The following is a 207012-nucleotide window of genomic DNA, read 5'->3' as shown; positions in this document are numbered from 1 at the left end:
GGGGCGTCGGCCGCCATGCGCGGTAGCGGGGGCGGGCACGGCGGACGGCGTGGGGGGCTGGGCGTCCGGACCGGTCACCAACCGTGGGTTCGGGGCCCGCTGCCGTCGCCTGCCCGGGCTACGGGATCTGCGCGGCCCGCGCCTCGCGGCGGTTGCCGCGGAAGTTGTTCACCCGGCGGGCCGTGGCGAACAGGGGGATCACCGCGCCGGTGACCAGCTGGAGCGCGCAGCCCGTCTGGAGGAGGAGCTGGCCGCTGGGGGCGCCGAAGGCCCAGGCGGAGAGCAGGCCCATCGACAGGACGATCCAGGCGAGCATCGCCACCGCGAGGCGGCCCCGCGGCTTGGGGTACTCGACCCGGCTCACCATCAGCCAGGCGGTGCCGATGATCGCCAGCAGGGTGGCGACGAACGGCAGCTCCAGCAGCACGATCGCGACCACCGTCAGCGCGCCGAAGGGGCTCGGCATCCCCTGGAACATGCCGTTCGTCGGGGTCACACAGGAGAACCTCGCCAGGCGCAGTACGACGGCAAGGAGCACGACGATCGCGCCCACCGCCGCCACCCGCTGGTGGGCGTCGTCCGCGACCATGCCGTAGACCAGGACGAAGTACGCCGGGGCCAGGCCGAAGCTGATCAGGTCGGAGAGGTTGTCCAGCTCCGCGCCCATGGGGGAGGAGCGGAGCTTGCGCGCCACCAGGCCGTCGAACAGGTCGAAGACCGCGGCGCAGAGCATGAGGATGACCGCGGTGGCCGCGCTGTGGCGGGCCATGCCGGTCTCCTGGCTGCCGGTGAGGTGCGGGATCAGGATGCCGGTGGTGGTGAAGTACACCGCCATGAAGCCGCAGGTCGCGTTGCCCAGGGTGAGGGTGTCCGCTATCGAGAGGCGCAGAGAGAGGGGCATCTCCTCCTCTTCGTCCTCGGCGACCTCCGGCACCCAGCCCGTTCGCGTCTCCGGGTCAGTCACGGTCAATGCGAGTCACCCCAGCCACCGTCTTCTGACCGACCTCGACCGCGACGTCCACGCCCTCCGGGAGGTAGAGGTCGACACGGGAGCCGAAGCGGATCAGGCCGATCCGGTCACCCTGCTCGACCTTGGTGCCCTCGGGGAGGTAGGGGACGATACGGCGGGCCACCGCGCCGGCGATCTGGATCATCTCGATGTCACCGAGTTCGGTGTCGAAGTGCCAGACGACGCGCTCGTTGTTCTCGCTCTCCTTGTTGAACGCGGGAACGAATCCGCCCGGGACGTGCTCCACGGACGTCACCGTGCCGGACAGCGGGGCACGGTTGACGTGCACGTTGAGCGGGCTCATGAAGATCGCGACGCGCGTGCGGCCGTCCTTCCACGGCATGATGCTCTGCACCACGCCGTCGGCGGGCGAGATGACCCTGCCCTGGGCGATCTCGCGCTCGGGGTCGCGGAAGAACCACAGCATCCCCGCCGCGAGCGCGGTGGCGGGGACGGCGACGGCCTTGGCGGCACCGGAGCGGCGCGCACGGGCCAGGCTGAGGGCTGCGGTGGCAACGGTCGGCAGGAGCCACGGCGATGCTCCGCGCGCGAGGCGTACGCCGGCCAGGCTGTCGCGAGGTGCAGAGGTTTGGCTGTGGGGCATGGATGACCTTCGTAGCGGATTACGCCGCGCTTCTGACGGGGGACGGCGGCTTTCCGGCGATCGTAGCGGCTAAGCGCCACAACTGGGTAAGTCCGGAAGCCGAGTCGACGGGTGGGGGGCGCCTACGGGGTGTGATCTTCTTCTCGGAGATAACACCCCGTTTCCGGACATTCAGCCCTGGAATCGATACTCTTCGAGCAGTCGGCGCCCAATGATCATTTTCTGGATCTCGGCGGTACCCTCACCGATCAGCAGCATCGGGGCCTCCCGGTAGAGGCGCTCGATCTCGTACTCCTTGGAGAAGCCGTAGCCGCCGTGGATCCGGAAGGCGTCTTCGACGACCTCCTTGCAGTACTCGGAGGCGAGGTACTTCGCCATCCCCGCTTCGAGGTCGTTTCGCTGCCCGGAGTCCTTTTTGCGTGCCGCGTTCACCATCATCGCATGGGCGGCCTCGACCTTGGTGGCCATCTCCGCCAGCTTGAACTGGATCGCCTGGTGCTGGGCGATCGGCTTGCCGAAAGTGTGTCGCTGCTGGGCGTACTGGACACCCAGTTCGAAGGCACGCTGGGCGACGCCGCAGCCACGCGCCGCCACGTTCACGCGGCCCACCTCGACGCCGTCCATCATTTGGTAAAAACCTCGGCCGGTGGTGCCGCCGAGCACCCGGTCGGCGGGAATCCGCAGGCCATCCATGATGAGTTCGGTGGTGTCCACCCCCTTGTACCCCATCTTGTCGATCTTGCCCGGGATGGTGAGGCCGGGGCGGACCTCGCCGAAGCCGGGCTCCTTCTCCACCAGGAAGGTGGTCATCGACTTGTGGGGGGCGGTGCCCTCGGGGTGTCCTTCGTCACTTCTGACCAGGACGGCCACCAGCGACGACGTACCGCCGTTCGTCAGCCACATCTTCTGCCCGTTCAGGACGTACTCGTCGCCCTCCCGGACCGCCTTGGAGGTGATCGCCGACACGTCGGAGCCGAGGCCCGGCTCCGACATGGAGAACGCGCCGCGGATGTCGCCCGCGGCCATCCGGGGCAGGAAGTGGTCCTTCTGCTCCTGGGTGCCGTGCTGCTTGAGCATGTACGCCACGATGAAGTGGGTGTTGATGATGCCGGAGACGGACATCCAGCCCCGGGCGATCTCCTCCACGCACAGCGCGTACGTCAGCAGCGACTCGCCCAGGCCGCCGTACTCCTCCGGGATCATCAGGCCGAACAGGCCCAACTCCCTCAGGCCGTCGACGATCGCCTGCGGGTACTCGTCACGGTGCTCCAGCTCGGTGGCGACCGGGATGATCTCCTTGTCCACGAAGTCGCGGACGGTGGAGAGGATCTCCTGCTGGACGTCGGTCAGACCGGCGGTCTGGGCGAGGCGGGCCATCTCTACTTCCCCTGTTCCTTCAGCTCGGAATCGGAGGTGTCGCCCCGAGGGGGCGTCGGTTGCGGGTGGTGGGGGGAGACGGGCGGGCGGCCCGGCTGCTCGCCGCCGCGCGCCTTGATGTACGTCTCGGTCGGCACCATCACCTTGCGGCGGAAGACGCAGACCAGGGTGCCGTCCTGCTTGTACCCCTTGGTCTCCACGTGCACGATGCCGCGGTCGTCCTTCGACTTCGACGGCCACTTGTCGAGCACGGTCGTCTCGCCGTAGACCGTGTCGCCGTGGAAGGTCGGCGCCACGTGCCTCAGCGACTCGATCTCCAGGTTGGCGATCGCCTTCCCGGAGACGTCCGGGACGGACATGCCGAGGAGGAGCGAGTAGACGTAGTTGCCGACGACGACGTTCCTGCCGAAGTCCGTCGTGTGCTCGGCGTAGTTCGCGTCCATGTGGAGCGGGTGGTGGTTCATGGTGAGGAGGCAGAAGAGGTGGTCGTCGTACTCGGTGACCGTCTTCCCGGGCCAGTGCTTGTAGACCGCCCCGACCTCGAACTCCTCGTAGGTGCGCCCGAACTGCATGGCCTCACGCCTCCGGAATCTCGAACGTGCTGGTGCGCCGCATCCCGGCGGCCCGCCCCTTGCCCGCGATGACCAGCGCCATCTTGCGGCTGGCCTCGTCGATCATCTCGTCGCCGAGCATCGCGGAGCCCTTCCTGCCGCCCGCCTCGGACGTGTAGTAGTCGTACGCGTCCAGGATCAGCTCGGCGTGGTCGTAGTCCTCCTGGGACGGCGAGAAGATCTCGTTGGACGCCTCGACCTGGCCCGGGTGCAGCACCCACTTGCCGTCGAAGCCGAGCGCGGCGGCACGCTGGGCGACCTCACGGTAGCCGTCGACGTTGCGGATCTGGAGGTAGGGCCCGTCGATCGCCTGGAGGTTGTTGGCGCGGGCGGCCATGAGGATCTTCATCAGGATGTAGTGGTAGGCGTCCGCCGGGTAGCCGGGCGGCTGCTCGCCCACGACCAGCGACTTCATGTTGATCGACGCCATGAAGTCGGCCGGGCCGAAGATGATCGTCTCGACGCGCGGGGACGCCTGCGCGATCTCGTTGACGTTGTTCAGGCCCTGCGCGTTCTCGATCTGCGCCTCGATGCCGATCCGGCCGACCTCGAAGCCCATCGTCTTCTCGATCTGGGTGAGGAGCAGGTCGAGGGCGACGATCTGCCGGGCGTCCTGGACCTTCGGCAGCATGATGCAGTCCAGGTTCGGGCCCGCGCCCTCGACCACGGTCACGACGTCGCGGTACGTCCACTCGGTCGTCCAGTCGTTGACGCGCACGACGCGGGTCTTGCCCGTCCAGTCGCCCTCGTTGAGGAACTTGACGATGGTGTGCCGGGCCTCCGGCTTCGCCAGCGGCGCGCACGCGTCCTCCAGGTCGAGGAAGACCTGGTCGGCGGCCAGGCCCTGGGCCTTCTCCAGGAAGCGCGGGTTCGAGCCCGGTACCGCCAGACAGGAACGCCGGGGGCGAAGGCGGTTGACCGTGGTCATGCGGGGACCTCCAGGGGGTCGAGCTTGTTGGCTGTGCGGATCTCGTCGACGATGCGGCCGATGATGCCGGTGATGTCGAAGTCCTTCGGGGTGAAGACCGCGGCCACCCCGGCGGCCCGGAGCTGCTCGGCGTCACCGTTCGGGATGATGCCACCGGCGATCACCGGGATGTCTGTGGCACCGGCCACACGCAGCCGTTCGAGTACGTCCGGCACCAGCTGGGCGTGCGAACCGGACAGGATCGACAGGCCGACCGCGTGCACGTCCTCGGCGAGGGCGGCGTCGACGATCTGCTCCGGGGTGAGCCGGATGCCCTGGTAGACCACCTCGAAGCCCGCGTCACGCGCGCGTACGGCGATCTGCTCGGCGCCGTTGGAGTGCCCGTCGAGGCCGGGCTTGCCGACCAGGAACCGGAGCTTGCCGACGCCGAGGTCCTTCGCCGTCAGCTCCACCTTGCGGCGGACGAGAGCCAGTCCCGTGCCCTCCTCGGCGGTCACCGCGACCGGCGCGGAGGAGACGCCGGTGGGGGCCCGGAACTCGCCGAACACCTCGCGCAGGGCGCCCGCCCACTCGCCGGTCGTGACGCCCGCGCGGGCGCACTCCAGGGTGGCCTCCATGAGGTTGTCGGTGCCCTTGGCGGCCTCCTTCAGCCGCTCCAGCGCCTTGCACGGGCGGGGATGGTTGAAGGGCGGCTGGTAGCGGGTGTCCCGCCAGTGCTGGAGGGCGGCGACCACGCGGGCCTCCACCGCCGGGTCGACCGTCTGGATCGCGGTGTCCAGGTCGGCCGTGAGCGGGTTCGGCTCGGTCGTCTCGAAGACGTTGACGCCGACGATCTTCTCCCGCCCGGACTCGATCCGGGCCCGGCGCTCCGCGTGCGAGGAGACCAGCCGCGACTTCAGGTAGCCGGACTCGACGGCCGCCATGGCGCCGCCCATCTCCTGGATGCGCTCGATCTCGGCGGACGCCTCCGCGACCAGCTCGTCCACCTTCGCCTCGACCACCTTCGAGCCCTCGAAGATGTCGTCGTACTCCAGCAGGTCGCTCTCGTGCGCCAGCACCTGCTGGATGCGCAGGCTCCACTGCTGGTCCCAGGGCCTCGGCAGGCCGAGCGCCTCGTTCCAGGCGGGGAGCTGCACGGCACGCGCGCGTGCGTCCTTCGACAGCGTCACCGCCAGCATCTCCAGCACGATCCGCTGGACGTTGTTCTCCGGCTGCGCCTCGGTCAGCCCGAGGGAGTTGACCTGGACGCCGTAGCGGAAGCGGCGGTGCTTGGGGTTCTCGATGCCGTACCGCTCGTGCGTGACGCGGTCCCAGATGCGGCCGAAGGCGCGCATCTTGCACATCTCCTCGATGAACCGGACGCCCGCGTTCACGAAGAAGGAGATCCGGCCCACCACGTCGCCCATGCGCTCCTGCGGCACCTGCCCGGAGTCGCGTACGGCGTCCAGGACCGCGATCGCCGTGGACATCGCGTACGCGATCTCCTGGACCGGCGTCGCGCCCGCCTCCTGGAGGTGGTAGCTGCAGATGTTGATCGGGTTCCACCTGGGCAGGTGCGAGACCGTGTACGCGATCATGTCGGTCGTCAGGCGGAGGGAGGGCCCCGGGGGGAAGACGTGCGTGCCCCGGGACAGGTACTCCTTGACGATGTCGTTCTGGGTGGTGCCCTGGAGCCGGGTGACGTCCGCGCCCTGCTCCTCCGCGACGACCTGGTAGAGCGCCAGCAGCCACATGGCGGTGGCGTTGATGGTCATCGAGGTGTTCATCTGCTCCAGGGGGATGTCCTGGAAGAGACGGCGCATGTCGCCGAGGTGCGCGATCGGCACCCCGACCCGGCCCACCTCGCCGCGGGCGAGGACGTGGTCGGAGTCGTAGCCGGTCTGGGTCGGCAGGTCGAAGGCGACCGACAGGCCCGTCTGGCCCTTGGCGAGGTTGCGCCGGTACAGCTCGTTGGACGCCTCGGCGGTGGAGTGGCCCGCGTAGGTCCGCATCAGCCACGGGCGGTCCCTTTCCTTCTGCGCCCGCGGCTGAGGGCGCTCTGTGCCCGTGTCGACGTTCCTCGGCCCGCGGTCGCCTCGCTCCCTTGTCTTCGTCTCCTTCGACACGGGCGCGCCCTCAGCCGCAGGCACGGTCTGACGCTCTGTCATCTACCGGCCCTCAGATGTTCCGGAAGCGGTTGATGGCGTCCAGGTGCTGGCCGCGCATCTCCGGGTCGCGCACGCCGAGGCCCTCCTCGGGCGCGAGGCAGAGCACGCCGACCTTGCCCTGGTGGGCGTTGCGGTGCACGTCGTGCGCGGCCTGGCCGGTCTCCTCCAGGGCGTAGACCTTGGAGAGCGTCGGGTGGATCTTACCCTTGGCGATCAGCCGGTTGGCCTCCCACGCCTCGCGGTAGTTGGCGAAGTGGGAGCCGATGATCCGCTTCAGTGACATCCACAGGTAGCGGTTGTCGTACTCGTGCATGTAGCCCGAGGTGGAGGCGCAGGTGGTGATGGTGCCGCCCTTGCGGGTGACGAAGACGGACGCGCCGAAGGTCTCGCGGCCGGGGTGCTCGAAGACGATGTCGATGTCCTCGCCGCCGGTGAGTTCGCGGATGCGCTTGCCGAAGCGCTTCCACTCCCTGGGGTCCTGGGTCTGCTCGTCCTTCCAGAACCGGTAACCCTCGGCGTTGCGGTCGATGATCGACTCGGCGCCCATGGACCGGCAGATCTCCGCCTTCTGCGGCGAGGAGACGACGCAGATCGGGTGGGCGCCGCCCGCGAGCGCGAACTGGGTGGCGTACGAGCCGAGGCCGCCGCTCGCGCCCCAGATCAGGACGTTGTCGCCCTGCTTCATCGCCGCTCCGTTGCGGGAGACGAGCTGCCGGTAGGCGGTGGAGTTGACCAGGCCGGGGGCGGCGGCCTCCTCCCAGGAGAGGTGGCCGGGCTTCGGCATCAGCTGGTTGGACTTGACCAGCGCGATCTCGGCGAGGCCGCCGAAGTTGGTCTCGAAGCCCCAGATGCGCTGCTCGGGGTCGAGCATGGTGTCGTTGTGGCCGTCGGAGGACTCCAGCTCGACGGAGAGGCAGTGCGCGACCACCTCGTCACCGGGCCGCCAGGCGTTCACGCCGGGGCCGGTGCGCAGCACGACGCCCGCGAGGTCGGAGCCGATGATGTGGTACGGCAGGTCGTGGCGCTTGGCGAGGTCGTTGGTGCGTCCGTAGCGCTCCAGGAACCCGAACGTGGACAGCGGCTCGAAGATCGAGGTCCACACCGAGTTGTAGTTGACCGAGGAGGCCATGACGGCCACCAGGGCCTCACCGGGGCCCAGTTCGGGCAGCGGCACCTCGTCCAGGTGCAGCGACTTGCGGGGGTCCTTGTCACGGGTTTCGAGGCCCGCGAACATCTCCGTCTCGTCCTTGTGCACGGTGATCGCGCGGTACGACTCGGGGAGCGTCAGGTTGGCGAAGTCGGCCGGGGTGGAGTCGGGCGACTGGATCGCGGCCAGGATGTCCTTCACGGTCACGGTGTTGCCTCCGGCGATGAGCGCCCTGAGGGAGGGGCGCTGAGGGTTACGTCGGTGCTGCTGAGGGTTTTTCGAACGGTGCCGTCGGTTCGGCGGGTGGTGCTGTTCGGCAGCGCTTGGTGGCGCGCGGGAGGGTGCCTGTGACGCAGGCGTCCGGGGCGCGGTGGTGGCCCGCGGGGACAGCCCGGACACCTTCAACGTATGGCACACCGTGTCACCTGGCAAGGCACTGAGTGCCAGAAATTGCTCTCAGATGAAATCTTTACGCATCAGATGAGCGATGATCGATCGAATCGGGGTGGAGGACCGGTGGAAAACGGCTCGGGAGACACCAAAACGGCCACCCCGAGGGGTGGCCGTCATCACAGGGGAGGGCAGGCGCTCAGCGGGACTTCAGCGCCTCCTCGATGGTCCGCATGACCTCGTCCAGCGGGGCGTCGGTACGGGCCACCGTGACCAGCACCTCACCGTGCGCGGAGACCCCCGCCGGGGGCACGGTGGACCGGGGCGCCGTGGAGCGGCCGACGCCGATGCCCGCGCCGAAGGTCTTGCGGACGATCGCGAAGGCGTGGTCGAGCTGCGCCTCCACGTCGCCCTGGCCGTCCGCCCGCAGCCAGCGCCGCAGCACGTGGTTGTGGGCGGTGACCACGGCGGACGCGGCGACCTCGGCGAGCAGCGGGTCGTCGTTGGCGGCGTCGTGGTGCGCGTGCTCGTCGAAGTGGCCGAGCAGGTAGCGGGTGAAGAGCCGTTCGTAGCGGGCCACCGAGGCGATCTCCGCCTCGCGCAGGGTGGGCACCTCGCGCGTGAGCTTGTAGCGGGCGACCGAGATCTCCGGCCGGGCCGCGTACATCCGCATGACCTCCTTGATGCCACGGCACACCGTGTCGAGCGGGTGCTCGTGCGCGGGCGCCGCGTTCAGCACCGCCTCCGCCCGGACCAGGGTGTCGTCGTGGTCGGGGAAGATCGCCTCCTCCTTGGAGCGGAAGTGGCGGAAGAAGGTGCGGCGGGCCACCCCGGCCTGGGCGGCGATCTCGTCGACGGTGGTCGCCTCGTACCCCTTGGTCGCGAACAGCTCCATGGCCGCCGCCGCCAGCTCCCGGCGCATTTTCAGCCGCTGGGCGGCGGCACGGCTGCCCGCGGCGGTCTCCGGAGCGTCGGACGTGGCGGAGGTACGGGTGGACTTGGCGGGCTGGGACATGACCCGAACGTACTGCATGTCCGCGGCCTGGTGCGCAGGTCCGGGCTTTCCCCCGCCCTCCGCGGGCGGGGGAGCGCCGGGTGCGGCGGGGGTGGGGCGGCTGCCCGGATCGAGCAGTCCGCCCCACTCCGCGCCCGCGCGGAACCAGTCGCCGGGCCGGTCACCGCCGGGCATATTCGCGGAAGCCGCGGCCCGTCTTGCGGCCGAGGCAGCCCGCGGCCACCAGATGCTCCAGGAGCGGCGCCGGGGCCAGGCCCGGGTCGCGGAACTCGCGGTGCAGCACCTTCTCGATGGCCAGCGAGACATCGAGCCCGACGACGTCCAGCAGCTCGAAGGGGCCCATCGGGTAGCCGCCGCCCAGCTTCATCGCGGCGTCGATGTCGTCGAGGGAGGCGTAGTGGTCCTGCACCATCTTGATCGCGTTGTTGAGGTACGGGAACAGCAGGGCGTTCACGATGAACCCGGCCCGGTCGCCGCAGTCCACGGCGTGCTTGCGGATCCGGCCGCACACCTCGCGGACGGTGGCGTGCACGTCGTCGCCGGTCAGCACCGTCCGCACCACCTCGACCAGCTTCATCGCCGGGGCCGGGTTGAAGAAGTGCATCCCGATCACGTCCTGCGGGCGCGAGGTGGCGCGGGCACAGGCGATCACCGGCAGCGAGGAGGTGGTGGTCGCCAGCACCGCGCCCGGCTTGCACACCTTGTCCAGGGCCGCGAACAGCTGCCGCTTGACGTCCAGGTCCTCGGCGACCGCCTCCACGGCCAGGTCGACGTCGGCGAAGGCGTCGTAGGAGCCCGCCGGGGTGATCCGCTCCAGGGTCTGGACGGCCGACTCCGCCGTCATCCGGCCCTTGTCGACCGAGCGGGACAGCGACTTGCCGATCCTGGCCTTCGCCGCCTGCGCCTTCTCCTCGCTGCGGGCGGCGAGGACGACGTCGTACCCGGCCTTGGCGAAGACCTCAGCGATGCCCGACGCCATGGTCCCGGAACCGGCGACGCCCACCGAGCGGACCGGGCGGCCCGGGGTGAGGGTGCCGCCCTCCAGCGGCGTCAGCGCGTCCCGCACCACCGTCGCGCTGCCGGGGGCCTCGTAGGTGTAGAAGCCGCGGCCCGCCTTACGTCCCGTCAGTCCGGCCTCGCTGAGCTGCTTCAGGATCGGCGCGGGGGCGTGCAGCCGGTCCTGGGACTCGGCGTACATGGCGTCCAGGACCGTGCGCGCGGTGTCGACGCCGATGAGGTCGAGCAGGGCGAGGGGGCCCATCGGCAGCCCGCAGCCCAGCCGCATCGCGGCGTCGATGTCCTCGCGGGTGGCGTAGTTGGCCTCGTACATCGCGGCGGCCTGGTTGAGGTAGCCGAACAGCAGCCCGTCGGCGACGAACCCGGGCCGGTCGCCGACCGCCACCGGCTCCTTGCCGAGCTGCACCGCGAGATCCGTGACGGCGGTGACGGCCTGCGGCGCGGTCAGCACCGAGGAGACCACCTCGACCAGCCTCATCGCCGGGGCCGGGTTGAAGAAGTGCAGCCCGAGCACCCGCTCGGGACGCGCCGAGTCGGCCGCGAGCCGGGTCACGGACAGCGCGTTGGTGCCGGTCGCCAGGACGGTGTCCGGCCGGACGATCCCGTCCAGCTCGCGGAAGATCTGCTGCTTGACCTCGTACGACTCCGGCGCCACCTCGATCACCAGGTCCGCGTCGGCCGCGGCGGTCAGCTCGGTGGCGGTGTGGAAGCGGGCGAGGACCTCGGCCCGCTCCGGCTCCGTCAGCCGGCCGCGGGCCACCGCGCGGGCGGTGGAGGACTCCAGGGCGGCGACGCACGCCGCGGTCTGGGCCTCGCTGATGTCGATGCCGACGACGTCGCGGCCCGCCTTGGCGAGCACCTCGGCGATGCCGGTGCCCATGGTGCCGAGACCGACCACGGCGATCTTCTGCAGGGGGGAGAGCGGGGACTGCGCGGGGGACAGGGGAGAGGCCATCGCGGGCTCCAGGAATGAGGGTGACGACTGGGAGCGCCCCGGCGCGCCACGAGGGCGTGCCGGGTGCGTGGAAGTGCTGCTGCGTGGTGCGGGTGTGGCCGGGCTGCGATGCGCACACGCCCGGGGGTGCCGCCGCCCGCCGCGGACGCGCACACGCCCGGCGAACGGTGGTGGCCGACCGGCCCTGTCCCGGGGCCTGGTCGTACTGCGGTACACGGGGTACCGAACCGACTGCGCTCACGGCGGCTGCGTCACCAGGCCGCCCTGAGGGTCCGCGAGCGGGTAACTCGCTCGTCTGAGCTTAACCGGCGAGTAACGAGCGCGCCAGCCCTTTGTCTCGGTGATGTGGATCCCGGGCGCCGAGATCGTTTGTACCCTCGGCGTCATGGACGAAGAGTTGCGATCGCTCACGGAGCGCTTACGGCGGGAGAGCGGCGACCCCCCGGAGTTCGGCGCGCTGGCGGCCACCGAGGACCGCGACCGGCTCGCGCACGTGCTCACCGCCCCCGGTCAGCCGCTGTGGGCCAGGGAACTGGCCGCGTTCCGCCTCGGCCTCGCGGGCGACCGGCGGGCCTTCGAGTCCCTCGTGCTCCTCCTCAACCACCGCGACCCGCAGCGCTGCGCCTCCGCCGCGTACGCCCTCGCCCGCCTCGGCGACCCGCGCACCGCCCGCGCGGCGGCGGCCCTCGCCACCAACGAACTGCGCGTCGCCTACGCCCTGCACCCCGTGCGGCTGCTGACCGCCCTGCGCGCCCCCGAGTCGGTGCCCGCCCTGATCAGCACCCTGACCCGGCGGCTGCGCCCGCACGACCCCTACCGCCGCGTCGGCCTCGCCTGCGTCGAGGGCCTCGGCGCGCTGGGCGACCCCCGCGCCCGCCCCGTCCTGGAGGCGGCCCTCGCCCACCCGGCCTTCGCGGAGGCGGCGGTACGGGCGCTGGCACGGTTGCCCCACAGGGGCCGCTGAGCGGTCGGACGACACCCCCGCCCCGCTCAGGCGCATCGCCCTGTGAGGCGAGCGTCCCGCCTGCCCCGGCGCCTGGCACGCCCTCTGACCGCACCGGGCCCTGGCCCACGTACATCCGGTACGTGGGCCGGGGCCCGGCACGCCGAGAGCGCGCACCTGACGCCGCTGAGCAGCCCCTCGGGCGACGACGGGACTGATCAGGCACGCCCCTGGCCGCGGAAGCCGAGCAGGGCGTGCAGGGCCGCGCCCCGGGACGCCGCGCGCCCGCCGTCAACCAGCGGCTTCGGGTCGGGCAGCGGCGCGCACGCGGCGTCCGGCTCGTTGCGGACGCCCGGACCGCTGGCGGCGGCGGGCACCGTGCCGCGCGTCAGATACGCCGTCAGATGGCCGTCCAGGCAGCCGTTCCCGCTGAGCGTGACGCCGTGGTTGCCGCCGCCGTCCTCGACCACCAGGGCCGAGCCGTGCAGCATCCGGCGCATCCGCACGGCACCCTCGTACGGGGTGGCCGCGTCGCCCGTCGCCTGGAACAGCAGCACCGGCGGCAGGTGCGCGTTGGAGACGTCCACCGGGTGCAGCGGCCGGGTCGGCCAGAACGCGCACGGCGCGTTGTACCAGGCGTTGTTCCAGGTCATGAACGGCGCCTTCTCATGCGCCGCCCCGTTGTCCGAGCGCCACCGGTGCCAGTCGCGCGGCCAGCGGGCGTCCCGGCACTCCACGGCGGTGTAGACGCTGTAGTTGTTGTCCCCGGCCGCGTCCACCGCGCCGAACTCCTCGTACGCCGCCACGAGCGGACCGGCGTCCCCGTCGTTGGCGTAGGCCGCGAACGCCTCGGCCAGGTAGGGCCAGTAGCCGTTGTAGTAGCCGCCCGGCAGGAAGGTGTCCTCCAACTCGGCGGCGCCCACCTTCCGCCCCGCCGGGCGCTTCTCCAGGGCCGCGCGCAGGGCGTACCACCGGCGCTCCACCGCCGCCGGGTCGGTGCCCAGGCCGTAGACCGCGTCGTGCCGGGCGACCCAGGCCAGGAACGCCCGGTGGCGGTCGTCGAAGGCGTGGTCCTGGGCGAGGTTGGCGTCGTACCAGACGTCCGTCGGGTCGACCACGGAGTCCAGCACCATGCGCCGCACCCGGTCGGGGAAGAGCCGGGCGTAGACCGCGCCCAGGTAGGTGCCGTACGAGTAGCCGAAGTAGTTCAGCCGCCCGGCGCCCAGCGCCCGCCGGATCAGGTCGAGGTCCCGCGCGGCGCTGACCGTGTCGATGTACGGCAGCACGCGCGCGTACTTCCTGCCGCAGGCCTCGGCGAACGCGCGGGCGCGCGCGAGGCCCGCCCGCTCCACCTCCGGCGAGTCCGGCACGGAGGCGTGCCGCACCGGGGCGAAGTGGCCGGGGCGGCAGTCCAGCGCGGGCCTGCTGGCGCCCACCCCGCGCGGGTCGAAGCCGATGACGTCGTACCGCGCGGCGACCTCCTTGGGCAGCGCGGCGGCGACATGCCCGGCGAGCGTCCGCCCGCTGCCGCCGGGGCCGCCCGGGTTGACCAGCAGCGGCCCCTCGGAGACGCGGGCGGTGTGCGGGACGCGGGACAGCGCGAGGGTGATCTGCCGCCCGCGCGGCTCCGCGTGGTCCAGCGGCACCTTCAGCGAGGCGCACTGGAGGGCCGGGTAGCGGGCGGTGCCGCACGCCTTCCAGGTGAGGCCCGCGGCGGTGCTCGCCCCGGCGGGCGCGGGTACGGCGGCGCAGGTGCCCGCCACCAGCAGGGCGGCGGCGCCGCACAGCAGGGCTGCGCGCTTTCCCATCGGGTCCTCCCCGGGACGGAGGGGCTGGGGACCGCGCGGATCACGGTCCTTGCCGGATCGTCCCGGGAGGGGGGAGGGGAGGAACGCGGGGCGGTCCGAGGTGACCCGATCGGGCCGCCGGATGCGCTCGAATGCCCCGTCAGAGCAGCGAGAGCTGCACGGGTCCGGTCACCCCGGCCGGGGGCTCCGGTTCCGGTACCCGCCGGGGCATGGCCGCCGGGGACGGCCCGATGCCGTACTCGCGGGCCAGGTCGTGCACCTGACGGGTGATCCGCCGCTGGTACCACTTCGGGGCGTACGCGCCGTCCGCGTACAGCCGCTCGTACCGGCCCACCAGGTGGGGGTGGTGCCGACCCAGCCAGGCCGTGAACCACTCCCGGGCGCCCGGGCGCAGGTGCAGCACCAGCGGCGTGACGGAGGTCGCCCCGCTGGCCGCGATCGCCCGCACGGTGGCCCGCAGCCGGTCCGGGTGGTCGCTCAGGAACGGGATCACCGGCGCCATCAGCACCCCGCAGCCGATGCCGCGCTCACCGAGGGCGCGTACGACGTCGAGCCGCCGCTCGGGGGAGGGCGTGCCCGGCTCCACGGTCCGCCACAGCCCCGGGTCGGTGAAGCCGACCGAGACGGAGATGCCGACGTCGGTCACCTCCGCCGCCTCGGCCAGCAGGTCGAGGTCGCGCAGGATCAGGGTGCCCTTGGTGAGGATGGAGAACGGGTTGGCGTGGTCGCGCAGGGCGCCGATGATGCCCGGCATCAGCCGGTAGCGGCCCTCCGCGCGCTGGTAGCAGTCGACGTTGGTGCCCATCGCCACGTGCTCGCCCCGCCAGCGCCGTGAGCCCAGCTGGCGGCGGAGCAGCTCCGGCGCGTTCACCTTGACCACGATCTGCGAGTCGAAGCCGAGCCCGGTGTCCAGGTCGAGATAGCTGTGCGTCTTCCTCGCGAAGCAGTAGACGCACGCGTGCGTGCAGCCCCGGTAGGGGTTGACCGTCCATTCGAACGGCATCCGGGAGGCGCCCGGCACCCGGTTGAGGATGGAGCGGGCCCGGATCTCGTGGAAGGTGACGCCCGCGAACTCCGGCGTGTCGAACGTGCGTGTATGCACCGCGTCGGCGCCGAACAGCGCGGCGTCGGGCGCCCGGCCGTGTTCGGCGGGCGCCGCCGGCTCCCCGGTCCCGCCGGATCCCGTCGTGAGGTTCTCCCAGCGCATGACCCCTCCTCGGTAGCACTGGGCACAGAATAGAACATCTGTTCCCATGATCGTGTTCGGTCACTTCCGAAGCCCCGATTTGGCGGCCGGGGACCGGGGTGGTTGGCTTGCCCCGACCTTGAGAACTCAAGCCCTGGAGGAAGTCGATGGCGCAGGTCGAGGCCAGCACGGAGCGGGTCGTCGCGGCGGACCCGGAGACGGTGTTCGACACCCTCGCCGACTACAGTGGCACCCGAGCCAAGCTGCTGCCCGAACAGTTCAGCGAGTACGAGGTGCGCGAGGGCGGCGACGGCGAGGGCACCCTGGTCCACTGGAAGCTCCAGGCCACCAGCAAGCGGGTCCGGGACTGCCTGCTGGAGGTCACCGAGCCGTCCGACGGCGACCTCGTCGAGAAGGACCGCAACTCCTCCATGGTCACCACCTGGCGGGTCACCCCCGCCGGGGAGGGCAGGTCCCGCGTGGTGGTCACCAGCACCTGGCAGGGCGCCACCGGCATCGGCGGCTTCTTCGAGCGGACCTTCGCGCCCAAGGGGCTCGCCCGGATCTACGACGCGATCCTCGCCAGGCTGGCCACCGAGGTCGAGAAGTAGACAAAGGGCGGCCCCGGCGCCGCCGTTGAGGGCTCACCGGTTCGAGTGGATCTCCGCGGGGACCGGGCCGCCGCCGTAACTCGCCGCGCCTGCGCGCAGTTTCCGCTTCCGCGGGCACCGTGCGGCAGGCGCGACGAGGGGAGCGGTACGTGGGCGGGACGACTCTGGTACAGGACGAACCGGTCGCGGCACCCCCGCCGCCGCCCGTCCCGGAGACCGCCACGGCCGCCGGGCTCAGCCCCCGCCGGGTACGGCTGGTCTTCCTCGCGCTGATGATGGCGCTGCTGCTCGCCGCCCTGGAGCAGATGATCGTCGCCACCGCGCTGCCGCGGATCGTCGGCGAACTCCACGGCCTGGAGAAGATGTCCTGGGCGATCACCGCCTACCTCCTCACCGCCACCGTCGGACTGCCGGTCTACGGCAAGCTCGGCGACCTCCTCGGCCGCAAGGGTGTCTTCCAGTTCGCGATCGTCGTCTTCGTCGTCGGCTCCGCGCTCGCCGGGCGTGCCCAGACCATGGACCAGCTCATCGCCTACCGGGCCGTCCAGGGCGTCGGCGCGGGTGGCCTCATGACCGGTGTCCAGGCGATCATCGCGGACATCGTGCCGCCCCGGCGGCGCGGCCGGTACCTCGGCCTGATCGGCGCCGCCTTCGGGCTCGCCTCCGTCGCCGGACCCCTGCTCGGCGGCTACTTCACCGACCACCTGTCCTGGCGCTGGTGCTTCTACGTCAACGTGCCCTTCGGGCTGGCCACCATGGCCGTCGTCGCCGTCGTGCTGAAACTCCCCAAACCGGCCAGGAGGGCCCGCCTCGACGTCCTCGGCGCGCTGCTGCTCACCGCCGCGTCCACCTGCCTGGTGCTGCTCACCAGCTGGGGCGGCACCGAACACGCCTGGGACTCCCGCCTCATCCTCGGCCTCGCCGCCGGGGCCGTCGCCGCCACCCTGCTCTTCCTGCTCGCCGAGCACCGCGCCGCCGAACCCCTCATCCCGCTGCGGCTGTTCCGGGACTCCGTCTTCAACGTCACCGGCCTGGTCGGCCTCGTCGTCGGCGTCGCCCTGTTCGGCGCCGCCAGCTACCTGCCGACCTTCCTCCAGATGGTCGACGGCGCCTCCGCCACCGAGTCCGGGCTGCTGATGCTGCCGATGATGGCCGGGATCGTCGGCGCGTCCGTGGTCTGCGGACAGCTCGTCAGCCGCACCGGCCGCTACAAGGCGTACCCCGTCCTCGGCTGCGCCCTGTGCGTGGCCGGGATGTGGCTGCTGTCCCGGCTGGAGGCCGACACCCCGCGGCCGCACTACAGCGTCTGGATGGCCGTCCTCGGCGCCGGGATCGGCATGGTGATGCCGGTCCTCATCCTCGCCGTGCAGAACAGCGTCCGCCCCGCCGACCTGGGCACCGCCACCAGCGCCAACAACTACTTCCGGCAGATCGGCGGCAGCGTCGGCGCCGCCGTCTTCGGCACCCTCTTCGCCGACCGGCTCACCGACGCCCTCGCCGACGAACTCCCCCCGCGCGCGGGCGCCGGGCTGCCCGCGGCCGATTCCCTGACCCCGCGGCTGGTGCACGCCCTGCCGCCCGACCTCCGCGACAGCTACATCCGGGCCTACGCCGACGCCATGCCGAGGATCTTCCTCTACCTCGTGCCGGTGCTCGTCCTCGGTCTGCTCATCGCCTTCTTCCTCAAGGAGAGACCACTGGTGTCCCACAACGCCCCCACCACCGACCCGGACACCGCCCGGCTGAACGCCGTGCCGCCGCCCCCGCCGGTGCCGCAGGCCCGCACCCCGTACGGCGCCGGGATCGCCGTCTGCGGCACGGTGCAGCACCCCGACGGCACCGTCGTGCCGCGTGCCGCGCTCACCCTGATCGACGTCGCCGGGCAGCAGGTCGGGCGCGGCGCGAGCGGCGACGACGGGCGGTACGCGCTGGCCACGCCCGGGGCGGGAGCGTACGTGCTGATCGCGGCGGCGGGCGGCCACCAGCCGCAGGCGGTCTCCGTGACCGTCGGCGAGCGGCCCGTCGAACTCGACGTCGTCCTCGGCGGCGCCGGACGGCTCGCCGGGAGCGTCCTCACCGCCGACGGCACCCCCGTGCGGGACGCCACCGTCACCCTCACCAACGTGCACGGCGAGGTCGTCGCCACCACCCGCAGCGGGCGCGAGGGCGGCTACGTCATGACCGAACTCGTCGCCGGCGAGTACACCCTCGCCGCCAGCGCGCCCGCCTTCCGCCCCGCCGCCCTCCCGGTCAGCGTGCAGGCCGCCCGGGAGACCCGGCAGGACGTCGAACTCGCGGGCGGCGCCGTGCTGCGCGGCACGGTCCGGGCCGGGGGCGGACGGCCCGTGGAGGACGCGCGCGTGACCCTCCTCGACGCGGCGGGCAACGTCGTCGACACCCTCACCACCCCGGCGGACGGCACCTTCCGCTTCGTCGACCTGTCGTCCGGCGAGTACACCGTCATCGCCGCCGGGTACCCGCCCGTCGCCACCGTCCTCCAGGTCGCGGGCGGCGGACGCACCGAACGGGACCTCCAACTCGGGCACGAGGACTGACGCCCCCACCGGCGCGGTCAATTCGCCCGTTGCCGCACATCGGGCGCGGCCACCGCCGTACCGTGGGGGCCGGGGGACAGATCTTGCTCAGCCATGGGGGAGGAGGGCCTGGACCATGGACCGTGGCACCGACGACCGGGCGGCGCCCGACGGCCACCCGGGGCCGGGGAGCGCCGTCGCCGGACGCGTCCCGCTCGCCGTGGTCGTCGTCGACCGCGAGGGCCTCGTCTCCCACTGGAGCGCCGGGGCCCGGCGGCTGTTCGGCACCTCCAAGGAGGCGGCGCTCGGCCGCCCCGCGGTCGACCTGCTGCCCGTCTCCGGCGCGCTGCCGGAGGACGGCGACCCCTCGTCGTACGGCGTGGACGACGGGCTCGGGCCCGACCTCGACGTCTCCCTCGGCGGTCAGCTGTCCTACCCGGCCGCGGGCTGCGCGCGGCTCAACGTGCCCGGGAGCGACCGGATCGACGTGCTGTGGTGGGCCTACCCGCTGGTCGGCCCCGGCCCGGAACGGCTGCTCGTGCTCGCCGCCGAGGCCGCCCCGCTCCGACTCCGCGACCCCGACGAGGCGCTGGACGCCACGGACGCCGTCGTCGAGCGGATCGTGCCCGCCTTCGCGCTGCACACCGACTTCCCCGGCGCCGAGCGCCTCGCGCGCGGGCTGCCCGAGATCCTGCCCAGCATGGGCGTCGGGGAGAGCGCCCGGATCGTCGCACAGGTCCTGGAACTGGGCTACCCCGTCCTGGAGTTCAGCCAGAACGACCGGGTGCCCGTCACCCCCGACTGGGGCGTGCCCCGCCGCGCCGAGCGCCGGGCGCGCCGGGAGCGGCTCGCGCGGGCGGTCGCGGCGGGCCAGCCCGTGCCGACGGACCTGCGCGAGGACGCCGACGACAGCGAGGACCTGGAGTACGCGGCCGTCCGCGAGCGCCTGGAGTTCCTCAACGAGGTCAGCGGCCGGATCGGCACCTCACTCGACCTCGCGGCGACCATCGTCGAGGTCAGCAAGGCCGTCGTCCCGCGGTTCACCGACGTCGCGGGCACCTATCTGCGCGAACAGGTCGTCGCCGGGGAGGGGTTCCCGGACGGCGTCCCGGACACCACCACCCTCTGGCACCGGGTCGCCCTGGAGCACACCGACGAACCCGGCCGCTGGGACGACGTCGTGCCGGTCGGCGAGGCCATGCCGTTCCCGGCGCACACCCCGTTCTTCCAGTGCATGACCACCGGGGAGCCGGTGCTGGTGCCGCGGATCAGCGAGGAGACGGGGCACGCCATCGCCGCGCAGTTCGAGAAGCGCGACATCCGGCCGCTGATCACCGGGCGTTCCATGCTGGTCGTGCCGCTGAAGGCGCGCAACGTCGTCCTGGGCTTCATGATCCTGCTGCGCCACCCCGAGCGGCCCGAGTTCAACGACATGGACCGGGTCACCGGCGCCGAACTGGCCGCCCGCGCGGGCCTCGTCCTCGACAACGCGCGCATGTACACCTACCAGGAGTCCGTCGCGGAGACGCTCCAGGACAGCATGTTGCCGCACATCCCGGCGCGGATGGCGGGCTGCGACATCGCCACCCGCTACCTGCCCGGCACGCTCCTCGGCCGGGTCGGCGGCGACTGGTTCGACTCGGTGAAGCTGCCCGGCGCCCGCACCGCGTTCGTCGTCGGCGACGTCATGGGCCACGGCCTGAACTCGGCGGCGATGATGGGGCAGTTGCGCACCGCCGTGCAGACCATGGCCGCCCTCGACCTGCCGCCCGCGCGACTCCTGCGCAACCTCGACGACCTCGCCCAGCGGCTCGGCGAGAACTACCTCGCGACCTGCCTGTACGCCGTCTACGACCCCGTCGCGGGCGAACTGAGCCTCGCCAACGCCGGGCACATCCCGCCGGTGCTGGTGCGCGCCGAGGACGGCCGCAGCGAGCTGCTCGACCTGCCCACGGGCGCCCCGATCGGCATCGGCGGCGTGCCGTTCGAGGCGGTACGCGTGCCCGTGCGGCCCGGCGACCGGCTGGTGATGTGCACGGACGGACTGGTCGAGGTGCGCGGCGAGGACATCGGCGTCGGCCTCGCCACCCTGTGCGAGTCGGCGGCGCACCCGGCCGCGTCCATGGACGACGCCTGCGACACCATCATCCGCGCCCTCAATCCGCGCGGTGGCCGCAAGGACGACGTGGCCCTGCTGATGGCCCGGCTCAGCGGCATCGAGCCGGACGACGTCGCGGAGTGGCGGCTGCCGCTCGACCCCGCCGAGGTGGGCCGGGCGCGGGCCGCGGTCCGTGAGCAGCTCCACGACTGGGGCCTGGCGAAGGCGGCGTACACCGCCGAACTGCTGGTCAGCGAACTCGTCACCAACGCCGTACGGCACTCCCGCCACCGCCCGGTCGGGCTGCGCCTGGTGCGCGGCGACACCCTGCTGTGCGAGGTGGACGACGACGACCACGAACTGCCCACCCTGCTCAGCGCCTCCGGCGGCGACGAGACCGGACGCGGGCTGCGCGTGGTCAGCACGCTGGCCCGCGAGTGGGGCGCCACCCGGACCGGCGCCGGCAAGACGGTGTGGTGCGAACTCACCCTGCCCCGCCGCTGAAGCCCAGGGCCGGAGGGGGCGCACAGAGGGGCGCGGGGGAGCGGACGGGGCGTGCGGGATTCGCGCCGTGTTCTTGTGGCGGTGCCCCGCGCGCGGTAGACCGTACTGGCCCGTCTGTCGGAGCGGGTCGCCGTCGCACCCTGGGGAGTTGGGCATGAGCGTGACGAGTCGGTACCGGGACGCCTGGGAGGGCTTCTGGCAGGAGGCGTCGGACGAGCCGGGGGCGGTGTTCTGGGACGCGGAGCCCGCGCTGACCGCGGGACGGCACCTGGCGCTGTTCGAGCCGCACCTCGTGGAGCCCACGCTGCCGCTGCTCGACCTCGGCTGCGGCAACGGCACCCAGACCCGGTTCCTCGCCGACCGCTTCCCCCATGTGATCGGCCTCGACCTGTCCGCCGCGGCCCTGGACCACGCCCGCCGCGCCGACCCGGCCGGACAGGCCACCTACCGGGTACTGGACGCCGCCGAGAAGGGCGAGGCGCAGACCCTGCACGCGGAGCTGGGCGACGCCAACGTGTACGTGCGGGGCGTGCTGCACCAGTGCGAGCCCCACGACCGGCAGCCGCTGGCCGACAGCATCGCCACGCTCGCCGGGGAGCGCGGCCGGGTCTTCCTCGTCGAGCCCTCGCAGGCCGCCGGGGCCGTGCTGCGCGGTCTCGCGCAGGGCCCCGCCGGTCCGCCCGCGAAACTCGCCCCCGTCCTGCGGCACGGCATCGCGCCCGGCGCGGTCGACGACGCCGCCGTGCCCGACTTCCTGCGCGCGGCCGGACTCACCGTCCTCGCCGGCGGCGAACTCCCGCTGGTCACCACGGAGTACACCGAGGGCGGCATCCGGATAGAGCTGCCGTCGTCCTGGCTGGTGGCAGGGCGCCAGGCGTGACCCGAGGGGCCCGAGCGGCGGCGGGCCCGGGGGCCGGGGCGCCGGGCGCGGGGAACGGCCGTCCCGCGTCCTGGCCCGTTCCGGCCGCGACGCGTAACGTTTCGCTGCATGAAGATCCTGATCAGCGCCGACATGGAGGGCGCCACGGGGGTGACCTGGCCCGCCGACGTGCTGCCGGGCACCCCGCAGTGGGAACGCTGCCGTTCCATGTTCACCTCGGACGTCAACGCCGCCGCCCTCGGCTTCCTCGACGGGGGCGCCGACGACGTGCTCGTCAACGAGGCCCACTGGACGATGCGCAACCTGCTCCTGGAGGAACTGGACGAACGGGTGCAGATGCTCACCGGGCGGCACAAGTCGCTGTCCATGGTGGAGGGCGTGCAGCACGGCGACGTCGACGCCATCGCGTTCGTCGGCTACCACGCGGGCGCCGGGGAGGAGGGCGTCCTCGCGCACACCTACCTCGCCAACTCCATCACCGGGGTGTGGCTGAACGACGTGCGCGCCAGCGAGGGCCTGCTCAACGCGCACGTGGTCGCCGAGTACGGGGTGCCGGTGGTGCTGGTCACCGGGGACGACGTGGCCTGCGAGGACGCCCTCGGCTACGCCCCCGAGGCGCTGAAGGTCGCCGTCAAGGACCATGTCTCCCGGTACGCCGCCGTGTGCCGGACGCCCGCCCGCACCGCCGCCGACATCCGGGCCGCGGCCAAGGAGGCGGTGGGCCTGGCGGGGCGGCGGGAACCGGTCGCCGGTGGACCGTATACAGTCGCCGTCGAGTTCGACGCCGAGCATCTCGCCATGGCGGCGACCGTCGTACCGGGAGTGGAGCGGATCGGGGAGCGGAAGGTGGCCTACACCAGCGGGACCATGTTCGAGGGGATCCGCACCTTCAAGGCCGTCACCACCGTCGTCTCGGCCGCCGTGGAGGAGCAGTATGGCTGACCAGCGGGCCCTGGACGAGGTCGTGACCTTCACGTCCGACCTGATCCGCATCGACACCACCAACCGGGGCGGCGGTGACTGCCGGGAGCGGCCGGCCGCCGAGTACGCCGCCGAGCGGCTCGCGGGCGCCGGGCTCGAACCGGTGCTGCTCGAGCGCACCGAGGGCCGCACCAACGTCGTCGCCCGGATCGCGGGCACCGACCCGTCCGCGGACGCGCTGCTGGTCCACGGCCACCTGGACGTCGTACCGGCCGAGGCCGCCGACTGGAGCGTGCACCCGTTCTCCGGCGAGGTCCGCGACGGTGTCGTGTGGGGCCGGGGCGCCGTCGACATGAAGAACATGGACGCGATGATCCTGGCCGTGGTGCGGGACTGGGCCCGCCAGGGCGTCCGCCCCCGCCGGGACGTCGTGGTCGCCTTCACCGCCGACGAGGAGGCCAGCGCCGAGGACGGCTCCGGGTTCCTCGCCGACCAGCACGCCGACCTGTTCGAGGGCTGCACCGAGGGCATCAGCGAGTCCGGCGCGTTCACCTTCCACGACGGCTCAGGCCGGGAGATCTACCCGATCGCCGCCGGGGAGCGCGGCACCGCCTGGCTGAAGCTCACCGCGCGCGGACGCGCCGGACACGGCTCCAAGGTCAACCGGGAGAACGCGGTGACCCGGCTGTCCGCCGCGATCGCCCGCATCGGCGACCACGAGTGGCCGCTGCGGCTCACCCCGACCGTGCGCGCCGCGCTCACCGAACTCGCCGCCGTCTACGGCATCGAGACCGACCTCAGCGACGTGGACGCCCTGCTGGAGAAGCTGGGCCCGGCCGCCAAGCTGGTCGAGGCGACCGTCCGCAACAGCGCCAACCCGACCATGCTGGACGCCGGTTACAAGGTCAACGTCATCCCGGGCCAGGCCGTCGCCCACGTCGACGGGCGCTATCTGCCGGGCGGCGAGGAGGAGTTCCGTACCACCCTCGACCAGCTCACCGGCCCCGACGTCGACTGGGAGTTCGCCCACCACGAGGTCGCCCTCCAGGCGCCGGTGGACTCGCCCACGTTCGCCGGGCTGCGCGCCGCCGTCCAGGAGTTCGCGCCGGAGGGCCACGTGGTGCCGTACTGCATGTCGGGCGGCACCGACGCCAAGCAGTTCTCGCGGCTCGGCATCACCGGCTACGGCTTCGCGCCGCTGAAGCTGCCCGAGGGCTTCGACTACCAGGCGCTCTTCCACGGGGTCGACGAGCGGGTGCCCGTCGAGGCGCTGCACTTCGGTGTCCGCGTCCTCGACCGCTTTCTGCGGACGGCCTGAGCGGGGCCGGAGAGGGATGGAAAAGGTGCAGACCCTGCCATACGGTTCATGGCCCTCGCCGATCGGCGCGGCCACGGCCGCCGCGCACGACGGGCACCCCGAGTTCGTCGGCTTCGTCGGCGACGAGGTCTGGTGGACCGCGCCACGCCCCACCGAGGGCGGCCGACGCACCCTGGTGCGACGCCACGGCGACGGCACGGAGGAGTCCGTGCTGCCCGCCCCGTGGAACGTCCGCAGCCGGGTCATCGAGTACGGCGGCCAGCCCTGGGCCGGAGCCGCCGTCGACGGTGCGCCCTTGGTGGTGTTCGTCCACTTCGGCGACCAGCGGCTGTACCGGTACCGGCCGGGCGCCGAACCGGTGCCGCTGACGCCGCTGTCGCCGGTCGGCGGCGGGCTGCGCTGGGCGGACCCGGTGCTGCGCGTCGAGCGCGGCGAGGTGTGGTGCGTCCTGGAGGAGTTCACCGGCGACGGCCCCACCGACGTACGGCGCGTGCTGGCCGCCGTACCGCTGGACGGGTCGGCCGCGCGGGACCGGGACGCGGTGCGCGAGCTGACCGCCGCCCGGCAGCGGTTCGTCACCGGGCCCCGGCTCTCCCCGGACGGACGGCGCGCCGCCTGGCTGGCCTGGGACCATCCGCGGATGCCCTGGGACGGCACCGAGCTGCTGGTCGCCGACGTCGACGCTGACGGAACGTTTCACGAGCCGCGTACCGTCGCGGGCGGGCCCGAGGAGTCCATCGCGCAGGCCGACTGGTCGGCGGACGGCGGGCTGCTGTACGCCAGCGACCGCGGCGGCTGGTGGAACCTGTACCGCGACGGCACCCCGCTGTGCCCGCGTGAGGAGGAGTTCGGCGGCCCGCTGTGGAAGATCGGGCAGCGCTGGTTCGCCCCCCTGGCCAGCGGCACCGTCGCCGTCGTGCACGGCCGCGGCGCCACCGCCCTCGGCATACTCGACCCCGAGACCGGCGAGGTCGTCGACGCCGCCGGACCCTGGACCGAGTTCTCCGCCACCCTCGCCGTGCACGGCGAACGCGTCGTCGCCGTCGGCGCCAGCCCGCGCAGCGCCTGGGAGGTCGTCGAACTCGACACCCGCACCGGCCACGCCCGCGTCGTCGGCGCCCCGCACGACGACGCCGTGGACCCCGCCTACTACCCCGAGCCGCAGATCCGCACCTTCACCGGACCCGACGGCCGCGACATCCACGCCCACATCTACCCGCCGCACAACCCCGGCTGCGTGGCGCCCGGACCCGAACTCCCGCCGTACGTCGTCTGGGCGCACGGCGGCCCCACCGGGCGCTCCCCGCTCGTCCTCGACCTGGAGATCGCCTACTTCACCTCGCGCGGCATCGGCGTCGCCGAGGTCAACTACGGCGGCTCCACCGGGTACGGGCGCGCGTACCGCGACCGGCTGCGCGAGCAGTGGGGCGTCGTCGACGTCGAGGACTGCGCGGCCGTCGCCCTCGCCCTCGCCGACGAGGGCACCGCCGACCGCGACCGCCTCGCCATCCGCGGCGGCAGCGCGGGCGGCTGGACCTCCGCCGCCTCCCTCACCGGCACCGACGTCTACGCCTGCGGCACGATCATCTACCCCATCCTCGACCTCACCGGCTGGGCGACGGGGGAGACCCACGACTTCGAGTCGCAGTACCTCGAAAGCCTCGTCGGACCGCTCGCCGAGGTGCCCGGCCGGTACGCCGAGCGCTCGCCCACCGAGCGCGCCGAACACCTCACCGTGCCGTTCCTGCTCCTCCAGGGCCTGGACGACCCGATCTGCCCGCCCGCCCAGTGCGAACGCTTCCTCGCCCGCATCGAGGGCAGCCGGGTGCCGCACGCCTACATCGCCTTCGAGGGCGAGGGCCACGGCTTCCGGCGCGCCGAGACCATGGTGCGCGCACTGGAGGCCGAACTCTCCCTGTACGCCCAGGTGTTCGGGCTCGACCCGGCGGGCGTCCCGACGCTGGAGCTGACCAAGTGACCCAGGTCGGAGAGCTGGACCGGCCCGCCCGGCTGGCGCCCGGCGCCCGCGTCGCCGTCGTCGCGCCCAGCGGGCCGGTCCCCGAGGAGCGGTTGCAGGCCGGGCTCGACGTGCTGCGCGGCTGGGACCTCGACCCGGTCGTCGCCCCGCACGTCCTCGACCGGCACGGCACCTTCGACTACCTGGCGGGCGCGGACGCCGACCGCGCCGCCGACCTGCAGAACGCCTGGTGCGACCCGTCCGTGGCCGCCGTGCTCTGCGCCCGCGGCGGCTACGGCGTCCAGCGCATGGTCGACCTGCTCGACTGGGAGGCGATGCGCGCCGCCGGGCCCAAGGTGTTCGTCGGCTACAGCGACATCACCGCGCTGCACGAGGCGTTCGCCACCCGGCTCGGCCTGGTCACCCTGCACGGCCCGATGACCGCGGCCGTCGACTTCCTGAAGAACGCCCGCGCCCAGGACCACCTGCGGGCCACCCTGTTCGCCCCGGAGACCGCGCGCACCGTCGCCTCCGCCGGACGCGCCCTCGTCCCCGGCCGGGCCCGCGGCGTCCTCCTCGGCGGCTGCCTCAGCCTGCTCGCCGCCGACCTCGGCACTCCGCACGCCCGGCCCTCCGCCCGCGGCGGGCTGCTCTGCCTGGAGGACGTGGGCGAGGAGACGTACCGGCTCGACCGCTACCTCACCCAGCTGCTGCGCTCCGGCTGGCTGGACGGCGTACGCGGGGTGCTGCTCGGCTCCTGGGCGGAGTGCGACCCCTACGACGAGGTACGGGCGCTGCTCGCCGACCGGCTCGGCGGGCTCGGCGTGCCCGTGGTGGAGGAGTTCGGGTTCGGGCACTGCGAGGGCGCGCTCACCGTGCCCTTCGGGGTGGCCGCCGAGCTGGACGCGGACCGGGCCACCCTGACCCTGGACGAACCGGCGCTGCGGTAGACGTCACCCGTGGGGCAGCGTTCGCCGCGCGGACGGCCGGTGCGGGGCGCACGCTGGAGCCATGAGCCGGAAGCAGACCGCCCCGGGCGACACCGGCGGTGAGCGGGCCGGTGGTCAGAGCCGTGCGATGACCACCGGCCAGATCGCCGTCCTGGTGCTCGCCCTCCTCGCCCTGGTGTTCGTCTTCGAGAACACCCAGACCACCGAGATCCGCCTGCTGGTGCCGGTGGTGTCCATGCCGCTGTGGGCGGCGCTGCTCGCCATGTGGCTCGTAGGGGCCCTGTGCGGGGCGTACTTCGTCAGGCGGCGCCGGGAACGCGCGAGGCCGTAGGGTGGCGGGGTGCCGCAGCCCGTCTCCCGTCATCTGGCCGAGGGCCCCCGCGTGGGCGTCCGGCACTTCGCCCGCGCCGACGCCGCCGAGTTCGTCGCGCGGGCCCGCGCGAGCCGTGAACTGCACCGGCCCTGGCTCTTCCCGCCGCAGACCGAGCGGGAGTACGCCGGGTACGCGGGGCGGCTCATCGACGACCCCGCCAGGGCCGGGTTCCTGGTCTGCGACCTCGGCGACGGCGGCATCGCCGGGTTCGTCAACATCAACAACATCGTCGGCGGGGCCTTCCAGTGCGGTGCCCTCGGGTACGGGGCGTTCGCGCACGCCGCCGGGCGGGGGCTGATGCGCGAAGGGCTCGGGCTGGTGGTGCGGCACGCGTTCGGGGCGATGGGGCTGCACCGGCTGGAGATCAACGTGCAGCCCGGCAACGCCGCCTCCATCGCCCTGGCCCGCGCCTGCGGCTTCCGCCTGGAGGGCTACTCGCCGGACCTGCTCTTCATCGACGGGGCCTGGCGGGACCACGAACGCTGGGCGTTGACCGTGGAGATGGTCAAGCCGGAGAGCTGACGCCAAGGCGTTACGCTGCGTCGACCGAGGGTACCCGGGCGCCATGAAGCGCCTCGATCATCTGGAACACCTGGACAAGCACCTCGTCGACGAACTGGCGCAGGTGACACGCGAGACGGTCCGGGACGAACTGCACCGCCAGGCGCGCCGGCAGCGGCGCAGGGCCGCGCTGTACGCCGCCTCCGGTGCCGTCGCCCTGTACGCGGGCGCGGCCCTGGCGCTGACCGTGGGCCTCGCCCTCGCCGCCGGACTGCCCGACTGGGCGGCGGCCCTGATCACCGCGGTGCTCCTCGCCGCGATCGCCTACCTGCTGCGCGGGGCCGCCAGCCCCACCCGGCACTCCGGGCCGGAGACGCCCACCGGGGAGGACCGCGTCCACGGCTCCACCCCGCCCGCCGGTACGCCCGGCGGCCTGGGCGGCGGCGTGCCCTACCCGCCGATGCCGCCGACGGCACCCGCGGCGCCCGGCGAGCCCCGGGCCGGGGGGACCGACCCGGAGGGCCCGCACCACCGGGCCTGACCGCTCCCGCGGTCATCCCGGGAGCTGCGGCAGCACCTTCGTGCGGTAGAAGTCGAAGAAGCCGCGCTGGTCGGGCCCGATCTGGTTGACGTACACCCGGTCGAAACCGGCGTCGGCGAAGGCGCTGAGCGCGCCGACGTGCTCGTCCACGTCGTCCCCGCAGACCCGGCCCTCGCGCACCATCTCCTCGGTGACGAGGGACTCGACCTGCTCGAAGTGGCGCGGCGTGGGCAGCACCTGCCCCATCTCGCCGGGGAGCAGCTCGCTGGCCCACAGCCGCCGCACGGTCCGCACCGCCTCGTCGCGGTCGGTGCCGTAGCAGACCTTCGTACCGCCGCTCACCAGCTTGGTGCCCCCGCCGCCCTTGCGGAACTGCTCCACCATCGGCTCATCCGGCATCATCGTGAGGTAGCCGTCGCCGACCCGCGCCGCGAGCGCCGTCGCCTTCGGGCCGAACCCGGAGACGTCGACGGGGACGGGCTCGTCGGGGACCGTGTAGAGGCGGGCGTTCTCCACCGTGTAGTGGGTGCCGCGGTGGCTGACCTCCTCGCCGGTGAACAGCTTCCGCATCACCGCGATGGCCTCCTCCAGCATCTCCATGCGGATGTGCGCGGGCGGCCACGGGTCCCCGAGGACGTGCTCGTTCAGTGCCTCGCCGGTGCCCACCCCCAGCCGGAACCGGCCGCCCGTCATCACCGCGCAGGTCGCGGCGGCCTGCGCCACCACCGCCGGGTGGGTGCGTACCGTCGGGCAGGTCACCGCCGTCTCGATCGGCAGCGACACCGCCTCGGAGAGCGCGCCGATCACCGACCACACGAACGGGCTCTGGCCCTGGGCGTCGTTCCACGGGTGGTAGTGGTCGGAGATCCACAGGGCCTGGAAACCGGCCTGCTCGGCCATCCGGGCCTGCTCGACCAGGTCGGCGGGGCCGTGTTCCTCACAGGACAGGAAGTAGCCGTACTCGGGCATGGGGGGCACCTCCGCGGGGGGCGGGACAGATCGCGGCCCCGAGTTACCCGGCTGCCGGTGCGGAAACCCCGGGCACGTTTGGCCGCCCTGGCCAGGGGGACGCGGAAAGCTCGGACGAGACGCCACCGCCGGAGGAACCGTGAGTCGACCCCGCATCGTGATCGTCGGAGCCGGCTTCGCCGGGTACCGCACGGCCCGTGAGCTGTCGCGGATGGCCCGGGGCAAGGCCGAGATCACCCTGCTCAACCCCACCGACTACTTCCTGTACCTGCCCCTGCTGCCCCAGGTGGCCGCCGGGATCCTGGAGCCACGCCGGGTCACCGTGTCCCTGTCCGGCACCCTGCCCCGGGTGCGCCTGGTGCTCGGCGAGGCCGACGCCCTCGACCTGGACGCGCGCACCGTGCGCTACACCGGCCCCGAGGGCGACACCGGGACCCTGGAATACGACCGTCTGGTGCTCGCCGCGGGCAGCGTCAACAAACTGCTGCCGATCCCCGGCGTCGCCGAGCACGCGCACGGCTTCCGCGGCCTGCCCGAGGCCCTCTACCTCCGGGACCACGTCACCCGGCAGGTGGAGCTGGCCGCCGCGGCCGACGACCCCGAGAGCTGCTCGGCGCGCTGCACCTTCGTCGTCGTCGGCGCCGGGTACACCGGCACGGAGGTCGCCGCGCACGGCCAGCTGTTCACCGACGCGCAGGTCCGCAAGCACCCCCTGCGGGAGGGGATGCGGCCCCGCTGGATCCTGTTGGACATCGCCGAGCGCGTGATGCCCGAGATGGACGAACGGCTCTCCCGCACCGCCGACCGGGTGCTGCGCGAGCGAGGTGTCGACGTCCGGATGGGCACCTCCGTGAAGGAGGCCACGCCCACCGGGGTGCTGCTCAGCGACGGTGAGTTCGTCGACACCCACACGCTGGTGTGGTGCGTGGGCGTCCGGCCCGACCCGCTCGCGGAGTCGCTGGGGCTGCCGATGGAACGCGGACGGCTGCTCGTCGACCCCTACCTCCAGGTGCCCGGACGGCCCGAGGTGTTCGCCTGCGGTGACGCCGCCGCCGTGCCCGACCTGGAGAACCCCGGCCAGTTCACGCCGATGACCGCCCAGCACGCCTGGCGGCACGGCAAGACGTGCGCGCACAACGTCGCCGCGTCGCTGGGCGTGGGGGAGCGGAGGCCGTACCGCCACGGCGACCTCGGGTTCGTGGTCGACCTCGGCGGGACCAAGGCCGCCGCCAACCCCTTCGGGGTGCCGCTGTCCGGGCCGCTCGCCGGTGCCGTGACCCGTGGCTACCACCTCGCCGCGATGCCCGGCAACCGCGTCCGGGTCGCCGCCGACTGGCTGCTGGACGCCGTACTGCCGCGGCAGGCCGTGCAGTTGGGCCTCGTACGGTCCTGGTCCGTCCCGCTGGACACGGCGTCACCGGAACTGGTGCGGATGCCGGACGCCGACGGCGACGGCGGCAAGGAGGGCGGGAGGAACCAGCCTTCGGAGCCCGCGAGGAACCAGCCGGGCGGTGAGCCGGCGAGGAACCAGCCGGGCGGTGAGCCGGCGAGGAACCAGCCGGGCGGTGAGCCGGCGAGGAACCAGCCGGGCGGTGAGCCGGCCAAGAACCAGCCGGGCGGTGAGCCCGCGAAGAACCAGCCGGGCGGTGAACCGGCCAAGAACCAGCCCGGCGGCGAGCCCGCGAAGAACCAACCCGGCGGCGAACCGGCGCACCCCGCCCCCGGCCCCGTCAAGCGCACCGACCCCGACATGAAGCCCGACCACCCCACGGAGGGAGAGGCATGAACAGCGGTGAACTCGTCGACCTCGGTCAGCAGTTGCGCGTGGACAGCGTCCGGGCGGCAGCCGCCGCGGGCTCCGGACACCCCACGTCCTCGATGTCGGCGGCGGACCTGATGGCCGTCCTGCTGGCGAACCACCTGCACTACGACTTCGAACGCCCCGCCCACCCCTGCAACGACCGCCTCATCCTCTCCAAGGGCCACGCCTCCCCCCTGCTGTACGCCGCCTACAAGGCCGCCGGCGCCATCGACGACGAGGAACTGCTCACCTTCCGCGAGCTGGGCAGCAGGCTGGAGGGGCACCCCACGCCGCGGCGGCTGCCGTGGGTGGAGACCGCCACCGGCTCCCTCGGGCAGGGTCTGCCCGTCGGCGTCGGCGTCGCCCTCGCGGGCAAACGGCTGGACCGCGCCGGTGACTACCGGGTGTGGGTGCTGTGCGGCGACAGCGAACTCGCCGAGGGCTCCGTGTGGGAGGCCGCCGAGCACGCCGCGTACGAGCACCTCGACAACCTCACCGCGGTCGTCGACGTCAACCGGCTCGGCCAGCGCGGCCCCACCCGGCACGGCCACGACCTCGACGCCTACGCCCGCCGCTTCCAGGCGTTCGGCTGGCACACCGTCGAGGTCGACGGCCACGACGTCGACGCCGTCGACCGCGCCTACGGCGAGGCCCTGTCCACCAGGGGCCAGCCCACCGCGATCCTCGCCCGCACCCTCAAGGGCAGGGGCGTCGCGGCCGTCGAGGACCGCGAGGGCCTGCACGGCAAGCCGCTGCCGGACGCCGACGAGGCCGTCGCCGAACTCGGCGGCCCCCGGGACCTCCGCGTCGAGGTCCACGAACCGCCCGCCACCCGGATGCTGCACGCCGTGCGCACCGGACCCGTCGAGCTGCCCCGCTGGGACCTGGGCGAGGAGGTCGCCACCCGCGACGCCTACGGCAAGGCGCTCGCCGCCCTCGGCGGCGGACGCGGCGACGTCGTCGCCCTCGACGGCGAGGTCAGCGACTCCACCCGGGCCGAGTTCTTCGCCAAGGAACACCCCGAGCGGTTCTTCGAGTGCTACATCGCCGAGCAGCAGCTCGTCGCGGCGGCGGTGGGCCTGGCGGCGCGCGGCTGGGTGCCGTACGCGTCGTCGTTCGCGGCGTTCCTCACCCGCGCCCACGACTTCGTGCGGATGGCCGCCGTCAGCGGTGCCGGGATCAACGTCGTCGGCTCGCACGCGGGCGTGGCCATCGGGCAGGACGGGCCCTCTCAGATGGGCCTGGAGGACCTGGCGATGTTCCGGGCCGTGCACGGCTCGACCGTGCTCTACCCGTGCGACGCCAACCAGACCGCGCACCTGGTCGGGGCCATGGCGGGTCTGGACGGCGTCCGCTACCTGCGCACCTCGCGCGGCAAGAGCGCCGTGATCTACCCGCCCGGCGAGGAGTTCCCCGTCGGCGGCAGCAAGGTGCTGCGCTCCTCCGCCGACGACCGGCTCACCCTCGTCGCCGCGGGCGTGACCGTGCCCGAGGCGCTCGCCGCCGCCGACGCCCTCGACGAGCGCGGCATCCAGGTGCGCGTCATCGACCTGTACTCCGTCAAGCCCGTCGACCGGGCCACCCTGCGCCAGGCCGCCGAGGACACCGGCTGCCTGCTCACCGTCGAGGACCACCACGAGGAGGGCGGCCTCGGCGACGCCGTCCTCGACGCCTTCGTCGACGGGCGCCCCGTGCCCCGCCTGGCGCGCCTCGCCGTCCGGACGATGCCGGGCTCGGCCAGCCCCGCCGAACAGCTGCGCGCGGCGGGCATCGACGCGGAGTCGATCGCCGCGTCCGTGGAACTCCTCGTGGAGCAGGCGGTCGTACGATGAGCCGCGGCGCCGTGCGGACGGTACGGGCCGGTCCCGGCTGCCGAAGGGAGGCGGTGACCGATGAGCAAGACGCCCCCGGGAGCGGACGCGCTCACCGGAGTGGCCCGCAGCGAGGCCGCCGACCGGCTGAAGGCGGAGGCGCAGGAGTACCTCGCCGCCCAGGCCCAGCGCGTGCTGGTCGGGCTCGGCCGCAAGCTCGGCGAGACCACCGTCCGGCTGAACGACATCGCCGAGGGCAAGAGCCCCGGCTTCGCCCAGCTCGCCCTCGACGGCGGCCGCAAGCTCGCCGAGGGCAAGGGCCCGCTGCGCAGCGCGCTGGAGGTCGGCACATCGAGCTGCTCACCATCAAGCTCCGGCTCATCGTGGCCTCGGTGGACAAAGCCAAGGAGATGGGCATCGACTGGTGGGAGGACGACCCGGCGCTGTCCACCCGGGCCCGCCGCGACGAGCTGTCCCGGGAGAACGCCGAGCTGCGGGCCCGGCTGGCGCAGCTGGAGCCCGGCCGGGTCCGGGAGGAGGAGGCGTCGTGACCGGACTGCGGTACGTGTACGCCGTCTGCCGCCCCTTCGGCACCCCGCTCCAGGCCCAGCTCGCGGGCGTGGCCGGGGACCCGCCCCGGCTGATGCCGCACCGGGGCCTGGTCGCCGTGGTCAGCCATGTGCCGGAGGCCGACTTCGCGGAGGAGCCGCTGCGGTCGCACCTGGAGGACCTGGACTGGCTCACCGGGGTGGCGCGGGCCCACCAGGGCGTGATCGACGCCCTCACCACCGTGACCACCCCGCTGCCGCTGCGGCTCGCCACCGTCTTCCGGGACGACAGCGGCGTACGCACGATGATCGAGGCGCGCGAGGCCGACTTCCGGCAGACGCTGGACCGGCTGGAGGGGCGGGTCGAGTGGGGGGTGAAGGTCTACCTCCCGGCCGAGGCGGAGGCGCCGTCCGCCCCGGAGCCCCGCCGGGCGCCCCCGGCCGCGTCCGGCCGTGACTACCTGCGCCAGCGCAGCAGGCAGGCCCGGACCCGCGAGGACTCCTGGCAGCGGGCCGAGGCCTTCGCGACGCGGCTGCACCGCACCCTCGCCGCGCACGCCGAGGACACCCGGCTGCACGCGCCGCAGAGCCCGGCGCTGTCCGGCGCGTCCGGACGGAACGTGCTCAACGCCGCCTATCTGGTGCCGCGCGCCGATTCCGAGGAGTTCGTGGAAATCGTGGACCGCACGAAGGACGAGACGGAGAACGGCGCCTCCGGAATCCGGGTGGAACTCACCGGACCGTGGGCGGCCTACTCCTTCGTGGAAGTCCCCGGGGAATTCGGGGAGGGCCGGACGTGACCGTCGTGGAGCGCCGGGAGATCGCCCTCGTCGACCTGCTGGACCGGCTGCTGGCCGGGGGTGTTGTCATCACCGGCGACGTCACCCTGCGGATCGCGGACGTCGACCTCGTCCGGATCGATCTGAACGCCCTGATCAGCTCGGTGAACGCCCGCGTTCCCGCGCCCTGGGAGGAGAGCGCATGACCTGGAGGGAGAGCGCATGACCGCCCGCCGAGGCCGTCTCGACCTGGAGCCGGACACTGTCGAACGCGACCTGGTGAAACTGGTCCTCACGGTGGTGGAACTGCTCCGCCAGCTCATGGAGCGGCAGGCGCTGCGCCGTTTCGACGAGGGGGACCTCAGCGAGGAGCAGGAGGAGCGGATCGGGCTCACCCTGATGTGCTGCTGGACGACCGGATGACGGAGCTGCGGGAGCGGTACGGACTGCGGCCCGAGGACCTGAACCTGGACCTCGGGCCGCTCGGACCTCTGCTGCCCCGGGACTGAGGGTCAGCCCCTCGGTCCCGGGGGTCGTTCACCACCTGTACCAGCGGCTACGGCCTCCCGCCGCGCTGGTGCCCCGGAAGAGGAATCCCAGCAGCCATACGACGAGTACCGCCAGCGCTATCCACCAGAGCGCCTTCAACGCGAATCCGGCGCCGAACAGAATGAGCGCCAGGAGCAGCACGATCAGGATGGGTACCATGTTCTGTCAACCTCCTGTCGTACGGGTTTCCTGAATTTCGCTTCTCAGGCTTGTTTTCTGCACAGGATCTCCCCGTGCAGGACACTGAACCAGCCGTCCTCCCGCTCGCCCCACTCCCGCCACGCCCGGGACACCGCGCGCAGTTCCCCTTCGGTCGCGTGGCCGCCGCCGGTGGCCCGGTCGGCGTAGGCCGAGGCCAGGGTGCGGTCCGCCCACAGGTCGCTCCACCAGGCGCGTTCGTCGGGGGTGGCGAAGGTCCAGGTGGCGGAGGTGGCGGTGACGTCGGCGGCGTCGAAGCCCGCCCGCAGCGCCCAGGACCGCAGCCGTCGCCCGGCGTCCGGCTCGCCGCCGTTGGCCCGGGACACCCGCTCGTACAGGTCCAGCCAGCCGTCCAGGCCCGGTGCGGCGGGGTACCAGGTCATCGCCGCGTAGTCGGCGTCCCGGACGGCGACGAACCCGCCGGGCCGGGTGACCCGCCGCATCTCGCTCAGCGCGCGTACCGGGTCGCCGACGTGTTGGAGCACCTGGTGGGCGTGGACCACGCAGAAGGTGTCGTCGGGGTAGTCCAGCGCGTGCACGTCGGCGACCGCGAAGTCCACGTTGGCCAGGCCGCGTTCGGCGGCGGTGGCGCGGGCCCGCTCCAGGACGCCCGGCGCGTGGTCCACGGCGGTGACGTGGCCGTCGTGGACCAGCTCCGCCAGGTCGGCGGTGATCGTGCCGGGCCCGCAGCCGATGTCCAGGACCTTCATGTGGGGCTTCAGCGAAGGGAGCAGGTAGGCCGCGGAGTTGGCTGCCGTCCGCCAGGTGTGCGAACGCAGGACGGACTCGTGGTGCCCGTGCGTGTAGACGGCGGTCTCACGGGTTTCCGGCATGGCTGTGCCCTTCGCGAGGTGATCGGAACCAGGTACGGACACCGTACGCCCGCCGACCGAATGATGAGACCCCTGGTTTCGCCATGTGGACTGACGGTACATCAGTTGTCGCCGGGCAGGGGGCGGTACACCGTCAGCGCCTCCGGCAGCTTCTCCAGCACCACCTCGCCCGCCACCTCGGTGACCTCGCCGTCGTGGGCGAGCGGTGTGCCCGGCGGCACGTCGGCCAGCCGCAGCCGGGGCACCTGGACGGCGGCGGGGGCGGGATGGGGGTCCCTCCCGCTCGGGCGGAGTCGGGAGTGGGGGAGGCTGAGGGGTCCGGCGAGGGCGGCGGCGAGCAGGCGCAGCGCGGGGCGACGGCCGCCGTGCACCACCCGCACGTCCAGTTGCCCGTCCGCCAGGTCCAGGCGGCGGCCGGGGACCAGGCCCATCCGGTGGTAGGTGCCGTTGCCCGCGAACAGCAGCCACAGCGGCCGGGCGCCACCGTCGAGCCGCACCTCCAGCGGATGCCGGTCGGCGCGCAGCACCCGCAGTGCCGCGAGCACCCCGGCGGGCCAGGTGCCGATCCGCCCCGCGAAGCGGTCCCGCTCCCTGACCAGTTCCGGGTAGACGCCGAGGCTGCACGTGTTCAGGAACACCCCGTGCTGGTCGCCGCAGCCGAACCGGCCCACGTCGACCCGGACCGCCTCGCCGCGCCGCACCGCCCGGCTGAACGCGCCCGCGTCCTCCACGCCCAGGTCCTGCGCGAAGTGGTTGAGGGTGCCGCCCGGCAGCACGGCCAGCGGCAGGGAGTGCCGCAGCGCGGTCCCGGCCGCCGCGTTCACCGTGCCGTCGCCGCCGCACACCCCGAGCACCCGGGCGCGGGCAGCCGCCTTCTCCAACTCGGCGGCCACGTCCCGCGGATCGCACTCCACGACCTCGGCGGCGGGCAGCACGGCCCGCAGTGCCCGCACCCGGTCCGCGGTGCCCGCCGCGGTGTTCGCCACCACGACCAGCCCCGCCCCGTCGGGCAGCGCCGGGACCTCGGCGCGGGGCCGGGCGGGCGGCACCCGCTGGGTCCGGGTCGGCGCCATCCCCCGTACGGCGAAGGCGGCGCCGACCCCGAACGCGGCGCCCGCCAGGACGTCGCTGGGGAAGTGCGCCCCGGTGTAGATCCGTGACATCGCCACCGAGAACGCCACCGGCGCCACCGCCGCGCCCCACGCCGGGGACTCCATGGTCACGCCCGCCGCGAACGCCGCCGCGGAGGCGGAGTGGCCGGAGGGGAAGGATGTCGTGATCGGCTGCCGCTTCAGGTGCCGTACCGCCGGGACCGGGTCGAGGGCCGGGCGGGGGCGGCGCACCGAGCGTTTGCCGAGGGTGTTGATGGTGGCCGAGGCCAGCGCGAGGGAGGCCAGCCCGCGGGCGGCGGCCCTCCGGCCGCGCGGGGTGCGGCTCGCGGCCATCGCGGCGGCCGTCGCGAACCACAGCACCCCGTGGTTGGCGCTGTGGCTCAGCCGCGGCAGCACCCGCTGCGCGTACGGCCAGTGCCGGGCCGCGGCGAACTCGAACAGTCGGCTGTCCAGGCCCAGCAGTCGCGCCCGCGCGGAGTGCCGGCCGGGCTGGGGAACGGTGAGGTCGACATCGGGACTCATACGGGTGCGGGTACCCGCTGGCCACCGGATGTCGCGCGCCGTACCGACGGAGGGTCAGGCCTCCCGCGTGGCGTCGATCTCGGCGACGAGGGCCTCGACGCGGGCCCTGATCTCGTCGCGGATGGGGCGGACGGCGTCGACGCCCTTGCCGGCGGGGTCTTCCAGGGCCCAGTCGAGGTACTTCCTGCCGGGGAAGACGGGACAGGCGTCGCCGCAGCCCATGGTGATGACGTAGTCGGACGCCTGGACGGCCTCGGTGGTGAGGACCTTCGGCCGGGCGGTGGAGATGTCGACGCCGGCCTCGGCCATCGCCTCGACGGCCGAGGGGTTGACCTGGTCGCCGGGGAGGGAACCGGCGGAGCGTACCTCGACGCGGTCGCCCGCGAGGTGCTGGAGGAATCCCGCGGCCATCTGCGAGCGGCCGGCGTTGTGGACACAGACGAACAGCACGGAGGCGAGCGGAGCGGAGGACATGCGTTCTTCCTTCACGAGGTCACGAGGTCACGAGGTCACGAGGTGCGGGCCGGGGGAGCGCCCCCGGCGGGCCACAGGTCAGCCCTGGCTGGTATCAGCGCCGGATGATGTGACAGTATCAGCCCATGATGACGTCAGTCGACGCTGACCTGATCCGGGTGCTGGCCGACCCGCTCAGGTTCCGGATCGTGACCCTGCTCGCCCGCGAGACGCTGTGCACCACCCACCTGGTGGAGGAGACCGGCGCCCGGCAGACCAACCTCTCCAACCACCTGAGAGTGCTGCGCGAGGCCGGTGTCGTCGACACCGAGCCGTGCGGGCGCTTCACCTACTACCGGCTCCGCCCCGACGTCATCGCCCAGCTCGCCGGGCACTTCGCCGACCTGGCCGAACAGGCCCGTACCGCCGCAGAGAACAAGAGGGCCTGCCCGTGACCCGCGCCAAAGCGCCCGCGACGACCCCGGAAGCGTCCGTCGTCGCCCGGCTCTCCACCCTGGACCGCTACCTCGCCGTGTGGATCCTCATCGCCATGGCCGTCGGCCTCGGTCTCGGCCGGGCGGTCCCCGGACTGAACGACGCGCTGGCGAAGGTGGAGGTCGGCGGGATCTCCCTGCCGATCGCGCTCGGCCTGCTGGTCATGATGTACCCGGTCCTGGCCAAGGTCCGCTACGACAGGCTGGACGCCGTCACCGGCGACCGCAGGCTGATGGTCTCCTCGCTGGTCATCAACTGGGTGGTGGGACCCGCGGTGATGTTCGCGCTGGCGTGGACCTTCCTGCCTGACCTGCCCGAGTACCGCACCGGCCTGATCATCGTCGGTCTGGCCCGCTGTATCGCCATGGTCATCATCTGGAACGACCTCGCCTGCGGCGACCGGGAGGCCGCCGCCGTCCTCGTCGCCCTGAACTCCGTCTTCCAGGTCCTGGCGTTCGGCCTGCTCGGCTGGTTCTACCTCGACCTGCTGCCCGGCTGGCTGGGCCTGGGCGACGGCGAGCGCCTCGACATCTCCATGGGCAGGATCGCCCTGAACGTGGTCGTCTTCCTCGGCGTCCCGCTGCTGGCCGGGTTCCTCACCCGCCGCGTCGGCGAGCGGAGGCTGGGCCGCGCCGACTACGAGACGAGGTTCCTGCCGCGGATCGGCCCGTGGGCGCTGTACGGGCTGCTGTTCACCATCGTGATCCTCTTCGCCCTCCAGGGGAAGACGATCACCTCGCAGCCGCTGGACGTCGCCCGGATCGCGCTGCCGCTGCTGGCGTACTTCGCGGTCATGTTCTTCGGCACGTTCCTGCTCGGCAAGGGCCTGGGGCTCCCGTACGACCGCACCGCGACGCTCGCCTTCACGGCGGCGGGCAACAACTTCGAGCTGGCCATCGCCGTCGCCATCGCCACCTTCGGGGTCACCTCCGGCCAGGCGCTGTCCGGCGTCGTCGGCCCGCTCATCGAGGTGCCGGTGCTGATCGGCCTGGTCTACGTCGCGCTCGCCTGGCGCCGGAGGTTCACGACCGACGCGGGGGTGACGGCCCCCTGAGCGGCTCCGGGTGTCAGGCCGCGGTGGGCGGGGCCAGCAGCTTGCCCATCGCGGCCAGCACGGACGGCTCGACCCGGTAGTAGACCCAGGTGCCGCGCCGCTCGGAGGTGAGCAGGCCCGCCTCCCTGAGCTTCTTCAGGTGGTGGGAGACGGTGGGCTGGGAGACGCCGACGTCGGAGATGTCGCAGACGCACGCCTCGCCGCCCTCGTGCGAGGCCACGGCGGAGAACAGCCGCAGCCGGACCGGATCACCGAGCGCCTTGAACATCCGCGCCGCCGTCTCGGCCTCGTCGGCGGTCATCGGACGCTCGGTCAGCGGCGGGCAGCACGGGGCCGCACCCTGGCCGTCGGCTTCGAGCAGTGGGAGCGTCTTCGTGTTCGACATGCGTCTATGTTGACACACGTCTAACCAGCGCGGGGTGGACCCGCCCACGACTTCGATAGATGTCTATGTTGACGACTGTCGATACAGGTGCCATGCTGGGCCGCGCAAGACATCGACAGACGTCGAAACACGAACTAGGAGTCGTCGTGACGCTGCCCGTCGTCGTGATCGGAGCCGGACCCGTCGGTCTGGCCGCCGCCGCCCACCTGATCGACCGGGGCATCGAGCCCCTGGTCCTGGAAGCCGGGCAGACGGCCGGTGCCGCGGTGCGCGCGTGGTCGCACGTGCGGCTGTTCTCCACCTGGGACGAGGTCGTCGACCCGGCCGCCGAGAAGCTCCTGGCCCCCACCGGCTGGACCCGGCCCGACCCGGCCACCTACCCCTCCGGCGGCGACTGGGCCGCGTCCTACCTGCGGCCGCTGGCCGACGTCCTCGGCGACCGCGTCCGCCTCGGCGCCACCGTCACGGGCGTCTCGCGCACCGGACGGGACCGCATCGTGGACGCCGACCGCGAGCGGCAGCCGTTCGTCGTGCACGTCGCCCACGCCGACGGCCGGGAGGAGCGCCTCCTCGCCCGCGCCGTCATCGACGCCTCCGGCACCTGGGCCACCCCGTCCCCGGCCGGCGGCAGCGGGCTCCCCGCCCTCGGCGAGAAGGCCGCCGCGGACCGGATCAGCTACCGCCTCCCCGACCTCGGGGACCCGGCGGTGCGCGCCCGGTACGCGGGCAGGCGGACCGCCGTCATCGGCTCCGGCGCCTCCGCCTTCACCGCCCTCGCCTCCCTCGCGGACCTCGCCACGTCCGACGACGGCGCGGGAACGAAGGGCGTGTGGATCCTACGCCGGGGCATCTCCGGCTCGACCTTCGGCGGCGGCGAGGCCGACCAGCTCCCCGCCCGCGGCGCCCTGGGCCTGGCGGCGAAGGCCGCCGTCGACCAGGGCCACGCGGACGCGGTCACCGGCTTCCGCACCGAGGCCGTCGAACGCGACGGCGACGGCCGCCTGGTCCTGGTCGGCGAGGACGGGCGCCGCCTCGACGCGGTCGACGAGGTCATCGTGCTGACCGGCTTCCGCCCCGACCTGTCCTTCCTGGACGAACTGCGCCTGGGCCTCGACGAGCGCCTCCAGGCACCCGTCGAGCTGGCACCGCTCATCGACCCCAACCAGCACTCCTGCGGCACCGTCTACCCGCACGGCCACCGCGAACTGTCCCACCCCGAACAGGGCGTGTACCTGGTCGGCATGAAGTCCTACGGCCGCGCGCCGACGTTCCTCGCGATGACCGGCTACGAGCAGGTCCGCTCCGTCGCCGCGGCCATCGCCGGGGACCTGGAGTCCGCCGACCGCGTGGAACTGACCCTGCCCGAGACCGGGGTCTGCGGGGGCGCGGGCCTCTTCGACACCCCCGACGCCCAGCAGGCCGACGGCGGCGGCTGCTGCGCGCCCGTGCCCGAGCTCGTCCAGCTCGGCGCACCCGCCGCGGCCGGCACGGCCGCCGAGCAGGCGCCGGCGGGCGGCTGCTGCGGCTCGTGACCGGCCTGGCCGGAGGGGCCCCGCGTCACCGCCAGCGCAGCAGGGCGCCGAGGCCGCCCGTGGGGACCTCCGCGTCGTGCGCCGAACGCGACGGGGCCAGCGACAGGGCCGGGGCGCCCGTCGTTACCGCCGAGCGGATCAGGGCGTCGTCCGCGCGGGCCGACCAGGAGTCCTGCTCGCCGAGCACCTTCAGCTCGGTGCGGCGCGTCGCCAGCTGGTCGGGGTCCTCGCCGATCCACACCTCGCGGTGCGTGTCGGGGCCCTCCGGCACCACCAGCAACTCGTCCAGCCGGTGCTCGCGCGCCGCCTCCACCAGCGCGGGCACGCCCTCCACCGCCGCCGGCCGCCCCTCGGCGTCCGGGGCGCGGGCGGCGAGGAACCGCTCGACCTCCGCCTCGGCCTGCCGCCGTACGTGTCCGGCGCGGATCTCCTCCACCTCGGCGTCCAGCAGCCGGCTGCCGGGCCCGCGCTCCGCCTCCACGGCCCGGTCGTGCAGCCGCCGCGGCAGCCGCTCGCGCACCGAACGCCGCTCGCGCTCGTCCCCGACCAGGACCAGCAGGTCGGCCCGGGTCTCCTCCTGGCAGACCGCGAGCGAGTCCGCGATCTCGGCCGCGTTGTGCTCCCAGGTGTTCTCCACCCGCAGCTGGAAGTGGCGCTCCGACCAGTCGACGGTGCTGGTCCGGTGCACCGGCCACTGCCGCCCGGCGACCGTGCCCGCGTCCTCCCTGGCCAGCGCGGAGCGCAGCTCGAAGTCGGCGCCCTTGCGGTCGATGTACGCCACCACGCACACCGGGTCCTCACCGGCCAGGTCGAGCAGCGGCGCGACCCGTGGCAGCGGCGCCCAGACGGCCCAGTCGCGCTGCGGCGGACGGGCGAGCGACGGATCGAGGACGACTTCCCCCGCGCGGGCGAACAGGGCCCGCCCGTGCGGTTCGGGGGAGTGCCGCAACTCCTCGGCGGCGTCCCGCACGGCCCGGCAGGTCGCCGCGTCGGCGCCCTGGTCCGCGAGGTCCTGAGCCATGGCCTCGGCCGTCACGTGCCGCTCGTGCGGGGTGTCCTCCGTATGCCGGGAGGTGTTCAGGTACACGGAGGCCCAGGGGCCGGAATGTTCGTAGAGTGGATGCAGGAACGCGAGATCCATGGCTCCCTCCCGGATGCCGCTCGGGGGTAGTGCGTCCCGGGCGGGTACCCGAACGGCATGAACGAACACGACGAGCGGGGCACCACCATGACCGGAGTCGACCCGGGCCAGTTGGACGACCAGCAGCTGATGCAGGAGCTGGAGAGCATCCACCGCACGCGCCACGACACCCTCCTGTACGGCTCGAACGACGCGCTGCGCGCCCACAACGAACGCATGGCACAACTGGAGGGCGAGTACCTGCGCCGCAACCCGACCCGCTTCGTGGCGGCGGGCCGCACCCGCGAGGGCGCCCGCGAGCGCGACGCGATGTGACCCGGACGTCGAGTTCCCCACGCCCTCGGGGGCGCGGGGAACCGTGGACGGCGGCTCAGGGATGCACCCCCGCACCGCGGGTGGCCCCTCAGGCAGCCGCCTTCCTCAGGCAGCCTCCTTCGCGAACACGTCGAGGAACGTCTCGCAGAACGCCTTCAGGTCGTCCGGCTTACGGCTCGTGACCAGCTGGTTGGGCCCGTTGCCGCACACCCTCACCTGCTCGTCGACCCAGGTGGCGCCCGCGTTGCGCAGATCGGTCCGCAGGCTCGGCCAGGACGTCAGCGTGCGGTCGCGGACGACGTCCGCCTCGATCAGCGTCCAGGGGGCGTGGCAGATCGCCGCCACCGGACGGCCCCGGGTGAAGAAGTCCCGTACGAAGGACACGGCCCCCTCGTCCAGCCGCAGGAAGTCCGGGTTGGCCACGCCGCCCGGCAGTACCAGGGCGCCGAAGGAGTCCGCGGAGACGTCGCCCACCACCTCGTCGACGGGGAACGTGTCCGCCTTGTCGAGGTGGTCGAACGCCTGGACCTCACCGGACTTCGTCGACACCAGCACCGGTTCGTGGCCCGCGTCGGAGGCCGCCTTCCAGGGTTCGGTCAGTTCGACCTGTTCCACGCCCTCGGGCGCGGTGAGAAACGCGATACGCACGGTGGTTCACCGTCCTTTGCTGTGGGGGTCGGTCAGCGTGGGGGAAACGGTCAGCGAAGCGGGTGCGGACCGGGCTCGTCCGGCGCGGCCCGGCTGATGTCGGCCAGCACGCTCTCCGGGTCCTGCGCCTCCGCGAGGTCGCCGAGGCTCACCATGCCCACGGGCAGGCCGTCCTCCACGACCGGCAGCCGCCGTACGGCCTTCTCGCGCATCAGCGCCACCGCCGTCGACACCGGGTCCTCGGGCGCGACCCGGTAGGGGTCCGGCGTGCACACCGAGCCGACGCTCACCGTCAGCGGATCGGCGCCCTCCGCGACCGCCCGCACCGTGATGTCACGGTCGGTGAGCATCCCGACGACGTCCTGGCCGTCGGCGACCACCACGTCCCCGATGTCCTGCGCGCGCATCAGCTGCGCCGCCTCCACCAGCGAGGCATCCGGGCGTACCGCGACCACGCCCGGCGTCATCACCTCGCGCACGTAGTCCGCCGTCACCGCGGCTCCTCCCGGGGGTTGTGCGGCGACCGCTCCGGACCCGTCAGGGCCTCGGCCAGCTCCTGCACGTTGCCGTAGCGGGCCTTGCGCGGCAGCCGCTCCAGCGGCTCGATCAGGGCGTCCGGGGCGTGGCCGCGGCGCAGGACGCCCATCAGCTCGACCGGGCCCGCCGGGAACGAGGTCCGGCCCAGGACCCGGGCCAGCTCCAGCCGGGTCTCCTCCATGGAACCCATCGACGGACCGCCCGCGAGCCGCGGGTCGTCGTCGGCGACGGGCTCCGGGTCGTGCCACTCCTCCGTGCGGGTGGGGTGCCCCGACCTGAGCAGACCCTGGAGTTCGTGCTTCATCTCGTCGTCCCGGTGGACGCTCAGCCGGTCACTGCCTCGCTGCATGTCTCCTCCATACCTTCGGGAGTGCGCACCGCGTACCCGTCGACGGGAGGCCGACACGGCCTGTTCCGCAAGGTTTGTCCGGTCACCGCCAGGAGACCCGGTCGGCGCCCCCCACACGGCCATCCGGGGAGGACGACACCATGGCGGCACTCGCCGTGCTCATCCCGCTCCTGCTGCTCGGCGTCGTGCTGGCGCTGGGCCGCTACGAGGAGCTGTTGCTGCCGGGCCGGGAGGCGGCGGCGGAGGAACGGAACGCCCTGAGGGCGCCTACGGTTCCTCCCGCCCCTTCTCCCGGCCCGGCAGGAACTCCTGCATCTTCGCCTTGAGGCCCTGCCTGACCACCGGGCCACGGTCCGCGTCGCCCTTCAGGACCGACGCGGCCGTGGCCTCCATCTGCTCCCAGGTCGCGTGCGGCGGCACCGGCGGCACGGCGGGGTCGGTGAGGAACTCGACCGTGTTTGCCCGGCACGGGCACGGGCAGGCGCCCCACAGTGCTTCGGACAGCAGGCACGTCCGTGGGAGCGGCTCGCCGCGGCCCCACGCGCGGCCCGGTCCGGACCGTGCGCGGGCGTCCGTGGTGACCGTCCCCCTTCCGAGCACGGTCCGAGGGAGCTGCACGCCCCATGCCCAGCACAGCGAACCCGCGCAAGAACCGGAACCATCCGCACGACGACGCCCCCGACACCGCGGAGTCCTTCCGCCGCCTCGCCGCCCTGCCCCCCGGCCCCGAACGCGACGCCCTGCGCGAGCGGATCGTCGAGGCCTGGCTGCCCATGGCCGAGCGCATCGCCGGACGGTTCCGCAGCCGCGGCGAGTCCCACGAGGACCTCCGCCAGGTCGCCGCCCTCGGCCTGGTCAAGGCCGTCGACCGCTACGACCCCGGGCTCGGCAACGCCTTCGAGAGCTACGCGGTGCCCACCGTCACCGGTGAGATCAAGCGGCACTTCCGCGACCACATGTGGACCCTGCACGTGCCCCGCCGGGTCCAGGAACTGCGCAACCGGGTGCGGGCCGCCTCCCACGAACTCGCCCAGACCGCCTCCGGGCAGCGGCCCAGCGTCGCCGACCTCGCCGCGCACGCCGACCTCAGCGAGGACGACGCGCGGACCGGCCTGGAGGCGCTGGAGAGCTTCAGCGCGCTGTCGCTGGACGCGGAACTGCCGGGCAGCGACGACGGGTACTCGCTGAACGAGGCCCTCGGCTCGCCCGACCCCGCGCTGGACACGGTGGTCGACCGCGAGGCGGTCCGGGGGCGGCTGGCGGCGCTGCCGGAGCGGGAGCGGGCGATCCTGTACATGCGGTTCTTCGGGGACATGACGCAGACCCGGATCGCGGAGCGGCTGGGGATCTCGCAGATGCACGTGTCGCGGCTGATCAGCCGGTGCTGCGACCGGGTGCGGGAGGAGGTCCTTCGCGAGGTCGCGTAGGGGTGGTCGCTCCTCCGTCGCCGGGTGCGGGTTCGTCGTGGCCGGTCGCGCGGTTCTCCGCGCCCCCGGAGGTCGGCCCTCACTCCGTTGGCTGTCCAGTGACTGCCGACCCGGCCGGGGCGGGTTGTGATGGCTCTGTCATCGCGCACCGCTCGAAGGAGCCCCACCCATGCGCCCAACCGCTCGTGTCCTGTCCGTCGTCGCCCTCGCCGGCACGGCGCTGACCTGTGCCATACCCGTCGTGTCCGCCGAGCCGACCGCGGAGGTGAGTCCCGCGGTGGTCCGGCCGGGCGGGACCGTCACCGTGTCGGTGTCCTGCGACCCGATCGGCGGTCCGGCACCCGCGACCATCGACGCCACCTCGCAGGCGTTCGAGGCGGGCACCGTGAAGCTGGAGCAGATCCCCACCACCCTCGACACCCGGACCGGACCCGCCTACGAGGGCACCGCGAAGATCGCCCCCGCCGCGAACTTCGAGGGCGGCCCGGACGCCGGGGAGGCCGACGACACGTGGAGCGTCGACGGGACCTGCCCGGCACCGCCCGGCGGGCAGGGCAAGCAGTGGAGCACGACCTTCACGGTCACCCACACGGGCGGCGGCGGCACCCACCACCCGACCCACCCCCCGACGCACCACCCGACCCACCAGCCCACGCACGCCCCGACGGGTCCCCAGCACGGCGTGCACGCCGGTGAGGGCGGCACGTTCACGGACTCGGCGACCGCCCTGGTCACCGGTGGTCTGCTGGTCGCGGGCGCGCTCGGCGCCGCGGTCTACCGGGCGCGGCGCAAGGACCCGACCACGGGCGCCTGACGGACGCCTGACGGAGGGCTGTCGTGGGTACTCACAGCGCGAGAGCACGTTCCGCCTCCCGCGGCCCAGGGGCCCCACGGAGGCCGGTGGCGCTCGGGTGACAGACCACGGCGAGTGCGGAGGTGCCCATGCGGACGGAACCGGAAGGCCACGGCCCCGTCCGCTACGGCCCACCGCCGCCCGGCGACGGACTGCCCGTACTGCCCGACCTCGCCGCCGCCGTCGCCGGAGCCGCCCACCGCTCCGCCAGCGAGCCGACCGGCGGCGGGCCCGCCCTGCTGGAAGCGGCCTGCGGCTACTGGGAACGCCGCGGACTGCCCACCGCCCCCGCCACCGCGGTCGCCGGACCCGGCGCCCCGTCCCTGCTGCTGGCGCTGACCGCCGCGCTCGGCGGCGACGTCCTGGTGCCGCGCCCCTGCGCCGCCTGGTGGGCGCCGTACGCGAGGCTGCTGGGCAGACCCGTCTTCCACGTGCCGACCCCCGCCGACTGCGGCGGCGTCCCCGACCCGTACGCCCTGCTGGAGACCGTGCGGCGGGTGCGCGCCGAGGGCGGCGACCCCCGGCTGCTGGTGCTCTCCGTCGCCGACGACCCCACCGGCACCGTCGCCCCGCCCGAACTGCTGCACGAGACCGTCGAGGCCGCCACCGGCGCCGGACTGCACCTGGTCAGCGACGAGACCTGGCGGGACACCCCGCACGACCCGCACGGCACGGTGCTGCTCAGCCCCGCCGAGATGCGCCCCGACCAGGTCACCGTCGTCACCGACCTCGCCGGCGCGCTGCTGCCGCCCGGCTGGCCCGCCGCCGTCGCCCGCTTCCCCGCCGGAGCCACCGGGGACGGCCTCCACGCGCGCGTACTCGACGTCCTCACCGCGCTGGACGCCCGCGTGGCCGCGCCGGTCGCCGCCGCCGCCGTCCTCGCCCTGTCCGAACCGCCGCAGGTCACCGGCCGGGTCAGCGCCGCCGCGGCGCTCCACGCGCGCGTGGCCGCCGCCGCGCACCGGACCGTCGTCGCCGCGGGCGCCCTCGCCCTGCCCCCGCAGGCGGGCCGCCACCTGTACGTCGACCTCGGCCCGCTGCGCCCGGCGCTCGCCGCGCACGGCGTGGGCGACGCCCAGGAACTGGAGGACTTCCTCACCGCCCGGCTCGCCATGCCCGCCCCCGGCGGCCACCGCTTCGGCGACGACCTCCCCGCCCTGCGCGTACGGCTCTCCACCAGCCCGCTGCTGGGCGCCACCGACACCGAGCGCGCCGAGTCCCTCGGCTCACCCGAGCCCCTGGAAACCCCCCAGGCGCAACGCGCGTTGACCCACGTGAAGGCGGTCTTCGACGACCTCAGCGACGACGCTCAGCGACGGGAGTCTCCTCGATGACGCAGCAGTCCGAGTCGGCCAGCACCACGAGTACCCAGGAAGCCGACGACCCGGCGCCGTCCCTCCCGGCGCCCGCCGCGGCCCCCGCCCCGCCGCTCGCCGAACCCCGCCCGCTGGGCGAGCACCGGGTCTGGCCGCGCACCTTCCACGACCGGCTGACCGCTCCGCTGCCCGGCCTGAGGGCGTTCGCCCGGTTCGCCCGCGAGGGCGCCGTCCGACCCGGCCCCGAGGGCCTCGCCGACATCCCCCGACTGCCCTTCGCGCCCGCCCCGCTGCCCCGCGTGGACGCGCGCACCGTCGCCGTCACCTGGGCCGGGCACGCCAGTTGGGTGCTGAGCGTCGGCGGGCTCACCGTCCTCACCGACCCCGTCTGGTCCCGGCGCATCCTCGGCACTCCCGCCCGGATCACCCCCGTCGGCGTCCCCTGGGAGCGGCTGCCGCGCGTCGACGCGGTCGTCATCAGCCACAACCACTACGACCACCTCGACGCCCCCACCCTGCGCCGCCTCCCGCGCGACACCCCCGTCCTCGTCCCCGCCGGGCTCGGCGCCTGGTTCCGGCGCCGCCGCTTCACCCACGTCACCGAACTCGACTGGTGGGAGGGGGCGGTGCTGCGGGGCGTCCGCTTCGACTTCGTGCCCGCCCACCACTGGTCCAAGCGCACCCTCACCGACACCTGCCGCAGCCTGTGGGGCGGCTGGGTCCTCACCGACCCCGACGGCCAGCGCGTCTACTTCGCGGGCGACACCGGCTACGGCCACTGGTTCACCCGCATCGGCCAGCGTTACCCCGGCATCGACCTCGCCCTGCTCCCCATCGGCGCCTACGACCCCCGCTGGTGGCTCAGCGACGTCCACTGCGCCCCCGAGGAGGCCGTACGGGCCACCCTCGACCTGGGCGCCCGCCGGATGGCGCCCATGCACTGGGCCACCTTCGTCCTGTCGGCGGAGCCGGTCCTGGAGCCGCTGGTGCGGGTGCGGAAGGCGTGGGAGGAGGCGGGTCTGGACCGGGCGGCCCTCTGGGACCTCCCCGTCGGGGGTTCACGCGTGCTGACCGGAACCGCGCGACCGGCCCCCGCCCCACCGTGGACGGCGGTCAACGAGTGACGGCCCCCCGCAGCCGCCGCCACGCCCCCGGCGCCACGCTGATCAGCACCGTCAGCGCGACCGCCGCCACGACGCCCTCCCACGGCTCCGGGAACAACGACCCGCCCAGGATCCCGATCAGCTGATACGTCACCGCCCACGCCAGGCACGCCGGGAAGTTCCCCCGCACGAACCGCCGCACCGGCCACCGGGCCAGCAGGCACGCCAGCATCACCGGGATCCGTCCGGCGGGCACCAGCCGCGACAGCACCAGCACCGCCACCCCGTGCTCCGCGAGCTTGCCCTGCGCCTGCCGCAGCCGGTCCTCGGGTGCCCGCGAGCGGATCGCCTCCAGCCACCGCGACCCGTTCTTCGACCCCATGCCGCGCCGCCCCAGCCAGTACAGCGTGACGTCCCCGAGGAACGCGGCCAGCGACGCCGTGGCGAAGACCAGCACCAGCGAGGCGGGGGCCGTGCGGTGGAAGGCGACCACCGCCGCCGAACTGACCAGCGCCCCCGTCGGCACCACCGGCACCAGCGCGCCGATCAGCACCAGCAGGAACAGCGACGGATACCCGATCACCTGCGCGGAGTCCGGCGTCGTCGTCGCCGGGGCCACGGCGAGCCAGCTCACCGGGAGACCTCCAGCCGGAGCCTCTCGCCGTGGCCGAGCCGGTGCACGCTCACGCCCGGCGCCCGCTCGGCCGCCAGCCGCGCGAACTCGTCGCCCGGCGCGTGGAACTCGTGCGGGCGTATCGCGTCCATCCCGATCGGCCAGTACGTGCCGTAGTGCACCGGCACCGCGGCCCGCGGCGCCAGCCGGGCCAGCGCCTCGGCCGCCCGCCCCGGGTCCAGGTGCCCGTCGCCGAGGTACGGTCCCCAGCCGCCCACCGGCAGCAGCGCCACGTCGACCCGGCCGACCTCCTCGGCCATCGAGTCGTACAGCCCGGTGTCCCCGGCGAAGTAGGTGCGCGCCTCGCCCTGCACGACGAAGCCCAGCGCGGGGGCGCGGTGCGGTCCGACCGGCAGCCGCCGACCGTCGTGCAGCGCGGGCACCGCCCGTATCGTCAGCGCCCCGACCTCGGTCTCGTCGCCCGGCGCCATCTCGGTGAGGCGCAGATGGCCCAGCCGGCGCAGTCCCGGTACCGCCCGGGGCGCGCCCCGGGGCACGAGCAGCCGGGTGCCCGGCGCGAGCCGGGCCAGGGACGGCACGTGCAGGTGGTCGGCGTGCAGGTGGGAGACGAGCGCGACGTCCGCCAGGCGGGCGGTGGGCGGCGGCAGCACCCCGCGACGGCGGCGCAGATGGGCCAGCCGCCGGGCGAACAGGGGGTCGGTCAGCAGGCGCACGTCCGAATCGCGCAGCGCGCAGGTGGCGTGCCCCCACCAGGTGATCTCCACCGGCACCTCTTTGCCTCCTTCGCGCGACTCCCCGAAGCCTACGGGCAGGAGTAGGGTCGGCGGCGAAACCCGGAGGTGAGGGGGACGCCATGGGACATGCTGCCGGTCGGGTCCGGGTCACGGCCATCGCCAGCCTGACCCCGCTCCAGGAACTGGACGCCGATCCCTTCCTGGTGGACTCCCGCAGCCAGCACGCGATGTGCGCCCGCTGGGCCGACGAGCACGGCTACACCGTCGTCCGCGAGCTGCTGGTGCGCGGCCTGCGGCCCGACCACGGCGTCCTGTGGGACGGGGTGCGCCCCGGCACGGACGTCTTCGTGGCCCCCAGCCACCGGGTCCTGGAGAGCGCCCTGTCGGACGTGGCGGCGTTCACCGCCGAATGCGCCCGCCGCGGCGTCCGCGTCGAGACCGTGGGCTCCGCCGAACCCTCCTACGACGCCCAGATGAAGGCGTGCGTCCACCGCCGCCTGTCCATGCCGACGGCCGGGTACGACGGCCGCTGAGCCCTGGCCGGGGGCGGGGCGCGGGGCGTCGCGTGGCCGCCGGGCCGCGACGGCCCGTGGCACGCACAGGGCGTCGGCTTCCGCCGCGACGGGCGGTGTACGTCGGTCAGCCGCGCGGGACGGCCATCGTGCCCGGCGTGACGGGCCGGTGGGGCTTCGGCCGCCCGGCCGCGACCGGCGGCTGTACGCCGACCAGCCGCCCGGGGGCGCCCACCAGCACCCCGTACCGCCGTACGGCCGGTCTCGGCCAGGTGTGTGACAGGCTGGGGGAGGGCCCGCGTCGAGGTCGGGCCGGGACGTGAGGTGTGCGGGGCGTGCTGGGCGGGCGTTGGCGGCGGGTGGCCAGTCAGGTCGGGCGGAGCGTCACGGTGTGGGCCGTCTCCACCGCCACCATGCTCGTCCTCGCCGGGATCCTGCCCGACTTCCGGCTGCGCTCCGCCGACGGCGACAGCGCCACCGACATCGCCGTGACCGCCGCGTTCGGCGCCGGTGCCTTCGGTCTGCTGTCGGCGCTGGTGTGGCCGCTGCTGGTGCGGCTGCTGCTCCTCGTCCCCGCCTTCGTGCTCGGCCTGCTGGTCTTCTTCCTCAACGGGGCGCTGCTGCTGCTCGCCCTGCGTCTCAACCCCAACCCCGGCGAGCGCGGCGCCGCCGCCCCCGAGACCGCCGTGGTCGTCGCCGCGGTGATGTCCGCCGTCGCCTCCGCCACCGGCGCCGCCCTCGCCGTCCGCGACGACGACGCCTACCGGCGCCGCCTGTACCGCCTCGCCGACCGCCGCCGCCGCGCCCTGCCCCCCGGACCCGCCACCCCCGGCACCGTCTTCCTCCAGTTCGACGGCGTCGGCCACGACGTCCTGCTGGCCGCGGTCCGCAAGGGCCTGATGCCGACCACCGCCCGCTGGCTCGGCAGACCCGGGGGGCCGGAGACCCCCGCCTCGCACCGGCTCACCCGCTGGCGCACCGACTGGTCCAGCCAGACCGGCGCCAGCCAGCTCGGCATCCTGCACGGCAGCACCTTCGACGTGCCCGCGTTCCGCTGGTACGAGAAGGAGACCCGCGAGGTGATGGTCTGCAACCGGCCCACCAGCGCCGCCGAACTCCAGCGCCGCGCCGTACGCCGCACCGGTGACGGCGGACTGCTCAGCGCCGACGGCGCCTCCCGCGGCAACCTCTTCAGCGGCGGCGCCGACGAACAGGCCCTGGTGCTGTCCATCGCCACCCGCCGCCGCAGCCGCGCCAACCGCTCCCGCGCGGGCTACTTCGCCTACTTCTCCGACCCCGCCAACGCGGTCCGCACCGCCCTGTCCTTCGTCGCCGAGGTCGCCCGCGAGATCGTCCAGTCCACCCGGGCCCGGCTGCGCGGGCAGCGCCCCCGCGTCTCCCGCGGCGGCCTCTACCCGTTCGTACGGGCCTTCGCCACCGTCGTCGAGCGGGACGTCGTCGTCGCCGCGGTGATGGGCGACATGCTCGCCGGACGTACCTCCGTCTACGCCGACCTGGTCGCCTACGACGAGGTCGCGCACCACTCCGGACCGATGAGCCGGGACACCGAGAAGGTCCTCCAACGCCTGGACCGGGCGCTCGCGCTGATCGAGAAGGTCGCCGAACACGCCCCCCGCCCGTACCGGATCGTCGTCCTGTCCGACCACGGCCAGAGCCCCGGCGAGACCTTCCGCGCCTGCTACGGACTCACCCTCGGCGACCTGGTGCGCGCCGGGTGCGGGCTGCCCGTGCCGCGCCGGGCCCGGCGCACCCACAGCGGCGCCGAGGCGCGCGCCGCCGTCCGGGCCGCGCTGCGCATCCCGGTGGAGGAGGGCGAGGAGCGGTACCGGCCCGACCGCCGCTCCGAGCCGATCGTGCTCGCCTCCGGCAACCTCGGCCTGGTCTCCTTCCCGGACGTGCCGCACCGGATGACCAAGGAGGAGATCGACGCCCGCCACCCGGCGCTGCTGACCACTCTCGCCAACCACCCTGGCATCGGCTTCCTGCTGGTGCGCAGCGCGGCCCACGGCGGGGTCGTCCTGGGCGCGTACGGCGCCGAGATCCCGCTGGCCGACCTCGACGACCACCCCGGGCCGCTCACGCCGTTCGGGCCCGGCGCCGCCGACGCCGTACGGCGCACCCACTCCTTCCCGCACACCGCCGACATCATGGTGAACTCCTTCCTCGACCCGGCCGACGGCGAGGTCCTCGCCTTCGAGGAGCAGATCGGCTCGCACGGCGGCCTCGGCGGTGCCCAGGGCGCCCCGTTCCTGCTCTCCCCGCTGGCCCTCTCCTCCCCCGTCGCGGACGGCGCCGAGCTGACCGGTGCCGAGCAGGTGCACGATGTGCTGCGCCGCTGGCTGGCGGAGGCGTGCGGCCCCGAGGTGCCCGTCGGGGAGGCCGGGCCGGACCGGCGCGCCGCCTGAGGAACACCGCCCCGGACGGCGGGACATGCCGGAGCCGGGGCCGCTCCGCCGGTGTGGTGCGTGGGACGCGCCGTAATGTGATCGGATGGTCCCCGAGCCCCGGGACCGGGGCCGCCCCACGTCGCCTCACCGACACGCGAAAGGACCAACCGTGGCCACCACGCGCTCCGCACACACCGTCTGGGAAGGCAACCTCCTCGAGGGCAACGGAGTCGTCACCTTCGACTCCTCCGGCGCCATCGACGCGCAGCCCGTCACCTGGGCGTCGCGCGCCCAGGACGCCAACGGCAAGACCAGCCCCGAGGAGCTGATCGCCGCCGCCCACTCCAGCTGCTTCTCCATGGCGTTCTCCAACATCCTCGCCAAGGGCGGCACCCCGCCCACCAAGCTGGTCACCTCCGCCGACGTCACCTTCCAGCCGGGCGAGGGCATCACCGGCGTCCACCTCACCGTGGAGGGCACGGTGCCGGGCATGGAGAGCGAGGCGTTCCTCGCCGCCGCCGAGGACGCCAAGGTCAACTGCCCGGTCAGCCAGGCCCTGAAGGCCGTACCGATCACGCTGTCCGCCAAGCTGGTCTGAGCCCCGCGCCCCCGCCCGGACCGTGCCGGGCGGGGCCCGGCCGCGCCCGAACCGCCCGCCACCCCCGGGAGGTGACCCGTGACCCCGTCCCGCCCCGCCGTCTCCGCGCACCGCGGCGGCTGCGAACACCATCCCGCCGCCACCTGGCAGGCCTACGAGGACGCGGTCGCCTCCGGCGCCGAGTACGTCGAGTTCGACGTCCGGCGCACCGGCGACGGCGTCCTCGTCGTCCACCACGAACCCCGGGTACGGCACACCGGGCCGCGGTTGTCCGAGATCAGCCACGCCGAGCTGAACGCGCGCGCCGGATACCCCGTCCCCGTCGTCGACGACGTCATGTCCCTGATCGCGGGCAAACTGGTCGGCCACCTGGACCTGAAGGAGACCGGCTACGAGCACGCGGTGGTCGACCGGGCGGTGGCCCTGCTCGGCGCCGACGGCTTCGTCGCCACCACCCTGGAGGACCGTTCCGTCGCCGCGATCACCCGGGCCTTCCCCGGCGTGCGCACCGCCCTGTCGCTGGGCCGGGACCGCAGGGACATCGCCCCCTCCCGGCTGACCGCGACCCGGCTGAGCGAGCTGTTCCCGCTGCGCCGGGTGCGCGCCTGCGGCGCCCACGGGGTCGCCGTACACCAGCGCCTGGCCCGCGCCAACGTGCTGCGCGAGGCCGCCCGGCACCACCTGTTCACCCTGGTGTGGACCGTCAACGACGACACCGCCCTGCGCGCCTTCCTCGCCGACCCCCGCGTGGACGTCCTGGTCACCGACCGCCCCCGGCGCGCCGTCGCCCTGCGGGGAACGCGCCCCCGGCGGGGTACTCCGCTGTAGGGCGGTGGCCCACGGGTAGCCCGTACGCCCCATTGACAAGAGGCCACTCAAGTTTTGTGCTGGAGGGAGTGGCGGACACTCCCTGACGCGGAAGGGGACTGCGATGGGACGCGCGGTCGGTATCGATCTGGGGACCACCAACTCGGTGGTCGCCGTCCTGGAGGGCGGCGAGCCCACGGTCGTCGCCAACGCGGAGGGCGCGAGGACCACACCCTCGGTGGTGGCCTTCGCCAAGAGCGGCGAGGTGCTGGTCGGTGAGGTCGCCAAGCGGCAGGCGGTGACCAACGTCGAGCGCACCGCGCGCTCCGTGAAACGGCACATGGGCGACGCCCACTGGCGCTTCCCGGACCAGGGCTCCGTGGACGGCACCCGCTTCCGGGCGCAGGAGCTGTCGGCGCGGGTGCTCCAGAAGCTCAAGCGGGACGCCGAGTCCTACCTCGGCGAGGACGTCACCGACGCGGTGATCACCGTCCCCGCCTACTTCGACGACACCCAGCGGCAGGCCACCAAGGAGGCCGGGGAGATCGCGGGCCTGAAGGTGCTGCGGATCATCAACGAGCCGACCGCCGCCGCCCTCGCCTACGGCCTGGACCGCGGCGAGGAGCAGACCGTCCTCGTCTTCGACCTCGGCGGCGGCACCTTCGACGTCTCCCTGCTGGAGATCGGTGACGGCGTCATCGAGGTCAAGGCCACCAACGGCGACACCCACCTCGGCGGCGACGACTGGGACATGCGGATCGTCGAGTACCTGGTCAAGAAGTTCAAGGGGCAGTACGGCGTCGACCTCGGCAACGACAAGATGGCCGTGCAGCGGCTGCGGGAGGGCGCCGAGAAGGCCAAGATCGAGCTGTCCTCCTCCTCCGAGACGTCGGTCAACCTGCCCTACATCACCGCCTCCGCCGAAGGCCCCCTCCACCTGGAGGAGAAGCTCACCCGCGCCCAGTTCCAGGAACTCACCGCCGACCTCCTCGACCGCTGCAAGAACCCCTTCCACCAGGCCGTCAAGGACGCCGGGATCAAGCTCGCCGCGATCGACCACGTCATCCTCGTCGGCGGCTCCACCCGGATGCCCGCGGTCACCGAACTCGTCCGCGAGCTGACCGGCAAGGACCCGCACAAGGGCGTCAACCCCGACGAGGTCGTGGCCGTGGGCGCGGCCCTGCAGGCCGGTGTCATCCGCGGCGACGTGAAGGACGTCCTCCTCCTCGACGTCACCCCGCTCTCCCTCGGCATCGAGACCAAGGGCGGCATCATGACCAAGCTGATCGAGCGCAACACCACGATCCCGACCCGGCGTTCGGAGATCTTCACCACCGCCGCCGACAACCAGCCCTCCGTCGGCATCCAGGTCTACCAGGGTGAACGCGAGATCGCCGCGTACAACAAGAAGCTCGGCACCTTCGACCTCACCGGGCTGCCGCCCGCGCCGCGCGGCATCCCGCAGGTCGAGGTCGCCTTCGACATCGACGCCAACGGGATCATGCACGTCTCCGCGAAGGACCTCGCCACCGGCCGCGAGCAGAAGATGACCGTCACCGGCGGCTCCGCCCTGCCCAAGGACGACATCGACCGGATGATGCGGGAGGCCGAGCAGTACGCCGACGAGGACCGCAGGCGCCGGGAGGCCGCCGAGACCCGCAACCAGGCCGAGCAACTCGTCTACCAGACGGAGCGGTTCATCGCCGACAACGGCGACCGGATCCCCGCGGACACCCGCACCGAGGTGGAGTCCGCCGTCACCGACCTCAAGACCCTGCTGGAACGCCCCGCCGGGGAGACGGACACGGCCGCGCTGCGTGCGGGCGTGGAGAAACTCGCCACCGTCAGCCAGAAGATGGGACAGGCGATGTACGCCCAGTCGGAGCAGCCGGGCTCCGCCCAGGAGCAGGGGGCCCCGCAGGACGAGGAGGGCGTGGTGGACGCGGAGATCGTCGACGAGGAGAAGGACCAGAAGGGCGGTGCGGCCTGAGACACGGGCGGGGCAGCCGGCCTGGGGACGCGGGACTGCATCGCTATGGGGCTCCGCCGCATGGGCGCGACCAGCCACGACGCACCCGCGGTCGGGAACTCACCGGGGCTGCGGCACCGGGTCCGTCAGGTCCCCCGGATGCGCCGGAGGCAACGTCGCGCACACCGCGTCCAGCACGCACGCGTACGGCGTCCCGAGCCCGGTGAGACGCGCCCGGAGTTCCTCCAGCGCGTCCCGGTGCCCGGTCAGGGGATCGGTGTTGCCGGTGCGGGCCGCGAACTCCAGTACCGCGGGCAGGAAGTCGGGCCGTTCGTCGCCGGTGAACTCCAGACCGTGCGCGCGGTACAGGTCGCCCAGCCGCGCCGGAGCGGCTCCGCCCCGCCCCCGCCCGAGGTACAGGCCCTCCGCGCCGAACACGCGCGCGTAGTCCTCCGCCAGCTCACCCGGCGGGGTGACGGCGGCGTGGTCGGCGAACTCCCGCAACTGCGGCGCGGCCTCCCGCAGCAGCGGCAGCCGGGTCAGCACGTCGTCGTCCGGATAGGTCAGACAGAGCGCCGCCGCCTGGTACAGCACCTCGAATCCCGGCATCAGGCTCGCCTCCCGCACGCTCGGCCGCCCCGTCCCTCAAGAACCTAGGTGCCGTCCGGCGCGGCCACCCCCCGACCGCGCCCGTACGGGTCAACCAGCCACCGGAACCGCCCGGGCTAGCAGGCCGACCGGTACGTCCGCAGGATCTCCTTGGTGCGGGCCGCCGACGCCGCGTGCGCCGACATGTGGTCCAGGACCTCCAGGTGTCCGGAGACCTCGGCGCGCGAGTCGAGGTACAGGGCGCCGGTCAGGTACTCGGTGAAGACCATGTCGGGCAGCTCCGGCTCGGCGAACCGGAACAGCGAGAAGGGCGCGTACGTGCCCGGGTGCGGGCCGTGGTCGAACTCGGCTACCTGGAGCGTCACCAGATCGCTCTCGGTGGCCTCAAGCAGCCGGTCCAGCTGGTCGCGCATCACCTCGGGCTTGGTGCTCACCGGCCGCCGCAGCACCGTCTCGTCCATGACGACCCACAGGTGCGGCGGGTTCGGCCGCTTCCACAGCTCCTGCCGGGTCAGCCGCAGCCGCACGTGCCGCTCGATGGTCTCCGGACCGGACTGCCCGACCGTGCCCGCCTCCAGCACGGCACGCGCGTACCCCTCCGTCTGGAGCAGCCCCGGCACGAAGTGCGGCTCGTAGCTGCGGATGATCCGCGCCGCGCCCTCCAGGCTCACGTACACGCTGAACCACTCCGGCAGCACGTCGTGGAACCGCTGCCACCAGCCCGGCTGGTTCGCCTCCTCCGCCAGCGTGATGAACGTGGCCACCTCCTCCGCGGACACCCCGTAGGTCGTCAGCAGCACCTGTACGTAGGGGATCTTCAGCGCGACCTCGGCCGTCTCCATGCGCCGCACGGTCGCCGGGGCCACCCGGAGCACCTTCGCGGCCTCCTCGCGGCTCAGCCGGGCCGTCTCCCGCAGCTCCTGGAGCCGCTTGCCGAGCACCACCTGACCGACTGTGGGCGCGGGTCGTCGTTCACTCACGCCACGCCTCCCCTACGCGCCGAAAGCATGACGCCAGTGTGTCATGTTCCCGCGGCGGACTCACGTGGCGGGAGGTGAGGCAATCACCACGGCCGGTGAGCGGAACAGCGCAATCCAGGAGTCGCTGACCGCGCGTCACCCATTACCTGACAGGTAATGGACCCCGGCCGCGGGCCGCGGGATCGTGAGATCACCGGGTTCCGGGCTGGCGCACTCCAGCCCGGGAGCCGGACCCCCGCGCACCACTACGACCCCGACGGAGGGTGATCCGCCATGTCCGCAACCCACCTCGCCGCTCTTGCCCGCACCCCCGAGCCGCAGCTGATGCTGCGCCGCTTCCTCACGCTGGACGCCGTGGTGACCGGGACGAACGGCGTCGCCTACCTCGTCGCCTCCGGCCCCCTCGGCCGTCTCTTCGACGTCAGCTCGGGCCTGCTGCTCGTCCTCGGCGTCTTCCTCGTCCTGTACGCCGCGGCCGTCGGCCTGCTCGCCGGGCGCCCCAGCCCGGCCGCCCTCGGCGTGCGGGCGGTCGTCGAGGCCAACCTGGCCTGGGCGGCGGTCAGTTTCGTCGCCCTCGGGCTGTGGCTGTCGCCGAGCACCGCGGGCGCCGTGTGGGTGGTCCTCCAGGCGCTCACCGTGGCCGGGTTCGCCGTCCTCCAGTGGGGCGCCCTCCGGGCCCGTCAGGGCAGCAGCGCCTGAAGGTACCGGGCTGTCGCCGGGTCGGCCGGGAGCAGTGTCTCGATGGCCAGCTCGGCGACGGTCACGTCCATCGGCGTGTTGAACGTGGAGATCGACGACACGAACGACAGCGTCCGGCCGCCGTGCTCGATCAGCAGCGGCAGCGCGACGTACGACACCGCCTCGGCCGTCTCCGACGTCGGCACCGGCTCCTCGCGTACCGGGTACGCCGCGACCTCGTCGTACAGCGCCCGCAGCGCCGCCGACCGGCGCAGCGCGATCTGCCGCTCCATCTGCGCCAGCAGGTGCCCGCGCCACTGCCGCAGGTTGCGGATGCGCGGCGCGAGGCCCTCCGGGTGCAGGGTGAGCCGCATCGCGTTCAGCGGCGGCCCGAGCAGCGCCTGCGGCACCTCGCCGAGGAGCGCCGTGATGCCCCGGTTGGCGGCCAGCACGTCGTACGTCGCGTCGACCACCAGCGCCGGGTACGGCTCGTAGCCCTGTATCAACCGCTCCACCCCGGCCCGCACCGCGGCCAGCGCCGGGTCGTCCAGCGGGGTCTCCGGGAACCGGGGGGCGTAACCGGCGGCGAGCAGCAGGGCGTTGCGCTCGCGGACCGGTACGTCGAGGTGCTCGGCGAGCCTGAGCACCATCTCCTCGCTCGGCCGGGAACGGCCCGTCTCGATGAAGCTGATGTGCCGGGCGGAGGAGTCGGCGCGCAGTGCCAGCTCCAGCTGGCTGATCCGCCGCTGCTCCCGCCAGGCCCGCAGCAGCGTGCCGACGCCCTGGTCGGCGGGGGCTGCGGCGGGGGCGGAGCGCGCGGGTGTCGCAGTGGTCATGCTGTCGACGGTAGCCGTAACCGGGCACCCGGAACGAGCCACCCGGACGGCCCGGTTCACCCGCTCCCCGCTGTGGCACGCTGAACAGGTACCCGTGCCCGCACCGCAGAGGGAGCCCCCATGCCCGTCGAACCGCTGTCGCCCGAGGAGATCGACGCCCGTCTCGCGGAGCTGCCCGGCTGGTCCCTCGAAGGGGACCGGCTCACCCGCGTCTACCGGCTCGGCTCGCACATGGCGGCGGCGGCCATGGCCGTGCACGTCGCCCAGGTCCAGGACGAACTGGACCACCACTCCGACCTCACCCTCGGCTACCACAGCGTCGCCCTGTCGGTGAACACGCACAGCGTGGGCGGCGCCGTGACCGGCCTGGACGTCGAACTCGCCCGCCGGGTGACCGCGCTGGCCCCCGCGCACGGCGCGAGCTGAGCGGAATCCACCGCGGGGACGTAGGAGAGGTCGGAAGGGGGGCAGCGATGCTCGACTACGACAAGGAAGCCGAGGGCTACGACGCCTGGCGCGGCGGTGAGCCCAGGGCGGCGGCCGCCGCCGACGCCGTACTGAGCCTGGTGCCGCGGCACACCCGCGACCTGCTCGACCTCGCCTGCGGCACCGGCATCGTCACCCGGCGGCTGGCAGCCGCCCGCCCGGACCTGCGGGTGACCGGAGTGGACCGGTCGGTGCAGATGGCCCGGCAGGCGCAGGCGCGGCTGCCGGGCACCGTCGTCCTCGCCGACGCCCGCCGACTGCCGTTCCGGGACGGCGAGTTCGACGCCGTCACCAGCGTCTGGCTGCTGCACCTCGCGCCGACCGACGACGACGCGCGGGCCGTCGTCGCCGAGTGCGCGCGGGTGCTGCGGCCCGGCGGCGTGTACGTCACCACCGTCGACAAGGCCGCCTCGCACAACGTGGGCAGCGACATCGACGCCGTGATGGCCGCCCGGCCCCGCCGCCCCGCCACGGACGCCCCGCGCCTGGTGGAGTCGTACGCCGCCGCCTGCGGGATGCGGGACGCCGGGCAGGCCCGGTTCCAGGGGCGCGGACAGGGGCGCAGCCCCCGCCGTACCATCGCCGACCTGCGGCGCGGCTGGTTCGGCACCGTGCCGCCGGGCACCGCGATCGCCGAGGAGTTCACCGCCCGGCTGGCCGCCCTGCCCGACCAGGACCGCGACCGCCCGGACCCGGTGTTCACGCTGCGCGCCTTCCGCAAGGGCTGAGACCACGCCAGCTCCGGGGGGCAACCTCCGCCCGCCCGGCGGCGACTGGAAGGCGGAACCCATCCGCCCACCCGGGAGGTACGTCCCCGTGCAGCACCCGCACAGGCACCGCAGACGCCGCGCCCCCCTCCTCGCGGCGGCCCTCGCCGCGACCGCCCTGACCGGCGCCGGACTGACCGCGCTCGGCACCAGCCCCGCCGAGGCGGCCACCGCCCGCCAGGTCGAGAAGCTCGACCGGGGCGTGGTCAGCGTCCACACCGGCTCCGGCAACCTGGTCAGCTGGCGCTGGCTGGCCACCGACCCGGACGACGTGTCCTTCAACGTCTACCGCGCCGGTACGAAGGTCAACTCCGCGCCGATCACCGGCTCCACCAACTACGTCCACTCCGGCGCCCCGGCGCACGCCGACTACACCGTCCGCGCCGTGGTCAACGGCGTCGAGCAGGGCGACTCGGTGCACGCGGTGCAGTTCCGCGCCGGGTACAAGGACGTCCCGATCACCCCACCGGCCGGGGGCACGACCCCGGACGGCGTCGCCTACACCTACGAGGCCAACGACGCCTCCGTGGCCGACCTCGACGGCGACGGCGCCCTCGACTTCGTGCTGAAGTGGCAGCCCACCAACGCCAAGGACAACTCCCAGTCCGGCTACACCGGCAACACCGTCGTCGACGGCGTCAGGCTCGACGGCACCCGGCTGTGGCGCGTCGACCTGGGCCGCAACATCCGCTCCGGCGCGCACTACACCCAGTTCCAGGCGTACGACTACGACGGCGACGGCAGGGCCGAGGTCGCCATGAAGACCGCGGACGGCACGGTCGACGGCACGGGCGCGGTGATCGGCAGTCCCTCCGCCGACCACCGCAACTCCAGCGGCTACGTCCTGTCCGGCCCCGAGTACCTGACCATGTTCGACGGCCGGACCGGCCGGGCGATGGGGACGGTGGACTACGTCCCGGCGCGCGGCTCGGTCTCGTCGTGGGGCGACTCCTACGGCAACCGCGTCGACCGCTTCCTCGCGGGCACCGCCTACCTGGACGGCGCCCGGCCCTCCCTGATCATGGCACGCGGCTACTACACCCGGACGGTCATCGCCGCCTGGGACTGGCGGGGCGGGAGCTTCACCCGCCGCTGGACCTTCGACACCAACTCCTCCACCAACAGCGGCAGGGGCTACGACGGCCAGGGCTCGCACAGCCTGTCCGTCGGCGACGTCGACAACGACGGCCGCGACGAGATCGTCTACGGCGCGATGGCCGTCGACGACAACGGCCACGGCCTGTGGACCGTGCGGACCGGGCACGGCGACGCCCAGCACCTGGGCGACCTCGACCCGTCGACGCCGGGCCTGGAGTACTTCAAGGTCTCCGAGTCCTCCTCCCAGCCCGCCGAGCTGTACCTCGACCCGACCAACGGCGCCGTCCGCTGGAAGCTGGGCGCCTGCTGCGACAACGGCCGCGGCGTCGCCGGGGACGTCTACGCGGGCAACGACGGCGCCGAGGTGTGGTCGGCCTCCGACACCTCCATCCGCGACGAGGCCGGTGCCACCAAGGGCCGTGAGCCGTCCTCGGTGAACTTCCTGTCCTGGTGGGACGGCGACACCGTCCGCGAACTCCTCGACGGCACGAGGATCGACAAGTACGGCACCTCCGGCGAGACCCGGCTGCTGACCGGCTCCGGCGTCTCCTCCAACAACGGCACCAAGGCCACCCCCGCGCTCTCCGGTGACATCATCGGCGACTGGCGCGAGGAGGTCGTCTGGCGCACCAGCGACAACCGCAACCTGCGCGTCTACTCCACCCCGTACGAGACGAACACGCGGATCACCACCCTGCTCCACGACACCATGTACCGCACGGGCCTGGCCTGGCAGAACACCGCCTACAACCAGCCCCCGCACCCCGGCTTCTTCATCGGCCACAAGATGCCGACGGCACCGCGTCCGACGGTCTACACGCCGTAGTCCGTACGGTGCGCGAGGGGGGCGCGTGCCAGGCACGCGCCCCCCTCTTCATCTCGCGCTCACGCCGGTCAGCCGACGGAGCAGCTCTGGTCGCCCAGCTTGAACGCCGCCGGTTGCGGGTTCGACTGGTCCCAGTCGCCCGTGAAGCCGAAGCTCACCGAGGAGCCCGCCGCCACGTTGGCGTTCCAGGCGACGTTCCTCGCCGTCACCGCCGCACCCGACTGGGTGTGCTCGGCGTTCCACATCTGCGTCACCGTCTGGCCCTGCGGGAACGTCCAGGTCAGCGACCAGCCGGACCAGGGCGCCGTCCCGGTGTTGGTCAGTCTCACGTCCGCCTGGAAGCCGCCCGACCACTGGTTGGTGACCTGGTACGTCACCGCGCAGGCGCCGGTGGGCTCCGGGTCCGGGTCGGGATCCGGGTCCGTGCCGCCGGTGTCGGAGCTGTCGCCGTAGATGATGCCGCGCCCGTTCGTGGACACGTACACCCGCCCGTAGACGCGCGGGTCACCGGTGATGGCCGCGCCGGTCCAGCCCCACTGGTGGGCGTCGTCGTTGATGCGGGTCCAGCTGGCGCCCTGGTCGGTGGAGCGGAAGATGCCGCGGACGCCGCCGATCTCGGCGCTGGTGTAGAGCGTCTGGTACGAGGCGCCCGGGGCCGCCTTGCCGAAGCCGATGGTGTCGGCCTCGGCGACGTTCGACAGCTGGGTGAAGCTGGCGCCGCCGTTGGTGGAGTGCCACAGTCCGTAGGTGCCGCCCTCCTCGCCGCCCGCCAGCCAGACGTCGCCCTTGGCGCCGGGCAGCGCCTTGAAGCGGACGCTGTCCCCGCCGGGCAGGCCGGTCGCGGCGGAGGCGGTGAAGGTCGCGCCGCCGTCCGTGGAGACGTAGAACGTCCCGGACTTGAAGCCGTAGAAGGTGCGCGGGTCGACCCGGTCGGACTCGACGACCGCGCCCGCCGGGATGCCGCTGGACGCCGACCACGAGGTGCCGAAGCCGGTGGTGTGGTGGACGCCCGCGCCCTCCGGGCTCCACACGAACCGGCTCCCGTCAGCCGCCGCCGCGACCGTGCCGCCGCCGCTGACGCCGGAGGGGTCGGTGCCCGCGAACCAGTTGGCACCGTTGTCGGTGGAGAAGGCGACGTGCGGGCCGGAGTCGAGGTTGCCGGTCCGGACCACCGTGTCCGGGTGGGACTCGGCGAAGTCCAGGCTGGTGGTGGAGGTGAAGTTGGGCTGGGTGTACATCATCGGCGGGACCTCGGTGAGGTCCGTGTGCCGGAAGCCGCCGACGTCCCCGAGGGCGCTGAGCAGCGGGGCGCCGGACGGGGGAGAGGCCAGGTCGAGCACGGCCGTCTCCTCCAGCCCGCGCACCATCGGCCTGATGGTGAACTGGCTGCCGTCGTCCCAGTTGGTGAGGTTCTCGGTGCCGTAGATCGTGGCGCCGGTGCCGTACATCATGCGGTCGGAGTCGAACGGGTCGATCTCCATCGCCTCGGTCATCCAGCCCAGTTTCGGGGTCTCCTCGGGCGGCGCGGGGTTGGCGCCCCAGGTCAGCCAGGGGGAGGACGAGACGTCCATGGTGTAGCGGTTGGACCGGTTGGGGTACGACGTGTAGTCCCACGCCTTGGACCACGTCGCGCCGCTGTCGGTGGAGCGGAAGATCTGGGTGTCCGGCCACCAGGAGCTGTAGGCCGTCGCCATCAGGGTGCCGGGGTGTTGCCGGTCGACGGTCAGCCCGCTGAAGCCGTAGTAGGTGTCGGCCTCCGCGACCGGGCTGATGTCGGTCCAGGCGCCGGTGGCGGTGGTGTACCGCCACAGCTGGCCCTTGCCGCCGTCGTAGGGGCCGCCCTTGTCGCTGTACGCGAGGTACAGGTGGCCGTCGTCGGCGTCCAGGACGCCCTTGTGCGGGAGGTAGCCGGTCGGCTGGCCCGCGACCCGCGACCAGGTCGCGCCCGCGTCCGTCGAGCGGTACACCGCGTTGTCCTTGTCGGCCACGCCGACGTAGATCGTCCGGGTGGCGTTCCCGGCGGTGCCCGTCGACTCGTCGAAGGTCACCCAGACGACGCCCTGGTTGTCGGAGGCGTAGCCGCTGGTGTCGCCGGGGTCCTGGGCGTAGTTGCCGGGGTTCGGGAAGCTGGTGACCTGCGACCAGGTCGCGCCCGAGTCCGTGGACCGCCACAGGCCCTTGCCGCTGGGCGCGCCGAGGTACAGCACGCTGTTGCGGTTCGGGTCGATCGCGAGCCGTTCGCCCATGCCCCGGCCGGGCATGTTGCCGCCCAGCTTGAACGGCAGCGCGGCCTTCTGCCAGCTCGCGCCCCGGTCCGCGGAGCGCAGCACCGCCCCGTTCCCGGGGTCCCAGTCGTTGGTGTACGTGCCGACGGCCGCGTAGACCCGGTCCGGGTCGACGGAGTCGGTGGCGATGCTGGCCACGCCGGTGTGGCCCCAGTCGTCCCAGCCGACCGAGTCGAGCAGCGGCGTCCAGCTCTTCGTCGACTGCTGCCAGCGGTAGGCGCCGCCGATGTCGGTCCGGGCGTAGGCGAGGTTCCGTTCCTCGCGGTTGAAGACGATGCCGGGGACGAAGCCGCCCCCGTCGACGCGGGCGTTGTGCCAGGTGTAGGTGTCGGCGGCGAGCCGCGCCGTCGGCTGCGGCGCCTCCGCCGCCAGGACGGGCGGGGTGCCCGCGAGCAGACCGGCGGCGAGCGCCAGTACGGCCGTGAGGATGCGGGTTCTTCGCACGGTGGGGAGTTCCTTCCTGTCCGGTCGTTCCGTTGCGGTCGTTCCGTCAGGGAGCGCGCGAGGGCCGGACGGTCCCCAGTGCGGGAGGGGACCGCCCGGCCTTTGGAGGGTCCCGCCGTCAGGTGGCGGGACCTTGGCCCTGTCGTCGAACTCCCGCCCGCCCGGCGGGCGGACGACGTGAGTGCGACGACGGGACCTGGTACGCGGAGCCTTCAGCGGGGACTATTCGAGCAGCTCCGCGTACGAGCCCATGGCCAGGGCGATGTCCGCCTGGGCCCAGAACCGGTGGTACGTGAAGGTGGGCGCGGCACCGCCCGCCAGGTAGCTCTCGATCTTCGACCAGGACGGGTCGTCCTCGTAGAAGGTGCGGATCGACGCGAACGTCGACGAGGAGTTGATCGCGTCGCCGTTCGGCATGGTGCCGGTCCAGCCGCTCGGCACGTACACCGCGTCGTCGAAGCGGTTGTAGTCGGTGCGGGTCTCCGGGACGGCGATGCCGAGCGCGTCCTGGTTGTGCTCCCACATGCCGTCCAGCAGCGCCTTCGCCACCCGGGCCGCCTCGGTGTCACCGGAGCGGTCCGCGTAGTACGTCAGGGTCTTGGCGTACGCGGCGGCCACACCGACGTCGTTGGTGTAGTCGGCGACGGTGACGTGGAGGCTGTTGTTGGCGCCGGGGCTGGAGGCGTTCCAGGTGTCGGGCGCGCCCGACCACTGGAGCGTCGACGGGATGAGGAAGGTGCCGTCCGGGTTGACGGTGGTCTCCGACAGCGCCCAGTCGACCCACTTGTCCAGGACCGTCTTGGCCATGGCGTTGCCGGTCTGCTGGTACAGCTCCGCGACCCGCTCCATGGACCAGGCCTGGAAGCCGAACCACTGGTTGGACGGCGGGTCGTGGTACACCGGCTTCTCGTCGTAGTACATGCCGTAGAAGGTCGGCGTACCGGACGGGGGAGTGGCGTACCGGCCCGCCCAGCTGTTGGTCGCGCCGCCCGCGATGGCGCCCTCCGCCGACTGGAGCCAGCGGTAGAACTCCACCTGGCGGGTGGTGGACTTGGCCCAGTCCGCCTGACCGGTCGCCGACTTCGGCTTCAGGTCCGGGTAGTTGGCGAGCGCGTAGGCGGCCATGGGGTTCTGGTAGCCGCCGTGCGCGTGGCTGGAGCCGATCCGCCAGGCCCAGCCCGCCGAGGAGTCGGTCGCGCCGCCCCAGGCGTAGTACCAGGACAGCAGGTAGTGCGAGGAGTCCTTGCCGGTGCCCGCCGGGCAGCTGGGACTCGTGCAGTTGCCGATCTTCTTGAAGTACTTGTCGTACATGGCGTAGCGCAGGTAGTCGCCCATCTTGGCGGCCTTGGCGACGGTACCGGCCACCGCGCTGCCGTTGCCCTGCTCCTCGGCCCAGAGGTCCGCCCAGTACGCGGCCTGCACGGCGCGCGCGTCGGCGTCCGGGGCGTTGGTGAACTTCCACTGCTTGGCGTAGGACGCGTCCTTGGTGAACAGGTCCAGGTAGCCGTTGGTGCCGCCGTACTTGAAGGCGTCACAGGTGGGCTGCGGCACCGTCTCCCACACCGACTCCTGCGGACCGCGCTGGAAGGTGTTGATGTACGACGGTCCGGTGTCCGACGGCCCCGCCTCGCACTTGCCGGGCGAGTTGCCGTAGCCGTAGACGTTGTCGACGTCCTGGAGCCAGTGCATCCCGTAGACGTCGTCCGTGCCGTACGCCGACTTCAGCTCACTGGCGATCGGGTCCGGTCCCACCGAGACACCGGTGTCCAGCTGCGACGGGTACTGGCTGGGCAGGTCCCACTCCGGCGCGTAGGTCGCGGGCTTCGAGGCGTTGTAGAAGGAGTTCGTCGCCTGGTCCGCGTGCGTCGGGATCATGTACTTCTCCATGGTTTCCCAGGCGCCGTTGAACTTGGTCCAGTCGCCGGTCACCTTGCCGTACATGGCCTGGAGCCAGATCAGATAGCTGTACGCCTCCGACGTGGTCTCGTGGCCGTGGTCCGGCGCCTCGACGATCAGCGTCTCCACCGAGTGGTACGGGATGCCCTCCGGGGAGAAGTAGCCGTTCGCCGGGTCGGTGATCTTCCCGTACAGCTCCAGGAACCGGGCGTCGTACTCCTTCGCCCCGGCGATCTGGGTCACCGTCACCGTCGCCTTGGAGTGACCGGCCGCCGTCGACTCGAAGGTCGCCGCGCCGGTGCCGGAGGAGTCCGCGGTGATGGTCACCTCCTGCGCGGTACTCCAGTTGGACGGGGTGAACGTGAGCGTGGCGCCCCCGGTCACGGACAGACCGGTGTTGCCGTCGGTGCGCGCCGTCGTCACCGTCACGTTGGCGGACGGCTGCGTCGACAGCTTCACCTCGTACGTGCCCGACTCGCCCTGCCGCACCGGCAGCTGGGAGGGGCTGGCCACCACGGCCGGTCCGGAGGCGACGGTGACGCCGACCGGGGTCGACTCGCCGGTCGCGCCCAGGCTGTCGTACGCCTTCGCCAGCAGCGAGTGGCTGCCCACGGCCAGGTTCGAGGCCGAGAGCGAGTACGGCGCGCTGGTGTCGGTGCCGAGCAGCGTGGTGTCGTCGTAGAACTCGACCTTGGAGATGGTCGCGCCGTCGGCCGCCGCGGCGGTGGCCGCCAGCGGGACGGCGTCGCCCTGCGAGTAGACCGCGCCCGGCGCCGGGCTGGTCAGCACCGTGATCGGCGGCTGGTGCGCGCCGACGCAGTTGACGCCGTTGACCGCGAACGCGGTCGGGGCGGCGTTGCTGCCGCTGTAGGTGAACTGGCCGCCGGTCGACACCGCCGCCCCGGCCGCGATCCGGCCGTTGTACGAGGCGTTGCGGACGGTGATCGTCTGGCCGGACTGGGACCAGGTCCCGTTCCAGCCGTTGGTCAGCCGCTGGTTGCCGGAGTAGGCGTACGTCAGGGTCCAGCCGTCGATGGCGTCGGAACCCCGGTTGGTGATCGTCAGGTCCGCGGTGAAACCGGAACCCCAGTCGTTGGTCTTGTAGTCGACACTGCACTGGACCGCCGCCGCCTGAGCGGGTGTCGGGTTGGCGGCCAGCAGCGACAACGGCACCGCGAAGGCGGCGACGAGGGCCGTCCATAGCCGCCGTGTGGCGCGGCGTCTGCTTCTGGGGAGCATGGTGCTGGTTCCTCCTTGCGGCTCGACGAAGTCAAGGCTTGAACCAGTGGGAGCGCTCCCATAGTGGAGATGGGTGCCTGACGGGTCAAGATGTTTGAAGAGTCGAAAAACTTCGACGAGATTCGACTCCAAAAAGTCAAGCAACCCCCCTGTTCTTTACCGTGACTTGGCGCTACCTTCGCCGTCACCAGTGGGAGCGGTTCCACACGTCGACACGTCCGTCAGGCCGTGCCCGTAGTGCCAGGAGTCGTTCCATGCGACACCCCCCGCGTTCAGGTCTTTTACTCGCGCGACGGCACCGGGCCGCACGCTTCGGCGTGCCCTCGACGGATCACCCCCACGAGAGGAAACCCGCACCGATGAGCCGTACCACCAGCACCAGAACAGCGCTGCTCGCGGCGCTGGCCCTGGTCGCCGGGAGCACGGGAACCGCCCTCGCGGCCGTTCCCGGCGACCTCGGCGCCGCCGCCGTCCCCTGCACCGTCGACTACCAGGTGCAGAACGACTGGGGCAGCGGCTTCACCGCCTCCGTCACCGTCACCAACAACGGCGCCGCCAAGAACAACTGGTCCGTGAAGTGGTCGTACGCGGGCAACCAGCGCGTCACCAACGCCTGGAACGCCCGCGTCACCCAGAGCGGCGCCGACGTCACCGCGGCCAACGAGTCCTACAACGGCACGCTGTCCACGGGTGGTTCGGCCACCTTCGGCTTCCAGGGCACCTACAGCGGCAGCAACGCGGTCCCGGCCACGTTCACGCTGGACGGCGTCACCTGCAACGTCGACGACGGCGACGGCGGTGGCGGCGACCCGGACCCGGACCCGGGCGGCGGCACCGGTGACCGGGTCGACAACCCGTACGACGGCGCCCAGGTGTACGTGAACCCCGAGTGGTCCGCGAACGCCGCCGCCGAACCGGGCGGCAGCCGGGTCGCCAACCAGCCGACCGGCGTGTGGCTGGACCGCATCGCCGCCATCGAAGGCGTCAACGGCGGCATGGGGCTGCGGGACCACCTCGACGAGGCGCTGGTCCAGAAGGGCTCCGGCGAACTCGTCATCCAGCTGGTCATCTACAACCTGCCCGGCCGGGACTGCTCCGCCCTCGCCTCCAACGGCGAGCTCGGCCCGACCGAGATCGACCGGTACAAGACCGAGTACATCGACCCGATCGCCGCGATCCTCGCCGACCCGAAGTACGCGGACCTCCGGATCGTCACCACGGTCGAGATCGACTCCCTGCCCAACCTCGTCACCAACACCGGCAGCCGTGAGACGGCCACCCCCGAGTGCGACGTGATGAAGGCCAACGGCAACTACGTCAAGGGGGTCGGCTACGCCCTCAACAAGCTCGCCGACGCGGGCAACGTCTACAACTACGTCGACGCCGGGCACCACGGCTGGATCGGCTGGGACGACAACTTCGCCCCGTCCGCGCAGCTGTTCAAGGAGGCCGCGACCGCCGAGGGCGCGACCGTCGACGACGTGCACGGCTTCATCACCAACACGGCCAACTACAGCGCCCTGAAGGAGGAGAACTTCACCATCGACTCCACGGTGAACGGCACCTCCGTCCGCCAGTCGAGCTGGGTGGACTGGAACCGCTACGTGGACGAGCAGTCCTTCGCCCAGGGCTTCCGCAACCAGCTGGTCTCGGTCGGCTTCAACAGCGACATCGGGATGCTGATCGACACCTCCCGCAACGGCTGGGGCGGCAGCGCCCGGCCCGCCGGCCCGGGGGCCACGACCAGCGTGGACACCTACGTCGACGGTGGCCGCTACGACCGCCGGATCCACATCGGCAACTGGTGCAACCAGGCCGGAGCGGGCCTGGGCGAACGCCCGCAGGCCAGCCCCGCGGCCGGGATCGACGCCTACGTCTGGATGAAGCCGCCGGGTGAGTCCGACGGTTCCAGCGAGGCGATCCCGAACGACGAGGGCAAGGGCTTCGACCAGATGTGCGACCCGACGTTCACCGGCACGCCGCGCAACGGCCACAACCTGACCGGCGCCCTGCCCGACGCGCCGATCTCCGGGAAGTGGTTCTCCGCCCAGTTCCAGCAGCTGATGCAGAACGCGTACCCGCCGCTGTCGTAATGCGGTGACGGTGCAGGTCCGCCGGTCCGGGTCCCGTCGCGCCCGGTCCGGCGGACCATCCCGTCGTTTGCCGACCCGGCAACACGACTTGCCTCCCCGCGGTGCGTCGGAGCACGCTGACGGCATCCGCAGGAGAGGCTGGCACCCATGGCGCACGATCACGATCACGGCGACGACAGGCACGGGCACGGGCATTCCCACGACCACGGCGACCTGGACTGGGCCGCGCTGGCCCCGCACCTGGAAGCCGAGGCCGAGCTGTACACACCGCTGTACGAGCGGGCGCTGGCCTGGCTCGGCAAGAAGCAGACCGAGCCGGGTCTGGTCGTCGACGCGGGCAGCGGACCCGGGGTGATCTCGGCCCTGCTCGCCGAGGCGTTCCCCGGCGCCCGGGTCGTCGCGGTCGACGCCGCCCAGCCGCTCCTTGAGCGTGCCCTGGACCGGGCGGAGAAGCGGGGGGTGGCCGACCGGTTCAGCGTGCTCGCCGGTGAACTGCCCGGCGTCCTCGACGACCTGGAGTACCCGGCCGACCTGATCTGGGCCAGCAACAGCCTGCACCACCTCGGCGACCAGCGTGCCGGGCTCACCGCCCTCGCCGCGCGGCTCGCGCCCGGCGGCACGCTGGCGGTGCTGGAGGGCGGTCTGCCGGTGCGGTTCCTGCCGCGTGACACCGGCATCGGGCGCCCCGGCTTCCAGGACCGCCTTGACGTGGCGCGGGCGGACTGGTTCGCCGAGATGCGCGCCGCCCTGCCCGGCGCCGTGGACGTGCCCGAGGACTGGCCCGACCTGCTGGCCGCGGCCGGTCTGCGGCCCACCGGCACCCGCAGCTTCCTGCTCGACGTCCCGCCCCCGGCCACCGACCGGGCCCGCGCCTGCCTGGTCAGCACCCTCACCCGGGTCCGCGAGGCGTGCGCCGACCGGCTCGACGCCACCGACACCGCCACCCTCGACCGGCTCCTCGACCCCGACGACCGGGCGAGCCTGCACCACCGCCGGGACGTCTTCTTCCTGACCGCCCGCACGGTCCACACGGCGACCCGCATCGACGCCCCGCCGCGGTAGGCCCTTGACCTGGAGAGCGCTCCACGTGGTGGACGCCAGGGGTTCGTCACCACCAAGGGGGCGACATGACCGGCTCTCCGGTGGCACTCCTGGGCGATGCGGCAGCCCGCGGGCGTCGACGTCGACACCGTCGTCGTACGGCCGGTCGGACAGGCCAACTGACGCGTGCGCCCCGTGGACCGGAGCGGTCCCGGGGCGCACGAGGGCGTCGGAGGTCAGCCGAAGGTGGCCGGGTCCGGGCCGATGCGGCGGTCCTCGTTGAGGGCGCTGATCGCGGCCAGGTCCTCGTCGTCCAGGCTGAAGTCGAAGACGTCGATGTTCTCCTTGATCCGCGACGGCGTCACCGACTTCGGGATGACCACGGTGCCCAGCTGGATGTGCCAGCGCAGCACGATCTGGGCCGGGGTCCGGCCGTGCTTGCGCGCGATGGCGACGATCGCCGGGACCTCCAGGAGGCCCTTGCCCTGGCCGAGCGGCGACCACGCCTCCGTGGCGATGCCCTGCTCCGCGTGGTACTCCCGGGAGGCGTGCTGCTGGAGGTGCGGGTGCAGCTCGATCTGGTTGACCGCCGGGATGACCGAGGTCTCCTCGATCAGCCGCTTCAGGTGCTCGGGGAGGAAGTTGGAGACGCCGATGGCCCGGATCAGGCCGTCGGCGTGCAGCTTCTCGAACGCCTTGTAGGTGTCGACGTAGGTGCCCTGGGACGGCATGGGCCAGTGGATCAGGTACAGGTCCAGGTACTCCAGGCCCAGCTTGCGCAGCGAGGTGTCGAAGGCGCGCAGCGTGGCGTCGTACCCGTGGTCGGTGTTCCAGAGCTTGGTGGTGACGAACAGTTCCTCGCGCGGGATGCCGGATGCCGCGAGGGCCTTGCCGGTGCCCTCCTCGTTGCCGTAGGCCGCCGCCGTGTCGATGCTGCGGTACCCGGCCGCCAGCGCCGTGCCCACCGCCTGCTCCGCGTCGGTGTCCGGCACCTGCCAGACGCCGTAGCCCAGCTGGGGCATCTCGACGCCGTTGTTGAGGATGATCGGGGGGACCTTGCTGCTCACGAGCTCGTGATCCTTACGGTTGTCGTCAGGTGGTACGCACATCGTCAACGATCACGGGCGCGACCGCATTCCTGACGGCGGGATTCAGCCCCGGTAGAGCGCCTCCACCACGTCCGCGTACGCGTTCTCGATCGCCTTGCGCTTCAGCTTCAGGGACGGGGTGAGCAGGCCGTGCTCCTCGGTGAAGGGCTGGGCGATGATGCGGAAGGTGCGGATCTGCTCCGCCTGGGAGACCAGGGTGTTGGCGGCGACCACCGCGCGCCGCACCTCCGTCTGCAGATCCGCGTCGCGCGCCAGTTCGAGGTCGGGCAGCCGGGGCTTGGCGCGCATCTGGAGCCAGTGCTCGACGGCCTCGTAGTCGAGGGTGACCAGGGCGGCGACGTACGGCCGGTCGTTGCCGACCAGGACGCACTGGTTGACCAGCGGGTGGTCCCGTACCCGCTCCTCCAGCGGACCGGGGGAGACGCTCTTGCCGCCGGAGGTCACCAGGATCTCCTTCTTGCGGCCGGTGATGGTGAGGTAGCCGTCGTCGTCGAGGAAGCCCAGGTCACCGGTGGCCAGCCAGCCCTCGTGCAGGGAGGCGTCGGTGGCCTTGGGGTTGTTGAGGTAGCCCTGGAAGACGTGGGGGCCGCGCAGCCAGATCTCGTTGTCGTCGGCGATGTGCACGCTCGCGCCGGGGATCGGCTGTCCGACGGTGCCGTAGCGGGTGCGGTCGGGCGGGTTGGCGGTGGCGGCGGCCGTGGACTCGGTCAGGCCGTAGCCCTCGTAGACCTGCACGCCCGCGCCCGCGAAGAACAGGCCGAGCCGCCGGTCCATGGCGGAGCCGCCCGACATCGCGTTGCGGATCCGGCCGCCCATCGCGGCGCGCACCTTGGCGTAGACGACCTTGTCGAAGAACTGGTGCTGGAGCCGCAGTGCCGCCGACGGCCCGGGCCCGGTGCCCCAGGCCCGCTCCTCCACGGCCTCCGCGTACCGCACCGCGACGTCGACGGCCTTCTCGAAGGCCCCCGAGCGGCCCTCCTTCTCCGCCTTGCGGCGGGCCGCGGCGAAGACCTTCTCGAAGATGTACGGCACCGCCAGGATGAACGTCGGCCGGAACGCGGCCAGGTCGGGCAGCAGCGCGGCGGCGTTGAGCTGCGGCTGGTGGCCGAAGCGGACCCGGCCGCGGATCGCCGCCACCTCCACCATCCGGCCGAAGACGTGGGCGAGCGGCAGGAAGAGCAGGGTGGCCGCCTCGTCGCCCCGGCGGGAGTGGAACACCGGCTCCCAGCGTTCGATGACGGTGTCCGCCTCCCACATGAAGTTGCCGTGCGAGAGGACACAGCCCTTGGGGCGGCCGGTGGTGCCCGAGGTGTAGATGACGGTGGCGACGGAGTCGGGGGTGACCGCCCTGCGGTGCCGGTGCACCACCTCGTCGTCCAGGTGGGCGCCCGCGTCGTACAGCTCGCGCACCGCGCCCGAGTCGAGCTGCCACAGCTCGCGCAGCGCGGGCAGCCGGTCGATGACGGTGGCGATGGTCATCGCGTGGTCCTCGTGCTCCACCACGGCCGCCGTGACCTCGGCGTCGTACAGCGTCCAGAAGCACTGTTCCGCCGAGGACGTCGGGTACACCGGCACCACCTGGGCGCCGATCGCCCACAGCGCGAAGTCGAACAGCGTCCACTCGTAGCGGGTGCGGGACATGATCGCGACCCGGTCGCCGAACCGTACGCCCCGCGCGAGCAGTCCCTTGGCCAGCGCGAGCACCTCGTCGCGGAACTCGGCGGAGGTGACGTCCCGCCACCGACCGGTCTCGTCCTTGCGGCCGAGCGCGACGGCGTGCGGGTCGGTGTGGGCGTGCTCGAAGACGACATCGGCCAGACCGCCCACCGGTGGCGGCAGCTCCACCGGAGGATTGGTGAACTCGCGCAAACCCGTACCGCCCCTTGCGACGCCGTGCTCAGTGCGCTGCAAGTTACCCCAGTAGTGACTGCGGAGTAAGTTCCCGCCGCGTAATCTGCACGGAATCTGTACGACCATGCCCACGCCGCGTAAGACGTGGTCAGGGCCGGTGCAGCCGGTCGCCCGCGGCCAGGACCGCCGTGGACAGGGCGTCGGCCGCGCCCGCCGTGCCGGGGTCGGTGGGGCGGCGCCGACCGGACACCAGGACGAAGTCGACCTGGCCGAGTTCGGGCAGCCCGAAGCGGTCCGGGACGCGGACCAGGCCCGGCGGGATGAACCCGCGCGAGTGGGCCATCACGCCGAGGCCGGCGCGGGCGGCGGCGACCAGGCCGTTCAGGCTGCCGCTGGTGCAGGCGATCCGCCAGGGGCGCCCCTGCCGCTGGAGGGCGTCCAGGGCGAGCGCGCGGGTGATGCCGGGTGGCGGGTAGACGATCAGCGGCACCGGGCGGTCGGCGTCCAGGCGGAGGCGTTCCGCGCCGATCCACACCAGTCGGTCGTGCCAGACCAGCTCACCGCGCGGGTCCTGGGGCCGCCGCTTGGCCAGCACCAGGTCGAGCTTCCCGGCCGCGAGCATCTCGTGCAGGGTGCCGGACAGCTCGACCGTCAGCTCCAGGTCGACCTCGGGGTGGGCGTGCCGGAAGCCCTCCAGGATCTCCGGCAGCCGGGTGAGCACGAAGTCCTCCGAGGCACCGAAGCGCAGTCTGCCGCGCAGCCGGGTGCCGGTGAAGAACGCCGTCGCCTGCTCGTGCGCCGCCAGGATCCGGCGCGCGAAGCCCAGCATGGCCTCGCCGTCCTCGGTCAGCCGCACCGAGTGGGTGTCCCGGCTGAACAGCGGCCGCCCCGTGGCGTCCTCCAGACGGCGTACGTGCTGGCTGACCGTGGACTGGCGCAGGCCGAGGCGCCGGGCGGCCTGGGTGAAGCTCAGCGTCTGCGCCACCGCGAGGAAGGTGCGCAGCTGGGAGGGGTCGTACACCCCGTCACGCTATCGCGGAACGTGATGACAGTCAGAGTGGTATGCCGGATTCCCGATCAGTGGGCGGAAGGGCAAGATGGGGCGGGGACGCCTTCCGTCCGTACGTCCGAGTCCCGTGGAGCACCGTGAAGCGCCCGCGCTGGCCGGCCTGGATGCCGGTCGACCCCTACATCCTGCTGCTGCTCGGGACGGTGGGCCTCGCGGCACTGCTGCCCGCCCGCGGCACGGGCGCCGAGGTGGCGTCCGGGGCGTCCACGGCGGCGATCGCCGTGCTGTTCTTCCTCTACGGCATCCGGCTGTCCACCCGGGAGGCGCTGGACGGGCTGAAGCACTGGCGGCTCCACGTCACCGTGCTGGCCTGCACCTTCGTCATCTTCCCGGTGCTGGGCCTGGCCGCCCGCGGACTGGTGCCGGTGCTGCTGACCGAGCCGCTCTACAGGGGCCTGCTCTTCCTGACCCTGGTGCCGTCCACCATCCAGTCGTCGATCGCCTTCACCTCCATCGCGCGCGGCAACGTGCCCGCGGCGATCTGCGCGGGCTCCTTCTCCTCGTTGGCCGGGATCGTCCTCACCCCGCTGCTCGCGGCCTCGCTGCTGGGCAGCGCGGCGGGCGGGTTCGCCGCCGACTCGGTGCTCCAGATCGTGCTCCAGCTGCTGGTGCCGTTCGTCGCCGGACAGCTCTCGCGCCGCTGGCTCGGCGCCTTCGTCACCCGGCACAGGAAGGTCCTCGGGCTGGTCGACCGCGGCTCCATCCTGCTGGTCGTCTACACCGCGTTCAGCGAGGGCGTGGTGCAGGGCGTCTGGCACCAGGTGAGCCCCGCCCAACTGGCCGGGCTGCTGGTCGCGGAGGCGGTGCTGCTGGCCGTGATGCTGGCCCTGACCTGGTACGGCGCCAAGGCGCTGCGGTTCGGGCGCGAGGACCGGATCGCCATCCAGTTCGCCGGGTCGAAGAAGTCCCTGGCCGCCGGGCTGCCCATGGCGACCGTCCTGTTCGGGGCGCAGGCATCGCTCGCCGTACTGCCGCTGATGCTCTTCCACCAGATGCAGCTGATGGTCTGCGCGGTGATCGCCAAGCGCCGCTCCCGCGACCCGGTCGAGGACGGGGTCAGCGCGCCGGTGCCAACCGCGGCGTCAGGGACCGAGGCCGGTACGGGGACGCGTCGGCGGTGACGTCCGCCGGGGCGCCGACGGTGCGCGGCGCGTGGACGTCGTAGCCGAGTCCCGTCGAGCCGGGGGAGCGCGGTGCGACGCGGGCGGCGACGGTCCGGGGTCCGCAGCCGCCGCCGTCGGGTCGTCGTCCGGTGCCGTCGCCGTCCTCCGGTGCCGCCGTGAGCGGCGCGGCGCCGAGAGCCGGGGTCAGCAGCGGGCCGACCCCGGCTCCCGTCCGCTGTCGTGCTCCCGCGTCGCCGGGCACGCTCCGGGACGTCAGCCGGTGCTGGCCACCTGGTCCATGGGCAGCCACGCCAGCGAGCCGAAGACCGGGAAGCCGCCCGAGCCGCGCAGGGTGCCGATCTCGCCGTCACTCAGCGCCCGGTTCCACACCCGCACCTCGTCGATCGCGCCGGTGAAGAAGGCCCGGCCGTCCATCCGCTGCCCGATGTGCACCCCGAACGGCGAGTTGCGGCTGACCGAGCCGGACACGTCCTCGGTGCTGACCGCCTCGCCGTCCAGGAACAGCGTCAGCCGCCCGCCGCCGCGGCGCAGCGCCACGTGGTGCCACGCGCCGTCGTTGTGCGCGGTGTCGGTGCTGACGTACGCCGTGCGCACGGTCCGTGCGCCCTCCCGGGTGGTGATCAGGCCGCGCACCACGTCGTTCGCGGGCTCGCCGCGCAGCCACACCTGCGGCTGGGTGAGGCCGATGCCGCCCATCCACAGCAGCGGCTGCTCCCCGCTCCGCGCGGTGTAGCGGAACCACAGGGAGGCGGTGAAGTCGCTGGTGCCGAGCGCGAGTTCGGAGCGGTAGGCGAGGCGTACGGCGTCGTCGGCACCGTCGAAGGCGAGCGCGTCGCCCACCACGCCCCCGGTCGTCGCGGGGCTGCCGAGCACGGTGGCCCGGGGGGCGAGCGGGCCGTGGTCGGCGGTGGTGGCCCGCGGGCCGCCCGGCGGTGTGAGCTGGTCCTCGGCGACCCGGACGAAGCGGATCTCGTCGCGGGCGTCGACCGCGCCGCCCTCGTACATCAGGCCCACGGTGTCGGCGTCGACGTCCACCAGGTCGGAGTAGCCCGCCCAGTCCCGGGCGACGACCGTGCCCCGGTCCGCGCTGTCCCAGGTGCGCCCGCCGTCGTGGGAGGAGCGCAGCATCATCGTCCGGCGGCGGTCCGGGTCGCCGGGGGCCGACAGCAGGACCCGGTCGTCCAGGCTGAGCAGGGCGCCCTGCACCTCCGGCGTGTAGAGGTCGGGCAGTCCCGTGAAGGGGGTGCTGAAGCTCTCGCCGCCGTCCCGGCTGAGGGTCTGGGAGCGGTGGCCGAGGTCGGTGCCCTCCTCGTCGCGGCTGCTGACCAGGAGCGTGCCGTCGGGCAGCTCGGCCGGGGTGACCTCGGAGGGCTTCTGCCGGAAGGTGCCGTCGGCGGCGACCGGGTAGGAGTCGGTGGCGCCGATCCGCCAGTGCTCGCCGCCGTCGTCGCTGATCACCAGCGCCGCGTGGTTGGTGGTGACGCGGCCGCCGCTGAACGTCTCGGCGTTGACGCCGAGCACCAGACGGCCCGCGTGCGCGCCCCGGGTGAGCTGGACGCCGTGCACGGGGCCGGTGGCGAACCACGAGTTCCAGTGCGCGGGCAGCAGCTCGGCGCTCAGGTCGCGCGGCTTGGACCAGGTGCGGCCGTCGTCGTCGCTGTACTGGAGCCAGGGCGCCCGGTCGCAGGGGATGGCGCAGTGCGCGCTGTCCGCGCGGCCGGTGTTGTAGGTCTGGGCGAGCAGGATCCGGCCGGTCTCGCGGTCCACGACCGGCGCCGGGTTGCCGTGGGTGTCGCCGTTGCCGTCGTTGATGACCTGCATCGGGCCCCAGGTGCGCCCGCCGTCGGTGGAGCGCTTGAGGACGATGTCGATGTCGGTCGCGTCGCCGCAGTTGAGGACCCGCCCCTCGGCGAAGGCCAGCAGGGTGTCGTCGTTGGTGCGCACGATCGCGGGGATCCGGAAACAGGCGTAGCCGCCGGGGTCGCGGTCGGCGCGGAAGAGGACCTGGTGGTCGAAGGGCGCCGCCTGGGCGCCGGTCGGCCGGGCCTCGGCGGTGCCCGGCAGGAGGCCCGCGGCGGCGGTGACGACGGCCGCGGTGAGAGTGGCTCGCAGACGGGTGTGACGGCTAGACGGCCGGTGTGACCTGCCCTTCAGGGCTGGGCGACGCATCGACCGCACCTCCAGGGGTTCGTTGGGGATCCCAACGATTAGCAGGTAATCGTAGGGAAGTCCAACGAATCTCGGCCTAGAGTGTTGCCATGTCAGAAGCCCTGTCAGAAGGCCCGCCGCCCGCGATACGGGCGCTGCCCAGCTGGCTGCTCTCCCGGGCCGCCGCCCGGGGCCGCACCCTGATGGCCGACGCGCTGGCCGCCGAGGGGCTGAGGGTCTGGCACCACGTGGTGCTGCTCGCCGTGCGCGATCTCGCCCCCGTCGCCCAGGCCGACCTCGGCCGCCGGGTCCGCCTCGACGCCAAGGACCTCGTCGGCGTCCTGGACGACCTGCAGTCCGCGGGCCTCGTCGTCCGCGCCCCGGACCCCCGCGACCGGCGCAAGAACGCCGTCACCCTCACCGCGGAGGGCGCCCGGCTGCTGGTCCGCTGCGAGCGCGCCGCGGGGGAGGCGAACGACGCGCTGCTCGGCCCGCTGACGGCGGCCGAGCGGGAACGGTTCACCGGGATGCTGGCCCGGATCGCGGACGCGTCCTAGCAGCAGCTCGCGGACGGGGACGCGCTCGCGGGCCCGGGAGCGTGCGCACGGGTGCGCGGCGTCCGCGGGGCCACGGGTGCCCGGCGTCCGCGGGGCCACGAGCAGGGTGAACGCGGGTCCGGGAGCGCGCGGGGGTGTGAGACCGGGTCCGGAAGTGCCCGTCCCCCGGGCCCGGGCCGGGGGACGGGACCCCTGTGGCGCAGGGGCGCCCCCCGCCGGTCGGGGTCCCGCGGCCGTGCCGCGGGGAACCGTCAGCCCTGGGTGGCCGCGGCCCGCAGGGCGAGCCGGGCCTCACCCGCGTACACGTTCATGGAGCTGCCCCGCAGGAACCCCACCAGGGTCAGCCCGGTCTCCGCCGCCAGGTCCACCGCCAGCGACGACGGCGCCGACACCGCCGCCAGCACCGGGATCCCGGCCATCACCGCCTTCTGCGCCAGCTCGAACGAGGCCCGCCCCGACACCAGCAGCACCGTCCGGGACAGCGGCAGCCGCCCGTCCTGCAGGGCCCGCCCCACCAGCTTGTCGACGGCGTTGTGCCGCCCCACGTCCTCGCGTACGTCGACCAGCTCGCCGTCCTCGGTGAACAGCGCCGCCGCGTGCAGCCCCCCGGTGCGGTCGAAGACGCGCTGGGCGGCGCGCAGCCGGTCGGGGAGGCTGGCGAGCAGCTCGGGTGCGAGCCGCACCGGGGGAGTGTCGTCGATGGGCCAGCGCGCGGTCGTGCGCACCGCGTCCAGGCTGGCCTTGCCGCACAGCCCGCACGACGACGTCGTGTAGACGTTCCGCTCCAGGGTCAGGTCGGGGATCTCGACGCCGGGCGCGGTCGTCACGTCCACCACGTTGTACGTGTTCGAACCGTCGGCCGTCGCCCCCGCGCAGTACACGATGTTCCGCAGGTCGGAGGCGTACGCCAGCACGCCCTCGCTGACCAGGAACCCGGCCGCGAGCGCGAAGTCGTCGCCCGGGGTGCGCATGGTGATCGCGAGGGGTCTGCCGTTCAGCCGGATCTCCAGGGGCTCCTCGGCGACGAGGGTGTCCGGGCGGGTGGAGACCGCGCCGTCCCGGATCCGGATCACCTTGCGTCGTTCCGTGACTCGTCCCATGTCCCCATCAGCCCCATTAGTCCCGTCGGTCCCGGTTCTGCACGTGCTGGTAGCCGAAGCGTCCCTTGACGCAGAGGTTGCCATGGGTCACCGGGTTGTCGTGCGGCGAGGTGACCTTGACGATCTCGTTCTCCTGGACGCGCGGGGTCAGGTCAGGATGCACCCCACCCCGCGGTAGGCGCACACCGTGGTCGTCTCCGTCTGCTTCGACTCGTCCCACGTACCCGCCGCCCGCAGGTCGAACTCCGCCTCGAACGACAGCGCCCCCGTCGGTGAGCCGGGTGCGGTCCCTGGGCTGCCGTTTCCCCGCACGGGGCTCCTCCCACGGGGCCCCGGACGACGGTCGATCGCGCGTGCGAGCCGGCAGCCGCCTCAGCAGATACGCGGCAGCAGCTCGCCGAGTGGCATGTCCACCACGCGTCGGGCGCCCACCAGCGTGCGCAGGGTCACCCGGCCCTCCGGGCCGCCGGACGCCACCTCGCCGATCCGGACCGCTTCCGCGCCCTCGGGGAGCCTCCGCAGCGCGGCCAGGGCGGAGTCCGCCGCGGACGGGGCGACGAACGCCACCATGCAGCCCTCGTTGGCGACGACGAGCGGGTCGAGGCCGAGCAGGTCGCAGGCCGAGCGGACCGCGTCCGGCACGGGCACGGCGTCCTCGTCGACCTCGACCGCGACGCCGGAGTCCCGGGCGATCTCGTTGAGCGCGGCGGCGAGTCCGCCCCGGGTCGGGTCGCGCAGCGTGTGCACCCGCTCCCCGAACGGTGCGAGCGCGGCCACCAGCCGGTGCAGGGGGCGGCTGTCCGAGGCGATGTCGCTCTCGAAGCCCAGGCCCTCCCGCGTCGACAGCACCGTGGTGCCGTGCAGCCCCACCGGACCCGACAGCAGCACCGCGTCGCCGGGCCGGGCCAGCGCCGCCGACGGCCGCAGACCCGGGTGCCGTTGCCCGACACCGGTGGTGTTGACGAAGACCCGGTCCACCGCGCCCCGCCCCACCACCTTGGTGTCCCCGGTCACCACCGGCACCCCCGCCGCCCGCGCCGCCGCCCCCAGCGACCTCACCACCCGGCGCAGTTCGGGCAGTGGCAGCCCCTCCTCCACGATCAGCGCCACCGACAGGGCGACCGGCCGGGCCCCGCGCATGGCGACGTCGTTGACCGTGCCGTGCACCGCGAGGCTGCCGATGTCGCCGCCGGGGAAGAACAGCGGGCTGACCACGAAGCTGTCCGTGCTGACCACCAGGTCCGGATGGCCGGGCAGCAGCGCGGCGTCCTCCAGCGGCCCGCCCTGCCCGTCCAGCGCGGGCAGCACCAGGCTCTCCAGCAGCTCCGCGGTCAGCCGTCCCCCGGCCCCGTGGCCGAGCAGGACGACGTCGTCCTCGTGGTGCGGGGTCGGGCAGACGGCGGTCATGGCGACGGCACCTCCCTCTGGCGTCCGGCCGCGTGGAAGGCGGCGCAGGTGCCCTCGGCCGACACCATCGGCGCGCCGAGGGGATGGCGGGGCGTGCACCGGGTGCCGTACGCCGGGCAGTCCGTGGGCAACGTGGCGCCGGTGAGCACGGCCCCGGCGACGCACTCCGGGTCCTCCGCCGGGTGCAGGCCGTCCACGGCGAAGCGCCGGGCGGCGTCGAAGCGGTCGTAGGGCGGGCGCAGTTCGAGCCCGCTGCCGGGCAGCTCGCCCAGTCCGCGCCAGGCCCGGTCGGTGACGCGGAAGACGGTGGCGACGGCGTCGCGCGCCGCGGTGTTCCCGGACCGCCGTACGGCCCGTACGTACTGGTTCTCCACCGCGCAGCGGCCCGACTCCAGCTGCCGGACGGCCATCAGGATGCCCTCCAGCAGGTCCAGCGGCTCGAACCCGGTGACCACGATCGGCACCCGGTAGCGGGCGGCGATCGGCTCGTACTCCCGCCAGCCCATCACCGCGCACACGTGCCCCGCCGCGAGGAACGCCTGCACCTCGCAGTCGGGGTCGTCGAGCAGTGCCGTCATCGCGGGCGGCACCAGCACATGGCTGACCAGCAGCGAGAAGTTGGCGAGCCCCAGGCGGGCGGCGTGCAGCACCGCCATGGCGTTGGCGGGCGCGGTGGTCTCGAAGCCGACGGCCAGGAACACCACCTCGCGGTCCGGGCGGGCGGCGGCCAGCCGGACGGCGTCCATCGGCGTGTAGACCACTCGCACGTCGGCGCCGCGCGCCCGCAGCGACAGCAGGTCGGTCCCGGTGCCCGGCACCCGCAGCATGTCGCCGAAGCTGGTGAGGACCACCCCGGGCCGCGCCGCGATGGCCATCGCCCGGTCCAGGGTCTCCAGCGGGGTCACGCACACCGGGCAGCCGGGGCCGTGGATCATCCGCATCCCGGCGGGCAGCAGTTCGTCGATGCCCTGCCGGACCAGGGTGTGGGTCTGGCCGCCGCACACCTCCATGATCCGCCACGGCCGCGTCGCGGTACCGCGCAGCTCGTCCAGCAGCCGCCGGGCGACGGCCGGGTCACGGTACTCGTCGAGGTACTTCACCCCGCCTCATCCTCCCGTCTCCCCGTGGACGACGGTCAGGTCCAGGAAGTGGGTGGCGCAGGAGATGCACGGATCGTGGTTGCGCACCGCCCGCTCACACAGCCGCGCCAGCTCCGCGTCGCCCACCCCGCCCCGCGCGACGGCCGCCCCGGCGACCCGCACCAGGTCGTCCTCGATGGCGCCCTGGTTCTGCGCGGTCGGCGGCACGATCCGGGCGTCCGTGACGGTGCCGTCGCCGTCCAGCCGGTAGCGGTGGTAGAGCACACCGCGTGGCGCCTCCGTCGCCCCGTGCCCGGTCCCGGCGACCGGCGGCACGTCGACGCAGGGGCGGGCGGGCGGCTCGTACCCGGCGATCAGGCGCAGCGCCTCGTCCACCGCGTACACCACCTCCACGGCCCGCACCAGGACCGACCGGTACGGGTTGCGGCACACCACGCCCCGCCGCGGGTCCCCGAGCCCGGCCGCGCCGGCCGCCTGGAGGGCGGTGGCCGACAGCGACGGCCCGCTGACCGCGTACCGGGCGAGCGGCCCGGTGAGGTGGCGGCGCCCGTCGAGCCGCGAGTGCAGCGCGGTGGAGCGCGGCACCTGCTCCTCGCGGACGTGGTCCAGGAACGCGGAGAGCGGGAAGTCGGCCCGCGCCCCGTCCGCGCGCAGCACCGTCGGCGTGCCCCGCTCCACGGCGTACGTGCCCGGCGCGGCCAGCGCCAGGAAGTCGGCGTCGGCCTCCGCGTCGGGGAAGTCGAAGCCCGCCACCCAGCGCACGGTGTCCCAGGCGTCGTCGGCGGCCCGGCGCAGCCGCTCCGCCAGCGGACGCAGCTCGGCCCGGGTCGGCGCCCGGTGGAAGCCCCCCACCCGCACGTTGACGGGGTGGATGGCACGGCCGCCGAGCAGCTCCATGAGCGCGTTGCCCGCCTGCTTCAGCCGCAGCCCCCGCTCCACGGCGGCCCGCTCGGTGCGGGCCAGCTCGACCGCGCTGTCACAGCCGAGGAAGTCCGGGGCGTGCAGCAGATGGATGTGCAGGGCGTGGCTCTCGATCCACTCGCCGCAGTACAGCAGCCGCCGCAGCTCCCGCACCGGCCGCTCGACGGTCACCCCGCAGGCGTCCTCGATCGCCTGGCAGGCGCTCATCTGGTACGCCACCGGGCAGATCCCGCAGACCCGGGCGGTGATGTCGGGCGGCTCGGTGTGCGCCCGGCCGCGCAGGAACGCCTCGAAGAACCGGGGCGGTTCGTAGATGCTCAGCGACGCCTCCTCGACGAGGCCGTCCGCCACCCGCAGCACGAGGGTGCCCTCACCCTCCACGCGGGCCAGCGACCCGACGCGCAGCACCCGGGAGCCTCGGTGGGTCATGTCCGTGCCTCCTCCCCCTCGCCGGCGGACTCCCCCCGGGGGAGCCGGTCGAACGCGGTGGCGTTGAAGGTGCGCAGCAGCCGCCCGACCTCGCGGTCCCCGAGGCCGTCGCGGCGCAGCAGCGGCAGCAGCGCGGGCAGGTTCGCGGACCCCGACGGGCCGAAGCAGCCGTAGCAGCCGCGGCCGTACGCCGGGCAGATCGCCCCGCACCCGGCGTGCGTCACCGGGCCCAGGCAGGGCTCGCCCCGGGCGACGGTGACGCAGACGACGCCGCGCCGCTTGCAGGCGAAGCACACGCTGTGGTCGGGCACGTCCGGCTTGCGCCCGGCCAGGAACGCGGTGACGACCTCCAGCAGCTGGCCGCGGTCGACGGGGCAGCCGCGCAGCTCGAAGTCCACGTCGACATGGGCCGAGACGGGGGTCGACTCGGCGAGGGTGTCGAGGTAGTCGGGCCGCGCGTACACGGCGCGCGCGAACTCCGCCACGTCGGCGAAGTTCCGCAGCGCCTGGATGCCGCCGGCGGTCGCGCAGGCGCCGATCGTCACCAGCACCCGGCACTGCGCGCGGATCTCCCGGACCCGCTCGGCGTCCGCCGCGGTGGTGACGGAGCCCTCCACCAGGCCGAGGTCGTACGGGCCGGGCTCCACCGCGCTGGACGCCTCCAGGAAGTGCGCGATCCGTACCCGGCCCGCGAGGGCGAGCAGCTCGTCCTCGCAGTCCAGCAGGGTGAGCTGGCAGCCGTCGCAGGACGCCAGCTTGAACACGGCGAGAGTGGGGACGGACACGGTCGCGCACCTCCTTCAGCGGCGGCGGATCACAGCTCCCGTACGGACAACAGGTCCTCGGCCCGGTCCCAGCCGATCACCGGACCCTCCTGGCACAGCAGCACACCGCCCAGCTGGCAGTGGCCGCAGTGCCCCGTGGCGCAGCGCATGTTCCGTTCCAGCGAAACCCGGATCCGGTCGGCGGGCATCCCCAGACCGCACAGCGCCCGCGCCGTCACCCGGATCATCACCTCGGGACCGCACACGTACGCCGTGGTGTTCCCGGGCGTGAACCGGGCCTCGCCGAGCAGTTCGGTGACGACCCCGACGCGGGCGGGCCAGCCGGGGGAGGGGCGGTCCACGGTGACCGCGCAGCGCAGCGGGCTCCGCGCGGCCGTCCAGCCCCGCAGCTGACGGGCGTACGGCAGGTCGTGGGCGGTGCGGGCGCCGACGAGCAGGTTCAGCCGCCCGAAGTCCCGGGGCGTGGCGAGGGCGGCGGTCAGCAGGGGGCGCAGCGGCGCGAGCCCGATGCCGCCCGCCACGACCAGGACGTCCTGGCCACGGGCCCGGCGCAGGTCCCAGCCGGTGCCGAAGGGACCGCGCAGCCCGATCAGGTCACCGGGCCGCACCCCGCACAGCGCCGCCGACACCGCGCCGACCAGGCGGACCGTGTACGTCAGCTCGCTGCGGTCGATCCGGGACACCGACACCGGGATCTCGCCCACCCCGAAGGCGTACACCATCGCGAACTGCCCCGGCGCGAACGGCGCCAGCACCGCCGCGCCCGCCGGGACCAGCGTGACGCTGACCGTGTCGGACGTCTCCCGCCGTACCGCGGTCACCCGGTAGGGCAGCGGGGCGGCGGTCATGCCCGGCCCCGGGTGCCGTGCGGGGCGTACAGGTCGAGCAGCCGGAGCCGGGCGGCGTGCAGCCGGTCGGTGACCACCCGGCCGACCCAGGTCGCGACCGCGCGGCCGAACTCCGGGTCCCGCGCGCACATGGCCCGTACCGTCTCCGCGTCGAACTCCCAGGCCCGCACCGGGCTCTGCGCCTCCGCGCCCAGCTGCCACCAGTACGGCGGGAAGTGCCAGGACCAGCCCACGAGCTCCCCGTGGCCCAGCGACTCGATGACGACCGGACGGCGGCCCGGCACCGACAGGTCGAGGTCCACGGTGCCGGTGCGGACGATCCAGAACCGGTCGGCGCGCTGTCCCTCCTCGAACAGCCGGGCGCCCGACTCGAAGGAGACCTCGCGGGCGGTCTCCGTCAGCCGGGCGCGATGCTCGGCGGGCAGGGCGGCGGCGAGGGTGGTGGCGGTCATCGTGGCGACTCCTCAAGGGTCTCGGGCCGGGACCGGGCGGTGCGCTCCTCGCACAGCGCCGCGGCCTCCTCGGTGAGGTCGATGCCGACCGGGCACCAGGCGACGCAGCGCCCGCAGCCCACACAGCCGGAGCTGCCGAACTGCTCGTACCAGGTGGCGAGCTTGTGGGTGAGCCACTGCCGGTAGCGGCTGCGGCCCGAGGACCGCACGGGGCCGCCGTGCAGTCGGCTGAAGTCGAGGTCGAAGCAGGAGTCCCAGCGCTGCCACCGCTCGGCGTGCGCCCCGGTGAGGTCGGTGACCTCCTCGGTGGTGACGCAGAAGCAGGTCGGGCAGACCATGGTGCAGTTCCCGCAGGTCAGACAGCGGGCGGCGACGTCGTCCCAGCGGTCGGCTGTCAGGCTGTCGCCGAGCAGCGCGCGCAGGTCCACCGGCGGCATGGCGCGGCCCATCCGCTCCCGGGCGGCGGCCACGGCGCCCCGGGCGGCGGCGCGCGTGTCCTCGTCGGCCTCCCGGTGCGGGACGTCGGCGAGGACGGCCTCCCCGGCGTCGCTGCCGACGCGGACGAGGAAGCGGTGGCCCGCCGCGTCGACCAGTTCGGTCAGCGCGAGGTCGAAGCCCTCGTCGGCGCCGGGACCGCCGCCCATGGAGACGCAGAAGCAGGTCGCGCCGGGCTCCGTGCACTCGGCGGCCACCAGGAAGGCGCCGGTGCGCCGGGCCGCGTAGCCGCGGTCCTCGTAGCGGCCCCCGGCCAGCACCCGGTCCTGGACCGCGATCGCCCGCAGGTCACAGGGGCGTACGCCCAGGAAGGCGTACGACGGCCGCGCCGGTGTCTCCTCGGTGAACGTCAGCTCCCCGTCCGCCGCGCGGTCGGCGCTCCACAGCTTCTCCCGCTCGGGGTGCAGGAACGACTTCCACGACTGCGGTCCTGTGGTGTGCGCGAAGACCGCGCCGTCCGCCCGCGGCACCAGCCGGTAGCGGCCCGCCTCGACCTCGGTGCCCCAGCCGAACGGCAGCTCGTCCGCCGAGGTGATCTCCGCGAGGACGACGGCGGCGTCCCGCACGGTCGGTCCGACGACCGTGTGTCCCCGCGCGCGCAGCACCCGGACCAGGGCGTCGAGTCCGGCCCGGTCCAGTACGGCGGCGGTGCGGCGGTCTGACATCGGACTCCCCCTCCGTGCGGGTGCCGTGTGAGTGCCGTGCGGATGTCATGGAACTGCTCCTACCAGCGTCGGCCCGGACACCGCCCGCGGACCACGGGCCGCAGGGCCCCGAAGCCGGGTCGTTCGGCCCTGCCGGGGGAGGGGCTCCCGTACGCGCCGGGAGGGCGCGGGCACGGGGCGACGGGAAGGACTCACCCGCTTCTCGCGGATCCGAATTGCGCGGTGCGCGGCCGGGGGATGACCGCTTCTCCGCGTCTGTGCCGGGTCCTTCCCGTCACTTCAAGTACATCGCGCCCGCCCCCGCGCCAACAGGGCCGATCGGCCCCATCCGGGCCCCTGGCCCCGTCAGCCCCCGTCGCCGCCCCGGCGGGGCAGCGGCTCGCCCAGCTCGCCGGTGACCGCGTCCGCCATGGCCCGCAGCACCTCCAGGGTGCGCTCCGCCTCGGCCTCGTCGACCCGCGCGATGGCGAACCCGACGTGGACGACGACGTACGCCCCCACCCCCGCCTCCGGGGTGTAGGCGAGGCACACCTCGCGGCGCACCCCGCCGAAGTCGACCGTTCCCGTGCGCAGGCCCGCGTCCTCGCGGACGTCGACGATCCGGCCGGGGATGCCCAGGCACATCGCGCTCACCTCTCTCCCGCCAGCACGGCGGCGGCGACCGCCGTCTGTCCGTAGCTGATCCCGCCGTCGTTGACCGGCACCGCCCGGCCGGTGAGCACCCGGGTCCCCCGCGCCCGCAGCAGCCCGGTCACCTCGGCGAGCAGCCGCGGGTTCTGGAAGCAGCCGCCGCCCAGGCACACCGTCGGCGGGGCGCCCTCCGCCACCGCCCGCCCGACCAGCGCCGCGGTGACCTCGGCGACGGCGGTGTGGAAGGCGGCGGCCAGCCGGGGCACCGGCACCCCCGCGGCGACCCCTTCGAGCAGCGCGGTGAGCGTCGGGCCCGGGTCGTACACCCACAGCCCGTCCGCCCGCGCCAGCCGCCACGGCAGCGCGCCCGGCCGCAGCCGGCCCGCCGCGCTCTCCAGGGCGACGGCCGCCTGACCCTCGTACGACACCGTGTCGCCGAGGCCGAGCAGGCTCGCCGCCGCGTCGAACAGCCGTCCCGCGCTGGACGCGTGCGGGCAGTTGACGCCGCGCTCCACCATGGCCCGGACGAAAGCGGCCTCCCGGGCGTCGAGCCGGTCCGTGAACCGCCGCACCAGGGCGGGATCCGGCCGGGGGCCGCCCAGCGGCTCCAGGCCGTGCAGGTAGCCGAGCGCCATCCGCGACGGATGCCGGACCGCGGCCTCCCCGCCGGGCAGCGGCGCCCGCGCGAAGCGGCCCACCCTGCGGTACCCCGCCAGGTCGGCGACGAGCACCTCGCCGCCCCACAGCGTGCCGTCGTCGCCGTACCCCAGACCGTCGTAGGCGACGCCGACGAACGGCCCGGTCACGGCGTGCTCGGCGGCGACGGCGGCCACGTGCGCGTGGTGGTGCTGGACGGCGATCCGCCGCTCGAAACGCCGCTGCCCGCCCGCCCACCGGGTGGACAGGTAGCCGGGGTGCCGGTCGTGCGCGACGACGCGCGGGGCGACGCCGGTGAGCCGGGTCAGCTCCGCGTACGAGGTGGTGAAGGCGTCGTACGTCGCCGTGTCCGCGAGGTCCCCGGTGTGCGGGCCCAGGTGCGCCCGGCCCGCCTCGGCCAGCGTGAACGTGTGCTTGAGCTGGGCACCGGCGCCCACCACCGGGACGGGCGCGGCGACCGGCAGCGCCAGCGGCGCCGGGGCGTACCCGCGCGCCCGCCGCAGCGTGCGTGCCGTGCCGTGGGAGACCTGGACGACCGAGTCGTCGTAGCGGGCCCGGATGGGCCGGTCATGGGTCAGGAAGCCGTCCGCGACCGCGCCGAGCGAACGGCGGGCGGCGTCGTCGTCGGTGGCGATGGGCTCGTCGGCGAGGTTGCCGCTGGTGACGACGAGCGGCCGGGCCAGCGCGCGCAGCAGCAGGTGGTGCAGCCCCGTCGTGGGCAGGAACAGGCCCACCCGCCCGGTGCCGGGGTGCACCTCGGGCGCGAGCCGCCCGCCCCGGTGCTGGGCGGGGAGCAGCAGCACCGGCCGCTGCGGCGAGCCGAGCACGTCCTCCTCGGTACGGCCGGTGCGCGCCAGCCGCCGGACGGCGGCCAGGTCGGCCACCATCACGGCGAACGGCTTGGCGGGCCTGCGCTTGCGCCGCCTCAGCCGCGCGACCGCCCCGGCGTCGGTGGCGTCGCAGACCAGCTGGTAGCCGCCGAGCCCCTTCACCGCCACGATGCCGCCGTCCCGGACCGCCCGCACCGCCGCCTGGAGCGCGTCCTCGCCGGTCAGGTCCGCCCAGGCGAGCCGGGGGCCGCAGACCGGGCAGGCGAGGGGCTCGGCGTGGAAGCGCCGGTCGGCCGGGTCGGCGTACTCGGCCGCGCAGTCCGGGCAGAGCGGGAAGCGGCGCATCGTGGTGCGCTCCCGGTCGTACGGCAGGTCCTCGATGACGGTGGCGCGCGGGCCGCAGTCGGTGCAGTTGACGAACGGGTAGCGGTACCGCCGGTCGTCCGGGTCGAACAGCTCCGCCAGGCACGCGTCGCAGACCGCCGCGTCCGGGGGGATCTCACGGGGCGCGGCGGACGGGTCGGCCTGGCTGGCCACGACGGTGAACCCGGCGCGGTCGGGCGCACCGGGCGCGTCGGTCACGTCGATCCGGCGCACGGCGGCCAGCGGCGGCGGCCGGTCCCGGAGCCGCGCGACCAGCTCGCGCAGGGCGTCCGGGCGGCCGGAGACGGTCAGCTCGACGTGGCCGTCCACGTTGCACACCCAGCCGTCCAGGCCCAGCGCGGTGGCCGTGCGGTGCACGTAGGGCCGGAAGCCGACGCCCTGGACCCGCCCGAAGACCTCGATGTGCTGGGTGCGGCGGCGCTCACCCGCGGCCATGGCCCGCCTCCCGCCCGTCCGGCACCTCCCGGCGCACGTCCTCCTCGACCGCGTCCGCCAGCGCGTCCACCCGGGCGGCGACGGCGGCGGACAGGCCCCTGCCCAGCGACCGGTCGGCGCCCTCGACGGCGTACACGACCAGGCGGCGCGGCAGCCGGCCGAGGACCCGGGACAGCTCCACGGCGTCCCCGAGGCCCAGCCCGTGGGAGCTGGTGGTCGTGGTGCGGGCCGCGCCGGTGCCGTCCAGAGTGAGCCGGTGGACCCGGCCGGGGTACGGCGGCGCGGCGTGCGCGGCGTCGACCACGACCGCGAGGGCGGCGCCCTCCCACAGGGCCAGCAGCCTCGCCGGGTCGCCGTCGCAGTCCTCGACGACGGTGCCGGGCGGCAGCGGCCGGTCGGCGGCGCGCTCGGCCAGCCGGGCCGTCACGGCCCAGCCCACACCGTCGTCGTGGCGGAACTCGTTCCCGACCCCGATGACGACGATCCGGCCGACGGACATGTCCCGCTCCTCACTCCGGGCCCCACGGCCAGTGTGCGGCGACCGCGCCCGACCCGACAGGGGCCGAACGGACCCCGCCGGAGCCCGGACAGCCCCTGCCGCCCGGCCCCCGCCGCTGCCAGCGTGGGCATCGACCGGTACGGCACCCCGCACCTGCCCGAGGACGAGGCGGTGGGAACGATGACGACGACGGAACGGCCCCTGGTCGTGGGCGTGGACGGATCGGAGGGCTCGCTGGCGGCGGTGGACTGGGCCGTCGACGAGGCCGCCCGGCACGGCGTGCCCCTGCGCCTGGCGTACGCCTCCCTCTGGGAGCGCTACGAGAGCCTCACCCTGCTGGGCGGTGGTCCGCAGCGCCCCGCCGAGCGACTGGTGTCCGAGCACGTCGTCGCCGCCGCGGCCGAACGCGCCCGGCGCCGCGACTCCGGCGTGAAGCTCTCCACGGTCGTCCACGCCCAGGACCCGGCGGAGGCGCTGCTGCGGGCCGCCGACGACGCCTTCGCCCTGGTCACCGGGCACCGGGGGCGCGGTGAGCTGAAGGGGCTGCTGCTCGGCTCGGTGAGCCTGGCCGTCGCCGCCCGCGCGCACTGCCCGGTGATCGTCGTACGCGGCGACCGGGCCGCGCTGACCGGCGGCCACGGACGCGTGCTCCTCGGCGCCGGGGAACCGGGCACCGGGGACGCCGCCGCGCGGTTCGCCGTCCGCGAGGCCGAGGTCCGCGGCGACACCCTCGACGCGGTCCGCGCCTGGCGCTGCCCCGCCCACGAGAGCGCCGACGTCGCCGTCCTCGCCGAGGAACCCGCCCGCTACCACGAGGACCGCGCCATCACCCAGCTGGAGGAACTCCTCCGCGCCCCGCTCGCCGACCACCCCGCCGTCACCGTGCGCCGTACGACGGTGGAGGGGCAGGCGCGCCGGGTCCTGGTGCGGCACTCGGCCGCCGCCGACCTGGTGGTCGTCGGCGCCCGCCGCCGCCAGGGGCACTTCGGGCTCCAGCTCGGCCGGGTGGCCCACACGCTGCTGCACCACGCGATGTGCCCGGTCGCGGTGGTACCGCAGGAGGACTGAACGGTTCCCCGGACCCCTGGGGCACACCGGGCCGGGCCGGACGGCCCTTGCCCCTGGGACGCGCGTTGCGCACGCTGGTGGTCGGAGGCCCCTCGCGTCTCCGGCAGCGCGCGGCCCCACCGGCCGCCCCGCTCACCCACGGCATGACCTGGGAGGTGACGGTCATGATCAGGCCAGTTGTGGCCGGTGTGGACGGTTCCAGCGAAGGCTTCGCCGCCGCCGACTGGGCGGCGCGGGAGGCGCTGCGCCGCGGACTGCCCCTCCGGCTCGTGCACGCCTGGGAGGCGGGCCTCCCGGAGGGCGCCCCCGCGTCGGTCCTGCCCGAACTGCGGGCACCGCAGCAGCACGCCCGGCACGTCCTGCGCACCGCCCTCGACCGGCTGGGGGAGCGGTACCCGCAGCTGGCCATCACCGCCGAGCAGGTCGACAGGCTGCCCGTGCCCGCCCTGCTCGCCGAGTCCGAGCGGGGCGAACTCCTGGCCATCGGCAGCCAGGGACCCACCGGGCTCGGCGGTTTCGTCTCCGGGTCGGTCGCCCTGGCCACGGTCGCGCGCAGTGAGCGCCCGATCGTCCTGGTCCGGGGCGGCACGGCGGCCGAGGACGAGCACCTGCCGGACGCCGACGGCGCCCCGTCGGTGCGCACTCCCTGCCGGGAGGTCGCGGTCGCCGTCGACGTCGACGAGCCCAGCGACGACGTCCTCGCCTTCGCCTTCCGCGCCGCCGACCTGCGCCGGGCGCCGCTGCGGGCCGTGCACGCCTGGCACCTGCCGTTCGCCCACGGCTTCCCGGACGCCGCCGCACGCCAGGCCCGGCTCCGTGACTCCGCGGCCCGCGAACTGGCGGAACTCCTGCTGCCCTGGCGGGAGAAGTTCCCGACCGTGCCCGTCCTGGAGGTCTGCCACGAGGGCCGCCCGGCCCACGTCCTCGTCCCCGCCGCGGCCGACGCCTCCCTCCTGGTCGTCGGCCTCCGCCGCCGCCACGCCCCACCCACCCCGCGGACCGGCCCGGTCGCGCACGCCCTGATCCACCAGGTGGGGGGACCGGTGGCCCTGGTACCGCACGACTGAGGGCGCCCGGCCCGGTGTGCGGGGTCGCGCCGGGCGACGGGGTTCCACGAGCAGGTCCGCAAGGCCACGCGGCCGTGCACGGGGTGGGTGTTCGACAGGTGTTCGGGCGTCCGACGGCCTGAGGGAAGCCGACAACGCAGGCGCCGGAATCCTGTCGCCTTGCCTGCCGCCGTACCCGTGAGTCACTGATCAGACTGGGGCATCCCGCTACCCAAGGCAACGAGGGGGATCCACCCAATGACCGGCTCACGCATCGCCTCACTCGGCCACTACCAGCCCGCCAAGGTGCTCACCAACGAGGACCTGGCGGGCCTGGTCGACACCAGTGACGAGTGGATCACCAGCCGGGTGGGCATCCGCACACGCCACATCGCCGGGCCCGACGAGCCCGTGGACGAACTCGCCGCGCACGCCGCCGCCAAGGCGCTGGCCGCGGCGGGGCTCACCCCCGGCGACATCGACCTGGTCCTGGTCGCCACCTCCACCGCCGTCGACCGCTCCCCGAACACGGCCGCCCGCGTCGCCGCCCGGCTCGGCGTGCCCTCGCCCGCCGCGATGGACGTCAACGTCGTCTGCGCCGGGTTCACCCACGCCCTGGCCACCGCCGACCACACCGTGCGGGCGGGCGCCGCGACCCGGGCGCTGGTGATCGGCGCCGACAAGATGTCCGAGGTCACCGACTGGACGGACCGTACGACGTGTGTGCTCGTCGGCGACGGCGCGGGCGCCGCCGTCGTCGAGGCGTCGCCCGGCACCGGGGAGCCCGGCGTCGGGCCGGTGCTGTGGGGCTCGGTGCCGGAGATGGGGCACGCGGTGCGCATCGAGGGTGTCCCGGCACGGTTCGCGCAGGAGGGGCAGAGCGTCTACCGCTGGGCCACCACCCAGCTGCCGCCGATCGCCCGGCGGGCCTGCGAGCGCGCCGGACTGGCGCCCGCCGACCTCGCCGCGGTCGTCCTGCACCAGGCCAACCTGCGCATCATCGAACCGCTCGCCGAGAAGATCGGCGCCGTCAACGCCGTGGTCGCCCGTGATGTCACCGCGTCGGGCAACACCTCGGCGGCCAGCATCCCGCTCGCCTTCTCCAAGCTGGTCGAGCAGGGCGCGGTCACCAGCGGCGACCCGGTGCTGCTGTTCGGCTTCGGCGGCAACCTGTCGTACGCCGGACAGGTCGTACGGTGCCCGTGAGGCCGGGGCGGCGCCCGCTCCGGTCGGCGGTGTGACGCGGTCAACTCCGCGCCTCAGAACCGGTCGGCGTGCGCTCGGGCCCACTCCTCGAAGGTGCGCGGCGCCCGGCCGGTGACCTCCTCGACGGTCGGCAGCACCTCCGACTCGTCCAGCGTCCCGTCCACGAAGAAGCTGAAGAAGGCGTCCACGTACGGCACCGGCATCCGCGCCTCCAGCTCGGCGCGCGCCTCCGCGTCGGTGAGCCCCACGGCGCGCAGCTCCCGGCCCAGTACCTTGCCGAGGATCCGCACCCGGTCGGCGGGCAGCAGCGCCTCGGGGCCGGACACGTCGAGGACCCGGCCCTCGAACTCCGCCGAGCGCAGCGCGGCCATGACGGTCCGCGCGATGTCGTACGGGTCGATGTCGGCCGTCGCCACGTCCGGGAACGGCGCCCGCACGGTGTCGCCCGCGCGGAGCTGGTCCGCCAGTTGCAGCGCGTTGGACATGAAGCTGGTCGGCCGTACGCAGGTCCACGCCAGCCCGGACTCCCGCACCGCCTCCTCCGCGTCGATCATGTACGCGGCGACCGCGTTGCCGGTGTCGCCGGTCCCCGCCGACCGGCCGGACAGCAGCACGACCCGCCGTACGCCCGCCGCCCGCGCGTCCGCCAGGATCTGCCGCTGACCGGCGTACCCGGGCATCAGGAACATTCCCGTCACGCCGTCCAGCGCGTCCCGCACCGTCCCGGGCTCGTTGAGGTCGCCCGCCGCGGCCTCCGCCCCCGGCGGCAGCCCGTCCGGCCGCCCGGCGCGGCTCAGCGCGCGCACCGGCTCACCGGCCCCGGCGAGGGCCCGTACCAGCTCGCCGCCGACGTTCCCGGTCGCACCCGTCACTAAGAACATGCGGTCGTCACCGTCCTCTCCCGTCGCCCGGACCGTGTTCGGCCCGGCGTCGACGCCTATCCTCGGCGCCCGGACCGGGCGACACCAGCGCGCCACGCGACCCGGCCGATTGCCGGATTCATCGCGGTGTGCGGTGGTGTGCTCCCCCTCTTTGTCCTGCGAGTGGAAAAAGTCGTCGGTAATTCGCGCACGACTTCTTCCCAGTCGTGGCAGCCGCTGCTACGTTCCGTACCGAAGCAAGCCACACAGGTGGCCGGAAACCGGCGCGCACTGGCCGACAGAGGCGGGGAGGGGTTCGTGAGACGCATGACGGCACGACCCGCCAACTCCCACCAGGCCAGGCTGCTGAAGCTGCTGCGCGACGGCGGTCCCAACTCCCGGGCCCAGCTGGGCGACCAGGTCGACCTGTCCCGGTCCAAGCTGGCGGTGGAGGTGGACCGGCTGCTGGAGACCGGTCTCGTGGTCGCCGACGGGCTCGCCGCCTCGCGCGGTGGCCGCCGGTCCCACAACATCCGGCTCGCCCCGAACCTCCGGTTCCTCGGCGTCGACATCGGCGCGACCTCCATCGACGTCGCGGTCACCAACGCCGAGCTGGAGATCCTGGGGCACATCACCCAGCCCATGGAGGTGCGCGAGGGCCCGGTCGCGGTCTTCGAGCAGGTCCTCGCCATGGCGGCCAAGCTGCGGGCCTCCGGGCTCGCGGAGGGCTTCGACGGCGCCGGGATCGGCGTCCCGGGCCCGGTGCGCTTCCCCGAGGGCGTCCCCGTGGCGCCGCCGATCATGCCGGGCTGGGACGGCTTCCCCGTGCGGGAGGCGCTCAGCCAGGAACTCGGCTGCCCGGTCATGGTCGACAACGACGTGAACCTCATGGCGATGGGGGAGCAGCACGCCGGGGTCGCCCGGACCGTGGGTGACTTCCTCTGCGTCAAGATCGGCACCGGTATCGGCTGCGGCATCGTCGTCGGCGGAGAGGTCTACCGCGGTACGACGGGCAGCGCGGGCGACATCGGACACATCCAGGCCGTACCCGACGGGCGTCCCTGCGCCTGTGGCAACCGGGGCTGCCTGGAAGCCCACTTCAGCGGCGCCGCGCTCGCCCGCGACGCCCTGGAGGCGGCCCAGCAGGGCCACTCGGCCGAACTCGCCGCACGGCTGGAGACCGGCGGCGGCCTCAGCGCCGCCGACGTCGCCGCCGCCGCTGCCGCGGGCGACGCCACCGCCCTGGACCTGATCCGCGAGGGCGGCAACCACACCGGCAAGGTCATCGCCGGTCTGGTCAGCTTCTTCAACCCCGGCCTGGTGGTGATCGGCGGCGGGGTGACCGGCCTCGGCCACAACCTGCTCGCCGCGATCCGCACCCAGGTCTACCGCCAGTCGCTGCCCCTGGCGACCGGCAACCTCCCCATCGTCCTAGGCGAGTTGGGGCCCACCGCCGGAGTCATCGGCGCGGCCCGGCTCATCAGCGACCACCTGTTCTCACCGGCGTAAACCCGTAGTCCAGTCCAGCGCACAGCACCGCACCGCACCACCCCGCCCCGTTTCGCGCTGCCCTGCTCCACCCTGTTCCGCCGCCCGGCCCCGCCCCGCCTCGCTCCACCCCGCCCCGCCTTGCTCCGCCCTGCCCTGAACCGGCCCGCACGCCCGCCCGCCAAGGGGAACCCACATGGCACCAGAACCACCCCTCCTCAGCATGTCCGGCATCACCAAGTCGTTCCCCGGAGTCCGCGCCCTGGACGGAGTCGACCTCGACGTCCAGGCCGGTGAGGTGCACTGCCTGCTCGGCCAGAACGGCGCCGGGAAGTCCACTCTGATCAAGGTCCTCGCGGGCGCCCACCAGCCCGACGGCGGCACCATCCGCTGGCGCGGCGAGGCCGTCACCCTGCGCTCCCCGATCGCCGCCATGCGCCTCGGCATCGCCACCATCTACCAGGAACTCGACCTGGTGGAACACCTGTCCGTCGCCGAGAACGTCCACCTCGGCCACGAACCCACCGCCGCCGGCTTCGTCGTGCGGCGCGGCACCGCCCGCGCGTCCACGGCCGAGCTGCTGAAGCGGCTCGGCCACCCGGAGATCGACCCGGCGCGCCTGGTGGGGGAGTTGTCGGCGGCGCAGCAGCAGATCGTGTCGATGGCGCGGGCGCTCTCCCACCACGTACGGCTGATCGTGATGGACGAGCCGTCCGCGGCGCTCGACCCGGACGAGGTCGACAACCTCTTCCGCATCGTCGGCGACCTCACCGCCGAGGGCGTCGCCGTCGTCTACATCTCGCACCGCCTGGAGGAGATCCGGCGGATCGGGGACCGGGTCACCGTGCTCAAGGACGGCCGGGCGGTGGCGGGCGGACTGCCCGCCAAGTCCACCCCGACCCGCGAGGTCGTCGCGATGATGACCGGCCGCAACGTCGAGTACGTCTTCCCGGACCGGCCCGTCGCCCCGGCCACCGCCGCGCCCCTGCTCCAGGTGCGCGGACTGGCCCGGGAGGGCGAGTTCGAGCCGCTGGACCTGGAGGTGCGCCCGGGGGAGATCGTCGGGCTGGCCGGGCTGGTCGGCTCGGGGCGGTCGGAGATCCTGGAGACCGTGTACGGCGCCCGCAAGCCGACCGCCGGTCAGGTGCTGGTCGACGGCCGGCAACTGCGGCCCGGCAGCGTCCGCGCAGCCGTCCGCGCCGGACTCGGGCTCGCCCCCGAGGAACGCAAGGCGCAGGCCCTGCTCATGCTGGAGTCGGTCACCCGGAACGTCTCCGTCTCCTCCATGTCCCGCTTCTCCCGCGGCGGCTGGATCGACCGCGGCGCCGAACTGGGCGCCGCGCGGGCCGCCACCCGCCAGCTGTCGCTGCGGCCCGACAACCCGTCCGTGCCGGTGCGCACCCTGTCCGGCGGCAACCAGCAGAAGGCGGTCCTCGCGCGCTGGCTGCTGCGCGGCTGCCGGGTGCTGCTGCTCGACGAACCCACCCGCGGCGTCGACGTGGGCGCCCGCGCCGAACTGTACGCGGTCGTCCGCCGACTGGCCGACGACGGCCTCGGGGTGCTGCTCGTGTCCAGCGAGGTGCCCGAGGTGCTCGGCCTCGCCGACCGCGTCCTGGTGCTCCGTGAGGGCCGCGTCGTACACAGCGCGCCCGCCCGTGAACTCGACGAACACCGCGTACTCGACCTCGTGATGGAAGGAAGCCCGGCGTCATGACGCAGCACGTCTCCCCGCCGCGGGACAGCGCCGACAAGGTGCCGTCGGCGCCCCGGACCCCCGACTGGCGCGGCATCCTGTTCCGCGCCGACGTCCGCACCCTGAGCCTGCTGGGTGTCCTCGCCGTCCTCGTCGTCATCGGCGGCGTCACCAAGCCCGACGAGTTCCTCGACACCCGCAACCTCCAACTCGTCCTCACCCAGGCGTCCGTCATCGGTGTCGTCACCGTCGGCATGACCTTCGTCATCACCTCCGGCGGCATCGACCTCTCGGTGGGCGCGATCGTCGCCCTCGCCTCGGTGTGGGCGACCACCGTCGCCACCCAGGAGTACGGCTTCGGCGGCATCCTCTTCACCGCCGTACTCGTCGGCGTCGGCTGCGGCCTGGTCAACGGACTGCTCATCGCCTACGGCGGGATGGTCCCGTTCATCGCCACCCTCGCCATGCTCGCCTCCGCCCGCGGCCTCGCCCTCCAGATCACCGACGGCCGCACCCAGATCGTCACCGTCGACAGCGTCCTCGACCTCGGCGAACGCGACGCGTACGTGCTCGGCATCCCGCCACTGGTCCTCGTCTTCGCGTTCGTGACCATCGTGGGCTGGCTGGTGCTCAACCGCACCACCTTCGGCCGCCGCACCGTCGCCGTCGGCGGCAACCCGGAGGCCGCCCGCCTCGCCGGGATCGACGTCCGCCGCCAGCGCCTCTACCTCTACCTGCTGTCCGGACTGTGCTGCGGCATCGCCGCCTTCCTGCTGATCATCCTGTCCGGCTCCGGCCAGAACACCAACGGAAACCTCTACGAACTCGACGCCATCGCCGCCGCGATCATCGGCGGCACCCTGCTCAGCGGTGGCCGGGGCACCATCACCGGCTCCGTGCTCGGCGTCCTGATCTTCACCACCATCACCAACATCTTCGCCCTGAACAACCTGCAGAGCGACGTCCAGCAGATCGCCAAGGGCGCGATCATCGTCGCCGCCGTGCTGGTCCAACGCCGTACCGCGAGCACGACATGAGGAAAGGGTTCACCGCCATGACACAGCTCCCCACACGCAGAGGCATGCTCTTCGGGACCGCCGCCGTCTCGGCCGGTGCCCTCCTCGCCGGTTGCACGAGCAACGAGTCCAGCGACAAGGACAGCGACAAGGCCGACAACAACCAGCCCGCCGCCGACGACAAGCCCGGCAAGCAGGTCACCATCGGCTTCGCCGGACCCCAGGCCGACCACGGCTGGCTCAACGCCATCAACGACAACGCCAAGAGCCGCGCCGGGAAGTACTCCGACGTCACATTGGAGATCACCGAGGGCTCCAACGACACCGCCCAGCAGATCGGCCAGATCGAGACCCTCATCAACAAGAAGGTCGACGTCCTGGTGATCCTGCCCGCCGACGGCAAGGCACTCACCCAGGTCGGCCTGAAGGCGATGCGCGCGGGCATCCCCGTGATCAACCTCGACCGCATCTTCAACAGCCCGCAGGCCTACCGCTGCTGGATCGGCGGCGACAACTACGGCATGGGCCTCAACGCCGGGCACTACATCGGCGAGCAGCTCAAGGACAAGCCGGACGCCCGCGTCATCGAACTCGCCGGGCTCGACAACCTGGAACTGACCCAGCAGCGCACCCAGGGCTTCGACGACGCCCTGAAGAACTACCCCAACATCAAGAAGGTCGCCCGGCAGGCCGCCGAGTTCACCGTGGAGTCCGGGCAGGCCAAGATGGCCCAGCTGCTCCAGGCCCAGTCCGACTTCGACGCCCTGTGGAACCACGACGACGACCAGGGCGTGGGCGCCCTGCGCGCCATCGAACAGGCCGGACGCGACGACTTCCTGATGGTCGGCGGCGCGGGCGCGCTCTCCGCCTTCCAGGCCATCGAGGCGGACGACAGCGTCCTGAAGGCCACCGTCCTCTACCCGCCCACCATGGCCGCCTCCGCGATCGACCTCGCCCGCGCCCTCGGCCAGGGCAAGGGCGTCGGCGGCATGGCCGAGTACGAGATCCCCGCCTCGATCACGCTCTACTCGGCCGTCGTGGACAAGGAGAACGTCGGACAGTACATGTCCACCGGCTTCGAGTGAGGCGTCCCGCACCACGGGCCCGGCCCGCCGCAGACGACGGGCCGGGCGCCACCCCCCACCGCGCCACGACGACCAGGAGGAGTCATCCAATGGGACAGCCGCAGCAGCCCGAAGGGCCCGACGACGAGGGCGCGGCCCCGGCGCCGCCCCTGCGCATCGGCATGGTGGGCTACGCCTTCATGGGCGCCGCCCACTCCCAGGGCTGGCGCACCGTGGGCCACGTCTTCGACCTGCCCCGGCGGCCCGTCATGACCGCGATCTGCGGACGCGACGCCGCCGCGGTGCGCGCCGCGGCCGACCGGCACGGCTGGGCGACGGCGGAGACCGACTGGCGCGCCCTGGTCGCCCGCGACGACATCGACCTCGTCGACATCTGCACCCCCGGCGACAGCCACGCCGAGATCGCGCTCGCCGCGCTCGCCGCGGGCAAGCACGTGCTGTGCGAGAAGCCCCTCGCCAACACCGTCGAGGAGGCCGAGGCCATGTCCGCGGCGGCCGACGCGGCCTACGAACGCGGCCAGCTCGCCATGGTCGGCTTCAACTACCGCCGGGTGCCGGCCACCGCCCTGGCCCGCCGGATGATCGCCGAGGGCCGCCTCGGCACGCTGCGGCACGTCCGGGTGACGTACCTCCAGGACTGGCTGACCGACCCGGAGTTCCCGCTCACCTGGCGGTTGCGCAAGGAACACGCGGGCTCCGGCGCGCTGGGCGACCTGGGCGCGCACATCGTCGACCTCGCGCAGTACCTCGTCGGCGAGCCGCTGGCCGGGGTCTCCGCGCTGACCGAGACGTTCGTACGGCACCGGCCGCTGCCCGGCGGACCCAGCAGCGGGCTGACGGCCGTCTCCGCCGACGGCACCGGGGAGGTCACCGTCGACGACGCCGCCGTGTTCACCGGCCGGTTCGCCTCCGGCGCCCTCGCCTCCTTCGAGGCCACCCGCTACGCCACCGGCCGCAAGAACGCGCTGCGCCTGGAACTCAACGGCGAGCGCGGCTCCCTCGCCTTCGACCTGGAGCGCCTGAACGAACTCTGGTTCCACGACGCCACCGAGCCGGACACCCACTCCGGCTTCCGCCGCATCCTCGTCACCGAACCCGACCACCCCTACCTCCACGCCTGGTGGCCGCCGGGTCACGGCCTCGGCTACGAGCACACCTTCGCCCACCAGGCCCGCGACCTGGTGCACGCCGTCGCCGAGGGCCGCCGCCCCGAGCCGTCCTTCGCGGACGGGCTCCAGGTGCAGCGGGTGCTGGCGGCGGTGGAGGAGAGCGCGGAGAAGAACAGCGTGTACACGCCGGTCGCGGCGTGAGGGCCGGCAGCGCGGACGTCCGTCGCCGTCTGACCGCCGCCCGCCGGTTCCCGCCGCCTGTGACCGGTCGCCGTCTGCCCGCTGTCCGTCCGTTGTCCGCCGCCCGTGACCGCCTGTGACCGCCCGCCGCCTGACCGCCGCCTGACCGCTGTCTGATCGTCGTCTGAGGAGGACCGCCCGGATGCCCCGCGACTTCACGCTCTTCACCGGCCAGTGGGCCGATCTGCCGCTGGAAGAGGTCTGCCGCCTCGCCCGCGACTTCGGCTACGACGGCCTCGAACTCGCCTGCTGGGGCGACCACTTCGAGGTCGACAAGGCCCTCACCGACCCCGCGTACCTGGACTCCCGGCGCGCCCTGCTCGACAAGTACGGCCTGAAGTGCTGGGCCATCTCCAACCACCTCGTCGGCCAGGCCGTCTGTGACGCCATCATCGACGAACGCCACCAGGCCATCCTGCCCGCCCGGATCTGGGGCGACGGCGAGGCGGAGGGGGTGCGGCGGCGGGCCGCCACCGAGATCGCGGACACCGCCCGCGCCGCCGCCGCGTTCGGCGTGGACACCGTCATCGGGTTCACCGGCTCCGCCATCTGGCACCTGGTCGCGATGTTCCCGCCCGCCCCGGAGTCGATGATCGAGCGCGGGTACGAGGACTTCGCCGCACGCTGGAACCCGATCCTGGACGTCTTCGACGCCGAGGGCGTGCGGTTCGCGCACGAGGTCCACCCGAGCGAGATCGCCTACGACTACTGGACGACCGTACGCGCCCTCGACGCGGTCGACCGCCGACCGGCGTTCGGCCTCAACTTCGACCCCTCGCACTTCGTGTGGCAGGACCTCGACCCGGTCGGCTTCCTGTGGGACTTCCGGGACCGGATCTACCACGTGGACTGCAAGGAGGCCCGCAAGCGCCTCGACGGCCGCAACGGCCGCCTCGGCTCCCACCTGCCCTGGGGCGACCCGCGCCGCGGCTGGGACTTCGTCTCCGCCGGACACGGGGACGTCCCCTGGGAGGACGTCTTCCGGATGCTGCGCTCCATCGACTACCAGGGACCCGTCTCCGTGGAGTGGGAGGACGCGGGCATGGACCGCCTGCAAGGCGCGCCGGAGGCGCTGAAACGACTCAAGGCGTACGACTTCGAACCGCCGACGGCGTCGTTCGACGCGGCGTTCGGCAACTGACCCCCCGCGACTCCCGCTTCCGGGGTGACGGCGCACCCCGGCGCACGTACTGGCCCGCACCACCCGCACCCGCCCGTACAACCGGCCCCTTCCTGGAGGCATCCGTGCACGGGAACGACCGCACCACCCGTCCCTCCCGCCCCACACCACACCCCCTCCTGCGCAGAGCCGTCGCCCTGCTCAGCGGTGCCCTGCTGGCCGGCGCGTCCCTGACGCTCGCCGCGCCGCAGGCCACCGCCGCCGACCCCACGGACGTGTCCGCCGACGTCTTGGCCGCCGCGGAGGACTTCCAGCAGGTCACCCTCGCCAAGGGCGAGGCGGAGGTCGGGGAGCCCATGTCGCTCGCCGTCCTCCCGGACCGCTCGGTCCTGCACACCTCCCGCGACGGCGAACTCCGCCTCACCGACGCCGCGGGCAACACCAAGCTCGCCGGGAGACTCGACGTCTACTCCCATGACGAGGAGGGCCTCCAGGGCATCGGCGTCGACCCGAACTTCTCAGAGAACCGATTCATCTACCTCTACTACGCGCCCCCGCTGAACACCCCCGCGGGCGACGCCCCCGAGACCGGCACCGCCGCCGACTTCGCGCCCTTCGACGGCGTCAACCGCCTCTCCCGCTTCGTCCTCGACGAGGACGGCACCCTGGACAACGCCAGCGAGACGAAGATCCTCGGCGTCCCGGCGTCCCGCGGCATCTGCTGCCACGTCGGCGGCGACATCGACTTCGACGCGGCGGGCAACCTGTACCTGTCGACCGGCGACGACTCCAACCCGTTCCAGTCGGACGGCTTCACGCCCATCGACGAGCGCGCCGACCGCAACCCGGCCTTCGACGCACAGCGGTCCTCCGGCAACACCAACGACCTGCGCGGCAAGATCCTGCGCATCAAGGTCAACGCCGACGGCTCGTACGCCATCCCCGGGGGCAACCTCTTCGCCCCCGGCACCGACAAGACGCGGCCCGAGATCTACGCCATGGGCTTCCGCAACCCGTTCCGCTTCAGCGTCGACAAGGCCACCGGCATCCTCTACGTCGGCGACTACGGCCCCGACGCGGGCTCGGCCGACCCCGACCGCGGCCCGGCCGGGCAGGTCGAGTTCGCCCGCGTCACCGGCCCCGGCAACTTCGGCTGGCCGTACTGCACCGGCGACAACGACGCCTACGTCGACTACGACTTCGCCACCGGCACCTCCGGCGCGCCCTTCGACTGCGCCGCCCCGGTGAACGACTCCCCGCACAACACCGGCCTGACCGAGCTGCCCCCGGCGCAGGCCGCCTGGATCCCGTACGACGGCGCGTCGGTCCCCGAGTTCGGCAGCGGCTCCGAGTCCCCGATGGGCGGCCCGGTCTACCACTACGACGCCGCGCTCGACTCCCCGGTCAAGTTCCCCGAGGCATACGACGGCGACTTCTTCGCCGGTGAGTTCGGCCGCCGCTGGATCAAGCGGATCTCCAGCGACGCCGACGGCACCGTGCGGTCCATCAACGACGTGCCCTGGACCGGCACCCAGGTGATGGACATGGCCTTCGGCCCGGACGGCGCCCTGTACGTCCTCGACTACGGCCTCGCATGGTTCGGCGGCGACGAGAACTCCGCCCTGTACCGCATCGAGAACGCCACCGACGGCCACTCCCCGGTCGCGCGGGCCACCGCCAACCGCACTTCCGGGCAGGCCCCGCTGCGGGTGCGCTTCTCCTCCGCGGGCACCAGCGACCAGGACGGCGACGCCCTCACCTACCACTGGGACTTCGGTGACGGCGCCACCTCCACCGCCGCCAACCCCACCCACCGCTACCGCGCCAACGGCACCTACACCGCCACCGTGACCGCCGAGGACCCCTCCGGCCGCACCGGCAGCGCCAGCGTCCAGATCGTCGTCGGCAACACCGCGCCCACCGTGGTCCTGGAGAGGCCGAAGGACGGGCAGCTGTTCAGCTTCGGTGACGCCATCCCGTTCCGGGTGAAGGTCACCGACCCCGAGGACGGCAAGACCGTCGACTGCTCCAAGGTCACCGTCAACTTCATCCTCGGCCACGACACCCACGGCCACCCGCTGACCTCCGCCAAGGGCTGCTCCGGCACCCTGCAGACCAGCGCCGACGGCGGCCATGACGAGGACGCCAACATCTTCGGCGTCGTCGACGCCGAGTACACCGACAACGGAGGCGGCGGCCAGGCCCCGCTGACCAGCCACGACCAGCACGTCACCCAGCCGAAGCACCGCCAGGCCGAGCACTTCGGCGACAGCTCCGGCGTCAGCGTGATCAGCAAGGAGACCGCGCACGGCGGCCGGACGGTCGGTGACATCAACGACGGCGACTGGATCTCCTTCACGCCGTACGCCCTCGCCAACGCCGAGAGCGTCACCGCGCGGATCTCCTCCGGCGGCGCGGGCGGCACCCTGGAGATCCGGGCGGGCTCCGCCACCGGCACCCTCCTCGGCACGGCCACGGTGCCCGTGACCGGCGGCTGGGACACCTTCCAGGACGTCAGCGCCGACCTGTCCCGCGCGCCGCGCTCCACCACCACGCTGTACCTGGTGTTCAAGGGCAGCGGCACCGGAGCCCTGTTCGACGTGGACGACTTCACCTTCACCACCGGCTGAGGGAGGCAGCGATGACCCGTCCCACCGCACGACCCGTCACCGCCGTCGTCGGCTCCGCGCTGCTCCTCGGCTGCGTGGCCGCCACCCCGGCCGTGTCCCAGTCGGCGCCGGTCACCGACGCGTCGCGGATCCTGGTCTTCTCCAAGACGGCCGGTTTCCGGCACGACTCCATCCCCGAAGGGGTGAACGCCCTGCGGGAACTCGGCGCCGACGGCGGCTTCACCGTCGACGCCACCGAGGACGCGGGCGCGTTCACCGCCCGCAACCTGCGGAAGTACGACGCCGTCGTCTTCCTCTCGACGACGGGCGACGTCCTCGGCCCCGCCCAGCAGCGCGCCTTCGAGGGCTACATCCGCAAGGGCGGCGGCTACGTCGGCATCCACGCCGCCGCCGACACCGAGTACGACTGGGCCTTCTACGGCGGCCTCGCGGGCGCCTACTTCCAGTCGCACCCGGCGATCCAGCCCGCCACGGTCGACGTCGAGGACCGGGCCCACCCCGCCACGGCGGGCCTGGAGAAGGCGTGGAACCGCACCGACGAGTGGTACAACTACCGCTCCAACCCGCGCGAACACGCCCATGTCCTCGCCTCCCTCGACGAGTCCTCCTACACCGGCGGCACCATGCGGGGCGACCACCCGATCGCCTGGTGCCAGAACTACCAGGGCGGCCGGGCCTTCTACACCGGCGGCGGCCACACCAAGGAGTCCTACGCCGAACCCGCCTTCCGGCAGCACCTGCTGGGCGGCATCCGCTGGGCCACCGGCGCCGCCCAGGCCGACTGCCGCCCCGAGACCGGCTACCGTCCGCTCTTCGACGGCACCGCCGCCTCGCTGGACGGCTGGCGGCAGGCGGGCCCCGGCTCCTTCGAGCTGGGCGCCGACGGCACGCTCACCACGTCGGGCGGCATGGGGATGCTCTGGTACGCCGCCTCCCGCTTCGGGGCCTACTCCCTGAAGCTCGACTGGCGGATGGCCAGCGACTCCGGCGACGACAACTCCGGCGTCTTCGTCGGCTTCCCGCCCTCCGACGACCCGTGGTCGGCGGTCGACAACGGCTACGAGATCCAGATCGACGCCACCGACGCCCCGGAGAAGACCACCGGCGCCGTGTACGACTTCCAGTCCGCCGACGTCGCCCTGCGCGACCGCGCGCTGAACCCGCCGGGGGAGTGGAACACGTACGAGATCAGGGTGGAGGGCGAACGGCTGCGCGTCTGGCTCAACGGCGTGCTCATCAACGACTTCACCAACACCGACCCGGCCCGCAGCCTCACGGACGGACACATCGGCATCCAGAACCACGGAGCCGCCGACCAGGTGTCCTTCCGCGACGTGCGGATCAGGGAACTGCCCGCGGGCGCCACCACGGCCGCGCCGGGCGACTGAGCGGCGGCGGGCGGGAGACGCCGGACTCCCGCCCGCCGTCATCCACCGCACCCCGTCCCCGTCGTTTCTCCCCTCCCGGCCCCCGGCTTCCCGGCTCCCCCGGCTTCCCGGTCCCCCCGGCCTTGTGGCGGGGGCACCCGGCCGCCGCCGGAGCCGGGTCCGGTGGGCCACCAGGGTTCGCGCACGACAAGGAGGCTGCCCATGTCCGCGTCCCTTCCCCGTCCCCGCGTCGGCGTCTGGCTGATCGGCGCACGCGGTTCCGTCGCCACCACCGTGGTCGCGGGCTGCGCCGCCATGACGGCCGGCCTGCACCCGCCCACGGGCATGGTCACCGAGACCCCGCCCTTCGCGGGCACCGGCCTGCCACCCCTCGCCGCCCTCGTCTTCGGCGGCCACGACACCATCGACTGCCCCCTCCCCAAACGCGCCGAAGCACTCGCCGCGGGCGGCGTGCTCCCCGCCGGGCTGCCCGCCGCCGTCGCCGCCGAACTCGCCGCCGCCGACGCCGAGATCCGCCCCGGCGGCCCCGCCCCCGGCGACACCCGCACCCCCGACGGCCTGGTCACCGCCTTCGCCGCCGACATCGAGGACTTCGTACGGCGCCACGAGCTGACCCGGGCCGTGGTGGTGAACGTCGCCTCCACCGAGCCCGCGCCCACCGACGGCACCCTGCCGCCCAGCTCCCTCTACGCGGCGGCGGCCCTCCGCGCGGGCTGCCCGTACGTCAACTTCACCCCCTCCACCGGACTCCACCACCCCGCCCTCGCCGACGAGGCCGCCGCCAGCGGACTGCCGTACGCGGGCCGGGACGGCAAGACCGGCCAGACCCTGCTGCGCGCCGCCCTCGGCCCGATGTTCGCCCAGCGGGCGCTCGACGTGCGGGCCTGGTCCGGCACCAACCTGCTCGGCGGCGGCGACGGCGCCGCGCTGGCCGACCCGGCCGCCGCGGCGGCGAAGAACGCGGGCAAGGAACGCGTCCTCGCCGACACCCTCGGCACCACACCCGAGGGCGAGGTCCACATCGACGACGTGCCCGCCCTCGGCGACTGGAAGACCGCCTGGGACCACATCGCCTTCGACGGCTTCCTCGGCTCCCGCATGATCCTCCAGACCATCTGGCAGGGCTGCGACTCCGCCCTCGCCGCACCGCTCGTCCTCGACCTGGCCCGCCTCACCCTGCGCGCCCACGAGGCGGGCATGACCGGCCCGCTCAGTGAACTCGGCTTCTACTTCAAGGACCCGGTGGGGGACGGGCCGTCCGCCCTGGCCGACCAGTACGCGGCCCTGACCGCGCTCGCCGCCCGGCTGCGCGCCGCCGAACCCGCCGCCCACCGGAACGCCCCGCGGCCGGGGGAGGCACGGTGAGGGCGGCGCTCGTGCCGAAGGCCGTGACGGCGGCGGTGACCGTGGTGGGGACGGCGGCGGTGGCCACCGCGGTGACGACGGTGATGACCAGGGAGGTGAACAAGAGGACGACCAGGCAGCTGAACAAGGGGACGACCAGGGAGGTGACCACGAGGGTGGCCAGGGAGGCGACCATGAGGATGGCCAAGGGGGTGACCACGAGGGTGACCAGGGGGGTGACCACGAGGGTGGGCCGCCCGCCCTCCGGTCGGGCCGGCAGCCCGGAGCAGACCGGCAGCCCCGACCGCACGGCACACCACCGGAGCGTCGGCAGGCGCCGCGCCCGCCGTGCCTGGGCCGAACTCCTGCGCCTCCCGGCCCTGTTCACCGTCCCCGGCGACGCGCTCGCCGGGGCCGCCGCCACCGCCGGGCGTCCCACCTCCCGTACCTTCCTCGCCATCGGCTCCTCCCTCTGCCTGTACTCCGCCGGCATGGTCCTCAACGACTGGGCGGACCGCGCCGAGGACGCCGCCGAACGCCCGCACCGCCCCCTGCCGTCCGGCAGGGTCCGCCCCGCCGCCGCCCTCACCGCGGCGTGCGCCCTCACCGGCGCCGGACTCGCCCTCGCGGCCCGCGCCGGACGCCCCGCCCTCACCGTCGCCGCCCCGTTGGCGGCCACGGTCTGGGCCTACGACCTGAAGCTGAAACACACCCCCGCGGGACCCGCGGCCATGGCCGCCGCCCGCGCCGCCGACCTGCTGCTCGGCGCGGCGACCACCGCCGGCCGCACCCGTGACGCCCTCCCTTCCGCCGCCCTCCTCGGCACCCACACCCTCGCCGTCACCACCGTCTCCCGCCACGAGACCCAGGGCGGTTCCCCCCTGGCTCCCTTGGCGGCCCTCGCCGCGACGACCGCCCTCACCGGGCTGCTGACCCGCGGCTCACCCAGACCCCCGGCAGACCGGAGGAACGCAGCCACCTCCGGTCTGCCGGGCAGCACGGCCCACCGGGCCGGGAGTCCCAGCGGTACCGCCAGCCCCAGCGGTGCCGCCCGTTCCGGTGCCGCGCGCCTCAGCGGTGCCGCCGGTCCCGGTGCCGCGCGCCCCAGCGGCGCCCCGGGACGCGGCGCCTGGCGGACCGGCGGTGCCGCCGGTCCCGACACCCTGCGCACCGGCCTCGGTCTGCTCTACGCGGCCACCGCCGCCCGCCCTTACGCCCACGCCCTCCTCAACCCCTCACCCCCGCTCACCCAACGCGCCGTCAGCGGCGGCATCCGCGCCACCATCCCCCTCCAGGCCGCCCTGTCCGCCCGCTCCGGAGCCACGGTCACCGCCCTGTGCGTCGCCGCGCTCGCCCCGCTCGGCCGCAGGTACGCCAGGAAGGTGAGCGTCACATGAGCCCCAGCCCCACCCCCGCCGCCGTACCCGGCCCGTTCCGCTTCGGCTACGGCACCAACGGCCTCGCCGACCTCCGTCTCGACGACGCCCTGGCCCTGCTCGCGGACCTCGGCTACGACGGCGTCGGGCTCACCCTCGACCACATGCACCTGGACCCGCTGGCCCCCGACCTCGCCGCCCGCACCCACCGGGTCGCCCAGCGGCTGGCGGCCCTCGGACTCGGCGTCACCGTGGAGACCGGCGCCCGCTATGTGCTCGACCCACGCCGCAAACACGGCCCCTCCCTCCTCGACCCGGACCCCGACGACCGCGCCCGCCGCGTCGACCTGCTGCTGCGGGCCGTCCGGACCGCCGCCGACCTCGGCGCCCACGCGGTGCACTGCTTCAGCGGCACCACCCCGCCCGGCACGGACGAGGACACGGCGTGGAAACGCCTGGCCGACGCCCTCACCCCGGTCCTGGACGCCGCCACCACCGCGGGCATCCCCCTCGCCGTCGAACCCGAGCCCGGTCACCTCCTCGCCACCCTCGCCGACTTCCACCGGCTGCGCGGCGCCCTCGGCGACCCGTCCCACCTCGGTCTCACCCTCGACATCGGCCACTGCCAGTGCCTCGAACCCCTGCCTCCCGCCGACTGTGTGCGGGCCGCCGGGCCCTGGCTGCGGCACGTCCAGATCGAGGACATGCGCCGCGGTGTCCATGAACACCTCCCCTTCGGCGACGGCGAGATCGACTTCCCGCCCGTCCTGGCGGCCCTCGCGGCCACCGGCTACCGGGGCCTGACCGTCGTGGAACTGCCCCGCCACTCCCACGCGGGCCCCCACCAGGCCGAACTCTCCCTCCCCTTCCTGCACCGCGCGGCAGCCTCCGCCACCGCGGACACGCCGCCCGTCGCACCACCTCCCGGCGCGCCCTCCGCCACCCCAGAAGGGAGCCCCACATGACCCACCGGCACGCCACCCCGGCCACCCCGGAGGCAGGCACCCAGGCCACCGACACCAGCGGCGCGGCCACCGACAGCCCCACCGACAGCACCACCCACAGCCCCCCCGACTCCGGCCCCACGACCCCGCCCCCGCTCGCTCTCACCCCACCCCACGACCTCCGCGCCCACCTCGACCGCCGCCTCGGCGGAGCCGCCCGTGCCTGGCTCGACCAGGCCCTGGAAGAGGCCGCCACCCACCCCGGGGGTCACGGGCCGATCTCCGTGTGGGAGCTGCGCCTCGCCGAGGCCGGACGCCGCTGCGGGGCCGAGCACGCCGACGCCGTACGCGTGCTGATCCTGCACGCGGCGCACGCCGACACCGCCGCGCTCAGCCGGGTCTACCAGCAGGGCACCGCCGCCGAACGCCGCGCGGTCCTGCACGCCCTGCCGCACCTCGTCACCGGCCCCGACGCCCTCCCGTTGGTCGAGGACGCCCTGCGCACCAACGACACCCGGCTGGTCGCCGCCGCCGTCGGCCCCTACGCCGCCCGGCACCTCGACGCCCACAACTGGCGGCACGCCGTCCTGAAGTGCCTCTTCACCGGCGTGCCCGTGGACGAGGTGACCGACCTGGAGCGCCGCGCCCGCGCGGACACCGAACTCGCCCGCATGGTGGGCGACTACGCCGCCGAACGCACCGCCGCGGGCCGCCCCGTCCCCGACGATCTCCACCGCGTCCTGGCCCTGACCGAGTCCGCGCCCGCACCGCGCGGAACGGACACCCCCCACGGCAAGGAGTCCTGATGCGCATCTTCGACCCGCACATCCACATGACGTCCAGGACCACCGACGACTACGAGGCCATGTACGCCGCGGGCGTCCGCGCCGTCGTCGAACCGTCCTTCTGGCTCGGCCAGCCCCGCACCTCCCCGGCCACCTTCCTCGACTACTTCGACTCCCTCCTCGGCTGGGAACCCTTCCGCGCCGCCCAGTACGGCATCGCCCACCACTGCACCCTCGCCCTCAACCCCAAGGAGGCCAACGACCCGCGCTGCGCCCCCGTCCTCGACGAACTGCCCCGCTACCTCGTCAAGGACCAGGTCGTCGCCGTCGGCGAGATCGGCTACGACTCCATGACGCCCGCCGAGGACACCGCCCTCGCCGCCCAGCTCCAGCTCGCCGCCGACCACGAACTGCCCGCCCTGGTGCACACCCCGCACCGCGACAAGCTCGCCGGTCTGCGCCGCACCCTCGACGTCGTCCGGGAGTCCGCCCTGCCCCTGGACCGCGTCCTGGTCGACCATCTCAACGAGACCACGGTCAAGGAGGCCAAGGACAGCGGCTGCTGGCTCGGCTTCTCCGTCTATCCGGACACCAAGATGGACGAGGAGCGGATGGTCGCCATCCTGCGCGCCTACGGACCTGACCAGGTCCTGGTGAACTCCGCCGCGGACTGGGGCCGCAGCGACCCCCTCAAGACCCGCAAGGTCGCCGACCTGATGCTCGCCGAGGGCTTCACCGAGGACGACGTCGACCGGGTGCTGTGGCGCAACCCCGTCGCGTTCTACGGGCTCAGCGGACGCCTCGACCTCGACGTCGCCAGCACCACCCCCACCCACGAGGGCAACTCCATCCTGCGCGGCGGGGAGTGAGCGATGCGCTTCCGCCACCCCGACGGCTCCACCGTCCACCTCGCCTACTGCACCAACGTGCACCCCGCGGAGACCCTCGACGGTGTGCTCGCCCAGCTCCGCGACCACTGCGAGCCGGTGCGCCGCAGACTCGGCCGGGACCGGCTCGGCATCGGCCTGTGGCTGGCCAGGGACGCCGCCCACGCCCTGGTCACCGACCCGTCGGCACTGCGCGGGCTGCGCTGCGAACTCGACCGGCGCGGCCTTGAGGTCGTCACCCTCAACGGCTTCCCCTACCAGGGCTTCGGCGCCGAAGAGGTCAAGTACCGCGTCTACAAACCGGACTGGACCGACCCCGAGCGCCTCGAACACACCACCGCCCTGGCACGGGTCCTCGCGGCGCTCCTGCCCGACGACGTCACCGACGGCAGCATCTCCACCCTGCCCCTCGCCTGGCGCACCGCGCTCCCGTCCCGCACCGGGGCCGGGCTCAGCGAGGAGAGCCTCCGCACCGCCCGCGCGGCCCTGCTCGCCCTCGCCCAGCGCCTCGACGCGCTCCGGGACCTGACCGGCCGCTCCATCCGCGTCGGCCTGGAACCGGAACCCGGCTGCGTCATCGAGACCACCGGCGACGCCGTCGCCCCGCTCACCGCGATCGCCCACGACCGCATCGGCATCTGTGTCGACACCTGCCACCTCGCCACCTCCTTCGAAGACCCGGACACCGCCCTGGACACCCTCACCCGCGCCGGTGTCCCCATCGTCAAGTCACAGCTCTCGGCCGCCCTGCACGCCGAACAGCCGCACCTTCCCGAGGTCCGCGCCGCCCTGGCCGCCTTCGACGAACCCCGCTTCCTGCACCAGACCCGCACCTCCCCCACTCTCAACTCCGTTCGAGCGGGCGGCACCGACGACCTCGGCGAGGCGCTGAAGGGCGACACCCTGCCCGACACCGCGCCCTGGCGCGCCCACTTCCACGTCCCGCTGCACGCGGCCCCCGCCGCGCCCCTCACCTCCACCCTCCCCGTCCTCAGCACCGCCCTGACCCGCATGGTCGGCGGCCCACACCCGCTCACCCACCACCTGGAGGTCGAGACCTACACCTGGCAGGCCCTCCCGCCCGAACTGCGGCCCCGGGGCCGCGCCCAGCTCGCCGACGGCATCGCCGCCGAACTCACCCTCGCCCGCGACCTGCTGACCGACCTCGGCCTGAAGGAGCTGCCATGACCACCCCCACCCCGCTCCTCGTCCTCGACGTCGTCGGTCTCACCCCGCGTCTCCTCGACCACATGCCCCACCTCAAGTCCCTCGCCCAGTCCGGCTCCCAGGCGACCCTGGGCACCGTCCTGCCCGCGGTGACCTGCGCCGCCCAGTCCACCTTCCTCACCGGCGCCCTCCCCTCCGAACACGGCATCGTCGGCAACGGCTGGTACTTCCGCGAGCTGGGCGACGTACTGCTGTGGCGCCAGCACAACGGACTCGTCGCGGGGGACAAGCTCTGGGACGCCGCCCGACGCGCCCACCCCGGCTACACCGTCGCCAACATCTGCTGGTGGTACGCCATGGGCGCCGACACCGACATCACCGTCACCCCCCGTCCCGTCTACTACGCCGACGGCCGCAAGGAACCCGACTGCTACACCCGGCCCCCCGCCCTGCACGACGAACTCACCGAGGAACTCGGCACCTTCCCCCTCTTCCACTTCTGGGGGCCCGGCGCGGACCTCGTCTCCAGCCAGTGGATCATCGACGCCACCCGCCACATCCTGCGCACCCGCCACCCCGACCTGGCGCTCTGCTACCTCCCTCACCTCGACTACGACCTCCAGCGCTTCGGCCCCGACGACCCGCGCTCCCTCCAGGCCGCCGCCGACCTCGACACGGCCATGGCACCCCTGCTGGACGACGCCCGCGCCGAGGGCCGCACCGTCGTCGCGCTCTCCGAGTACGGCATCACCCGGGTGAGCCGCACCGTCGACGTCAACCGCGCCCTGCGCCGGGCCGGACTGCTGGAGGTGCACACCCAGGACGGCATGGAGTACCTCGACCCGATGGCATCGCGGGCCTTCGCCGTCGCCGACCACCAGATAGCCCATGTCTACGTCCGCAAGCCCGAGGACCTCGACGCCGCCCGCGCCGCACTCGACGGACTGCCCGGCATCGAGCGACTCCTGGACGACGAGGGCAAGAAGGCCCACCACCTCGACCACCCGCGCTCCGGCGAGCTCGTCGCCGTGGCGGAACCAGACGCCTGGTTCACGTACTACTACTGGCTCGACGACTCCCGCGCGCCCGACTTCGCGCAGCTCGTCGAGATCCACCGCAAACCCGGATACGACCCGGTCGAACTCTTCATGGACCCCCTCGACCCCTACGTCAAGGTCAAGGCGGCGACCGCGCTGGCCCGCAAGAAGCTGGGGATGCGCTACCGCATGGCGGTCGTGCCCCTCGACCCCTCACCTATTCGAGGCAGCCACGGCCGCCTCCCCGTGAGCGACGACGAAGGTCCGCTCCTCATCTGCTCCACCCCCCGCTCGGTCGGTGACCGCGTCGCGGCCACCGACGTGAAAGCACTACTGCTCCACCTCGCCGGTCTCGGCACCTGACCGGCTCTGTTCCGACTGGCTGTGTTCTGACTGGTCACCAGTGAAGCACTCACCACTGACAACGCAGTCCCACCTGGAGGAGTTCCCCATGAGCCGCACCCCTCGCCCCAGCCGCTGGAGCAAGGCCGAGGACCCCGAACTGTCCCACCGCCTCAGCCGACGAGGAATGCTCGGCGTGGCCGCCGGTGCCACCGCCGCCGCCCTGCTCGGCGCCGCCGCCCCCGCCCAGGCCGCCACCCCCGAGGCCGCGGGCCGTGGCCGTCCCGTCCTGCCGCCCGGCCGCCTCGGCATCCAGCTGTACAGCCTGCGCGACAAGGTCTCCACGCTCGGCTTCGCGCCCGTCTTCGCCGAACTGGAGAAGTACGGCTACGACGAGGTCGAGTTCGCCGGGTACACCCAGGGCTCGGCGGGTCCCATCACCCTCGCCCAGCTCAAGCGGCTGGCGCGGAACCACGGCCTCAACCCCATCGGCAGCCACGTCGGCTACTACTCCGACGACCCGAACGCCTACACCTTCGCCCAGAACCTCGAGAAGGTCCTCGACGACGCCCAGGCCCTCGGCCTGAAGCACATAGGCACCGCCTCGGGACCGTTCCGCTACGGCTCCACCGTCGACGCCTGGAAGCGCGCCGCCGAGGAGTTCAACACCTACGGCGCCGCGGCCAGGGCGCGCGGCATGAAGTTCTACCAGCACAACCACTCCGAGGAGTTCTCCTTCGCCACCGACCGGCCGGACGTCCGCCTCTACGACGTCCTGCTCGCCGAGACCGACCCCGACCTCGTCTACCTGGAGATGGACATCTACTGGGCGTACGTCGGCCAGTTCCGCTTCTCCCAGCGGCCGGACGGCACGGCCGCGCCCTTCGAGCCCCTCGACTACGTCCTCGACCAGCCCGACCGCTACCCGCTCTTCCACGTCAAGGACGGCGAGCGCGACCCGTCCGTCCCGCACGGCTACCGCATGGTCGACGTCGGTGACGGCGACATCGACTACCAGCGCTTCCTCTCCGGCGTGACCAGGCTGCGCGGCCACCGCCTGGCCCACCACTGGCAGGCCGAGCACGACAACCCGGCCGAGTCCTTCACCTTCGCCCGCAAGTCCAGCGCCCACCTGCACTCCCTGCGCGAGAAGTGCTGACGTATCCCTCGCCCACACGCCAGGTGGCCCGCCCCGTACACCACGCTCCCGCGGTGGCCGCGGCGATCTCTTCGGCGGCTCCGGTGCCTCCTGGCGCGGCGCGTTCGTCGGCGGTGACCTCCTGGTGCGCGCGGTGGCCCGGGGCCCGGTGGGGGAGCGGCTGCCGGGGGACTTCCCCGGAGTACCGCCTGATGCCGTGAGGCGCCACGGGCCGGGCGGCGGCCGGTGCCCTCACCCACCGTGAGGGCATCGCGGCACCCCGTCCACGCCGCCCGGCCCACCCTGCCGAGGAGCAAGGAAACGCAGGTGAAGGGCGCTGCGAACTCTTGGTATGGTTGTCCATGTCGCCACGGGGAACACCCCCGCTCCAGCGGCAGACACCTGGTCCGGGTGGCGGAATGGCAGACGCGCTAGCTTGAGGTGCTAGTGCCCTTTATCGGGCGTGGGGGTTCAAGTCCCCCCTCGGACACTTCACTTCTCCCTTCTCAGGGCGATACAGAATCGAGAGCCTCGACCTGACGGTCGGGCTCTCGTTTTTTCGCGTGTGTCACGGGTGAGCCGGAGCATCCGGGATGCGTTTGGGCCGGTGGCTGGCGAGGACCCGGGCGGACGGCCGTGGCGCTCAGTGTCGACGTGGTCGCTCTTTGCCACATGTGGGAAGCTTCCCCACCCCTGGGGACCGCTAAGAGGACTGAGTCTCGGCGTGCTGGGCCCCGGCGTGTCGACGACGGGGACGAGGACCGCGTCACGCCCTGGCGTGGACGCCTCCGCGGCGGTGCCGGACGATGTCAGCGCGCCGACTCGATCCGGTCTGAGTACGTATACTCAGGCCGGATCGAGTCGGTGCTCCAGCGCGGAAACCCAGGGCTTCGGGCCTGGCCACGAAGAGGTAACGGCGGGCAACCGTTGGGTGAACGGAGAGGTCTAGCCCGCCATGAAGATCTCTTTCCTCCTCCACAACGCCTATGGGATCGGAGGCACGATCACCACCACGTTCAACCTGGCACAAGCCCTGGCCGGACGGCACGAGGTGGAGATCGTCTCCGTACTGCGCCACCGGGAACGCCCCAACTTCGCCCTGGACCCCCGGGTGTCGCTGCGGCCCCTGGTCGACCTGCGGCACGAGAAGGAAGACCCACGGCACCTGAGACCGGCGCGGGTCTTCCCCCGCGCCGAGTACCGCTACCAGCAGTACAGCGAACTGACGGACCAGCGGATCGGCGAGTGCCTGGCGGAGATCGACGCCGACGTGGTCATCGGCACCCGCCCCGGACTCAACGTGCACCTCGCGCGCCAGGCCCCGGCGCACGTCGCCCGCGTCGGGCAGGAGCACCTCACCCTCGACAACCACCCGCCCGCGCTGCGCACCACCCTCCGGCGCGCCTACCGCGGACTCGACGTGCTCACCACCGTCACCGAGGCCGACGCCGCCGCCTACCGGCGCAAGATGCGACTGCCGGGCGTGCTGGTGGAGGCCCTCCCCAACAGCGTGCCCGATCCGGTGCTGCCCCCCTCGGACAGCACCGCCAAGATCGTCGTCGCGGCCGGTCGGCTCGTCCCCGTGAAGCGCTACGACCTGCTCATCGAGGCCTTCGCCCTGGTCGCCGCCGAGCGCCCGGACTGGCACCTGCGCATCTACGGCAAGGGCGAGGAACACGACCGGCTGAGAAGGCTGATCGAGCGGCTCGGGCTGTCCGACAACGTTTTTCTGATGGGGCCCGCGGCCCCCATGGAGGCCGAGTGGGTCAAGGGCTCCATCGGCGCCGCCGCCTCCAACTTCGAACCGTTCGGCATGACCATCGTCGAGGCGATGCGCTGCGGACTGCCCGTGGTGAGCACCGACTGCCCCCACGGACCCGGCGAGATCATCGCCGACGGCGCCGACGGCCGACTGGTACCGGTCGGGGACGCCCACGCCCTGGGCACCGCGCTGCTCGACCTCGTCCGCGACGACGAACGGCGCCGCACCATGGGCGCCACCGCCATCCGCAACGCCTCCCGACGCTTCGCCCCCGGCCCCGTCCTGGAGCAGGCCGAACGCCTTCTCGGCGCGGCGACGGCGGCGAGAAGCAGCGGGACGCGGCCCGCCGCCCCGGCTCGCGGCCTGCAACGTGCCCTGATCAGCCAGACCTTCGCGGCCCGCGACGTCGCCCGCACCATGGCCAGCAGCGCCCTGCGCACCGTACGGAAGGGCCAGCGATGAGCCAGACCGCCAACGCCGCGGACACCACCGGCATCACCCACCCCCGCACCCACTGCGCCGTCGACCCGGACGGCCGGATCACCTTCGTCCTGCCGCCCGGCACGGCCGCCGACGTCCCCGCCCCCCAGCTGCTGCTCCGGCTGCGTCCCAAGAAGGGCCAGCCGGAGAACACCCTCCGCGTGCTCGACCTGCGGCCCGGCGACGACGGCCGTCTGAACGGCGTACTGGAAGCGGAGCCCGCGCTCGCCGAAGGGCGCTGGGACCTCTACCTGCTGACCGACGGGGCCGGACCGGGAGCCCCGCGCCACCGGCTCCGCCCCGGGCTGCGCGATCTGCGCGCGCTGGTCGACGGGCACACCCGGGAGCGGCCGTCGCCGGTCGCCGTCCGCGTGCCCTACGCCACCAAGGACGGGTTCCTCGCGCTGCGGACCTGGCTGCGCACCGCCCACGCGGAGATCACCCGGATGACGGCGACGGACCGGTCCCTGACCGTCCACGTCTGGCTGCACGGCGCCCCGCTCACCGAGTCGGCCACCGTGCGGCTGCGCCCGCGCGGCGGCGCCGGTGCCGCGCGCGTCCTGCCCGCGCGTCCCGACGGCGACGGCGACGGTGGCGGGCAGGGGTTCTCCTTCACCGTGGACTACGCGGAGCTGGTCACCGACGGCGGCGGCGCACCCCGCGTCTGGGACGCCTTCGTCAAGGCCGAGAGCGCGGGAGCGCCCGTGCGGATCAGCCGTCTGCTCGACGACGTGGCGGACCGCAAGGGGATCTTCGTCTATCCGACGGCCACGGTCGGCGGCGCCACCGTCCGTCCCTACTACACGGTCGACAACGACCTCGCCGTCCAGGTGACCCCCACGGCGGTCTGACACGACGACGGACACGCCTGCGTGTGCCGTCGCGATCTCCGCGGCAGCCTGTCGGATCCTTGGCCGTGCCCCCGCGAACGCGCGGGGGCACGGCCAGCACGCGAGTGCGCGGGGTCCGGCAGGTGGAGGACCGAGGCGTGACCGGACGCGTGACCGCGCCGCCGACGAGGGCGGCGGTGGCGCAGCGGATGAGCGACGTCCTCACCCACACCGCCGTCGCCGACTGCGCCGGGTCCGCACCCGGTACGGCGTCACCGTCGTCGGGATCAAACGGCCCGGTGACGGCTTCACCCATGCCACGACCGAGACCGTCATCGCCCGGCGGGACGTCCTGATCGTCACCGGCAAGATCCGGGCGGTGGAGTCCTTCGCGGAGATCGGCTGAGGGCCGGTGCCCTGTGGCACCGGCCCTCTCACTCACGCGGTCCTCAGACGGCGCGGACGCGCGCCGCCTGCGGGCCCTTGGGGCCCTGGACGACGTCGAACTCGACGTGCTGGTTCTCCTCCAGGCTACGGAAGCCGTTGCCCTCGATCTCGGAGTAGTGCACGAACACGTCCGGTCCGTCGGCCTGGGCGATGAAGCCGAAGCCCTTCTCGGCGTTGAACCACTTGACGGTTCCCTGAGTCATTTCTCGCTCCTCGCAGGGGCTGGGATACGGGACCCGCACCGTGCGGTGTCCCGGGCCGGCCTGGACGCGACTTCTCCAGTTCCCTGAAGGAAGGCGGCGCCCGCGACATCGTTCTTCGCGAGCGTGCGGTGAAACACAGACACAAAAACTACGACCGCCGTGTTCAACGACCCGCCCGCCGGATCCATTCCCAGGGGCTCACGGAAGGGTCCATTTCTGGTTGGGGCCGGTGTGGCAGGTCCACAGGTGGACGACGGTGCCGTCGTTCCAGGTGCCACCGGACGCGTCGAGGCACTTCGCGGACTGCGGGTTGCGGACGGTGCCGTCGGCTTGCGGAACCCATTGCTGGGCGCCGGTCCCGTTGCAGGTCCACAGCTGGATCTTGGTGCCGTCGGCGGTGCCGCCCCCGTTCACGTCCAGGCACTTGCCGAGGGCACGGAGGGTGTTGTCGCCGGGCAGGGTCCAGGTCTGGGCGGCGGTGTTGTTGCAGGTCCAGATCTGGATCTGGGTGCCGTCGGCGGTGTTGCCGCCGGAGACGTCCAGGCACTTGCCGTTGACGCCCTTCACCGGACCCGTGCGCGGACCGGACGGGGTGCCCGACTCCTTGATCCGGACGTTGCGGAAGGACACCTCGTCGCCGTCGCCGTGGTTCTGGAGGCCGAGGTGGCCCTGGGCGAGACTGCGTGCGGGATCCGTGTTGGTGAAGTCGTTGATCTTGCGGCCGTTGAGGAAGATCTCCAGCCGCTCACCCGTGACCCGGATCTCGTACGTGTTCCACTCGCCCGGCGGGTTGAGCGCCGCGTCCCGGGCGGCCAGGTCGGCGGACTGGAAGCCGTAGACCGAGCCGGTGGTGCGGTCGGGCGTGTCGGTGGCGTCGATCTGGATCTCGTAGCCGTTGTCCACCGCCGACCAGGGGTCGCTGGAGGCCGGGAACCCGACGAAGACCCCGGAGTTGTCGTCCCCGGCCGCCTTCCAGTCGAGCTTGAGGGAGTAGTCGCCGGTGAACTCCTCGGCGGAGTACCACAGCAGCCCCAGTCCCCCCTGCGAGGTGAGCGTGCCGTCGGCCAGGGTGAAGCCGCCGGGGCCCGCCTGGCTCCAGCCGCTCGTGCCGGAGCCGTCGAACAGCGGACGGTACCCGGTCTCCGGTCGGCAGTCGGCCTCGGTCATGCCCGCCGCCCAGCGGATGCCGCCCAGCAGATGGCGGCGGAAGGCGGGCTCGCTGTAGGACTCGTCGGTGTGGCCGCCGCCGGTGTAGAAGGCGCGGCCGCCCTGGTAGTCCTTGCACCAGCTGATCGGGTGGTCGCCCGACATGCTGCCGCCGCTGTAGCTGGACTCGTCGAGCGAGGCCAGGACGTGGGCGGTGGTACGGGGGTTGGTGCGGTAGTTGTACCACTCGTCGGTGCGCTGCCAGGTGCCGCCCAGGTGCGCGGTGGCGTCGTGGGCGCGGTCCTCGACCTTGACGGTCGCGGGCTGGATCGCCGGGTGGGACTGGAACAGGGCCCCGGCGAGACCCCCGTAGAAGGGCCAGTCGTACTCGGTGTCGGCCGCCGCGTGCACGCCGACGTAGCCCCCGCCGCCCTGGATGTACTGCTCGAAGGCCGTCTGCTGGGTGCCGTTCAGGACGTCACCGGTGGTGGAGAGGAAGACGACGGCCCGGTACTGGGCCAGGTTGCCGCCGGTGAAGGCGGTCGCGTCCTCGGTGGCGTCGACGGTGAAGTTGTTGGCGGTGCCGAGTTCGCGGAGCGCGGCGATGCCGTTGCCGATGGAGGAGTGGCGGAACCCCGCCGTCTTGGAGAAGACGAGGATCTTGTACGCGGGGTCCGCGGCGCTCACGGCCGCCGTGCCGGGCGCGGGCTCCGCCGACGCGGAGACGCTGGGTGTGGCGGCCAGCAGGGCCCCGGCGAACAAGGCCACTACCGTTCGCAGTTGCTTGCGCATGGGTGACTCACCTCCTTGAGGTCACGCGGGGATGGTTACGGCAGGGTCCACTTCTGGTTGGCGCCGGTGTGGCAGGTCCACAGGTGGACGACGGTGCCGTCGTCCCAGGTGCCGCCGGACGCGTCGAGGCACTTGGCGGACTGCGGGTTGCGCAGCGTGCCGTCCGCCTGTGCGGTCCACTGCTGGGCACCGGTGCCGTTGCAGGTCCACAGTTGGATCTTGGTGCCGTCGGCGCTGCCGCCCCCGTTCACGTCCAGGCACTTGCCGAGGGCGCGCAGGGTGTTGTCGCCGGGCAGGGTCCAGGTCTGGGCGGCGGTGCCGTTGCAGGTCCAGATCTGGATCTGGGTGCCGTCGGCCGTGGCGCCGCCGTTCACGTCCAGGCACTTGCCGTTGACGCCCTTCACCGGACCCGTGCGCGGGCCGGGGTTGGAACCCGAGGTGGTGAAGGAGAACTCGTCGACGTCGAACAGGGCACCCGCGCCGCCCTTGAACACCAGGTACAGCGTGGTCGTGCTGCTCGGCTGGTTGCTCAGGGTGGCGTTGACGTCCACGAACGTCTCCCAGCCGCCGGTCACCGGCACCGTGGCCGTACCGAGCAGCGTGCCCGTCGCCGAACCCGCGCGCACCTCGATCGTGCCGCCCGCGCCCGCCGAGGAGACCCGCGCGGAGAACCGGGTCGCGTTGTCCAGCGCGTACGGCTCGAACGAGATCCAGTCGCCGTTCTCGATGTTGCCCACGGTCCGGCCGCCGTGCGCCGGGGCGTGGTTGATCACCGAGACGCCGGAACCGGCACCGTAGTGCTCGGCCTGCCGGTGGGACGGCTGGGTGATGTGCTGGTCGTGGGAGGTGAGGGCGGGCTGGCCGTTCGCGCCCTTGTCGGTGTACTCGGCGTCGAGCACGCCGAAGATGTTGGCGTTGGGGTCGTGCTCGCCGTCCGCGAGGGTCTGGAGGGTGCCCGTGCAGCCGGTGGCCGAGGTCTGCGGGTGGCCGTGGCTGTCATGGCCGACGATGAAGCTGACCTTGACCTTGGAGCAGTCGATCGTGCCGTCCTCGGGGTCGGTGACGGTGACCTTGAACGGGATCGCCGCGCCGAAGTCGTAGACCCGGCCGTCCAGCGGGGTGTCCAGGGTGACCTTCGGCGCCGTGTTGCCGACCGTGATCTGCACGGACGCCGTCGCCGACCTGCCGGTGGAGTCGGTCACCGTCAGGGTCGCCGTGTACTGGCCGTTGGTGGTGTACGTGTGGGACGGGTTCGCGGCCGTCGACGAGGAGCCGTCGCCGAACGTCCAGCGGTAGCCGATGCTGTCGCCGTCCGGGTCGGAGCTGCCCGCCGAGGAGAACGCCACGGCCAGCGGCGCCTTGCCCGACGTCACGTCGGCCGCGGCCTGCGCGAGCGGTGCCCGGCCGCCGGTGACGTGCTCGATGCGGTACAGCGCGGAGTTCTCGTCGCCGTTGAAGTAGCCGGTGCCGTAGTCGAGGACGTACAGCGCGCCGTCCGGACCGAAGGCCATGTCCATCACCTGGGTACCGGACCACGGGAAGGCGTTGATGGACTGGACCGTGCCGTCGCCGCCGCTCTCGATGCGCTTGATCCAGCGGCGCCCGAACTCCCCGGCGAAGAAGTCGCCGTCGTACTCCTGCGGGAACTTCACCGCCGACGTGGAGGAGGCGTCGTAGCGGTAGACCGGGCCGCCCATCGGCGACTCGGAGCCGCCACCGAACTCGGGGACCGATCCGCCGTTGTACGGGATCCAGGCGGGCTGCGCCGGGGGCAGCGTGGTGAGGCCGGTGTTGTGCGGTGAGGTGTTGCGCGGGGCCGCGCAGTCGAAGGCGGAGCCGGAGGTGCCGGTGGCGAAGTCGTAGTCCACGTAGGCGTCGTTGTCCCCGGTGCAGTACGGCCAGCCGAAGTTCCCCGCCTTGGTGATCCGGTTGAACTCGACCTGACCCTCAGGGCCGCGGGACGGGCTGGAGGTGCCCGAGTCGGGGCCGTAGTCGCCGAGATAGACGATGCCGGTGGCCTTGTCGACGCTCATCCGGAACGGGTTGCGGAAGCCCATCGCGTAGATCTCCGGGCGGGTCCCGGCCGTGCCCGGCGCGAACAGGTTGCCGGACGGGATGGAGTACGAGCCGTTCGCGTTGACCTTGATCCGCAGCACCTTGCCGCGCAGGTCGTTGGTGTTGCCCGCGGAGCGCTGGGCGTCGTAGGCCGGGTTGCGGTTGGACCGCTCGTCGATGGGCGTGAACCCGTCCGAGGCGAACGGGTTGGAGTCGTCGCCGGTCGACAGGTACAGGTTGCCCGCCGCGTCGAAGTCGATGTCGCCGCCGACGTGGCAGCAGATGCCGCGGGACGCCGGGACGTCGAGGATCTTCGTCTCGGAGGCGAGGTCCAGGGTGCCGTCCGTCCTCAGCACGAAGCGGGAGAGGCGGTTGACGCCGTCGAAGGGCGCGAAGTCCGACGCCGAGCCGGTGCCGGGGGCGTCACCGGCCGGGGTGCTCAGCGTGGGGGCGTAGTACAGGTACACGAACCGGTTGCTGGTGAACGCCGGGTCGGCGGCCACGCCCTGGAGGCCCTCCTCGTCGTGGTTGTAGACGTTGAGCTTCCCGGCCACCTTGGTGGTGCCCGCCGCGTCGGTCAGGCGCAGCGTGCCGTCGCGCGAGGTGTGCAGCACCGAACGGTCGGGCAGCACGGTGAGCGTCATCGGCTCGCCCGTCTCCGCCACCCCCTTGGCCAGCGTGACCTGCTGGAACACCGGGTCGGCGGCGGCCACCGCGGGTTCGGGGGCCGCGGATGCCACATCCGTGGCGGGCAGTACGAGACCGACGGCGCACGCCACCGTCGGTACCAGCAGTCGCAGCAGTCTGCGTCTGAACGGTCTCTTGCGCACAGGTGTCTCCCAGTGGTGGGGGTGGGGGCAGTCCGGGACCGGTCCGCCGGGGGGAGTACAGGCGCGCGCCGTCGCGCCGTGGAACGCCGGGCATGAGGTCATGACCCGCTTGTGTCAGGGAAGTTAGCGGCGTTCGTTCGGAGACGTAACCCCTTTCGCTCAAGATCTCGTGGCTTTTTCCCTCACGCGGACAAAGTGAGAGCGGAGGGCTCGGGAAAATGCCGTGCCGCCGTGCTGCCCGGTTGCCTACACTCGCCACACCATCGCGCGCCGCCCACCGCCGGGCGGCGCGGCGTCGTGACGAGTCGAGGGGAGCCGGGCCGTGCGTGACCACGCCGTCGCCGTCGTTCCCCGCTCCCGCTACGAGGTGATCCTCGTGTCCTCGTCCGCCCGGTGCCCGCTGCGCGCCCGGCACCGGACCCCCGAGGCGCACGTCTGAACCCCCGTACGACGCCCGTGTGCTGACGGGCCGTCGGTCGGTCTCTCGGGCCCGGGAATCGCGCTGCCCTGTCAGGGAACCACCGAAAGGCCACGGGCCATGCGCGCCACGACCACCACCACCCGCTCCCTCGCCGCCGTCCGCAACCTCGGCGTCCTCGCGCACGTCGACGCCGGGAAGACCACCGTCACCGAGCGGATCCTGTACGCGACCGGCAGCACGCACAAGCGCGGCGAGGTCCACGACGGCACCACCGTCACCGACTTCGACCCGCAGGAACGCGACCGCGGCATCACCATCCACGCCGCGGCCGTCAGCTGCGCCTGGCGGGAGCACCGGATCAACCTGATCGACACCCCGGGCCACGTCGACTTCGCCGACGAGGTGGAACGCTCGCTGCGGGTGCTGGACGGGGCGGTCGCGGTGTTCGACGCCGTCGCCGGGGTCGAGCCGCAGAGCGAGGCCGGGTGGCGGCGGGCCGACCGGCACGGCGTGCCCAGGATCGCCTTCGTCAACAAGCTGGACCGCGCGGGCGCCGACCTGGACACCGCCGTGGCGTCCCTGCGCGACCGGCTGCACCCCGCCCCGCTCGTCGTCCAGTTGCCGATCGGCGCGGAGGGCGCCTTCACCGGCGTGGTGGACCTGGTGCGGATGCGGGCACTGGTCTGGGCGGACGGCACCCCGACGGCCGTCGAGGGCCCGGTCCCGCCCGGTCTGGTGGCGGAGGCGCTGCGGCGGCGCCGGCTGCTGGAGGAGGCCGTCGCCGAACTGCACCCGGGGGCGCTGGAGGAGTTCTGTGCCACCGGGGCGCTGGCCTCCCGCACCCTGGCCGGGGCGCTGCGGGACCTCACCCACAGCGGTGACGGTGTCGTCGTGCTGTGCGGCTCGGCCTACCGCGACCGCGGTGTCGAGCCGCTGCTGGACGCGGTCGTGGACTACCTGCCGTCGCCGCTGGACGTGCCCGCCGTACGCGGGACGCACGACGGCGTCGAGCAGCGGCGGCCCGCCGACCCGGCGGCGCCGCTCGCGGCCCTGGCGTTCAAGGTGCACGCCACGCCCACCGGGCGGCTGACGTTCCTGCGGGTGTACTCGGGAACCCTCGGGAAGGGGGACGCGGTGTGGGAGCCGGGCGCGGGTCGCACCGAGCGGATCGGACGCGTCCTGCGCGTCCAGGCCGACCGGCACACGCAGGTCGACCGGGCCGTCGCCGGGGACATCGTCGCCGTCGTCGGGCTGAAGTCGGCCCGCGCCGGGTCGACGCTGTGCGCGCCGGGCGCGCCGCTCGTCCTGGAACCCCCGGGCGCGGCCGAACCGGTCGTCTCCGTCGCGGTCGAGGCCCGCACCTCCACCGGCACCGAACGGCTGGCCGCGGCCCTGGCCCGGCTGACCGAGGAGGACCCGTCGCTGGTCGCGCGGACCGACCCGGAGACCGGGCAGACGGTGCTGTCCGGCATGGGCGAACTCCACCTGGAGGTCGCGGTGGAGAAGCTCCGCCGTGACCACGGCCTGGAGGCCAACGTCGGGCGGCCCCGGGTGGCGTACCGGGAGACGGTGGTGCGCGGGGTGTCCGGGCTGGTCTTCCGGCACGTCAAACAGGACGGCGGGGCCGGGCAGTTCGCGCACGTGGTGCTCGACGTGGCGCCGCTGGACGACGGGGCCACCGGGTTCGCGTTCCGGTCGGCGGTCGTCGGCGGGCGGGTGCCGCAGGAGTACGTCCGGGCGGTCGAGGCCGGGTGCCGGGACGCGCTCGCCGACGGGCCGCTCGGCGGCCACCCGGTGACCGGGCTGCGCGTCACGCTGACCGACGGGGCGACGCATGTGAGGGACTCCTCCGAGATGGCCTTCCGCACCGCAGGGCGGCTGGCGCTGCGCGCCGCGCTGCGGGAGTGCGCGTTGGCGGTCCTGGAACCGGTCGCCGAGGTCACCGTCACCGTGCCCGAGGACGCGGTGGGCGCGGTGCTCGGTGATCTGGCGGCCCGGCGGGGCCGGGTGACGGGGTCCACCACCCGGCCGGGCACCGCCGTGGTGACCGCCACCGTGCCGCTGGCCGAACTGTTCGGCTACGCGACGCGGTTGCGCGGCCGGACGCGGGGCCGGGGGACGTTCACCGCGCGTCCGACGGGATACGCGCCGGCGCCCGCCGGGACCCGGTGAGGTGAGACGGGGTGTGGTCGACCCACACCCCGTCTCGCGGGGCCTACGGGTACGCCACCACGGTCGACGGCACCGTGGACGTCCCCGCGGTCGGCGCCCCGTCACCGTTGATGACGTGCGCGTACTGTCCGTTGCCGCCGAGCGACACCACCAGCAGGTCGTGGAACCGCACCCCCGGCGTCACCGGCGCCGCGAACCCGTGCTCCTGCACGATCGTCGGGTCGACGTTGTAGTAGCAGTAGCTGCCGAGCCCCCACCCCTCGTGCGTGGTGACCCGGTCGCCGACGCGGTAGGCCGCGTACCCGCGCAGCGGACCGTTCTGGATGGCGGCCTGGCTCGGGGCGTCGTACGCCTTCTCGTTCTGGAAGAAGACCGTGCGCCCGCGCTGCCCGAACCACTGGACGTCGTACTTGTTGAAGTGCTCCACGAACAGCCCGGTGGCGAGGACGTCGTCGCCGTTGACGACGAGGCCGTAGTCGGCGCGGTTGGTCTCCCAGCCGACGCCGTCGCCGTGGTCGGCGCGCCAGATCCAGGTGTGGTCGATGATGGTGTGGCGGCTGTTGACGACGAGGCTGGTGGTGGCCTTGCCGGGTCCGGCGCCGCCGATGCGGAGGAACACGTCCTGGATGGTGGTCGGGTTGGCGGAGTGGTCGCGCTTGGCGCCGCGCGGCCCGACCTCCACCAGCGTCGCGGAGTTGACCGGCCCGGCGTCGACGAGGAACCCGGCCAGCCGTACGCCGTCGACGTCCGCGACGGTCAGGGCGGTGACGCCGTTGTCGGGGACGAGGGTGGCGTAGCCGAGGCCCAGGACGACGGTGTTGGGCCGGGTGACCCGTACCGGCTGGTCGAGGTGGTAGACGCCCGGTGTGAGCAGCAGGTGCAGGCCCTGGTCGAGGGCCTGGTTGAGGGTGGCGGCGGAGACGCCGGGCCGGGCCACGTAGAACCTCCGCAGCGGCAGGGAGGTGCCGCGCGGGGTGCCGTTGCCCCAGGTGACGCCGCGGGCGTTGGTCCGCTTCTCGGGCAGGAAGACGCGGTAGTCGTTCCCGCTCAGGTACAGGAAGGGCTTCTCGCGGGAGACGGGGGTGGTGTCGAGCGTGGTGTACGGCGGGTTGGGGAAGCTCGTCGCGGGGGCGCCCTCGACGCCGGAGAACACCATGTTCCACACGGCGTTGATCCAGCCGCCGACGGAGCTGTCCCGGGTGTACCACTGCTGCTGGGAGTACGGGCCGACCTGCCCGTCTATCCGGCTGTCGGCGATGTAGCCGCCGCTGGCCCAGCCGTACCCGTCGGGTGCGAGGTTCAGATCACCGCGGACGTGCATCCGGCGGAACGGCGCCGCCTGCGCGACGGCCCACCGGTTGGTGCCGTTGACCGGCACGAGGGCGAGGTTCTCCGCCGAGCGCCAGAAGTTCTGCGTGGCGTTGCCACCGAACCAGCCCGCGTCGACGGTCACGTCCCCGTTGATGGTGGTGTCGTCGGGGGAGAGGCCGAGCCCGGCGATCGAGGTGTAGAAGCCGAGCTGGGCGTTGAGGCCGTGGTAGGTGCCGGGCTTGAACAGCAGTGCCCAGCGGCCGGTGCCGAACTGGGCCGACTCCTGCTGCCGGAAGACCTCGTCGAGGCGGGCCTGGATGTCCGGCGTGGACGGGTCGAAGACCAGTACGTGGGGGCCGAGGTCACCGCCCCCGGGCAGGGCGCGGGGGCGCTTGCGGGAGGCGGACCGCGGGGTGGGTTCGGCGGCGGTCGCGGGCGCGGCGGTGGCCAGTCCGGCGAGGACGGGCGCGGCGGCAGCGGCGGCACCGAGGACGGCCCGCCGCCGGACGGCGGACGTCTGGGCAGGGGGGTGCGGTGGGGGCAGTGGGGGCATGGCGCGGCTCTTTCTTGGTTCATGAAGTGAACGACGGGGAGGACGAAGAGCGCTCTCTCGCCGGGGAATGCTTCAGGTGTCCAACGCAGGCGTCAAGCCCCGCGGCAGAGTTCGGCAAATGGCGTCCAACCCCTTGACGCGTCCACCGCCGAGGGATTAACTCACGTCCTAAATTAAGCCATGAGGGGAAACCAGGAACCATGCGCAGAGTCCGAGCCGCGGCCGTAGGCGCCGTCACCCTGTCTCTCGCCCTCGCCGCCACGGCCTGCGGAGGCGGTTCGTCGACGGGCGGCGGGTCCAACGACTCGCCGAAGACGCTCACCTACTGGGCGTCGAACCAGGGCGCCAGCATCGAGATCGACAAGAAGGTCCTCCAGCCGGAACTCGACAAGTTCGAGAAGGAGACCGGCATCAAGGTGAAGCTGGAGGTCGTTCCCTGGTCCGACCTGCTGAACCGGATCCTGACCGCCACCACCTCCGGCCAGGGCCCGGACGTGCTGAACATCGGCAACACCTGGTCGGCGTCCCTCCAGGCGACCGGAGCGCTGCTGCCCTGGGACGAGGAGAAGTTCGCGGCCATCGGCGGCCGGGACCGCTTCGTCGACTCCGCCCTCGGCTCCACCGGCGCCGAGGGCCAGGACCCGGCGGCGGTGCCGCTGTACTCGATGGCGTACGCCCTCTACTACAACAAGCAGATCTTCGACGACGCCGGTATCCCCGCACCCCCCGCCACCTGGGACGAACTCGTCGCCGACGGCAAGAAGATCAAGGCCGCGGGCAAGCAGGTGCTCGGCGCGGAGGGCGCCAACCCGTCGGAGAACATCCACCACGTCTACGTCTTCGCCAAGCAGCACGGCGCCGACTTCTTCACCGCCGACGGCAAGGCCGACTTCACCTCGGACAACACCGTCGCCGCGGTCAAGCAGTACGTCGACCTGATGGCGAAGGACAAGGCCATCCCGCCGGGCAACGCCGAGTACGCGCAGAACCAGTCCGTCAGCGACTTCGCCAAGGGCAACACCGCGATGCTGCTGTGGCAGTCCGCCTCCGCCAACCTGACGTCCCAGGGCATGAGCGAGGACGACTACGGCGTCGCCCCGGTCCCCGTCCAGTCCGGCACCCCGGGCACCGGGGAGCAGGTCAACTCCATGGTCGCGGGCATCAACATGGCCGTCTTCAAGAACACCGACAACCTCGACGGCGCGACCAAGTTCGTCAAGTTCATGACCAGCGACGAGGAGCAGAGGCTCCTCAACAAGGCGTACAGCTCCATACCCCCGGTCAAGGCCGCCCAGGAGGACGCCGCGTTCAACACCCCGGCCAACGCGGTCCTCAAGCAGACGCTGGCCACCAGCGCCGTAGCCCTGCCGCAGGTCGCGGACGAGTCGCAGTTCGAGACGACGGTCGGTACGGCGGTCAAGGAACTGTTCGCCGACGCCGCCGCCGGACGGCCCGTCACCACCGCATCGGTGAGGGCGGCGCTGGAGAAGGCCCAGCAGCAGATGCCCAAGCAGTGACACCGATGGCGACCACTGTCCCGGTGAAGACCGACGCCACCGACGGCGACGGGACCGGCGGCGGGAAGCCCCCCGGTGCGGCGCGTACCCCGCGCCGCGCCGGGCGCCTGCGCCGCGTCTCCCTGCCGTACCTGCTCCTGCTCCCCGCCCTGCTCCTCGAACTCCTCGTCCACCTGGTGCCGATGGTCACCGGCGTGGTGATGAGCTTCAAGGAACTCACGCAGTTCTACATCCGCGACTGGGGCACCGCGCCCTGGTCCGGCCTCGACAACTACGACCTGGCGGTGGACTTCAACGCGCCCGTGGGCGAGGCCCTGCTCCGCTCCTTCGTCACCACCTGCCTCTTCACGGTCCTCTCGGTCGGCCTGTGCTGGGCGGTCGGCACGGCGGCGGCCATCTGTATGCAGGACACCTTCCGGGGCCGTGGCATCCTCCGCGCGCTGTTCCTGGTGCCGTACGCGTTGCCCGTCTACGCGGCCGTCATCACCTGGGTGTTCATGTTCCAGCACGACAACGGCCTGGTGAACCACGTCCTGCACGACCAGCTCGGCGTCACCGACAAGCCGTCCTTCTGGCTCATCGGCGACAACAGCTTCTACGCCCTGCTCACGGTGTCGGTGTGGAAGGGCTGGCCGTTCGCCTTCCTGATCGTGATGGCCGGACTCCAGAACATCCCCAGGGAGCTGTACGAGGCGGCGGCCCTGGACGGCGCGGGGATCTGGCAGCAGATCCGCCGCATCACGCTGCCGTCCCTGCGCCCCGTCAACCAGGTCCTGGTCCTCGTCCTCTTCCTGTGGACGTTCAACGACTTCAACACGCCGTACGTGATGTTCGGCCGGGCCGCCCCCGAGGCCGCCGACCTGATCTCCGTCCACATCTACCAGGCGTCCTTCGTGAGCTGGAACTTCGGAACGGGCTCGGCGATGTCCGTCCTCCTCCTGCTCTTCCTGCTCGTGGTGACGGGCGTGTACCTGACGCTGACCTCCCGCGGAAGGAAGACGGCCGATGTCTAGCGGCAGCTCCCCCCTGGCCCCGCCCCGCTCCTTCCTCTGGACCCGGCGGATCTTCCTCACCCTGCTCACCGGCTTCGTCCTGCTGCCGGTGTACGTCATGATCTCCAGCTCCCTGAAGCCGCTGGCCGACGTCACGGGCGAGTTCCGCTGGCTGCCGACCGAGCTGACGATCCGCCCGTACATCGACATCTGGTCGACGGTCCCGCTGGCGCGGTACTTCGTGAACTCCCTGATCGTGGCGGTGTCGGCGACGGTCTGCTCGGTGGTGATCGCGGTCTTCTCGGCCTACGCCGTCAGCCGCTACCGCTTCCGCGGCAAGCGCCTCTTCACGGTGACCGTCCTGTCCACCCAGATGTTCCCGGGCATCCTCTTCCTCCTCCCGCTCTTCCTCCTCTACGTCAACATCGGCAACGCCACGGGAATCGCCCTGTTCGGCTCCCGGGGCGGCCTGATCCTCACGTATCTGACCTTCTCCCTCCCCTTCTCCATCTGGATGCTGATCGGGTACTTCGAGTCGGTCCCGCGCGACCTGGACGAGGCGGCGATGGTGGACGGCTGCGGCCCGCTCGGCGCCCTCTTCCGCGTGGTCGTCCCGGCGGCGGTCCCCGGGATCGTCGCGGTGGCGGTCTACGCCTTCATGACGGCGTGGGGCGAGGTGCTGTTCGCCTCCGTCATGACCAACGAGACCACCCGCACCCTCGCGGTCGGACTCCAGGGCTACTCCACCCTCAACGACGTGTACTGGAACCAGATCATGGCGGCCTCCCTGGTCGTCAGCCTCCCGGTCGTCGCGGGCTTCCTCCTCCTCCAGCGCTACCTGGTGGCGGGCCTCACGGCCGGAGCCGTCAAGTGACCCGGCGCCCGCCTGTTCCGCACCTGTTCTGAAAGGACCTTCGTGACCATCGACCTCGCCGCACTCCCGCACGACTTCCTGTGGGGCACGGCCACATCGGCGTACCAGATCGAGGGAGCCGTGGCGGAGGACGGCCGGGCGCCGTCGATCTGGGACACCTTCGCGCACACCCCCGGCAAGATCGCGGGCGACGACCACGGTGACACCGCCTGCGACCACTACCACCGCTGGCGCGAGGACATCGCCCTGATGCGCCAGCTCGGCACCAACGCCTACCGCCTCTCGATCGCCTGGCCCCGGGTCATCCCGGGCGGCGACGGCCAGCTCAACGCCAAGGGCCTCGCCTTCTACGACGCCCTGATCGACGGCCTGCTGGAAGCGGGCGTCACCCCGTCCGTCACCCTCTACCACTGGGACCTGCCGCAGGCCCTCCAGGACCGCGGCGGCTGGCCGGAACGCGCGACGGCGGAGCACTTCGCGGCCTACGCGGAGGTGGTCGCGACCCGCCTGGGCGACCGGGTAACCCACTGGACCACCCTGAACGAACCCCTCTGCTCCGCCTGGATCGGCCACCTGGAGGGCAAGATGGCCCCCGGCTGGACCGACCTCACGGCCGCCGTCCGCGCCTCCTACCACCTCCTCCTCGGCCACGGCCTCGCCACCCAGGCGATCCGCGCGGCGGTCCCGCACGCCGAGGTCGGCATCGTCAACAACCTCTCCACCGTCCACCCCGCCACCGACACCCCCGAGGACCGGGCCGCCGCCCGCCGCATGGACGGCCACACCAACCGCTGGTGGCTGGACCCGGTCCACGGCCGCGGCTTCCCGACGGACATGCGGGAGGTGTACGGCGTGGACCTTCCGGAGCGGGAAGGCGACCTGTCGCTGATCGCGGCCCCCCTGGACTGGCTGGGCCTGAACTACTACTTCCCCCAGACGGTGACCGCCGACCCCGACGGCCCCGCACCCCACGTCCGCCAGGTCCACCGCCCCGGCGTCCCGCGCACCGGCATGGACTGGGAGGTCGACGCCGGCGGCATCGAGACCCTCCTCCTCCACCTCACCCACGAGTACGGCGCCCGCAAGCTGTACGTCACGGAGAACGGCTCCTCCTACCCGGACGTCGTCCGCCCCGACGGCACGGTCGACGACCCGGAACGCCAGGAGTACCTGCGGGCCCACCTCGCGGCCTGCGCCGCAGCGTCCCGCAAGGGCGCCCCGCTGGCCGGGTACTTCGCCTGGTCCCTCCTCGACAACTTCGAGTGGGCGTACGGCTACGACAAGCGCTTCGGCCTGGTCCACGTGGACTACCGCACCCAGGTCCGGACGATCAAGGGCAGCGGTCGCTACTACGCGGACGTGATCCGGGAGCACGGAGGGCTGGCGCGACGGGCGGCGTGAGGCGCAGTTCGGCCCATACGGTCTTGCCGTGCGCGGCCGGGCAAGGGGCGACGCCCCAGCCGTCCGCGAGGGCGGCGACGAGGCGCAGGCCGCGGCCGGACTCGGATGCCGTGTCCTGAGTGGGGGGAGGGGACGGCAGCCCCCTCTCCGGGCGGGCGTCGGTCACCTCGATGCGGAACGTGTCCTCGGCCAGGGTGAGTCGGACGTGGAAGTCCTGGCCGGGGACGTGCCCGTGGCGGACCGCGTTGGCGCTCAGTTCGGCCGCGATGAGGGTGACCGTCTCGTTGACCGGGGTCGGGTAGGGGTGGCCCCAGTCGTTCACACGGTGCGAGACGAGCCGACGGGCGAGGCGGGCGCCGCGCGGCGTCGAGGTGAAGCACATGGCGAACTCGCGCACGGGGGCGCGGTGGTGCTGTGGCACATGTCCGTTCGGGGGAGTTGCTGACTTCATGCGGTCAACAGTCGCGCACTCTGCGTAGCGTTGGACAGGAGCAACGGGATGACGGGTGCGGGCTGTACCCGTCAGCGGTGCGCTTGTACGCGGCGCGGGGCGTGACCGGTTCCCGGCGCCGCGCGTTGGGTCAGGTTCGGGTGGCTGTGGTGGTCGTGCGGAGGGAGTCGCGGCGTGAGTGACGAGGATCAGCGTCCGGAGTACGAGTTCGGTGCGGGGATGCTGTCCGTTTTCGGACAGCAGTTGAAGCTGTGCCGGGAGCGGGCGGGCCTGGACCGCGCGACGTTCGGTTCGCTGACCGGGTACTCGGCCTCGACGATCGCCTCGTTCGAGCAGGGCAGACGCATTCCACCGCCGAAGTTCATCGACCGCGCGGACGAGGTGCTCGACGCGGGCGGCGTCCTGAGCGCGGGCAAGGAGGAGGTGGCTCGGGCCCAGTACCCGGCGTTCTTCCGGGACGCGGCACGGCTGGAGTCCGAGGCGGTCGAACTCCACGTGTACGCCAACCAGGCGGTGCCGGGGCTTTTGCAAACGGAGGAGTACGCGCGGGCCGTCTTCATGATGATGCGGCCACCTATGAGCGATGAGCTGATCGAGCAGCGGGTGCTCGCGCGCCTGGCCAGGCAGGAGGTCTTGGCCAGCCGCGACGCGCCGCTCGCCAGCTTCGTCATCGACGAGGCCGTGCTGAGGCGTCCGATCGGAGGGCGCGGAGTCCTGCGCGGCCAGCTTGAGCACATCCTCCTGACGGGGACGCGACGGAACATCGAAATCCAGGTGATGCCGCTCGACCGTGAGGAGAACGCCGGTATGGCTGGCCCCTTCACCTTGATCGAAACGAGGGAAGGGCGCAGGATCGCGTACGTCGAGGTGCAGAACGTGAGCCGCCTGCACACGGAGCGCGAACGGGTCCGTGCACTGGAGGTCAAGTACGGGATCATCCGCGCGCAGGCCCTGACTCCACGTGAATCATTGGCGTACGTCGAGAAGTTGCTGGGAGAGCCATGAACGTCGAACAGCTTGTACCTGAGTTGGCCTGGGTCAGAAGCAGCTACAGCAGCGAAGAGGGCGGCGAATGCGTGGAGGTCGCCGTCCGCCCCGGCAGGGTCCACGTCCGTGACTCGAAGGACATATCCCGCGCCGCCCTCGCCGTGCACCCCACGGCGTGGACCGCGTTCGTGGGGTTCGCGGCACCCTGAACCAGGCGGGGCCCTCGACAGGCGCACGGCTGCTGAGGGCCCGCGCCCGTCAGTTGGCGAGTCCCCTGCGCTCCACGTACGCGACCTCCACCGACTCGATGTCCGTCACGTCGCGGCCGTCCTCGAAGGTGTCGTACTTGTTGAAGTTGCCCTCGTCGGCGTCGGTCTTCCCGGCGGCCAGGTGGGTGGAGCCGATGTAGGTCTGGCCGATGAAGTCGCCGTCCTCGTCGAAGGCGTTGACGACGGCGGAGTAGTTGGCGAAGCCGCTGCCCCTGTTGGTGATCTCGTAGTCGAACTCGTAGGTGTCGTCGGAGCCCGAGTCGTAGGTGTCGCAGTCGTTGTAGGAGTAGATGTCGGTGTCGTCGCACTCCTCGTCGTCGCTGACGAGTTTGCCGCCCGAGACCTCGACGTGGTCCAGCGGCCCGCCGTTGTCGTCCCCCTCGTTGGCCAGCGCCCACCACGTGGCGCCGCCACCGGCGAGGAGTAAGACGACGAGGACGGCGATGGTGATCAGCGCCCCCCTGCCGGTGCGCGGGGCGGCGGGCGGGGCGGGGACCGGCGCCGGGGAGTGCGTGGTCGCCGTCGGATAGGCGTACGGCGGTGGTGCGGTGGGGTGCGGGGGCAGGGAGGTGCCGGGGGCGGTGGGGGGCGGGGTGGCCGGGGTGGCCGGGGTGGAGTCTTGTCTCTCGGGTGTGCCGTCGGTCATCGGGCGGGCTCCTTCGCGGGCGGTGCGTGGTCCGGTGCGGGCGTCAGTGGTGGTGTGGTGTCTGGTGGGTTTCCCCTGAGTGGCTCTCCCTCAGACCCGACGCCGTCAGGCAGTCCGTGGTTTCAGGGGTTCGCAGCGTCATGTCAGGGTGACTGACGTTCGTTCGGATGTCGTTTCTCCCACAGGAGTCGCCGCGATGACCATCGAGTACGCCACCCGCTGCCGTCCGACCTCACGGGGTGCGGCATGAGCGGTTCCCATGATGACCTGTTCGCCGTGATCGGCCTGCCGCATCCCGACCGCGCGCCCCTGCCGCCCGCCGCCCCGGCCGGTCCCGGGGTGCGGGTGCTGCGCGGGGTGCCCTACGCGGACGTACCCGGCTCCCGTCCGCTGGAGCTTGACCTGTGGCTTCCGGAGCGGGGCCAGGGTGACCCGCCGTCGGCGCTCATGCTCGCCGTCCACGGGGGTGCCTGGCGGTTCGGGCGGCGAGGGGACATGGGGTACCGGATGCGGGACTGGCAGCCCGGTCCCTTCGCCCGGTTCGCGGCCGCCGGGTTCGTTGTCGCCGCCGTCGACTACCGGCTCAACGGCGAGGCCACCTTTCCCGCGCCCCTCGACGACCTCCACGCCGCGCTGCGCTGGCTCGCGCTCCGCTCCGGCGAACTCGGTGTCGACACCGGGCGGACGGTGGTCTGGGGCGAGTCGGCCGGGGCACACCTCGTCTCACTGCTGGCCCTGGGCGGGGACGTCCCCGTCGCCGGGGCCATCGCCTGGTACGGGCCCAGCGACCTGACCCTCGCCGGGGACGATCCGACGACCCCCGAGGCGCTGCTGCTCGGCGGGGCGCCCACCACCCGTCCCGACCTCGCGCGGCAGGCCAGCCCGCTCGCCCAGGTGCGTCCCGGGGCGCCGCCCTTCCTGCTCGTGCACGGCGAGGAGGACACGGTGGTCGACTGCGAGCACAGCCGCCGCTTCGCCGCGCGGCTGGCGGAGGTCGGGGCGCGGGTGGACCTGCGCACCGTGCCGGGGGCGGAGCACGTCTGGCACGGGCTGAGTGACGGGGAGGTGGAGGAGATCTTCGCGGGTTCGCTGGAGTGGGCGCGGGATCGGGCGCGGCGGGGAGGGGAGTGATCGACTCCGATCGCTTAATGCGTATCATGCGCAAGTGCGTAATTACTGCATTAGGTCAGCCGAGCCCGACGACCTGGACGCCGCCCGTGCGGTGATGCTCGACACCGTCTACCGCGACTTCGGCACCGGATACGTGCCCCGCTGGCACGGCGACATCATCGATCCGGCCAACGCCTACCTCGCCCCGCCCCGGCACACCCTGCTGGTGGCGGTGGACCGGCGGGACGGAGGTGTCGTGGGGACGGCGGCGGTCGACGCGCGCGGGCCCCTGCATCCGCCGAACCCCCGGTGGGTCGCCGAGCGGTACCCCTCCGGGGCGACCGCCCAGTTGCGGCGCGTGTACGTCCGGCCCGAGCACCGTCGGCGGGGCGTCGCCCGGCGGATGGTGGAGGCGTTGCTCGACTTCGTGGCAGCGGACGGGCGTTACCGGGCCGTCTATCTGCACACCGACCCCGCTGTGCCCGGGGCCGAGGCGTTCTGGCGGTCCCTCGGGAAGGTCGTGCACGACGAGCGCGCGGACGGCCAGGGTCAGGGGCAGGGTGTCCTGCACTTCGAGATACCCCTGGGCGGTGGGCGCCGTGCGTGAACGACGTGTGCGGCGCGCCGTCATGCTCCTGCTCCTCCCGTTCCTCGCCGGGTGTTTCGCCTCCGGTGGTGCCCCGGACGGCTCGAAGGGGAGCGGTGGCACTCGGCTCCGGGTCGCCCTCGCCTTCCCGCCCGCGGAAGGGCTCTCGCCGTACGGTGCCGACGCCACCATCCTCAGCAGGCTCGGCGTCACCGAGGGGCTGACCGCCCTCGACGCCAACGGGGCCGCCGTACCCGCGCTCGCCGCGTCCTGGCGGCGGGACGGCGACCGGGACTGGGTGTTCACCCTGCGCGACGCCACCTTCCAGGACGGCGGCGAGGTCACGCCCGCCGCCGTCGCCTCCTCCCTCGGTCACGCCGTCGCGGCCGAACCCGCCCCGGCGGCGCTGAGCGGCGTCAGCCTCACGGCGCGGGCGGAGGGCGCCACGGGTGTGCGGGTCAGTACCGAACGACCCGACCCCGTCCTGCCGTCGCGGCTCGCCAGCCCCAGCCTCGCCGTCCTCGCGCCCGGTGCCTACGACGAGAAGGGCCGCGTCGATCCCGTCCGCACCGGCACCGGGCCCTTCGCCCTCACCAAGCTCTCCGGTTCCGCCTCCGCCACCCTCGACCGCCACGACGACTACCGGGGTGGCCGCGCCCAGGCGTCCGGGATCGACGTCCGCTTCATTGCCGACGGCACCGCCCGCGCCGCCGCCCTGCGCACCGGGGAGGTCGACCTCGCGGAGGCGGTCCCCGTGGCGCAGGCCGCCTCGCTGGACGAGGGCCTCCGCCGGGAGACCGCCACCACCCGGACCACCAGCCTGATGCTCAACACCCGAAGCGGCCCCTTCCACGACCCCGCCCTGCGGGCCGCCGCCCGTGCCGCCGTCGACACCGCCGCCCTCGCCGACGGGGTGTACGAGGGGTACGCCGACGCCGGTACCGGGATCTACGGGCCCGCCGTCACCTGGGCCGAGGGCAAGCGGCAGGCGCCGGGCCGGCGGGGGCGGGCCGGTGACCCCGACGGCACCGGGATCACCCTCGCCACCTACGACAACCGGCCCGAACTCCCCGAGGTCGCCCAGGTGTTGAAGCAGCGGCTGGAGCGGGCGGGGTTCCGGGTCACGCTGGAGGTGCGGGAGTACTCGCGGATCGAGAGCGACGCGCTCGCGGGGGAGTTCGACGCCTTCGTGCTGGCCCGGAACACCCTCGTCGACACCGGTGACCCCGTCGCCGTCCTCGCCTCCGACTTCACCTGCGACGGCGGCTACAACCTCGCGTTGCTGTGCGCGGAGGCCGTGGACCGGGCCGTCGAGCGGGCCGAGGCCGTCGCCGACAGCGGGGCGCGGCAGGACGCGGTCATGGCGGCCGAGGCCGCGATCCTCGCCACCGACGCCGTCGTGCCGCTCGTCCACCAGCGGATCATCACCGGGGTCGGCGACTCCGTCCGAGGGGTGCTCCTCGATCCGTACGAGCGCACCCTCGTCGGCACCGGGACGCGGCGCTGACCGGATGAGGAGGTCTGTCGGCGCGCTGCTGTGGCGGGCGCTTCTCGCCGTGCTGCTGGTGTGTTTCGTCGGGGTACTGCCCTGGCTCGCGCGCACTGATCCCGCGCTCACCGTGCTCAAGGCGCGGGCCATGGAACGGGAGGCCACGCCCGAGGTGCTGGACGCGGTGCGGCGGCAGATCGGGCTCGACAGCGGGCCGTCGGCACTGCTGGGGGAGTGGCTCGCCGGGCTGCCGCGCGGGGACGCCGGGCGGTCCTGGCTCTCCGGTGAGCCGGTGCTGCCGGGCGTCGGGCACGCGCTCGGGGTCTCCCTGCTGCTGACCGGGACCGCGCTGGCCGTCGCGCTGGCCACCGCCGCCCTGGTGTGCGCGCGGACCCTGCGCGACGGTGCCCGGCGGCGGCTCGACGGGCGGCGGCGGGCGGGCGGCACCACCACCGCCGTACTCGCCGCGCTGCCCGAGTTCCTGACCGCGTCCGTGCTCGCCACCGTCGTGGGCGTGCAGCTCGGCTGGCTGCCCGCGCTCGGCTGGTACGGGCCCCGGTGGACGGTGCTGCCCGCGCTCGCCCTCGGCCTGCCCGCCGGGGCCGTCCTCGGACGGCTCCTCGACGACCTGCTGCCCGGCGCCTTCGCCGAACCGTGGGCCACGGCCGCCGCCGCGCGCGGCCTCGGCGGGTGGCGGATCGCCCGCATGGCGCTGCGCCGGTGCGTGCCCGCGCTGCTGCCGAACGCCGGGCTGTTCGTCGTCGGACTCACCGGCGGGGCCGTCGCCGTCGAGCGGGTCTTCGACATACCGGGGCTCGGCCGCACCACCCTCCAGGCCGCCCTCGCCCAGGACCTGCCCGTCCTCCAGACGGGCACCCTGGCCCTGCTCCTGCTCGGAGCGGCGGCCACCGCGCTCGCCCACCTCGCCGCCCGACTCCTCACCGGACCCGCCCTGCGCGACGGCGTGGTGCCGACCCTGCACCGGCGCCCACCGGTCGCGCGCCGAAGGCCGCCCGTCGTCTACGGCGTGCTGCTCCTGGTCGTTGTCGGGCTCGGGCTGCCCCGTGACCCGCTCGCCCTCGACACCGCCGCGCGACTCCAAGCGCCGTCGCTCTCCGCCCCCTTCGGGACCGACGCCCTCGGGCGGGACGTCCTCGCGCGGGTCGCGCACGGAGCCTTCGACACCCTGACGCTCGCCGTCGCGGTGAGCGTCGTCGCCCTGGGCACCGGGGTGCTGCTCGGGCTGCTGCCCCGGGTCTCCGGGCCGCTCGTCGACACCGTCAACGCCGTGCCACCGGTACTGGGCGCGCTGCTCGTCACGGCGGTCGCGGGCCGGGGCGCAGCCACCCCCGCGCTCGCCGTCGCCGTCGTCGCCTGGGCGCCGTTGGCCGCGCACACCTCCGCCCTGCTGCGCCAGGAACGCGCCGCCCCGCACCTCACCGCCGCCCGCGCCTTCGGGGCGGGCCCGCTGTACCTGCTCCGGCGCGAGCTGCTCCCCGCCGTCCTGCCGCCCGTCCTCCGGCACGCCCTGCTGCGCCTGCCCGGCGTCGCCCTCGCGCTCGCCTCCCTCACCTTCCTCGGCCTCGGCGCCCAGCCGCCGTCCCCCGAGTGGGGGCTGCTGCTCGCCGAGAACCAGCCCTACGCCGAACGCGCCCCCTGGGCCGTCCTCGCCCCCGCCGCCGTCCTCGCCCTGCTCGGCGCGCTGGCGGTGTCGGCGGCCGGTGGGCGGTGGACGGTGCGCCGCGCGTCCCACGCGGTGCGGCCCGCCCTCACCCCGCCACCGGCTCCAGCACCCGCTCCCGTTCGGGCCCGGCCGACGCCGTGACCGTCCGCGACCGCCGCCACAGCCACACCACATCCCGCCCGAACGACCACACCAGCAACCCCAGCGCCAGCGCCACGACCCCCGTCGTCGCCGGACGCGGCAGCACGTCCGCGCCCGCGACCAGCAGCAGGACGCCCTGCGACGCGGCCACCGTCTTGCGCGCCGTACTCGGCGGCAGGGGCGCGTTCAGCCAGCGGTAGACGTACGACGCGGCGACGAACCCGTACCGCATCCCGCCTATCAGCAGCACCCACGGCCCCACCGACACCGACACCGCCACGTACACGCTCAGCACCAGGATCAGGAACGCGTCCACCTCCATGTCGAACCGCGCCCCCAGCGCGGACGACGTCCCCGTGCGCCGGGCCACCTTGCCGTCCACGCCGTCGAGGAGGAGCGCCACCGCCGTCAGGCCGACCAGCAGCGTCACCGGCGGCGGGCTGGCGAAGGAGTCCGCGACCAGCGCCGTCACCCCGCCGACCAGCGTGGCGCGGCCGAGGGTGACCCGGTTCGCCGGGCCGAAGGAGCGCAGCCGGGAGCGGTGCACGGCCAGCGACAGCACCGCCCAGCTGCCGACGGCGAAGGCGAGGCCGGTCAGCCAGCCCGCCGGACCCATGCCGACCGCCGGGCCGAGCAGCGCGAGCAACAGGACCTGCGCTCCCGCGCCGACCGCGGGTTCCTGTAGCACCGGGCTCGCTCCATAGGGGTTGTTCAGGGCCACCGCGCATCCTCCGGCCGTATGACAGAGTCGATCAACGCCGCGTACTGTGCGCGGCCTGCACACCTCGGTACGTGGACGAGTTCCCGACCGTTCAGGAGGATGCCGATGACACGGCGCACCGCACGCGCGTTCTGGCTCGACTCACCCGGGCGGGCCGCCATCCGGGACGTGGACCTCCCCGAACCCGGCGACGGCGAGGTCCTGGTACGCGCCCGCTACTCCGGCGTCAGCCGCGGCACCGAGACGCTCGTCTTCCGCGGCGGCGTCCCGCGCAGCCAGTGGACCGCGATGCGCGCGCCGTTCCAGGAGGGCGAGTTCCCCGGCCCGGTGAAGTACGGCTACCTCAGCGTGGGCGAGGTCGAGGCCGGACCGGCGGACCTGCTCGGCCGTACCGTCTTCTGCCTCTACCCCCACCAGACGCGGTACGTCGTCCCCGCCGCCGCCGTCACCCCCGTACCGGAGGCCGTGCCCGCCGAACGCGCCGTCCTCGCCGGGACCGTGGAGACCGCCGTCAACGCGCTGTGGGACGCCGCGCCCCTGGTCGGCGACCGGATCGCCGTCGTCGGCGGCGGCATGGTCGGCTGCTCGGTGGCCGCCCTGCTGGCCCGCTTCCCCGGCGTGCGCGTGCAGTTGGTCGACCCCGACCCCGCGCGGGCCGCGACCGCCGAGGCGCTCGGCGTCGACTTCGCGCTCCCCGCCGACGCGCACGGCGACCGCGACCTCGTCGTGCACGCCAGCGCCACCGAGCAGGGCCTCGCCCGCTGTCTGGAACTCCTCGCCGCCGAGGGCACGGTCGTCGAACTGAGCTGGTACGGCGACCGGAAGGTCAGCCTCCCGCTCGGCGAGGCGTTCCACTCCCGCCGCCTCACCCTCCGCGGCAGCCAGGTCGGCACCGTCTCCCCGGCCCGCCCGAACCGCGGTTACGCCGACCGGCTCGCCCTCGCCCTCGACCTGCTGGCCGACCCGGCGCTGGACGCGCTCATCACCGGCGAGTGCGCCTTCGAGGACCTGCCCGAGGTGCTGCCGGGGCTCGCCTCGGGCGACATCCCGGCCCTGTGCCACCGCGTGCGTTACGCGGACCGGCCCTGAGACCGCCCCTGAGACCCCTGACCTGAGAGAAGACGTACGACCCGCTGAACAAGGGAAGGACTCCGGCCGTACTACTCGGCGTCCACGCGCCCGTACCGGGAGGGTCTTCGTTGTTCAGTGTCACCGTCCGCGATCACATCATGATCGCTCACAGCTTCCGCGGCGAGGTGTTCGGACCCGCGCAGCGCCTGCACGGGGCGACGTTCCTGGTGGACGCCACCTTCCGGCGCGAGCAGCTGGACGACGACGACATCGTCGTCGACATCGGTCTGGCCACCCGCGAACTCGGCGCCGTGGTCAGCGAGTTGAACTACCGCAACCTCGACAACGAGCCCGACTTCGCCGGGGTCAACACCTCCACGGAGTTCCTGGCGAAGGTCATCGCGGACCGGCTCGCGGAGCGGATCCACAAGGGTGCGCTCGGCGAGGGCGCCAAGGGGATCAAGGCCCTCTCCGTCACCCTGCACGAGTCGCACATCGCCTGGGCGGGTTACGAGCGTGCCCTGTGACCGACCTGAGCCTGGAGTCCACCCCCCTCGCCCACGTGCCCGCGCAGGCGACCCCGCGGAACGGTGAGATCATCCCCATGTCCCTGCGCACCGTGCACTTCGTGATGCCGGGCGGCGTCGACGACCCGGCCGCCCCGAGCGGCGGCAACGCCTACGACCGCCGGGTCTGCCTCGACCTCCCCGGCTTCGGCTGGCAGGTGCGCAAACACCTGGTCGACGGCGCCTGGCCCAGCCCCGGCGCGCGTGCGCGTGCGGAACTCGCCCGCGCCCTGCGGGAGGTGCCGGACGGGTCCGTCGTCCTGCTGGACGGGCTGGTCGCCTGCGGCGTCCCGGAGACCGTCGTACCCGAGGCGGGGCGGCTGCGGCTCGCCGTCCTCGTCCACCTGCCCCTCGGCGACGAGACCGGCCTCGCGCCCGCCCTCGCCGCGGAACTCGACGCCCGCGAACGCGCCGTGCTGCGCGCCGCGTCCGCCGTGATCGCCACCAGCGACTGGGCGGCCCGCCGCCTCGTCGCCCACCACGGCCTCGCCCCCGACCGCGTCCACGTCGCCGCCCCCGGCGCCGACATCGCGCCCCTCGCCCCCGGCACCGACGGCGTCTCCGGACTGCTCTGCGTCGCCTCGGTCACCCCCCGCAAGGGCCAGCACCGCCTGGTGGAGGCCCTCGCCACGGTCACCGACCTGCCCTGGCACTGCACCCTCGTCGGCGGACTCACCCAGGACCCCGGGTACGTCGCCCGACTGCGCGCCCGGATCGATGAGTACGGCCTCCAGGGCCGCGTCCGGCTCGCCGGGCCCCGCGCCGGTGCCGCCCTCGACGCCTGCTACGCCGCCGCCGACCTGCTGCTCCTCGCCTCCTCCGCCGAGACCTACGGCATGGCGGTCACCGAGGCGCTCGCCCGCGGCGTCCCCGTGCTGGCCACGGACGTCGGCGGCCTCCCCGAGGCGGTCGGCCGGGCCCCCGGCGGCGGCGTGCCCGGCATCCTCGTACCGCCGGAGGACCCCGCCGCCCTCGCCGCCGAACTGCGCCGCTGGTGCGGCGAGGCGGACGTCCGCCGCCGACTCAAGGCCGCCGCCCGGGGCCGCCGCGCCGCCCTGGACGGCTGGGCGACGACCGCCAAGAACCTCGCCGGGGTGCTGACCCGGCTCCCGACCGAACCCCGGAGGGCGGCATGACGAAGCCGACGGCCACACGAGAGGGCACCGCCCGCATACCCGCCCAGCCGGGGGCACGGGAGGCGGACGGGGCCCCGCCCGGCGAGCGGCCCACCCTGCGGCTGCGGGACACCGGAGCCGAGGCTCCTGACACCCCTGGTGCCGATCCGACGCGGTACGCGCCCGAGTGGCTGGAACTGCGGGAGGGCGCGGACGCTTCGGCGCGGGCGCCGGAACTGCTCGATCCGCTGCGGATCCGGCTGGCGAACCTGCCGGGCCGGTCGGGCGGCCTCGTCATCCACGACCTGGGCTGCGGCACCGGGTCGATGGGACGCTGGCTCGCCCCCCGCCTCGACGGACCCCAGCACTGGGTCCTGCACGACCGCGACCCCTACCTCCTGCACTTCGCCGCGGTCTCGTCCGCCCGTTCCGCGGCCGACGGCAGCCGGGTCACCGTCGAGACGCGGCGCGGTGACATCGCCCGGCTGACCCCCGAGGCGCTGACCGGCGCCTCCCTCGTGACGGCGTCCGCGCTGCTCGACGTCCTCACCCGCGACGAGGTCGACACCCTCGCCGCCGCCTGCGCCGGGGCCGGGTGCCCGGCGCTGCTGACGCTGACGGTCGCCGGACGCGTCGACCTCAGCCCCGCCGACCCGCTGGACGCGGAGATCGCCGAGGCGTTCAACGCCCACCAGCGGCGCACCGGCCTCCTCGGCCCGGACGCCGTCACCGTCGCCTGCGAGGTCTTCGCCGAGCACGGGGCCACGGTGCGGGTGCAGCCGAGCCCCTGGCGCCTCGGGCCCGACGACGCCGAACTGACGGCGCGGTGGCTGCGCGGCTGGGTCGGGGCGGCGGTGGAGCAGCGTCCCGACCTCGCCCCTCGCGCCGGGAAGTACCTCGCGGCCCGGCTGGCCGCGAGTGCCGCGGGGGAGTCGCGCGTCACCGTCCACCACAGCGACCTGCTGGCGCTGGCCCGCCCGACGGGCGGCACGTCGTGAGCGCCGGTACCGCGCCACGCCGGGGGCTGCGCACCCACCTCGGCACCCTCGCCGGGGCCGCCCTCCTCGCCGCGCTGCTGTGGCGGCTCGGCACCGGCGCGCTGCTGGACGGGCTGCGCCGGATCGACGCGGGGGCGCTGGCGGCGGCGGTGGGGATCGGGCTGGTCACCACCGTGGGCAGCGCCTGGCGCTGGCAGTTGGTGGCTCGCGGGCTGCGGATCCGGATGCCGCTCGGCGCCGCCGTCACCGACTACTACCGCGCCCTCTTCCTCAACGCCGCGCTGCCCGGCGGCGTCGTCGGCGACGTCCACCGCGCCGTACGGCACGGGCGGGGCGCCGGGGACCTGGGGCGTGGGGTGCGGTCGGTGGTGCTGGAGCGGGCGGCCGGGCAACTGGTGCTGGCGGTGGTGGGGGGCGCCGTCCTGCTGACCATGCCGTCGCCCGTGCTGTCGGCCGCCCGGCACGCCGTGGCACCGGTCGCGGTCGCGGTGGTGGGCGCGGTGGCGGTGGGGTTCGCGGTGCGGACGAAGCGCTCCGGTGCCCTCCTCGCGGAGGTCCGGGAGGCACTGCTGTCCCGGCGGAACGGGCCCGGCGTCGTGGGCTCGTCCCTGGTCGTCCTCGCGGGGCACGTCGCCACGTTCGTACTGGCCGCGCGGGTCGCCGGGGTACGGGCGTCCGTGGCGACGCTGCTGCCGCTGGCGGTCCTGGCCCTCCTCGCGATGAGCCTGCCGCTGAACGTCGGCGGGTGGGGACCCCGGGAAGGGGCCACCGCCTGGGCGTTCGGGGCCGCGGGGCTGGGGGCGGGGAGCGGCTTGTCGGTGGCTGTCGTGTACGGGGTGCTGACGCTCGCGGCGAGTGTGCCGGGGGCGGTGGCGCTGGGAGCGCGAAGGGGTGCCGCGCTCCGCGGGACGGGAGCCGCCCCGGCGACACGACTGCCCGCGACTACGGCGGACAGCTACAGCCGTGGTCCCTTCTCCCCCGTCAGCGTGGCGAAATACGGTCCGAAGGAATCCGCCAGACTCGCCAGCAATTCCTTCCCCTTTTCCGGGGTGCCCAGGGAAGGGCGGCCGATGACCCCCGAATCGGTATAGGCGGACATTCCGACGGTGAGGAGCTGGCGCCGGTCGTCGGCGACGAAATCAGCGGACTCGTAGCCGGGGCGGACCAGTTCCGGATGAGTGTGCAGAAGGACGGAGGTCTCGATTTCCCCCGCGTGCATGTCGGTGAGCAGTGAGGTCGACACCCCGGCCCGCTCCCGCGCCGTCTCCCAGTCCTCCGCGGCCGGGAACAGCGCCATCCGCTCACCGCGCGCGGCGGACTCCTGGACGACGTTGCCCAACACGTAGTTCCCGCCGTGTCCGTTGACCAGCACCAGGGCGTCGACGCCGGAGCGGCGGAGCGACGCCGCTATGTCCCCTATCACCGCGTGAAGGGTCACGGAGGAGATGCTGACGGTTCCCGGCCAGGCCGCGTGCTCGTGCGAGCAGGAGACCGTCACCGGCGGAAGGAGGTGCACGGGGTACGCGGCGGCGACCTCCCCGGCGATGGCGCAGGCGACCAGCGTGTCCGTGGTCAACGGCAGGTACGGGCCGTGCTGTTCGAAGCTCCCCACCGGGAGGACGGCGACCTGCCGTGCCACGGCCGCGCCCCGCGCGCGGACGTCCCGCGTGGTGTCCGTCGGCAGGAGGCCCTGAAACGCACTCATCTTTTCCCGGCCTTTCATCACTGGATGAGGAACACTGGTATGAGGAACGCGAGAATCATGACAGAGAACCCCGGCGTGGAACGCGTCGTCAATGCCCCGCTGCCCACCGTCTACGGTGAATTCCGCGCGGTCGGCTATCTCGACCACGACCGCGGCGACGAACAGGTCGCCCTGGTGTACGGGGACATCGGCGCCGAAGACGTCCTCACCCGGCTGCACTCCGAGTGCCTGACGGGCGACGCGTTCGGCTCCCAGCACTGTGAGTGCGGCGACCAGCTGGCCTCCGCGCTGCGCGCCGTCGCCGCCGAAGGGCGCGGCGTCGTCGTCTACCTGCGCGGGCACGAGGGCCGCGGCATCGGCCTGCTCGCCAAGCTGCGCGCGATGGCGCTCCAGGCGGAGGGCCTGGACACGGTCGAGGCGAACCTCGCCCTCGGGCTGCCGGTCGACGCCCGTGACTACGGGGTCGCCGCCGGGATCCTGCACGACCTGGGCGTGCGCTCGGTCCGGCTGATGTCCAACAACCCGCGCAAACGGGAGGCGTTGGTACGGCACGGCATCGAGGTCGCCGAGCAGGTGCCGCTGCTGATACCGCCGTGCGAGAGCAACATCACCTACCTGCGCACCAAGCGGGAGCGCCTCGACCACCACCTGCCCCACCTGGACGCGGTGCTGCCGCACGCGGCCGGGGTCGCGCCGTGACCTGGTGACGGCGTCAGTCCGGGAGGACCGCCTCGTGGACGAAGCGCTTGAGGTCCGTGAACACCGTGTGCGAGGTCCGTGGCCGCAGCTGGGTCATGAACTGCACGGTCAGGTCCCGGCCCGGGTCGACCCAGAACGCGGTGGTCGCCACCCCGGTCCAGCCGTAGGTGCCGAGCCCGGCGGGCGCCTTGGTGCGGTCGGGGTCGATCACCACGGAGACGCCGAGGCCGAACCCGACGCCCTCGTTGCCGGGTTCGTCGTGGGCGGGACGGCTGCCGAAGGCGCGCAGGTCGGCGCCGCCGGGGAGGTGGTTGGTGGTCATCAGGTCCACCGTGCGGGCGTCGAGCAGCCGTACGCCGTCGAGTTCGCCGCGGCGGCGCAGCAACTCCATGAAGCGGTGCACGTCGTAGGCGCCCGCCACCATGCCGCCGCTGCCGGACAGGAACCTCGGCCGCCCGTGCAGCGGCAGCCCGGCGATGGGCTTCAGGCCGCCGCCGTCCTCCCGCTCCCCGTACAGCTCGGCCAGCCGTCCCGACTGCTCGGCGTCGACCTCGAACCCGGCGTCCGGCATCCCGAGCGGGCGGAAGATCCGCTCGGCGAAGAAGGTGTCCAGCGGCTGCCCGGACACCACCTCCACGACCCGTCCCAGCACGTTGCTGGCGACGGAGTAGTTCCACTGGGTGCCCGGCTCGAACTGGAGCGGCAGCCCGGCGTACACCTCGATCGCCTCGGCCAGGTCGGCACCCGACGGCACCGACGACTCCAGGCCCGCCGCGCGGTAGAGGGCGTCCACGGGGTGGGAGTGGTAGAACGCGAAGGTCAGGCCCGCGGTGTGGGTCATCAGATGCCGGACCAGGATGGGCCCGTCGGCGGGCCGGGTCCGTACGGCGTCCCCGGAACCGCCCTCGTACACGCGCGCGTCGGCGAACGCGGGCAGGTAACGCGCCACCGGATCGTCCAGCCCCAGCCTGCCCTCCTCCACGAGGAGCAGCGCGGCGACCGAGGTCACCGGCTTGGTCATGGAGTAGATCCGCCAGAGGGTGTCGGTCTCGACGGGCAGCCCCGCGGCGAGGTCACGGTGGCCGTACGCCGTGAGGTGCGCGACGCGTCCGCCGCGGGAGACGGCGACGAGGAACCCCGGCAGCCGCCCCGCGTCCACGTACTGGGCGAGGTGCCGGTCGAGGCGGCGCAGCACCTTCGCGTCCAGCCCGGCCTCACCCGGGTCGACCTCCTGCCGCAGTACTGCCATCAACTGCCTCCCGTGCGCTCCGCACCACCTCGGTGCCCCATGGCCGCGCAGACCACACGCGCCGGGACCTTTCTCTCCTCCTTGATCGCTACCCGTCAAGTACCGGTCCGCGAAGAGGCGATGATGTGCCGTCACCAGTCGAGGTCTGCCGCCTGGGCGCGCGGTAGGGGAAGCGGTGCGTCCAGCCGACCGCGGCTCAGGGCGGGGCGCTCAGCGGCTGGGCCCGGAGGTCGTCGTGGAACAGCGGCAGGACGTCCGGCTGGCGGGTCGCCGCGGTCACGTTGTGGACGACGAGCAGCACCTTGTGGGCGTGTCCGCGGGTCGTCCAGCGGGTCGCGTCGTCGCCGACCGGTACCCGTATCCACCCCGTGTCCGGCACCGTCAGCCCGTCTCCTCCCGCTGCCAGGCGCCCACGCCCAGCTTCCCCGTCGTGCCGAGGTCCAGTTCCGGTGTCACCATCACCGGGGCGGCGCCGGGCTTGGCCAGTACGCGGGCGTAGGGCGCGTGCACGGGGGTGCCGAACTCGGTGGTGTTGCGCCACACCAGGGTGGACCGGGCCCGCTCCCCCGGCGCCAGGTCCAGCGGCCGCGGGGGCGCGTCGGCGCCGGTGCTCATGGCGATGGTCTGGCCGCCCTCCAGTACCTGCACGTCGGTCACCACCTCGTGGGCCTCGTCGACCACGTCGACCTCCGGGTAGCCGTCGAGGTGGTAGGGCCGGGTGCCGCAGTTCTCCAGGTGCAGGCCGACGACCCGCAGGCCCATCGCCGCGTCGCCCCGGTCCGCCGTCAGCCGGATCCCGGACTCCGGGCACGGACCGCTCGGCACGGGCGCCTCGTCGGCGGGGACGCCGCGCACCTTGGAGACCCGTACCAGCGCCTGCCCCTGCGCGGTGACGAGCGGCTGGGACGCCTTGAGGGTGCGGGTGACCGTACCGCCCGGCGGCACGGACGCCACCGTCTCCGCGCGGTTGTCCCTCACACCGCCGGTCTCCGAGAGGAAGTCGAAGGTGACGGTGTAGGTGAACGCCTCGGCCTCGTCGTTGGTGACCTGGTACGCGGCGCACCCCGAGTACCCGGCGCCGCCCAGCGCGTTGATCCGTACGCCGTCCAGCTCCATGCCCGTCGTGGCGCCCGGCTCGGCCGTCGCGCAGGCCGCCGTCGGCCGGGAGCCGTCGGCGCCGGTGGTCTCGTCGGCGGCCTCCGTCCCGCAGGCGCCGAGGAGGAGGACGCCGACGAGTGCGGCCGGTGGGGTGAGGGAGGCGGTACGCATCCGATCACCCCACCAGGGCCGTGCTCGCCGGGTCCGTGGCGGACGTCACAAATCCTGTCACAGAGGTGTCACAAGCCCCGCACGGTTCAGGGTTCGCGCGCCGACTCCACCGCGTGGCCGCCGAACTGGTTCCGCAGCGCCGCGACCATCTTCATCTGCGGTGAGTCCTCCTGCCGCGAGGCGAACCGCGCGAAGAGGGACGCCGTGATCGCGGGCAGCGGCACGGCGTTGTCGATCGCCGCCTCCACGGTCCAGCGGCCCTCGCCGGAGTCCTGGGCGTAGCCGCGCAGCTGCTCCAGGTGCTCGTCCTCGTCGAGGGCGTTGACGGCCAGGTCGAGCAGCCACGAGCGGATGACCGTGCCCTCCTGCCAGGAGCGGAAGACCTCCCGGACGTCGGTCACCGAGTCCACCGCCTCCAGCAGCTCCCAGCCCTCGGCGTAGGCCTGCATCATGGCGTACTCGATGCCGTTGTGGACCATCTTGGAGAAGTGCCCGGCGCCGACCTTGCCCGCGTGGACGTAGCCGTACGGGCCCTCGGGCTTGAGGGCGTCGAAGATCGGCTTCAGCCGGTCGACGTGGTCCTTGTCGCCGCCCACCATCAGGGCGTAGCCGTTCTCCAGGCCCCACACCCCGCCGGAGACCCCGGCGTCGACGAAGCCGATGCCCTGGGCCCCGAGTTCGGCGGCGTGCTTCTCGTCGTCGGTCCAGCGGGAGTTGCCGCCGTCGACGACGGTGTCACCGGCCTGGAGGAGACCGGACAGCTCGTCGACGACGGACTGGGTGGCGGCGCCCGCCGGGACCATCACCCACACCGCGCGCGGCGCGTCCAGCCGTTCGACGAGTTCGGCGAGGGAGTCGACGTCGGAGAGTTCCGGGTCGCGGTCGTAGCCGACGACGGTGTGGCCCGCGCGGCGGACGCGCTCGCGCATGTTGCCGCCCATCTTGCCGAGACCGATGAGACCGAGCTGCATGATCACTTCACTTCCTTGAGGTCACGGTAGGCGGCCACGAGGGCGGCGGTGGAGGCGTCGAGGCCCGGCACGTCGGCGCCCTCGGTCAGCGCGGGCTCGACGCGCTTGGCGAGGACCTTGCCCAGCTCCACGCCCCACTGGTCGAAGGAGTCGATGTTCCACACCGCGCCCTGCACGAACACCTTGTGCTCGTACAGCGCGACGAGCTGGCCGAGCACCGACGGCGTCAGCTCGGCGGCGAGGATCGTGGTCGTGGGGTGGTTGCCGCGGAACGTGCGGTGCGGGACCTGCTCCTCGGGCACGCCCTCCGCGCGCACCTCGTCCTCGGTCTTGCCGAAGGCGAGCGCCTGGCCCTGCGCGAACAGGTTGGCCATCAGCAGGTCGTGCTGCGCCTTCAGCCCCTCGCTCAGCTCGGCGACCGGCCGGGCGAAGCCGATGAGGTCGGCGGGGACCAGCCTCGTGCCCTGGTGGATGAGCTGGTAGTAGGCGTGCTGTCCGTTGGTGCCGGGCGTGCCCCACACCACGGGACCGGTCTGCCACTCCACGCCGCGCCCCTCGCGGTCCACGGACTTGCCGTTGGACTCCATGTCGAGCTGCTGGAGGTACGCCGTGAACTTGGCGAGGTAGTGGCTGTACGGCAGCACCGCGTGCGACTGCGCGTCCAGGAAGTTGCCGTACCAGACGCCCAGCAGGCCGAGCAGCAGCGGCGCGTTGGCCTCGGCGGGGGCGCTGCGGAAGTGCTCGTCGACCAGGTGGAAGCCGTCGAGCATCTCCCGGAACGCCTCCGGGCCGATCGCGATCATCAGGGAGAGGCCGATGGCGGAGTCGTACGAGTAACGGCCGCCGACCCAGTCCCAGAACTCGAACATGTTGTCCGGGTCGATGCCGAAGTCCGTGACCTTCTCGGCGTTGGTCGACAGGGCGACGAAGTGCCGGGCGACCGCCTTCTCCTCGCCGCCGAGCCCGTCCAGCAGCCAGCTCCGGGCCGACGTGGCGTTGGTGATCGTCTCGATGGTGGTGAAGGTCTTGGAGGCGACGATGAACAGGGTCTCCGCCGGGTCCAGGCCGTGCACCGCCTCGTGCAGGTCGGCGCCGTCCACGTTGGAGACGAAACGGAACGTCAGCTCGCGGGCCGTGTACGCCCGCAGGGCCTCGTACGCCATCGCGGGGCCCAGGTCGGAGCCGCCGATGCCGATGTTGACGACGTTGCGGATCCGCCGGCCGGTGTGGCCGGTCCACTCGCCGGAGCGGACCCGGCGCGCGAAGTCGGCCATCTTGTCGAGCACGGCGTGCACCTTGGGCACGACGTTCTCGCCGTCGACCTCGACCACGGCCTCGCGGGGGGCGCGCAGCGCGGTGTGCAGGACCGCCCGCCCCTCGGTGGTGTTGATCTTCTCGCCGCGGAACATGGCGTCGCGCAGCCCGAACACGTCGGTGGCCGCGGCGAGTTCCTGGAGCAGGGCGAGGGTCTCGTCGGTGACGAGGTTCTTGGAGTAGTCGATCCGCAGGTCTCCGACGCGCACGACGTACCGTCCGGCGCGCGCCGGGTCGGCCGCGAACAGCTCACGCAGGCCCGGGACGCCCTGCGCCCGGTGGTCCTCCAGGGCGGTCCACTGCGGGCGCCGCGTCAGCAAGGGGGTGTCAGACATGGGAAGGGGTCTCCTTGGTGGCCTCGCCGCGCAGCGCGACGGCGTACATCTCGTCGGCGTCGAGGCGCCGTAGCTCCTCGGCGATGAGTTCGGAGGTCGGGCGGACCTTCAGCGCGAGGGTGCGCGAGGGCTGGTCCGGCAGGGTGAGGGTGGCGAGCGGGCCCTCGGGGCGGTCGATGACGATCTCGCCGCGCTCGGTGCCCAGGCGCACGCCGGTGACCACGGGGCCCGCGGTCTCCACCCGGTCGACGGTGACGCCGAGGCGGGCGTGCAGCCAGCGGGCGAGCAGCTCGGCGCTGGGGTTGTCGGCCTCGCTCTCCACCGCCGCGGAGGTGATGGTGAGGCGGGCCTGGTCGAGGGCGGCGGCGAGCATCGAGCGCCACGGGGTGAGCCGGGTCCAGGCGAGGTCGGTGTCGCCGGGCGCGTACGACTTCACCCGGGTCTCCAGGGCCGTCAGCGGGCGCTCGACGGCGTACATGTCGGTGATCCGGCGCTGGGCCAGCGCGCCCAGCGGGTCCTTGGAGGGGTTGTCGGGGGCGTCCACCGGCCACCACACCACCACGGGCGCGTCCGGCAGCAGCAGCGGCAGCACGACGGAGTCGGCGTGGTCGGAGACCTCGCCGTAGGTGCGCAGGACGACCGTCTCGCCGGTCCCGGCCTCGGAGCCGACCCGCACCTCCGCGTCCAGCCGGGAGCGGTGGCGCTCGCGGGGGGTCCGGGCGTGCCGCTTGATGACGACCAGGGTCCGCGAGGGGTGCTCGTGCGACGCCTCCTCGGCGGCCTTGATCGAGTCGTAGGCGTTCTCCTCGTCCGTGACGATCACCATCGTCAGGACCATGCCCACGGCGGGGGTGCCCAGGGCACGGCGGCCCTGCACCAGCGCCTTGTTGATCTTGCTTGCCGTGGTGTCGGTCAGGTCGATCTTCATGGCCTGCGCCAGCTCCGTCCGTCTCGTGCGAGCATCTCGTCGGCTTCCTTCGGACCCCAGCTGCCCGACGCGTACCGCGCGGGTGTGCCATGCGTGGCCCAATACCCCTCGATCGGGTCGAGGATCTTCCAGGACTCTTCCACTTCCCGGTGACGCGGGAACAGGTTGGCGTCGCCCAGCAGCACGTCCAGGATCAGCCGTTCGTACGCCTCCGGGCTGGACTCCGTGAACGACTCGCCGTAGGCGAAGTCCATGGACACGTCCCGGATCTCCATCGAGGTGCCCGGCACCTTGGAGCCGAACCGGACCGTCATGCCCTCGTCCGGCTGGACGCGGATGACGACCGCGTTCTCGCCGAGTTCCTCGGTGGCCGTCGAGTCGAAGGGGGAGTGCGGCGCCCGCTGGAAGACCACCGCGATCTCGGTGACGCGGCGGCCGAGGCGCTTGCCGGTGCGCAGGTAGAAGGGGACGCCCGCCCATCGGCGGTTGTCGACCTGCAACCGGATCGCGGCGTAGGTGTCGGTGGTGGAGGCCGGGTCGATGCCGTCCTCCTCCAGGTAGCCACGGACCCGTGCGCCGCCCTGCCAGCCCGGCGCGTACTGGGCGCGCACGGTGTGCCGGGACAGGTCGGCGGGGAGCTTCACCGCCCTCAGCACCTTCAGCTTCTCGGTGAGCAGGGAGGCCGCGTCGAAGGCGGCGGGTTCCTCCATCGCGGTGAGCGCCATCAGTTGCAGCAGGTGGTTCTGGATGACGTCACGGGCCGAGCCGATGCCGTCGTAGTAGCCCGCCCGGCCGCCGATGCCGATGTCCTCCGCCATGGTGATCTGTACGTGGTCGACGTACGACCTGTTCCAGATCGGCTCGAAGAGCTGGTTGGCGAAGCGCAGCGCCAGGATGTTCTGGACGGTCTCCTTGCCGAGGTAGTGGTCGATCCGGAACACCTGCTCCGGGTCGAACACGTCGTGCACGATCGCGTTCAGCTCCTCGGCCGACTCCAGGTCGTGCCCGAACGGCTTCTCGATGACGGCCCGGCGCCAGGAGCCCTCGGGGGCGTCGGTGAGCCCGTGCCTCTTCAGCTGCCGGACGACCTTGGGGAAGAACCTCGGCGGTACGGAGAGGTAGAAGGCGTAGTTGCCGCTGGTGCCGCGTGAGACGTCCAGCTCGTCGACGGCGGACCGGAGCTGCTTGAACGCGGTGTCGTCGTCGAAGTCGCCGGGGATGAACCGCGTTCCCTCCGCGAGCTGCCGCCACACCTCCTCGCGGAACTCGGTGCGGGCGTGCTCCCGTACGGCGTCGTGCAGGACCCGCGCGAAGTCCTGGCCCTCCCAGTCGCGGCGGGCGAAGCCGACCAGGGAGAAGCCCGGGGGCAGCAGACCGCGGTTGGCGAGGTCGTACACCGCGGGCATCAGCTTCTTGCGGGACAGGTCGCCGGTGACGCCGAAGATGACCAGCCCCGAGGGGCCCGCGATCCGGGGCAGGCGGCGGTCGCGCGGGTCGCGCAGCGGGTTGCTCCAGGCGGCGGGGGCCGCGGTCGCGGTGGCCGTCCCGGTGGTCGTCCCGTTGGTTGTCCCGTTGGTTGTCCCGGTGGTTGTCCCGGTGGTTGTCCGGGTGGTTGTCCCGTTGGTTGTCCGGGTGGTTGTCCCGGTGGTGGTCACCGCTCCTCAACTCCCTTGCTGTCCAGCGACTTCGTGACGGCGTCCAGCAGGTCCTGCCAGGCCGCCTCGAACTTGGCCACGCCCTCGTCCTCCAACAGGGTGACCACCTCGTCGTAGGAGATGCCGAGTCGTTCTATGGCCGCCAGGTCGGCGCGGGCCTGGGCGTAGCCGCCGGTGACCGTGTCGCCGGTGATCCGGCCGTGGTCGGCGGTGGCGTCCAGGGTGGCCTCCGGCATGGTGTTGACCGTGCCGGGGGCGACCAGGTCCTCCACGTACCGGGTGTCCCGGTAGGCGGGGTCCTTCACCCCGGTGGACGCCCACAGCGGGCGCTGCTTGTGGGCGTGCGCGCCGGACAGGGCCAGCCAGCGGTCACCGGCGAAGAACTCCTCGTACGCGGCGTAGGCGAGCCGGGCGTTGGCGAGGGCGGCGCGACCCCGGAGGGCGAGGGCGTCGGCGGTGCCGAGCAGGGTCAGCCGCCTGTCGACCTCGGTGTCCACGCGGGAGACGAAGAAGGAGGCCACGGAGCGGATCCCGGCCAGGTCCAGGCCCGCGGCCCGCGCCTGCTCCAGGCCGGCGAGGTAGGCGTCCATGACCTCGCGGTAGCGCTCCAGGGAGAAGATCAGCGTGACGTTGACGCTGATGCCCTGGGCGATGACCTCGGTGACGGCGGGCAGGCCCGCCCGGGTCGCCGGGATCTTGATCATCACGTTGGGGCGGTCCACCAGCCAGGCGAGCTGGCGGGCCTCGGCGACGGTGGCCCGCGTGTCGTGGGCGAGGCGCGGGTCGACCTCGATGGAGACCCGGCCGTCCCGGCCGCCGGTGGCCTCGTAGACCGGGCGCAGGACGTCGGCGGCGGCGCGGACGTCGGCGGTGGTCGTCATCCGGACGGCCTCGTCCACGGTGACGCCGCGCACCGCGAGGTCGGCGAGCTGGTCCTCGTACCCCGCGCCGGAGCCGAGGGCGGCCTGGAAGATGGACGGGTTGGTGGTGACGCCGACGACGTGCCGGGTGGTGAGGAGTCCGGCGAGGCCGCCGGAGGTGATCCGCTCGCGCGACAGGTCGTCCAGCCACACGGAGACGCCTTCCTCGGCGAGGCGCTTCAGGGGCTCCGCGGCGGCGGGTGCTTCGGTCATTCTGATCATCTTCTTTCTGGCGCTCGGATCAACCACGCGTCACCGCGGGGGATTCCCGGGCGGCGGCGACGGCGTTCGGTCCGGTCTGCGTCACCTGTGAACCGGTACCACGTCAAACCCGCGTCTGCGCGCTCATCTGTTACCAGTCCTCTTCAAAAGTTCATGAATTCGAGCATCGTCCCTGGTGAGACGCGTTCGACTCTAAAAGTCGGACTTTTTCGAGGGGAGGCCGGGGTGGGGTGGGCGCACGCGAGGAGGGGCCCCACGCGTGCGCGTGGAGCCCCTCCGGGACGGGTGTGCTCAGTGACCGAAGGTGAACCAGTTGACGTTCACGAAGTCCGCGGGCTGGCCGCTGGTGAAGGTCAGGTAGACGTCATGGGTGCCGGTGACGCGGCTGATGTTCGCCGGGACCGTCCGCCAGGACTGCCAGCCGCCGGTGTTGCCCAGCGCGAAGCTGCCGACGGGCGCGCTGGTACGGCTGTCCAGGCGCACCTCCACCAGACCGCTCACGCCGGACGCCGCGCCGCTCGCGACCCGGCCGACGAACTGGGTGGCCCCGGTGGAGCCGAAGTCGACGCCCCGGTAGAGCGCCCAGTCGCCGTTGGCGATCGCGCCGATGTTCTGCCCGCCGCCCGCGTCGGACGTCGCCTCGGTGATGGTGCCGGACTGCCCGTCGTACGACTCGGCCTGGAGGGCGCTGTAGGCGTCCCGGTTCCCGGTCGGCGGCGGTGTGGTGCCGCCCCCGCCGGCCGTCAGGACCCGCACGTAGTCGACGACCATCGGGTGCCCCGGCACGGTGTTGCCGTCCGGGCCGCCGCCGAAGGCGTCCACGAAGCCGCCGCCCATCGCCACGTTGAGGATGATGAAGTAGCCGTGGTTGGTGGCGTTGGCCCAGGTGGTGGCGTCGACCTGGTTGGCCCGTACGGTGTGGTAGTTGATGCCGTCGACGTAGAACCGGACCTCCTCCGGGCTCGTCGAGCGGTCCCACTCCATGCCGTAGGTGTGGAAGCCCGCCTGGCAGGTGGCGCCGGGGCAGGCGCGGGAGCCGCCGATGCCGGAGGTCTCGTTGCAGGGGCCGCCCGGTGAGGTGCCGCAGTGCATGGTGGCCCAGACCGTGTTCAGGCCCTGCACGTTCTCCATGATGTCCAGCTCGCCCACCGACGGCCAGTTCCAGTAGTTGCCGCGGTAGGGGGCGCCGAGCGCCCAGAAGGCGGGCCAGTAGCCACGGGCGGCGGTGCCCGTGACGTTCGGCATCTGGATGCGCGCCTCCATGCGCAGCTTGCCGCCGGACGGGGGCTGGAAGTCGGTGCGGTTGGTCTCGATGCGGCCCGACGTCCAGTTGCCGGAGGCGTCCCGGCGCGGGGTGATGCGCAGGTTGCCGCTGCCGTCGAGGGCGACGTTGTTCGTGCTCGACGTCATCGTCTCGATCTCGCCGGTGCCCCAGTTGCCGGGGCCGCCGGGGTAGCCGGTGCCGGTCGCGTACCGCCAGTTGGAGGTGTTGACGCCGGTGCCCGCGGCGCCGTTGAAGTCGTCGACGAAGACCTGCGTCCAGCCGGACGGCGGCGGGGGAGCGGCGGCGGTCGCCGCGGGGACGGCGGCCGTGGCGGCGAGCCCCGCCAGGCCGAGGGTGCCGAGGACGGCGAGGAGCGCCCGCCGCAGGGGGCGCCGGCGTCTGTGGGGTGTGCCGGAGGGTTCGCTCATGGGGGGCCTCTCGGTACGGGTCTGTACGGACCGGTGGGGGTCCGTGCCGGTGGGGAGCTGAGCGGTGGGGCGGGCGCACCGGGCCTCCCGCGCGTGAGAGCGCTCTCAGGACCCGGTGCGCCCGCCAATGTGCTCCGCGACACCCCGGCCGTCAAGAGGTGCAGCGAAGAAAGTCCCCGCCGGGCGGGGGAGTTCAGGTCCCGAAGACGCCCCGCTTCCGCGCCGCCTACCGTTACGGGAGGAGAAGGACCGGTACGGGGACGAGGGAGAGGCGGGAGCGGCGTGCGGCTGACGATTCTGGGGGGCGGCGGGTTCCGGGTGCCGCTGGTGTACGGGGCGCTGCTGGGCGACCGGGGCGCGGGGCGGGTGACGGACGTCGTCCTCCAGGACCCGGACGCCGCCCGGCTGCGCGCGGTCTCCCGGGTCCTGGCCGAACAGGCGGCGGACGTCCCCGACGCCCCCCGGGTGACCGTCACCACCGACCTCGACGACGCCCTGCGCGGCGCCGACTTCGTCTTCTCCGCGATCCGCGTCGGCGGCCTCCAGGGCCGCGCCGACGACGAGCGGGTGGCGCTCGCGGAGGGCGTCCTCGGCCAGGAGACGGTCGGCGCGGGCGGCATCGCCTACGGGTTGCGGACCGTCCCCGTCGCGGTGGACATCGCCCGCCGGGTGGCCCGGCTGGCCCCCGACGCCTGGGTCATCAACTTCACCAACCCGGCCGGACTCGTCACCGAGGCCATGTCCCAGCACCTCGGGGACCGCGTCATCGGCATCTGCGACTCGCCGGTCGGCCTCGGCCGCCGTATCGCCCGGGTGCTCGGGGTGCGCGACCCGGCCGCGGCCTGGATCGACTACGTCGGCCTCAACCACCTCGGCTGGGTGCGCGCCCTGCGCGTCGGGGGCCGCGACGAACTCCCGCGGCTGCTCGCCGACCGCGAGCTGCTCGGCTCCTTCGAGGAGGGCAGGCTCTTCGGCGCCGACTGGCTCCAGTCGCTGGGCGCCGTCCCCAACGAGTACCTGCACTACTACTACTTCAACCGGGAGACCGTCCGCGCCTACCGCGAGGCCGACCGCACCCGCGGCGCCTTCCTCCGCGACCAGCAGGCCGCCTTCTACGCCGAGGCCACCGACCCCGCCGTCTCCGCCCGCGCCGCCTGGGAACGCACCCGCGCCGAACGCGAGGCCACCTACATGTCCGAGAACCGGGAGACGGCCGGGGCGGGCGAACGCGAGGCCGAGGACCTCGCCGGCGGCTACGAGAACGTCGCCCTCGCCCTGATGCGGGCCATCGCCCGCGACGAGCGCGCCACCCTGATCCTCAACGTCCGCAACCGCGCCACCCTCGCCGCCCTCGACCGGGACGCCGTCGTCGAGGTGCCCTGCCTCGTCGGCGCCAGCGGCGCCCACCCGGTCGCCGTGGACCCGCTGCCCGGCCACGCCACCGGCCTGGTCTGCGCGGTCAAGGCGGTCGAGCGGGAGGTCCTCGCCGCCGCCGCCTCCGGCTCCCGCGCCACGGCGGTGAAGGCGTTCGCGCTGCACCCGCTCGTCGACTCCGTGCACGTCGCCCGGCGCCTCGTCGACGGCTACACCGCCGCCCACCCCGGCCTCGCCTACCTGCGGTGAACACCGCCCGCCGCAGCGAGAATTCAGGAAGCGGTGAAGCACCTGGTCGGAAGCGGTATGTGGAGCTCCGCGAACACGCCGCTTCGCCTTCCGTACACCTCCGGTTCGCCTGCCGCCTCTGAGATGCGGCCCTGAAGGTCCGCGACGCGGCCTTGAAGGAGAGAGGAAGGTGTCACCGTGCGAGACCCGCGCATGTCCGCCCTCGGCAAGGGCCTCAGGCGCCGCGGCAGGCTGATGGTCCAGGCGGTGAGCCCGCCGCGCCGGGTGAGCCCCGGGGGCCGCACCCTGGACGGGGTGCCCGCGCAGCGCGAACCGTGGCGGGACCCGGACGCCGACGCCGTGCCGCCCGCGCCCCGGCTGGTGGACTCGCCGGTGTTCGTGCTGTCCTCGGTGCGCTCCGGCTCCACCCTGCTGCGGGTGCTGCTCAACAGCCACAGCCGGATCCGCGCCCCGCACGAGATGCACCTGCGCACGGTGCACGTGCGGTTCTCCCGGGACTTCACCGCCGACGCCATGAAGGAGCTGCGCCTCGACCGGCAGGAGCTGGAGCACGTCCTGTGGGACCGCGTCCTGGACCTGGAGCTGCGGCACAGCGGCAAGGACGTCATCGTCGACAAGACCCCGGCCAACACCCTGGTCTTCCGGCGCCTCCAGCGCTGCTGGCCCAACGCCCGCTACATCATCCTGCTGCGCCACCCCGGCGCCGTGGTCACCTCCCTGACCGCCCGCCGCGACCGCCCCGACCCCGCGGCGATCCGCGAGGAGGTCCTCCGGTACGCCGAGGAACTGGAGGAGGCCCGACGGCACCTCGACACCGCGCACGTCATCACCTACGAGGACCTCACCGCCGACCCCGAGCGGGTCACCCGCGGCCTCTGCGACCACCTGGGCGTGCCGTGGGAGAGCGGGATGCTGGACTACGGCAGCCATGACCACGGCCGGTTCCGGCCCAAGCTCGGCGACTGGAGCAGCACCATCAAGTCGGGCCGCATCCAGGCCGCCCGCGGCGCCGACGCGTCCCTGGAACTCCCGCCCAGACTGACGGAGCTGGCGCGGGCCTGGGGCTACCCGGTGGACTGACGCCCCGGCGGGCCGCTACCCGTCCACCGCGACGACCGTGCGCTCCGGGCGGCGACGGCGGCGCCGCCCGGGACGGCCGGTGCCCGTCTCCTCCTTCACCCAGCCCTCCAGCGCGTCCGCGAACTCCGCCGCCCGCTCCGTCCAGTCGAGCTCGGCCACCGCCGCCGCCCGCCCCCGCCCGGCGCTGTCCAGCCGCAGCCCCGGGTCGGTGCGCAGCCGCCGTACCGCCGCCGCCACCGCCGCCGGGTCCTCGTAGGGGACGACGAGGCCGCAGCGGTGCCGGGTGACCAGGGCCGCCGCGAGCGGGTTCGGGGTGGTCACCACGGGCACGCCGTGGGCCATGTACTCCACCACCTTGGTGGGCCGAGAGTGCCGGTAGTTGGGCTGGTCGTGCAGGAGCGACAGGCCCGCCAGCGCGCCCCGCAGGAGCGCCAGCGCGCGGTCGTTGGGCAGGTAGCCGTGCCAGCGCAGCACGCCCGCCCGGTCGGCCGCGGCGAGCGCCTCCCGCACGTCCGGGTCGGCCGCGCCGATCACCTCCACCCGCACCTCGGGGCGCAGCAGCCGGGCGGTCTCGATCAGGTCGAGCGCGCCGCGCGCCCGGGACAGGTGCCCCAGGTAGACCGCCCGCCCGGTGCCGGGCGGCTCGGGCGCGGCGGGCGGGACGAGCGGCAGGTTCGGCACGACCGGATGGTCCCCGCGGAACCGCGCCCGGTAGGCGTCCTCCGCGAGCAGCAGCCGGACCCGCCGCTCGGCGAGCCGCTCCGCCGCCCGCACCGCCACCCGCAGCGGCGGTCGCAGCGCGGCGGGCAGCCAGCGCTTCATCGTCAGCGCCGCCGCGGTGTCCTCGTGGACGTCCCACACGGTCACCGGGGCCCGGCCCGCGCGCCGCCACCGGCGCAGGGTGCCGGGCAGGGCGAGCAGCAGCTCCGGGTCGTGCAGCAGGACCACGTCGGCCTCCGGGCCGCGTTCGGTGAGCAGGGCGCGCGCCGCGCGCAGCGCCGCCCGGCGCTCCCGGCCGACGGCGCGGGGCAGGTCCACGCCCTCGACACCGGGCCGCGGGGCGACCTCGCGGGCGGCGAACGGGGCGGCGTACACGATGTGGTGGCCGCGCTCGGTCAGGGCGGCGATCTCCCGGTGCAGTATCCGCGCGTCCTCGGGATGGTGGACGACGGTGACGACGAGTATGCGCATCAGTGCGGTGCCTTTCGGTTCCGTCCCCCGGGTGCGGGCGGGCCGCCGCTCACAGCACCTCGACCCCGGGCCGGAAGATCCGCCCCCGGGTGTCGAACAGCAGCCGGGCGGCGTCGGCCAGGGCGGGCAGGTCGTAGCAGGAGTGGTCCTGGAGCAGGATCGTCAGGTCGTGGTCGCGTACGGCGGCCAGCGGGTCGTCGACCCGGGGCACCGGCACGTCGTCGACGGACCAGGCCGGGACCTGCGGGTCGTGGAAGGACACCTCGGCCTCGCGCTGCCGCAGCAGCCGGGCCACCGGCACCGCCGGGCTCTCCCGCTGGTCGGCCACGTCGGGCTTGTAGGTGACCCCGAGCAGCAGCACCCGGGAGCCGTGCAGCGGCCGGTCGGCGGTGTTCAGCAGGTCCTGGGCGCGCCGGACGACGTACTCCGGCATCCGCCGGTTGATCTCCTGCGCCAGACCGACGAACCGGAAGTCGTAGCCGAGCGAGGAGCGCACCTTGTACGACAGGTAGTTGGGGTCGATGGGGATGCAGTGCCCGCCGACCCCGGCGCCGGGGCGGAACGCCTGGAAGCCGAACGGCTTGCTGTCGGCGCAGCGGATCGCGTCCCACAGGTCGACGCCCAACTCGTGGCTGATGACGGCGAGTTCGTTGACCAGGGCGATGTTGACGTGCCGGTAGGTGTTCTCCAGCAGCTTGGCCATCTCGGCCTCGCGGGTGCCCTTGGCCTGCACGACCGTGTCGACGAGCTTGCCGTAGAAGGCGACCGCGCGGGCGGCGCAGGAGGGCGTGCAGCCGCCGACCACCTTGGGGGTGTCGCGCAGCCCGTGCCCGGTGTTGCCGGGGTCGATGCGCTCCGGCGAGAAGGCGAGCGCGAAGTCCTGCCCGGCCCGCAGCCCGGACTCCTCCTCCAGGAGCGGCCGTACGACCTCCTCGGTGGTGCCCGGGTAGGTCGTGGACTCCAGGACGACGAGCTGTCCGGGCCGCAGCCGGGCCGCCACCGCGCGGACGGCGGCGGTGACCGCGCTCAGGTCGGGCCCGCCGTCGCCGTTGAGCGGGGTGGGCACACAGATCACCACGGTCTGCGCGCGGGCGAGACAGGCGTCGTCGGTGGTGGCGGTGAAACCGTGCGACAGCATCCCGCGGACGTCGTCAGCGGAGACGTCGTCCACGTGGGAACGCCCGGCGTTCAGCGCCGAGACGATCTCCGGGTTCCGGTCGAGGCCCACCACGCGCAGGCCGACCGTGGCGGCCTCCCGCGCCAGGGGCAGCCCGACGTAGCCGAGCCCGATCACGGCGAGTTCCACGGCGGGGGTCCGTACGTCTCCCCCGTCACCGAGGGGTAGGGACTGGTCGTCCTGCATAGGGCTGCTCCCGTCACCGGATGTGAGGTGGTCCGGCGTGGCCCGCCCCTCAGAGACAGCCGAGGGCGCGGTACGCCTCCCGGGTCGTCGCGGCGACCCGGGACCAGGTGCGGTCACGCGCCACGATCTCGCGGGCGGCGTCACCCCATTCGCACCACTTTCGACTGTAGAGAAGACTTTCCAGCTCATCCGCCCAAGTGTGTGGTGAAGAGGGCGGAATGAGGACTCCGGTCTCTCCCGGCTTGACGAGTTCCGCGAGCGCCGGAAGATCGCTGGCGGCCACCGGCAGCCCGCTCGCCATCGCCTCGACCGGCTTCAGTGGCGTCACCAGACGGCACACGCGCGTGTCGGTGCGCGGCACCGCGAAGACGTCCAACACCGCGTAGTAGTCCCGGACTTGGGCGTAGGGCACCCGTCCGGTGAACACCGCCGTCCCGTCGTCCAGACCCAGTCGGCCGGCCAGCCGCAGCAGTGCCGGGCGCTCCGGTCCGTCCCCGACGACCAGCAGCCGCAGCGGCACTCCGCGACGCCTCAGCTCGGCACCCGCATGGAGCAACGTCCCGATTCCCTCGTGTGGAGTAAGGCTGCTGACCGTACCCACCACGACGTCGTCCGGCGCGATGCCGAGCCGGGCCCGCAGCGGCGCCCCGTCCGGCGGCGGGGTGAGGAACTCCTCGTCCACCGCGTTCGGCACCGTCAGCACCCGCTCCTCGGGCACCCCGCGCGCCACGATCTCCGCCTTCATCGCCGCGCCCAGCGTCAGCACCAGGTCCGCCTCCCGCATACAGCGCGTCTCCAGCTCACGCCGGGCCCGGTACGTCGGGTCCGCGCTGGTCCGGCCCGGGGCCTGGGTCAGCCAGGTGTCCTCCAGGAAGCCGCGCACCTCGTAGACGACCGGCAGCCCGTGGGCCGCGCGCAGCGCCAGCGCGATCCGCCCGTTGCCGTGGTCGGTGGCCGCGTGCAGCACCGCGGGCCGCAGCCGCTCCACCAGCCGCCCCGCCAGCTCGGCGTTACGGGCCAGCGCGGCCGCCTGCCCGTACGGCAGCCAGCGCGGCAGCAGCCGGTGCTGCGGCACTCCGCCGACCAGGTGCAGCGGACGGGCGTCCAGCACCCCCGCGGTCACCGGGAACCCGATCCGCGTCACCACGTGCGGGTCCAGCCCGGCCGCCCGCTGCGCCTCGGCGATCTTCTGGGTGCGCACGGTGTACCCGGCCTGCTTGAACGGCAGCCCGTTGGTGACCAGGTGCAGCACGCGGCCCGGCACCGGACGGACCGGGCGCGCGGGCGGCACCGGACCCGTGCTGCTGGAGGTTCCCCCGGACGGCGCAGCCGTCGGCCCCGCGGTCCGGGCCCGCCCCGCGAGCCGCCGTTCCACCGGCCCCACCCGGCGCCGCACGGGCGGCGGCAGCAGCCGGAGACCGAGCAGCGCGGCACGGGCGGGGTCGTGCCGCAGCTCGCCCCAGGCCACGGATGCCGCCAGACTGAACGCACGAGTGAGATGGCACGACATGCCGCCACATTAGGTGGACAGAGCGGAGAAAGTACGACATGAACGGCCGTGTACGCCCCGTGCGCCCCGTACTTCACGTCGTCGGCACCCGACCGAACTTCGTCAAGGCCGCCCCGGTCGTGGCAGCCCTGCGCGCGGCGGGCTGCGACCAGGTCCTGGTGCACACCGGGCAGCACTACGACGAACGGATGTCGGACGTCTTCTTCCGGCAACTGGGCCTGCCCGAACCGGACACCGACCTCGGCGTCGGCTCCGGCAGCCACGCCCGGCAGACGGCCGACCTGCTGACCGCCCTGGAGGGCGAACTGACCGCGCGGGACCCCGCCCTGGTCGTGGTGTACGGCGACGTCAACTCCTCCCTGGCCGCCGCCCTCGCCGCCGCCAAGCTGGGGATGCCCGTCGCCCATGTGGAGGCGGGCCTGCGCAGCTTCGACATGACGATGCCGGAGGAGGTCAACCGGCGTCTGGTCGACCAGCTGTCCGACCTGCTCTTCGCCACCAGCCCCGAGGCGGTCGGCCACCTCGCCCGCGAGGGCGTCGACCCCGGCCGCGTCCACCTCGTCGGCAACCCCATGATCGACACCCTGCTCACCCATCTGGACCACTTCGACCCCACCGCCGCCCGCACCGCGCACGGACTGCCCGAGCGCTACGGCGTCGTCACCCTGCACCGCCCCGCCAACGTCGACGACCCCGAGGCCGCCGAGGCCGCCGCCCGCGTCCTCACCGAGGCGGCCCGGCTCCTCGACCTCGCCGTGCCCCTGCACCCGCGCGGCCGGGCCGCCCTCGGCGCGGCGGGCCTCGACGGCGCGCCCGGCGTGCACGTCCTCGACCCGCTCGGCTACGTCGAGTTCATGAGCCTGGTGCGCGGCGCGTCCGCCGTGATCACCGACTCCGGGGGCGTCCAGGAGGAGACCACCGTCCTCGGCGTGCCCTGTCTGACCCTGCGCACCACCACCGAACGCCCGGTCACCGTCACCCACGGCACCAACCGGCTCGTCGGCCACGGCGAACTCGTCCCCGCGCTGCGCAAGCTCCTCGACGGCGACGGGCCGCAGACCCCCGACGAGGGCCCGCCGCTGTGGGACGGCCGGGCCGGGGCCCGCGTCGCCGCCGAGGTCGTGCGCTGGCTGGACCACCATGTCTGAGGCGGCCACCATGTCCGAGACCCTCCACGGGACCGCGATGTCCGAGGCCGGCCGCGACTACTGGGACACCCGCCACCGCGACCACGACGACCTCGCCTCCGGCGGTCACATCGGCCTGGACCGCGCGGGCAACGAGATCTTCTACGCGCTGCGGCTCGGCGCCCTGCTGCCGCTGATCGGCGACCTCGCCGACGAGTCCGCCCCGCTGTTCGTGCTCGACGCGGGCTGCGGCAAGGGGCACTTCGCCCGCGCCCTGGCCCGCTGCGGGCACCGCGTCGACGCCTTCGACGCCAGCGAGGAGGCCGTCGCGCACGCCCGCGCCCGGGGCGGCGGCCCGCGCTGGAGCGTCGCCGCCCTGGACGAGTGGCGCAGCGCCTGGCCGTACGACGTCGTGCTCTGCGTCGACGTCCTCTTCCACGTCCTCGACGACGGGGAGTGGGCGGCGGGGCTGCGCAACCTCGCCTCCCTGACGCGGGTCACCGGACGGCTGGTCCTCACCGACGAGGACACCGCGGCCCGCCGCCGGCGCGGCGACTACATCGTGCACCGCCCCACCGCCGACTACCGCGCCCTGCTCGAACCCCTCGGCCTGCGGCACACCCACTTCCGTCCCTACGGCTTCCGCGAGAACGAGGTCGGCTTCCACGTCTTCACGAGGACCCGCTGATGCGCCTGACCGATCTGCTCCACCCCCACCTGGACGGCGTCACCGCCGTCGTCGACGCCACCACCGGCGGGCTCGACCTGGAGCCCTACCTGCACCTGCCCGACGGCGTCCCCCTGCACCGCGGTGACCGGGACGTCGGCGAGGGCGAGCTGGTGCTCGTCTCCTACGGCCCCGAGCCCGCCCTGCACGGCGGCGAGGACGACTGCCTCGCCGCCCTCGCCCGGATGCGGCCCGGCGCCCGCGGACTGCTCCTGTTCGGCCACCGCGGGCCCGAACTGCCCTACCACCGGCTCCTCGACGCCCTCGTCTCCCACCGCTGCCAGGTGCTGCGCGCGGCCCCCCTCGACTACGTCCACCTGCACGCGGGCGCGGTCTTCGCCCGCACCGACACCCTCCTGCCGCCGCACGACTGGGCCGGGCGGCCCGTCCCCACGGAGGGCTTCGCCACCGAGCTGCGCATCGCCGACGAGTACGTCCTCGCCGACCTGGTCTCCCGCTCCCTGCGCGCCCGCGTCCTCGACCTGGAACGCGACGCCGAGGACGCCACGCGCGCCCGGGGCCCCGCCCACGCGGACGGCCTCGCCGAGCGGCTCGCCGCCGCCGTACGCGAGAAGGACCAGCTGGCGGCGGCGCTGCGCGGCGCCCGGGACCGGGTCGCCCTGCTGGAGTCCCGCGTGGCCATGCTGCAGGGCTCCACCTCCCTGCGGGTCGGCCGGGCCCTGGTCTCGGTGGCCCGCTCACCGCGCCGCGCGGCCCCCCGGCTCCCGCGTGAGCTGTACGGGCTGTGGCGGGAACGGACGGCGGGTACGGGAGCGCGGGAACTGTACGGGCGCTGGCGCGGGCGGACGGGGGCGGCGCCCGCGGCCCCCACGCCCGAGGCACCCGCCTCCGACGGACGCCTCCACCTCGCCCACCGCGCCTTCACCTCCACTCCCCGCGACCGCATGGTCGTCGTCGGCGTCCTCGCCGACACCACCGCCGCCGACCTCGCGGCGGACGCCGTCGTCAACCGGGCCCTCCCGCACGACGGGGTGCCGGTGGCGCGCCGCACGGAACCGGACGCGCTGGTCGTGCAGCTCAGCGCCTGCACCGGCGACGGCCCCTGGGCGCTCACCGGCACCGGCCTCGCCCCCGACCTCGACCGGGCGCTGGCCGAACTGCTCACCGAGACCAGGGCGCTCGGCGGCGCCTGTGTGCTGTGGCGGGACGGACCGGCCGCGGCGGCCCCCGGCCTCACCCGGTTCGCCTGGGACGCCGTGCTCGACGCGGACGCCGGGGTCCGGCTGGCCGCCCTCGACCCGGCGGCGGACGGCAGACAGCGGCTGCGGGAGGTGTTCCGCGCCGAGTGCGTCCGGGTGCGCCTGTCGCAGCTCGCCCGCCGCGTCGGTGCCCCCGACCCGCTGGACCAGCGCCGCGTCAGCGTCCTCGCCGCCCCACGGGACCGCGCCGACGTCGCCCGGCTCACCGCCCAGGTGCTCGACCAGCGGCACCGGCCCGCCGAGGTCGTCGTACCCGACCCCGCCGGACTCGACGAACTCCCCGCCGCCGGGGTGCCCGTGCGCACCGGAGAGCCCACCGCGCCCTGGGTGGCCGACTGGACGGACCTCACCGAGGACCGCCCGGACACCCTGCTGCTCGACCTGTTGTGCGCCCTGGAGTTCTCCGGCGCCGACGCGGTCGGCGACACTCCCACCGCCGACGACTACCTGTACGTCCCCGAAGTGCGCCCCCTGCTGGCGCGCCGGTCGCTGCTGGCGTCCGGCGGGCCGCCCGAGACCTGGGCACGGCAGGGGTACCGCCTGTTCGCCTGGTGCGGAAAGGAGCCGGCATGAGCAGCACACCGAACGCGCTCGTCTACGGCGACGTCGACCTCAACCTCATCGACGGCTCCGCCGTCTGGGCCCAGTCGACGGTGCAGGCGCTGTCCCGCGCGGGCTGCCGGACCCGCCTCGTCCTCAAGGCCCCGGTCCGCACCGGGCGGCTGGTCGACCCGCTCGCCGGACTGCCCGGCGTCACCGTCGTCCGCCCCGCCGAGGAACGGCTGCTGCCCGGCCAGGGCGACCACCCGCTGTCCCCCGCACAGGCGTCGCAGCTGCTCGCCCGGCTCGACGAGGACGACCCCTGCGACCTGCTCGTGCTGCGCGGACGGCGGCTGGTCACCCGGGTCGTCGCGGACGGGCACTTCCACGGCCGGATCTGGGCCTACCTCACCGACATCCCGCAGTCGGCCGCCGAGATGACCGAGGAGGCCCGCGCCGACCTCACCCGGATCGCCGCGTCCTGCCAGCGCCTGCTCTGCCAGACCGAGGAACTGCGCGGCCTGCTGGAGACCTGGGTCCCCGAGGCCGTCGGCACGTGTCTGCTCAGCCCGCCCGCCGTCCCCGAGCCGGAGTTCGACGTGCCCGAGGGCGACCGCCCGCACGACCCGTTCCGGCTCGTCTACACCGGCAAGTTCGCCCCGCTGTGGAACACCCTGCCGATGACCCGGCTGCCCGCACTCCTCGCCGAACACGGCGTCAGGGCCGAACTGCACACCGTCGGCGACAAGATCCACGACGACCCCGCGCACCCCGGCTTCCAGCCCGCCATGGCCCGCGCGCTGGCCGCCACCCCGGGCGTCCTGCACCACGGCGGACAGCCCCGCGAGGAGGCCATGCGGCTGGCCGCCGACTGCGACCTCGGCCTCGGCTGGCGGGAGCCCGCGCTCGACGCCAGCCTCGAACTGTCCACCAAGGTGCTGGAGTTCGGCGCCCTCGGACTGCCCGTGATCCTCAACCGCACCCCCGCGCACGAGGCCCTCCTCGGCGCCGACTACCCGTTGTACGTGCCCGGCCGCGCCGGGATCGACGACGCGGTGGCGGCGGTCGCACGGGCCGTACGCGAGCCCGAGGCCCGGCGGCTCGCCGCCGACCGCTGCCGGGACGCCGCCGCACGCCACACCCTCCAGGTCGCCGCCGACCGCTGGCGCGCCCAGCTCGACCAGGCGTTCCCCGCCGCCCCGGCCGCCGTCACCGGCCGCCCACGCCCCCTGCGGATCGGCGTCGCGGGCCACGACCTGAAGTTCCTCACCCGGCTCCTGGACCACTTCCGCGCCCTGCCCGGGATCGAGGTACGCGTGGACGCCTGGGCGGCGCTCGCCCGCCACGACCCCGCCGAGAGCCGCGAACTCGCCGACTGGGCCGATGTCGTGGTCGTGGAGTGGTGCGGCCCCGCCGCCGTCTGGTACAGCCGCCACAAGCGGCCGGGCAGCCGCCTGGTCATCCGCCTGCACCGCTTCGAACTCGACGCCCAGTGGCCCCGGCAGGTCGACATCGACGCCGTCGACCAGGTGATCTGCGTCAGCACCTACTACGCCCGCCGCACCCTGGAGCACACCGGCTGGCCGGAGTCCAAGGTCACCGTCATCCCCAACTGGGTCGACACCGACCAGTTCGACCGCCCCAAGGCGCCCGGCGCCCGCTTCCGCCTCGGCATGATCGGCGTCGCCCCCAGCCGCAAACGCCTCGACCTCGGCCTCGACGTCCTCGAAGCGCTGCGCGCCCACGACCGCCGCTGGCACCTCTCGGTCAAGTCCAAGCCGCCGTGGGAGTACTGGTGGATCTGGAACAAGCCCGAGGAACGCGCCCACTACGACACCGTCCTGCGCCGTATGCAGACCTCACCGCTCCTGGAGGGCGCGGTGGTCTTCGACGCCTACGGCACGGACGTCGCCGGATGGCTGCGCCGCGTCGGGCACACGCTGTCCACCAGCGACGACGAGAGCTTCCACCTGGCCCCGGCCGAGGGCATGGCCTCCGCCGCCGTGCCCGCGCTGCTGCCCTGGCCCGGCGCCGACGAGATCTACGACCGCCGCTGGATCCACCAGGACCCGGACGCGATCGCCGGGTCCGTCGCCGCACTGGACGAGCGGACCTGGCGCGACACGGGCCAGCTGGCCCGCACCCAGGTGCGGGAGCGGTTCTCCCTCACCCGGGTGGCCCGGGACTGGACGGAGCTGCTGGTGTCCGGGTAGCTACAGCGGCAGCGCCTGCGCCGCCCCCGGCGCGTCGGACCGCACCCGCGTCGGCGCGGGCGCCCGCGCGGGCTCGGGCTCGGGCTCCTCCGTCCGCTGCTGCGGCAGCGACACCGCGCGCAGGGGGCGGGGACCCGACACGACCGTGTAGTCCTGCCCGAGGAACGGCGGCGCGATCTCCCCGGGATCGTCACCGAGCGCCAGCCGCACGGCCGCCCAGGGAGCGTTGACGCCGCACAGGGAGAGCTGGTGGAGGCCGCCCGCGGGGCGGGTGTTGACGTCCATCAGGACGGGCCGGTCGCCGAACATCCGGAACTGGATGTTGGACAGGTAGCGCAGTCCGAAGCCCTCGGCGATCCGCCGGGCGGGCTCCAGCCACTGCTCGCTGAGGGTGAAGCCGCGGCGGCGGCCGTTCTTGGTGCGGCCCACGGCCAGCCGGATCCGGTTGTCGGGGCCGGTCAGACAGTCCACCGACACCTCCGGCTGCTCAAGGCGCGGCATCACCAGCCAGTCCACCGGCTCGTCCGCCTCCCGCAGGGCGCCGAGCACGAGGTCGAGCGGCACGTAGGGGGTGGGGAAGCCGTTGAGGTGCACGAGCGAGAAGGGGGCGCGGGTGATCACGCGGAAGCCCACCCCGCCCGCCCCGGACGCCGGTTTGAAGCACGCCTTGTGCCCGCCCGCCTCCAACTCCTCCACGGCGGCCGTCAGCTCGTCGGCCGAGCGGACCCGCCACCAGGGCGGGACCGGCACACCGATCGCCTGCACGGCCTCGTAGGCGACCACCTTGTCCTGGAAGACGGCCACGGCCTCGGGCGGCGGCGCCAGCAGCGCCGTACCGACCGCCTCGAACTCCGCGCGGTGCGCCACCACCGCCGCCTGGTGCAGCCGCGGCACGAACACGTCGATGCCGCGCCGGGCGCACTGGTCGAGCGCGTACTCGACGTACCCGGCCGCGGACAGGCCCTCCGGCTCCAGCTCGGCGGTGTCGGCGGCGGCCAGCACGGGGGAGTCGGGATCACCGTGGGTGGCATGGACCTCCACCGCGCGGTCGCTGGGATTTCGGCGCAGCTGATCCATGAAGAACACGTTCTCCGCGTACGTGCGGTTGAGCCAGACGCGTACGCGAGAGACCATGCAGGCCGCCTTTCACGGTTCGCGGGCACGGCGGAGCGGGCCGTGCCCGGCCAGGATAGAGGGAGGGACGCCAAAGCCGCCCTCGGAAAAGGGAGGTTGGGAGCGTTGGTGTCGGGGCGATCATACGGCTTCGCGGCGGCCCCGCGTGCAACGCGCGTGTTACGGATCGCGCGGCGGGTCCGGCCCGCGGGTGCCCTTGCCCGGAACGGGGCGCGTGTGCTGTCGTGGTCGGGTCCATGTGATCGTGAGGGGGCGACAGGTGACGTCGACGGCCGGTGGTGCCGGGCAGCTGCTGGCCATCAGTGACCTGCACATCGGGTACGCGGAGAACCGCGCCCTGGTCGAGGCGATGCGCCCCGAGTCGGACGAGGACTGGCTGCTCGTCGCCGGGGATGTCGCGGAGACCGTCTCCGCCGTCCGCTGGGCGCTGGAAACCCTCGCGGGCCGCTTCCGCAAGGTGGTCTGGGCGCCCGGCAACCACGAACTGTGGACCCACCCCAGCGACCCCGTCACCCTGCGCGGCGCCGCCCGCTACGAGCACCTCGTGGAGGTCTGCCGCGAACTCGGCGTCCTCACGCCCGAGGACCCCTACCCGGTCTGGGAGGGCCCGGAGGGACCGGTCGCCGTCGCGCCGCTGTTCCTGCTGTACGACTACTCCTTCCTCCCGGCCGGGTGCGCCACCAAGGAGGAGGGCCTGGAGTACGCCCACTCGACCGGCGTGGTCTGCAACGACGAGTACCTGCTGCACCCCGACCCCTACCCGACCCGGGAGGCGTGGTGCCGGGCCCGCGTCGCCCTCACCGAACGGCGGCTCGCCGCGCTCCCCGGCAACCTGCCCACCGTCCTCGTCAACCACTACCCGCTGGACCGGCACCCGACCGAGGTGCTCTGGTACCCCGAGTTCGCCATGTGGTGCGGCACCCGGCTCACCGCCGACTGGCACCGCCGCTTCCGCGTCCGCACCATGGTCTACGGCCATCTGCACATCCCGCGCACCACCCACCACGACGGCGTCCGCTTCGAGGAGGTCTCGGTGGGCTACCCCCGCGAATGGCGCCGCCGCGACCGCCCGCCCGGCCAGCTGCGCCGCATCCTGCCGGGGGAGGTCGCGGCCCGGTGATCGAGGAACTGCTGCCCGCCACGGTCGTCGCCGTGGAGGCGTACGGCGCCGACGGCACCGAACCGCCGCCCCTGTACCCCGAGGAGGCGGCGCTGGTGGCACAGGCGGTCGCCAAACGGCGCCGCGAGTTCGCCACCGTACGCGGCTGCGCGCGCCGCGCCATGGAGAAGCTCGGGGTGCCCGCGCAGCCCGTGCTGCCCGGCGAGCGGGGGGCGCCGCGCTGGCCCGCCGGGCTGACCGGCAGCATGACCCACTGCGACGGCTACTGCGCCGCCGCCCTGGTCCGCGCCGCCGACCTGGCCTCCCTCGGCATCGACGCCGAACCGCACGGGCCGCTGCCCGACGGGGTGCTGGAGGCGGTGGCCCTGCCGTCGGAGCGGCGGCGCCTGGACGAGCTGTGGCGGACGCACCCCGCGGCGCACTGGGACCGGCTGCTGTTCAGCGCCAAGGAGTCCGTCTACAAGGCGTGGTTCCCGCTCACCGGGCAGTGGCTGGAGTTCACCGAGGCCGACATCGACCTCCGCGTCACCGCCGAGCGGCCGCTCGGCGGCACCCTCCGGGCCGAACTCCTCGTCCCCGGGCCGCTGGTGGCCGACCGCCGCCTCGCCCGCTTCGAGGGCCGCTGGACCATCCAGCGCGGCCTGGCGGCGACGGCGGTCGCGGTCCCGTACGGCTGAGCGGCCCCTCAGGGCTCCGGACACCAGCTGCGCAGCAGCCGGAAGAACCGCTCCTCGTTGCCCGTGAGCCCGGCCGCCGCGAGCGCGCGTTCCGCCTCCGCGAGCACCGACGGCGGGACGACGGCGGGACGGGGCGCGCCGGGGCCGGTGTCGAAGGCGGCCCGCACGGTGTGCAGCAGGCGCAGGTACGCCTGCACGGCGGTGCGCTCACGGTCGGTCAGTACGGCGGTCGGCATCGGTCGGCTCTCCCCGCGTCGAGGTCGTCGGTCGCGCGCCCCCGCACGGCGGTGGCGCGCCTCCAGCTTGCCGCCCGCCACTGACAATCCGGCCGCGGTCCGCCCTCGTTCGCCCGCTTAGCGGAGGCGGAACCCCGGCGACGGCCCTCAGGCGCCCAGGTATCCGAGAGACGTCTCGATGCGTCCCGCCAGGTCGTCGCGCTGGAGGGGGCCGCGGGTCGGGGAACCCGCCAGCAAGGCGCGGCACTTGCTGGCGAGGAGGAGGCCGAAGCTCTCGGCGTCCTTCTCGTCGGCGAGGTCGAAGCGGGTGCGGGCGGCGGCCCGCAGGACGGTGGCGCGGAGGTCGGCCCCGTCGTCCAGCAGCCGGGCGGCCACCGCGGCGCCGTCGACGTGGTGGTGGCGGTGCCCGGCCGTCATGTGCCACAGCTCATGCCCGAGGATGACCAACTGGTGGTCCGGCGCGGTGCGCTCCTCGACGACGACGAGGTCCTGCTCGGCCATGTCGAGCCACAGCCCGCTGGCGGTGCCGGGCGGGAAGGCCGCCGTACGGAAGACGACGGGGCGGCCCCGGCGTCGGCTCATCGCCGCGCACAGCGCGGCGTACAGGTCGGCGGGCTGGGCGGGCACGGGCAGCGACAGCTCGGCGAGCAGCTCACCGCACAGGCGCCGCATCTCCCTACCGATCCCCACGGAATCTCCCCCGGCTCACGACTCGGGCCGCTGCACGCTCTCCAGGAGCATGTCCAGCCACTCCGCGACCTTGTCGCGGTGCTGGTCGGTGGGCAGCTGCGCCGCCCGCCAGGCGATCCCGCGCACGCCGTGGTCCTGGAGGAGCCGCTCCAACGGGTCCCCGGCCTCCGCCGCCGCGGCCCGCCGCTCACGGTCGGCGAGCTGCTGGAGCAACTCCTGCTCGGTCCGCTGCAACGCGCCCGCCAGGGCCTCCGGGTCCTCGGCCGTGAGGAACCCGGCGTGCACGCGGAAGAAGCGCTGGATGGCGTCACAGTGCTCCATCGTGGGCCGTCGGTCGCCGTTGATCAGCGCGCCCGCCTGCTGCCGGGACATGCCCGCGCCGTCCGCGATCTCCTGCTGGGTGTACTTGCGGCCGTTCGGCTTCAGCCGGGTGCGGCGCAGCAGGTCCAGGCGTTGCAGGAAGCGGGCCTGCACGTCCGGCTCGCCCGCCGGTCGACCGCCGAGCAGCTCCCCGACCACGGACTCCGGCACCCCGCAGGCGACGGAGAGCCGGTCGATGTCGAAGACCTCCGCGTGCGGCACGCCGAGCCGGTCGGCGAGCGCGGTGACACGGGAGACGACGGCCGGAAGCGCGGCCGTCACCGTGGCGCCCGGAACCTCGTAGCCATCCGTCCCCACCGACAGGTCTCCTACGTCTCTCACAGGCTTCTCGCAGACAGTTGCCGTGAACTTCCCGGAGAGTAGCCCGTTGCTCGAACTCACATCCAGGTCTCGCCACAACTGTGGCCAATTTCAGCCGTCAACCAGCACGAAATGCCACGATAGTTGACACGCCTCGCTCGGGGGCACCAGGATCAAGGCGCCGCGTGAAAGGCCGCAGAGGCATAAGGGGTGACCTCCCGATGGCATATCAGGCAGGTGGGCAGCGGTCGGCGCCGCGGCCCGCCCCCGAGAACCCGGTGGCCGAGGCGTATCTCCGGGACTACGCAGCCTTCCTGGAGGCCGTCCCCTTCCCCTCCCTCGTCGTGGACCACCGCTGGGACGTGGTCCTCACCAACGGCGCCTTCCGGACACTCTTCGCCGCGATGGGGCCGCACCCCACGGCCATGCCGGACGACAACTTCCTGCGGTTCACGCTGTTCCACCCGGACGCGGGCACGGTCCTCGGCGAGCACGAGGCCCGCTGGTGCCTGCCGATGCTCGCGGACTTCGCCACCGCGGTGGAACGGCACGCCCATGACGTCCAACTCCAGTCGATCCGCCGGGACATCGCCCAGGACCCGATCATGGAGGCGGCCTACCGGCAGGGCCTGCCGCACTGGATCCGCGCGGTCGGCGCGGCGGGCGTCGAGCACGACGGCGCGGTGCGTCCGCTGCTGCACCCCGATCCGCGCTGGGGCGCCACCGACTGCCGGATCGTGTGCGAGACCCCCCGGGCCCTGGAGGACATGGGCTACTCGCGTCTGACGATGGTCCTGCGCGAGCCCCGCCGCCCGGCCGCCGCACCGCCCCACCAGCGGACCCGCGCCCGGCGCGCGACGAGCCACCTGCGCGTGGTCCCCACCCCCGAGACCTGACCAGGCACCGTCGGCGTTCAGGTCGCCGACGGCGCCTCGGTCGGCCCGGGGGAGTCCCCAGCGTGTTGACGGCGACCTTCCTCCCCCGCCGGAGGTGAGACGACCGCCGCGGACCCCGCGCCCGCCGTACCCACGACCTTCACCCCCGGGCCACCCGGGACTTCCATGACGTTCGGCGCCGTTGGAGCACACTCCCCTCACACCCGTCCCACCAGTCGAGAGGCATCTCCATGCCCGAAGTCAACCGGCGCCGATTCCTCCAGCTCGCCGGGGCCACCACCGCCTTCAGCGCGCTGTCCGCCAGCATCGAGCGGGCCGCCGCCATCCCGGCCGACCGCCGCTCGGGCACCATCGAGGACGTCGAGCACATCGTCGTCCTGATGCAGGAGAACCGGTCCTTCGACCACTACTTCGGCACCCTCAGGGGCGTCCGCGGCTTCGGCGACCCGCGGCCGGTCACCCTGGACGGCGGCAAGCCGGTCTGGCACCAGTCCGACGGCACGAGGGACGTGCTGCCGTTCCGCCCCGGTGCCGACGACCTCGGGATGCGGTTCCTGCAGGGGCTGCCGCACTCCTGGCCCGACGGCCAGCAGGCCTACCACGGCGGCAAGTACGACCGCTGGGTGCCCGCCAAGGGCCCCGTCACGATGGCGTACCTGACCCGGGAGGACATCCCCTTCCACTACGCGCTCGCCGACGCCTTCACGGTCTGCGACGCCTACCACTGCTCGTTCATCGGCAGCACCGACCCCAACCGCTACTACATGTGGTCGGGCCACACCGGCAACGACGGCAGCGGCGGCGGCCCGGTCCTCGGCAACGACGAACTCGGCTACGACTGGACGACGTACCCCGAACGCCTGGAGGAGGCCGGGATCTCCTGGAAGATCTACCAGGACACCGGGGACGGCCTGGACGCCGACGGCTCCTGGGGCTGGATATCCGACGCCTACCGCGGCAACTACGGCGACAACTCCCTGCTGTACTTCAACCAGTACCGCGACGCCCGCCCCGGCGACCCGCTGTACGACAAGGCCCGCACCGGCACCGACGTCGCGGGCGGCGACGGCTACCTCGACCAGCTCAGGGCGGACGTCAAGGGGGGACGGCTGCCGAAGGTGTCCTGGATCGTCGCCCCGGAGGCGTTCACCGAGCACTCCAACTGGCCGTCGAACTACGGCGCCTGGTACATCGCCCAGGTCCTGGACGCGCTCACCGCCGACCCGGCCGTCTGGGCGCGCACCGCGCTGTTCCTCACCTACGACGAGAACGACGGCTTCTTCGACCACGTGGTGCCGCCGCTCCCGCCGACCTCCGCCGCGCGCGGCAAGTCCACCGCGGACGCCTCCCTGGACGTCTTCCCGGGCAGCGACCGCCACGTCGCCGGGCCCTACGGGCTGGGACCGCGCGTCCCGACGCTGGTGGTCTCGCCGTGGAGCAAGGGCGGCTACGTCTGCTCGGAGACCTTCGACCACACCTCGCTGATCCGGTTCATGGAGGCCCGCTTCGGGGTGCGCGAACCGCAGATCTCGCCCTGGCGCCGGGCCGTGTGCGGCGACCTGACCTCCGCCTTCGACTTCTCCCGCGCCGACTCCCGCCCGGCCGCCCTGCCGGACACCGAGGGCTACGCGCCGCAGGACCGCGACCGCCACCCCGACTACCGCCCGGCCCCGCCCGCCGACCCGGCGATGCCCGTCCAGGAGCCCGGTGCGCGCCGCGCCCGGCCGCTGCGGTACGTCCCGCGCGTGGACGGCTCCGCGGACCCGGCGACCGGCCGCTACACCCTCACCTTCGCCTCCGGCCCGAAGGCGGGCGCGGCCTTCCACGTCACCTCCGGCAACCGCGCGGACGGCCCCTGGACGTACACGACCGGGGCAGGCGCGTCCCTCTCCGACACCTGGAACACGGCGTACTCCGACGGCGCCTACGACCTGACCGTGCACGGCCCCGCCGGTTTCCTGCGCGCCTTCCGGGGCACGGGCGGCACCGCCGGACCCGAGGTGACCGCCCGCCACCGCGGCGACGACATCGAGCTGACCGTCACCCACCACGGTGATCGCACGGCCCGGCTGACCCTGGCCAACGCCTACGACGGCCGCTCCCGCACCCTCACGGTCCGCCCCGGCGCCACCGTCCGGCACACCGTCGACCTGACCGCCAGCCGCCGCTGGTACGACCTCACCGTCACGCACGCCGCCGACCCGGCCTTCCTGCGCCGCTTCGCCGGGCACGTGGAGAACGGACGGCCGGGGGTGAGCGACCCGGCGATCATCACCCGGTAGGCGGGCGGGTGGCGCCCACCCCCGGGTGCGGTGCCCCGTGCTGTCCCGGCACCCGTGGGCCACCGGACGCCACCACCTGGGCGGGCGCGGACCGGCCTGGCTCCGGCGTCGCCCGGGACAGCAGCACCACGCCCCAGGACGCCAGCGCGGCGCCGGTCAGGGCGAGCAGGACGCCCGCGGGGCCGCCGCGCAGGCGTTCGCCGAGGAGGCTGACGCCGATCACCGCGGCGGCGACCGGGTTGGCCAGGGTCACCACCGCCAGCGGCGCGCCCAGGCCGCCCCGGTAGGCGGTCTGCGCCAGCAGCAGCCCGGCCGTGGCGAACGCCGCCACCAGCAGCGCCACGCCCACGACCTGACCGCCCAGCACCGGCCCCGAGCGGTCGGTCGCCGCCACCGTCACCGTCTGGGTGAGCGCCGAGGCCACCCCGGAGGCCACGCCCGAGGCGGTGGCGTGCCGCAGCCCGGGGCGGGCGCCCGGCCAGGCGAACGCGCCGACCAGCGCCGTCGTCGCCGCCGCGACCCCGAGCGCCTCCGGCACGCTCAGCACGTCGTCGGGCGCGGGCCCGGACGCGGTGAGCAGCAGCGCGCCCAGACCCAGCAGGGTCAGACCGGTGCCCCGCCACTCCACCGCGCTCACCCGGCGCCCCGCGATCCGGGCGCCCAGCGGCACCGCCGCCACCAGGGTGAGCGCGCCGAGCGGCTGCACCACGGTCAGCGGGCCGTACCGCAGCGCCACCACGTGCAGCAGCGCGCCGGCGGCGTTCAGCAGCACCGACCCCCACCACGCCCGCGCGCCCAGCAGCCCCGGCAGCCCGGCGCCCGCCGACCGGGAGGCCAGCCGCTCCTGCGCGACGGCCGCCGCCGCGTAGGCGAGCGCCGACAGCAGGGACAGCAGGACGGCGGCCAGCGCGGCGCTCACCTGACCGCCCCGACGAGCCCGCCCGCCTCGGCCCGCGCCAGCGTCCCGCCGGCGCGGGGCCCGGTGTGGGCCGCCCGGTGCGGCGCGTGCACCACGAGCAGGGCGATGCCGAGCAGGACGGCCGCCACCAGCGCGTCCAGCCAGTAGTGGTTCGCCGTGCCGACGATCACCAGCAGGGTGAGCACGGGGTGCAGCAGCCACAGCCAGCGCCACCGCGTCCGGGTCGCGACGATCAGCCCGACCGCCACCATCACCGCCCAGCCGAAGTGCAGCGACGGCATCGCCGCGAACTGGTTCGACAACCGGTCGCTCTCCGGCGGCCCGTACACCGAGGGGCCGAAGACCCGCGCGGTGTCCACGAGACCCGTCAGCGACAGCATCCGCGGCGGCGCGAGCGGGAACGCCAGGTGGACGACGAGGGCGGCGGCGGTGACCGTGGCGAGCACCCGGCGGGCCCACACGTAGTGCGTGGGGCGGCGCAGGTACAGCCAGACCAGGAAGGCGGCGGTGACCGGGAAGTGCACGGTGGCGTAGTAGGTGTTCGCCAGCTGGACCAGACCGTCGCCGTGCAGCAGCAGCGCCTGCACCCCGCCCTCGCCGGGCAGCCGCGCCGCGCGCTCCAGGTGCCACAGGTGACGGGCGTTGCGGAACGCCTCCGCGGTGTGGTCCGCCACCAGCGTCCGGCCCAGCTTGTAGGCCAGGAAGAGCCCCGCCACCAGCAGCGACTCCCTCAGCAGCGGTGGCCGCGCGGTCCTCGCAGTCATCCCCGGCCCCTTCACTGGCGGTGGTGCCGACCGGCCCCGGCGGGCGCGGGGACGGTCACGTCGGTCATCGATACGTCTCCGTACCGAAACGCGAGTGTACCGATACGGTCCGGTACCGGTACACTCGCGTATCGATAGACGTACGCCACACTGGAACCCCGGGCCCCGCTGACCGCCCCTCTCCGTCAGGGCCCCTCTAGTCAGGAGCTGAGCCGATGACGTCGTCCCAGGCCGCGGACCGACCGGAACCGGTCGGCGCCCCGCGCCGCTCCAAGCTGACGCCCGAGCGTGAGCAGGAGTTCTTCGACGCCGTCCTGGAACAGATCCGCGCCTGCGGCTACGACGCCGTCAGCATGGAGGGCATCGCCGTCAGCACCCGGTGCAGCAAGTCCACGCTCTACCGGCAGTGGAAGACCAAGCCGCAGTTCGTCGCGGCGGCCCTGCGCTCCCGGCGCCGGGTCCGGTTCGCCGGGATCGACACCGGCTCCCTCGCCGGGGACCTGCGCGCGGTCGCGCGGGCCGCGGAGGGCTGGTCCCACAAGGACAGCCGGTTGCTCCAGGCCCTCGGGCACGCCGTCATGGCGGACCGGGAGCTGGCGAGCGCGCTGCGCGAGGCGCTGGTGGAACCCGAGATCGGCTCCCTCGCGGAGATCCTCCAGCGCGGTGTCGCGCGCGGCGAGGTCGCCGCGGACCATCCCGCGCTGGAGTACGTACCGGCGCAGCTGTTCGGTGTGCTGCGGGTGCGCCCGCTGCTGGAGGGCGACGAGCCCGACCCGGACTACCTGCTGCGCTTCGTGGAGGCCGCCGTGCTTCCGGCACTCGGCCTCACCTGATGCCCGGGCCGCCGCCCACGGGATGACCGGACGGCGGCCCGACCGCGCCGCACCGTGGGGACGGGGGCGGCGCGCACCCCTCCGGCCGGGCGGGGCGCTCCCCGAGCGGAGGGGCGCCCCACCCGGCCGGTCGGGTAGGGGGACGGCTCAGACGTCCTGGCCGGTCCCGCCGCCGAGCGCCGACTCCTTGATGCTCCGGGTGATCTCGTCGAGCAGCGACACCTTCTGGTCGGTGTCGAGCCCGCAGCGGACCACGACCAGCTGCTTCGGGTTGCCCGGCGAGGGGAACGCCAGCGACATGACGTAGCCGTCGGAGCCCTTGCTAGTCACCGCCTTCCAGCGGACCTGGTAGCCCTTCTGCCCGGCCACCGTCACCGCCTCCGACGCCAGCACCTCGTGCGAGGTGATCGCGCCGTAGGAGTCACCGCCGTAGGACTCCTTCGCGTTCTTGGCGATGTCCGCCTTCGCGACCTCCTCGGGGGTGGTGCCCTCGCTGCCCAGCGCGACCGCGGGCGCCGAGTACGCGCCGCCCTTCGTGCAGGTCTTGGAGGTGTCGCCGGGACACTTGTAGGTGGTGTCCGACGACATCTGCGCGCCCACCGTGGCCTGCTGGCCGGTCCAGCCCTCCGGCACCTTCAGGCTGATGCCGTTGATCGGGTCGGACACGGTGCCGCCGCCCTCGACCTCCGGCGGCCGCGAGTCACCGGGGCCCGGGGTGTCGCCGCCGTCGCCGCCCGAGCCGCCGCTGCCGCCGTCGCCGTCCGGACCGCCGTCCCCGTCCCCGTCGTCGCCGCCCGGCCCGCCGAAGGGGCCGCCGGACTGCCCCTGCGACGCCCCGGCCCGGTCGCCACCGCCGCCGTCGTCCTTGGTCAGCGCCCACACGCCGACGCCTATGCTCGCCAGCACCGCGACCGCGACCGCGACGGCTATCCCGGTGCGCAGCCCGCGCCGGCCGGTGGCCGGAGGCTGCCCCGGGTAACCGGGGTGGCCACCGAAGCCCGGGTAGGCGGGCATCCCCGGCTGCCCCGGATAGCCCGGCTGTGCGGGAGCGCCCGGCTGTGCGGGATAGCCCGGCGGCGCCGGATAGCCGGGCGCGGCGGAGCCAGCCGGGTCCGCCGGGGACGGCGCCGGGGCACCCCACGCGGCACCCGACCCCGCGGGACGGACCTGGTCCGTCCATGCCTTGCCGTCCCACCAGCGCTCGGTGGGCGGCCCCTCATTCGTCTGCCCGGGGTCGGGATACCACCCGGGAGGAGTCACCTGCGTCATACCCCCACCGTATGAGGCGTCGGTGAAAGCAGGATGAGAGGGGCGGCGACTCGTTCCAGCCACCCCCGCGCCCCGTCCGACGGACCGTGTCACCCGTGCCCGGTAACAGTCACCGGACCACCCTGCGCCGGGACTTGGGGAGGACTACGCTCACCCTGTACGTCGTTCGGGCGACTCGGGGAGGCAGCGGGATGACGGAGGCACGGCCCACGGCACCTGGTCCGGCCTCCCTCTGGGAGCGCGACCGCGAGGTCACCGCACTGGAGAAGGCGGTCGACACCCTGTGCGCCGACCGCTCGTCCTCCGGCGGCCTGCTGGTGTTCTGCGGCGAGGCCGGTCTCGGCAAGACCGCGCTGCTCGCCGAGACCCGCCGGATCGCCGAACTGCGCGGCTGCACCGTCTGGTCGGCCCGCGGCGGCGAGACCCTCAGGTCCGTCCCCTTCAACGTCGTACGGCAACTGCTCCAGCCCGCCCTCGTCACGATGCTCCCCGAGGAGGCCCGCGAGTACCTCGGTGACGGGTACGACATCGCGGGCCCCGCCCTCGGCATCGCCGACCCCGGCGAGCGGCAGGCCGACCCGCAGGGCGTGTGCGACGGCCTCGTCGACGCCGTGCGCCGCCTCGCCGAGCGCGACTGGCCGCTCGTCCTGCTGATCGACGACGCCCACTGGGCCGACCAGGAGACCCTGCGCTGGCTCGCGGCCCTCGCCGAGCGGCTCCGCGAGGTACCGGTGCTGGTCGTCGTGGCCCGCAGGCCCGGCGAGATCGGCGGCGACAGCGCCCGCCACCTCGACGCCGTCGCCGCCGCGGCGGCCCGCCCCGTCAGCACCCTCGACGCGCTCACCCCCGAGGCCACCGCCGGGCTCACCCGCGCCACCGTCGGCGCCCACGCCGACGCCCCGTTCTGCCGGGAGGTGTGGGCCGTCACCGGCGGCAACCCCTACGAGACCGTCGAACTCCTCGCCAAGGTCCAGGACAGCGAACTCACCCCCACCGAGGTCTCCGCCGGGGAACTGCGCGCCCTGAACCGCTCCGCCCGCGGGCGCGGCCTCGTCGCCCGCCTGGAAGGGCTCGGCGTCGACGCCACCCGGTTCGCCTGGGCCGCCGCCATCCTCGGCGAGGCCATCTCCGTCCGGCTCGTCGCCCAGCTCACCACCATGGACCGCGACGCCGCCGCCCGCTGCGCCGCCCTGCTGCGCACCGCCCGCATCCTCACCGTCCCCGACCCGGCCGACCCCCGCGCCGACGACGGCGAGCTGGAGTTCGTGCACCCGCTGATCGCCACCGCCGTCTACAACTCCATCCCCGAGGGCCTGCGCACCGCCATGCACGGCATCGCCGCCCAGGTCGTCACCGACTCCGGGCTCGGCGCCGCCGCGGCCTCCCGGCACCTGCTCCAGGTCCACCCCGACGACGACGCCGAACTCGTCGACCAGCTCCGCGAGGCCGCCCGCGAACACCTCGCCGTCGGCGCCCCCGACGCCGCCCGCCGCTGCCTGGAACGCGCCCTGGAGGAGCCGCCCCGCCCCGAGGCCCACGCGCGCGTGCTCTACGAACTGGGCTGCGCCACCCTGCTCACCGCGCCCGCCACCACCATCGGCCACCTCCAGACCGCGCTCGCCATGCCCGGCCTCGACGGCGACGCGCGCGTGGACGCCGTCTTCCGCCTCTCCCAGGCGCTGCTCCACAACGACCAGCCCGAGCAGGCCGTCCGCACCGTCGCGGCGGAGGCCGCCCGGCATGACGCAGGTCCCGCCCGGCTGCGGCTCCAGGCCGTGCAGTACATGTGGGAGGGCGTCTACGCGGGCGAGTCCGCCACCCCCGGCCGCTCCGAGCGCCTCGCCCAGCTCGCCCGCACCTGCGCCGGCCGCGACAACTCCGAACGCGCCCTGCTCATCCTGCGCGCCTTCGACGCCATGACCCACGGCGAGAACGCCGTCGAGGTCGTCGAACTCGCCGACCGGGCCCTCGTCAACGGCCGACTCGCGCCCGGCCTCGGCTGGACCGACACCGAGTGGGGCGTCGAACTGCTGATGATGCTCGGCAGCGCCTACGCCTACGCCGACCACCTCGACCGCGCCGAGAGCCTCTTCGCCGAGGCCCTGCGCGCCTACACCTCCGCGGGCTGGAGCGGCGGCCACCTCGCCCTCGCGCACGCCTTCCTCGGCCTCGCCTACCGCAGGCAGGGCCGTCTGAAGGACGCCGAGGAGGTGCTGCGCGAGTCCCTGCGCCTCGCCGAGCGCGTCGGCCGCGGACTGCCGCTGTACTGGTCGGCGACCTGCGGCCTGGTCGACACCCTGCTCGCCCGCGGCCACGTCGACGAGGCCTGGTCGTTCGCCGAACGGTACGGCTTCGCCCCGCCGTACCCGTCCACCATCGTGCTGCCCGACATCCGCTCGGTACGCGGCAGGCTGCTGCTCGCCACCGGCCGCACCGAGGAGGGCGTCAACGAACTGGAGGCCGCCGAGAAGGCCGCCGCCGCGCGGGGCGGGCACAACCCCGTCCTCGCCCCGTGGACCGCCGACCTCGCCCGCGCCCTCGCCTCCGACGACCCCGCGCGGGCCGCCCGCCTCGCCGTCGACGCCCGCCGCCAGGCGGAGCGGTTCGGCACCGACACCGCGATCGGCGAGGCGGTGCGCTGCGCCGCCGCCCTGGAGACCGGCCAGCGCAAGGTCCGCCTCGCCCAGCAGGCCGTCACCTACCTGGAAGCCTCACCCTGCCTGTACGAACACGCCGCCGCCCGCGTCGAGTACGGCATCGCCGCCCGCTCCGCCGCCGAGCTGAACCGGGGCCTCGCCCTGGCCCGCTCCTGCGGCGCCGACGGCCTCGCCGAGCGGGCGCTCGCGGCCCGCCGCACCCTGGAGACCGGCGGCCCGCCGCCGTGACGGCGGTACGTCAGCTGGTCGGGTCCTCCTCGGCCAGCACCCGCCGCGCCGCCGCGAACGCCGAGTTCGCCGCCGGGACCCCGCGGTACGGGCTCCAGCAGGCGCACCACCTGCTGTGGAACACGATGGTCTCGGAGGAGACCACCTCGCCGCGGTTCACGGTCCTCAGCGTGCTCGTCCTGCGGCCGGGCCTGGACCAGCGCACGGTGGGGGAGCGGGTCGGCCTCGACCGGTCCACCGTCGCCGAGGTGGTCAGCGGGCTCACCCGCCGCGGTCTGCTCGACCAGGGCCGCGCCCCGCACGACGGCCGCCGCTCCCTGCCGCGCCTGACCGCGGACGGCGCGCGCACCCACCGCAAGCTGGCCGTGCGCGCGGCCCGGACGAACCGTGTCCCCCTCGCCCCGCTGGACGCCGGGGAGCAGGCCCTCTTCGTCGACCTCAGCCGCCGGCTCGCGGACGCGGCCGAGGGGCTCCGCAACCCGGCGGAACCCCTCGTCACCCCGTCCTGAACAACCCGGCCCCGAACAGCCGTCCTGCGGCTCACTCCTTCACGAACAGCACCCACACCTGCCCGTCGGCGAAGTTCATCGGCGTGCCGTCCCCGGTGGTGAACCGGGTGCCGTCGGTGGCGACGTCCCGCTTCCAGTGGGCGTCGTAGACCTGCCCGTCGCGCAGTACCTCCGCCCGCCCCGAGCCGACCGTCTCGATGAACGGCGTGACGTTGCCGTTGGAGTCGTGGAAGTCGGAGGTGCGGATGTGCACGTGCTGCACCACCACCGTCGCGGGGGCCAGCCGCCGCCCCTCCGTGGACCTCGCCTCGGTGCCGTCCATCGCCACCAGCCAGCCGTCGCGCCGCTCGGACCAGGTGAACGTGAACGAGGCCGCCGGGAAGCGCACGGTGCGCGCGTTCTGGGGCGTGCCGCCGTCGGGCGCGGCGCCGTAGCGGAAGCCGGTGGTGGTCAGCGCCTCCCGGCCGGGCGCGGCGTCCAGCAGCCGGTCCGGGCGCAGATAGAGGTTGTGCGGGGCGGGACGGCCGGTGCCGCGGAAGTAGGCGTCCCGGGTCCGGCCGGGCGGCTCGGCCCGCAGCGGCGCCTCGTCGATCAGCGGCAGCAGCTTGCGCTGCGCCCCCGAGAAGGCGAGCGTCGGCCGGTGGAACTGGCGCAGCAGCTCCAGGTCGGACTCCCGGGCGCTGCGTACCGGTCCGACGACCTCCGGCAGCCGGGTGGCGTACACCGCGAGGAGTCGGCTCAGCCCGCCCTCGACCTGCTCGGCGTAGACGACGTCGGCGGCGTCGAGCCCGGTGTGCGGGCGGGCCTGACGGGCGTTGTCGATCTTCACCGCCAGCACCGCACCGGCATCGGACGGCGTCCGCGAGGGGGTCCGCGCGGAGGTGTGCGCCGGTGCCCGCCCGTCGTCGCGTTCGTCCCCGCCGCTGCCGCAGCCCGCCGTGAGGGACGCGGTCAGCGCGAGGGCGAGCAGCGTCCCCGCGCCGGCGGACCGCCGGCCGCACCGTGCCCGTCTCTTGCCGTGTTCCCCGAGTCGTGAACCGCGTCCAGAAGCCCGCCGTGTGCCCACCGCAGCCACCCGCCCTACCCTGTGCCATCAATTGTGCGCTTATAGGTGCATCGATTGCCATACCCGAACGCTTCCGACGGCTTCTGGCGGTCCATGAGGAATTCACCGTGAGGCGGCGGTCCCTACGCCGAACGGCGCACGCCCGGCGCCCGTGCATCGGCGCCGGACCGCCGGGGTACCCGGACGTCCCATGTGACCGACCATGTGACACGAGGGAGCGGGCGCGATGAAGGCAGTGACCTGGCAGGGCAAGCGCGACGTGCGGGTGGAGAACGTCCCCGATCCGCGCATCGAGGAACCGACCGACGCCGTCATCCGCGTCACCTCCACCGGGCTGTGCGGCTCCGACCTGCACCTGTACGAGGTGCTCACCCCGTTCATGACCCCCGGCGACATCCTCGGCCACGAACCCATGGGCATCGTCGAGGAGGTCGGCGCCGCGGTCCCCGACCTCCAGGCCGGGGACCGGGTGGTGGTGCCGTTCCAGATCGCCTGCGGCAACTGCTGGATGTGCCTGACCGGGCTGTTCACCCAGTGCGAGACCACCCAGGTCACCAGCGAGGGCATGGGCGCCGCCCTGTTCGGCTACACCCGGCTGTACGGCGCCGTCCCCGGCGGCCAGGCCGAGTACCTGCGGGTGCCGCAGGCCCAGTTCGGGCCGATCAAGGTGCCCGAGGGCCCGCCCGACGACCGCTTCGTCTACCTCTCCGACGTGCTGCCCACCGCCTGGCAGGCCGTCGCCTACGCCGACGTGCCGCAGGGCGGCAGCATCGCCGTGCTCGGCCTCGGCCCCATCGGCGACATGGCCTGCCGGATCGCGCGGCTGCGCGGCGCCGGGCGGGTGTTCGGCGTCGACCTGGTGCCCGAGCGGCTGGAGCGGGCGCGGGCGCGCGGCGTGGAGACGTACGACCTCAGGTCCTTCGACAAGGAGAAGGAGCTGGTCGCCGCCATCCAGGACGAGACCGACGGGCGGGGCCCGGACGCCGTCATCGACGCCGTCGGCACCGAGGCGCACGGCAGCGCCGCCGCCCGGCTGGCCCAGCAGGCGTCGTCGATGCTGCCCCGCGCGGTCAGCGGCAGGCTCGCCGAGCGGATCAGCGTCGACCGGCTCGCCGCCCTGTACCTCGCCATCGACCTGGTACGGCGCGGCGGCACGATCTCCCTGTCCGGCGTGTACGGCGGCACCGCCGACCCGCTGCCGATGCTCACCCTCTTCGACAAGCAGATCCAGCTGCGGATGGGCCAGGCCAACGTACGGCGCTGGAGCGACGACATCCTGCCCTACCTCACGGACGAGGACCCGCTGGGGGTGGAGGACTTCGCCACCCACCACGTCCCGCTCACCGACGCGCCGCACGCCTACGAGATGTTCCAGCGCAAGCAGGAGGGCGCGGTGAAGGTGCTCATGCGGCCGTGACCCAGCCGGTCCCGTGCGGCCGTGACCCAGCCGGTCCCGTGCGGCCGTGACTCAGCTGGTCCCGCCGAAGACCTCCGCCAGGTCGTAGCGCACCGGCTCCTCCAGCTGCCCGTAGGTGCAGCTCTCCGGGGTGCGGTCCGGGCGCCAGCGGCGGAACCGGGCCGTGTGCCGGAACCGCTGGCCGTTCTCCATGTGGTCGTAGGCCACCTCGGCCACCCGCTCGGGCCGCAGCGGCACCCACGACAGGTCCTTCCTGCCCGACCAGCGGCTCGGCGCGCCCGGCAGCCGGGCCGACTCGTGCGCCGCCTCGTCGGCCCAGGCCGCCCAGGGGTGGCCGGTCACGTCGGCCATCCGCAGCGGCTCCAGCTCCGCCACCAGCTCCCGGCGCCGCGCCATGGAGAAGGCCGCGGACACGCCGACGTGCTGGAGGGCGCCCCGGTCGTCGTACAGCCCGAGCAGCAGCGAGCCGACCACGGGGCCGGACTTGTGCAGGCGGTAGCCCGCGACGACCACGTCGGCGGTCCGCTCGTGCTTGATCTTGAACATGGCGCGTTCGTCCGGCCGGTAGCGCAGGGTGAGCGGTTTGGCGACCACACCGTCCAGGCCCGCGCCCTCGTACTGCTCGAACCACTCCCGGGCCACCTCGATGTCGGTCGTCGCGGGCGCCACGTGCACCGGCGCCGTGACCCCGTCCAGCGCCGTGACCAGCAGCGCCCGCCGCTCGCTGAGCGGCACGTCCAGCAGCGACGCGTCGGCCAGCGCCAGCAGGTCGAACGCCACGAACGAGGCCGGGGTGCGCTCCGCCAGCGTCCGCACCCGGGAGTCGGCCGGGTGGATCCGCTCGGTGAGCGCGTCGAAGTCCAGCCGCCCCTCCCGCGCGATCACGATCTCCCCGTCCAGCACGCACCGCGCCGGCACCCGCTCCCCGAGCGCCGCGACCAGCTCGGGAAAGTACCTGGTCAGCGTCTTGCCGGTCCGGCTGCCCAGCTCCACTTCCGCCCCGTCCCGGAACACGACCGCCCGGAACCCGTCCCACTTCGCCTCGTACTGCATCCCCGGCGGGATCCGCGCCACGGACTTGGCGAGCATCGGCTTGACCGGCGGCATCACGGGGAGGTCCATGACTCGACTCTGTGCGGCCGGGGAGCACCCCGCAAACCGTCGGGGCGGGTGACAGGGCACCCGGACCGTGCCTCCATGGAGACATGGACAGCAACGACGCCGCACTCGAACTCCGCGCCTTCGTGAAGCCGTACGCCGCCCTGCTGACCACCTACAAGAGGGATGGCACGGGCGTCGGCACCCCCGTCAACCTCGCCGTCGACGGTGACCACGGCTACTTCCGCACCCCCGGCACCGCGGGGAAGGTCAAACGCCTGCGCCACACCCAGGAGGTCACCCTCGCCCCCTGCACGGTCCGCGGACGGCCCACGGGCCCACCGGTCCGGGCCCGGGCCCGGCGGCTGACGCCGGGCAGCCCCGAGGACCGGCGCGCGGCCCGGCTGCTGCGCCGGGACCACCCCGTCCTGCAAGGGCTCGTGGTGCCGCTGGTCCACCGGCTGTGGCGGACCGGCACCGTGCACTACGAGATCCGCACGGTTACCGACAACCCGCCGACCTGACGGCCGGTATGCGAGGTCCGTCCCTTCCGCCTACCGTGGCTCGCATGGGTGAAGCGGTGGAACTGGAGGCCGACGGGCGGACCGTGCGGCTGTCCAACCCGGACAAGGTGTACTTCCCCGAGCCCGGCTACACCAAGCTGGACCTCGCCCGCTACTACCTCGCCGTCGGCCCCGGCATCCTGCGCGCCCTGCGCGACCGGCCCACCACCCTGGAGCGCTACCCGGACGGCGTGGGCGGCGAGTGGTTCTACCAGAAGCGGGCGCCCAAGGGGATGCCCGACTGGATCCCCACCGCGCACATCACCTTCCCCTCCGGCCGCAGCGCCGACGAGATGTGCCCGACCGAGGTCGGCGCGGTGGTGTGGGCCGCCCAGTACGGCACGCTGACCTTCCACCCCTGGCCGGTACGGCGGTCCGACGTCGACCGGCCCGACGAACTGCGCGTCGACCTCGACCCGCAGCCCGGCACCGACTTCGCTGACGCCGTCCACGCCGCCCTGGAACTGCGCGCCGTCCTCGACGAGTTCGGCGGACTGCGGGGCTGGCCCAAGACCTCCGGCGGACGCGGACTGCACGTCTTCGTGCCGATCGAACCGCGCTGGACCTTCACCCAGGTGCGGCGCGCCGCCATCGCCGTGGCCCGGGAACTGGAACGCCGGATGCCCGACCGGGTCACCACCAGGTGGTGGAAGGAGGAGCGCGGCGAGAAGATCTTCGTCGACTACAACCAGACCGCCCGGGACCGCACCATCGCCTCCGCCTACTCCGTACGGCCACGCCCGCACGCCCCCGTCTCCGCGCCCCTGCGCTGGGACGAGGTCCCCGACGCGCACCCCCGGGACTTCGACCTCAGGACCATGCCCGCGCGCTACGCCGAGGTCGGCGACGTGCACGCGGGCATGGACGAGCACCGCCACCGCCTGGACGCCCTGCTGGAGCTGGCGGCCCGGGACGAGCGCGAACACGGCCTCGGCGACCTGCCGTACCCGCCCGAGTACCCCAAGATGCCGGGGGAGCCCAAGCGGGTACAGCCGAGCCGGGCCCGGAAGGGCTGACCTACAGCTCCCTGATCCGGATGTCCCGGTACGAGATGACATCGGTCGTGCTGTGCACCTGGAGCCCGACGTAGCCGGAGGCGAACCGCCGTCCGTCGGTGCCGGGGTCGTCCGCGCGGGGCGGGGCGAACTCCTGGCCGCCGGTGTTGTCGAACTCGTTGATCAGCACACCGTTGCGGTAGACCGAGTAGTGCTGGTCGACCACCCGGATCTCGTAGTCGTTCCAGGTGCCCTTCTGGGTGACCCCGGCCCCGGCGAGACCCACCCGGTCGAAGCCGTAGACCGACCCGGTCTTGTACATGTCGCCGTCGGGCCGGTCGAAGACCTGCACCTCGTGCCCGTACTTGATGGCGGCCCACTCCGGCCGCGGCTCCTCGGGGTGGTCGAGGATCCACGGGAAGCGCACGAACACACCGGAGTTGGCGTTCCCGGTGCCGGGGGCGTCGTCCCGCCACTGGAGGCGCAGCGAGAAGTCGCCGTACTTGCGCTCCGGGAACCACAGCATCCCCAGGCCCGACTTCGTGGTGCCGCTGGTCATGGACCCGTCGGCGTTCAGCGCGAACGAACCGCCGCCCACGTGCTGCCAGCGGGCGAGACTCTCCGCGCTGCCGTCGAACAGCTTGCGGTAGCCCTCGGTCTGGCCGGGCTCGCCGATGCCGGACTGCCGGGCGGCCCGGTTGATCGCGCGGTACTCGCGCTGGTCGACGACGCCCTCGCGGAGCAGCCCGTCCAGCACCGACCTCACGTGCTTGAGGAACAGCGCGTGGGACGTCCACTCCTTCTCGTCCTCGATCAGCTCCCCGATCCGGCACCGGTTGTCGGTGACCCGGTTCGGCACGCCCGAGTCGACGGTGCCGACGAAGACCGTCAGCCGCTCGTCGTACTCCGGGCAGTGCGGCGGCGGGACCGGGCTCGACACGACGGTGAGGCTGAGGGTGCGGGCCGCGGCGGTGTTGCCCGCCTTGTCGGTGGCGCGGTAGGCGAGAATGTGGGCGCCCGCGCGGTCGACGACGACCGGGCCGCCGTAGGCGAGGTATGGTCCGCCGTCGAGCGAGTACTCGATCCGGTCGACGCCCGAGCCGCCCTCGTCGGTCGCCGTCACCGTGACCTCGGCGGCGCCGATGTACGCCCCGTCCGCGTTCCGTGAACCGGCCACCGTCACCCCGGTCACCGGCGGCGTGGTGTCCTCCACCGGCGCGGCGACGACCGTGAACTCCACGCTCTTCTCCGCGGCGGTGTTGCCCGCCTTGTCGGTCGCCCGGTACCGCACGGTGTGCGTGCCGACCTGGTGGACCATCACCGGCGCGGTGTACGGCTGCCAGGCGCCGGACGCGCCGATCGCGTACTCGACGCCGTTGACGCCGGAGCCGGTGTCCGAGGCGGAGACGGTGACCGTCGCCATGTCGACATACGTGCCGTCCGCGTTCCGCTCGCCGGTGACCGTCGCCGAGGTCTCCGGCGGGGTGGTGTCGTCGGTCGGCGGCGCGACGACCGTGAACCGCGCGCTCCGCTCGGCGGACACGTTGCCCGCCCGGTCGAGGGCGCGGTAGCGGACCGTGTGGTCACCGACCTGGTCGACGACGACCGGCGCGGTGTACGGCTGCCAGGCGGTCGCGTCGTCGACGGCGTACTCGATCCGGTCGACGCCCGAGCCGCCCGCCTCGTCGGTGGCCGTGACGGTGACGGTCGCGGAGCCGACGTACGCGCCGTCGGCGTTCCGCGCGCCGCCGACCTCCGCCGTGGCCTCGGGCGGGGTGGTGTCCTCGCCGCCGCCCTCGGACACCACCAGGATGCCCTGCATCTGGCCGTGGCCGGGGATCGTGCAGTGGTAGAAGTAGCGGCCCGGCGTGAGCGTGACCTCGGCGGTGTGCCGCCCGCCCTCGCCGTCGTCGGGGTTGGCCAGGATGTTCAGCTCGACGTCGCCGTTGAACTCGGGGTCGCTGGTGACGAACGTCAGCGTGTGCGGCATCCCCGTGGTGTTGCCGGTCGCCGCGCTGTTCTCGAAGACGATCGTCGCCGGACCCGCCACCGCCGTGGCGGGGACGGAGGCGTACCGGGTGATGTCGTCGTTCGCCGTCCAGGTGAGCACCTGGGCCGCCGTGGCCCCCGGTGCGGGCTCGCTGCCGACGGCGGGTGCCGTCTGGAGCCCCAGGATCGTCAGTACGGCCGCCAGCAGCGCCGTCCACACTCTTCGTCGCCGCGTCACCGCGTCGCCCCTCTCGCCAGCTGGTCGGCGGCGGGGGTCGGCCCGCCGCCGGTGTAGGTGACCCGCCACAGCGCGGACTTGGCGTCCGAGGTGAAGAAGCCGCGGCCGTAGTCGAGCACGTACAGGGCGCCGTCCGGACCGAACTTCCAGTCCATGAGGTTCTTGATGCCGTCGTTGCCGACCGGCACGATCCCCTTCAGCGTCTCCGAGTGCACCGGCAGCCCGCCGTCACCCTGGGTCCTCGGGTCCATGAGCACCGCGTTGCGCGGCTGGCCGGCGTCGTAGAAGTCACCGACGAACCACTTGCCGTCCCAGTACGCGGGCCACCTGACCGCGCTGTCCGCCGCCGTGTCGTCGTACCGGTAGACCGGCCCGTTCATCGCGGCCTGCCCGCCGCCCTTGAGCCACGGCAGCCGGTACGTCGCCTCGTCCTGCTGGTACGACGGCACACCGGACGCGTCGCGCGGGTAGTCGGGGCCGCCGCCCTGGGGCGAGTACCAGATGTTGTTGCCGGTGACCGGCGGCAAATTGACCAGGCCGTCGTTGTTCGGGGACTCGTTCTTCGGGTGGTCGCAGTCGTACCAGCCCAGCGGTTGGCTGGGATCGGGCAGGTTGCGGTCCCGGTAGGGCTGCTTGTTGCCCATGCAGTACGGCCAACCGCGGTTGCCCGCCTCGGTGATGGCGGCGAAGGTGTCGTACTTGGCCGGACCCCACACCGGCGACGGTGCCGAGGCGTCCGGGCCCACCCAGCCCGCGTACAGCACGTCGGTGCGCTGGTCGACGAAGATGCGCGCCGGGTTGCGCACGCCCATCACGTAGATCTCGCCGCGCGTCTTGCCGCCGCCCTCGTCGGTCTCCTCCCCGGTGAACAGGTTGCCCTCCGGGAGCGTGTAGGTCCCGTCCGGCTCCGGGTGGACGCGCAGGATCTTGCCGTTGAGGTTGTTGGTGTTCCCGGCGGTGCGGCGAGCGTCCGCGAAGGACACGCCCTTGAAGTGGGGCTGCGGGTTGTTGCCGGAGTAACCGCCGCTGAAGCCGCTGGAGTTGTTGTCGCCGGTCGCGATGTACAGGTTGCCCTTCGAGTCCCAGGTCATCCCGCCGCCCGCGTGGCAGCAGCTGTGGATCTGCACCGGCCACTGGAGCAGTACCTTCTCGCTGCCGAGGTCCAGTCTGTCGGTGGCCGGGTCGAGGGTGAACCGGGAGACGCGCCGCTGGGCCATGCGGGTGTCGCGGTCGATCTCCGAGTGCGGCGTGTAGTGCAGGTACACCCAGCCGTTGGCCTCGAAGTCCGGGTCCAGCTCGATGCCGAGGAGCCCCTCCTCGACCTTGACCAGTTCGTCGCCGCCGCCCTTGTTGCCGAACACCGTCAGCTCACCGGCGAGCGTGACCTGCCCGGTCCTCGGGTCGTAGACGTGGATCTGGCCCCTGCCCTTGCCGACGTCCGGGTCGTTCCAGTCGGTGACCACGGGCTGGGAGGCGTCGCCCCCGCCGCGGCCGATGTAGAAGACGCGGCCGTCGGGGGCGGTGACCAGGCCGTGCGGTTCGCCGATCTGGTCGCTCTGGCCGGGCTGGTTGGGCCGGGTGAGGCGCTCGGCCTGGTAGTTCCCGGCGATCGTGGCCTTGCAGTCGGCGCGGGCGATCCGGGTGGTCCACAGCAGCGCGCCGCGCAGATGGGCGCGGAAGTCCGTCTCGTCGTACGACGACACCGTGCCGCCCATGCCGGTGTAGAAGGACCGGCCGCCGTCGTAGTCCCGGCACCAGCTGACCGGGTGGTCCCACCCGTTGGCGCCGGACCCCGGCTGGTAGGTCGACTCCCGTACCCGGGCGACCGTGTGCACGTCGCCGGACGGGTTCTCGGTCCAGTTCAGCCACCGGTCCGGCCGCTTCCACTCCAGCGGCAGGTCCTTGGTGGCCGGGTGGAGCCGGTCGCCCACCTCGACGGTGGCGCGCCGCACGGCGCTGGGGGAGGAGGCCGCCGGGCGGGCGCCGATCAGCCCGGTGAACCAGTCCGAGTACGGCTCGGCACGGGCCGCGTCGTGCAGGCCGACGAAGCCGCCGCCCGCCTCCATGTACGCCTCAAGACCGGCCTCCTGCTCGGGGTCGAGGACGTCCCCGCCGCCGGTCAGGAACACGATCGAGTTGAAGCGGCCGAGCCTCCTCTCGTCGGTGAAGACGGAGGCGTCGTCGGTGGCGACGACCCTGAAGCGCTCGTTGGCCGGTCCGGTGAGCCCGATCCGTTCGATCGCCTCGATCCCGGCGTTCACCAGGGGGGACTCCTCGCCGGGGGCGGCGGAGCCGTAGAAGATCAGCACCCGTACGTTCGCGCCGCCCGGGGGCGACTTCACGGACATCGTTGTCAGCGTCGGCTCGGGCGCCGGACGCGCGCTCGCGGCGGAGCCGGTGAGCAGCCCCGCGGTGACGAACCCGGCGGTCAGGACAGCCGTCAGCAGCCGTCTTCCGCGGGTCGATCGGTTGGCGTTTCCTGGCCGTTGGTGCGAAGTGGACCGCATGTGGTCACTCACCCCTCGTCGGTCACAGCGACAGCGCCATGGAAGCTAGACCTCTTTGCTCGGTTCGCCAAGAGCTACGACCGGAACAGAACAAACTTTGTCCTGGGTGTGGATAAACGCGTTCCGTGCGGTTACGGTCACACCACCCGTACTGGAGTGGGGAGTTCACCATGGACAGACGTGGGTTCAACCGTCGGGTACTACTGGGTGGCGCGGCCGTGGCGACATCGTTGTCCATGGCCCCGGAGGCGGTCGGCGCCGCCGCCCGGCCGGTCCGCACCGCACCGGCCGGTGGCGAGGTCCGGCACCTGAGGCTCTACATGGAACAGCTCGCCGACGGCCGGTTGGGCTACGGCCTGGAGAAGGGCAAGGCGACCGTGCCCGGCCCGCTGATCGAACTGAACGAGGGCGACACCCTGCACGTCGAGGTGGAGAACACCCTCGACGTGGCCGCCAGCCTCCATGTGCACGGCCTGGACTACGAGATCTCCAGCGACGGCACCAAGCAGAACCACAGCCACGTCGAACCCGGCGGCACCCGCACATACACCTGGCGCACCCACGCCCCCGGCCGCCGCAAGGACGGCACCTGGCGGCCCGGCAGCGCGGGGTACTGGCACTACCACGACCATGTCGTCGGCACCGAACACGGCACCGGCGGCATCCGCAAGGGCCTCTACGGCGCGGTGATCGTCCGCCGCAAGGACGACGTCCTGCCCGACCGGACCCACACGATCGTCTTCAACGACATGACGGTCAACAACCGTGCCCCGCACACCGGTCCGGACTTCGAGGCCACCGTGGGCGACCGGGTGGAGTTCGTGGTGATCACGCACGGCGAGTTCTACCACACGTTCCACATGCACGGTCACCGCTGGGCGGACAACCGCACCGGCCTGCTCACCGGCCCCGAGGACCCCAGCGCCGTCATCGACAACAAGATCGTGGGCCCCGCCGACTCCTTCGGCTTCCAGGTGATCGCGGGCGAGGGGGTGGGCGCCGGGGCGTGGATGTACCACTGCCATGTGCAGAGCCACGCCGACATGGGGATGGTGGGCCTGTTCCTGGTGAGGAAGGCGGACGGCACGATCCCGGGCTACGAACCGCACGATCCCGGCGCGGGGCATGAGGGGCATTAGCGGGGTATGAGGGGCATTAAGGGGGCCCCGTCGTAGAGCGCTCCCCCTCCCCACCTGCCCGCGGCTATCCTGATCCGCAGCCGCGCAGGAGGAGTGCTCGAAGTGACCGAGGCAGTGTCGCGCCCCACCCTGGAAGCGGTCGCCGCGCGTGCGGGTGTCTCCCGGGCCACCGTCTCCCGCGTCGTCAACGGCGGCGACGGGGTGCGCACGGCCCTCGCCGAGCGGGTCCGGCGGGCGGTGGAGGAACTCGGCTACGTCCCCAACCAGGCCGCCCGCACCCTCGTCACCCGGCGCCACGACGCCGTCGCCGTCGTCATCGCCGAACCGGAGACCCGGGTCTTCGCCGACCCCTTCTTCGCCCGCCAGCTGCGCGGCATCAGCAAGGAGCTGACCGCCCACGACAACCAGCTCGTGCTGCTGCTCACCGAGGGCCGCGACGACCACGCCCGCGTCGGCCGCTACCTCGCCGGTGGCCATGTCGACGGGGCGCTGGTGTTCTCGCTGCACCTCGACGACCCGCTGCCCGGCCTGATCCGGGGCGCCGGGGTGCCGACCGTGTTCGGCGGGCGGCCCGGCTGGGGCGAGGGCGCCGATCCCCACGCCCCGTCGGCGGTCTTCGTCGACAGTGACAACCGGGGCGGCGCCCGGGACGCCGTACGCCACCTCGTGGACCTCGGCCGCACCCGGGTCGCGCACATCGCCGGGGCGCTGGACCAGACGTCGGCGGTGGACCGGCTGGACGGCTACCGGGACGTCATGGTCGACGCCGACCCCGCGCTGGTGGTCGAGGGCGACTTCACCCCGTCCGGTGGGGAGCGGGCGATGCGGGAACTCCTGGACCGCCGCCCCGACGTGGACGCCGTCTTCGCCGCCAACGACCTCACCGCCTCCGGCGCCCTGCGGGTGCTGCGCGAGCGGGGGCGCCGGGTGCCCGAGGACGTCGCGGTGATCGGCTTCGACGACATGGTCCCCGTCGCGGAGCAGACCGACCCGCCGCTCACCACGATCCGCCAGGACATAGAGGGCATGGGGCGCCTGATGGCCCGTCTGCTGCTGCACCGCCTGGACCGCCGCCCCGACGGCGACGCGGCCCACCTCCCGCCGACCAGCGTGGTCCTGCCCACCACCCTGGTCCGCCGCGCCTCGGCCTGAGGCGCCCGCGGTCGCCGCCCCGGTCAGCCGCCGGCCTGCGGCAGGCTCTTCAGTACGGCGAACCGGGCGCCGTACGGGTCCGCCAGTTTGGCCATCCGGCCGACGTCCGGCACGTCCGTGGGCCCCGCCCGGAGCGTGCCGCCCAGTTCCTGTGCCCTGGCGACCGCCGCGTCCGTGTCGACGACCTCGAAGTACGGCAGCCAGTACGGCGGGGAGTCCGCCTCCGCGGGGTCGTCGGTCAGCGGGACCAGACCGCCGAACAGCCCCTCGTCACCCACCCCGGCCGGGGCGACGCAGGTGTAGACGCCGCCCGGGAAGGCGAGCGAGGTGGTCTCCCAGCCGAGCGCGGCGTTGAAGAAACCGGCGGCTGCCGCGATGTCCGGCGAGTACAGCTCCAGCCAGCACAGCGCGCCGGGGACCTCGAAGACGTCCAGGCCGCTCAGCCGCCCCGGCTGCCAGATGCCGAACGGCACGCCCGCGCGGTCGGCGAGGACGGCCATGTGGCCCTGCCCCGGCACGTCCATCGGCGGGGTCAGCACGGTGCCGTGCGCCTGCTCGACCGCCTTGGCGGTGGCCTCCGCGTCGGGGCTGTGGAAGTACACCGTCCAGGACGGCGGGCCCTGCTCCGGGTCGGTGGGCATCCCGGCGGCGACGGTGCGGCCGTCGAGCTGGAAGAAGCCGTACCTCCCGGCCTCCGGCCCCGCGGGGCGGAACCGCCAGCCGAAGAGGCCGCCGTAGAAGTCGACGGCGCCGTCCAGGTCGGGAGCCCCGACGTCGAGCCAGTTCGGCGCGCCGCCGACGAAACGGGTGGTGATCATGCCCGCCCTCCTCGCACGAGACCCACTGCCTCCACTGCCGAGTCTCGCACTCCCCACCGACAACCGCGCCACCGCTCCGGGGCGCGCCAGATCCGCCCGCGCTCCTCCGCGCGCCGCCGTGCGCGGAGGAGTACGGGCGGTCATCATCGGGGCGGTCGGAGGAGGCCCGGCGCCGGGCGTTGAGCGGACGTTGATGGAACGTTTTTCGCCGGTGGGCACACTCTCGGCCATGCACACCGAAACGACCCGCCCGGCCCGCACCGCCTGGGAACAGGCCCTGTGCGCGCAGACCGGGGCGGACTTCTTCTTTCCCGAGCCGGGCAGCTCGGTCCGTGAGGCCAAGCGCATCTGCGGCATGTGCGAGGTGCGCGCGGCCTGCCTGGAGTACGCCCTCGCCCACGACGAACGCTTCGGCGTCTGGGGCGGCCTCTCCGAGAAGGAACGCCTGCACCTGAGGCGCACCCCGCGCTGACGCACCGCCCCGGCGTGTCGGTCGGGCGCGTCCGTCGGGCGTGTCGGTCAGGCGCTCGCGCGGGCCGCCATCCGCGCCTTGCGCGCCGCCAGCTTCTCGTCGAACTTGGCGGCCTCGGCGTCCAGCCCGCCCATGAACAGGCCCAGCTCCTCCTGCGCCTTGAGGCCCTCCGGGCCCAGCCCGTCGATCTCCATGACCCTCAGGAAGCGCAGCACGGGCTGGAGCACGTCGTCGTGGTGGATGCGCAGGTTGTAGACCTCGCCGATGGCCATCTGGGCCGCCGCCCGCTCGAAGCCGGGAATGCCGTGACCGGGCATCCGGAAACCGACGACGACATCGCGGACGGCCTGCATGGTGAGGTCGGGGGCGAGTTCGAACGCCGCCTTCAGCAGGTTGCGGTAGAACACCATGTGCAGGTTCTCGTCGGTCGCGATGCGCGACAGCATCCGGTCGCAGACCGGGTCGCCCGACTGGTGCCCGGTGTTGCGGTGGGAGATGCGGGTGGCCAGCTCCTGGAAGGCGACGTAGGCGACCGAGTGCAGCATCGAGTGCCGGTGGTCGTGCTCGAAGCCCTCGCTCATGTGGGCCATGCGGAACTGCTCCAGCTTGTCCGGGTCCACCGCGCGGGAGGTGAGCAGGTAGTCCCGCATGACGATGCCGTGGCGGCCCTCCTCGGCGGTCCAGCGGTGCACCCAGGTGCCCCAGGCGCCGTCGCGGCCGAAGAGGGAGGCGATCTCGTGGTGGTAGCTGGGGAGGTTGTCCTCCGTCAGCAGGTTCACGACGAGCGCGATCCGGCCGATCTCGGTGACCTTGGACTGCTCCTTCTCCCAGGACTCGCCGTCCTCGAAGAACCCGGGGAAGTTACGGCCGTCGGTCCACGGCACGTACTCGTGCGGCATCCAGTCCTTGGCGATCTTCAGATGCCGGTTCAGTTCGGTCTCGACCACTTCCTCCAGCGCGTACAGCAGCTTGGCGTCGGTCCAGACGGACGGGCTGCCGAGATGGGGGGAGGTGATCGTCACGGGTACTCCAGGGGGACGGGGCGCTGAACGGGGACGTTCCGGCCGTGGGTAGCCGGGAACCTACGGAATCGTAGGCTACGAATCCGTAGGTTACGAAGCCGTAGGTTAAGAACGCCGTAAAGACCTCTGTTCATCCGAGCCCGAGTGTGCCCAAGGGCGTGCGGTCAGGTGTGCGGTTTCAGGTGTGTGGTCAGGTGTGCAGGTCCCGCAGCCGCACCGACAGACAGGTCACGCACCCCTCCAGCTTCTCGAACTCGCTGATGTCCACGACGACCGGCTCGTACCCGAGGTCCGCGAACAGCTCCGCGGTCTTCGGCGCGCTCGCCGCCATCAGCAGCCGGTCGCCGCCGAGGAGCACCACGTGGGCGCCGGACTCCTCGGGGACCGGCAGGAACCGGCCGAACAGCGACGGCGTGTCCGTCAGCGGCACATGGCCGACGACCGTCCCGTCCGGCAGCGCCGTGACCGCCGACTTCAGGTGCAGCACCCTGCTCACCGGCACGCCGACCACCCGCGCGCCCAGCGGCGCGAAGGCGGCCCGCAGCTGCCGTACCCCGGCGGCGTTGGTGCGCCCGCCGCGGCCGACGTACACGGTGTCGCCGATCTTCAGCACGTCGCCGCCGTCCAGGGTGCCCGGCTCCCAGACCCAGTTGACCGAGCAGCCGAGCCCGGCCACCACCTCCTCCACCCCGGCGGTCTCGTCCCGGCGGGACTCGGCGCCGGAGCGGGCGATCAGCGCGACGTTGCGGAACATGACCACCGTGTCCTCGACGAACACGGAGTCCGGGCAGTCGTCGGCCGGGGGCACCTCGACGGTCTCCCAGCCGTGGGCGCGCAGCGCGTCGACGTACGCCTCCCACTGCCGGAGCGCCAGCTCGGTGTCGACCGGCGCCCGTTCGACGTGCGTCACCAGCCCCTCGGCGAGACGTGGACCGGGGCGGCGGACGAGGGCCTTCTTGCTGGGCACTGGGGTCTCCCTGGGAAGGTGGGGGCTGTCACCGGCGTACCGCATCCGCGCCGCGCGTCGAAGGCGACGCGCCCCCCTTCACACCACTTTCCCGCCCGTCACCCCCCGACCGCCAACGCCTCCGGTGTGGTCCGCGTGAGCGTGCCGTCCAGCAGCAGCCAGCGGGTGATGCCGACGGACTCCAGGAACGGCAGGTCGTGGCTGGCCACGAGCAGCGCGCCCTCGTACGACTCCAGGGCCGAGGTGAGCTGCCGCACGCTCGCCATGTCCAGGTTGTTCGTCGGTTCGTCCAGCATCAGCAGCTGGGGCGCCGGTTCCGCCAGCATCAGCGCCGCCAGCGCCGCCCGGAAGCGCTCGCCGCCGGAGAGCGTCGCCGCCCGCTGGTCGGCGCGGGCGCCCCGGAACAGGAAGCGGGCCAGCCGCGCCCGGATCTGGTTGTTGGTGGCACCCGGCGCGAACCGGGCCACGTTCTCCGCGACGCTCAGCTCCCCGTCCAGGACGTCGAGCCGCTGGGGCAGGAACCGCAGCGGCACGTGCGCCGTCGCCTCGCCCGCCACCGGCGCCAGCTCCCCGGCGATGGTCCGCAGCAGCGTCGTCTTGCCCGCGCCGTTGCGGCCGACCAGCGCGATCCGCTCCGGGCCGTGCACGTCGAGACCGCCGTCGATCCGTGCGCCGTACGCCAGTTCCAGCCCGCGCAGGGTCAGCACGGTGCGGCCCGGCGGTACGGCCGTGTACGGCAGGTCGACGCGGATCTCGTCGTCGTCCCGTACCGCCTCCGCGGCCTCGTCGAGGCGTTCCCTTGCCTCGGCGAGCTTCTCCTCGTGCATGATGCGGTGCTTGCCCGCGGACACCTGGGCGGAGCGCTTCCTGAGCTTCATCACCGCCCTCGGCTCCCGCTTGTTCTCGTACATCTTGTTGGCGTAGCGGGTCCGCTTGGCCAGCTTGCCGTGCGCCTCGACGAGCTCCTGCTTCTGCCTGCGCAGATCGGCCTCCGCGACCCGCACCATCCGCTCGGCCGCCTCCTGCTCGACGGCGAGCGCCTCCTCGTACGCCGAGTAGTTGCCGCCGTACCAGGAGATCTCGCCGGAGCGCAGGTCCGCGATCTGGTCGACCAGTTCCAGCAGGTCCCGGTCGTGGCTGACCACGACCAGCACGCCCGGCCAGGACGCCACCGCCGCGTACAGCCGCTTGCGGGCGTAGACGTCCAGGTTGTTGGTGGGTTCGTCGAGGAGCAGGACGTCCGGGCGGCGCAGCAGCAGCGCGGCCAGCCGCAGCAGCACCGACTCGCCGCCCGAGACCTCACCGACCGTGCGGTCCAGGTCGATGTGGCCGAGGCCCAGCTCACCGAGGGTGGCGAGGGCGCGTTCCTCCACGTCCCAGTCGTCGCCGACGGTCTCGAAGTGCCCGGTCGCCGCGTCGCCGGCCTCGATGGCGTGCAGGGCGGCCCGGCGCGCGGCGATGCCGAGCGCCTCGTCGACCCGCAGGGCGGTGTCGAGGGTGACGTTCTGCGGCAGGTAGCCGACCTCGCCCGCGACGCGGACGGTGCCGTCGACGGGGGTGAGGTCACCGGCTACGAGCCTCAGGAGGGTGGACTTCCCCGAGCCGTTGACGCCGATGAGGCCGGTGCGGCCGGGCCCGAAGGTGGTGTCGAGGCCGTCGAAGACGGCGGTGCCGTCGGGCCAGCCGAAGGCGAGGGACGTGACGGTGATGGAAGGGATGGACATGCGGCCTCCGCGGTCGCTCGAAGCGTCGGGTCGGTGAGGGGCGAACGCGTGTCGAGACACCTGCGGCCGACGGGCCGGGAACGAGGATGCCGTGGGCGGGAAAGCCCTGTGCCCGAGAATCCGAGCGCCCGGAAGGCGGAACGGACGGAACGGACTGGACGGACGGCTCGTACGCCGAGGTCGCACGCTGCGCACACCCCACCCCGGGGTGTCACGCGGTGTCTCAGGACCTCAGACGAGCAACGTCCTTCTCCCATCGGCGGCAACAGAACGCTCCCGACCGTACGAACGGCCTCCGGGCCCTGTCAACGGATTAACGCCGCCGCACGTCCCCGTCGGATTCCTGCGAGCCAAACCCGTTCCCGCCTGGTTGAGTCGGCGGCATGACGACCGACGACACCACCCGCACGCCGCACGACCGCGCCGTGGCCTTCCGCGCCCTGCACGTTCCCGGACGGCCCCTGGTCCTGCCCAACGCCTGGGACCTCGCCAGCGCCCGGATCGTCGCCGACGCGGGCGCCGCGGCCGTGGCCACCACCAGCGCCGGGCTCGCCTGGGCCCTGGGCGCGGCGGACGGCGACCGGCTGGGGCGGGACGCGGCACTCGGCGCGGTCGCGGTGATCGCCGCCGGGGTGCGCCTGCCGGTGAGCGCCGACATCGAGAGCGGCTACGCCCGGGACCCGGAGGGCGTCGCCGACACCGTCCGCGCGGTGCTCGCGGCGGGCGCGGTGGGCGTCAACATCGAGGACGCGTCGCACGAGCCGGGCCGGGGACCGCTGCGCCCGCTCACCGAGCAGGCCGAGCGGATCGCCGCCGCGCGCGGGGCGGCCGACGCGGCGGGCGTGCCGCTGTTCGTCAACGCCCGCGTCGACACTTTCCTGCGCGGCGCCGGGGGAGTGGACGACACCCTGGAGCGGGCCGCCGCCTACCTCGCCGCGGGCGCCGACGGCATCTTCGTCCCCGGCACCGTCGACCCGGGAACGGTGAAACTGCTCGCGGACGGCGTGGACGCCCCCCTGAACGTGCTGGTCGGTCCCGGCGCACCCCCGGTCAGCGAACTCGCCGCCCTCGGCGTCGCCCGCGTCAGCGCCGGTTCGGCCATCGCCCAGGCCACCCACGCCCTGATCCGCCGCGCCGCACGGGAGCTCCTGGGCACGGGGACGTACGACACGCTGACCGGGGGGACCGGGTACGCGGAGCTGAACGCCCTGCTGGGCTCTCAGTAGGCGTCCCGCATCAGCTCCGCCAGGCCGTCGTCCAGGTCGAGTTGGAGGTGTTCGAGGCCGAGGGGGACCAGCTCCGCGGTCGTCGCCAGGAACTGGCGTACGTCGCCGGAGTGCAGGTGGACCACCGCGGTGCCCTCCGGGGCGTGGAACTCCAGGACGGTGCGGTCGAAACCGTAGGGCCGCACCCGGACGTCGCCGTGGCCCTCGGCGTCGTGCAGACCGGCCGCCAGCAGCTCGCGGGCGAAGGTCCAGCGCACCTCCACGCCCTCCAGGGTGGCCTGCGCGGGGAAGGTCATACGGACCGCGAACGGGTCCCGGTCGTCGTAGCTCAGGGTCGCGGGGATGTTCTGCATCCGTGGTGCCGCGGCCACGAGGCGGGCCTCGACGGGCTGCTCAATGACGGTGGACAACGCCTTGCTCCCTTGTGACGGCGGGACGACGGGACGGCTTCCGGGTACGGCCCGGCATGGGTTGAGACGTCGGAATCCGTCAATCCGTGCACCCTGGGCGAGTGACCTACGTCACTGTCCTCAATCACGGCCGTGACGGAATGTTCGGCCGGGCCCGCCCGGGACCCGTGTGGCGTTCACCGGCGAGACGGGTACCCGGGCCGCGCAGCCGAGAGGAAGTGAGTGGACATGCCACGCGGTTCCGGCTCCAAGCGGGAGCGCCAGTACGAGCACATCAAGGAGAGCGCGCGGGACCGGGGCGAGAGCCCGGGGCGCGCCAAGGAGATCGCGGCACGCACGGTGAACAAGGAACGCGCCCGCTCCGGCGAGTCGAAGACCGCCAGCCGCACCTCCACGCAGGACATGTCGTCCGGCCAGCGCGGCGGCCAGCGGTCCGGCCAGGGCTCCCAGGGGCCCACCCGGGACCAGCTGTACGAGGAGGCCAAGCGGCGCGACATCCACGGCCGTTCGGACATGAACAAGGAGCAGCTGCGGCGGGCGCTGGGCAAGTAGGCCGGTGCACGGACGCGTACGCTCGGCACCACCATGACGACCGTACGCGTTCCCGCGGGCTGGCCCGCGACCGAGCAGCAGGCCCGCGCCGTCCAGGACGAGTTGCGCGCGCGGGTGGTCCACGACGAGCCGGGGCCACCGCCCGGGACGGGGTACGTCACCGGCGTCGACGTCGCCTACGACGACGAACGGGACGTCGTCGCCGCGGCGGCCGTCGTGCTGGACGCCGCGAGTCTCGACACCGTCGCCGAGGCGACTGCGGTGGGGCGCGTCTCCTTCCCGTACGTGCCGGGTCTGCTGGCCTTCCGGGAGATTCCCACCGTGCTGGCCGCCCTGGAGGCGCTGCGCCACCCGCCGGGCCTCGTCGTCTGCGACGGCTACGGACTCGCCCACCCGCGCCGCTTCGGCCTCGCCAGCCACCTCGGGGTGCTCACCGGGCTGCCCACGGTCGGCGTCGCCAAGAACCCGTTCACCTTCACCCACGAGGAACCGGCCCATCCGCGCGGGTCGTCGTCCCCGCTGCTCGCGGGTGAGGAGGAGGTGGGGCGGGCGCTGCGCACCCGGGATGGGGTGAAGCCGGTGTTCGTCTCGGTCGGCCACCGGGTCGGGCTGGACACCGCCTGCGCCCACGTCCTGCGGCTCACCCCGCGTTACCGCCTCCCGGAGACCACCCGCCGCGCGGACGCGCTGTGCCGCCGGGCGCTGCGGGAGGCGACCCTCACCTCCTGAGTACCTGCCGTCCTACCTGAGTAGGAGTACGGATGCCCAGGGGCCTCGCCCGCCCGAGAAGCTGGCCCCATGACGACACACCGTGCCCCCAAGCCCCTGTCCGACCCCCACCGCCCCGTCGAGCGCGCCGTGGTGCTCGGTCTGGCGGTGGCGGTGCTCGCGGGCGTCGGGTGGATCGGCGGGATGATCTACACGCTGCTGAGCTGGCCGCTGTGAGACGGGGGCGGGTCCGCGGTGAGTGTTCGGCGTGCCGACGGCGACGATCCCGGCGCGGGCGTGCGGCGCGCCGACGGTGATCCTGCGGCCTGCGGCCTGCGGCCTGCGGCCTGCGGCCTGCGGCCTGCGGCCTGCGGCCTGCGGCCTGCGGCCTGCGGCCTGCGGCCTGCGGCCTGCGGCCTGCG

General features: G+C 73.5%; 178 protein-coding genes, 1 tRNA gene and 8 pseudogenes. 104 read left to right on the top strand and 83 right to left on the bottom strand.

From position 1 onward, the window contains the following. Window positions 1-118: 118 nt before the first annotated feature. From pssA to ABZ659_RS07405, 9 genes and pseudogenes are all read right to left on the bottom strand, one after another. Window positions 119-970, bottom strand: a complete 852-nt coding sequence (gene pssA / locus ABZ659_RS07445; RefSeq protein WP_360214454.1) for a CDP-diacylglycerol--serine O-phosphatidyltransferase — start codon at window positions 968-970, stop codon at window positions 119-121. Then, window positions 957-1613 (bottom strand): phosphatidylserine decarboxylase, encoded by a 657-nt coding sequence (locus ABZ659_RS07440; protein WP_360214452.1) that lies wholly within the window; start codon window positions 1611-1613, stop codon window positions 957-959. Before ABZ659_RS07440 ends, pssA begins: the two co-directional genes overlap by 14 nt. A gap of 171 nt (window positions 1614-1784) precedes the next feature. Further along, complete coding sequence (locus ABZ659_RS07435; RefSeq protein WP_360214450.1) at window positions 1785-2990, bottom strand: acyl-CoA dehydrogenase family protein; 1206 nt, start codon at window positions 2988-2990, stop codon at window positions 1785-1787. A gap of 2 nt (window positions 2991-2992) precedes the next feature. Next, the gene (locus tag ABZ659_RS07430; RefSeq protein WP_360214448.1) at window positions 2993-3562 is read right to left on the bottom strand and encodes a MaoC family dehydratase; all 570 of its coding nucleotides are present in this window, start codon (window positions 3560-3562) and stop codon (window positions 2993-2995) included. Window positions 3563-3566: 4 nt separating this feature from the next. After that, entirely contained in the window at window positions 3567-4529 is a 963-nt protein-coding gene (locus tag ABZ659_RS07425; protein ID WP_360214446.1) for a CoA ester lyase, read from the bottom strand. Next, window positions 4526-6547 (bottom strand): annotated as a pseudogene (locus ABZ659_RS07420) (protein meaA); the annotation flags it as partial. The gene ABZ659_RS07425 and the pseudogene ABZ659_RS07420, both read right to left, overlap by 4 nt. 139 nt (window positions 6548-6686) lie before the next feature. Then, window positions 6687-8030 (bottom strand): crotonyl-CoA carboxylase/reductase, encoded by a 1344-nt coding sequence (gene ccrA, locus ABZ659_RS07415; RefSeq protein ID WP_360214444.1) that lies wholly within the window; start codon window positions 8028-8030, stop codon window positions 6687-6689. A 382-nt stretch (window positions 8031-8412) separates the two neighbouring features. Further along, window positions 8413-9228: a TetR family transcriptional regulator gene (locus ABZ659_RS07410; protein WP_360214442.1), complete on the bottom strand. Its 816-nt coding sequence runs from the start codon at window positions 9226-9228 to the stop codon at window positions 8413-8415. Window positions 9229-9388: 160 nt separating this feature from the next. Then, entirely contained in the window at window positions 9389-11200 is a 1812-nt protein-coding gene (locus ABZ659_RS07405; protein ID WP_360214440.1) for a 3-hydroxybutyryl-CoA dehydrogenase, read from the bottom strand. A gap of 385 nt (window positions 11201-11585) precedes the next feature. Here ABZ659_RS07405 and ABZ659_RS07400 point away from each other — a divergent pair, with 385 nt between their 5' ends. Next, a complete protein-coding gene (locus tag ABZ659_RS07400; protein ID WP_360214438.1) occupies window positions 11586-12164 on the top strand; it encodes an adenylosuccinate lyase in 579 nt (192 codons plus the stop codon). 197 nt (window positions 12165-12361) lie between these two features. Here the strand turns inward: ABZ659_RS07400 and ABZ659_RS07395 are convergent, their stop codons facing one another. Together ABZ659_RS07395 and ABZ659_RS07390 are read right to left on the bottom strand one after the other, a co-directional pair. Continuing rightward, the gene (locus ABZ659_RS07395) at window positions 12362-13951 is read right to left on the bottom strand and encodes an alpha/beta hydrolase (RefSeq protein WP_360214436.1); all 1590 of its coding nucleotides are present in this window, start codon (window positions 13949-13951) and stop codon (window positions 12362-12364) included. A 139-nt stretch (window positions 13952-14090) separates the two neighbouring features. After that, the gene (locus ABZ659_RS07390; RefSeq protein ID WP_360214434.1) at window positions 14091-15158 is read right to left on the bottom strand and encodes an Rv2578c family radical SAM protein; all 1068 of its coding nucleotides are present in this window, start codon (window positions 15156-15158) and stop codon (window positions 14091-14093) included. Window positions 15159-15304: 146 nt separating this feature from the next. Here ABZ659_RS07390 and ABZ659_RS07385 point away from each other — a divergent pair, with 146 nt between their 5' ends. From ABZ659_RS07385 to ABZ659_RS07335, 11 genes are all read left to right on the top strand, one after another. Continuing rightward, window positions 15305-15748: an SRPBCC family protein gene (locus ABZ659_RS07385; protein ID WP_360214432.1), complete on the top strand. Its 444-nt coding sequence runs from the start codon at window positions 15305-15307 to the stop codon at window positions 15746-15748. A 149-nt stretch (window positions 15749-15897) separates the two neighbouring features. Then, window positions 15898-18303, top strand: coding sequence for an MFS transporter (locus ABZ659_RS07380; protein WP_360214430.1), 2406 nt, complete (start codon window positions 15898-15900; stop codon window positions 18301-18303). Between the two features lie 115 nt (window positions 18304-18418). Next, window positions 18419-20884: a SpoIIE family protein phosphatase gene (locus ABZ659_RS07375; protein ID WP_360214428.1), complete on the top strand. Its 2466-nt coding sequence runs from the start codon at window positions 18419-18421 to the stop codon at window positions 20882-20884. A 154-nt stretch (window positions 20885-21038) separates the two neighbouring features. Continuing rightward, window positions 21039-21764, top strand: coding sequence for a class I SAM-dependent methyltransferase (locus ABZ659_RS07370; protein ID WP_360214426.1), 726 nt, complete (start codon window positions 21039-21041; stop codon window positions 21762-21764). Between the two features lie 108 nt (window positions 21765-21872). Next, window positions 21873-22706 (top strand): M55 family metallopeptidase, encoded by an 834-nt coding sequence (locus ABZ659_RS07365; RefSeq protein WP_360214424.1) that lies wholly within the window; start codon window positions 21873-21875, stop codon window positions 22704-22706. Continuing rightward, window positions 22699-24003 (top strand): M20/M25/M40 family metallo-hydrolase, encoded by a 1305-nt coding sequence (locus ABZ659_RS07360; RefSeq protein ID WP_360214422.1) that lies wholly within the window; start codon window positions 22699-22701, stop codon window positions 24001-24003. The genes ABZ659_RS07365 and ABZ659_RS07360 overlap by 8 nt, the downstream gene beginning before the upstream one ends. A gap of 16 nt (window positions 24004-24019) precedes the next feature. Further along, window positions 24020-25981, top strand: a complete 1962-nt coding sequence (locus ABZ659_RS07355) for a prolyl oligopeptidase family serine peptidase (protein ID WP_360214420.1) — start codon at window positions 24020-24022, stop codon at window positions 25979-25981. Further along, window positions 25978-26910: an LD-carboxypeptidase gene (locus ABZ659_RS07350; RefSeq protein ID WP_360214418.1), complete on the top strand. Its 933-nt coding sequence runs from the start codon at window positions 25978-25980 to the stop codon at window positions 26908-26910. Before ABZ659_RS07355 ends, ABZ659_RS07350 begins: the two co-directional genes overlap by 4 nt. A 61-nt stretch (window positions 26911-26971) precedes the next feature. Further along, window positions 26972-27241 (top strand): LapA family protein, encoded by a 270-nt coding sequence (locus tag ABZ659_RS07345; protein ID WP_360214416.1) that lies wholly within the window; start codon window positions 26972-26974, stop codon window positions 27239-27241. A 9-nt stretch (window positions 27242-27250) separates the two neighbouring features. Continuing rightward, window positions 27251-27805: a GNAT family protein gene (locus ABZ659_RS07340; RefSeq protein ID WP_360214414.1), complete on the top strand. Its 555-nt coding sequence runs from the start codon at window positions 27251-27253 to the stop codon at window positions 27803-27805. Window positions 27806-27848: 43 nt separating this feature from the next. Further along, window positions 27849-28325, top strand: coding sequence for a phage holin family protein (locus ABZ659_RS07335; protein WP_360214412.1), 477 nt, complete (start codon window positions 27849-27851; stop codon window positions 28323-28325). Between the two features lie 12 nt (window positions 28326-28337). On the opposite strand, the gene ABZ659_RS07330 is transcribed toward ABZ659_RS07335, so the two are convergent. Continuing rightward, entirely contained in the window at window positions 28338-29294 is a 957-nt protein-coding gene (locus ABZ659_RS07330) for an LLM class F420-dependent oxidoreductase (RefSeq protein ID WP_360214410.1), read from the bottom strand. A gap of 157 nt (window positions 29295-29451) precedes the next feature. Between ABZ659_RS07330 and ABZ659_RS07325 the strand changes: the two genes are divergently transcribed. From ABZ659_RS07325 to ABZ659_RS07295, 7 genes and pseudogenes are all read left to right on the top strand, one after another. Continuing rightward, window positions 29452-31080: an FAD-dependent oxidoreductase gene (locus ABZ659_RS07325; protein WP_360214494.1), complete on the top strand. Its 1629-nt coding sequence runs from the start codon at window positions 29452-29454 to the stop codon at window positions 31078-31080. Then, window positions 31077-32927: a transketolase gene (locus ABZ659_RS07320; protein ID WP_360214408.1), complete on the top strand. Its 1851-nt coding sequence runs from the start codon at window positions 31077-31079 to the stop codon at window positions 32925-32927. The genes ABZ659_RS07325 and ABZ659_RS07320 overlap by 4 nt, the downstream gene beginning before the upstream one ends. A 60-nt stretch (window positions 32928-32987) precedes the next feature. Beyond that, a pseudogene (locus ABZ659_RS07315) lies at window positions 32988-33254 on the top strand (cyclase); the annotation flags it as partial. Between the two features lie 2 nt (window positions 33255-33256). Then, window positions 33257-33457 (top strand): annotated as a pseudogene (locus ABZ659_RS07310) (gas vesicle protein); the annotation flags it as partial. Then, window positions 33454-34254 (top strand): GvpL/GvpF family gas vesicle protein, encoded by an 801-nt coding sequence (locus ABZ659_RS07305; protein ID WP_360214406.1) that lies wholly within the window; start codon window positions 33454-33456, stop codon window positions 34252-34254. The pseudogene ABZ659_RS07310 and the gene ABZ659_RS07305, both read left to right, overlap by 4 nt. After that, window positions 34251-34439, top strand: a complete 189-nt coding sequence (locus ABZ659_RS07300) for a gas vesicle protein (protein ID WP_360214404.1) — start codon at window positions 34251-34253, stop codon at window positions 34437-34439. The genes ABZ659_RS07305 and ABZ659_RS07300 overlap by 4 nt, the downstream gene beginning before the upstream one ends. A 16-nt stretch (window positions 34440-34455) precedes the next feature. Then, window positions 34456-34742: pseudogene (locus ABZ659_RS07295) on the top strand (gas vesicle protein K). Between the two features lie 28 nt (window positions 34743-34770). Here ABZ659_RS07295 and ABZ659_RS07290 read toward each other — a convergent pair. The 4 genes from ABZ659_RS07290 to ABZ659_RS07275 form a co-directional block, all read right to left on the bottom strand. Beyond that, complete coding sequence (locus ABZ659_RS07290) at window positions 34771-34941, bottom strand: hydrophobic protein (protein WP_210922403.1); 171 nt, start codon at window positions 34939-34941, stop codon at window positions 34771-34773. Window positions 34942-34985: 44 nt separating this feature from the next. Beyond that, entirely contained in the window at window positions 34986-35813 is an 828-nt protein-coding gene (locus ABZ659_RS07285) for a class I SAM-dependent methyltransferase (RefSeq protein WP_360214401.1), read from the bottom strand. A gap of 101 nt (window positions 35814-35914) precedes the next feature. After that, entirely contained in the window at window positions 35915-37447 is a 1533-nt protein-coding gene (locus tag ABZ659_RS07280; RefSeq protein ID WP_360214399.1) for a phosphatase PAP2 family protein, read from the bottom strand. 54 nt (window positions 37448-37501) lie between these two features. Then, window positions 37502-37921 (bottom strand): arsenate reductase ArsC, encoded by a 420-nt coding sequence (locus ABZ659_RS07275; protein WP_360214397.1) that lies wholly within the window; start codon window positions 37919-37921, stop codon window positions 37502-37504. Window positions 37922-38046: 125 nt separating this feature from the next. Between ABZ659_RS07275 and ABZ659_RS07270 the strand changes: the two genes are divergently transcribed. Beyond that, a complete protein-coding gene (locus ABZ659_RS07270) occupies window positions 38047-38355 on the top strand; it encodes a metalloregulator ArsR/SmtB family transcription factor (RefSeq protein WP_360214395.1) in 309 nt (102 codons plus the stop codon). Beyond that, window positions 38352-39449: an ACR3 family arsenite efflux transporter gene (gene arsB, locus ABZ659_RS07265; protein ID WP_360214393.1), complete on the top strand. Its 1098-nt coding sequence runs from the start codon at window positions 38352-38354 to the stop codon at window positions 39447-39449. The genes ABZ659_RS07270 and arsB overlap by 4 nt, the downstream gene beginning before the upstream one ends. Window positions 39450-39462: 13 nt before the next feature. Here the strand turns inward: arsB and ABZ659_RS07260 are convergent, their stop codons facing one another. Next, window positions 39463-39834: a metalloregulator ArsR/SmtB family transcription factor gene (locus ABZ659_RS07260; RefSeq protein ID WP_360214391.1), complete on the bottom strand. Its 372-nt coding sequence runs from the start codon at window positions 39832-39834 to the stop codon at window positions 39463-39465. 92 nt (window positions 39835-39926) lie between these two features. On the opposite strand from ABZ659_RS07260, the gene ABZ659_RS07255 reads away from it, so the two are divergent. Then, the gene (locus ABZ659_RS07255) at window positions 39927-41366 is read left to right on the top strand and encodes an NAD(P)-binding domain-containing protein (protein WP_360214389.1); all 1440 of its coding nucleotides are present in this window, start codon (window positions 39927-39929) and stop codon (window positions 41364-41366) included. 25 nt (window positions 41367-41391) lie between these two features. Here the strand turns inward: ABZ659_RS07255 and ABZ659_RS07250 are convergent, their stop codons facing one another. After that, entirely contained in the window at window positions 41392-42507 is a 1116-nt protein-coding gene (locus tag ABZ659_RS07250; RefSeq protein WP_360214387.1) for a Vms1/Ankzf1 family peptidyl-tRNA hydrolase, read from the bottom strand. Window positions 42508-42564: 57 nt separating this feature from the next. On the opposite strand from ABZ659_RS07250, the gene ABZ659_RS07245 reads away from it, so the two are divergent. After that, entirely contained in the window at window positions 42565-42822 is a 258-nt protein-coding gene (locus ABZ659_RS07245; protein ID WP_360214385.1) for a DUF6158 family protein, read from the top strand. A gap of 105 nt (window positions 42823-42927) precedes the next feature. Here the strand turns inward: ABZ659_RS07245 and ABZ659_RS07240 are convergent, their stop codons facing one another. The 4 genes and pseudogenes from ABZ659_RS07240 to ABZ659_RS07225 all read right to left on the bottom strand — a co-directional run. Then, window positions 42928-43470, bottom strand: coding sequence for a type 1 glutamine amidotransferase domain-containing protein (locus ABZ659_RS07240; protein ID WP_360214383.1), 543 nt, complete (start codon window positions 43468-43470; stop codon window positions 42928-42930). A 50-nt stretch (window positions 43471-43520) separates the two neighbouring features. Beyond that, complete coding sequence (locus ABZ659_RS07235; protein ID WP_360214381.1) at window positions 43521-43964, bottom strand: CBS domain-containing protein; 444 nt, start codon at window positions 43962-43964, stop codon at window positions 43521-43523. Continuing rightward, complete coding sequence (locus ABZ659_RS07230; RefSeq protein ID WP_360214379.1) at window positions 43961-44356, bottom strand: DUF2795 domain-containing protein; 396 nt, start codon at window positions 44354-44356, stop codon at window positions 43961-43963. The genes ABZ659_RS07235 and ABZ659_RS07230 overlap by 4 nt, the downstream gene beginning before the upstream one ends. A gap of 267 nt (window positions 44357-44623) precedes the next feature. After that, window positions 44624-44809 (bottom strand): annotated as a pseudogene (locus ABZ659_RS07225) (hypothetical protein); the annotation flags it as partial. Window positions 44810-44979: 170 nt separating this feature from the next. On the opposite strand from ABZ659_RS07225, the gene ABZ659_RS07220 reads away from it, so the two are divergent. The 4 genes from ABZ659_RS07220 to ABZ659_RS07205 all read left to right on the top strand — a co-directional run bounded on the left by ABZ659_RS07220 (window position 44980) and on the right by ABZ659_RS07205 (window position 49076). Then, window positions 44980-45783, top strand: a complete 804-nt coding sequence (locus tag ABZ659_RS07220) for an RNA polymerase sigma factor SigF (protein ID WP_360214377.1) — start codon at window positions 44980-44982, stop codon at window positions 45781-45783. Window positions 45784-45952: 169 nt separating this feature from the next. Continuing rightward, on the top strand, window positions 45953-46597 hold the full coding sequence (locus tag ABZ659_RS07215) for a hypothetical protein (protein ID WP_360214375.1): 645 nt from the start codon (window positions 45953-45955) through the stop codon (window positions 46595-46597). A 128-nt stretch (window positions 46598-46725) separates the two neighbouring features. Beyond that, a complete protein-coding gene (locus ABZ659_RS07210) occupies window positions 46726-47970 on the top strand; it encodes an aminotransferase class I/II-fold pyridoxal phosphate-dependent enzyme (protein WP_360214373.1) in 1245 nt (414 codons plus the stop codon). Continuing rightward, window positions 47967-49076, top strand: coding sequence for an MBL fold metallo-hydrolase (locus ABZ659_RS07205; protein WP_360214371.1), 1110 nt, complete (start codon window positions 47967-47969; stop codon window positions 49074-49076). Before ABZ659_RS07210 ends, ABZ659_RS07205 begins: the two co-directional genes overlap by 4 nt. Here ABZ659_RS07205 and ABZ659_RS07200 read toward each other — a convergent pair. Both ABZ659_RS07200 and ABZ659_RS07195 read right to left on the bottom strand, forming a co-directional pair. Beyond that, the gene (locus ABZ659_RS07200; protein WP_360214369.1) at window positions 49066-49689 is read right to left on the bottom strand and encodes a VTT domain-containing protein; all 624 of its coding nucleotides are present in this window, start codon (window positions 49687-49689) and stop codon (window positions 49066-49068) included. The two genes, ABZ659_RS07205 and ABZ659_RS07200, sit on opposite strands and share 11 nt — an antisense overlap. Next, entirely contained in the window at window positions 49686-50459 is a 774-nt protein-coding gene (locus tag ABZ659_RS07195) for an MBL fold metallo-hydrolase (protein ID WP_360214367.1), read from the bottom strand. The genes ABZ659_RS07200 and ABZ659_RS07195 overlap by 4 nt, the downstream gene beginning before the upstream one ends. Before the next feature lie 83 nt (window positions 50460-50542). On the opposite strand from ABZ659_RS07195, the gene ABZ659_RS07190 reads away from it, so the two are divergent. From ABZ659_RS07190 to dnaK, 5 genes are all read left to right on the top strand, one after another. Then, a complete protein-coding gene (locus tag ABZ659_RS07190; protein WP_360214365.1) occupies window positions 50543-50956 on the top strand; it encodes a hypothetical protein in 414 nt (137 codons plus the stop codon). A 305-nt stretch (window positions 50957-51261) separates the two neighbouring features. Then, on the top strand, window positions 51262-53361 hold the full coding sequence (locus ABZ659_RS07185; RefSeq protein WP_360214363.1) for a phage holin family protein: 2100 nt from the start codon (window positions 51262-51264) through the stop codon (window positions 53359-53361). Between the two features lie 151 nt (window positions 53362-53512). Further along, window positions 53513-53941 (top strand): OsmC family protein, encoded by a 429-nt coding sequence (locus ABZ659_RS07180; RefSeq protein WP_360214361.1) that lies wholly within the window; start codon window positions 53513-53515, stop codon window positions 53939-53941. A gap of 78 nt (window positions 53942-54019) precedes the next feature. Next, on the top strand, window positions 54020-54769 hold the full coding sequence (locus ABZ659_RS07175; RefSeq protein WP_360214359.1) for a glycerophosphodiester phosphodiesterase family protein: 750 nt from the start codon (window positions 54020-54022) through the stop codon (window positions 54767-54769). Window positions 54770-54872: 103 nt separating this feature from the next. After that, entirely contained in the window at window positions 54873-56738 is a 1866-nt protein-coding gene (gene dnaK, locus ABZ659_RS07170) for a molecular chaperone DnaK (protein ID WP_360214357.1), read from the top strand. Between the two features lie 99 nt (window positions 56739-56837). Here the strand turns inward: dnaK and ABZ659_RS07165 are convergent, their stop codons facing one another. Together ABZ659_RS07165 and ABZ659_RS07160 are read right to left on the bottom strand one after the other, a co-directional pair. After that, window positions 56838-57326 carry a molecular chaperone TorD family protein gene (locus ABZ659_RS07165; protein ID WP_360214355.1) on the bottom strand — a complete coding sequence of 163 codons (489 nt, stop codon included), beginning with the start codon at window positions 57324-57326 and terminating at the stop codon, window positions 56838-56840. A 116-nt stretch (window positions 57327-57442) separates the two neighbouring features. Further along, the gene (locus ABZ659_RS07160) at window positions 57443-58306 is read right to left on the bottom strand and encodes a helix-turn-helix transcriptional regulator (protein WP_360214353.1); all 864 of its coding nucleotides are present in this window, start codon (window positions 58304-58306) and stop codon (window positions 57443-57445) included. A gap of 273 nt (window positions 58307-58579) precedes the next feature. Here ABZ659_RS07160 and ABZ659_RS07155 point away from each other — a divergent pair, with 273 nt between their 5' ends. Further along, entirely contained in the window at window positions 58580-59005 is a 426-nt protein-coding gene (locus ABZ659_RS07155) for a hypothetical protein (RefSeq protein WP_360214351.1), read from the top strand. Here the strand turns inward: ABZ659_RS07155 and ABZ659_RS07150 are convergent. Continuing rightward, window positions 58987-59820 carry a helix-turn-helix transcriptional regulator gene (locus ABZ659_RS07150; RefSeq protein ID WP_360214349.1) on the bottom strand — a complete coding sequence of 278 codons (834 nt, stop codon included), beginning with the start codon at window positions 59818-59820 and terminating at the stop codon, window positions 58987-58989. The genes ABZ659_RS07155 and ABZ659_RS07150 overlap by 19 nt on opposite strands. Before the next feature lie 120 nt (window positions 59821-59940). On the opposite strand from ABZ659_RS07150, the gene ABZ659_RS07145 reads away from it, so the two are divergent. The 3 genes from ABZ659_RS07145 to ABZ659_RS07135 all read left to right on the top strand — a co-directional run bounded on the left by ABZ659_RS07145 (window position 59941) and on the right by ABZ659_RS07135 (window position 62997). Then, window positions 59941-60246: a 4a-hydroxytetrahydrobiopterin dehydratase gene (locus tag ABZ659_RS07145; RefSeq protein WP_360214347.1), complete on the top strand. Its 306-nt coding sequence runs from the start codon at window positions 59941-59943 to the stop codon at window positions 60244-60246. Window positions 60247-60293: 47 nt separating this feature from the next. Next, window positions 60294-61034: a class I SAM-dependent methyltransferase gene (locus ABZ659_RS07140; protein WP_360214345.1), complete on the top strand. Its 741-nt coding sequence runs from the start codon at window positions 60294-60296 to the stop codon at window positions 61032-61034. Between the two features lie 88 nt (window positions 61035-61122). Next, entirely contained in the window at window positions 61123-62997 is a 1875-nt protein-coding gene (locus tag ABZ659_RS07135; RefSeq protein ID WP_360214343.1) for a rhamnogalacturonan lyase, read from the top strand. A 68-nt stretch (window positions 62998-63065) separates the two neighbouring features. Here ABZ659_RS07135 and ABZ659_RS07130 read toward each other — a convergent pair whose 3' ends face one another. After that, window positions 63066-65726, bottom strand: a complete 2661-nt coding sequence (locus tag ABZ659_RS07130) for a cellulose binding domain-containing protein (RefSeq protein ID WP_360214341.1) — start codon at window positions 65724-65726, stop codon at window positions 63066-63068. A 222-nt stretch (window positions 65727-65948) separates the two neighbouring features. After that, window positions 65949-68861, bottom strand: a complete 2913-nt coding sequence (locus tag ABZ659_RS07125; RefSeq protein ID WP_360214339.1) for a glycoside hydrolase family 48 protein — start codon at window positions 68859-68861, stop codon at window positions 65949-65951. Window positions 68862-69220: 359 nt separating this feature from the next. On the opposite strand from ABZ659_RS07125, the gene ABZ659_RS07120 reads away from it, so the two are divergent. Both ABZ659_RS07120 and ABZ659_RS07115 read left to right on the top strand, forming a co-directional pair. After that, a complete protein-coding gene (locus tag ABZ659_RS07120; protein WP_360214337.1) occupies window positions 69221-70954 on the top strand; it encodes a glycoside hydrolase family 6 protein in 1734 nt (577 codons plus the stop codon). 147 nt (window positions 70955-71101) lie between these two features. Then, the gene (locus tag ABZ659_RS07115) at window positions 71102-72016 is read left to right on the top strand and encodes a class I SAM-dependent methyltransferase (RefSeq protein WP_360214335.1); all 915 of its coding nucleotides are present in this window, start codon (window positions 71102-71104) and stop codon (window positions 72014-72016) included. A gap of 215 nt (window positions 72017-72231) precedes the next feature. On the opposite strand, the gene ABZ659_RS07110 is transcribed toward ABZ659_RS07115, so the two are convergent. The 3 genes from ABZ659_RS07110 to ABZ659_RS07100 form a co-directional block, all read right to left on the bottom strand. After that, a complete protein-coding gene (locus tag ABZ659_RS07110) occupies window positions 72232-73062 on the bottom strand; it encodes an aldo/keto reductase (RefSeq protein WP_360214333.1) in 831 nt (276 codons plus the stop codon). Between the two features lie 84 nt (window positions 73063-73146). Next, window positions 73147-74973, bottom strand: coding sequence for an AMP-dependent synthetase/ligase (locus tag ABZ659_RS07105; RefSeq protein WP_360214331.1), 1827 nt, complete (start codon window positions 74971-74973; stop codon window positions 73147-73149). 130 nt (window positions 74974-75103) lie between these two features. After that, window positions 75104-75976 carry a LysR substrate-binding domain-containing protein gene (locus tag ABZ659_RS07100; protein ID WP_360214329.1) on the bottom strand — a complete coding sequence of 291 codons (873 nt, stop codon included), beginning with the start codon at window positions 75974-75976 and terminating at the stop codon, window positions 75104-75106. A gap of 152 nt (window positions 75977-76128) precedes the next feature. On the opposite strand from ABZ659_RS07100, the gene ABZ659_RS07095 reads away from it, so the two are divergent. Further along, complete coding sequence (locus ABZ659_RS07095) at window positions 76129-77145, top strand: bile acid:sodium symporter family protein (protein ID WP_360214492.1); 1017 nt, start codon at window positions 76129-76131, stop codon at window positions 77143-77145. Here the strand turns inward: ABZ659_RS07095 and ABZ659_RS07090 are convergent. Next, window positions 77081-77389 carry a hypothetical protein gene (locus ABZ659_RS07090; protein ID WP_360214327.1) on the bottom strand — a complete coding sequence of 103 codons (309 nt, stop codon included), beginning with the start codon at window positions 77387-77389 and terminating at the stop codon, window positions 77081-77083. The genes ABZ659_RS07095 and ABZ659_RS07090 overlap by 65 nt on opposite strands. Before the next feature lie 11 nt (window positions 77390-77400). After that, window positions 77401-79317, bottom strand: a complete 1917-nt coding sequence (locus tag ABZ659_RS07085) for a sialidase family protein (RefSeq protein ID WP_360214325.1) — start codon at window positions 79315-79317, stop codon at window positions 77401-77403. Window positions 79318-79418: 101 nt separating this feature from the next. Between ABZ659_RS07085 and ABZ659_RS07080 the strand changes: the two genes are divergently transcribed. Then, entirely contained in the window at window positions 79419-79853 is a 435-nt protein-coding gene (locus ABZ659_RS07080; protein ID WP_360214490.1) for a MarR family transcriptional regulator, read from the top strand. A 251-nt stretch (window positions 79854-80104) separates the two neighbouring features. Here ABZ659_RS07080 and fdhD read toward each other — a convergent pair whose 3' ends face one another. From fdhD to ABZ659_RS07020, 12 genes and pseudogenes are all read right to left on the bottom strand, one after another. Continuing rightward, window positions 80105-80953: a formate dehydrogenase accessory sulfurtransferase FdhD gene (gene fdhD / locus ABZ659_RS07075; RefSeq protein ID WP_360214323.1), complete on the bottom strand. Its 849-nt coding sequence runs from the start codon at window positions 80951-80953 to the stop codon at window positions 80105-80107. A 16-nt stretch (window positions 80954-80969) separates the two neighbouring features. Beyond that, window positions 80970-81226: pseudogene (locus ABZ659_RS07070) on the bottom strand (Fe-S-binding domain-containing protein); the annotation flags it as partial. A 99-nt stretch (window positions 81227-81325) separates the two neighbouring features. Then, the gene (gene hypE, locus ABZ659_RS07065) at window positions 81326-82360 is read right to left on the bottom strand and encodes a hydrogenase expression/formation protein HypE (protein WP_360214321.1); all 1035 of its coding nucleotides are present in this window, start codon (window positions 82358-82360) and stop codon (window positions 81326-81328) included. Then, the gene (gene hypD, locus ABZ659_RS07060; RefSeq protein WP_360214319.1) at window positions 82357-83460 is read right to left on the bottom strand and encodes a hydrogenase formation protein HypD; all 1104 of its coding nucleotides are present in this window, start codon (window positions 83458-83460) and stop codon (window positions 82357-82359) included. The genes hypE and hypD overlap by 4 nt, the downstream gene beginning before the upstream one ends. A 6-nt stretch (window positions 83461-83466) precedes the next feature. Next, window positions 83467-84810: a nickel-dependent hydrogenase large subunit gene (locus tag ABZ659_RS07055; RefSeq protein WP_360214317.1), complete on the bottom strand. Its 1344-nt coding sequence runs from the start codon at window positions 84808-84810 to the stop codon at window positions 83467-83469. Continuing rightward, window positions 84807-85595 (bottom strand): oxidoreductase, encoded by a 789-nt coding sequence (locus ABZ659_RS07050; RefSeq protein WP_360214315.1) that lies wholly within the window; start codon window positions 85593-85595, stop codon window positions 84807-84809. The genes ABZ659_RS07055 and ABZ659_RS07050 overlap by 4 nt, the downstream gene beginning before the upstream one ends. Before the next feature lie 29 nt (window positions 85596-85624). After that, the gene (locus ABZ659_RS07045; protein WP_360214313.1) at window positions 85625-86443 is read right to left on the bottom strand and encodes an FAD/NAD(P)-binding protein; all 819 of its coding nucleotides are present in this window, start codon (window positions 86441-86443) and stop codon (window positions 85625-85627) included. Beyond that, window positions 86440-86895: a cyclic nucleotide-binding domain-containing protein gene (locus ABZ659_RS07040; protein ID WP_360214311.1), complete on the bottom strand. Its 456-nt coding sequence runs from the start codon at window positions 86893-86895 to the stop codon at window positions 86440-86442. Before ABZ659_RS07040 ends, ABZ659_RS07045 begins: the two co-directional genes overlap by 4 nt. Then, a complete protein-coding gene (locus ABZ659_RS07035) occupies window positions 86892-88055 on the bottom strand; it encodes a 4Fe-4S dicluster domain-containing protein (RefSeq protein WP_360214309.1) in 1164 nt (387 codons plus the stop codon). The genes ABZ659_RS07040 and ABZ659_RS07035 overlap by 4 nt, the downstream gene beginning before the upstream one ends. 345 nt (window positions 88056-88400) lie before the next feature. After that, complete coding sequence (locus ABZ659_RS07030) at window positions 88401-88679, bottom strand: HypC/HybG/HupF family hydrogenase formation chaperone (RefSeq protein WP_360214488.1); 279 nt, start codon at window positions 88677-88679, stop codon at window positions 88401-88403. A 5-nt stretch (window positions 88680-88684) separates the two neighbouring features. After that, complete coding sequence (gene hypF, locus ABZ659_RS07025; RefSeq protein ID WP_360214307.1) at window positions 88685-90991, bottom strand: carbamoyltransferase HypF; 2307 nt, start codon at window positions 90989-90991, stop codon at window positions 88685-88687. Beyond that, a complete protein-coding gene (locus tag ABZ659_RS07020) occupies window positions 90978-91490 on the bottom strand; it encodes a hydrogenase maturation protease (protein ID WP_360214305.1) in 513 nt (170 codons plus the stop codon). The genes hypF and ABZ659_RS07020 overlap by 14 nt, the downstream gene beginning before the upstream one ends. 180 nt (window positions 91491-91670) lie before the next feature. On the opposite strand from ABZ659_RS07020, the gene ABZ659_RS07015 reads away from it, so the two are divergent. The 3 genes from ABZ659_RS07015 (at window position 91671) to ABZ659_RS07005 (ending at window position 94810) form a co-directional block, all read left to right on the top strand. Continuing rightward, a complete protein-coding gene (locus ABZ659_RS07015; protein ID WP_360214486.1) occupies window positions 91671-92558 on the top strand; it encodes a universal stress protein in 888 nt (295 codons plus the stop codon). A 164-nt stretch (window positions 92559-92722) separates the two neighbouring features. Beyond that, window positions 92723-93625 carry a universal stress protein gene (locus tag ABZ659_RS07010; RefSeq protein ID WP_360214303.1) on the top strand — a complete coding sequence of 301 codons (903 nt, stop codon included), beginning with the start codon at window positions 92723-92725 and terminating at the stop codon, window positions 93623-93625. 237 nt (window positions 93626-93862) lie between these two features. Further along, a complete protein-coding gene (locus ABZ659_RS07005) occupies window positions 93863-94810 on the top strand; it encodes a beta-ketoacyl-ACP synthase III (protein WP_360214301.1) in 948 nt (315 codons plus the stop codon). 53 nt (window positions 94811-94863) lie between these two features. Here the strand turns inward: ABZ659_RS07005 and ABZ659_RS07000 are convergent, their stop codons facing one another. Continuing rightward, entirely contained in the window at window positions 94864-95691 is an 828-nt protein-coding gene (locus ABZ659_RS07000; protein WP_360214299.1) for an NAD(P)H-binding protein, read from the bottom strand. Between the two features lie 306 nt (window positions 95692-95997). Between ABZ659_RS07000 and ABZ659_RS06995 the strand changes: the two genes are divergently transcribed. The 21 genes and pseudogenes from ABZ659_RS06995 (at window position 95998) to ABZ659_RS06895 (ending at window position 119937) form a co-directional block, all read left to right on the top strand. Next, window positions 95998-97179 (top strand): ROK family transcriptional regulator, encoded by a 1182-nt coding sequence (locus tag ABZ659_RS06995; protein ID WP_360214297.1) that lies wholly within the window; start codon window positions 95998-96000, stop codon window positions 97177-97179. 175 nt (window positions 97180-97354) lie between these two features. Beyond that, window positions 97355-98872: a sugar ABC transporter ATP-binding protein gene (locus ABZ659_RS06990; RefSeq protein ID WP_360214294.1), complete on the top strand. Its 1518-nt coding sequence runs from the start codon at window positions 97355-97357 to the stop codon at window positions 98870-98872. Further along, entirely contained in the window at window positions 98869-99888 is a 1020-nt protein-coding gene (locus tag ABZ659_RS06985; protein WP_360214292.1) for an ABC transporter permease, read from the top strand. Before ABZ659_RS06990 ends, ABZ659_RS06985 begins: the two co-directional genes overlap by 4 nt. A 17-nt stretch (window positions 99889-99905) precedes the next feature. Then, entirely contained in the window at window positions 99906-100952 is a 1047-nt protein-coding gene (locus tag ABZ659_RS06980; protein WP_360214290.1) for a substrate-binding domain-containing protein, read from the top strand. A gap of 89 nt (window positions 100953-101041) precedes the next feature. After that, the gene (locus tag ABZ659_RS06975) at window positions 101042-102262 is read left to right on the top strand and encodes a Gfo/Idh/MocA family oxidoreductase (RefSeq protein ID WP_360214288.1); all 1221 of its coding nucleotides are present in this window, start codon (window positions 101042-101044) and stop codon (window positions 102260-102262) included. A gap of 181 nt (window positions 102263-102443) precedes the next feature. Then, window positions 102444-103442: a sugar phosphate isomerase/epimerase family protein gene (locus ABZ659_RS06970; protein ID WP_360214286.1), complete on the top strand. Its 999-nt coding sequence runs from the start codon at window positions 102444-102446 to the stop codon at window positions 103440-103442. 104 nt (window positions 103443-103546) lie between these two features. Next, the gene (locus tag ABZ659_RS06965) at window positions 103547-106051 is read left to right on the top strand and encodes a PQQ-dependent sugar dehydrogenase (RefSeq protein ID WP_360214284.1); all 2505 of its coding nucleotides are present in this window, start codon (window positions 103547-103549) and stop codon (window positions 106049-106051) included. Between the two features lie 11 nt (window positions 106052-106062). Further along, a complete protein-coding gene (locus ABZ659_RS06960) occupies window positions 106063-107439 on the top strand; it encodes a ThuA domain-containing protein (RefSeq protein ID WP_360214282.1) in 1377 nt (458 codons plus the stop codon). Between the two features lie 201 nt (window positions 107440-107640). Then, window positions 107641-108804: an inositol-3-phosphate synthase gene (locus ABZ659_RS06955; protein ID WP_360214280.1), complete on the top strand. Its 1164-nt coding sequence runs from the start codon at window positions 107641-107643 to the stop codon at window positions 108802-108804. A 344-nt stretch (window positions 108805-109148) separates the two neighbouring features. Beyond that, complete coding sequence (locus ABZ659_RS06950) at window positions 109149-110180, top strand: SCO3242 family prenyltransferase (protein WP_360214484.1); 1032 nt, start codon at window positions 109149-109151, stop codon at window positions 110178-110180. Further along, complete coding sequence (locus ABZ659_RS06945) at window positions 110177-111124, top strand: sugar phosphate isomerase/epimerase family protein (protein WP_360214278.1); 948 nt, start codon at window positions 110177-110179, stop codon at window positions 111122-111124. The genes ABZ659_RS06950 and ABZ659_RS06945 overlap by 4 nt, the downstream gene beginning before the upstream one ends. Beyond that, window positions 111121-111909 carry an EboA domain-containing protein gene (locus tag ABZ659_RS06940; RefSeq protein ID WP_360214276.1) on the top strand — a complete coding sequence of 263 codons (789 nt, stop codon included), beginning with the start codon at window positions 111121-111123 and terminating at the stop codon, window positions 111907-111909. The genes ABZ659_RS06945 and ABZ659_RS06940 overlap by 4 nt, the downstream gene beginning before the upstream one ends. After that, window positions 111909-112757: a TatD family hydrolase gene (locus ABZ659_RS06935; RefSeq protein ID WP_360214274.1), complete on the top strand. Its 849-nt coding sequence runs from the start codon at window positions 111909-111911 to the stop codon at window positions 112755-112757. Before ABZ659_RS06940 ends, ABZ659_RS06935 begins: the two co-directional genes overlap by 1 nt. A gap of 3 nt (window positions 112758-112760) precedes the next feature. Beyond that, window positions 112761-113963 (top strand): metabolite traffic protein EboE, encoded by a 1203-nt coding sequence (gene eboE / locus ABZ659_RS06930; protein ID WP_360214272.1) that lies wholly within the window; start codon window positions 112761-112763, stop codon window positions 113961-113963. Beyond that, the gene (locus ABZ659_RS06925) at window positions 113960-115342 is read left to right on the top strand and encodes a nucleotide pyrophosphatase/phosphodiesterase family protein (RefSeq protein ID WP_360214270.1); all 1383 of its coding nucleotides are present in this window, start codon (window positions 113960-113962) and stop codon (window positions 115340-115342) included. The genes eboE and ABZ659_RS06925 overlap by 4 nt, the downstream gene beginning before the upstream one ends. A gap of 88 nt (window positions 115343-115430) precedes the next feature. Next, complete coding sequence (locus tag ABZ659_RS06920; RefSeq protein WP_360214268.1) at window positions 115431-116480, top strand: sugar phosphate isomerase/epimerase; 1050 nt, start codon at window positions 115431-115433, stop codon at window positions 116478-116480. Between the two features lie 37 nt (window positions 116481-116517). Then, window positions 116518-116680 (top strand): annotated as a pseudogene (locus ABZ659_RS06915) (aldehyde dehydrogenase); the annotation flags it as partial. A 184-nt stretch (window positions 116681-116864) separates the two neighbouring features. Beyond that, window positions 116865-116949, top strand: a tRNA-Leu gene (locus ABZ659_RS06910). Between the two features lie 465 nt (window positions 116950-117414). Then, window positions 117415-118683 carry a glycosyltransferase family 4 protein gene (locus ABZ659_RS06905; protein ID WP_360214266.1) on the top strand — a complete coding sequence of 423 codons (1269 nt, stop codon included), beginning with the start codon at window positions 117415-117417 and terminating at the stop codon, window positions 118681-118683. Further along, complete coding sequence (locus ABZ659_RS06900) at window positions 118680-119552, top strand: transferase (protein WP_360214264.1); 873 nt, start codon at window positions 118680-118682, stop codon at window positions 119550-119552. The genes ABZ659_RS06905 and ABZ659_RS06900 overlap by 4 nt, the downstream gene beginning before the upstream one ends. Before the next feature lie 34 nt (window positions 119553-119586). Next, window positions 119587-119937 (top strand): TrkA C-terminal domain-containing protein, encoded by a 351-nt coding sequence (locus ABZ659_RS06895; RefSeq protein WP_360214482.1) that lies wholly within the window; start codon window positions 119587-119589, stop codon window positions 119935-119937. A 43-nt stretch (window positions 119938-119980) separates the two neighbouring features. On the opposite strand, the gene ABZ659_RS06890 is transcribed toward ABZ659_RS06895, so the two are convergent. The 3 genes from ABZ659_RS06890 to ABZ659_RS06880 all read right to left on the bottom strand — a co-directional run bounded on the left by ABZ659_RS06890 (window position 119981) and on the right by ABZ659_RS06880 (window position 125004). Next, window positions 119981-120181, bottom strand: a complete 201-nt coding sequence (locus ABZ659_RS06890; protein WP_360214262.1) for a cold-shock protein — start codon at window positions 120179-120181, stop codon at window positions 119981-119983. A 198-nt stretch (window positions 120182-120379) separates the two neighbouring features. Continuing rightward, entirely contained in the window at window positions 120380-122119 is a 1740-nt protein-coding gene (locus ABZ659_RS06885; protein WP_360214260.1) for a ThuA domain-containing protein, read from the bottom strand. A 35-nt stretch (window positions 122120-122154) separates the two neighbouring features. Further along, window positions 122155-125004, bottom strand: coding sequence for a PQQ-dependent sugar dehydrogenase (locus ABZ659_RS06880; RefSeq protein WP_360214258.1), 2850 nt, complete (start codon window positions 125002-125004; stop codon window positions 122155-122157). Between the two features lie 538 nt (window positions 125005-125542). Here ABZ659_RS06880 and fusA point away from each other — a divergent pair. Continuing rightward, window positions 125543-127597: an elongation factor G gene (fusA, locus tag ABZ659_RS06875; protein WP_360214256.1), complete on the top strand. Its 2055-nt coding sequence runs from the start codon at window positions 125543-125545 to the stop codon at window positions 127595-127597. 43 nt (window positions 127598-127640) lie between these two features. Here the strand turns inward: fusA and ABZ659_RS06870 are convergent, their stop codons facing one another. Further along, the gene (locus tag ABZ659_RS06870) at window positions 127641-129461 is read right to left on the bottom strand and encodes a coagulation factor 5/8 type domain-containing protein (protein ID WP_360214254.1); all 1821 of its coding nucleotides are present in this window, start codon (window positions 129459-129461) and stop codon (window positions 127641-127643) included. Between the two features lie 200 nt (window positions 129462-129661). Here ABZ659_RS06870 and ABZ659_RS06865 point away from each other — a divergent pair, with 200 nt between their 5' ends. The 4 genes from ABZ659_RS06865 to ABZ659_RS06850 are packed head-to-tail and all read left to right on the top strand — an operon-like array spanning window position 129662 to window position 134245. Then, window positions 129662-130978: a sugar ABC transporter substrate-binding protein gene (locus tag ABZ659_RS06865; protein WP_360214252.1), complete on the top strand. Its 1317-nt coding sequence runs from the start codon at window positions 129662-129664 to the stop codon at window positions 130976-130978. Window positions 130979-130983: 5 nt separating this feature from the next. Continuing rightward, entirely contained in the window at window positions 130984-131991 is a 1008-nt protein-coding gene (locus ABZ659_RS06860) for a sugar ABC transporter permease (RefSeq protein WP_360214250.1), read from the top strand. Beyond that, the gene (locus ABZ659_RS06855) at window positions 131984-132844 is read left to right on the top strand and encodes a carbohydrate ABC transporter permease (RefSeq protein WP_360214248.1); all 861 of its coding nucleotides are present in this window, start codon (window positions 131984-131986) and stop codon (window positions 132842-132844) included. The genes ABZ659_RS06860 and ABZ659_RS06855 overlap by 8 nt, the downstream gene beginning before the upstream one ends. 42 nt (window positions 132845-132886) lie before the next feature. After that, window positions 132887-134245: a GH1 family beta-glucosidase gene (locus ABZ659_RS06850; protein ID WP_360214246.1), complete on the top strand. Its 1359-nt coding sequence runs from the start codon at window positions 132887-132889 to the stop codon at window positions 134243-134245. On the opposite strand, the gene ABZ659_RS06845 is transcribed toward ABZ659_RS06850, so the two are convergent. Further along, a complete protein-coding gene (locus ABZ659_RS06845) occupies window positions 134175-134642 on the bottom strand; it encodes an ATP-binding protein (protein WP_360214244.1) in 468 nt (155 codons plus the stop codon). The genes ABZ659_RS06850 and ABZ659_RS06845 overlap by 71 nt on opposite strands. Before the next feature lie 228 nt (window positions 134643-134870). Between ABZ659_RS06845 and ABZ659_RS06840 the strand changes: the two genes are divergently transcribed. Both ABZ659_RS06840 and ABZ659_RS06835 read left to right on the top strand, forming a co-directional pair. After that, window positions 134871-135701, top strand: coding sequence for a helix-turn-helix transcriptional regulator (locus tag ABZ659_RS06840; protein WP_360214242.1), 831 nt, complete (start codon window positions 134871-134873; stop codon window positions 135699-135701). Beyond that, window positions 135698-135892, top strand: coding sequence for a DUF397 domain-containing protein (locus ABZ659_RS06835; RefSeq protein ID WP_360214240.1), 195 nt, complete (start codon window positions 135698-135700; stop codon window positions 135890-135892). The genes ABZ659_RS06840 and ABZ659_RS06835 overlap by 4 nt, the downstream gene beginning before the upstream one ends. Window positions 135893-135941: 49 nt before the next feature. Here ABZ659_RS06835 and ABZ659_RS06830 read toward each other — a convergent pair whose 3' ends face one another. Then, on the bottom strand, window positions 135942-136598 hold the full coding sequence (locus ABZ659_RS06830; protein WP_360214238.1) for a hypothetical protein: 657 nt from the start codon (window positions 136596-136598) through the stop codon (window positions 135942-135944). A 246-nt stretch (window positions 136599-136844) separates the two neighbouring features. On the opposite strand from ABZ659_RS06830, the gene ABZ659_RS06825 reads away from it, so the two are divergent. The 4 genes from ABZ659_RS06825 to ABZ659_RS06810 are packed head-to-tail and all read left to right on the top strand — an operon-like array spanning window position 136845 to window position 141608. After that, window positions 136845-137729, top strand: coding sequence for an alpha/beta hydrolase (locus ABZ659_RS06825; protein WP_360214236.1), 885 nt, complete (start codon window positions 136845-136847; stop codon window positions 137727-137729). Between the two features lie 34 nt (window positions 137730-137763). After that, on the top strand, window positions 137764-138315 hold the full coding sequence (locus tag ABZ659_RS06820) for a GNAT family N-acetyltransferase (RefSeq protein WP_360214234.1): 552 nt from the start codon (window positions 137764-137766) through the stop codon (window positions 138313-138315). Between the two features lie 22 nt (window positions 138316-138337). Continuing rightward, a complete protein-coding gene (locus ABZ659_RS06815) occupies window positions 138338-139801 on the top strand; it encodes an ABC transporter substrate-binding protein (RefSeq protein ID WP_360214480.1) in 1464 nt (487 codons plus the stop codon). Between the two features lie 4 nt (window positions 139802-139805). Further along, the gene (locus ABZ659_RS06810) at window positions 139806-141608 is read left to right on the top strand and encodes an ABC transporter permease subunit (protein WP_360214232.1); all 1803 of its coding nucleotides are present in this window, start codon (window positions 139806-139808) and stop codon (window positions 141606-141608) included. On the opposite strand, the gene ABZ659_RS06805 is transcribed toward ABZ659_RS06810, so the two are convergent. Further along, the gene (locus tag ABZ659_RS06805) at window positions 141553-142329 is read right to left on the bottom strand and encodes a CDP-alcohol phosphatidyltransferase family protein (RefSeq protein ID WP_360214230.1); all 777 of its coding nucleotides are present in this window, start codon (window positions 142327-142329) and stop codon (window positions 141553-141555) included. The genes ABZ659_RS06810 and ABZ659_RS06805 overlap by 56 nt on opposite strands. Before the next feature lie 105 nt (window positions 142330-142434). Here ABZ659_RS06805 and ABZ659_RS06800 point away from each other — a divergent pair, with 105 nt between their 5' ends. The 5 genes and pseudogenes from ABZ659_RS06800 to ABZ659_RS06780 form a co-directional block, all read left to right on the top strand. Beyond that, entirely contained in the window at window positions 142435-143418 is a 984-nt protein-coding gene (locus ABZ659_RS06800) for a dehydrogenase (protein WP_360214228.1), read from the top strand. 110 nt (window positions 143419-143528) lie between these two features. Beyond that, window positions 143529-143927 carry a 6-carboxytetrahydropterin synthase gene (locus ABZ659_RS06795; RefSeq protein WP_360214226.1) on the top strand — a complete coding sequence of 133 codons (399 nt, stop codon included), beginning with the start codon at window positions 143529-143531 and terminating at the stop codon, window positions 143925-143927. Further along, complete coding sequence (locus tag ABZ659_RS06790; protein ID WP_360214224.1) at window positions 143924-145102, top strand: glycosyltransferase family 4 protein; 1179 nt, start codon at window positions 143924-143926, stop codon at window positions 145100-145102. The genes ABZ659_RS06795 and ABZ659_RS06790 overlap by 4 nt, the downstream gene beginning before the upstream one ends. Next, window positions 145099-146079 carry a methyltransferase domain-containing protein gene (locus ABZ659_RS06785; protein ID WP_360214223.1) on the top strand — a complete coding sequence of 327 codons (981 nt, stop codon included), beginning with the start codon at window positions 145099-145101 and terminating at the stop codon, window positions 146077-146079. The genes ABZ659_RS06790 and ABZ659_RS06785 overlap by 4 nt, the downstream gene beginning before the upstream one ends. Continuing rightward, window positions 146076-146918 (top strand): annotated as a pseudogene (locus ABZ659_RS06780) (lysylphosphatidylglycerol synthase transmembrane domain-containing protein); the annotation flags it as partial. The gene ABZ659_RS06785 and the pseudogene ABZ659_RS06780, both read left to right, overlap by 4 nt. Before the next feature lie 116 nt (window positions 146919-147034). Here the strand turns inward: ABZ659_RS06780 and ABZ659_RS06775 are convergent. After that, a complete protein-coding gene (locus ABZ659_RS06775) occupies window positions 147035-147784 on the bottom strand; it encodes a creatininase family protein (protein ID WP_360214221.1) in 750 nt (249 codons plus the stop codon). A 57-nt stretch (window positions 147785-147841) separates the two neighbouring features. Here ABZ659_RS06775 and ribA point away from each other — a divergent pair, with 57 nt between their 5' ends. Further along, window positions 147842-148483, top strand: coding sequence for a GTP cyclohydrolase II (gene ribA / locus ABZ659_RS06770; RefSeq protein WP_360214219.1), 642 nt, complete (start codon window positions 147842-147844; stop codon window positions 148481-148483). 13 nt (window positions 148484-148496) lie between these two features. Here ribA and ABZ659_RS06765 read toward each other — a convergent pair whose 3' ends face one another. From ABZ659_RS06765 to ABZ659_RS06725, 9 genes are all read right to left on the bottom strand, one after another. Further along, entirely contained in the window at window positions 148497-149732 is a 1236-nt protein-coding gene (locus ABZ659_RS06765; protein ID WP_360214217.1) for a serine hydrolase domain-containing protein, read from the bottom strand. 196 nt (window positions 149733-149928) lie between these two features. Then, a complete protein-coding gene (locus ABZ659_RS06760) occupies window positions 149929-150111 on the bottom strand; it encodes a hypothetical protein (RefSeq protein ID WP_360214215.1) in 183 nt (60 codons plus the stop codon). A 2-nt stretch (window positions 150112-150113) separates the two neighbouring features. After that, the gene (locus ABZ659_RS06755) at window positions 150114-151001 is read right to left on the bottom strand and encodes a DUF4232 domain-containing protein (protein ID WP_360214213.1); all 888 of its coding nucleotides are present in this window, start codon (window positions 150999-151001) and stop codon (window positions 150114-150116) included. A gap of 86 nt (window positions 151002-151087) precedes the next feature. Continuing rightward, a complete protein-coding gene (gnd, locus tag ABZ659_RS06750) occupies window positions 151088-151972 on the bottom strand; it encodes a phosphogluconate dehydrogenase (NAD(+)-dependent, decarboxylating) (RefSeq protein WP_360214211.1) in 885 nt (294 codons plus the stop codon). Window positions 151973-151974: 2 nt separating this feature from the next. Further along, entirely contained in the window at window positions 151975-153621 is a 1647-nt protein-coding gene (pgi, locus tag ABZ659_RS06745; RefSeq protein ID WP_360214209.1) for a glucose-6-phosphate isomerase, read from the bottom strand. After that, window positions 153614-154549, bottom strand: coding sequence for a glucose-6-phosphate dehydrogenase assembly protein OpcA (opcA, locus tag ABZ659_RS06740; protein ID WP_360214207.1), 936 nt, complete (start codon window positions 154547-154549; stop codon window positions 153614-153616). The genes pgi and opcA overlap by 8 nt, the downstream gene beginning before the upstream one ends. Next, complete coding sequence (zwf, locus tag ABZ659_RS06735; RefSeq protein ID WP_360214478.1) at window positions 154546-156051, bottom strand: glucose-6-phosphate dehydrogenase; 1506 nt, start codon at window positions 156049-156051, stop codon at window positions 154546-154548. Before zwf ends, opcA begins: the two co-directional genes overlap by 4 nt. Before the next feature lie 149 nt (window positions 156052-156200). After that, complete coding sequence (tal, locus tag ABZ659_RS06730) at window positions 156201-157346, bottom strand: transaldolase (RefSeq protein ID WP_360214205.1); 1146 nt, start codon at window positions 157344-157346, stop codon at window positions 156201-156203. A 291-nt stretch (window positions 157347-157637) separates the two neighbouring features. Next, the gene (locus ABZ659_RS06725) at window positions 157638-159038 is read right to left on the bottom strand and encodes a glycoside hydrolase family 16 protein (protein WP_360214203.1); all 1401 of its coding nucleotides are present in this window, start codon (window positions 159036-159038) and stop codon (window positions 157638-157640) included. Window positions 159039-159320: 282 nt separating this feature from the next. Between ABZ659_RS06725 and ABZ659_RS06720 the strand changes: the two genes are divergently transcribed. Then, window positions 159321-160661 carry a 6-phospho-beta-glucosidase gene (locus ABZ659_RS06720; RefSeq protein ID WP_360214201.1) on the top strand — a complete coding sequence of 447 codons (1341 nt, stop codon included), beginning with the start codon at window positions 159321-159323 and terminating at the stop codon, window positions 160659-160661. Window positions 160662-160838: 177 nt separating this feature from the next. After that, on the top strand, window positions 160839-161741 hold the full coding sequence (locus ABZ659_RS06715; protein ID WP_360214199.1) for a sulfotransferase: 903 nt from the start codon (window positions 160839-160841) through the stop codon (window positions 161739-161741). 15 nt (window positions 161742-161756) lie between these two features. On the opposite strand, the gene ABZ659_RS06710 is transcribed toward ABZ659_RS06715, so the two are convergent. The 3 genes from ABZ659_RS06710 to ABZ659_RS06700 are packed head-to-tail and all read right to left on the bottom strand — an operon-like array spanning window position 161757 to window position 165805. Continuing rightward, window positions 161757-162932, bottom strand: coding sequence for a glycosyltransferase (locus ABZ659_RS06710; protein WP_360214197.1), 1176 nt, complete (start codon window positions 162930-162932; stop codon window positions 161757-161759). A gap of 49 nt (window positions 162933-162981) precedes the next feature. Beyond that, window positions 162982-164295 (bottom strand): nucleotide sugar dehydrogenase, encoded by a 1314-nt coding sequence (locus ABZ659_RS06705; RefSeq protein ID WP_360214195.1) that lies wholly within the window; start codon window positions 164293-164295, stop codon window positions 162982-162984. A gap of 49 nt (window positions 164296-164344) precedes the next feature. After that, window positions 164345-165805, bottom strand: coding sequence for a glycosyltransferase family 4 protein (locus tag ABZ659_RS06700; RefSeq protein WP_360214193.1), 1461 nt, complete (start codon window positions 165803-165805; stop codon window positions 164345-164347). 38 nt (window positions 165806-165843) lie between these two features. On the opposite strand from ABZ659_RS06700, the gene wecB reads away from it, so the two are divergent. From wecB to ABZ659_RS06680, 4 genes are read left to right on the top strand one after another with little or no spacing between them, the layout of a single operon-like run. After that, window positions 165844-166953, top strand: coding sequence for a UDP-N-acetylglucosamine 2-epimerase (non-hydrolyzing) (wecB, locus tag ABZ659_RS06695; protein WP_360214191.1), 1110 nt, complete (start codon window positions 165844-165846; stop codon window positions 166951-166953). Window positions 166954-166963: 10 nt separating this feature from the next. Next, entirely contained in the window at window positions 166964-167620 is a 657-nt protein-coding gene (locus tag ABZ659_RS06690) for a methyltransferase domain-containing protein (RefSeq protein ID WP_360214189.1), read from the top strand. Then, window positions 167620-169452, top strand: coding sequence for a hypothetical protein (locus ABZ659_RS06685; RefSeq protein WP_360214187.1), 1833 nt, complete (start codon window positions 167620-167622; stop codon window positions 169450-169452). The genes ABZ659_RS06690 and ABZ659_RS06685 overlap by 1 nt, the downstream gene beginning before the upstream one ends. Then, on the top strand, window positions 169449-171632 hold the full coding sequence (locus ABZ659_RS06680) for a glycosyltransferase (protein ID WP_360214185.1): 2184 nt from the start codon (window positions 169449-169451) through the stop codon (window positions 171630-171632). Before ABZ659_RS06685 ends, ABZ659_RS06680 begins: the two co-directional genes overlap by 4 nt. Here ABZ659_RS06680 and ABZ659_RS06675 read toward each other — a convergent pair whose 3' ends face one another. Then, on the bottom strand, window positions 171633-172766 hold the full coding sequence (locus ABZ659_RS06675; RefSeq protein WP_360214183.1) for an ATP-grasp domain-containing protein: 1134 nt from the start codon (window positions 172764-172766) through the stop codon (window positions 171633-171635). Window positions 172767-173025: 259 nt separating this feature from the next. Here ABZ659_RS06675 and ABZ659_RS06670 point away from each other — a divergent pair, with 259 nt between their 5' ends. Beyond that, window positions 173026-173886, top strand: a complete 861-nt coding sequence (locus ABZ659_RS06670; protein ID WP_360214181.1) for a metallophosphoesterase — start codon at window positions 173026-173028, stop codon at window positions 173884-173886. Beyond that, entirely contained in the window at window positions 173883-174563 is a 681-nt protein-coding gene (locus ABZ659_RS06665; RefSeq protein ID WP_360214179.1) for a 4'-phosphopantetheinyl transferase superfamily protein, read from the top strand. Before ABZ659_RS06670 ends, ABZ659_RS06665 begins: the two co-directional genes overlap by 4 nt. Window positions 174564-174571: 8 nt before the next feature. Here the strand turns inward: ABZ659_RS06665 and ABZ659_RS06660 are convergent, their stop codons facing one another. The 3 genes from ABZ659_RS06660 to ABZ659_RS06650 form a co-directional block, all read right to left on the bottom strand. Further along, window positions 174572-174799: a hypothetical protein gene (locus tag ABZ659_RS06660; RefSeq protein WP_360214177.1), complete on the bottom strand. Its 228-nt coding sequence runs from the start codon at window positions 174797-174799 to the stop codon at window positions 174572-174574. A 147-nt stretch (window positions 174800-174946) separates the two neighbouring features. After that, window positions 174947-175471: a toxin-antitoxin system, toxin component gene (locus ABZ659_RS06655; protein WP_360214476.1), complete on the bottom strand. Its 525-nt coding sequence runs from the start codon at window positions 175469-175471 to the stop codon at window positions 174947-174949. 33 nt (window positions 175472-175504) lie between these two features. Then, window positions 175505-176173, bottom strand: a complete 669-nt coding sequence (locus tag ABZ659_RS06650) for a helix-turn-helix transcriptional regulator (protein ID WP_360214474.1) — start codon at window positions 176171-176173, stop codon at window positions 175505-175507. A 218-nt stretch (window positions 176174-176391) separates the two neighbouring features. Here ABZ659_RS06650 and ABZ659_RS06645 point away from each other — a divergent pair, with 218 nt between their 5' ends. Further along, entirely contained in the window at window positions 176392-177066 is a 675-nt protein-coding gene (locus tag ABZ659_RS06645; RefSeq protein WP_360214175.1) for a hypothetical protein, read from the top strand. 230 nt (window positions 177067-177296) lie between these two features. Then, entirely contained in the window at window positions 177297-179348 is a 2052-nt protein-coding gene (locus ABZ659_RS06640) for a phosphocholine-specific phospholipase C (RefSeq protein WP_360214173.1), read from the top strand. On the opposite strand, the gene ABZ659_RS06635 is transcribed toward ABZ659_RS06640, so the two are convergent. After that, on the bottom strand, window positions 179338-180267 hold the full coding sequence (locus ABZ659_RS06635; RefSeq protein WP_360214171.1) for a hypothetical protein: 930 nt from the start codon (window positions 180265-180267) through the stop codon (window positions 179338-179340). The two genes, ABZ659_RS06640 and ABZ659_RS06635, sit on opposite strands and share 11 nt — an antisense overlap. Continuing rightward, a complete protein-coding gene (locus ABZ659_RS06630; protein ID WP_360214169.1) occupies window positions 180264-181031 on the bottom strand; it encodes a phosphatase PAP2 family protein in 768 nt (255 codons plus the stop codon). Before ABZ659_RS06630 ends, ABZ659_RS06635 begins: the two co-directional genes overlap by 4 nt. Before the next feature lie 215 nt (window positions 181032-181246). Between ABZ659_RS06630 and ABZ659_RS06625 the strand changes: the two genes are divergently transcribed. After that, window positions 181247-181864: a TetR/AcrR family transcriptional regulator C-terminal ligand-binding domain-containing protein gene (locus ABZ659_RS06625; protein WP_360214167.1), complete on the top strand. Its 618-nt coding sequence runs from the start codon at window positions 181247-181249 to the stop codon at window positions 181862-181864. A 147-nt stretch (window positions 181865-182011) separates the two neighbouring features. Here the strand turns inward: ABZ659_RS06625 and ABZ659_RS06620 are convergent, their stop codons facing one another. Then, entirely contained in the window at window positions 182012-183133 is a 1122-nt protein-coding gene (locus ABZ659_RS06620) for a DUF2510 domain-containing protein (RefSeq protein WP_360214165.1), read from the bottom strand. Between the two features lie 191 nt (window positions 183134-183324). On the opposite strand from ABZ659_RS06620, the gene ABZ659_RS06615 reads away from it, so the two are divergent. Both ABZ659_RS06615 and ABZ659_RS06610 read left to right on the top strand, forming a co-directional pair. After that, window positions 183325-186018, top strand: coding sequence for an AAA family ATPase (locus ABZ659_RS06615; protein WP_360214163.1), 2694 nt, complete (start codon window positions 183325-183327; stop codon window positions 186016-186018). Then, on the top strand, window positions 186015-186527 hold the full coding sequence (locus ABZ659_RS06610; RefSeq protein ID WP_360214161.1) for a MarR family winged helix-turn-helix transcriptional regulator: 513 nt from the start codon (window positions 186015-186017) through the stop codon (window positions 186525-186527). The genes ABZ659_RS06615 and ABZ659_RS06610 overlap by 4 nt, the downstream gene beginning before the upstream one ends. Before the next feature lie 31 nt (window positions 186528-186558). Here ABZ659_RS06610 and ABZ659_RS06605 read toward each other — a convergent pair whose 3' ends face one another. Then, window positions 186559-187497 (bottom strand): DUF3048 domain-containing protein, encoded by a 939-nt coding sequence (locus ABZ659_RS06605; RefSeq protein WP_360214472.1) that lies wholly within the window; start codon window positions 187495-187497, stop codon window positions 186559-186561. Window positions 187498-187819: 322 nt separating this feature from the next. On the opposite strand from ABZ659_RS06605, the gene ABZ659_RS06600 reads away from it, so the two are divergent. Next, window positions 187820-189010, top strand: coding sequence for a zinc-dependent alcohol dehydrogenase (locus ABZ659_RS06600; protein WP_360214159.1), 1191 nt, complete (start codon window positions 187820-187822; stop codon window positions 189008-189010). A 51-nt stretch (window positions 189011-189061) separates the two neighbouring features. Here ABZ659_RS06600 and ABZ659_RS06595 read toward each other — a convergent pair whose 3' ends face one another. Beyond that, a complete protein-coding gene (locus tag ABZ659_RS06595) occupies window positions 189062-190132 on the bottom strand; it encodes an ATP-dependent DNA ligase (RefSeq protein WP_360214157.1) in 1071 nt (356 codons plus the stop codon). Between the two features lie 83 nt (window positions 190133-190215). On the opposite strand from ABZ659_RS06595, the gene ABZ659_RS06590 reads away from it, so the two are divergent. Further along, window positions 190216-190632: a PPOX class F420-dependent oxidoreductase gene (locus tag ABZ659_RS06590; RefSeq protein WP_360214155.1), complete on the top strand. Its 417-nt coding sequence runs from the start codon at window positions 190216-190218 to the stop codon at window positions 190630-190632. 44 nt (window positions 190633-190676) lie between these two features. Next, window positions 190677-191687 (top strand): non-homologous end-joining DNA ligase, encoded by a 1011-nt coding sequence (gene ligD, locus ABZ659_RS06585; RefSeq protein ID WP_360214153.1) that lies wholly within the window; start codon window positions 190677-190679, stop codon window positions 191685-191687. 1 nt (window position 191688) lies between these two features. On the opposite strand, the gene ABZ659_RS06580 is transcribed toward ligD, so the two are convergent. Together ABZ659_RS06580 and ABZ659_RS06575 are read right to left on the bottom strand one after the other, a co-directional pair. Continuing rightward, window positions 191689-193893 (bottom strand): family 16 glycoside hydrolase, encoded by a 2205-nt coding sequence (locus ABZ659_RS06580; RefSeq protein WP_360214151.1) that lies wholly within the window; start codon window positions 193891-193893, stop codon window positions 191689-191691. Next, window positions 193890-196325, bottom strand: a complete 2436-nt coding sequence (locus ABZ659_RS06575) for a ThuA domain-containing protein (protein ID WP_360214470.1) — start codon at window positions 196323-196325, stop codon at window positions 193890-193892. The genes ABZ659_RS06580 and ABZ659_RS06575 overlap by 4 nt, the downstream gene beginning before the upstream one ends. Before the next feature lie 245 nt (window positions 196326-196570). Here ABZ659_RS06575 and ABZ659_RS06570 point away from each other — a divergent pair, with 245 nt between their 5' ends. Beyond that, complete coding sequence (locus ABZ659_RS06570; RefSeq protein ID WP_360214149.1) at window positions 196571-197539, top strand: multicopper oxidase domain-containing protein; 969 nt, start codon at window positions 196571-196573, stop codon at window positions 197537-197539. A gap of 102 nt (window positions 197540-197641) precedes the next feature. Then, window positions 197642-198691 carry a LacI family DNA-binding transcriptional regulator gene (locus ABZ659_RS06565; protein ID WP_360214147.1) on the top strand — a complete coding sequence of 350 codons (1050 nt, stop codon included), beginning with the start codon at window positions 197642-197644 and terminating at the stop codon, window positions 198689-198691. Between the two features lie 23 nt (window positions 198692-198714). Here the strand turns inward: ABZ659_RS06565 and ABZ659_RS06560 are convergent, their stop codons facing one another. Continuing rightward, on the bottom strand, window positions 198715-199509 hold the full coding sequence (locus tag ABZ659_RS06560) for a VOC family protein (protein WP_360214145.1): 795 nt from the start codon (window positions 199507-199509) through the stop codon (window positions 198715-198717). A gap of 229 nt (window positions 199510-199738) precedes the next feature. Here ABZ659_RS06560 and ABZ659_RS06555 point away from each other — a divergent pair, with 229 nt between their 5' ends. Then, window positions 199739-199981: a WhiB family transcriptional regulator gene (locus ABZ659_RS06555; protein ID WP_360214143.1), complete on the top strand. Its 243-nt coding sequence runs from the start codon at window positions 199739-199741 to the stop codon at window positions 199979-199981. Between the two features lie 47 nt (window positions 199982-200028). Here the strand turns inward: ABZ659_RS06555 and ABZ659_RS06550 are convergent, their stop codons facing one another. The 3 genes from ABZ659_RS06550 to ABZ659_RS06540 all read right to left on the bottom strand — a co-directional run bounded on the left by ABZ659_RS06550 (window position 200029) and on the right by ABZ659_RS06540 (window position 203694). Then, on the bottom strand, window positions 200029-201003 hold the full coding sequence (locus tag ABZ659_RS06550) for an acyl-ACP desaturase (protein WP_360214141.1): 975 nt from the start codon (window positions 201001-201003) through the stop codon (window positions 200029-200031). Window positions 201004-201193: 190 nt separating this feature from the next. Continuing rightward, a complete protein-coding gene (gene ddaH, locus ABZ659_RS06545; protein WP_360214139.1) occupies window positions 201194-201970 on the bottom strand; it encodes a dimethylargininase in 777 nt (258 codons plus the stop codon). A 98-nt stretch (window positions 201971-202068) separates the two neighbouring features. Continuing rightward, window positions 202069-203694, bottom strand: coding sequence for an ABC-F family ATP-binding cassette domain-containing protein (locus ABZ659_RS06540; protein ID WP_360214137.1), 1626 nt, complete (start codon window positions 203692-203694; stop codon window positions 202069-202071). A 383-nt stretch (window positions 203695-204077) separates the two neighbouring features. Between ABZ659_RS06540 and ABZ659_RS06535 the strand changes: the two genes are divergently transcribed. Then, a complete protein-coding gene (locus tag ABZ659_RS06535) occupies window positions 204078-204920 on the top strand; it encodes an isocitrate lyase/phosphoenolpyruvate mutase family protein (RefSeq protein WP_360214135.1) in 843 nt (280 codons plus the stop codon). Here the strand turns inward: ABZ659_RS06535 and ABZ659_RS06530 are convergent. Then, window positions 204914-205330 carry an SsgA family sporulation/cell division regulator gene (locus ABZ659_RS06530; RefSeq protein WP_360214133.1) on the bottom strand — a complete coding sequence of 139 codons (417 nt, stop codon included), beginning with the start codon at window positions 205328-205330 and terminating at the stop codon, window positions 204914-204916. The two genes, ABZ659_RS06535 and ABZ659_RS06530, sit on opposite strands and share 7 nt — an antisense overlap. A gap of 228 nt (window positions 205331-205558) precedes the next feature. Here ABZ659_RS06530 and ABZ659_RS06525 point away from each other — a divergent pair, with 228 nt between their 5' ends. The 3 genes from ABZ659_RS06525 (at window position 205559) to ABZ659_RS06515 (ending at window position 206827) form a co-directional block, all read left to right on the top strand. Continuing rightward, window positions 205559-205882, top strand: coding sequence for a plasmid stabilization protein (locus ABZ659_RS06525; protein WP_360214131.1), 324 nt, complete (start codon window positions 205559-205561; stop codon window positions 205880-205882). Between the two features lie 33 nt (window positions 205883-205915). Beyond that, complete coding sequence (gene nfi / locus ABZ659_RS06520) at window positions 205916-206611, top strand: deoxyribonuclease V (protein WP_360214129.1); 696 nt, start codon at window positions 205916-205918, stop codon at window positions 206609-206611. Between the two features lie 69 nt (window positions 206612-206680). Continuing rightward, the gene (locus ABZ659_RS06515) at window positions 206681-206827 is read left to right on the top strand and encodes a hypothetical protein (protein WP_360214127.1); all 147 of its coding nucleotides are present in this window, start codon (window positions 206681-206683) and stop codon (window positions 206825-206827) included. The last annotated feature ends 185 nt before the right edge of the window (window positions 206828-207012 follow it).

This window comes from Streptomyces sp. NPDC006997, from assembly GCF_040635175.1.
Classification (GTDB): domain Bacteria; phylum Actinomycetota; class Actinomycetes; order Streptomycetales; family Streptomycetaceae; genus Streptomyces.
Note: the sequence above shows the minus strand (reverse complement) of the source record. Positions and strands in the feature narration are given on the sequence as shown.

What these genes read in the sequence shown, in the direction of transcription:
- ABZ659_RS06970 (WP_360214286.1), top strand. Translation starts at nt 102,444, where the DNA reads ATGCCCCGCGACTTCACGCTCTTCACCGGCCAGTGGGCCGATCTGCCG.
- ABZ659_RS06685 (WP_360214187.1), top strand. Translation starts at nt 167,620, where the DNA reads ATGCGCCTGACCGATCTGCTCCACCCCCACCTGGACGGCGTCACCGCC.
- ABZ659_RS06705 (WP_360214195.1), bottom strand. Translation starts at nt 164,295, where the DNA reads ATGCAGGACGACCAGTCCCTACCCCTCGGTGACGGGGGAGACGTACGG.
- ABZ659_RS06725 (WP_360214203.1), bottom strand. Translation starts at nt 159,038, where the DNA reads ATGAGCGAACCCTCCGGCACACCCCACAGACGCCGGCGCCCCCTGCGG.
- ABZ659_RS07255 (WP_360214389.1), top strand. Translation starts at nt 39,927, where the DNA reads ATGCTGGGCCGCGCAAGACATCGACAGACGTCGAAACACGAACTAGGA.
- ABZ659_RS06675 (WP_360214183.1), bottom strand. Translation starts at nt 172,766, where the DNA reads ATGGTCTCTCGCGTACGCGTCTGGCTCAACCGCACGTACGCGGAGAAC.
- ABZ659_RS07220 (WP_360214377.1), top strand. Translation starts at nt 44,980, where the DNA reads ATGCCCAGCACAGCGAACCCGCGCAAGAACCGGAACCATCCGCACGAC.
- ABZ659_RS07190 (WP_360214365.1), top strand. Translation starts at nt 50,543, where the DNA reads ATGGGACATGCTGCCGGTCGGGTCCGGGTCACGGCCATCGCCAGCCTG.
- ABZ659_RS07250 (WP_360214387.1), bottom strand. Translation starts at nt 42,507, where the DNA reads ATGGATCTCGCGTTCCTGCATCCACTCTACGAACATTCCGGCCCCTGG.
- wecB (WP_360214191.1), top strand. Translation starts at nt 165,844, where the DNA reads ATGAACGGCCGTGTACGCCCCGTGCGCCCCGTACTTCACGTCGTCGGC.
- ABZ659_RS06905 (WP_360214266.1), top strand. Translation starts at nt 117,415, where the DNA reads ATGAAGATCTCTTTCCTCCTCCACAACGCCTATGGGATCGGAGGCACG.
- ABZ659_RS07095 (WP_360214492.1), top strand. Translation starts at nt 76,129, where the DNA reads ATGCCGGTCGACCCCTACATCCTGCTGCTGCTCGGGACGGTGGGCCTC.
- ABZ659_RS07020 (WP_360214305.1), bottom strand. Translation starts at nt 91,490, where the DNA reads ATGTCCGTCGGCCGGATCGTCGTCATCGGGGTCGGGAACGAGTTCCGC.
- ABZ659_RS07280 (WP_360214399.1), bottom strand. Translation starts at nt 37,447, where the DNA reads ATGAGTCCCGATGTCGACCTCACCGTTCCCCAGCCCGGCCGGCACTCC.
- ABZ659_RS06655 (WP_360214476.1), bottom strand. Translation starts at nt 175,471, where the DNA reads ATGCGGCGCCTGTGCGGTGAGCTGCTCGCCGAGCTGTCGCTGCCCGTG.
- ABZ659_RS07035 (WP_360214309.1), bottom strand. Translation starts at nt 88,055, where the DNA reads ATGTCAGACCGCCGCACCGCCGCCGTACTGGACCGGGCCGGACTCGAC.
- ABZ659_RS06590 (WP_360214155.1), top strand. Translation starts at nt 190,216, where the DNA reads ATGGACAGCAACGACGCCGCACTCGAACTCCGCGCCTTCGTGAAGCCG.
- nfi (WP_360214129.1), top strand. Translation starts at nt 205,916, where the DNA reads ATGACGACCGTACGCGTTCCCGCGGGCTGGCCCGCGACCGAGCAGCAG.
- ligD (WP_360214153.1), top strand. Translation starts at nt 190,677, where the DNA reads ATGGGTGAAGCGGTGGAACTGGAGGCCGACGGGCGGACCGTGCGGCTG.
- ABZ659_RS06920 (WP_360214268.1), top strand. Translation starts at nt 115,431, where the DNA reads ATGAGCCGCACCCCTCGCCCCAGCCGCTGGAGCAAGGCCGAGGACCCC.
- ABZ659_RS06595 (WP_360214157.1), bottom strand. Translation starts at nt 190,132, where the DNA reads ATGGACCTCCCCGTGATGCCGCCGGTCAAGCCGATGCTCGCCAAGTCC.
- ABZ659_RS06515 (WP_360214127.1), top strand. Translation starts at nt 206,681, where the DNA reads ATGACGACACACCGTGCCCCCAAGCCCCTGTCCGACCCCCACCGCCCC.
- ABZ659_RS06630 (WP_360214169.1), bottom strand. Translation starts at nt 181,031, where the DNA reads ATGACTGCGAGGACCGCGCGGCCACCGCTGCTGAGGGAGTCGCTGCTG.
- ABZ659_RS06660 (WP_360214177.1), bottom strand. Translation starts at nt 174,799, where the DNA reads ATGCCGACCGCCGTACTGACCGACCGTGAGCGCACCGCCGTGCAGGCG.
- ABZ659_RS06620 (WP_360214165.1), bottom strand. Translation starts at nt 183,133, where the DNA reads ATGACGCAGGTGACTCCTCCCGGGTGGTATCCCGACCCCGGGCAGACG.
- ABZ659_RS06680 (WP_360214185.1), top strand. Translation starts at nt 169,449, where the DNA reads ATGAGCAGCACACCGAACGCGCTCGTCTACGGCGACGTCGACCTCAAC.
- ABZ659_RS06560 (WP_360214145.1), bottom strand. Translation starts at nt 199,509, where the DNA reads ATGATCACCACCCGTTTCGTCGGCGGCGCGCCGAACTGGCTCGACGTC.
- ABZ659_RS06990 (WP_360214294.1), top strand. Translation starts at nt 97,355, where the DNA reads ATGGCACCAGAACCACCCCTCCTCAGCATGTCCGGCATCACCAAGTCG.
- ABZ659_RS06615 (WP_360214163.1), top strand. Translation starts at nt 183,325, where the DNA reads ATGACGGAGGCACGGCCCACGGCACCTGGTCCGGCCTCCCTCTGGGAG.
- ABZ659_RS07140 (WP_360214345.1), top strand. Translation starts at nt 60,294, where the DNA reads ATGCTCGACTACGACAAGGAAGCCGAGGGCTACGACGCCTGGCGCGGC.
- ABZ659_RS07440 (WP_360214452.1), bottom strand. Translation starts at nt 1,613, where the DNA reads ATGCCCCACAGCCAAACCTCTGCACCTCGCGACAGCCTGGCCGGCGTA.
- ABZ659_RS07435 (WP_360214450.1), bottom strand. Translation starts at nt 2,990, where the DNA reads ATGGCCCGCCTCGCCCAGACCGCCGGTCTGACCGACGTCCAGCAGGAG.
- ABZ659_RS07290 (WP_210922403.1), bottom strand. Translation starts at nt 34,941, where the DNA reads ATGGTACCCATCCTGATCGTGCTGCTCCTGGCGCTCATTCTGTTCGGC.
- ABZ659_RS07015 (WP_360214486.1), top strand. Translation starts at nt 91,671, where the DNA reads ATGACGACGACGGAACGGCCCCTGGTCGTGGGCGTGGACGGATCGGAG.
- ABZ659_RS07335 (WP_360214412.1), top strand. Translation starts at nt 27,849, where the DNA reads ATGAAGCGCCTCGATCATCTGGAACACCTGGACAAGCACCTCGTCGAC.
- ABZ659_RS06870 (WP_360214254.1), bottom strand. Translation starts at nt 129,461, where the DNA reads ATGCCCCCACTGCCCCCACCGCACCCCCCTGCCCAGACGTCCGCCGTC.
- eboE (WP_360214272.1), top strand. Translation starts at nt 112,761, where the DNA reads ATGCGCTTCCGCCACCCCGACGGCTCCACCGTCCACCTCGCCTACTGC.
- ABZ659_RS06935 (WP_360214274.1), top strand. Translation starts at nt 111,909, where the DNA reads ATGCGCATCTTCGACCCGCACATCCACATGACGTCCAGGACCACCGAC.
- ABZ659_RS06830 (WP_360214238.1), bottom strand. Translation starts at nt 136,598, where the DNA reads ATGACCGACGGCACACCCGAGAGACAAGACTCCACCCCGGCCACCCCG.
- ABZ659_RS07270 (WP_360214395.1), top strand. Translation starts at nt 38,047, where the DNA reads ATGATGACGTCAGTCGACGCTGACCTGATCCGGGTGCTGGCCGACCCG.
- ABZ659_RS07355 (WP_360214420.1), top strand. Translation starts at nt 24,020, where the DNA reads ATGGAAAAGGTGCAGACCCTGCCATACGGTTCATGGCCCTCGCCGATC.
- ABZ659_RS07040 (WP_360214311.1), bottom strand. Translation starts at nt 86,895, where the DNA reads ATGACCGCCACCACCCTCGCCGCCGCCCTGCCCGCCGAGCATCGCGCC.
- ABZ659_RS06955 (WP_360214280.1), top strand. Translation starts at nt 107,641, where the DNA reads ATGTCCGCGTCCCTTCCCCGTCCCCGCGTCGGCGTCTGGCTGATCGGC.
- dnaK (WP_360214357.1), top strand. Translation starts at nt 54,873, where the DNA reads ATGGGACGCGCGGTCGGTATCGATCTGGGGACCACCAACTCGGTGGTC.
- ABZ659_RS07400 (WP_360214438.1), top strand. Translation starts at nt 11,586, where the DNA reads ATGGACGAAGAGTTGCGATCGCTCACGGAGCGCTTACGGCGGGAGAGC.
- ABZ659_RS07430 (WP_360214448.1), bottom strand. Translation starts at nt 3,562, where the DNA reads ATGCAGTTCGGGCGCACCTACGAGGAGTTCGAGGTCGGGGCGGTCTAC.
- ABZ659_RS06535 (WP_360214135.1), top strand. Translation starts at nt 204,078, where the DNA reads ATGACGACCGACGACACCACCCGCACGCCGCACGACCGCGCCGTGGCC.
- ABZ659_RS07370 (WP_360214426.1), top strand. Translation starts at nt 21,039, where the DNA reads ATGAGCGTGACGAGTCGGTACCGGGACGCCTGGGAGGGCTTCTGGCAG.
- ABZ659_RS07375 (WP_360214428.1), top strand. Translation starts at nt 18,419, where the DNA reads ATGGACCGTGGCACCGACGACCGGGCGGCGCCCGACGGCCACCCGGGG.
- ABZ659_RS07125 (WP_360214339.1), bottom strand. Translation starts at nt 68,861, where the DNA reads ATGCTCCCCAGAAGCAGACGCCGCGCCACACGGCGGCTATGGACGGCC.
- ABZ659_RS07215 (WP_360214375.1), top strand. Translation starts at nt 45,953, where the DNA reads ATGCGCCCAACCGCTCGTGTCCTGTCCGTCGTCGCCCTCGCCGGCACG.
- ABZ659_RS07410 (WP_360214442.1), bottom strand. Translation starts at nt 9,228, where the DNA reads ATGTCCCAGCCCGCCAAGTCCACCCGTACCTCCGCCACGTCCGACGCT.
- ABZ659_RS06755 (WP_360214213.1), bottom strand. Translation starts at nt 151,001, where the DNA reads ATGCGTACCGCCTCCCTCACCCCACCGGCCGCACTCGTCGGCGTCCTC.
- ABZ659_RS07115 (WP_360214335.1), top strand. Translation starts at nt 71,102, where the DNA reads ATGGCGCACGATCACGATCACGGCGACGACAGGCACGGGCACGGGCAT.
- ABZ659_RS07390 (WP_360214434.1), bottom strand. Translation starts at nt 15,158, where the DNA reads ATGCGCTGGGAGAACCTCACGACGGGATCCGGCGGGACCGGGGAGCCG.
- ABZ659_RS06815 (WP_360214480.1), top strand. Translation starts at nt 138,338, where the DNA reads ATGCTCCTGCTCCTCCCGTTCCTCGCCGGGTGTTTCGCCTCCGGTGGT.
- ABZ659_RS06855 (WP_360214248.1), top strand. Translation starts at nt 131,984, where the DNA reads ATGTCTAGCGGCAGCTCCCCCCTGGCCCCGCCCCGCTCCTTCCTCTGG.
- ABZ659_RS06960 (WP_360214282.1), top strand. Translation starts at nt 106,063, where the DNA reads ATGACCCGTCCCACCGCACGACCCGTCACCGCCGTCGTCGGCTCCGCG.
- ribA (WP_360214219.1), top strand. Translation starts at nt 147,842, where the DNA reads ATGACAGAGAACCCCGGCGTGGAACGCGTCGTCAATGCCCCGCTGCCC.
- ABZ659_RS06625 (WP_360214167.1), top strand. Translation starts at nt 181,247, where the DNA reads ATGACGTCGTCCCAGGCCGCGGACCGACCGGAACCGGTCGGCGCCCCG.
- ABZ659_RS06995 (WP_360214297.1), top strand. Translation starts at nt 95,998, where the DNA reads ATGACGGCACGACCCGCCAACTCCCACCAGGCCAGGCTGCTGAAGCTG.
- ABZ659_RS07245 (WP_360214385.1), top strand. Translation starts at nt 42,565, where the DNA reads ATGAACGAACACGACGAGCGGGGCACCACCATGACCGGAGTCGACCCG.
- ABZ659_RS07010 (WP_360214303.1), top strand. Translation starts at nt 92,723, where the DNA reads ATGATCAGGCCAGTTGTGGCCGGTGTGGACGGTTCCAGCGAAGGCTTC.
- ABZ659_RS06645 (WP_360214175.1), top strand. Translation starts at nt 176,392, where the DNA reads ATGGCATATCAGGCAGGTGGGCAGCGGTCGGCGCCGCGGCCCGCCCCC.
- ABZ659_RS07285 (WP_360214401.1), bottom strand. Translation starts at nt 35,813, where the DNA reads ATGCCGGAAACCCGTGAGACCGCCGTCTACACGCACGGGCACCACGAG.
- ABZ659_RS07045 (WP_360214313.1), bottom strand. Translation starts at nt 86,443, where the DNA reads ATGACCGCCGCCCCGCTGCCCTACCGGGTGACCGCGGTACGGCGGGAG.
- ABZ659_RS06860 (WP_360214250.1), top strand. Translation starts at nt 130,984, where the DNA reads ATGGCGACCACTGTCCCGGTGAAGACCGACGCCACCGACGGCGACGGG.
- ABZ659_RS07275 (WP_360214397.1), bottom strand. Translation starts at nt 37,921, where the DNA reads ATGTCCTCCGCTCCGCTCGCCTCCGTGCTGTTCGTCTGTGTCCACAAC.
- ABZ659_RS07055 (WP_360214317.1), bottom strand. Translation starts at nt 84,810, where the DNA reads ATGACCCACCGAGGCTCCCGGGTGCTGCGCGTCGGGTCGCTGGCCCGC.
- ABZ659_RS07150 (WP_360214349.1), bottom strand. Translation starts at nt 59,820, where the DNA reads ATGACCACTGCGACACCCGCGCGCTCCGCCCCCGCCGCAGCCCCCGCC.
- pgi (WP_360214209.1), bottom strand. Translation starts at nt 153,621, where the DNA reads ATGTCTGACACCCCCTTGCTGACGCGGCGCCCGCAGTGGACCGCCCTG.
- ABZ659_RS06570 (WP_360214149.1), top strand. Translation starts at nt 196,571, where the DNA reads ATGGACAGACGTGGGTTCAACCGTCGGGTACTACTGGGTGGCGCGGCC.
- ABZ659_RS07030 (WP_360214488.1), bottom strand. Translation starts at nt 88,679, where the DNA reads ATGTGCCTGGGCATCCCCGGCCGGATCGTCGACGTCCGCGAGGACGCG.
- fdhD (WP_360214323.1), bottom strand. Translation starts at nt 80,953, where the DNA reads ATGGGACGAGTCACGGAACGACGCAAGGTGATCCGGATCCGGGACGGC.
- ABZ659_RS06940 (WP_360214276.1), top strand. Translation starts at nt 111,121, where the DNA reads ATGACCCACCGGCACGCCACCCCGGCCACCCCGGAGGCAGGCACCCAG.
- ABZ659_RS06540 (WP_360214137.1), bottom strand. Translation starts at nt 203,694, where the DNA reads ATGTCCATCCCTTCCATCACCGTCACGTCCCTCGCCTTCGGCTGGCCC.
- hypF (WP_360214307.1), bottom strand. Translation starts at nt 90,991, where the DNA reads ATGGCCGCGGGTGAGCGCCGCCGCACCCAGCACATCGAGGTCTTCGGG.
- fusA (WP_360214256.1), top strand. Translation starts at nt 125,543, where the DNA reads ATGCGCGCCACGACCACCACCACCCGCTCCCTCGCCGCCGTCCGCAAC.
- ABZ659_RS06600 (WP_360214159.1), top strand. Translation starts at nt 187,820, where the DNA reads ATGAAGGCAGTGACCTGGCAGGGCAAGCGCGACGTGCGGGTGGAGAAC.
- ABZ659_RS07405 (WP_360214440.1), bottom strand. Translation starts at nt 11,200, where the DNA reads ATGGCCTCTCCCCTGTCCCCCGCGCAGTCCCCGCTCTCCCCCCTGCAG.
- ABZ659_RS06810 (WP_360214232.1), top strand. Translation starts at nt 139,806, where the DNA reads ATGAGGAGGTCTGTCGGCGCGCTGCTGTGGCGGGCGCTTCTCGCCGTG.
- ABZ659_RS06925 (WP_360214270.1), top strand. Translation starts at nt 113,960, where the DNA reads ATGACCACCCCCACCCCGCTCCTCGTCCTCGACGTCGTCGGTCTCACC.
- ABZ659_RS06525 (WP_360214131.1), top strand. Translation starts at nt 205,559, where the DNA reads ATGCCACGCGGTTCCGGCTCCAAGCGGGAGCGCCAGTACGAGCACATC.
- ABZ659_RS07210 (WP_360214373.1), top strand. Translation starts at nt 46,726, where the DNA reads ATGCGGACGGAACCGGAAGGCCACGGCCCCGTCCGCTACGGCCCACCG.
- ABZ659_RS07385 (WP_360214432.1), top strand. Translation starts at nt 15,305, where the DNA reads ATGGCGCAGGTCGAGGCCAGCACGGAGCGGGTCGTCGCGGCGGACCCG.
- ABZ659_RS06710 (WP_360214197.1), bottom strand. Translation starts at nt 162,932, where the DNA reads ATGCGCATACTCGTCGTCACCGTCGTCCACCATCCCGAGGACGCGCGG.
- ABZ659_RS06800 (WP_360214228.1), top strand. Translation starts at nt 142,435, where the DNA reads ATGACACGGCGCACCGCACGCGCGTTCTGGCTCGACTCACCCGGGCGG.
- ABZ659_RS06555 (WP_360214143.1), top strand. Translation starts at nt 199,739, where the DNA reads ATGCACACCGAAACGACCCGCCCGGCCCGCACCGCCTGGGAACAGGCC.
- opcA (WP_360214207.1), bottom strand. Translation starts at nt 154,549, where the DNA reads ATGAAGATCGACCTGACCGACACCACGGCAAGCAAGATCAACAAGGCG.
- ABZ659_RS07005 (WP_360214301.1), top strand. Translation starts at nt 93,863, where the DNA reads ATGACCGGCTCACGCATCGCCTCACTCGGCCACTACCAGCCCGCCAAG.
- ABZ659_RS06975 (WP_360214288.1), top strand. Translation starts at nt 101,042, where the DNA reads ATGGGACAGCCGCAGCAGCCCGAAGGGCCCGACGACGAGGGCGCGGCC.
- ABZ659_RS07330 (WP_360214410.1), bottom strand. Translation starts at nt 29,294, where the DNA reads ATGCCCGAGTACGGCTACTTCCTGTCCTGTGAGGAACACGGCCCCGCC.
- ABZ659_RS06835 (WP_360214240.1), top strand. Translation starts at nt 135,698, where the DNA reads ATGAACGTCGAACAGCTTGTACCTGAGTTGGCCTGGGTCAGAAGCAGC.
- ABZ659_RS06985 (WP_360214292.1), top strand. Translation starts at nt 98,869, where the DNA reads ATGACGCAGCACGTCTCCCCGCCGCGGGACAGCGCCGACAAGGTGCCG.
- ABZ659_RS06765 (WP_360214217.1), bottom strand. Translation starts at nt 149,732, where the DNA reads ATGGCAGTACTGCGGCAGGAGGTCGACCCGGGTGAGGCCGGGCTGGAC.
- hypE (WP_360214321.1), bottom strand. Translation starts at nt 82,360, where the DNA reads ATGACCGCCGTCTGCCCGACCCCGCACCACGAGGACGACGTCGTCCTG.
- ABZ659_RS06890 (WP_360214262.1), bottom strand. Translation starts at nt 120,181, where the DNA reads ATGACTCAGGGAACCGTCAAGTGGTTCAACGCCGAGAAGGGCTTCGGC.
- ABZ659_RS06865 (WP_360214252.1), top strand. Translation starts at nt 129,662, where the DNA reads ATGCGCAGAGTCCGAGCCGCGGCCGTAGGCGCCGTCACCCTGTCTCTC.
- ABZ659_RS07425 (WP_360214446.1), bottom strand. Translation starts at nt 4,529, where the DNA reads ATGACCACGGTCAACCGCCTTCGCCCCCGGCGTTCCTGTCTGGCGGTA.
- ABZ659_RS07395 (WP_360214436.1), bottom strand. Translation starts at nt 13,951, where the DNA reads ATGGGAAAGCGCGCAGCCCTGCTGTGCGGCGCCGCCGCCCTGCTGGTG.
- ABZ659_RS07120 (WP_360214337.1), top strand. Translation starts at nt 69,221, where the DNA reads ATGAGCCGTACCACCAGCACCAGAACAGCGCTGCTCGCGGCGCTGGCC.
- ABZ659_RS07085 (WP_360214325.1), bottom strand. Translation starts at nt 79,317, where the DNA reads ATGCGTCGCCCAGCCCTGAAGGGCAGGTCACACCGGCCGTCTAGCCGT.
- ABZ659_RS06945 (WP_360214278.1), top strand. Translation starts at nt 110,177, where the DNA reads ATGAGCCCCAGCCCCACCCCCGCCGCCGTACCCGGCCCGTTCCGCTTC.
- ABZ659_RS06775 (WP_360214221.1), bottom strand. Translation starts at nt 147,784, where the DNA reads ATGAGTGCGTTTCAGGGCCTCCTGCCGACGGACACCACGCGGGACGTC.
- tal (WP_360214205.1), bottom strand. Translation starts at nt 157,346, where the DNA reads ATGATCAGAATGACCGAAGCACCCGCCGCCGCGGAGCCCCTGAAGCGC.
- ABZ659_RS06640 (WP_360214173.1), top strand. Translation starts at nt 177,297, where the DNA reads ATGCCCGAAGTCAACCGGCGCCGATTCCTCCAGCTCGCCGGGGCCACC.
- ABZ659_RS07145 (WP_360214347.1), top strand. Translation starts at nt 59,941, where the DNA reads ATGCCCGTCGAACCGCTGTCGCCCGAGGAGATCGACGCCCGTCTCGCG.
- ABZ659_RS06690 (WP_360214189.1), top strand. Translation starts at nt 166,964, where the DNA reads ATGTCCGAGACCCTCCACGGGACCGCGATGTCCGAGGCCGGCCGCGAC.
- gnd (WP_360214211.1), bottom strand. Translation starts at nt 151,972, where the DNA reads ATGCAGCTCGGTCTCATCGGTCTCGGCAAGATGGGCGGCAACATGCGC.
- ABZ659_RS07320 (WP_360214408.1), top strand. Translation starts at nt 31,077, where the DNA reads ATGAACAGCGGTGAACTCGTCGACCTCGGTCAGCAGTTGCGCGTGGAC.
- ABZ659_RS07205 (WP_360214371.1), top strand. Translation starts at nt 47,967, where the DNA reads ATGACGCAGCAGTCCGAGTCGGCCAGCACCACGAGTACCCAGGAAGCC.
- ABZ659_RS06700 (WP_360214193.1), bottom strand. Translation starts at nt 165,805, where the DNA reads ATGTCGTGCCATCTCACTCGTGCGTTCAGTCTGGCGGCATCCGTGGCC.
- ABZ659_RS06885 (WP_360214260.1), bottom strand. Translation starts at nt 122,119, where the DNA reads ATGCGCAAGCAACTGCGAACGGTAGTGGCCTTGTTCGCCGGGGCCCTG.
- ABZ659_RS07000 (WP_360214299.1), bottom strand. Translation starts at nt 95,691, where the DNA reads ATGTTCTTAGTGACGGGTGCGACCGGGAACGTCGGCGGCGAGCTGGTA.
- ABZ659_RS06825 (WP_360214236.1), top strand. Translation starts at nt 136,845, where the DNA reads ATGAGCGGTTCCCATGATGACCTGTTCGCCGTGATCGGCCTGCCGCAT.
- ABZ659_RS07155 (WP_360214351.1), top strand. Translation starts at nt 58,580, where the DNA reads ATGTCCGCAACCCACCTCGCCGCTCTTGCCCGCACCCCCGAGCCGCAG.
- ABZ659_RS06980 (WP_360214290.1), top strand. Translation starts at nt 99,906, where the DNA reads ATGACACAGCTCCCCACACGCAGAGGCATGCTCTTCGGGACCGCCGCC.
- ABZ659_RS07165 (WP_360214355.1), bottom strand. Translation starts at nt 57,326, where the DNA reads ATGCCGGGATTCGAGGTGCTGTACCAGGCGGCGGCGCTCTGTCTGACC.
- ABZ659_RS06900 (WP_360214264.1), top strand. Translation starts at nt 118,680, where the DNA reads ATGAGCCAGACCGCCAACGCCGCGGACACCACCGGCATCACCCACCCC.
- ABZ659_RS07260 (WP_360214391.1), bottom strand. Translation starts at nt 39,834, where the DNA reads ATGTCGAACACGAAGACGCTCCCACTGCTCGAAGCCGACGGCCAGGGT.
- ABZ659_RS07230 (WP_360214379.1), bottom strand. Translation starts at nt 44,356, where the DNA reads ATGCAGCGAGGCAGTGACCGGCTGAGCGTCCACCGGGACGACGAGATG.
- ABZ659_RS07360 (WP_360214422.1), top strand. Translation starts at nt 22,699, where the DNA reads ATGGCTGACCAGCGGGCCCTGGACGAGGTCGTGACCTTCACGTCCGAC.
- ABZ659_RS06785 (WP_360214223.1), top strand. Translation starts at nt 145,099, where the DNA reads ATGACGAAGCCGACGGCCACACGAGAGGGCACCGCCCGCATACCCGCC.
- ABZ659_RS07365 (WP_360214424.1), top strand. Translation starts at nt 21,873, where the DNA reads ATGAAGATCCTGATCAGCGCCGACATGGAGGGCGCCACGGGGGTGACC.
- ABZ659_RS07345 (WP_360214416.1), top strand. Translation starts at nt 26,972, where the DNA reads ATGAGCCGGAAGCAGACCGCCCCGGGCGACACCGGCGGTGAGCGGGCC.